The sequence below is a fragment of the Vibrio campbellii CAIM 519 = NBRC 15631 = ATCC 25920 genome, from assembly GCF_002163755.1.
GTDB classification, from domain to species: Bacteria; Pseudomonadota; Gammaproteobacteria; order Enterobacterales; family Vibrionaceae; genus Vibrio; species Vibrio campbellii.
In genome coordinates this window covers 1,557,127-1,787,812 of sequence record NZ_CP015863.1, presented here as the reverse complement: position 1 = coordinate 1,787,812, position 230,686 = coordinate 1,557,127, and the positions used below count along the sequence as shown (strand labels likewise).

Here is a 230,686-nt window from a genome sequence, read left to right as displayed (position 1 = left end):
TGAACTTTATGACGTTATAGGCGATATCAATCCTGGTGCTGATTTGGCGTTGGTGATTACCCGTGCTAATGGCAAAAAGGTTGATGTGCCGGTGACTTGTCGACTCGATACCGAAGATGAAGTTCACGTGTACAAAGCGGGCGGTGTGTTACAGCGCTTTGCTCAAGATTTCCTCTCGCAATAGATAGCGCAATAACGGAGCAAGATATGGATAGCAAGATGCAAAGCCAAATCAAAGTCCCGGCGACTTACATGCGCGGAGGTACGAGCAAAGGGGTGTTCTTCAACCTTGAAGATTTGCCACATCCTGCGCAAGTTGCAGGCGAGGCAAGAGACAAACTGCTACTTCGTGTGATTGGTAGCCCAGACCCGTATGCCAAACAAATTGATGGCATGGGCGGCGCGACTTCCAGCACCAGTAAAACTGTGATTGTGTCGCGCAGTAAGGGAGTTGCTCACGACGTTGATTACCTATTCGGACAAGTATCGATAGATCAGCCATTTGTCGATTGGAGTGGTAACTGTGGCAACCTTTCTGCTGCAGTCGGACCTTTCGCCATTCATGCAAGGTTGATCGACGAAGATCGTATTCCTCAAAACGGCATCGTTACCGTTCGTGTATGGCAGGTAAATATTGGCAAAACCATATTGATTCATGTGCCAATCGTAAATGGTTTCGTTCAAGAAACAGGGGAGTTTGAGCTTGATGGTGTGACGTTCCCAGCGGCGGAAATCCAAGTTGATTTTGTCGACCCTGCTGATGGCGAAGGCAGCATGTTTCCAACCGGCAATCTAGTAGACGATTTAGTCGTGCCAGATGTAGGGACCTTCAATGCCACCTTCATCAACGCAGGCATACCGACAATCTTCGTAGACGCAGAAGCGCTGGGTTACCAAGGCACTGAGCTTCAAGATGACATCAATAACGATGAATTTGCGCTCGCGAGGTTTGAGTCCATTCGTGCTCATGGCGCGCTAAAAATGGGGCTGATTGATTCGCTCGAAGAGGCTCAAACACGTCAACATACGCCTAAGATTGCGTTTGTTTCCCAGCCTAAATCCTATTTATCGTCGAGTGGTAAAGCCGTAGAGGCAGGTGAGGTCGATATTCTCGTCCGAGCTTTATCTATGGGCAAACTTCACCACGCCATGATGGGAACCGCAGCGGTTGCCATTGCCTCCGCTGCATGCGTTCCCGGTACTGTGGTTAATTTGGCCGCTGGCGGCGGCGAGAGAGAATCTGTGACGTTTGGGCATCCATCAGGAACGCTTAAGGTGGGGGCAAAAGCCAAACAAACAGAACAAGGTTGGGTGGTTGAGAAAGCCATCATGAGCCGCAGCGCGAGAATACTGATGGAGGGCTTTGTGCGTGTTCCCTCCAATGTCTTTGAATAGCACAATTGTATCGTAGTGATACTCAAGAAAAGCAATGTCAGGACATACTGGAGGAAGCAATATGTCTGCATATCAAAAAGAATACCTTTGGGCACAAAATGAACCGGAAAACTTTTGGCGTGCTCAAGCTGAAAACATTGATTGGTTTGAAGCGCCAAATACCATTTTGCAAGCTGACGAACATGGGATTGAACGTTGGTTTCCTGACGGCGTGTTGAACACGTCATGGCTCGCGTTGGATTATCATTGTGATCAAGGGAGAGGCGAGAAAACCGCACTGATTTATGACTCGCCAGTGACGGGGCAAAAACAATCTTATAGCTATCAAGCTCTGCGCGACCAAGTGGAAAAAATTGCGGGTATGCTTTCTAACCAAGGTATCACCAAAGGCGATCGCGTGGTCATCTATATGCCGATGATCCCAGAAGCGGCAATGGCGATGTTAGCGTGTGCTCGATTGGGCGCGATTCACTCGGTGGTGTTTGGCGGTTTTGCCCCGAATGAGCTCGCAGTTCGAATTGAAGACGCAGAACCCAAAGTCATCATGACGGCGTCTTGTGGCATCGAAATCAATAAGGTAATTCCATACAAACCTATGGTTGATAAAGCCATTATGGATAGTCGTTGGAAGCCAGAGAAAGTCTTTGTTCTTCAGCGCCCACAGTGCGAAGTCGAACTTAATCTAGAACGTGATTTAGATTGGCAGCAAGAATACGCACAAGCTTTGCCTCATGCGTGTGTCCCTGTGTTAGCAACAGATCCTCTTTATATTCTCTATACTTCTGGCACAACAGGGAAACCAAAAGGCGTGGTGCGCGACAATGGCGGTCATGCCGTGGCGATGAAATATTCGATGACGTCGATTTATAACATTCCTCAAGATGGTGTGTTCTGGGCAGCATCGGATGTGGGCTGGGTTGTTGGTCACTCCTATATTGTGTACGCGCCGCTGATTCATGGTTGTACCACTATTCTATTTGAAGGCAAACCAGTGAGAACACCGGACCCGGGTGCATTCTGGCGTGTTTGTGATGAATACAAAGTGGATGTGCTTTTCTCCGCGCCAACCGCTTTCCGTGCAATTAAGAAAGAAGACCCAGAAGGCGAGTTCATTAAGCAATACGACTTGTCCAATCTTGTTTCTATTTTTATGGCAGGCGAACGTCTTGACCCACCAACCCTAGAATGGGTAGAAAGCAAAGCGGATAAGCCGGTCATTGACCACTGGTGGCAAACAGAGACTGGATGGGCTATAGCGGGCAATCCGACCGGTATCGAGATGATGCCGGTAAAAGCGGGCTCTGCTACCAAGCCGATTCCTGGCTATCAGGTCGAGATTCTCAACGAAATGGGCATGCCAGTGGGCGCAAATCAGCAAGGTTTTGTGGCATTGAAACGTCCATTACCACCAAGCTGCCTACCGACTGTCTGGCGCAACCATGATCGCTTTGAAACTGGTTATCTAAGTCAATTTCCGGGTTACTACGTATCGGGAGATGGCGGTTACCTAGATGATGATGGCTACTTGTTTATCATGGGTCGTATTGATGACGTAATTAACGTTGCAGGTCACCGTCTGTCTACCGGCGAAATGGAAGAAATCGTGGGCGGTCACCCAGCGATTGCGGAATGTGCGGTAGTCGGTATCCACGATGAGTTAAAAGGTCAACTACCACTTGGCTTCGTGGTGCTTAAAGATGGTGTGAAGATTGATGATCTAACGCTAGAAGGTGAGCTGGTGGGTAAAGTGCGCAGCGAGATTGGTGCTGTGGCTTGCTTTAAACATGCGCTGGTTGTCGATCGTTTGCCAAAGACACGCTCAGGTAAAATTTTGCGAAGAACCATTCGTCAAATAGCCGATGGCGAGCAATACGTGGTGCCATCAACCATTGATGACCCATCCAGTCTAGGCGAAATCGAACGCGTGCTTAAACGCGGCTAGCTAAGTAAGATCTTAATTAAGTGCGCCCTTAGGTTATCTATGAGCAAGCACAAACACCGGAGCCTCTTGCTTTGTCGGCAAGAGGCTTTTGTATTCCTGCTTGCCTAAATGCATGTTTAAACACACACTATATGGATTCCTGTTTTTGGCTTCTTTTCCTATGTCTACTTTTGTAATCAAACCAGCGCTTTTTGACGATCTTGAACAACTTAACGACCTAATGTTCGAGCTGCATGATGAGCACCACATTCAATCTCCGGAATTTTTCAAAACCGCAGAAGAAATCGAACAAGAGAAGAGTATTGGTCGCTATCTCGATAATCCTGAATGTTTGGTGTATGTCGCTAGAGTTGAGGATGAGATTATCGGCTTTGTATCTGGGCATTTCTGCGAGCTTATTTCTACGGTTAGCAAGCCAGTGATGATGGGAAGCGTTGATGAGCTGTACGTTTTACCCGAATATCGTAAACAGGGCATTGCAAAAGCCTTGATTGAAAAGATTGAGGCGACGTTCGTTGATTATGGAGTGAAACAGATGTTTGTTGAGGTTTGGGACTTTAACCAGACAGCGATTTGTCTCTATGAAAACCAAGGTTTTGGGCATCATATTCATTGGTTAAGAAAGTCGTTATCTGAACGTTAATTAATGCCTCATTATGATGGTAAGTAAGTGATTCGTACTTAATATGGATGAAATTGATAGGTTTGACAGTAGTCGCTTTGGCTTTTGGCATCGATAAAACCAGTAGAGCATATCAAGCAGGTACGAATTATTCTGCAGGGGACGTGGTGACGAATAACGGTGCAAGTTACCAATTTAAGCCTTGGCCAAACAGTTTGTGGTGTGGCTCAACACCAAGCGCTTATGAACCAGGCGTGGGCAGTGCTTGGACTGATGCATGGCTGAAGCTGTAATCTTGTAATACATCTATAAAGAGAGTTTATTTATCGTTAGTAGTAAGCTCTCTTTTATTGTTTCAATCCTGAGAACGAGTAAAATCCATGTAAATTGTCCTGACGTTAACTTTATATAACTGGCAAAATCGCAGCCAATATTTCGAGTTATGTCTGTTTTTTGTCAGAACTATTTTGTGGAGTGTCTCAAAGTCTTTTTTGATATGTGCATCAAATGTACAACTGGTTACTTAATTTATGTCGAAAAATATCAGTAACCCTGTCATCATTGCTTTGTGATTCTTCTCTTTATGTAAGGTTGTATTTTGTGCTGAGACAGTTGTTTTTTCTCATCCTGTATTCTATTTCACTGTTTATTTCTCCTACATCTGCCGCTAACCCTCTTCCTGAAAACATCAAAGGGGCGCTTTGTGTTGTCCGAGCAGATGACAAGCTAGTACTTATTCATGAAATATTGACGAACAAAATCTCACTTCCTGGCGGTACGATTATCGAAGGAGAATCACCGAAACTTGCGGCTCAGCGAGAAACTTGGGAAGAAACGGGTTTAGTCGTAACGGTTGGGGACGAATTGGGTAGAACCGATACGGCAGTATTTTTCGATTGTGTTTCAGATTCTGAAGTGATCGCTTTCTCGAGGACCAACTCGTTAGACGGAAATGAGCTACCTATATGGTTTGCGCCGCATTATGGTGTCGAGGTTGCATCCGCTATGTTGGTTGAACCGAGTAACATGGCGGCATCACTGTATCGTTATCCTACACAATGGGCAGATGTAGCGGGCTTTTATTCGCACGCAACAGACCAACCAGTTGTATATGTCGATCAACTTATAGAGTCAGCGACGAGCTTTCGCCAAGCGGAGTTGTCTTGGATGGTTGATCTCCAAAGTTGGGTTGGGTCATTTTCTGAATCCAGCCGCGAGATGGCTTGTGAAGTCGCAGATATGATTACGGGCTTAAGTAGTCCAACATTCTTGCTGTTTCTGTTCCCATTCGTAATGATGAAGTTTGATAGTCGTTTCGTGTATCGTTTATTTTTTGCGGTGACGGCAACCTCTTTAATGGTTTTAGTCGCGCAGCAAGGCTTTTCATTGCCTCGCCCACACGTTTATATGCCGATGGCGGAGTTAACGCAGAGCTTCGGTTTTAGCTGCCCAAGCTTGCCTATTGCAGTGTGGTTTTGTGTTATGACGTTTTTGTTTCAAAGAACCAATAGTTTTGGTCTAAACCGAATCACTCTGTCTGTCGCTTTAGTTACGCTAACGGTGATGGCGTGTAAGTTCTTCCTTGGAACCGCCTTTATCTTGGACATGTTCATCGGCGCGGTGTTAGGTGTGTTAGTTGCATGGCATGTGCTGCGTCTAGAAAGCAATCCTGATGTGGATGTTGATAAGTTACTGAGCTCAAAGAGTGTTTGGTTCACGATGACAGCAATTACTGCCGTTATCTCAGTAATTTGGCCATTGCCTGTGTTTACGAATTGGTTGGCTATACTGATTACTGCTTCTGCGTTGGTGATGACGTTTAAAGAGTCTGAAATTCGATTTGAACGCCAGCAAATGCTTTTTGTGATTCTCGCTCTGTTGCTTGTTGAGCAACTTTATTTGTATCTAGGCACGACGGTTTCATTCAGTGGATTCTGGTCATTAGTGTTCAACACGTTCCACTATCCACTGTTAATGATTATTTTTGTGATTTTATCAAGAAAACTCATCACAGAAAGTGAGATTGATGTAGCCAAACAATAGCCAGCTACTCCCCAAATAAAGAGGCCCCGCAATGTGCGGGGCTTTTTTGTTTTTGATATGAACTCTAGACCAAATCTTAATTTTAAAATGCAATTCAAATAAAGAGTCAAAGTAACATTTGTGTCGTGTTACTTGGTGGGTTTAATTAAAGCTATGACTTATAAGGTTTTAATTCTTAGGTGATAATTGGCGTCATATTTGCTTTCAGTGAATATGTAGGAAATCTGTTGCATTTTTAGCTTGCACAAAACTGAGAAGCTTTTGCTGGTTGTTGGATGTCATGCAAAACGGATTTATGCATTTATCATGATCCACATCAACTAAGAGAGACAAATTATGATAGCGAAATACAATATTACGCTCGCTTGTCTACTGGGTGTCATTAGTCCTAACGTGATGAGCGAAACTGTCGATCTCGACTTTTCTAATCATCAGGAGGCGACTGACGGCACTGATGCGCAATTGGGGCCAAGCTACAGTGGCGCAGACATGCACTTTATTAATGTCGGTACGCATGATGGCAAAACCATTGATGCCAAAGTGTCCAGTAACACATTTGGGGATGCGACCTTTTTATTCCACACTCCAAATTACAAGCAGACAACTTCATCCGAGCCCAACGGTGATATCGGCTTTTTATACACAGTCAATTCCGCTGGTTCAGCAGGTCTCGTCTATAAATTTGAATTCTTCGATGGCACTGGAGCCTTGAGCGGAACATTTTCTGTCCCTTACGTTATTCCTGAGTTTGAGTTTATTGGTTACGATATTGATGGTGAGTCGGTTCAATCTGAACAACTTAGAGTTTTCAAGAGTGAAGGGTTCTACAGCTATCAAACGGGTACAGCAGCAGCAAGCTTAACCGCAGTCGAAGAGGCTGACGGCTCGGTGCTCTTCACAGGTCCTGGCACCAACTTTGATGAAGCGAATACATCTGGTGCGGTCAAGCTTGTGTATAAAAACTCATCAACAGTCACGCTTCAGTTCGAAACAGAGACATCCGCGAGTTCTCCTTTCCCAAACGCCATTTTTTCAGCCTTTGACGGGAACTGGGAGTTATCAGGCTTTACCAACCCAACGGAAACCAACGATGAGTTCGACTTTGGTGACGCTCCCGATAGTTATGGTACTTTACTGGCAAACAACGGTGCGCAGCATGCTGTGACTACATCTTTGTTTATGGGTAGTAGCATCGATGCAGAAAGCGACGGGCAGCCAAACGCAGCGTCAACAGGTGATGACTTCGACGCGCTCGGTGACGATGATGATGGCGTTACGCTTCTGACTAACTTTGAAAAAGGTCTTGATTCTCTCATTAACGTTACCGTTGTTGGTACTGGTTATCTTCAGGGTTGGGCCGATTGGGACATGAATGGTAGTTTTGATGCAGACGAGCAAATTATTCTGAATCACGCGGTTACTACGGGTGCCAATGTCGTTCCTGTGCGTGTAAACGATGATGCATTGATTGGTAACGTGCAAACACGATTCAGGGTTTCAAGCTTAGTCAATTTACCTAGCGACGGTTACGCTGGTGATGGTGAGGTTGAGGATTATGTTTTCGATGTGACAGACCCAGGTACAACTATACAGACTTCGGACTACTACACTGCTGCGTTTGAAGATAACTGGCCTGAAATGGGAGACTTTGACCTTAATGACGTAGTGACTTATTACCGTTCTAAGCTGGTAATCAAAGACGGCAATGTACTACGTTTTGATATAGAAGGTACAGTAACTGCTTACGGTGCTTCGTATAAAAACGGTCTAGCTTGGAAGTTGGAAGGTTTCTCTGAAAGTGATGTAAATCTTGACACGGCGAGAGTGACTAAGAATGGTGTGACAAGAAGTAACATCTCTCCATTTACAGGTGAAGACAAATCGGTCGCATCTCCTGGAGGGGATCTTGTTGTAGTTGCATCTACTAACTTGAAAGGTGATATTCCGATTAACCCTGAGTGTGGTTTCCACCGAACCAATCCAAGCTGTAGCATAAGTCTTGAATCAACAGAGATGACATTCAGTATTTCTCTACCGTTCAAATCAGGCTCTGAGCCATCAGTTTCTTCTTTCCCTACATTAAGTGGTTTTGACCCATTTATCTTCGCCGGTGGTGGTTACCATGGTGATAGTTTCACCACTCCTCCAGGCAAAGATATAGAGATTCACACCGCGGACTTTGCACCTACGTCAAGAGGTACCTCGGTCAGTGGGTTCTATGGTACTGCAGATGATGATTCTGATGCTGCAACCAGTAAATACTACCGTACCAGTGGCAATCTTCCGTGGGGGATTATTATCCCTTCAAGTTGGAACCATCCTTCAGAGTACATTGATGTAAGTATTGCTTATCCTGACTTTGCGGAGTGGGCTGAATCTGGTGGTTCATCAAAACCAACTTGGTATAACAACCCAGATGCTAGCAACACTTGGACAACAGCGGATTAATGAGGAGGATATTATGAAAATACGTAACTGGATAGTAAGCGTCCTAGCAATTCTCTTCGTCTTTGGATGTGGAGGAGGTGATGACTCAGGCTCTGGTTCGTCTACACCGCCAGCGGGCGTTACTCAAGATGATGATCAAGTTGAAAATGATGATCAACAACCTCAAGAGGATGACGACCAAGCACAAGATGAAAAGCCAACCGGAATTACTGCTAACCTTGTGGTACCTGAAGACTTTGACTTCAAATCTGAAAGAGAAGTTAAAGTCGAGTTATCTGTCGCCAATAGTCAGTACTCTCGTGGTTTTCTATCGGTATACACTGATATGTCCGATGGTACGGTTGATTATAATTCTCAGGTAATAAGAACGCCTGTTACAAACGGCGAATCTTACAATGGTGTTGTGATGTTACCTAATCATCAAACAGCTATTTGGGTTGAGGTTTGGTACCCAGAGGACTTAGACGCAGTGATAAAGAAAAAAGTCGATGTTGTTGATGGTGTCGCGAGTGCACAGTTATAATCTCGTGAACGATAGAGGCCGAGCAATTAATGCTCGGCCTTTTTAATTTTTAGCTAAGAACAAACTTCTCGATTGATTTAGCGACACCGTGGTCATCATTGCTTTCGGCAATATAGTTTGCGATACGTTTGGTCTCTTCCATCGCATTCGCCATAGCAATACCGAGGCCTGCGTATTCAAGCATATGGTGATCGTTTTCTGCATCACCCATGCAAATCACTTCTTCAGCTTCGATACCCAAGTATTCAGCGATCGCAGAAACACCGATACCTTTGTTGCTTGACGGGTTTAAAAATTCTAAGAAGAAAGGCGCGCTTTGCACTACCGTAAACTCTTCTTTTAATTCCGCAGGTAACGCCGCGATAACTTCAGTCAGTTTGCTTGGTTCTGCAACCATCATCGCTTTAATGATCCCGTGATCATCTTCTAGAGCGTCGAAGTTCATTTCGGTAATTTCAAGACCGTTGATTTTCGCTTCAATGTCTGTGTAAGGGTTGCTTTCTTCCGTGATTAGGCCGTGCTCTTGGCTGAATGCGTGAACATAAGCGCCAAGTTCTCGTGCTTTACGAGCGATCTTCTTCGCCGCTTTGCCATCGATGATTTGCTGGTGGATGATTTCGTTCGTACCAATATTCTTCACCATTGAGCCGTTATAGTACAGAACGAAGTCTTTGTCCGAGTCGATGTTCAACTCGTCTAGCTTGTCTTGCATTCCTTCCAGAGGGCGGCCTGAGGCAAGGACTACAGTAACACCCGCTTCACGAGCTTTAGCAATCGCTTGTTTGTTCTCTTCAGAAATGACTTTCTCGCTATTTAACAGCGTACCGTCCATGTCTAGGGCGATCAGTTTGTACATCTTTACTTACCTTAAAAATTGGGAACCTGCGTATAAAACTACAAAACAACCTATTTTAACAATTTATTTTTGGTTTAAATTGACCTGAGTGCGCCTCTCCATTAAGGTCTTCGCCTCGAAGTATAATGAGTTGAGTGAGTTCTACGTTGTATAAGCTAAATGAGATGTTTGAAACCATCCAAGGGGAAGGGGTTTTCACTGGTGTGCCAGCGGTTTTTGTACGTTTGCAGGAATGTCCGGTTGGGTGCTCTTGGTGCGATACGAAACAGACTTGGTACGCAGAAGAGAAAGACCAGCGCCAAATCGGCGATATCTTGGTGAAAACAGAAGATTCTCCAACCTGGTGTTTCGCCTCGGCGGAAGACATCGTAGCTGAATACAAAAAGCAGGGCTTCAATGCTAAGCATATTGTGATCACTGGTGGTGAACCATGCATTTATGATTTACGTGTGTTGACGGCTGCTTTTGAAGAAATGGGTTGCCAATGCCAAATTGAAACCAGTGGTACTTCAGAAGTGGTGACTTCAGAAAGTACATGGGTGACGGTGTCACCGAAGGTCGCAATGAAAGGGAAGCTACCAGTACTCAAAAGTGCATTAGAACGCGCAAATGAAATCAAGCACCCGGTTGGCACCCAAAAAGACATCGATCAACTGGATGTGTTATTGGCGACTGCAGAGATCGGTGAGAAGACTGTGATCGCACTTCAGCCTATCAGTCAAAAACCTCGTGCGACCCAACTGTGTATTGATACCTGTGTTGCTCGCAACTGGCGTCTGTCGGTTCAAACTCATAAATACCTAAGTATTGCTTAAGCTCGGAGAGAAAGATGAAAAAAGCAGTGGTTGTTTTCAGTGGTGGACAGGACTCTACAACATGTCTGGTTCAAGCGTTAAAAGAGTTTGACGAAGTACATGCTATTACATTTGACTACGGTCAGCGTCATAAGTTGGAGATTGAAGTGGCAGAGAAAGTCGCGAAAGATCTTGGTGTCACTGCACATAAAGTGATGGATGTTGGTCTACTGAATGAACTTGCTATCAGCTCTCTGACACGTGATGACATTCCTGTTTCACATGAGCTACAAGAAAACGGTTTACCGAACTCTTTCGTTCCTGGCCGCAACATCTTGTTCCTGACCCTTGCTGGTATCTACGCGTACCAAATTGGCGCAGAAACGGTAATTACGGGTGTTTGTGAAACGGACTTTAGTGGTTACCCAGATTGCCGTGATGACTTTGTAAAAGCGATGAACAGTGCGTTGGTTAAAGGCATGGATCGTCAGTTTGAAATCAAAACGCCATTGATGTGGTTGAACAAAGCAGAAACGTGGGCGTTGGCCGATCAATATGACGCGTTGCCACTTGTCCGCGAAAACACGTTAACTTGTTACAACGGCATCATCGGTGATGGTTGTGGTGATTGCCCGTCTTGCGATCTGCGCAAAGCGGGCTTAGATGATTACTTGAACAACAAAGATGCCGTTATGCAGTCGTTGATTCAAAAACAGAAGTCGGAAGATCAATAGGCTCGTTATAAGCATCCATCACGGCGTTATGCCCGTTTCTTTTTGATTGATACAAAGCTTGGTCTAATATCGAATACAGTTCATCAAAGTTACTCAAAGGCTTTGAGGTGGAAAGATAGGCCAAGCTTGCTGTCACACTCAGTGAATCGCCTTGTTCACTCTTAATCTGTTTTTCTGAAATGGTTTTATGCAAACTTTGAATACGGAATGGCACATCAATCTCATCAACATTCTTGAGTAACAAGATAAACTCTTCTCCTCCCAGACGCCCAATATACTCACCTTTGTTTAGCTTAGTTTGAATGGCTTTGCATACGTGTTTTAACACCAAGTCCCCAGTAGGGTGACCGTGTTGATCGTTAATCAACTTAAAGTGATCCAAATCTATCAATGCCAATACATATCGCATGTCTTCTGGAGCACTGACAGTTTGAGCTCTTATTTTTTCAATAATGGTGCTGCGGTTTAATGAACCAGTTAGGCGGTCTAAGCGAGATTTTATCTTTGTTTTACGCAGCACAAACAGTACGACGAGTAACACAGTAAGTAAGCAGAAAATAATGAAGTTGTACGCACGTTGCTGTTCACTAAGCTTTTCAATTTCTAGTAGTTTTAGGTTTCTCTCGTTATCGATCTTAACGAGTTGCAAGTCATATTCGTACTCACTCTTGGTTAAATCCAACGCTTCAATTGCTTTAACATTGCTGTCATCGCGGTTCGCCAACTCTAATTTAGCGTACTCTTGGTAATGAGAAAGGGCAGCGGAATTGTCATCTAGTTTCTGATATGCCTGAGACAAGAGTAACTGAGCTTTCGCTTGTAGCGCGGTCGTTGCGTTTTTATTCGCGAGTGCCAAAGCAAGTTCACCATGTTGAAGTGCTTTGTCTAAAACGTTGTGCTTTAAGTAAGCAAAGCCAGCTGCAAGATGACTTTCGGTTTGTAATCTTTCGTTGTCATACTCTTCGCCTAATTCTAGCGCCTTCTTAATATGCGGAACTGCGCTTTTTAGGTCTCCGGAATTTACATAAGCAGACCCAAGACCAAGATAGGTAAGGCCTTTACCATATGGATAATCCATCTCAGCAAGTAAAGTGAGTGCATTTTTATAATGGCTTATTGCTTTTGCGTAGTTTGAAGATCGACTGTACATTGATGCCAAGCTGTGTTCGACCTGTGCCACTTGTAAAGGTGGAGCATCTAACTGACGAGCTAATAGTGCTTGTATTAGATATTGTTCAGACTGTTTGTATTGGCCCAGCTCACTCAGTAAGTTTCCTACATCGTTGTAGACACCTGTAGGGTCGCTTTGAGGAGGCATTTCCGTTAATAAACGGCGGTATAAACGTAAAGCGACCTCATACTCACCTCGCAAATCAAAGTTGTTAGCGATCACGCGTAACGCTAGGTCGGCAGGAATGCTCTCTTGATGGTCGCGATTTAGGTGCTTGTTCAATGAAGAGCAAAAGAAGTTTGCCTTGTGGTATTGTCCTTGCTGGTTCAATGTGTAGCACAGTTGATAGTTCATTAGTGCTTTCGTTTCTTCATCTTTATGTTGTTTAGCGCTTTGCAAAAGTGAGGTAAAGATGTCTACGGAAGTGTCGTAGTCGCCACTTTTTCTTTCTGAAAGCGCAAGGATGTATTTCGACTCTAGCTTGGCAAAGTGATTTTCTAAGATTTGGCTGCTGCCGTAGTAGGGCTGGTCGATGTTTGACATGTACTCATAGATCAATCCACTGACGTAAAGCTTTTCGCTATTGGAGTCTGCCGTATGATATCGATCCTGAAGCATACTAAGCGCAGACTTTGAATTCGTTTTCATCGTTGCTTGATAGACAGCATGCCATTGCGTGATATTTTGAGTGTCACTTGCGTTTGCTTGGCTTCCTAGAAATAGGGATGCAAGCAAAGAAAGCAGCGTACGCATAGTGATGTAACCTTATGTTATTTTTATATTCTTTGTTCAGTATGATATACCAATTGGGTGCGAGTCATTGTGACAAAAACCGAAGGGTATAGATATTGGGATGAAGAAAAATATGCGCTCGGTCGAGCTTTACATAGAAAAGGTAAGTAATGAAGAAAGACCTCAGCGCGGTGCTGAGGTCTTGGAGAATTAGCCTACGTACAGTTTCGCTAGGTCTTGAGGTTCAACCTCTTTGCCTTCCAACTGTGCGTTCCAGTTTGTACCAACAAGAACGCCATCTTCAGCAAGAGTTAGAAGCCAATCTTCAACAAAGATATCTAGAGGAATTTCTAGTACTTCGAAATCTGCCCATTCTTCAACGTTATGCGCTTGTGCGTCTTCTTTCGCTGACCAAAAAGGCATGACTTCGCTGTTTTCGAACTCAGTTGAATCGCAAGATAGCCAACCTTCTTCATTGCGTAGACCCCAAACCAGTTGGTTTTCTTTCGTTTCTGCAACGAAAAGGTCAAGGTTTGCTTGGATATCTGTTGTAAGTTTGCTCATTTCAAAACTCTCATTGTTATGACGCGGCTAGATTAACACTAAAGCGTCGATTCCTAAAGCATAATACGGTTTCCAGAGAGTGAAAAAAGAAAAGGAGTCGAAGCTCCTTAAATTAACTTTTTGGTAGGGCGGTGAAAATCGTCCATTCTTTCTTTATCTCGCCCTTATAACCGATTACAGATGCAGTCACTCGTCGGTTGAGCGCATGACTCACTTCGTCTGTGCCTTGTTCGGCGAGGTGTGTATCACCAAATCCGACAATGCGGACTCTATCTGACTCGATACCATATCCAAGCAGCGCGGCACGAACGTTGTTTGCTCTGCGCTTTGATAAGTCTAAGTTGTGCTCTGAACCACCTACTTTGCTTGCATAGCCTTGCAATTCAATGGATGTGCTAGGGTATTCTTTTAGGAATTCAGACAACTCACGAATTTGACGACGGAATACGGGGTCAATTTCGTCCGAATCATTCGCGAAGAGTACGCGTACTTCCATCTTTTCAGACGACTTTATGTACTCACCACAGCCATCATTGTCGATCTCCGATGTTGTTGGTGTACCTGGGCACAGATCACGAGCGTTGATTACACCGTCATTATCATCATCTTGAAGGTCTGCAATTTGCTCGGCTTTCGGAGTCTCTGTGTACTCATATTTATCTTCAGCGGTTACATGATGAGAAGCTAGCATAACGCCTAGTGCTAACAGAATCTTTGTTGCTTTCATGTTTTAGTACTCCACCTTCTGATTCCACTCGGTTGGGACATCAACACGTAATGCGTTGAGTAACTGACCTGTCGCGTTCATGACTCGATACTTGGCGTATTGCTCGGCGTATTTTGCATCTAAATAGTCTTTACGAGCTTCAAAAAGTTCGTTTTCGGTGTTTAACAAGTCGAGTAGGGTGCGCTTACCGATACGGTATTGTTTTTCATACGCTATAACGGTTTGAGATGCAGAATCAACGTGATCAGACAAGAACTGCTTCTGTTGTTGAGTAAGGTCCAAAGCACTCCAAGATAGTCTCAAACCTTCTTCAACATTGCGATAAGCACGTTCGCGCAGATCTTTCGCTTTATTTAACTGGTAAGCAAAGCTCTCGGCGTTGGCTGCGTCACTGCCACCATTAAATAGGTTGTAGCGCATACGGAGCATGGCTGTCGTTTCATCACCACGACCTTCAATACCTCCAGCATCATCTCGCCACGTTTGTGCAGCTTCAACAGACAGTGTTGGGAAGTAAGTGCCTTTCGATTGCTTATATTGGAACTTCGCAGAATCCACATCTGCCATTGAAATTTGAATGACAGGATGAGTTTGAAATGCCAAGTCGATCGCATCATCTATTGTGTAAGGGATGAAGTTTTGATCTGCACGAGGAAATATCAAGCCTTGGGGTGTTTGACCAACAATACGAGTAAACATAGTGTGGCTGTCGAACAGGTTATTTTGCGCAGCGGCTAGGTTTCCGTGCGCTTTAGCTAAACGTGCCTCTACTTGTGTTAAGTCTGCCGTTGAGCCAATACCAGAATCAACCCGTTTTTTGATGTCTTGGTAGATTTTTTTATGCACTTTCAGGTTGTTCTCCGAAAGCGTTAAAATTTCGTATGCTTTAACCGCGTCTAAATATACTTTAGAAACTTCAAGTGCAGTGTCTTGAGCATCTGCAAGCAACTGAAATCGCACAGATTCAGCATCTGCAGCCGTTCTATCAATATCGTTTAGTGTCGCAGAGCCATCCCAAATCAACTGAGTGAGCGTAACGGTAGCCTCTTTTCGAGTCAGATCGGTTGACTCTCTACCAGATTCTGCTGGGTTAATACCTTCGTACCCAATTCCGGCATCAAGATCTACCGAAGGGAGGTAAGCGCCGCTCGAGGCTTCATTCACATACTGCTTACTCACGAATTCATTAAACGCACTTTTAATGTCAGGGTTTGTCTTAAGCGCATTTTCTACTGCTTGCTCTAAAGTTTGCCCAAAAACAGGGCTAGTCGCGAGCACACCTAAGCAAAAGGCGTTGGCACGAGTCCACTTCACTGTGATTCTCCTAATTAAGTAATATCAGAGGTGAGAAATTATTCTTATGAATTGATTGACCCCTATAAGCGTCAATAATCTAACGCACATAGGCATTAACAATCAACTATGTAACTGGTTGCTATTGAGATGCATGTGTAAATAGATATGAATTTTAAAGATAAACAACATTGAAAATTTGAATTGATATCACACTTATCAATCATTTAAATGGGATTGTGTTCCGTATGATAGTGATGCGTATTCCAAATGTAATTATCAGTATCGGCATACATTTTATGTGATGTATAAGTTGTAATTAAGTGTTAATACCCTGTTATTCATCAATGTATTGGGGCAAGATATAAAAAATAAGTATCATTGGTCAAAATGTTGACGGTAATTTTAGGTCAGGGGTTTATATGGATCGTACATCCTTAGTGTCATTTGGTGGGCAATTAGTTGTAGTAGGTTTGGATGGAAAGCTGCGTACACTTATTGAAAATGAACAACCATTACAAGGTGAAGTGATGGTCGCGCGTAATGATGCCGAGCCAATTGGTTTAAATGTCCAGCTTGTAAAAGAGAACGGTGTACAAGACGTATCGGGTGATGTCGCCCAAATTCTTGGAGCGTTAGAGGCTGGACAAGATCCTACCCAACTTTGCGATGAGTTTGCCTCGGCAGCAGGTCAAAGCTATGGCTCAAGCTTGCAGGCGAGTGAGGCTGTCGACTCTTTATTGGCTAATAACGAGATTGGTCTTGAAGCCAATGGTGATAACCTGATTCTAACGATTTCTGAATCAGATGGTTCGTCGAGCCAAAAAGTCGTGATTGAGGGTGGCTCTAATCAATACAGTGAGCTCTTAATCGACGGTTCTTTGTCTCCAGCAGGTGGTTCCGCCATCCTTAACGACCTGCTAAAAATCAATAATGACATCACGTAGTTATTATTCACCAAACGGAAGGAGAGAAAGTACTGCTTCCGATTGCCTTAAATCCACTTAAACAAAAAGGTCTAGCAGTATGCTAGACCTTTGTCTTTGGCATTTAAACTAACAACACTAACTCTTAGGCAGCGTTGTGAAAATCGTCCACTCTTTCTCAATTTCACCTTTATAGCCAACTACGGTAGCGGTTACCCTGCGGTTAAGTGCGTGGCTGGTTTCGTCCGTGCCCTGAGATGCAAGATTGGTTTCTCCAAATCCGACGATACGTAAACGCTCAGGAGAGATACCGTTATTAATTAATTCTTGCCTCACACTTTCGGCTCGTCGTTTTGAAAGTGCAAGGTTATATTCGTCTGTACCAGTGATACTTGTATAACCTTGTAGTTCGATTGATGTAGTAGGGTATTCTTTTAGGAAGTTGGAAAGGTCACTGATTTGATTTACGAAGACAGGTTCAATTGCAGAGGAGTCGTTAGCAAATAAGACTCGAATCTTCATTTGCTGAGAAGACTTAGCGTATTTTCCACAACCATCGTTGTCAATTTCTGAGCCCTCAGGAGTTCCCGGGCAAAGATCTCGCGCATTGATAACACCATCACCGTCATCATCGATCAAATCGGCGATCTGATCTGCATTGGGAGTCTCTATGTATTCATATTCGTCGCCCGTTTCTCTATTCGAGTTAGAGCCACTGCATGCTGAAATCAAACAAACCATAAACAAAATAGGTATTATCTTCATATTAATACTCCACTTTCTCTAGCCACTCTTGCGGGATGTCGATACGCAATGAGTTAAGCAGTTGTCCAGTTGCGTTCATTACGCGGTATTTTGCGTACTGTTCAGCGTACTTCGCATCCAAATAATCTTTACGTGCTTCGAAGAGTTCGTTTTCCGTGTTGAGTAAGTCTAATAATGTTCGCTTGCCAATACGATATTGTTTCTCGTAGGCAATAACCGTTTTGGCTGCAGAGTCAACATGGTCAGACAAGAACTCTTTTTGTTGTAAAGTTAAGTCCAATGCACTCCAGGAAAGCCTTAATCCTTCTTCCACATTTTGATAGGCGCCTTCACGTAAGTCTTTTGCTTTATTCAGTTGGTAGGCAAAGTTTTCGGAGTTGGCTGCATCACTGCCGCCATTATATAAGTTGTAACGGAGTCTAAGCATAGCGAGTGTCTCGTCGCTTCTGCCTTTCAATCCATCGGCATCATCACGCCAAGTTTGAGATGCCTCAATTGAAAGCGTAGGGTAGTTGACCCCTTTAGATTGCTTGTACTGGAATTTGGCTGAGTCTACATCAGCAAGCGCCACTTGAATCACAGGATGTACCTCGAAGGCTAAGCCAATAGCATCATCGATTGTGTACGGAAGAAAGTTCTCATCAGCTCTCGGGAATATCAATCCTTGCGGAGTCTGCCCAACAAGCCGAGTGAACATAGTATGCGAATCGAATAGATTGTTTTGTGCGGCGGCTAGGTTTCCGTGTGCCTTTGCTAGACGCGCTTCAACTTGTGTTAAATCCGCGGTTGAACCAATCCCTGAGTTTACCCGCTTCTTAATGTCCGCATAAATTTTCTTATGTACTGCTAGATTATTTTCGGAAAGTGTTAGAATTTCATAAGCTTTAACCGCATCTAAATAAACGCTCGTTACTTCAAGTGCAGTATCAGACGCGTCTGCTAAGAGTTGAAACCTTACGGATTCAGCATCAGCAGCCGTTCGGTCGATATCGTTGAGTGTCGCGCTCCCGTCCCAAATTAATTGGGTTAAAGTCACCGATGCCTCTTTCCTTGTGTAACCAGTATCCCCTCGACCGCCTTCATCAGATGGGTCCAAGCCTTCGTAGCCAATTCCAGCATCAAGGTCGATTGAAGGCAGGTATGCACCGGATGCCGCTTCCTTTACATACTTTCTGCTGTTGAACTCGTTAAATGCACTTTTTATGTCAGGATTATTTTTTAGTGTAAGTGCGACCGCTTGCTCTAAAGTTTGACCGAGAACGGATGGAGATAATATCAAACTACAGCAACAAGCTATTTTTAATCGATTCCATTTCACGGTGATTCTCCTAGAAATTTGGTATTGCTTCTTAATATTTCATCTCGCTAATGAGACAAAACAACACAAATAACAGCTGTCGTTAGATTAAATAATCAACGTCCTGCTAACCCTAGGCTTTTATTCAGAAAATACAGTGACTCGCCTTATAAGACCTTAGCACATATGACAGATGTTGCTCATTTGTTTGCAGGTTCCTTTTTGAAGAAAAGTCAGAATTCTTAATACCATAGCGTCCTTCTCCGTATTTTAACGTTCATGTAAGGCAAACCCCGCACCTTGGGTTTCTCTACACTCTGACGCCCTTACGTACAGCGAAAAAGAAATGATTTTGACTAAACTATAGTCGTATTTGTTGGGGTGACAAACTTTTGACAACTTGAAAGCCTGGTGGGGTGATTTATGGATCGAGTAACCTTTAGCTCGCTTGCGAGTAATATCGTAGTTATTGGAATTGACGGGGAAATTAGGACCTTAGAACCAGGTCAGGTCCCTGCCTCTGGGGAATTGGTTATCACTGAAGTGTCTGACATTTCTCAGTTGAATTTTGAACAAATAGCCCTTGATGGCAGCTCGATTAATGTAACGGACGATATCACCGCACTAATTGAGGCAATCGCAGCCGGGGAAGACCCTGCACAGCTTGAAGGTGACTTTGAACCTGCTGCGGGTGAAAGCGACGGTTCGAGTCCACAGTCGACTGGAGCAATTGACCGTAAAGGTGCAGAGGCCCTTGCTAATACGGACTTCGAAACGGTCGGCACAGCAATACCCCTATCAGAAACTCAAGAGCTTTCGTTGCTTGAGTTTATCAACCAACAAATAATTATCCCTGCTCAGGTTATCGTTCAGGACATATCCAGCCCGACAATAAACGAAGGTGATCAAGCGTCTTTTGAAGTCACTCTCGACCAGCCCACACAGCAAGAGACTGAGGTGACCTTATCCCTTAGTGATGATTCTGCGACAGGGGGAGCTGATTATGACAAATCGGTTATTACTATTACTTTTGAAGATGGCAGTACGGATCAAATAAATGTCGGAGAAGATGGGACGTTTTCTGTTTCAATCCCCATTGGAGATGAGTCGTTCGTAATCACGGTGGATACAATTGATGACGACGTATTTGAAGGAAACGAAACCTTCACGTTAAGCGGAGGTACGGAGAACCAACCGGAGCCCGTTACAGGTGTGGCAACAATAACAGATGATGGCACTGGTCCGGGTGAAGAGCCTGATGACGATAGACCGACCGTTGCTTCTGTAAGCGATACAACCGTAAACGAGGGTGAGGAAGCTGTGCTTGAGGTAACGCTTAGTAACCCGAGTACGTCAGAAACGACGGTGAACATGACGTTATCTGACGGAACTGCGGAGGGTGGATTAGATTACACAAACACTTCCGTCACTATTACGCTCGAGGATAACAGTACTCAGATTGTTAATGTAAACCCAGACGGTAGCTTTGCTGTCAGTGTCCCTGCGAATGAGGTTGGTTACAATGTCACGATAAATACGATAGACGATGATTTGTTTGAAGGAACTGAGACGTTTACGTTATCGGGCTCAACAGAGAATCAAAATGGCACAACGTCAGGAACGGTAACCATCGTTGATGACGGTCCTGGTCCCGGTCCCAATCCGGATGACGATAGACTGACAGTTGCATCTATTAGTGATACTACGGTTAATGAGGGCGATTTAGCCATATTAGATGTGACGCTTAGCAACCTAAGTACGACCGATACTGTGGTCAGTATGAATCTGGCTGATGGTAGCGCTGAAGGTGGAATAGATTACACCAACACGTCTGTTACGATTACTTTCGAAGACAACAGCACTCAAGTCGTAAACGTCAACCCGGATGGTAGCTTCGATGTATCCGTGCCAGCAAATAATGTAAGTTACAGTGTCGCTATTGGTACGGTTAATGACGACCTCTTTGAAGGCTCAGAAACATTTACTTTGTCTGGAAACACTGGTAATCAAGCGATTCCTCAGACGGGAACAGGGACCATTATTGATGATGGTACTGGCCCGGGACCTGACCCTGATAGCGACCGTCCAACGGTATCCATTAGCGATGCGGGAGTTGTTAATGAAGGTGATACGGCAAACTTCGTTGTATCTCTAACTAATGAAGCTGATTCTCCAGTCCACGTGGAACTAGGTCTTGATCTTGGTGATACCGAAACGGGCGATCTTGGCGTCCTAGAATACAACACTGGTTCAGGTTGGGTTGCAGTACCAAACGATGGTGTAGTTACGGTACCTGCGGGATTAAGCGAGTTTGATGTTCGCGTTGCTACTATTGTTGACGAAGTGTTTGAAGGTCCTGAAGAGTTCAGTGTTAGTGTGACAGGTTTGGACTCAGTTCAAGGCTCTGATTCAGGTAGTGCAACGATTGTCGATGACAATACTGGTCCTAGTCCCGATCCGGATGACGACCGTCCAACGGTATCTATCAGTGATGCAGGTACGATTAACGAAGGCGATACCGCTAACTTTGTTGTCTCGTTAACTAACGCTTCTGAAGCACCAGTTGAGGTTCAACTCGACCTTAACCTTGGTGATACCGAAGCTGGTGACCTAGGTACTCTCGAATACAACACTGGCTCAGGTTGGGTAGCCGTTCCTGTCGATGGTGTGGTGAGTGTACCAGCAGGCTTAACTGAGTTCGATGTACGAATCGCATCGATTGACGACGAAGTCTACGAAGGTCCAGAGAATTTCACCGTAGACGTAACTGGTTTAGGTCCCATCCAAGGCACTGACACGGGCACAGCCACTATCGTCGATGACGGTACTGGTCCTGATCCCGATCCAGATGATGACCGTCCAACGGTTTCTATTAGTGATGCTGGTACGATTAACGAAGGCGATACCGCCAACTTCGTTGTCTCGTTAACTAATGCATCAGAAGTCCCAGTAGAAGTGCAACTCGACCTTGACCTTGGTGATACCGAAGCAGGAGATTTAGGCACCCTAGAGTACAACACGGGCTCTGGTTGGGTAGCCGTCCCTGTCGATGGCGTAGTGACTGTACCAGCAGGGTTAACTGAGTTCGATGTTCGAATCGCTTCGATTGATGATGAAGTCTATGAAGGTCCAGAGAACTTCACCGTAGACGTGACCGGTCTTGGTCCTGTTCAAGGTTCCGATACGGGTACCGCAACCATTGTTGATGATGGTACGGGACCTGGTCCAGATCCGGATGATGACCGTCCAACCGTATCTATCAGTGATGCAGGCACAATTAACGAAGGTGACACCGCTAACTTTGTTGTCTCGTTAACTAACGCGTCTGAAGCCCCAGTCGAAGTTCAACTCGACCTTAATCTTGGTGACACCGAAGCAGGCGATCTCGGCACTCTCGAATACAACACTGGTTCAGGTTGGGTAGCCGTTCCTGTCGATGGCGTAGTGAGTGTACCAGCAGGCTTAACTGAGTTCGATGTACGAATTGATTCTATTGATGACGAAGTCTACGAAGGTCCTGAAAACTTCACGGTAGACGTGACCGGTCTTGGTCCTGTCCAAGGTACCGATACGGGTAGCGCAACCATTGTTGATGATGGTACGGGACCTGGTCCAGATCCGGACGACGATCGCTCTGGCGTTACTATTAGTGATGCTGGTGTCATCAATGAGGGTGATACGGCTAATTTTGTCGTTACTTTGGCAAACGTTTCTGAAGATGATGTTCAAGTCGAGCTAGGTCTCAACCTTGGTGATACCGAAGCAGGTGACCTCGGTACTCTCGAATACAACACCGGCTCAGGTTGGGTTGCCGTTCCTGTCGATGGCGTAGTGACTGTGCCAGCAGGGTTAACTGAGTTTGATGTTCGCGTTGCTATTATTGATGACGAAGTGTTTGAAGGTCCTGAAGAGTTCAGTGTTAGTGTGACAGGTTTGGACTCAGTTCAAGGCTCTGATTCAGGTAGTGCAACGATTGTCGATGACAATACTGGTCCTAGTCCCGATCCGGATGACGACCGTCCGACGGTATCTATTAGTGATGCTGGTACGATTAACGAAGGTGACACAGCCAACTTCGTTGTCTCGTTAACTAACGCTTCTGAAGCCCCAGTCGAAGTTCAACTCGACCTTAATCTTGGTGACACCGAAGCAGGCGATCTCGGCACTCTCGAATACAACACTGGTTCAGGTTGGGTAGCCGTTCCTGTCGATGGCGTAGTGACTGTACCAGCAGGCTTAACTGAGTTCGATGTTCGAATCGCATCGATTGATGACGAAGTTTATGAAGGTCCAGAGAACTTCACCGTAGATGTAACGGGTTTAGGTCCCATCCAAGGTACTGACACGGGCACAGCCACTATCGTCGATGACGGTACTGGTCCTGATCAAGATCCAGATGATGACCGTCCGACAGTATCTATTAGTGATGCTGCTACGATTAACGAAGGCGATACCGCCAACTTCGTTGTCTCGTTAACTAATGCTTCTGAAGCTCCAGTTGAAGTGCAACTCGACCTTAACCTTGGTGATACCGAAGCAGGAGATTTAAGCACCCTAGAGTACAACACTGGTTCAGGATGGGTAGCCGTTCCTGTCGATGGCGTAGTGACTGTACCAGCGGGCTTAACTGAGTTCGATGTTCGAATCGCATCGATTGATGACGAAGTCTACGAAGGTCCTGAAAACTTCACGGTAGACGTAACAGGTCTCGGTCCTGTTCAAGGCACTGATACGGGTACCGCAACCGTTGTTGACGATGGTACGGGGCCAGAGCCTGAGCCAGATGATGACCGTCCGACGGTATCTATCATTGATGCAGGCACAATTAACGAAGGTGGCACTGCTAACTTCGTTGTCTCGCTGACCAATGCATCTGAAGCGCCAGTTGAAGTGCAACTCGATCTTAATCTCGGTGATACCGAAGCAGGTGACCTTGGTACTCTTGAATACAACACTGGCTCAGGTTGGGTTGCCGTCCCTGTTGGTGGTGTAGTAAGTGTTCCTGCTGGTATGACTCAGTTCGATGTGCGTATTGCATCGATTGATGACGAAGTTTACGAAGGTCCAGAGAACTTCACCGTAGATGTGACCGGTCTCGGTCCTGTCCAAGGCACAGATACGGGTACCGCAACCATTGTCGATGATGGTACCGGTCCTGACCCCGATCCGGACGATGACCGTCCAACGGTATCTATCAGTGATGCAGGTACGATTAACGAAGGCGATACCGCTAACTTTGTTGTCTCGTTAACTAACGCTTCTGAAGCACCAGTTGAGGTTCAACTCGACCTTAACCTTGGTGATACCGAAGCTGGTGACCTAGGTACTCTCGAATACAACACTGGCTCAGGTTGGGTAGCCGTTCCTGTCAATGGTGTGGTTAGTGTACCAGCAGGCTTAACTGAGTTCGATGTGCGCATTGCATCGATTGACGACGAAGTCTACGAAGGTCCAGAGAATTTCACCGTAGACGTAACAGGTCTCGGTCCTGTTCAAGGCACTGACACGGGCACAGCCACTATCGTCGATGACGGTACTGGTCTTGGTCCCGATCCAGATGATGACCGTCCGACAGTATCTATTAGTGATGCTGGTACGATTAACGAAGGCGACACTGCCAATTTCGTTGTCTCGTTAACTAATGCATCAGAAGCCCCAGTAGAAGTGCAACTCGACCTTAACCTTGGTGATACCGAAGCAGGAGATTTAGGCACCCTAGAGTACAACACGGGCTCTGGTTGGGTAGCCGTCCCTGTCGATGGCGTAGTGACTGTGCCAGCAGGCTTAACTGAGTTCGATGTGCGTATTGCATCGATTGATGACGAAGTTTACGAAGGTCCGGAAAACTTCACCGTAGACGTGACCGGTTTAGGTCCTGTCCAAGGTACTGACACGGGCACAGCCACTATCGTCGATGACGGTACTGGCCCTGATCCCGATCCAGATGATGACCGTCCGACGGTATCTATCAGTGATGCTGGCACGATTAACGAAGGTGACACCGCCAATTTCGTTGTATCTCTGACCAATGCTTCTGAAGCCCCAGTTGAGGTTCAACTCGACCTTAATCTTGGTGACACAGAAGCAGGCGATCTCGGCACTCTCGAATACAACACCGGCTCAGGTTGGGTAGCCGTTCCTGTAGATGGCGTAGTGACTGTACCAGCGGGCTTAACTGAGTTCGATGTTCGAATCGCATCGATTGATGACGAAGTCTACGAAGGTCCTGAAAACTTCACGGTAGACGTAACTGGTCTCGGCCCTGTTAAAGGTTCCGATACTGGTACCGCAACCATTGTTGACGATGGTACTGGTCCTGATCCCGATCCGGATGATGACCGTCCAACGGTTTCTATTAGCGATGCTGGTACGATTAACGAAGGCGATACCGCCAACTTCGTTGTCTCGTTAACTAACGCTTCTGAAGCCCCAGTCGAAGTTCAACTCGACCTTAATCTTGGTGACACCGAAGCAGGCGATCTCGGCACTCTCGAATACAACACCGGCTCAGGTTGGGTAGCCGTTCCTGTAGATGGCGTAGTGACTGTACCAGCGGGCTTAACTGAGTTCGATGTTCGAATCGCATCGATTGATGATGAAGTCTATGAAGGTCCTGAAAACTTCACGGTAGACGTAACTGGTCTCGGCCCAGTTAAAGGTTCCGATACGGGTACCGCAACCATTGTCGACGACGGTACGGGACCTGATCCCGATCCGGATGACGACCGTCCGACGGTATCTATTAGTGATGCTGGTACGATTAACGAAGGTGATACCGCCAACTTCGTTGTCTCATTAACTAATGCATCAGAAGCCCCAGTAGAAGTGCAACTCGACCTTAACCTCGGTGATACCGAAGTAGGTGACCTTGGTACTCTTGAATACAACACTGGCTCAGGTTGGGTTGCCGTCCCTGTTGGTGGTGTAGTAAGTGTTCCTGCTGGTATGACTCAGTTCGATGTGCGCATTGCTTCGATTGATGACGAAGTTTATGAAGGCCCAGAGAGCTTCACCGTAGACGTAACAGGTCTCGGTCCTGTTCAAGGCACTGATACGGGTACCGCAACCATTGTCGACGACGGTACGGGACCTGATCCCGATCCGGACGACGACCGTCCAACGGTATCTATCACTGACGCAGGCACAATTAACGAAGGTGGCACTGCTAACTTCGTTGTCTCGCTGACCAATGCATCTGAATCCCCAGTTGAAGTTCAACTCGACCTTAATCTTGGTGACACCGAAGCAGGCGATCTCGGCGCTCTCGAATACAACACTGGCTCAGGTTGGGTTTCCGTTCCTGTTAATGGTGTGGTGAGTGTACCAGCAGGGTTAACTGAGTTTGATGTGCGTATTGCATCGATTGACGATGACGTCTACGAAGGCCCAGAAAACTTCACGGTAGATGTAACGGGTTTAGGTCCTGTCCAAGGCACCGATACGGGTACCGCAACCATTGTTGATGATGGTACTGGGCCTGATCCCGATCCAGATGATGACCGTCCAACGGTTTCTATTAGCGATGCTGGTACGATTAACGAAGGCGATACCGCCAACTTCGTTGTCTCGTTAACTAATGCATCTGAAGCACCAGTTGAGGTTCAACTGGGTCTCAACCTTGGCGATACCGAAGCAGGCGACCTCGGTACTCTCGAATACAACACCGGCTCTGGTTGGATTGCAGTCCCGAATGATGGTTTAGTCACGGTACCAGCAGGCTCGACTCAATTTGATGTTCGAATTGATACCCTGAACGACGCAGTGTTTGAGCAGGATGAGGACTTCAGTGTTTCTGTTGTAGGCGTTGGTCCTGTATTGGGCTCTGATGTCGGTAATGCAACAATTATCGATAATGATGCACCTCCAGCTATTTCCGACGTTATCGATGCGGTTGTTTCAGAAGAAGGGTTAACCGATGGTATACCTGATTCCACGGGTTCTCCTACCGATACTACAAATGCAGCCAGCTTCTCAGGGTCATTTACAGTTGGAGACCCGGATACAGCTAATGTTTCAGTCGTTCTTTCTGGTCCAAATACACTCACATCAGGTGGAGAGCCTGTGTCTTGGGCATGGGACAGCAATACTCAAACATTGACGGCTTCTACTGCGAGTTTAGCTGTTGTTGCAACTGTTGTTCTCACGGAGCCCCCTGTTTCAGGGCAAGGAACATGGGGTTACACCATCACACTCTTAGAACCACTCGATCATCCTGTTAATGACGTCGAAGATTTGATCGACTTTGATTTGCAGATCTCAGTGAGTGATGGTCAAACCACGAGCTCCCAAAGTATGAACGTGGTTGTCGAGGATGACTGCCCACATGTTCCAACGTCTTCTCAAGCCGTAGATGTGTCGCTTACAGATATCCCGGAAATTCTCACTGGCAATATTAGCTTTGTGGGTAATGAACCCGATGCATTCAGCCGAATTTTCGGAGATGTCGAAGTGACTGCTTTGGGATTTTTGTCTAATGAGTCTACCGATCTTGGCACCGCAGAGATTAATCAAACTTCATCAGGTATTGGTGTGAAAAGTGTCGGTAATAACGGTTATCCGCTTGCTAATGAGGTGGATTATCGTTTTGCCAATGATACCGGTGTCTCAGAACAACTGATCATCGACTTGGGCGACAAGATTGCATTTGGCGCTGAGATCGAATTCGAGAAGATGTTTGGTGGTGAGTTAGAAGAAGGTCTTGCATCTTTCTATCGAGATGGTGTTTTGATCGCACAGCAATCTTTTAGCTCTGATGCGGCAAGTGGTGATTATGCGGCTAACTTCAGTGTTCAACAGGGTGGTTTTGATAAGGTTATTCTTGAAGCCACAGGTAATGGTAACGGGCCAAACACCGTAGACAACAGTGACTTTACCGTCAAATCTATCACCTTTACTGGGGCTGACTCCGCCATTCCAATTGCAACAGCAGAGGGGAATTTAGGCGCACTCTATGGTGCTGATGGCCCAGGAAGTATCGTTCTTAATGGTGCAGAGAGTGGTCTAGAAACGCTTGATGGCGAGGCGATTAGTGTTGGGATTGATTCTCAGAACCCAAACAGATTAGTCGGTGAAGCGAACGGCGAGCTGGCGTTTGAAGTTCAATTAACGCCAAGCACCGGGAAGTGGGAATTCTTCCAGTACGTATCTTTGACCTCTCCAAGTGGTGATGGTGATATCGACTTCAGTTACACGATTACCGATAACGATGGTGACAGTAAAGCGGGGAATTTTGCGGTTAATCCATATGCGCCTCCGATTGTTGAAGGCGTCACGCTTAATGTTTCTGAAGAGGGTTTGGGTAATGCCATTGCCGATGACTTCGCGCTGAATGGTTTTATGGACACCACAGATTCAACGTTAGATATGGATCAGTTAACACTTGGTCAAACGGTTGACTCGGTCGCACTGAATGTCCCAACTGCGAACCTAACCAGTAACGGTGAGGCAATCACATGGGCCTTGTCCAACAATGACCAATTGCTTGTTGGTTCAGCGGATGGAGAAGAGGTCATTAAGATCTCAGTTAATGATACGGGGGCAATCTCTACTGAACTTCTTGGTCCAATAGATCATCCAGATACTTCTGGCGAGGACTCTTTAAACATTGAGGTTCCTGTCGTTGTTTCGAATGCTCTTGGGTTGACGAACTCCGCGGTAGCAAATGTTGTTATTGAAGATGATTCACCTGATTCGACATCCATTGTTCATGATGTGGTCGCGGAAACAAAAGAGAGCGCTAACGTTCAATTGATCATGGATGTTTCAGGCTCGATGCGCACGGGTAATCGCCTTCAAATAATGAAGGACTCGGCAACTCAGTTATTAAATCAGTACGAATCGATTGGCCAAACTCGGGTTCAAATCATCAAATACAGTGGTTCGGCAACAACGTACGCTATTGCTGGGGCAACATGGTTAACCGTAGATGAAGCGAAAGCGTACATTGATACACTTACTGCTGGCGGTGCAACTAACTACAATCGCGCAATTAATGAAGCTAAGGACTCTTGGGACGATGCGGGTAAATTACCTAGTGCATCAAACGTGAGCTACTTCTTGTCTGATGGTCAACCAAACCCAGCCTCATCATTCATCAACGATGCCCGTGAGAACAGCTGGATAGACCACTTGACCGATTCTGATAATCAGATCACAGCGCTGGCTTATGGCATGGGCGTGAACCTGATGCCTGATCAGTTAGACCGTGTTGCTTACGATGGTTTCTTGAACCAAGACCTTGATGGTGTAGTCGTGCCTGACGTAACTCAGCTGCCTCCAGTAATGTTGCAGTCCGTGATTCAACCTGTTGGTGGTAACCTCATGTACACCACATCACCGGATACAGGTATTGGTGCAGATGGTGGTTACATCAGCGAAATAGAACATGACGGTGTCACTTATTCATTTGATGGTACAAACCTGACGGTTGTAGATAACAACAACGACATCTCACATGCGTTTGACGATATCACGATGTTGCTCACTATCTACATCGACAGTAGGCACACGTTGGAAGTCGATTTGAATGATGGCGCATATGCCTTCTATGGTGCGGTAGGTGACACAGTAGAAACGTTAGACTTCGATTACGTGCTTACCGATAACGATGGTGACCAATCTGAAAATACACTTCAGTTTGTGATTGACGAAAATGGTGGTGTAAACGCGGCGAGCGGTGGTGCTGCGAACATCATTGAAGCGGAAGTGGATTTAAGCCATGACATTTTAATTGGTAATGACAACGAAGCAGACATATTTAGATGGGTTAATGACTCACTAGATTCCGGCACGGACTTGGTACGTGGCTTTGAACGAGATCTCGACATTCTCGATCTAAAACAAGTTGTCGAAGATGCAGGGCATAACACCATTGAAGAGCTGCTCAATAGTATCGACCTAAATGTTGACGGCGAAGATCTATCGCTTGAAATCACCCACAACGAGGGTAACTCCATTCAAACGATCGTCATTGAAAAAGGAGCTTCCGAGTTTAGCGATTTGATCATCGGAAATTTGGACTTTGAAAGAGATGTCTTGTCGGCTCTCACAAAAGTTAATTTAGATTCATACTCGATCTAAACCAAGTTGTCGAAGATGCAGGGCATAACACCATTGAAGAGCTGCTCAATAGTATCGACCTAAATGTTGACGGCGAAGATCTATCGCTTGAAATCACACACAACGAGGGTAACTCCATTCAAACGATCGTCATTGAAAAAGGAGCTTCCGAGTTTAGCGATTTGATCATCGGAAATTTGGACTTTGAAAGAGATGTCTTATCGGCTCTCACGAAAGTTAATTTAGACTCATAATAAAAAAGGGCCAACAGGCCCTTTTTCTTTGCTTCAATTCTTTATCGTTGGCTATGACTAAGCCCGATTATAGAACCTTACACGCAAATCCTTTTAGGTAGAAACCTTCTGGGTAGGCCGTATCCGTTGGGTGGTCGGCTGCTTGTTCAAAACGCTCTACAAACTTAACTTGGCGGTTTGCATCTACTGCGGCGTCAGCAATGATTTTTTGGAACAGAACTTGGTCCATTAAGCCTGAGCAAGAGTAGGTCAGTAACGTGCCACCCGGGTTTAGAATTTGCATCGCCAACATGTTGATGTCTTTGTAGCCACGACATGCACCGTTTAGCTGTGCTTTGCTCTCTGCAAACTTTGGTGGATCCATGATCACAACATCGAACTTCGTACCTTGGTCACGGTATTCGCGTAGCAATTTGAACACGTCTGCGTTTAGGAACACAGCACGCTTTTTCGAGATATCAAACTCGTTCAGCTCTGCGTTGAATTTTGCAGTATCTAGAGCAGGTTGTGATACGTCTGCGTTGATAACGCGTTTTGCGCCGCCTTTTAGTGCGTAAAGACCAAAGCCGCCGGTGTACGAGAAACAGTTCAGAACTTCTTTGTCTTTCAAGTACTTCATCGCTTGTTGGCGGCTGTCACGTTGGTCTAGATAGAACCCCGTTTTATGGCCACCGACGATATCGACACTGATTTTCACGCCGTTTTCTTCGATTACCACAGATTTTGGTGGCTCTTCACCATGCAGAACGCCAGTGGTTTCTTTCAAACCTTCTTTCTTACGTACCGCGACGTCTGAACGCTCGTAAACGTTGCAGTCAGGGAAGCACTCAACCAAAGCATCAACAATCGCTTGCTTGTTGTATTCTGCGCCCGCACTTAGAAGCTGGCACACAAAGAAGTTTTGGTAGCGGTCGATAGTAACGCCAGGCATACCATCAGACTCTGCCGCGATAAGACGGTAGCCAGTTAGGCCATCGCGCTCGATAATGTCTTCACGAAGAAGCTGAGCATTGTTGAAACGCTTAACGAAGAAGGCTTTGTTGATCTCTTCTTTTTTAAAACTCCAGATACGAGCACGAATTTGAGAAGCTGGAGAATACGCCGCTTTAGCTAGCCATTTTCCGTCGTGAGTGAATACATCAACGGTTTCGCCAAGAGCGGGTTCGCCCTCAACTTTACTGATGCCTCGAGAGAAGATCCAAGGGTGCTTGCGCTTAACCGACTTCTCACGACCTTTAACCAAATAGATAGCAGCTGTCATTTCTTTAGCTCTTGTTGAATTTTGAAAGGGGCGTATTGTCCGGGATGTTGCCCGCAAAAGCAATATCCATCGACAATCCAATCATTTGTAGAAGCTTTAATTATATGCCGAGAACCGGAACAAAGGACCACCTTAAGGTGGTAAGAAACTAGCGCTAGGTACAAAAAAGGGCCACCGAAGTGACCCTGATTTTTCAACTTATAACCAAGCTTCATATGACTAAGCTTTAAGGCCTGTCAGTAGCGACTCCATGGTGTCACTTTGAGCTCGAAGCTGCTCAACGTTTTGCGACGTTGTGCTGATCATCATACACACATTGTTTGCTTGGATGCGGACTTCTTCAACGCTTGAAGCAATATTGTCAGCCACGACGCCTTGCTCTTCTGCAGCGGTTGCAATTTGGATGCTGCTGTCAGAGATAGTTTGGTTCTTATCTGTTAGTGAGCCGATCTCGTGATTTACTTCTGCCATCAGAGTCTGACCTTCATTCGCATTGTGAACCGTTACTTCCATCAGCTTGGTGAGCGATTGGCTGTTACGTTGTAGCGCTTCAATCATAGCTTGAATCTCTACCGTCGCTTGTTGAGTGCGACCCGCAAGAGCACGAACTTCATCAGCAACAACGGCAAAGCCACGACCTTGTTCGCCTGCACGAGCTGCTTCAATCGCAGCGTTCAAGGCGAGTAGGTTAGTTTGCTCAGAGATACCGTTGATGGTCGTTACCACTTCATCAATCTGCGCTGCGTTTGCATCCAGCTCTTCAACCGCTTGAGAGGCGGATTGGATCTCAGTAGAAAGATTCGAGATAGAGTGAAGGGTATTTTCTACTTTCACTTGGCCAGATTGCGCTACGCTGCGTGCATCGTCTGTTTGTGTGCTTGAATCGTGTGCCAGTGTTGCCACCTCACGAATCGTAGAGGCCATTTGCTCAGTTGCACTTGCCAGAGAGTTTAGATGCTCTTGTTGGGTGTTAGAAATCTCAGAGCTGTTTTGAATCGATAGGTTCAGATCAGAACTGATTTGCTGCATCAGTGCGACAGACTCTTGAATCGACTGAACCATTTTTTGTTCGCGGTCGGCAACTTTGTCTATCGTAATTGCGATTTCACTGAATTCATCACGAACGCGGAAGAAGTTCATACGTGCAGTCAAATCACCATCAGCTAATGTGTTAAGTGCTTTGTTCATCGTAAACATAGCGCCACCGATGAAGGTCATGATGTAGTAAACACCAAGCGCGATGATAAATAGCGTAACAAGGATAATGCTTACTTGCGTCGGAGAAAGCGCTGTCCAAAGTGATTGCTCATGACTTGCAACCAGACTAAACGCGCCTTTGATTACCGACACAGAGTCAGGTCCCGTGCCAAGAGTAATTGTATCCGAACTCGCGATTAGACTAGCAACTTGAGATTGTGAGAGATTTCCTGCTTCAATCAAGCCTTTCATCAACATCAGCTCTTCTTGGTACAAGTCAGAGATGAGTGAGTTAGCGGCACTGTTCAAAACAAGAGTAAGAATGACTAATGCGAGGAGAGGAAGGAAGAAGAGTAAATAGAACTTTTCTTGAATCTTTAAGTGGATAAGGTATTTATCAATCCAACGGAAAGGAATTTCTTTCATAATTATTATAACCATATAAAAACCCACTATCCTTAGTGGGGTAAATAGACGCAAATAATATATCACTCAAATATAGGGAGCGGTATACGGATGGTACTAAAGTGTGAGAAGTTTCTGATAGTAGGTCATGTACAAGGGGTAGGATTTCGATACCACACATCACATCAAGGGTTGAAGCTCGGCCTAACAGGGTATGCGAAGAACTTAAACAGCGGAGATGTTGAAGTGATTGCCTGTGGCACAGAAGAACAAATTGCAGCGTTTTCGGCGTGGTTAGAGGAAGGGCCGCGGACGGCGACAGTAGACAGTGTCACTCAGGAAAGTGTGTCTTATAAGCCTTTCCGCGGATTTAAGATCTTATAGCTTTACAGTTAATTATTTTGTAAGCGATGTGGCTGGAAACAAGTGTCTTACAAACATTTCGCTGGTTTTGGTAGACCAGCCAGTTTGGTTGCTTGTTTTGCAGGTCCTTTCTTAAACAGTTTGAATAGGTACTTGCTGTTGCCTTTTTCCGGGCCGTGTGCCTTTTCCATTGCTTTTACTAGCATTCTTACTGCTGGTGATGTATTGAACTCTTCATAAAAATCACGCACAAAGTGAACCACTTCTAGGTGCGCTTCTGTTAGTTCAATTTCTTCTTCTTTTGCTAGAAGCTCAATCATGCCTTCTTCCCACTGAGAGTGGTCAAGTAGATAACCTTGAGCATCGGTTTCAATTTCTTTGCCGTTGTAAACGAACATAGCTTTGCTTCCGCTAAGTAACCTTTGATACGTATAGGGTAGCGTAGAGCGAAGCTTAGACTCAACAAAAGAATCTTTGGAGGCTTCTGAGCGAAGTAAATTTACACAATTAATACCAGATAAAGAAAGTGACGGTAGAAGAGGTTGATTACTTTGATTATTCACAAGAATGTAAATTTATTCATCTTGTTAGAAAATTCTCGGGGTGAGTATTTTAGTTTTTGCATGAATATTCAAATTTCTGTTTTAAGGAGTTGGTGTAAAAAAGGAGGTAGCATCTACAAGGCTAGGCGCAAAGAAAAAGCCCGAAGTACAACTTCGGGCTTTTTGGAGTTTCAATTCAATCTGACGGTTTAGTCGTCGTTCATGATGCCTAGGATGCTTAGTAGGCTGATGAAGATGTTGTAGATTGAAACGTACAGTGTAATCGTTGCAGAGATGTAGTTTGTTTCACCACCACGGATGATGCCTTGAGTGGTCATCAGGATTGCCATAGTAGAGAAAACAATGAACAAGCTGCTAAGTGCTAGGTGTAGGATCGTTGATTGGATGAAGATGCTAGCAATCATACCCACTACTAGAACTACAAATAGTGACAGCATTAGGCCACCCATCATAGATAGGTCGCGTTTTGTCGTTAGAGCGTAAGCCGATGCAGCCATGAACGATAGAGCTGTACCGCCAAGAGCTGTTAGAACAACGTCGCCCATACCAGCGCCGATGTACATGTTTAGGATTGGACCAATGGTGTAACCCAAGAAGCCTGTGAATAGGAACGTAAACACAAGACCTAGGCTGTTGTTACGGTTCTTTTCTGTTAGGAATAGTAGACCGTAGAAACCGACCAACATTAGGATAATACCCGGACGTGGAAGGTTAAATGCCATTGATACGCCAGCAACCAGTGCTGACCATAGTAGAGTCATAGAAAGTAGTGCATATGTATTACGCAGTACTTTGTTGGTTTGTAGAGCACTCTCTTGAGTAGTAGTGCGAGAAAACATAGGACTGTTCATAATCTTCCTCTATAAGGGACTGTCTTATCTTAAATATATAGACATATATGGGCCCGATAGTTCAAAAAATCAAGCCCGCCACACGTATATCTAGAACAAAATAATAATAGAAATAATGTGTTATGTATTTGCCAACTTGTAACACAATATTACCGCCTTGCATAGCGAACAAAGGCTTACTATTCAAAGCATTGAAGCGCAGCTCACGAAGTAGTTTGCAAGATTGCGCGAATTTACAACATCTCGAATCAACTGGATTTTCGTAACATGAGTTAATAGCAACCGTTTAAACAAAGAAAAAGCGCTGATTTAGATGTCAGCGCTTTACAATTTTAGCTATGTACCTAATCCGTTTTAATGGTGAAGGATTTGAGCTAAGAAGTTCTGGGTTCGATCCGATTGCGGATTCTCGAAGAAGTCGACAGGGTTATTCTCTTCGATGATTTCACCCGCATCCATAAAGATAACTCGGTCAGCCACTTCTTTAGCAAAGCCCATTTCGTGGGTTACACACAACATGGTCATGCCTTCTTCTGCCAGTTCGACCATTACATCAAGAACCTCGCGCACCATCTCAGGGTCGAGTGCCGATGTCGGCTCATCAAATAGCATTACTTTAGGGCTCATACAAAGAGAGCGGGCGATCGCCACACGTTGTTGCTGACCACCGGAGAGCTGCCCCGGATACTTGTCGGCTTGGTCTGGGATCTTAACGCGCTCTAGGTACTGCATTGCGACGGCTTCAGCTTCTTCTTTCGGCATTTTCTTCACCCAGATAGGGGCAAGCGTACAATTCTCCAAAACCGTTAGATGAGGGAAGAGATTGAAGTGCTGAAAACACATACCTACTTCACGACGAACCGCCTCAATGTTTTTCAGGTCTTCGGTAAGTTCAGTACCCGACACATAGATACTGCCAGCCTGATGCTCTTCCAAACGGTTGATACAACGAATCATGGTTGACTTACCTGAACCTGAAGGGCCGCAGATAACGATTTTCTCGCCTTTCTTTACCTCTAGATTGATGTTCTTTAGTACGTGAAACTCACCATACCATTTATTCATGTCCTTCAACTGGATCATATAATCTTGTTGTTGCGTCATAATACGTCCTTGATCTTGATGAGTTATCGTTTGTGACCGGTATGAAGTTTGTTTTCAAGCCATATCGAGTAACGTGACATGCCAAAACAAAATACCCAAAACACTAACGCGACAAATACATAACTTTCGGTTGCGAAACCTAACCACTCAGGGTCGGTATTCGCGGCTTGTCCAATGCCCAGTACGTCAAACATACCGATAATAAGCACAAGACTGGTATCTTTAAATAGGCCGATGAACGTGTTCACGATTGAAGGGATAGTGATCTTCAGCGCCTGAGGCAAAATGATCAGTCCCATTTTTTTCCAGTAGCTAAGACCAAGAGCATCCGCCGCTTCATATTGTCCTTTCGGAATCGCCTGCAAACCACCACGTACCACCTCTGCCATGTAAGCCGCACTGAACATGACCACACCGATTAGCGCACGGATGAGCTTGTCAGTTTCTGAGCCTTGAGCCAAGAACAGAGGCAGCATTACCGAGGCCATGAACAGAACTGTAATAAGCGGAACACCACGCCACACTTCAATGTAAACAGTACAGATACTGCGAATAATTGGCATATCAGAACGTCGACCGAGTGCTAACGCAACACCAATTGGTAAAGAAACAACGATACCAACAAGCGCAATGATCAACGTAACTAATAGACCACCCCATTTGTGCGTTTCAACGACTTCAAGACCAAATACGCCACCGTAAAGCAATGCGGCAATAATGAATGGGTAAATATTTACGAAGAACAACCAAATCCAAATGCGTTTCGGCGTTTTCTCGTAAGCGAGTAGCACTGTAAAAATAGCTAATGTGATGTAGAACAGGCGAGGGCGCCAGAGTTCAGCTTCTGGATAGAAGCCATACATGAACTGTTCCCAACGGACGCTGATAAAAACCCAACATGCGCCTTCGCGTGTACAGTCGTCTCTTGTTGTCCCGACCCAATCAGCATTAATGAACGCCCAATCGACGATATTCCAGAGTGCTGAGAAAACGATGTAAGCGAGAATCAGCGTCACAATCGAGTTGATTGGTCCATTGAATAGATTTTTGCGTAGCCAACCTACGACACCAACCGTGTTTGCTGGGGGTGGGAGATCTGGCTGAAATTGATGTGTGCTCATATTATCTCTCCACCAGTGCAACTTTACGGTTGTACACGTTCATCAGCGCTGAAGTAATCAAACTCAACGTCAAGTAAACCCCCATGGTCATCGCGATGATCTCAATCGCTTGCCCAGTTTGGTTCAAGGTGGTACCAGCGAACACAGATACCAGATCTGGGTAACCAATCGCCATTGCGAGCGAAGAGTTCTTGGTTAGGTTCAAATATTGGCTAGTAAGAGGAGGGATAATGATACGTAATGCCTGAGGAATCACGACCAGTTTAAGTGTTTTTGTGCGGGGTAAACCAAGAGACATTGCCGCTTCTGTTTGACCATGACTCACCGCGTTAATACCAGAGCGAACAATCTCAGCAATGAACGACGCGGTATAGACACTCAACGCGAGTAGGAGTGCTGCAAGTTCTGGAATGATGCTGATGCCACCACGGAAGTTAAAGCCTTTTAACTCTGGGTATTGCAATGAAATAGGCATTCCCGCTAAGAAGTAAACGACCAAAGGAAGCACAATGACTAAGCCAAACACAATGCGGCCCATCGGCGTTTGTTGACCCGTTAAGCGTTGCTTATTGTTCGCCCAAACGTTGATCAGAATACTTGCGATGATACCGATAATGAGTGCAGCAATAACAAAACTGCTTCCTGCTTCCATCACAGGCGCTGGGAAATACAAACCACGTACGTTCAGAAAGATAGCTTCACCAAGGCTCATACTTTGACGTGGTGATGGTAGGGCTTGAAGAACGGCGAAATACCAAAAGAAGATTTGCAGAAGTAGTGGAATATTTCGGAACGTTTCAATATAAACCGCCGCTAATCGACTCACCAACCAGTTGGAGGAGAGACGTGCGATACCCATAACAAAACCAATTACGGTTGCGAGAATAATACCGAGCACAGAAACCAGTGCGGTATTAAGAAGACCAACGACGAAAGTACGCCCATAAGAAAACGTTTCATCGTATTCGATAAGAGTCAGGCCGATCCCAAAGCCTGCTTCTTGATTAAGGAAACCAAAGCCTGTTGCAATACCACGTGCTTCAAGATTGGTCAGCGCATTGTTGATGATTGTGTAGAAGAAAAATACCAGTGCAGCTACGGCAATGATCTGGAAAAGAGCGGAGCGAAAAGCAGGATTGTAAATCAGGCTCTTACTTCCGCTTGGTTTGGACATCGTACTTGGCGATGTATCATTCGTCGGTTTCATACAGCGATAACCTCAAACCCTTATTTATACAGTTACTCACGAAAAAGGGCGGCATAAACCGCCCTGTGATAATCGTTGTATTAGCGGATTGGTGGCGCGTACATGAAGCCGCCTGCATTCCATAGTGCGTTCACACCACGAGAAATTTTCAGCGGTGAACCAGTACCAACCGTACGCTCGAAGCTTTCACCATAGTTACCTACTTGCTTGATGACTTGGTAGCCCCAATCGTCACGAATGCCTAGACCTTTACCTTTCGGACCATCCACACCAAGAATACGTTTGATGTTTGGATCTTTCGATTTCAACATCTCATCAGCATTCTTAGAGCTAATGCCATACTCTTCCGCATTGACCATCGCAAATAGAGTCCACTTGGCAATATTGAACCATTGGTCATCACCTTGACGTACCACTGGGCCTAGAGGCTCTTTAGAGATGATTTCAGGAAGAACGGTTGCAGAAGAAGGGTCTTTAAGGTTTAAACGCAGAGCATACAGACCAGATTGGTCCGTCGTCAGTACGTCACAGCGACCAGCATCAAAACCTTTAGAAGTTTGTGCAGCTGTATCAAATACGACGGGTTTGTATGCCATACCTTGGTTGCGGAAGTAGTCCGCCAAGTTAAGCTCCGTTGTCGTACCTGACTGTACACACACTGATGCGCCATCAAGCTCCTTCGCACTTGATACACCAAGATCTTTCTTAACCATGAAGCCCTGACCGTCGTAATAGTTAACGCCGACAAAGTTCAAGCCAAGAGCCGTATCACGGTGTAGTGTCCAGGTGGTGTTACGTGAAAGCACATCGATTTCACCCGATTGAAGTGCAGTGAAACGTTCTTTCGCGGTAAGGGGTACATATTTAACTTTCGTTTTATCCCCAAGAACGGCTGCAGCCAGTGCTTGGCAATATTCTACGTCGATACCTTCCCATTCACCTTTTGAGTTAGGGTTTGAGAAACCAGGTAGACCGGTACTTACACCACAAGTAATAAAACCTTGTTTTGTGACTTTATCCAGAGTAGTGTCTGCTGCTTGAGCTGAAGTCGCCATCATTGCAGTAGAAGCCGCTACGACGGAAGCAAGAACTGTGAGTTTATTCGCCATTTGTATCCTTCCTGTATGATCCATGTTTAATCAGGAGCGACCTGATACAACGTGTCCAATTCGTTTGTGTTTTCGTCCTACATGATTGATTTTAGAAGAAACGGCCATCGTCAAATCAATCAGTTAAAGCGTAGGAAAGGATTTGCTAATTCTCAAACATATAATTTAAAAAGAGTTTTGGAGAGAAGTCACAAAGCGCCTTGCGATTTAGAATGACGAAATGTTAATTGTTTGTAAATAGTGCAACTAATTGTTGAATTGGTGCATCAGAACAATCGGTAAAAGAAGGAATAAAACAGAAGGATAAAAGTTTGTTATTAAAAGTGTCATTAGTGTAGGGCGGCTATGTCGGCCGAAAATTTGAACAAATATTATTTGTGAAGTCGAAACAAGGTGAAGTGATTGCCCCATTTTTGGTAGCATGAATTTCGATAGTTATTTGAAGTGATCATGGATTGAAATGCGATATTTTCCTCTGTTCTTAGATTTAGTGAATAAACCAGTACTGGTTGTTGGTGGTGGTGAAGTAGCAAGCCGTAAAGTGGAGGCACTGCTTAAAGCTGGTGCGGATGTTACCATTGTCTCCCCAAGCCTTGTTGATTTCCTCGATAAGCTTGCTCAAGAGCAGCAAGTACATTGGATTCAACGCTTTTACTCAAGTGACCTTGTCACAAAGTCTTTTATTCAAGTGTGGGCAACCACAGATAACCCAGAACTGAATCACCAGGTCAATAAAGATGCGAAAGAGTTAGGCATCTTAGTCAACGTTGTTGATGACAAACCTTACTGTGATTTCATCACGCCTTCGATGATTAACCGCGGTCGTATTCAAATTGCCATCTCTAGTGGTGGTGCATCACCAGTACTGATTCGAAACATTCGTGAAAAACTAGAAGCGATCCTGCCACAAAACATGGGATTGATGGCTGAATTTGCTAACTCGAAACGTAACTCGATCAAAGAAGCACTTCCTAGTGTCGATTTGCGTCGCAAGTTTTGGGAGAACTATTTTTCGCATCCTGAAGTGGAAAATGCGCGCGATAATCGAGAGCTTGAAACTATCTATCAAGAAACCATGTCCAAGCCGTTGGATGAGACAGGCAGTTGTACATGGATTCAGGTAGGTAAAGACGTGGAAATGTTACCCATCAAAGCTGTGCGTTATATGCAGCAAGCAGAGCTGGCACTTCACTCAACGAAATGCGAAGCGGATGTAATGGAGCTGGTGAGAAGAGATGCAGAACGTGAGGCATTCTCCAGTGCAACTGAACTCTCCGACATGCTGAGAAAAGCCAAAGAGGAGAAGCTTCGTGTATGTGTGTTCATTCCTCACGGAACAAGTGAGTTCTCGCTGCTGCAAGGGCAAGATTTAGTGATCTAACCTTCTAGGTCACTAGCCATTAAACTCCTATAAAAACGCCGACGAGATTATCGCCGGCGTTTTTTATTCCACTTTTCTTATCCACCTATAAGGTGAATAGGAGAGCGCAATTAATCACGGAAGTTGTTGTACTGAAATGGGATACCCATTTCTGCTTCACGGATCGCTGCAATCGTCGCTTGTAAGTCGTCACGCTTTTTACCTGTTACGCGCACTTTGTCGCCTTGGATAGACGCTTGAACTTTAAGCTTCGCATCTTTGATTAGCTTAACTAGCTTTTTCGCAGTAGGCGTATCGATGCCTTGGCGGAAAGCGATGTTTTGGTGCCAGTTTTTACCTGTCGCTTCTGGATTTTTTGCATCCATAGCGTTTGCATCAATGTTACGCTTTGCCAAGTGGCTACGTAGGATGTCACGCATTTGCTTAAGCTGGAACTCGCCTTCTGCGGACACTTTTACATTTTCTTCTACTAGCTCAAAGCTCGCATTCACATTGCGGAAATCGAAACGAGTCGATAGTTCACGGTTAGCGTTATCAACCGCGTTACGTAGTTCAACGGTATCGATTTCTGAAACAATATCAAACGATGGCATGAAGATTCCTTGATTATCTTGTTATAGGGAAATTACTTACTGGATTTTACTGCTTCTGCCAGCATATCTAGCATAGTTACAGTATCATCCCAACTCAGACATGGGTCAGTGATAGATTGACCGTAAGTTAAGTTGTGAATATCAGTCATTGGCTGATTGCCTTCAATGATGAAGCTTTCCGCCATGATACCCGCAATGCGAGTGCTGCCTGATTTAATTTGGTCACAAATGTCTTGTGCAACTTCAATTTGCTTGCGGTGCTGTTTCTGACAGTTCGCATGGCTGAAGTCTACAATCAAACGTTGTGGCAAGTCGAACTCTGCCAGAGCTTCGCACGCTTGTTTAACAGACGCTTCATCAAAGTTAGGACCTTTCTCACCACCACGAAGAATGATATGACCGTATGGGTTACCACTTGTGCGGTAAACCGTCATGCGACCATTCTTGTCTGGAGAATAGAAGTAGTGTGATGCTTTTGACGCACGAATCGCGTCGATCGCGATTTTCACATTGCCGTTTGTACCGTTCTTGAAGCCAACAGGGCAAGATAGCGCAGAAGCCATCTCACGGTGGATTTGCGATTCGGTTGTACGAGCGCCAATTGCACCCCACGTGATCAGATCAGCAATGTACTGGCCTGTGATCATATCAAGAAACTCAGTAGCAGTCGCAAGACCAAGCTTGTTGATATCCAGTAGCAGTTTACGTGCTTTGTGAAGGCCAGCTTCAAGCGCGTATGAACCATCTAGGTTAGGGTCCGTGATTAGGCCTTTCCAACCAACAACGGTACGAGGTTTTTCAAAGTAAGTACGCATTACGATGAACAGTTCATCTTTGTACTTATCTTGAATGTTCGCAAGGCGAGTTGCGTAGTCAATTGCCGCTTCAGTGTCATGCACCGAACATGGGCCAACGATAGCAAGGATACGGTCATCCTCACCAGTTAAAATCTTCTCAATTTGACGACGAGATTGAGCGATACGGTCAGCGACGTCATCGGTAATTGGATGTACGCTACCTAGCTCTGCGGGTGTCGGCATCGGACCCAAAGGTTGGGTTCTCAATTCATCTGTTTTAATAGGCATGTTATAGCTTTATTCTCTATTGCGAAGCAGTAAAGATAACGGAATTATAGTTAGGAATAAACCGTTTCACGGGATTCTTATCTAGTAAATACCGAAATGTATGTAATGCTGTGTCTTATCATCAGTGATAGTTATGTATAAATGACAAAAATGTCCTTGGAGATCAATACATAGTCGTTTGAATTTATAACTAGTTTTTCTATTTGCTAACACGCAAATCTTGCAAAATACCTTGAAAAGCAGGCTACGGCGAAAGTTTCATATCCAGCTTTCATTGCTTGTCAAAAGAAACCGTTTGCGATTTTCTATACGGAGATCGATTTATCATTAACATTTCTTTGACATTTTCACGCTTCGTTGATTAACTGGTCTGACTAGTCTGGTAAGGAGACCAAGATGTTATCTGCTGTTCGACGTGCAAATCTTTACTTAAACCTTTTTGGTTTTTCCAAAGTCCCGCTCATTTGGTTATGTCGCCCAAAGATCTTGGCGATTGACGACCAACATGTAGAAGTCAAAATTCCACTGAGACGTAGAACGAAGAACCATCTTAATAGTATGTATTTTGGTGCGCTTGCTGTTGGTGCGGATGTCGCGGGTGGCTTTCTTGCCATGAGTAAAGCTCAAGAGAAGGGAGAACGCATTTCTTTGGCTTTTAAAGGCGTGTCGGCTGAGTTTTTAAAACGTCCGGAAGGGGATGTGCACTTTGTTTGCCATGACGGCCCACTGATTGATGAAATGCTGCGAATGACACTAGAAACAGGTGAGCGTATTAATCGAGATGTTAAGATTACGGCATTGTGTCCAAGCGTGAATGGTGAAGAACCAATGGCAGAATTTTCTCTAACGCTTTCGATAAAAAAAGCAGCTCAAAAACAAGCTGCTTAATATCGTGTCCGATTTGATGGGTTTATACCAAGTCGATTTTCTCAATCGAAACAATCTTAGAGCGGTTTAATACCACCTTCCAGCGATAGTAAACGGGCTCATCGGTGTGGTTGTCTTCTTTGACAATCACATTAAGCAAATGGCGTTTCTCAACAGACTCTTTACTCACTTGTCCTTCATTTAAGCGATAAACACGGTTGGAGCTCTTGTCCATTAAACGAATAATCGGACGTAGACTCATATTCAATGTCTCACGAGTTTGCTCGTAACCGCTTAAGAACAAAGACGTCGCCATCTCAGTCTTAGAATGGTAGTGAAGAATTTGCTCTTCACGCTGGACGACTCGTTTCTTACGAATGTTTTGAATGCGGTCAGGTAAACTTGAAAGCGAACGGTAATCTAGCCATTCCAACTTACGGCCAACGACTTTCTTCGTCGTCGGATCCATGTACTTCTTCCGCCACTTTGGCTTCCCTTTACGAATCCAACGCCACATTGCGTCACGCAAGTCATCTTTAAAGATTTCACGTAGCGCATAAATAAAGGACATCGCGATAATGAAAGACGCAGAGATCTCACCTAAATAGTCTCGTGCCAAAATCACGGTACTCGTCACTACGACCATTACTAAACCTGTCGCGATGCCTTTGATTGCACGCTTAATGTTGTTACCCATCGACATGGTTTTTTCACGTAGGACGATAGGGTGCTCAATCAAACGCCTTAATAAACGCATCTTGTTTGACAGACGCGTCACGTCATCCACAACGCTTGTCGAGTTGTAGTTATTTAGCTTACGGTGCGCTTGCTCTTTCTCGCATAACGTAATCAAGCGATCTTTAATTGTGCTGTAATCGCCTTCGCGAGGAAGGTGAGCCACGAGAGATAGGAATCTCTGCTCGGTGTACCAAGACAGATAGTTATCGATGTTGACGTAGTAACGCTTGAGGTTCTCTTCATAAGGGATCGAACGACGCAGACGTTTAAGGATATCAAGCGTCAGCTCAATCACCTCATCTACTTCTTCAGCCGTGACACTGTCATTCTCGTGTTTATTTAGCGCCGCGACGGCTTTATCAAGTGCTATAACGTATTGATAAGCAAACAAACTCAAACTTACACGATATTGGCGATTGGACAGGCGACCACGTTTGGCGAGACGGCTGTGTACCAAAGGCAGCAGTACTTCTGTACTGTAGTAAGAGCGTTTTTGTGTAATCGAGGTGTAGTAGTACTCAGGCTCACTAATGATGTCGGAATTTAACCCCAACTCACCAGGGACAAAAATATAGATATCAAGGTCGAGCGTTTTACTCTTTGCCAATGCGTGGCTGATTTTTAAAGTTACCGAGTCTTGTTTGTCGACAGTGACCAAGGAAAGCTCCTGATTTTGCTAAAGCATCCTATACCCATAAGCGTCCGTTAATTGCATTAACTTAAGTTCGGACTAGGATAAATTGTTGAACGATCAAAGCATAACAGAGAGGTTCGCTTTTCTCTCTGATTTTCTTGTTAGTTTGGGTATAATTCCCTGTAAATTTAAAAAGAGACAAATTCAATGATTAAAATTGGTCAAATTAACAGCTTAGAAGTCATTAAAACGGCTGATTTTGGCGTATTTCTGGATGGTGAAGATTACGGTTCTGTACTGCTGCCTAACAAATATGTTCCAGAAGGCACTGAGCTAGGTGCTCATCTTGACGTATTTCTTTACTTCGATTCAGAAAGCCAGCTAGCTGCGACCATTGATAAGCCTATCGCTCAAGTCGGCGAATGGGGTCTAATGAAAATCGAAGGCATCAACAAAACGGGTGCGTTCGTAAACTGGGGTATTAAAGAAAAAGATCTTTTGATCCCCTTCAGTGAGCAACGTGCACGCTTTACTGCTGGCCAAAACATTCTGGTTTACGTTTACACAGATAAAGCCTCTGGCCGTATCGTAGGTACAACGAAGTTCAACAAATGGCTTGATAAAACGCCAGCTAACTACGAAGTGAACGAACAAGTTGATCTAATTATCGCGGAGCGCAGCCAACTTGGTTACAAGGCTATTGTGAACGGTGAACATTGGGGCATGATCTTCCCATCAGACGTATTCGGTAAATTGTTTATCGGCAAGAAACTGAAAGGTTACATCAAGCAAGTTCGTGAAGACGGTAAGATTGACTTAGCGCTACAAAAAGTCGGCGTTGCGAAGATGGATGATCTTTCGAGTAAAGTGATTGAACTCCTAGAGAAGAAGGGCGGTTTCTTGCCTCTTAACGATAAATCTTCACCAGAAGCGATCTTTGAAACGTTCCGCACAAGTAAAGGTACTTACAAAAAGACCATCGGCGGTCTATACAAAGCGGGTAAGATCGTTATCGAGAAAGACGGCATTCGTCTGGCTTAATCGCTTATTAAAGCTTAAAGGCAGTCTTGACTGGTGGCTCGTGGTTAAGTGAATGACATTTTGACTTTACCTTTTAGAAAGTGTCAGCCAAAAAAAATGGCCCAAACTCGTCCTTATTTTGGGCCTAGGGGAAACGGCTCTTTTAAGAGCCTGCGCTAAACGTTGTGACCAACACATATTGCTGGCTAAGTATAGAGAGAAATGCCGTTTCAAAGCGATGCTTTGCTACATTCAGTTTAGTACAGGGCACTCGGATCGCTAGTGAACCCAGTTCCAATCATGCTTTAGAACCAAAAAGCCATCGTAAATACGATGGCTTTTCATTTATTTATAGCGTATCACTTTGCTACTAAAATAAGTTCTTATCACGCACAAGTTCACGTGGCAGACCGTTTTTAATTCGGTTGCTTACCCATTTCCCAAGACCAATAATCGCACCTTCGTACTTAACGAACACTTCGCCTTTACCTGTCTTCATCTCTGCTGGAATGTTTTGTGGGCGAACATCGCGACCCATGTACCACTCCCGTGCTTCTTCAATCGTTAACTCAATAGCATTTTTCTCATCACCGGTAGCTAGAGCCGTTGCGACTTGATGCTGCCAGCGGTAACCGTTCTTGTGTGCTTCAGCAATTTTGATACCCATACGAGAGAAACGCAGTTCACCAATCATTGGCTCTAGCGCGTCAGGAAAAAGCCAAACATCTTTCTCGCGAATCCAAACTGTGCTGTCTTCAGGCACATTGATATCCATCGTATTTTGTAGCTGTTTAGCAATCTCTGCTGACTCTTTGTTTGACGCTTTCGAAAATGGGAATTTACCCATGCGCTTTTTCACTTTTGGCGCTTCAACTGCTGTAAGCTTACGAATGCGGGCGACGAAGAAGCCCTCACAGTCATAAACTTGAGGGAAGATATGCAAGAAACCTTCTTCAGTTAACGCCGCTTCTGCATTTTCAAACAGCTCTTTTAAGCTTTCGAATTCAACCGCGTCACCAAATGTCTCTTTAAGGTGATGGCAAACCTGTTGGTTCTCTTCGGTACTCAGCGTGCAGGTTGAATAAACCATAACGCCGCCAGGTTTTAGAGCATGGAACGCACTTTCAATCAGATCTTTCTGCGTATCTGCAATCTCGACAACCGACGATTGCGTCCAGTTCTTCATTGCATCTTCGTCTTTACGAACGGTACCTTCCCCTGAACATGGCGCGTCGAGTAAAACAGCATCAAACTGTTCCGGTAACCAACCGCCAAATACGCGACCATCGAAGTTGCTTAATGCTGCATTACGTACACCACAACGTTCAATGTTAGCGTGTAGCACTTTTACACGACTTGCTGCGTATTCGTTCGCTACCAACACGCCTTCGTTATTCATAAGCGCAGCGATTTGAGTCGTTTTGGAACCGGGCGCAGCCGCGGTATCAAGAACGGCATCGTACGACTCGTCATTCATAAACAAAGCCGATACCGGCATCATTGAGCTGGCTTCTTGAATGTAAAATAGCCCTGACATGTGTTCAGCAGTATTACCAAGTGGCACAACCGACTCATCCGCTTTGATCCAAAAACCCGTATTACACCAAGGTACTGGTGAAAGCTTCCAACCTTTTGCTTCAGCACGTTCGAGAAACGCTTCTACGCTAATCTTAAGCGTATTAACACGAATACTTTTGCGCAGTGGCTTTTGGCATGACGCGATAAAGTCTTCCATGTTGAGGTGAGCAGGGAGGATAGTTTGGATTTTTTCCAGAAAAGCTTCTGGGATGTAAACATTAGGATGCAAAGTGAAATCTCGATTGCAGAATTTGCTGCAAATAATATACGAAAGCGGGTCAGAAACGAATAGCCACATGAGAGTGAGTAATAAAAAAGAGCAGCGTTTGCTGCTCTTTACGACGTTAGTGTTGTCTTAACGCGCTATGGTTTGGGAATTGCAGTGCGCCATTGAGTCCAACTTTCTTCAGCTTGAGGGTACAAGTAGAAAGATTGACCTTTTTTTGCCGCTGGTGGAATTTGCGATTGTTCTGGTGTCGAGAAAGCAATGCCGCCACGGACTAAGCTGTCAAATGTGCCTGCTTTGATGTTCGCGCCACCTAGGCCAATAGAAACATCCACACCTGAGACGTTCCAGAACACACTGTTTTGACGAACAAGGTAAGCATACTCAGATTTGACCTCGATCCTCGTAACAACGCGATCAGCAAATTCACCCAAGCTGACTTTAGTTACGCTGCCTACCTCCATCTGTCGGTATAAGATAGGGGTACCAACTTGGACGGAGCCACGTTGTTCACTTTGTAGTGTGAAGGATACGCCTGGTTCCGCTTGCTCGTTCTTAGCCAAATCAAACTTGAATTTCGCTGAACCTTTACCTGGCTCTACGCTGATGGATTTCGATACCAGCGCACCCAAATTCTTAACTCCGCCTAGGCCAATCTCAGGCTCTGTTAGCCAAAAATGTGACCCGGTAACGGCGATGTTATTGACATATTCAGGAAGAATGCGGGCGGTGACTTCAACCATTTCACGCTGAAAGTTCGGCACCACCATTGTGACTTCACCGACTTTAACGCCTTGATATTTAATCGGCATACCTTTGGTCACTTCTTGGCTACCATCGGTTTCCAGCGCTATTACACGGCCAAACTTACGAGCTTGATTTTGGTCGTTGTAAAGCTTCCAACGTTGGTCAACTTTATTCTCGATGCCCGGGATAGAATCGAAAGCAATGCCGCCCTTAATTAATGTCTTGAGAGGATGCGCTTTAACACTGATGCCAGATAAAGATGCATCTATTTCTACGCCAGAGCGGTTCCAAAATACCGTTTGTGTGGTTAGCAGATGAGCATAACGATTTTCAATAGTTGCTTTGACAACAACACCGCCGTCCACCAAGTTGAAGTCAGATATGCTGCCGACTGGCAAATTACGATAGAGCAGAGGGCTACCTTTGGAAATAGGAGGAAGCTCAGTGGCAAACAGGCTCAATGTTTTCGAGCCTGTTTGGTTATATTGGGCCAATTCTGCCAACGAAGCGCTTTGGAACAGTTGGTACTCTTTCTGAATACTCTCTTGCCCTTCGCTAACAAAGCTAATTGAGCCAGTAAGAAGCTGCTTCGCAGGAGGAACCGTAACACTCAAACCTGATTCTGTTAGTTCTGCAGAAGCGCTGCCAGTAACATAAAAACGGTTATTCGATTTGATCAGGTGTTTGTATTCGTTATCAATCAAAACATCCATAAACACTTCATGTTTTGCTGCCTGCGCTTTTGCTTCATCAAGCAGGCCGACTTTAATGATTGAACCTACCACGATGCCTTTATAAAGCACGTTCGCACCGCTATCCAAACCGAAGGAGTTATCAGACACAAGACGAATCGCAATCGACTTCTGTTGTTGCTGGTCAAAGACGTTCTGACGAATAGCAGTAAATCGACGAGCGCGTTCACCTTTACCCGGAACAATGGTCAAGAAATTGCCGCGAACAAGGTTTGCGATATTTTCGACGCCAGATAGAGAAACTTTTGCCTCTTCAAGAACAAAACGCGTTTCTGAAGTCAGCATATCGCTAAAGGCTGGTTGAATAGCAGCGGATGCCAAAATGACTTCACGACCTTCAGAAAGATTTAAGTCTGTGATTTGTCCGACTTCGATGCCGCGGTACATAATAGGTGCGCCTTCGCCGCTGATTTTGTTGTCATCAGGAAGCGCGATTTTGATCGGGATCCCTCGACCAGCGGTTTTAAGGTCTTTATAAAGGCGGAACTCCGTATTCTCTTTCACCGGTTCGCCATCGTCAGGCGAGTCTACCGCGATAGCACCGCCCAGTAGGGCACTCATGCTTTCAAGACGAACATCAACACCGTCAAAGCCGATGTTGGCACCAATGCCACTGACATTCCAAAAACGACTGTGACTGTTGATCAGGTGCTGGTATTGCTCTTGGATGTTGGCTTGGATGGTGATGGATTTCGCATCTTCGTTGAGCTGGTAGCTGAATACCTCACCAATTGGGATCTTTTTGTAGACGATTTGCGAACCAATCGAAACGCCACCCAAGTCTTGGCTCTTCAATTTAATGTTCAGGCCTTGTGTCACACGTAGGTCAGTAGGCGCTGATTCAAGTGCGGTGAAGGTCGTTTCAAACTTTTTACCGTCACCTGGCTGAATAGAAATGTAGTTGCCAGATACAAGTGCATCAAGACCAGACACGCCAGTTAAGCTGGCTGTAGGCTTAACCAACCAAAAGCGCGTTTTGTCGTTGAGCAATTTAGCCGCCTCTGGGTAGATGTCTGCATCCACATAAATGCTGCCCAAATCTTCGGATAGGTTGATATCTCGCACCATACCCACTTCTAAACCCTGATAGCGAATGGTCGTTCGTCCTGCGACTAAACCTGCTGCATCGGAGAAATAGATTTGCACACGTTGTCCCGCGTCATGAATCGATTTCATTACGAGCCATCCGGCTAATACCATGGTCAAAATCGGTAATAGCCAAAGGGGAGATATACCTTTACTCCTCTTTACATCTGGCACGTATGACGTTTGAGAACTGTTCTGATCACTCATTAATTGACTCTTTTTCTGATTGTGTTTGGGCTTGGTCCCAAATAAGCCTTGGATCAATGCTCTCCGCCGCGAGCATTGTAAGTACGACCACGACACCGAACGCTACTGCGCCATACCCCGGTGTAAAGTCGAGAATCTGTCCACGATCGACCAATGTCATCATGATAGAAATAACAAACAAATCCATCACGGACCATTTACCGATCCACTTTACTGCAAAATAAACCATCATTCGCTGTCTTCTATACACCGAACGTTTGAACTTGATACATAGCAAGATGTAAGTAAGGCCGAGAATCTTAGCGACAGGCACCACGATACTGGCAACAAAAATGATGATCGCGATGCCGTACATGCCATTTTTAACCAAACCCGCAACGCCCGAGAAAATGGTGTCCTCTAAACGTTTGCCATTGGTGAGCAAAATCGAAATCGGAATCAAGTTAGCCGGGAAGATTGCAATGGTCGCGGCGATTAAGTACGCCGACGTCTTTTGGATTGAATTCGGTTTGCGATGATACAGCTCATGGTGGCAGCGATGGCAATTTCTACCCTCAGGCTGCGATAGATGGCATTCATGGCAGTGCACATCTTTGTGTTCAAAGTCATAACTGGTTTCAGGTTGCCAAGCTTCCCAATAACGACGAACGCTAATACGAGATATTAGTAAAACAGTAAAAACTTGCAGTAGCACAAGGCCAATCAACCCAGGCCCAACAAAAATATCGGAGTAATCTTGGAGTTTGAAGCAAGAGATCGCGATGCTCACAAGAAAGACATCCAGCATCACCCAATGCTTAAGATGTTGAATCAACCAAAGTGATACGCGCAAACCTTTAAACCACCGTTTGTGTAGCGACCAATGGGCCGTGACAACAGAACTGCAAACGATGAGTGGGGCGAGTGAGCTACAAAATAGGATAAGAATAGAAAGAAGAACAAAACCTTCTTGAAAAAGCGTGATCATTCCTGAAGGCAATGTTGCTGGAATCATCACACCAAACAGACGAATACTGATGAAATTAAAAAAGTGCGAAGGAATAAAAAGCAGAATACAGGTCACTGCAATAGCAAGATTACCTGACAGGCTAGGGCTTCCGCCGCGGTATAGTTGAGTGCCACAACGTGGGCAGTATGCATTTTTACCGTTAGGCAAATCGACGATATCGACAGGCAATTCGCAACCTTGACATAAGCGGACGCTGCTCGGTTGCATGGCGTGTTTAGAAAGAGAGGTCACAACGACCTCTCTACAAAGAATGGGTTAAGCGTGGGACTGAATGCCCCCGTACAAGGTTTGATATAAGCCTTCTTGCTCAACGAGCTCACCATGTGTTCCTGTTTGCGTCACTCTTCCGTCTTCAAGCACATAAATCAAATCCGCTTGCTTCACCGCAGATAAACGGTGGGCGACGATAAGCGTGGTTCTTCCACGTAAGAATTCAGTTAACGCCTTGTGCAATGCCGCTTCGGTTGCGGTATCTAATGCCGACGTTGCCTCATCTAGGATAACAAATTGTGGGTTACTCAGCACCATACGCGCAATCGCTAAGCGCTGACGCTGACCGCCGGATAGGCGAATACCATTACGACCAATTTGAGTATCCAAACCATGGTTAAGTTGAGAAATGACATCTTGCAGCTGTGCAACTTCGAGTGCTCGCCACAGTGACATTTCATCAAAGTCACCACCAAGGGTGAGATTATGCCTCAAGGTGTCATTAAATAGTATAGGTTGTTGTAAAACAACGGCAATCTTGTCGCGTATCACTTCAAAACTGATGTCTTCCGTAAGTTCATCATTAAAACGGATAGAACCTGCATTCTGACGGTAAACCCCGATCAAGAGCTGGATAAGCGTCGATTTACCTCCGCCACTTGCGCCAACTAAGGCCACCTTCTTACCGGCAGGAATATGCAAAGAAAGATCGTCCAGTACTTTATTTTCATTATTGTATGAAAAATCAACATGTTCAATTTTTACATCGACTTCTCGATTTTCTTTGAAAGGATTTACTTTCGAGACAGGTCTATGTTCTTCCTCTAACTCGAGTAGGTCATTGATGCGTTTAAGCGCCGCTTTTGCGCTGTACCAAGAGAACTGGATGCCCAAAAGCTCTTGAACAGGAGACAACATAAACCAAAGGTAACCAAACACCGCAAAGATTTGACCAATGGTGAGATCGCTGAACATCACCATTAACATTGCGACAGCGCGAAACAATTCGAAGCCGATTAAGAAAAGGAGAAAAGAAACACGTCCAGCGGCTTCTGATTGCCATGCGTATTTGTCAGCGTCGATACGAACTTGATCAGCGCTGCCTTTCAGTTGTTGAAGGAACTCTCTTTCTTTATTAGCTGCACGCAGTTGATAGATGCCGTCAAGCGTTTCAACTAGGCGGTTTTGGAAAATCTCGAACGAGTGGTTTTCTTTACGTTTGAGGTGCTTAACCATACTTCCCAGCTTTCGCGATAAGTAGATGACAATAGGGTTAACCAAGAGGATAAAAAGACCGAGCCTCCAATCAAGCCAAAGTAGCACGATTGCCGTACCAATTACGGTTAGGAAGCTGATAACGAATTTTGCTAATGTAGAACCAATAAATTTATCAATGGTCTCGATGTCAGTGATAAGGTGTGCGTTAATGCCACCGCTGCCTTTGGTTTCGTATTGGCGAATGCTAATACGTCCAAGCTTGTCGATCATCTTACTGCGCATTTCAAAGGTGATGGTCTTTGAAACGAGGGTGAATTGACGACTTTGAAGAATATTCAGGCCTTGGCTAGCGGCTCTCATCAGTACAACCAGGAACAGGGTAAAAAAGATATAACCCGTAGGTGTATGCCACGCTTCTGGTAAAACCGAGTTCATCGCCGCAAGGCCGGATGCCGGTTTGTCCAATAAGACTTCATCTACCATAAGAGGCATAAGAAGAGGGATTGGAACACTAATCAAGGTCGCAAGTACGGCTATCAAGTTCGCTAGAATCAGCTTGGACTTGTGCTTTTTCACTTGTGTTATTAACCAAGAACGGCTAATAGTGTCGTTTTTCGGATTCATTGTAATTGAGAATAAGTCCTATTAAAAGTAGGGCTGCATTGTAACGCCATACCATAAGAATGGAAGCCTAAATAAAAAGTAGGAAGTTAATATGAACATAGAACAATACCAAAGACTTACCAAGCAAGCAGTTGCGCTTATCGAATCAGAAAAAGACTACATCGCAAACCTTTCTAACATCAGCGCTCTTCTATTTATGGAACTAGAAAACCTAAACTGGGCTGGTTTCTACCTAACAAAAGGGGATGAGTTGGTGCTTGGTCCTTTCCAAGGTAAGCCTGCTTGCGTTCGAATCCCAATGGGAAGAGGTGTCTGTGGCACTGCTGCACAAACTAACAGCGTACAAAGAGTATACGACGTGCACGAGTTTGAAGGTCATATTGCTTGTGATGCAGCAAGTAACTCAGAAATTGTTATTCCTTTTACTATCAATGGGGAAGTGGCTGGAGTATTGGATATCGACAGTCCAAATATCGGTCGATTCAATGAAATTGATGAAGAAGGTCTCACTTATTTTATGGCTGAAGTAGAAAAGCTGCTTAATTCGCACGCTAACGACGCATAAATTCGCCTTCGAGTGTGGTTTTTCCTTGGCATGTCACTATAATACGAGAATATTTTTTCTTAATGCTTCGCGGAAATCCGCTCAAACCAGGAACCCTCATGACTGAAAAGTTAAAAAACAGCAAAGAAGTTATCGCATACATTGCTGAATGTTTCCCTAAGTGCTTTACTTTAGAAGGTGAAGCAAAGCCTCTGAAAATTGGTATTTTTCAAGATCTTGCGGAACGTCTGAATGAAGACGAAAAAGTAAGCAAAACTCAGCTTCGTGCAGCGTTAAGACAGTACACTTCATCATGGCGTTACCTACACGGTGTAAAACCAGGTGCAGTACGTGTTGACCTAGACGGCAACCCATGTGGTGAGCTAGAAGAAGAACACGTAGAACACGCTAAAGCGACACTTGCTGAAAGCAAAGCGAAGGTTCAAGCTCGTCGTAAAGAGCAAGCTCAAAAAGCTCGCGAAGAGGGTAAGGCGAAAGCAAAACCTGCGGCTAAGAAGCCACAACAGCCTCGTCGTGCTAACAAACCAAAAGTACAAAAAGAAAGTAAGCCTGTAGAAACACGCGCACTAAACGCTGACGAAATCACAATCGGCAACGCAGTTAACGTGAACATGGGCAAAGGAAACATGGCAGCGACCATTGTTGAAGTCAATAAGGATGATGTACGTGTTCAACTTGCTAACGGCCTACAAATGGTTGTGAAAGCGGAGCACTTGCGCGCATAAGGGAGATACTCCTACGCATGAATTGCCGTTCAAAAGTGACACTGATTGCTGCTAGCTTCTGGCTAGCAGCATCAGCTCAGGCTCTAGAAGCCAAACTAAACAAAGATGATTTGCCGGTTCTTGCACCTGAAGTTCAGCATGAAACAGCTAGCAAACGAGTAACTTCTCGATTTACCCGCTCTCATTATAAACACTTCAATCTTAACGATGATTTCTCCAAAGCGATCTTTGAACGCTACGTAGAAATGCTTGATTACAATAGAAATATTTTTACTCAAGCCGATATCGATTCTTTCAAAGATTGGTCAATCAGCCTTGATGATCAGCTTAAAGCTGGTAACAACAAGATTGCTTTTGATGTTTATAACCTTTCGATGCAGAAGCGTTTTGATCGTTTTGCCTACGCGTTGACTCTACTCGATAAAGAAATCAAGTTTGATACTGATGAATTTATTGAATTAGATCGTTCTGAGGCTGCGTGGCCAAAAGACGAAACAGAGTTAAACGAATTATGGCGTAAACGCGTTAAGTACGATGCTCTTAACCTTAAAATGACTGGCAAAGAGTGGCCAGAAATCAAAGAGGTTTTAGAGAAGCGTTACAACAACGCGATGAAACGTATCACGCAAACTCGCAACGAAGACGCTTTCCAACTTTACATGAATGCTTTCGCTCGTGAAGTTGATCCGCACACTAGCTACTTATCTCCTCGAAATGCCGAACAATTCCAATCAGAGATGAACCTTTCTCTTGAAGGTATTGGTGCTGTGCTTCAAATGACTGATGACTACACAGTGATCCGTTCTTTGGTCGCGGGTGGCCCTGCATCTAAGAGCAAGCAGCTAGGAGAGGGTGACCGCATTATTGGTGTTGGACAAGATGGCGAAGAAGTTGTTGATGTCATCGGTTGGCGTCTTGATGATGTGGTTCAGCTAATTAAAGGCCCTAAGGGTACGAAAGTGAACCTGCAAGTCTTGCCTGAGGGCAAAGATGCGAAGAGTTACGTTGTCACAATTGTCCGTGACAAAGTTCGCTTAGAAGATCGCGCGGTTAAATCTGAAATCATCGAAAAAAACGGTAAGAAGATTGGTGTACTTGAAGTGCCGAGCTTCTATGTCGGTCTTTCGAAAGATACAGATAAACTGCTGTCTGAACTGAAAACCAAGAACGTTGATGGTGTCATCGTTGATCTGCGTAACAACGGTGGTGGTGCACTAACAGAGGCAACCGCGCTAACGGGTCTCTTCATTAAAGAAGGTCCGGTTGTTCAAGTTCGTGATAGTTACGGTCGTATCAAAGTGAATGCGGATACTGATGGTCAAGTAAGCTACGATGGCCCACTGACGGTATTAATCAATCGCTACAGTGCTTCGGCGTCTGAGATTTTTGCGGCGGCAATGCAGGATTACAACCGTGCGATTATCCTTGGTGAAAACTCTTTCGGTAAGGGTACCGTTCAGCAGCACCGTTCATTGAACCATATCTACGATCTTTTTGATAAAGAGCTTGGCTATGTTCAATACACGATTCAAAAGTTCTACCGCATTGATGGTGGTAGTACGCAAAACCGTGGTGTAGCACCAGACATCGCTTACCCGACTCCGGTTGAACCAAGCGAAACGGGCGAGAGTGTTGAAGACAACGCACTGCCTTGGGATAGTATTGATAAAGCAAAATATCAGACGTTCCCAAGCAATGACGCACTTGTTACTAAGCTAACCGAACTTCATAACAAACGTATCGCTGATGAAATGGAATTCCGCTTCATCAATGAAGATATCGAGAAGTACCGTAAAGAGAAAGACGATAACTTGTTGTCTCTTAACGAGAAAGTTCGCGAAGATGAATCAGATAAAGCGGAAGCTCTACGTCTAGAACGCATTAATGAACGTCAATCTTCAATGGATAAAGAACCATTCAAGACACTAGACGATGTGCCGAAAGACTACGAAGCGCCGGATGTTTATCTGGATGAATCAGTAGCGGTTATGGTTGATATGCTGAAGAACTAAAAATTCAGTCAGAACGACTAACAATTCTTTGAATCATGAGCGAGTCATAATGACTCGCTCTTTTTTTATGTGTTTAAAACGTGTGTTGAATAGTGAACTCGGTCGTTCATACGCTTAATTTGCACCAACAATTTACGTGATGTAGATCAAATATTTCGCGAAAACGAGATCTAGAGCCTAAGCTAAAAGAAAACGATAAGGATACCGTTATGAAATGGTTCATTATTTTGCTTAGCGTTTGCTGCTTCAGCGTTTCTAGTGCGGAAACTAACAAGGAAGACGAACTTAGCCACTTTGACACCCCGTTTTTGATCGGGGATTGGTACCTCATGAATCCCAATCCCGACGATTCTTCTGAGAATTTTCGAGCGATTAAGCTGACTTTGGGCTCAGACTACACGTTCTCCATCGATATCCAGAAAAAGGACTACTCAATTGACCATTGGGATGGGTTGTACAATGCAAATGAAGACACGATTGTCCTAGGGTTAAACACGGACGAACCGCAAATTTATGCATATCGCAACAACCATAACACTCTCGACCTCAACGGAGTGACCTTTACCAAAGGACTTTCGGATGCACTTGCTGGTATTTGGTCCAGTTCTCAGGTTGGTGGTGATGGCATGCTTGCTAACAACATCAATCAGATGGACTTAATCCTCCAGCCGGACTTTGTGTTCATGTTCAGAGTATCGAATGAAAAAGGTGAGGAGTCAGTTAAGCAAGGTGTTTTCTATACCGAAGGCGAGCATCTGGTTCTTTTGTATGAGAATGGTGAGCATGGTACACGCTATACATTGAACCAAAATGAACTCACTATTGAGGATTCTAATGGTGATATGTACGCGGTACTCAATCGAGTGACGCCATAAATGATTCATCACCATTATTTCACGCAGGTTTATTAATAGTGAAATATTCTGATGTTGATTAAATGTTAAACAGAAAGCGGAGCTATGCCACTAAAAGCTCCGTTTTTTTATAGAAAGACTTGTATTCTGATACCACAACCCCTACAAATAGCTTATATCGTGATACCAGTAAGAGGTGTTTGACCCTCTAGTCCTGGTATTTTTGTGGTTCTATATACAAGGATTTATGGACATGTCTCAAGCTCCCCAAGCGAAATATCGCAAAGATTATAAGGCGCCATCTCATTACATTACTGATATTGATTTGACGTTTGATCTTTATGACAACGACACGATCGTTACCGCAGTATCAAAAGTAGTTCAAAAGGGTGAATCAACCACATTGGAACTCGACGGTGAAGGGCTAGAGCTACGATCCGTAAAAGTAAACGGTGAAGATTGGTCTCATCATGAAGTCAAAGAAACTTCTTTAGTTCTTACGGACCTTCCCGCTGCATTTGCATTAGAAATCGTCACTAAGATTGACCCAGAAGCAAATACTGCCCTTGAAGGTTTATACAAATCAGGTGGTGCATTCTGTACACAATGTGAAGCAGAAGGCTTCCGCCGCATCACTTATTACTTAGACCGCCCAGACGTTCTTGCAAAATACACAACAAAAGTAATTGCAGACAGAGCCATTTATCCATACCTACTAAGTAATGGTAACCGTATCGCTGAAGGCGAAGTAGAAAATGGACGTCATTGGGTGCAATGGCAAGATCCGCACCCTAAACCAGCTTACCTGTTTGCGTTGGTAGCCGGTGATTTCGATGTTCTACGCGATAAATATACGACAACTTCTGGCCGTGAAGTTGACCTAGAAATCTTTGTCGATAAAGGCAACCTCGACCGCGCGGGTCATGCAATGACCTCACTTATCAACTCTATGAAGTGGGATGAAGACCGCTTTGGTCTTGAATACGACCTAGATGTTTACATGATCGTGGCTGTAGATTTCTTCAACATGGGCGCGATGGAGAACAAAGGTCTAAACATCTTCAACTCGAAGTTTGTCCTTGCGAATGAAAAAACTGCGACTGACCGCGAATACCTTGGTATTGAAGCGGTAATCGGTCACGAGTACTTCCACAACTGGACGGGTAACCGTGTGACTTGTCGTGACTGGTTCCAACTGAGTTTAAAAGAAGGCCTAACGGTATTCCGCGATCAAGAATTCTCATCTGATTTGGGTTCGCGTGCAGTAAACCGCATCGACAACGTTCGTACTATTCGTGGTCCTCAGTTCGCGGAAGACGCAAGCCCTATGTCGCATCCAATTCGTCCGGATAAAGTTATTGAGATGAATAACTTCTACACTCTAACTGTGTACGAAAAGGGCAGCGAAATTATCCGTATGTACCACACGCTACTTGGCGAAGAAGGCTTCCAAAAAGGCATGAAGCTTTACTTCGAGCGTCATGATGGCACCGCGGCAACGTGTGAAGATTTCGTTTCTGCGATGGAAGACGCAACGGGCGTTGACCTTAAGCAGTTCCGCTTATGGTACAGCCAGTCTGGTACGCCAACACTTCGTGTAAACAGTGAATACAATGCGGAAACAAAAACTTACGCACTAACGGTTGAGCAATTTACTGAAGCAACGCACGACCAAGCAGAAAAACAAGCGCTACATATTCCATTTGATATTGAGCTATACGCACAAAACGGTGACGTGATTCCCCTGGTTATCAACGGTGAATCGGTACACAACGTCCTAGACGTGAAACAAGACAAGCAGACTTTTGTATTCGAAAACGTCGCAGAACAACCAGTGCCATCATTGCTTCGTGAGTTCTCTGCACCAGTTAAATTGGAATACGATTACAGTGATGATGAACTGATTTTCTTGATGAAGCACGCAACGAACGATTTTGCTCGTTGGGACGCTAGCCAAATGCTATTAGCGAAATACATTCGTCAAAACGTCACTAATGTTCAAGCGGGTGGAGAGGTTAAGCTGTCTGAAGACTTGATTGATGCATTCCGCGGTGTCCTGCTTGATGCAAATCTTGAACCTGCGTTTATTGCTCAAGTGCTTTCTCTGCCTTCCATCAACGAAATCACTGGTTGGTACAAGGAGATTGATATTGATGCGGTAGATACGGTACTGAATGGCATTACATTGTCACTTTCTAAAGAGCTAGAAGATGAGCTGAGTGCTACTTATCATGCATTGAACCAAGCAGAGTACAGCATTGCTCACGATGCAATTGGTAAACGAGCTTTGCGTAACCAATGTCTGCAGTTCCTAGCTCACACTGAAAAGGGTAACGAGCTAGCGAAAGCGCAATACGAGTCATCAAACAATATGACGGACACGATCGCGGCCATGAGTGCAGCAAACAGTGCACAGCTTGAATGTCGTGAAGCGCTAATGGCGGATTACAGCGACAAGTGGAAGCATGATGGTCTGGTTATGGACAAATGGTTTGTTCTTCAGGGTAGCAACCCAGTAGAAAACGCACTTGAGAAAGTGAAAGAAACCATGAGCCACGAAGCGTTTAGCTTGAAGAACCCGAACCGTACACGTAGCTTGATTGGTTCTTTCTTAAACGCAAACCCAGTGCAATTCCATGATAAGTCAGGTTCTGGTTACCAGTTTGCTGGTGAGATCCTTCGTCAGTTGAACGATACCAACCCACAAGTGGCATCTCGTCTGATCGATCCTCTATTGAAGTTCCGTAAATACGATGAAGGTCGCCAAGCGCTTATTCGTGCTGAGCTTGAAAAGCTTAAAGCGATGGACAACCTAGCGAAAGACCTATTCGAAAAAGTGACTAAAGCACTAGACGAATAATCAACAAAAGAATAGGGTGGTCAGTACGATCACCCTAGTTTTTTGTTCTGGCAACAAACCATTCTCATGAACCAGTATTACTTCTCTCTCAACATCCCATATCAAACATTTCTTTCACACTATTCTGGCATAGCAAGCTCTGTACAAGTCATTACTGACAACGGCTTAAGAGTGCAACTAGATGCATCAAAATTTCGACCTTTTCTTACGCAATTAGGTGTTAGAGGTCGTTTTAGACTCACAACTGACCAAAATAATAAGTTTCTAAAGTTAGAAACTCTGTGATGCCCGATATTCCTAGTGAGTTAAACAGGAATCTTAGTCACATAATCAAACATTTCACCTCCTACCACTGCTATTTCTTGTTAAACATTTGTAATTATGCTTTTACAATAAGCGCATGCATTACCTATGCTTAGTTTCGAGGCTCAAACCCGAAATTAAGTCCCCCTACAAAACAACAATTCTAATGTGGAGTGTGAATATGACCGCGCGTGAAAATGTAGTGCCGGTTCTGCTTGAAAAGGTATACCAACTAATTCAAGACAAACTCGAGCTTTCTCACCAACCGCTTGTAACTAAACTTGCTCAACACTTATTTAGTAACATTGCTGATGATGACTTAATTCAGCGAAACGAATCCGACCTTTATGGTGCTGTTGTTAGCCTGTGGCACCGCGTCAATGAAAAGAAACCAGAAGATATTTCTGTCAGGGTATTCAACCCGACTGTCAGCCGCCAAGGTTGGCAATCAACTCACACTATCGTTGAAATTGTTGTACCGGATAGCCCATTTTTGGTGGATTCCATCAAGATGGCGCTAACGCGACTCGACCTTGTTTCTCACTTAATGCTCAACAACCCAACGCAACTAGAACGCGATAAGAAAGGGCAAGTGACGGACGTAAATGGCGAGGGCGGCGTTCTACAATCTTTATTCCACATCGAAGTAGACCGTTTAACCAGTAAAGATGAAATGCAAGCGCTGAAAAATGAGTTGCTAACCATCTTATCAGACACGCGCTTAGTCGTTGATGACTGGAAGCAAATGGTTGAAAAACTTAAGATCGTTACCAACGACCTTGAGAAGAATAAAGATCGTGTTTCGATGAAAACAGATCGTTTAGATGAAACGATCGAATACCTACGCTGGTTAGGGGATCATAACTTCACCTTCATGGGCTATAAGGAATATGATCTTGTTAACGTCAACGGTGACACTGAACTCCAGCCAGTGAAAGAGAAAGGCCTTGGCATGTTTGCTGATGACAGTCGTGTTCGCAGCATCAAGCTTTCTGAACTGTCAGACTCTGCGCGCCTTGAAGCGAAAAAACCTTACGCGCTGATCATCACCAAGGGCAATCAGGCCTCTCGTATTCACCGCCCAGCTTACACTGACTACATTGGTGTTAAGAAATTCGACAAGAATGGCAAAGTGATTGGTGAGCACCGTTTCACAGGTCTTTACACTTCTGCTGTATACAACCAAGCCGTACAAAGTATTCCTCTGATCCGCGAGAAAGTGGATCGTATTCTAGAAGCGAGTGGCTACCGTAACGGATCATACTCGTACAAAGCCCTGCACAACATTCTAGAAAACTACCCACGTGACGAGTTACTTCAAGCTCGTGAAGAAGAGCTATTAGAAGTGGGAATGGGCGTCGTGCAAATGCAAGATCGTGACTTGTTGCGTCTATTTGTTCGTAAAGACCCGTTCGGTCGATTCTTCAGCTGCATGGTTTACGTGACAAAAGATCGTTACAACACCGAGCTTCGCCGCCAAACGCAACGCATTCTTAAGCAGTACTTCGGTTGCGAGCAAGAAGTTGAATTCACAACCTTCTTCTCAGAAAGCCCGCTGGCGAGAACCCATTACATTGTTCGTGTAGACAATAACAACATTGATGTAGACGTGAAAAAGATTGAGCAGAACTTAATGGAAGTATCGACTTCATGGGATGACCGCCTAAAAGAATCCATCATTGCAAACTTTGGTGAGAGTAAAGGTCTTCCACTTTCGAAAGAGTACATGAGCGCATTCCCACGTTCATATAAAGAAGACATGATGCCAGGTTCTGCGGTTGCAGACATCGAACGCCTAGAAGCGTTAAGCGATGATAACAAGCTTGGAATGTTGTTCTACCGTCCGCAAGAAGAAGCGGCAGAATCGAAAGCGGTGCGTTTAAAGCTATACCACCGCGACGAGCCAATTCACCTATCTGACGTGATGCCAATGTTGGAAAACCTAGGCTTACGCGTGATCGGCGAATCACCTTATGAGATCGAAACAAACAACGGCCAAACGTTTTGGATCTTAGACTTCTCAATGCTGCATAAGAGCGACAAGACCGTTGATCTTCGTGAAGCTCGCGATCGTTTCCAACAAGCATTTGCAGCGATTTGGGCAGGTAACTTAGAGAGTGATGGCTTCAACCGTTTGCTACTAGGCGCTTCACTGTCTGGTCGTGAAATCTCAATCCTTCGTGCATACGCGCGTTACATGCGCCAAGTTGGCTTCCCATTCAGCCAACAATATATCGAAGATACCCTGAGCCATTACCCGGATTTAGCTACGGGTCTCGTTAACCTGTTTGCTAAACGATTCGATCCAAAACACAAGGGTAGTGAGAAAGGTCAGAACGATCTCATTAAGAAGATTACTGAAGAATTGGATCGTGTGGAAAGCTTGGATGATGATCGTATTATCCGTCGCTACATGGAAATGATCACAGCAACGCTTCGTACTAACTACTACCAGTTGGACGAAGATAAGCAGCCAAAACCTTGGTTATCATTGAAGATGAAGCCAAGCGAAATACCAGATATTCCTCAACCTGTGCCTGCATTTGAAATCTTTGTGTACGCACCGGATATTGAAGGTGTGCACCTACGTGGCGGTAAAGTCGCACGTGGTGGTTTACGTTGGTCGGACCGTCAAGAGGACTTCCGTACGGAGATTCTTGGACTGGTTAAAGCACAGCAAGTTAAGAACACGGTTATTGTCCCTGTAGGTGCAAAAGGCGGCTTCGTATGTAAACGTCAGCACACTCTAACTAACCGTGATGACATCTTTGCTGAAGGTCAGCGTTGTTACAAACGCTTCATTCGCGCGCTTCTTGATGTTTCCGATAACATCATCGAAGGTGAAGTTATTCCGCCGAAGAGTGTTGTACGTCACGATGAAGACGACCCATACTTGGTTGTTGCAGCCGATAAAGGCACAGCGACGTTCTCTGATTTGGCGAACTCTGTGTCGGACGAGTACAACTTCTGGCTAGGTGATGCGTTTGCGTCAGGTGGTTCTAACGGTTACGACCACAAAGCAATGGGTATCACAGCTAAAGGTGGTTGGGAATCGGTGAAACGCCACTTCCGTGAAATGGGCATCAACTGTCAAACCACTGACTTCACGGCAATTGGTGTTGGTGATATGGCGGGTGACGTGTTTGGTAACGGTATGCTGCTATCTAAGCATATTCGTCTGCAAGCTGCGTTTAACCACATGCACATTTTCATTGATCCAAATCCAGATTCAGCCACCAGCTGGGAAGAGCGTAATCGCTTATTCAATCTGCCACGATCAAGCTGGGAAGATTACAACGCTGAGTTGATCTCACAGGGCGGTGGTATTTTCTCTCGTCGCTCTAAATCGATCCAACTAACGCCAGAAATCCAAAAAATGTTAGGTACGAAGAAAGCGTCTTTAGCACCAAATGATCTGATTAAGATGATCCTGCAAATGGAAGTGGATCTACTTTGGAATGGTGGTATCGGTACGTATGTTAAAGCTTCTAGCGAGACACACACTGACGTTGGCGACCGTGCAAACGACGTACTCCGCATCGATGGATGTGATTTAAAAGCGAAAGTCGTTGGTGAAGGCGGTAACTTGGGTATGACTCAGTTGGGTCGTATCGAATACGCAACCACAGGCGGTCGTGTAAATACGGACTTTGTAGATAATGTTGGCGGCGTAGACTGCTCGGACAATGAAGTTAACATTAAGATCTTCTTGAACGGTCTTGTATCAAATGGTGATCTAACGGTTAAACAGCGCAACCAGATTCTGGAATCGATGGAAGACGAAGTGGGTGAGATCGTATTGGACGATGCATATCGCCAGTCTGAGTCGATTTCTGTGACTGAACAACAAGGTGTTGGCATCGTTAAAGAGCAAATCCGCTTTATCCATACAATGGAGAAGGCAGGGTACTTGGATCGTGCTCTTGAGTACATTCCTGACGATGAAACGCTCATTGAGCGCGAAAAACAAGGTCTTGGCCTGACACGTCCTGAGCTTTCGGTTCTGGTAGCGTACGGTAAGATGGTTTTGAAAGAGCAATTGGTCGCTGACGAAATTGCAAATGACGAATTCCATGGAAAACAATTAGTTGCTTACTTCCCAATCGAGTTACGCCGTAACTACAAAGATCAAATGGTAAACCATCCACTGCGTGCTGAAATCATCGCAACAGCGTTAGCAAACCAAATGGTTAATGAAATGGGCTGTAACTTCGTGACTCGTCTTCAAGAAGAAACGGGCGCGAGCGTGGTTGATATCGCAAATGCTTACAGTGCAACCCGTGAAATCTTTGAACTGGAAGGTATTCTTAAGCAAACTCGTGCACTAGATAATGTTGCAACCGCAGAAGCTCAATATGAGATTATGTTCTACGTGCGTCGCGCATTACGCCGTATTTCTCGCTGGTTATTACGTAACCGTAGCGGTAAGAGCACAGTAGCTGAGCTCGTTGCAGTATATAAAGACGATGTTCACACTATTACTGAAACGCTGGACACCATGCTAGTTGCATCAGAAGTCGAAGAGCATAACGAACTTGCTCAGAAATGGATTGAGCGTGGAGTAGAAGAGAAGCTGGCTCATCATGTGGCTCGTCTTTCTAGCCTGCAGTCAGCACTGGATATCTCAGCAGTGGCAAGTGAAACAGGTAAAACCGTTGAGCAAGCTTCGAAGCTTTACTTCAACTTAGGTGACCGTCTATCACTTCACTGGTTCTTGAAACAAATCAATGGTCAAGCGGTAGACAACAACTGGCAAGCTCTTGCGCGTGCGGCGTTCCGTGAAGATCTTGATTGGCAACAACGTCAATTGACAGCTCAAGTACTAACTTGTGGTTGCTCAACAGAAGTTCTAGATGTGATGCAAGCGCTAGAAGATTGGATGACAACGAATGAGCTGTCACTCCATCGTTGGGAAAGCATCTTGAACGAGTTCAAAGTCGGCTCAGTTCATGAGTTCGCTAAGTTCTCTGTAGCGCTTCGAGAGTTGGTTCTACTCAACTTAAACTGCTCTTCAAACGAATAGGGTAAGCCACTTTAGCAAAAGCCTCGCAATCGCGGGGCTTTTTTATGTTCAAATCATAATAACTACCCATGAATAGTGACGCCGTAACTCCATGTTTAAGTTTTTATGGCATGAAATCGTTTGCTTTTAAAGAAAAAGCTAGCAATTTTGTACAGAGAATAGTTCGCTAATCGACTGTTTTTATGAGCAAAACTAAAATGAGACGTACTATTTTGCTGAATTCACTCATTTCCATTGAATTGCATTGAAAAACAGTAAATAATATTGACCCGTTTACACGGGGCTTTTTTCTTTCGGAGGCACAATGCTTTACCGTCTAGCCAGAACTGGCTTTTTCCAACTTGATGCCGAAAAGGCACATGATCTTGCAATCAAAAACTTCCAACGCTTTAACGGCACTCCTCTCGATCTTTTCTATCGTCAACAATTACCAAATCGTCCAGTAGAATGCATGGGACTTACATTCCGTAACCCAGTTGGTCTTGCTGCTGGCTTGGATAAAAACGGCGAATGTATCGAAGCATTTGACGCTATGGGCTTTGGTTTTGTCGAAGTTGGTACTGTTACGCCTCGTCCGCAACCAGGTAATGACAAGCCACGCTTGTTCCGCCTAGTTGAAGCGGAAGGTATCATCAACCGCATGGGCTTTAACAACCTAGGTGTGGATCAACTGGTTGAGAATGTGAAAAAGGCAAAATACAACTGCGTTCTTGGTATCAACATTGGTAAGAATAAAGACACACCAATTGAGAATGGGGCAGAGGACTACCTGATTTGTATGGAAAAAGTGTACGAATATGCCGGTTACATTGCCGTGAACATCTCGTCACCAAATACACCAGGACTTCGTTCGCTTCAGTACGGTGAAGCGCTAGACGAGTTGTTATCAGAACTCAAAGAGAAACAAGCAGAACTTGCTGAAAAACACGGTAAGTACGTACCACTTGCGCTAAAAATTGCACCGGATTTGAGTGATGACGAAATCAGCCAGATCTGTGATTCTCTAATTAAGAACAACATTGACGGCGTTATCGCAACAAACACGACGTTGGATCGCACAGTCGTTGAAGGTATGAAGCATGCAAACGAAGCGGGTGGTCTAAGTGGACGTCCGGTGCAATCTCATTCAACTGAGGTTGTTCGTAAACTTCATCAAGAACTTAGCGATAAACTTCCGATCATTGGTGTCGGTGGTGTTGACTCTTACGTTGCTGCGAAAGAGAAAATGATGGCTGGCGCTCAACTTGTTCAAGTTTATACAGGTTTCATCTACCACGGCCCAGGTCTCGTACGCGATATTGTTAAAAATCTATAAGAACAATCGCTAAATCGTTGAGAAATCGACGCTTGTTACTAAAAAAAGAGGAATTCGTTTCCTCTTTTTTTTTGTCCGTTCGTTTGTAAAATTTAAAAATCATGAGTAGGTAATTAAGCGTCTTACCTCTTATTACTGTTTAACTAGTCACAAGAGAACGGAATAATGCTTAAACCCAGCGACAAATGGAATTGGTATTTTGACGAGCAGAAAGCTTGCCTAATGCTGGATTTAGGGGAGGAGATGATTTTCCAAACCAATCTATGCCGTAAGCTGTTGGTCAATTGTGCCTTCTCAGACAATGAATTCACCGTTGATGACGCAAGCGCGTTCCAAACTTACAACGAACGAATCCGTTGTCTCGACATCAACGAATACCGTCAAGCCGAACTTACGCTTTATTGCGTAGCCGCGAAACGCTTTCACAAGCCAGTCCAGCCTAAGAGCTGGTTCTTCGACGCTCAATGTGATGGACATGAGCCAGAAGAAGGAGACATGGTCTTCCTAACAAACCGATATTCAGAAGGTGTGTTCGTCGTCCTAGAGCCTGGTGAAACATCAAGTCTGTGTGCTTATGTTGGACAAGAAGAATTCCTGCTAGACGGCAACAAAACGCTCCAGTTTGGACAACCGATTAAAGTAATGCATGATCGCATGGTGTGTGCTAATCACTTATTCATGATGGCACCGATGGCGATGGTGGGTTAGTTTCCTTTTGATTTTTTCTTTATTTTCGTTCCTTTGTTTGCATTAATCGACCGCATTAGGTCGATTTTTTTTGCCTAGAGTTTTTCCAAATCTCTCCTAGTACGCACCCCAAACTCACCCCTAAGTGAGGGGATTTCATATCTCATATATGAAGCAGCTCACTTTTAATCCAATTTTTCCACTTTAGCTTTTCCTTAAATTAGGCAACGAGACGCTTAATATTTCATCTTTTATTCCCCTATAAGTAGTTTTTGTAAGTAAATTACACGCCAAAATTCCATTTGGTATATACCAATTTGACGATGAATAAGTATTTACTTTCACCACAGGCCGCATTTTTACGATAAGGTGATAAGGAGACGTATTCTGTTTATGAAGGTGATGTGATCTGACTTTCAGTTGGTGATATTGGTGACTGTTTGCGCTAATAAAGCGAAAAAGCCTTTAAAAACGAGGCATTGATCGTAAAGTCAGGTATAATTAAAGCCATTTTTTATCGACGAAAGAACACTATGAATCAATATCTCGCGGTAACTTCAAACGGCATGGAAAACTTGCTTGCAGAAGAGCTGACTAAACTAGGCATTGAAAACGCCAAGCCAGTACAGGCAGGCGTTAAATTTAAGGCGACGAATGAACAAATTTACCGTTGCTGTTTGTGGAGCCGTTTGGCGTCTCGATTTGTACGTGTTTTATCGGAGTTTACCTGTAACGACGACATGGACCTTTACCTGTCGACGTCTTCAATTAACTGGGTAAACCAATTCCACAGCTCAAAGCGTTTTGTGGTTGATTTCAACGGTACCAACCGTGAAATCCGCAACAGCCAATATGGTGCAATGAAAGTCAAAGATGGCATCGTTGACTGCTTTGAGAAGAAAGGACTTCCTCGTCCAAACATTAGCAAAGAACGCCCAGATATTCGCGTTCACGTTCGTCTACACAAAGACAAAGCGATTCTTGGTGTCGACATGGTAGGCAGTGGTCTTCATCAACGTGGCTACCGTCCAGAATCTGGTCGAGCTCCACTACGTGAAACACTCGCAGCCGCTATTATCATGCGTTGTGGCTGGGATGGCTCTCAACCACTTCTAGACCCAATGTGTGGTTCTGGTACGTTGCTGATTGAAGCAGCAATGATGGCAGCGAACATGGCACCTGGCGTTAAGCGCAAACAGTGGGGTTTTGAAGCGCTAGAAGATTTTGAACCTGAGCTTTGGGCTGAGATTAAATCAGAAGCAAATGTACAGGCTCGACGCGGCGTCAAAAAAGTTGACGCTAAGTTTTTCGGCTTCGATAACGACCCGAAAGTACTGAAGGTTGCTCAAGACAACGCTCGCAGAGCTGGCGTTGAAGAGCTAATTACTTTTGCACAAGGTGACGCGGCAACCATCACTCGTCCGGCTGGCTTCGAAGCAGGCGTTATCGTTTCTAACCCTCCTTATGGTGAGCGTCTTGGTACTGAGCCTGGTTTGATTGCGCTATACACAGCATTTGGTGGCCAGCTAAAAGCTGAGTTTGGCGGTTGTAAAGCGTCTATCTTCTCTAGTTCAGACGAGCTACTAAGCTGTCTTCGTATGCGTGCAGACAAACAGTTCAAATTGAATAACGGTGCGTTACCGTGTCACCAAAAGAACTACAGCATTGCAGAGCGCAGCGCTGATGAAGTGAAAGGCGCGGACACTAATGTTCAGATCGCACATGACTTTTCAAACCGTTTGAAGAAAAATATCGGCAAGATTGGCAAGTGGGCGCGTAAAGAGAAGCTAGACTGTTACCGTATCTACGATGCGGACCTTCCAGAATACAACGTGGCTATCGACGTTTATGGCGATCAAATTGTGATTCAGGAATACGCGGCACCTAAGAATATTCCTGAAGAAAAAGCTAAGCGTCGTTTGACGGACATTATCCGTGCAACGATTCAGGTGACAGGCGTAGAAGCGAACAAAGTTGTACTGAAAGTTCGTGAGAAGCAGAAAGGCCGAAGTCAGTACCAAAAACTAGGTCAAGTTTCAGAGACACTTGAAGTGAACGAGTACGGCGTAAAGCTGATCGTAAACCTTCACGACTACCTAGACACGGGCTTGTTCTTGGATCATAAGATCACTCGTCGTCGCCTTGGTGAAATGGCTCAGGGTAAAGATTTCCTTAACTTGTTTGCTTACACTGGTAGTGCGACAGTGCACGCTGCAGTTGGTGGTGCGCGTTCTACAACCACGGTAGACATGTCTAACACTTACCTGAACTGGGCGAGAGACAACATGCAGCTAAATGGCTGCGTGGGTCGCCAGCATCGTTTTGAGCAAGCTGACTGTCTACAGTGGCTTGAGAACGCAAAAGGTGAATACGATCTTATCTTTATTGATCCACCGACATTCTCTAACTCTAAGCGAATGGAAACGTCGTTCGACGTGCAACGCGACCACATTAAGCTAATGACAAACCTTAAGCGCCTGTTGCGTGCTGGCGGTACGATTGTTTTCTCGAACAACAAACGTCACTTCAAGATGGACGAAGCAGGGCTTGCAGAACTGGGCTTAAAAGCGCAGAACATTTCATCTCAAACTCTGCCAATGGATTTCTCTCGTAACAAACAGATTCACAACTGCTGGTTGGTTACGCACGCAGAATAGGGACAGGATGTTGAACGTGCTAACACTTTACAGCACAGAAGGATGCCACCTCTGTGAGATGGCGTTTGACCTCGTTGGTCAGATTGGTCTCGCCGAACAAACACACATCGTCGACATTGCGTTCGACGATGTTCTCTTTTCTCGTTACGGCGTCACAATTCCTGTATTAAAATATCAAGACTCTGAGTTGAACTGGCCGTTTGACTTAGAACAACTCACACATTGGTTGGATAATAATGGCATTACTTACCATTCATAACGCGCAACTTGCATTTGGTGATCACCCATTGCTAGATAAAGCGGAGTTCGCTCTTCAAGAAAACGAACGCGTTTGTTTAGTTGGTCGTAACGGTGCAGGTAAGTCCACGTTAATGAAAGTGCTTGCCGGCGACATTTTGTTGGACGATGGCAAGATTCAAATCACTCAAGACGTAGTTGTTTCTCGACTTGAACAAGATCCACCGCGCAATCAAGAGGGTACGGTTTACGAATACGTATCTGGCGGTTTGGCTGAAATCGGTAAACAGTTAAAGATCTACCACGATCTTCTCGATCTTGTAGCTCAAGACCCAAGTGAAAAGAACATCAACCGACTTGCTAAGATTCAAGAACAGCTGGATCACCTTAATGCTTGGCGCTTTGATGACCGCGTTAAGAACGTACTTGGGGCGTTAAAGCTAGACCCAGAAACCAAACTGACAGACTTATCTGGTGGTTGGCAACGTAAAGCAGCTCTGGCTCGTGCACTTGTTTGTGACCCCGATGTATTGCTTCTCGATGAACCGACTAACCACCTTGATGTGACCACCATCGAATGGCTAGAGAACTTCCTAAAAGATTTCAAAGGTTCCATCATCTTTATTTCTCACGATCGTGCTTTCATCAAGTCGATGGCAACACGTATCGTTGACTTAGATCGTGGTCAATTGGCTTCTTTCCCTGGTAACTATGACCAATACTTGAATGACAAAGAAGAGATGCTTCGTGTCGAAGAGATGCAAAATGCAGAGTTCGACAAAAAGCTAGCTCAGGAAGAAGTATGGATTCGTCAGGGTATTAAAGCGCGTCGTACACGTAACGAAGGTCGCGTTCGTGCTCTTAAAAAGCTTCGCGAAGAACGTCGTGACCGCCGTGAAGTTCAAGGTAAAGTTAACCTTAATATCGATGATGCATCCCGTTCAGGCAAGATCGTCTTTGAAGCAGAGAACGTCTCTTTTGCTTTTGAAGGCAAAAAGATCGTGGCTGACTTCAGCTTCAACATCATGCGCGGTGATCGAATCGCACTTATTGGCCCTAATGGCTGTGGTAAAAGTACGGTTCTCAAGTTGCTACTAGGCCAGTTAGAGACACAAGGTGGTCGTCTACATTGCGGTACAAAACTTGAAGTGGCTTACTTCGACCAGTATCGTGAAATCCTCGATCCTGAAAAAACGGTTATCGATAACCTAGCGGATGGTAAGCAAGAAGTGATGGTTGGCGGTCGTCAGCGTCACGCATTGAGCTACCTGCAAGATTTCTTGTTCGCACCAAAACGTGCTCGTACGCCAGTAAAAGCGTTATCAGGCGGTGAAAAAAACCGTTTGTTGTTGGCTCGTATCTTATTGAAACCTAACAACTTGCTTATTCTGGACGAACCAACCAACGATTTGGACATCGAAACGTTGGAACTTTTAGAAGAAATGCTTGCCAATTATCAGGGTACGTTACTGTTAGTGAGCCACGACCGTGAGTTTGTAGATAACACAGTAACGACCAGTTGGATTTTTGAAGGTAACGGCGTAATTGAAGAGTTCGTTGGTGGTTATCACGATGCAAAACAGCAGCGTGATCAAGTTCTTGCTTCGCGTGGTCAGGTTGAAAAAGCAGCGAAGAAAGAGAAAGTGGTTGAGGAAACTCCCAAAACTACGCAACCTAAGAACAATTCGAAGAAGTTATCGTATAAGCTGCAAAGAGAATTAGAGGCTCTTCCAGCTAAACTAGAACAATTAGAGTCGGATATTGAGACGCTACAAGAACAAGTGAATGACCCAGAGTTCTTCACTAAATCTGTAGAACAGACTCAACCGGTATTGGAACAGCTCGCTGCTGTAGAGCAGGAGTTGGAAATCGCGTTCGAGAGATGGGAAGAACTCGAAGCAATGCAACAGGACAGTTAAGAATTCCATGAATTGTAGTAATAAATTCAAACTAACCGCCGTCGCGATGATGGTTGGTACAGCAATGAATGCCAATGCAGCATTGTATCAGGTGGTTGAAGTAGAGCCAGAATCAAATGGTGACATCGTTAATTACGAAACTGCCTACGGCGTTGCTATCCAGCAAGGTGATGTTCAGGATGTAAGCACTGGTTCACCGTTTGTCCATGGTTGTTTTGATTCAGCAGCAGGATGTACAACGGATCAATTCAAATTGGCACTGGAAACTCGTACAACACCAATTTCAGCAGGCGAAGCTGTAGATGGTGTGAGTTACCGTGAAGAAGTGCCTTTTGCAATGGACTCCGGTTTCTATTACGTTCAAGAGTACGATGACTTTGAGCGCTACTGTTACAACGAGCGTCGTTACTCAACATGTGAGTCTTGGGCGTCTATTCATTGGCAACCTTGGAGCAAAGAGCTAGGTAAAGACTTTACAACAAACGCATTCGCATTTGTCGAGAATGCCCCAGGTGCTTATGAAAACAAGTACAACAATATTATCAATAGCTTAACTGAAGACGGTCAACCAGTTGGTAATCAAAGTGTCGTAAGCGATACAGATTCTTCTGAATTAGAAACAAGGAATACAATTGTTGCTCCAGTGCTTCCAACTATTGTTCCAAGCAGCGAAGAGGCGGTTGTTGTCGGGAGCCGAGCATGGCGCACCGATGGGACTTTTACAGTAGGCAGTATTTCTGAACAAGCATCAAACGATAACGGCACGCACCATACTTCAAAACCTGCGATTTGGGATGCAACTGGCACAGTAATTCAGGTTGATTGGCAGAGCGGCACGGCAAAAGGTGGTGAACGTTTAGCGCAAGGTAGCATGCGAGATCTTGTTGTAAAAGGTTCAACTGTTTATGGTGTTGGGTACAACACCTATGACAGTGACAACAACTACATGAACGCAACAGTCTTCGTAGGAACGTTGGCAAAAGAAGGCTCAGTCGTTGATTCTATATGGGTAAATAAGGAAGTTGATCGTGCCCAACAAAGAATCAGTGGTGATACGGTTCATACCAACTCACGTCTAACCGACGTAAATGCAAATTTTGTTGCGATTGGTGAAGCCAAACGTTCGGGGGCGTACTTAATGCCAACAGGGTCAGCACCAAATCGTCTCTTTGTTGTTGACGATGTGACTAAGAGCTCAGTAAGTGCCTTCTACCCAACTTCTGGTATATTCTTTAGCGGTGCTGGCGGTCAAATGGGTGGCATCAACTCATACAATGAGATTGTTGGTCAATTAGACGCTGAGAAGACTCGTGAAGAAGAGGGTAAACCTCGTCGTAAGCGTGGTTTTATTTACCCTTACACTAAAACAGGTGAAGCCGTGAGCCAGCGTGCGACAGACTTGTTTGAGGGTAAACCATGGTTCTTGGATAACCTAACGAACGGTGGTGAATACTCAGCGGACAACAACGCATTCCGTATCATCAATGCTACAGACATCAATGATGCTGGCGTTATCTCGGCAACCGCGATGAAGTGTGAAGGCGGCTATAAGAGCACACAACATAACGCGTCGTGTGATGGGACAGAAAAAATCGTTGCAGTTAAGCTTATGCCTATCGCTGGCGCGACTTCTGCAGATATTCAGGAGCGAAGCGTTGAAGAGGAATCTGCCGAACGTCAAGGTGCCGGTCTTGGTTGGTTGGCTTTGACCATGCTGGGCTTCTTCGGGTTCCGTAGAAAATAGTCAGTAATTTTTAAATCAAGCAGAGGCTCACAGAAATGAGCCTCTGCTTTTTTTATGCCTTGAGAAAATGCGAAACTTGATCGATTCTTGTAAGTGGAGTCATAAAAACTCCACTAAAGTTTCACAAAAACAGTAGTACGTTTGTAAATGGACCTGTATGAGGAATTAACTATGAAGAGACAAAAGCGTGATCGCCTAGAACGAGCTCAATCTCAAGGCTACAAAGCTGGGTTGAATGGAAGGTCCCAAGAGGCTTGTCCGTATCAACAGATTGACGCTCGGTCGTATTGGTTAGGTGGTTGGCGTGATGCCAGAGATGAAAAACAATCTGGTCTCTACAAATAAACTCTCCACATACAAACAGAAGGATTTGAAAAGGCTCGTTAAGAGCCTTTTCTGCATTTTTAAGTAGCTATACCCAAGTGACTTCAAGATGCAGGATTCAGAGCGTTGTCATTGATTCGAGGTCAAGGAAAACAACGCAGCGTAATAGCCAGCTCTTTCCAAGTTGTTTGACGCAGAAGTCGAGTCAATGACACGCTCCCAAAGGGCGAGCTGTCTTGGCTTGTATACTTTGTTGTCGATTCTTGATTTAGACCCACTAGATCTTTAAATCGCCGCCGCGTCTACAAACCAAGTCATTCTCGCTGAACCTAGCATCTCGAGGTTACTTGGGTATATACAAAACTAAAAAAGGCCCCTTTGAAAGGAGCCTTCTTGAATACTTCAGAGTAGGAGATTAGAAGCTTGAGGTGTCTTGGAACAAGCCTACTTTCAGATCTTTTGCTACGTAGATTTCTTTGCCGTCTACACATACACGGCCATCAGCTAGACCCATTACCAATTTACGGTTAACAACACGCTTCATGTGGATCTCGTAAGTCACTTTTTTAGCTGTTGGTAGGATTTGCCCCGTAAACTTCACTTCGCCAACACCTAGAGCGCGTCCTTTGCCTTGACCGCCAACCCAGCCTAGGAAGAAGCCAACAAGTTGCCACATTGCATCAAGGCCAAGACAGCCAGGCATTACAGGGTCACCAGGGAAGTGACAATCAAAGAACCAAAGATCTGGAGTAATGTCCAATTCTGCTAGGATCAAACCTTTACCGAAATCACCTTCAGTCTCAGACATTTTTGTGATGCGGTCCATCATCAACATGTTTGGTGCTGGTAGCTGAGGGCCTTGTGGCCATAGTTCGCCTTGGCTAGAAGCTAGAAGATCTTCACGGGTGTATGAATCACGTTTGTTTTGCATTATCAATTACTCCAATTTTTGATAGCTGCATCTTAGTGAACACGTGTACGCTAAACAACTCCGATCAGTACTAGACAAACCAGTTTTTGATGCGCTCCACAATTCCTTCTGGATGCTCGTGCCTTTCAAAGTTTTCAATACGTTCGGCTATCTTACCGATGATGCTGTCATCTTCACCTCGGAAAGGTTTGGACATCAGAAGAGGAATCGCTTCATCAACAGTAGAAACAGACCAAATGTGGAACTCACCATTCTTAATACTTTCTATGACACCTTTATGTAACGCAAGGTGCTTTAGGTTAGTTTTCGGCATAATCACGCCTTGCTCACCTGTGAAGCCTTGATGCTTACACACTTGGTAAAACCCTTCGATCTTTTCATTCAAGCCACCGACGGCTTGCACACGACCAAATTGGTCTACCGCGCCAGTCACTGCGATCTGCTGATTAACTGGGGATTCAGATAGGGCACTTACCAAACAGCAAAGCTCCGCTAAAGAGGCGCTATCTCCATCTACTTCACTGTATGATTGCTCAAAAACAATTGACGCAGAGTAAGGTAGAGGCTCATCCAGGTTCAGAGCAGAGCTCACAAATGCTTGCATGATCATCATACCTTTAGCGTGCAGGTTGCCACCAAGCTCAGCTTTACGCTCAACATCTGAGATATCACCATCACCGAAGTGAATAACACAAGAAATACGCGCAGGTTCGCCATAAGAGACCGGATGTCCAGCCATGTCAATAACAGTAAGACCGTTAATCTGACCGACTTGTTCGCCAGTCGTTTCAATGATCACTTGTCCATCAAGAATGTCATCAACAGCACGCTGTGGTAGGTACGACTCGCGGTAATATTTATCATCAATGGCCTGATCAATATCGTCGAATTCGATAACCGATGAGTTTGAATATTGGCTAGCCAGACCTAATAGCTGGTTGTGCCACATGACACCGAGCGGTAGATAGTGTTGATCTTCTGTGTAACGCATCCCTGCAAGAATTAATCTTCTGAACGCTTCATTGCTCAATGCAGGATGCTGGTACTTCTGGCAAATCCAGTTTACCAAACTAATGTAATTCCTCAGGTTTTCTTGAGATAGATGGATATCGTCTTCAACCTCTGTATACATCGTCAGACCTGCAGAGAAGTCTTCATCGACATACTCGATTTCAGCCAACTGGTTTCGGTCACCGGTAATGATCAGTTTTACATTGTATTCTTGCGGCGCAAAAGGCGATGAAGCAATTCGATTTGGAGTAAGATTAATTGGGGCAAAGCTTCCACCTTGAACCGCAGCTTTGATGCTTGGCCAGCGTGCAGCATTCGCAAGCACCAAGTTAGCAGGAATAACAAGATAGCCGCCATGTGCTTTAGAAAGTAAGCCAGATTCAAACGTTGCTTGACCATCTTGGTTCACACTGTAGCGATCAAACAGCTCTTTAGCATCGAGTGACTCTGTTGCAACAATAGGTGCAGAGGTCTTAGCCTCCAACACTTCGCTAATGAAGCCTCGGTAAATCGCATTATCAGTGCAATTCACCAATAAAATGCAGGTTAATCCTTGTACACGCGTAAATCGCTCAGTGGTTGCTTCAAGCCTCGGCTGAAGCTCAATGAAAGGCTTTGCTGGGAGAGAAGTGGCGTTGCGTAAAATCTCTTCGTACTGTTCAAAAGAAGGGGTGACATCTTGCCAGTTAACTTGGTTCATTCAAATTCATCTTAATTTAGTCTTAGGCGCATTATAGCGAAACGGCGATCAACTCCCTAGCGACAATTTGACCAATCCAAAAATTCTACAATTTCAGTTGATTAAACCTTCGACAAATGAGTGATCAACATCGATACTTTTAGGAGTTTTAATTGCCGAACCTGCACAGTTGGGTTACGCTGTCACCATACGTGCATTGAGGGTCAGAAGGATGAAATATCAGCAGCTTGAAAATTTAGAATGTGGTTGGAAATGGAAGTATCTCATTAAAAAGTGGAAAGATGGTGAAGCCGTTACTCGATACATCGATACAAGCGAAGCCGATGCTGCGATTGCTGAACTTCGTAAGCTCGAGCATGAACCTACTCAAGTTCTTGCTTGGATTGAGAACCACATGTCAGAAGAGCTTGATAACAAGCTGAAACAAGCGATCCGTGCAAAACGTAAACGTCACTTCAATGCGGAGCAAGTCCACACAAAGAAAAAATCCATAGATCTTGACTATCGAGTGTGGGAAAAGCTCTCTAACAGAGCAAACGAGTTAGGTTGCACACTATCCGATGCAATTGAGTATTTGCTGTCTGAAGCATCTCGAAGCGAGAAAGCTAGCATGAAGGTATCATCGTTGAAAGAAGACTTGAGTAAATTGTTGTCCAGCTAAGGAGAATCATATGCTTTACGTAATATTGATTGCTGCTGTTGTCATTTTTTGGCTTATCGCTGTAGATAGACCAGTCCTAAAAGTTAAGTTCGAAAAAGGGCACATATCGAAAGTGAAAGGTCATTTACCACCTTCTTTTAAACACAACCTGCAAGACATCGCCGAGCATGCTCCTTTCGATGGTGAGATGAAAATCTACAATCAACGTACTGGGATGCGTTTAGCTTTCTCCAAAGAAGTGCCGAAAAAAATTCAACAACGCATTAGGAACGTTTTTCCTCATCAAGGTTTTAAGTCAACCAAAGGCAAAAAACGCGCTTAAGCAAACTATCAATTACTTATTCATGTTAGGCGGGACGCATTAATTGGGTCCCGTTTTTATTTCAATAAAGTCAGTGATTTAGAGTTTCACTTTTACGAAATCGAAAGGGAACTTCATGCGATACACTGTCACGTTTTTGTGTTTATTATTTGGGATTTCTGTTGCTACAGCTGATGATTCTGAGACGAATCCCGTGGCGAAAAAAATTAAAGCGGAGTTACAGAAGAAAACTGATAGAGAATTTGATGGTTACCATGGGTATTGTGACCTAATGATTGAAATGGAACACAAAGGTAAAAGTGCAAAGATCAAGAGGGTAAAAAGCAGTGGTGATAAACGCGTATGTCAATTCACCAAATCAAATGTGAAAATTGGCAAACGTTATCGCTATAAATTCTCTGAAAAGTACATACGACTACACATAACAACGGGCAATTAGTATTCACTAATTATATTTCTATAATTTGAATGTCTTTATAAGTGGAATTAATATCACATTCCATTTACTGCTTTGGTGTTTATAGATACACTTGCTGACGGAAAAATAAAATAACGTTAGGAATATCAGTTTGTTGCTCACGCAAAAAAAATATACACAAGAAGCAATGGACATCGCAGCCAAAGTATCGAAAGAAGTCGAACTTAGACATGCAAAATGGCTAGCTAGTATGAACCACCAGGTGGATCAGTCGCAAGTGGATAAACTCCTCAGTCTACAGGGACGTTACTGTGACGACGTGATCTTTAGTGAAGAAGACAGAATCACGCGCAACCAAAGAATACTTCTCATATGTGAACAAGAACGAGTAAAAGAAAAACGCCAAATCGTGGAAGACAAACAGAAGACACTTCAAAAAGTCATCAGCGATGTATCGAAAGTCGCCGATCGAATGTTAATGAAGAAGCTTGAAACACTTCCAATTGATAGATTATCGAGCAATATACCCCCATTTGAACTGTTCGCATCGTTTGCTTATTCTCCATCAATCAGCTTTTCAAAACTGACAGGCTTGGCCGGCGATAGCCACCAACTAAGCTCAACGATTATTGATCTGATTGAAAACTCTAGACTGCGTGAGCGAGGCAGTGCAGCTAAAACCAGCTCAGATGTAAGAGTTGCGATTAGTCGTCTTGGAATTGAAAATTGCCGCAAGCTATTCCCAGTCTTAATGGCACGACCAATAATGAAGTGGTCAGACAGTAATACTAAGATCCTGACTCCCAAGTTTTGGCAACAACTGGTCTTGACTGCCAACGTTACCAAAATGCGATTGGAATCGGCAGGTGCAACAGATTCTGATTGTGGTGTTCTAATTGGAACACTTCGTAGCCTAGGAAGCATAGTGCTGATTAATCATCTCACAGACACTTTCGAAGATGCCCTTGTTAAAGTCATGCTGAACTATAGAAAGACGAACAGAAAAGATGAGTATTATGCTTGTGCCGACGTTCGACCTAATTCAGCGTTCTTACCTAAAGTTATTGTTGATATGGAAGCAGCGGTCACTAAACGACTTATGGAAAGCTTTAACTGGCCGAAAAGTGCAGAGCATATTAAAGTTGCCATTCTAGAAGACATAGAAAACAAACCGATCTTAGAACGCAGCATCTATGGAGCAGCATTAGCACAGGCTAGGGCGTATGCAATATACGACAGCTTATCGAGAAGCGAAGTGTTCGCAGAAAAACACAAGCCATTTTGGTTTGCTAACGTTCAGATCTCAGGAGAAGCGTTATCATCCATTAGAATGAGCGCTCCAGGCAAGATGACTCTTATGATTTAGAAGAGTTACGATGTCACAAAACTTCAAGCGACCAAGTCTGGTCGCTTTTTTATTGCTCTGGAAAAAGGTTAAATCGTCAGTTCGGAAACTAGAAATAGTCTTTGTTACGAACATCTAGGGCCATAATGAAAGCGAAACATTGAAGTTATGAGGTAGTATGGTGAGAGCCATCAATTTGAATGAGTTCGCCTAAACAATCACGTCGGTAACGAGGTTGGTAAACTCGGGGCTTGCGTTTAGAGTGTGGAACCCAAAGACCATCAGCGATCATCCATTGGCGAAGCGTTTCCAAGGAGATATTAAATCCGTGAATCTCTATAAGCCTTTCATGTACGAGCGTTGGGCCAAAATTTAGATAGTATTCTGAGATAAGTTTGAGTACGTGGAGCTTGGTGTCATCGCTGATGCGATTACTCGAAGGTTTACCACGGTTGTCATGAGCTAGGGATTCAACGCCAAGTTCCTTAAAAGCTTTAAGTATGCGAGACAAGTGTCGGCAGCTTATTCCAAGAATGGATATGGCATCTCGGCGCTTTAACTTATTGTTTAACAAATCTTGGATAATGGAGAAACGTTGTAATTCATGGTCGTTCATCGTAACTAGCATCCTAAATACCTCCAAGCAAACATAGGACATATTCACTTGGAAATATTAGGACATTATCGCTTTGGGTTTACACCATAGGTGCGCATTATATGTGTTATGTTAAATTCCATATCAACGTACGCCAAATCTTCCCTAGATTGGCCTCCTGTCCCTCTCACATTTTAAAATATGGCGCTTTTTGATAGTGTCATTAAACATAATGGTGATTTACCATAAAATACTTAATATAGATCTTAATAATCTTACGATTGTTAAGATCTATATTAACGCGCTACGCGGTTTCAACTAACGATTGAATTGCTTCGTAGATCTCTTGTCGTCGAACTGGTTTTGAAACAAAACCGTCCATGCCGGCTTTCATGCATGTAGTCTTGTCACTCTCCAGTGCGTGAGCTGTTAACGCGATGATTGGAATATTAATGCCTTTCTGTCTGATTAGCCTCGTCGCTGTTATCCCATCCATTATTGGCATTGAGACGTCCATCAAAATGATGTCGATGTTTTGCCTTTGTTCTTCAAGAAATGCGATTGCTTCTGCGCCGTGGCTAGCAATAAAAACATTATGTCCCAACTTGTTTAAGATTAGTTTAATTACAAATTGATTAGACTCTGTATCTTCTACGACAAGAAGGTTCACTGCTTTTGATGGATGATTGGGCTCTATCTTTAACAGTCTATCTTGATTATTTCTCGTTAACACAGGTATCTTAATTTCAAAGTGTGAGCCAACATTCTCTTCACTTTTAACGCTGATTGTTCCTCGCATCATTTCAACCAAATGTTTGGTGATAGCAAGTCCAAGGCCTGTACCTCCAAACCTTCGAGTAATCGAACTGCCTCCTTGATGGAAAGCAGTGAAAAGATGTCCGATTTTTGATTGAGGGATTCCAATTCCGGTATCCACCACTGAGATGACAAGCTCACCATTGCGCTCAATAACCGAGACATTAATACCACCAACATCAGTGAATTTGCTGGCGTTCCCAATTAAATTGAAAAGCACTTGAGACAATCGAGTCGAATCGATCCAATATTGCTTGTTATTATCCAAGTTACATTGGTATTCAAAACTCAGATTTTTACTTGTAGCTACCTGTTTTTGTTGAGAAATGACCAAAGTTACCTCGTCACTTAAGTTTGTCCATTGTTCGCTTAGACGAAAACTTCCCGACTCTATTTTGGACAAATCGAGGATATCGCTAATTATCGCTTATAACAGATCTGCTGAGCACTCCATTTGATTCAAAACTTCAGATTGGCTTTCTGTTAACGTCGACTGTCTTAATATGTCGAGCATACCCAAAACCGAGTTCAACGGGGTTCGAATCTCATGACTCATCATAGCGAGAAATTCAGATTTTGATTGGTTCGCGCGTTCTGCTTCTTCTCTTGCTTTAGCAAGTTGTGAAGTTCGCACCTCTACGATACGTTGTAACTTTTCTTTCGTTTCAATATCGATTACCGCCCTTTCTATCAAAGGTCGAAACCGCCTAAGGGTTTCTTTGTTTTCAATACTAAAGTGCCCTTTTTGCGCGCCAACAAGTATGATGATAGTTTGCGTAACTTCAGAGCGAATGCCAGTCAAAAGCATGGAACTTACCTGACTTTTAATAAAGGAGTTAAGCCCCTCAAACTCCTTTAACCGCATTGGTTCAAACAGCAAAATACATTCACCATTGAGCGCTCTCTCCGATGCGTTACCTGGTAACCAACTAGCTCTATCAAAGACGCTTTTTTCGATAGAAGTGTTTTGAAATTTTGTTGATTGCAGTCACGGGTAATGACGATGAAGTCATCAAAGTCGATGTATTTCTTTAGAACGCTGTTGAGACCGGAAAAAATTTCGTTGCGATTACGGGCCTCACTCATAGCAGAAATGGCTGATAAGATTGCTTTGTTTTCGTCAGCTAGGAGCTTCTCTCGCTGTCTTGCCTCTTTTAGTTCGACAAGTGCCTCTTGTAACGCTTCTTGTTGGTAAATCTTTAAATATTTATCTTTCATAAGGTTTATGGAAAATTGCCGATGAAATCATCAAGTTTCCATGTCCATTTTCGCCACCTATAAACCTTCCTTGCTCACCAAAAGTAAACGGGCAAATAAAAGGTAGGTTCTCTAATTCCTGGTTAATTTGTTCACAAACGCTGTTTATGTCTTGCTTTAAGTGCAGCATAGGACCAGCACAAAATATATTGATTACCCCTATTTTTCGAGACTCTTCTAACTTTTGATTAAATGCTGCGTTCACTACTCTTGCGGCTCTTGCGACAAGATGCTGCCGACTTCCCTGCATCAACGTCAAAGATTCGCCTTTTTGGATACTTGTAAAGAGCTCGATACCACCTTGTTTGGTCTCTCTTATTGGATGTGAGAGTTTGTAGTAAGGTCTCTCGTAAAGATGCCCCGCGATTCTCCCCAATGGATAAGCACTGGAGTTGGTAAATAGAAAGCTCTCTTTGTCGGATTGTGTCTCTTGGTGATTAGTCCACTCACGGTAGACATCGAGAGTGGGTTTATTATCTATCTCTAGTAAGATGCGATCTTTCGTTTTCGTCGCAATACCTGTTATCCCCGTTGGAGAATGCCCAGCACTAAAAGCGATATCAACGGGCTGTGATGAGTAAAATAGCGTCAGGCTAACACCGTTTTGCTGAGCACCCTGAGAAGTAATAATCGACCAGTTACCTTCGATATTATTATCCGCAGCCGACCCGCCAATGATGGGGACTAGCGTCCCAAACCTTTCATCAATACATTCAATGATGGTTTCTTCATGCCCAGGGGTTGCGTGTAAAAGGATGAGATTCGGAACCTCTCCTATTCTATCTGCGTGCACCAATGCCATGTTTAATGCAGCATCAACACTCGCTTCAACATTTGCTCCAAAAGTTGAGATACCCGTACCGTATGCGTGCTGGCCCGAATCATAAATCACGAGTATCGCAATCACTGGTCCTTTGTGATAACCATGATTTGTCATTATCGCTTGGCAGGAACTAGCGCCGTGAAAGGTTGTCTCGGGGAAAAGCTCAACAAAAGCGCTTTGGATTACTCTGAAATCGTACTCTTCGGTGTAATAACAGGTGATATGCGATAGGTTATCCTCTGTCAGCTCAGAGCGAAATCGTTTGATAGCTAAATATTCGTCGGTAATATGAGTAAATAATGATTGGCACTGCATACGATTTTATTATTGGTTATCACTTTACTGTTATACCACTGAGACAAATTAGTGCTAAGAATGACGGTATTAATTGCATAAGAAGATGTAATTATCTCGTGTCAGATCTGATTTATAAATGAACTTGGACAATGTTTTCGTTTAATTTGAAATTAATTATCTTCTTCTCAGAAACACTATTCCAATCAATGTCACGAAATTCATCATCGATATTAATAAAATTACCCGTTTGATTTAGATCAATTTTCAGACTGTCTGTTTTTGAGCTTTCGATCGAAAACCCTTTCGAAGTCTTATTTATGATTATTTTCTCAGCACCAATTGTTACATCACATCGTTGTTTTTGTGAACAATCTACCTCTCTGTTCGTCTCATAAGTAAAGGTGCGCCAGAAAAAGGCACCAATTAAAAGACTGAGCATGATTAATATTTGTGCGAGTCGTGCCTTTGTTAACTTTTGTGCGGCCATAATTCCTAATATCCTTGTTACAAACTTCAAACTTTTTAAATAAAAAATGATTTCCAGATACCTTGTAAGGTTACTACTCTGTCATTGAATTGTTAATTCAAGTATAGTGACACGCTGAAAATGCCACTTTTCATCAAAGTCAGCAATGGAAATAAAGTGATGATAACACTTGAATTCTAGAGTTTACTTGGGTGGTGTTACGACGCAAGTCGTGTTGGAAGTAAAGTGTAGTTAATTAGAAATTGGAAGCATGCAAATGAGCCAAGTAAAGCAGCTAGAGCAAAGCTACAACTATACAGTCGTTCGTCAGTTTACCCTAGTCACTATTTTGTGGGGAATTGTCGGAATGGGTGTTGGTGTGTTTATAGCCGCTCAGTTAGTTTGGCCACAGCTAAACTTTGATACGCCGTGGTTAACGTTCAGTCGTTTACGCCCACTGCATACAAATGCGGTAATCTTTGCGTTTGGTACCAGTGCTCTGTTCGCAACATCTTATTATGTCGTACAGAGAACTTGTCAAACGCGTCTTTTCGGGGGACCACTGGTCGCCTTTACATTCTGGGGATGGCAAGCAATAATCGTCGCAGCCGCTATTACCCTACCCCTTGGGTACACATCGTCAAAAGAATACGCAGAGCTTGAATGGCCAATAGATATCGCTATTGCTATCGTATGGGTATCATATGCTGTCGTATTCTTCGGAACATTGGTCAAACGAAAGACCTCCCACATTTATGTGGCTAACTGGTTCTTCGGCGCCTTTATCCTCACAGTAGCGGTACTTCACATCGTTAATAGCATGGCTATTCCTGTATCACTTGGTAAATCTTACTCGATTTACTCCGGTGCTGTGGATGCTATGGTTCAGTGGTGGTACGGACACAATGCGGTAGGTTTTCTACTGACCGCTGGTTTCCTAGGTATGATGTACTACTTTGTTCCTAAACAAGCTGAACGCCCTGTCTACTCTTACCGTTTATCTATCGTTCACTTCTGGGCTCTTATCTCTCTTTATATCTGGGCTGGCCCTCACCACTTACATTACACTGCGCTTCCTGACTGGACTCAATCCCTCGGTATGGTGATGTCTCTGGTTCTATTTGCTCCATCTTGGGGTGGTATGATCAACGGTATCATGACGCTATCTGGCGCGTGGCATAAACTTCGATACGATCCTATTCTGCGTTTCCTAATTGTTTCATTGTCTTTCTATGGTATGTCTACATTCGAAGGCCCAATGATGGCAATAAAAACAGTGAATGCACTATCCCACTACACAGACTGGACCATTGGACACGTTCACTCTGGAGCATTGGGTTGGGTAGCCATGGTTTCTATCGGTTCTGTATATCACCTTGTACCTAAGCTTTTCGGTCAGGAACGTATGTACTCAGTAAAACTGATCAATGTACATTTCTGGTTGGCGACTATCGGCACGGTTTTCTACATCGTTGCTATGTGGATCTCAGGCGTAATGCAAGGGCTAATGTGGCGAGCAGTTAACTCTGACGGCACACTGACTTATAGTTTTGTTGAATCCGTTGCAGCCTCTCATCCATTCTACTTTGTTCGCTTCCTAGGCGGTCTTATTTTCTTGTCGGGTATGTTCTTGATGGCATACAACACCTACAAGACGGTTAGTGCCCCGAAAGAGAGCTTAAAAGCAGTTCCACAACCGGCTTAGGGAGAATTGAGTGTGAGTAATAATTCTAATAACCGCCACGAAATCTTAGAGCGTAATGTAGGTTTATTGGCAATCTTTATCGTGTTTGCGATTAGCTGGGGGGCACTTGTTGAAATAACGCCTCTCATCTATCAAAAGCAGACAACAGAGCCTGTTGACAACTTAAGAGCCTACAGTGCTTTAGAGATGGAAGGTCGTGATATCTACATTCGCGAAGGCTGTAATGTGTGTCACAGTCAGATGATTCGTCCTTTCCGCTCTGAAACAGAGCGCTACGGTCACTATTCTGTTGCTGGTGAAAGCGTTTGGGAACACCCATTCCTATGGGGTTCTAAGCGTACTGGTCCAGATTTGGCTCGTGTAGGCGGACGTTACTCTGATGAATGGCACCGTGTTCATCTGATCAACCCTCGCGAACTAGTGCCAGAGTCTATAATGCCAGGTTACCCGTGGTTAGCTGAAAACATTCTCGATGGGAAGCTTACTCCTAAGAAATTGACGCTTTTCAGAGACAATTTTGGTGTTCCGTACACTGACGAGCAAATCGCAAATGCGACTAAAGATGTACAAGGTAAATCTGAGATGGATGCAGTCATCGCATACCTTCAGTCTCTTGGTCATGCGATGAAATAAGGAGTCGATATGGATTTCGGAACAATTCACAGCATCTATACCGTTGTTCTCTTTGCTAGTTTCATTGGCATTGTATGGTGGGCATTTGGTAAAAAGCGTAAAGCACGATTTGAGGAAGATGCCAATCTAGTGTTTGCTGATGAAGAGCAAGTGAAACCAAATAATCAAGGAGTGGAGAAGTAATGACTACATTCTGGAGTCTCTGGGTTATCGTAATTACTGTCGGTACTCTAGTTGGATGTGCAATCCTCCTAACTTGGTGCGCTAAGGATAAAATGGGCGTCGAGGAAGGTGCAGATATGGGACACGAGTACGACGGTATTCGTGAGCTCAATAACCCTTTACCAAAGTGGTGGACCTATCTGTTTATCAGCACTTTTGTATTTTCTGCTGTTTACTTGGCGATGTACCCTGGACTAGGAAGCTTTAAAGGTTTGCTAAATTGGTCCAGTTCAAATCAAACGGTAACCAACGTAGAAGATTCAAAAAAAGCAATATCTGAGGCACAAGAACAAAAACGCCTCGATCAGTACGCGAAAGAATTGGGCAGTGCAGATGCTTACTTCGGTGAAGCATTCCGCGCGCTTGCTCATAACGCAGATGGTCTACGCCCTATCCCTGAGATTGCGCAAGATCCTGAAGCAATTAAAGTTGGTCAACGTTTGTTCCTGCAGAACTGTTCGCAATGTCACGGCTCTGATGCTCGTGGTCAGAAAGGTTTCCCTAACTTAACTGACGATGCATGGCTGTACGGCGGTGAGCCAGCAGCTATCGTGACTACTATCATGCAAGGCCGTATCGGTCAGATGCCAGCGTGGAAAGATGCACTTGGTGAACAAGGTGTTCAAGAAGTTGTAAGCTACACGCTAAGCTTATCTGGTCGTAAAGTGAACGCGCGTGAAGCTGAGGCTGGCAAAGCTCGCTTTGTTGTGTGTGCAGCTTGTCACGGCACTGACGGTAAAGGTAACCCTGCTGTAGGCGCGCCTGACCTAACTGACCAAGATTGGTTATTCGGCGATTCACGCGCTGCAGTAACAGAAACAGTCATGAACGGTCGCTCTGGTGTGATGCCAGCTTGGAAGGACATTCTAGGCGAAGACAAAGTTCAACTTGTCGCGGCATACGTCTGGAGTTTAAGCAACTCTGACAATAAGTAACATTTCAATAACAGCCCCTTTCATAGGGGCTGTCTTTCCTTTAAGTTTAAAGCCTTACATTTTTTCATTTAGCTGTTGAGAACTTTTTTATGGTAAAGCCTTGGTATAAACAATTTTGGCCGTGGTTCCTAATCATCCTGCCTTTGACTGTTGTGGTATGGACAATCGTTACAGTGGTCGTATTCGCCAACAATTCAGTTTCGTTGGTTGCAGAGGATTATTATAAAAAAGGCAAAGGGATCAATATCGATATTAGTAAAATGAATGTCGCTCGTGATCTTGGTCTTAACGCTACCGTTTCATCTGATGGCAACACCGTTGTCATCACTTTTAATAAAGGCGAATTACCGCACTTCCCTGCGCTAACTGCGACGTTCACGCACCGTACGTTATCAGACCATGATTTCACGAAGCTGCTTACAGCAGATGCAAAAGGTAACTATCGCTTAACGCCAGAAGACTCCATTAAAGGTCCCTGGTTCGTCGAGCTTGAGCCACACAATCAAGAATGGATGATTCAAGGTCGAGTCGAGTTCCCAGCGCAACCAACAACTTTGATGAAGTAAATCTATGTGTAAATCCTGTTATCACTGTGGTGAAGATGTACCAGCCAACACGGATTTCAAAGTAGAAATATTGGGTGAAATTCGCGATATGTGTTGTCCGGGCTGTGAAACTGTCGCTCAGACTATCGTCGATAGTGGTCTAGTCTCCTATTACCAATACCGAACGGCGCCAGCAGAAAAGGCGGATCTAGTCCCTGAGCAACTCCAAGCCCTCATTCATTATGATAACGAGGATGTTCAGTCAGAGTTTGTTCGTAACCATGAGAACACTTCTGAAGTCACGCTCTCTTTGGAGGGCGTCTCGTGTGCCGCTTGTGCTTGGTTGATTGAAAAACAAGTATCGGGTGTTAAAGGCTTGGTTTCCATTCGTGTTAACACCACAACCAACCGCGCTCTACTCGCTTGGGATAAAACTCAAGTTCGACTTAGTGAACTGCTGTCGGTCATTCATAAACTCGGTTACAAAGCCGCCCCTTTTGAGGCAGACAAGCAAGAAGCCACCTACCACCATACAATGAAACAATACCTTTATCGTCTAGGTATAGCGGGTCTTGCAACCATGCAAGTAATGATGCTTGCGGTAGCATTGTATTTGGAAGTCTTTGGCGATTTAGAGCCAGAGTTTAAAAACTACTTCCGCTGGGTAAGCTTAATCTTCGCAACACCTGTACTGCTCTATTCTGCACTACCTTTTTATCTCAATGCATGGCGGAGCATTAAAGGGCGAACCCTTGGGATGGACGTTCCTGTATCCATTGCACTCATATTTGCTTATGTAGCGAGCTTAGTTGCAACGGTGACTGAACAAGGCGAAGTGTTCTTCGAATCGATCTCGATGTTTACCTTCTTTTTGTTGGTCGGTCGATTCTTAGAGATGCGCGCTCGCCGCAAAGCAGCAGCAGCTAGCGGCAATCTTCTCAAGTTAATCCCAGCGATTGCGACAACGCTAGACGGTGAACAAATCCCGGTAAGAACCTTAAAGGTTGGTGATCGCATTCGTGTCCTTCCTGGCGAACATATACCGGCAGATGGCAAAGTGATTTCCGGTCGTATCCATATCGATGAATCTATGCTGACCGGCGAGTCCGTTCATGTGGTAAAGAAAGCCGGAGATGCCGTTTACGCAGGTACATTAAATGGTGAGGAGTCTTTCGAGCTAGAAGTAACGAACTCGAAAGCAGACTCGATGATTTCGAATATAGTCCGTCTTCAAGATGAAGCACAGCACTCCAAACCAAAAATTGCTGAGGTTGCGGACGTAGTCGCGCGCTATTTCGTTGGTGCGATTCTAATTATTTCTGCAGGTACTTGGTTTTACTGGCATCAAACTAAACCTGATGATGCGTTCTGGATTATGTTGTCTGTTCTGGTCGCAACCTGCCCATGTGCTTTATCGTTAGCCACACCGACGGCATTAACTTGCGCAACTTCTCGTATGGGTAACTTTGGTATCTTGCTGCGTAAAGGCCATGTTTTCGAAACGCTATGTAAGATTAATCACCTTGTGGTTGATAAGACAGGCACGTTGACCAAAGGCGACGTCGGAATAAGTGAAACCCAAACCTTCTCTGCTTTAAGCGAATCCGACACTCTTGCCATTGCTTCCGCACTCGAAGCTCATGCCAACCACCCTATTGCTCGCGCATTTTCAGAGTTTGCTCAAGAAGGTGTTACCGTGAGCGACGTTCAAAACATCATTGGTTCTGGTATTCAAGGTGCATGGAATAACAAGGCAGTAAAGATCGGTAGTGCAAGCTTCGTTGTTGGTGAAAATCGCGATGAAGGTAACGCCGTATACCTTTCTGTCGATAAGGAACATGTCGCAACCTTCTACTACCGAGATCCAATTCGTAAAGAAAGTAAAGCATTTATCCAACGTTTTACAGATGCAGGTATTAAAACAACGTTGTTGACAGGCGATTCACTACGAAATGCACAGCCTGTTGCGAATGAAATGGGTATTGACCATGTGATCGCATCGGCAAAACCAGAAGACAAACTCGCGTATCTTAAAGGGCTAGATCAAAACGACATAACCATGATGGTTGGTGACGGTATCAATGATGCACCAACGCTGGCTGGGGCACACCTTTCTGTCGCGATGGGTGGTGGTACGGATGTTGCGAAAGCATCAGCAGATATGACTCTTCTAGGCGATAATTTAGAGAAATTATTGGAGGCAAGATTGCTTGCAATACGTACAAGAAAGATAATCCGAGAAAACTTGGCTTGGTCTTTAGGCTACAACCTGTTAATTTTGCCGCTGGCAGTTGCAGGCTTAGTCGCACCATATGTTGCAGTAGTGGGTATGTCGGCAAGTTCTATCATCGTTGTATCCAACTCGTTACGACTGCTTAAAGAGAAGTAAGTGAGAGATCAAACATGGAAAGTCTATACATATTAATCCCTATCGCCATTGTATTGGTCTGTGTTGCCGTTGCTATCTTCCTTTGGGCTGTTCGTAGCGATCAGTTTGAAGATCTAGAGCGACAAGGACACAACATTCTTCTTGATGAAGACGAAAAACCAAACAACAAAAAACAATAGCGTTTCTCTATGAGCCCAGACTTTATTGGTGCATTTATGATCGGCCTCGTTGGGGCTGGTCATTGCATGGGAATGTGTGGAGGTATCGCCTCTCTCCTTTCCATGGGCGCACCGAACAACAAACTTTCTTCCTCTATTCCTCTTTTCTATAACTTTGGCAGACTTGCAAGCTACGCTTTAATTGGCGCAATGGTTGGAGGTGCGATATCAGGCCTTTCAGAGTTTAGCGGCCTTACCCAGTCTCTTGCGTGGCTTCGATTTGTCGCTGCACTTTTCATGATCTTAGTTGCACTCTACATTGCTAAATGGTGGCAAGGACTGCTTGTTGTTGAAAAAGCCGGGCAGTATATCTGGAAGTTTATTTCCCCTGCAGGAAAACGCCTACTTCCCTTGAAGCACCCCTCCCATGCATTTCCATTTGGTTTTGTTTGGGGTTGGCTGCCATGCGGATTGGTCTACTCAGCGCTCACTTGGTCTACCGTTTCGGGCAGTGCCTTGAATGGCGGATTAATCATGCTAGCATTTGGGCTGGGGACTCTACCTTCGATGCTCGCTGTCGGCTATGGCGCAAGGCATTTTCAGAACCTGCAAAAATCGTTAATATTTAGAAATATCTCAGCATTAATTCTAATAAGCTATGGCGTATATACTGCCGTCGGAGCAATGAAAATGCTCGGTTTCATATAGTATGAAAGTCGATGTCAGTCATTTTTTTACTATCCTTTAGAAGTAACCAGTGATAAAATATTGATGTACATCAAATAGTGAAAGGTTGTTATGATTTCTGAAAAACCTGCAACAAAGCGTATCCAATCAGGCGGTTGCGCGATTCATTGCCAAGATTGTAGCATTAGCCAACTGTGTATTCCGTTCACTCTAAATGAGTCTGAACTAGATCAGTTGGATCAAATCATCGAGCGTAAAAAGCCAATCCAAAAAGGCCAAGAGCTTTTTAAAGCAGGTGATGAACTAAAATCTCTGTACGCTATCCGCTCTGGCACGATCAAGAGCTACACAATTACAGAACAAGGCGATGAGCAAATCACTGCGTTTCATTTAGCAGGTGACCTTGTAGGTTTCGACGCGATTACGGGTGACCTACACCCAAGTTTCGCTCAGGCACTTGAAACATCAATGGTTTGTGAGATCCCTTACGAAATCCTTGATGACCTGTCAGGAAAAATGCCTAAACTTCGTCAACAGATCATGCGTCTGATGAGTAACGAAATTAAAGGCGACCAAGAAATGATCCTTCTGCTTTCTAAAAAGAACGCGGAAGAACGTTTAGCTGCTTTCCTCTACAACCTATCAACGCGTTTCTCGCAACGTGGTTTTAGCCCTCGTGAGTTCCGTTTAACCATGACTCGTGGTGACATCGGTAACTACCTTGGCCTGACTGTTGAAACCATCAGTCGCCTACTTGGCCGCTTCCAGAAATCTGAGATTTTGAGCGTAAAAGGTAAGTACATCACTATCTTAGATCACGATGCATTGATGGAACTTGCTGGCGTTAGCAAAGACTAATTTACCCTATCAATTGATGTAGCTCGAAAATGAGCTACATCATATTTCTTCTAAAATCCCTTCGAAAGTCCTCAAATTCTTCCTCAAACTGAGCTACAGTAAAAATGTACCTTTTGTACTCCAATATACTGATTTACCTTATATTCGGAATTTGGTTTTACAATAATAAGTGGGCTTAGATATGAGTATATACAGTAAGATCCTTGTTGTTGCTGACATCAATAACGATGAGCAGCCAGCACTTGCAAGAGCGGTTCAACTAGCTCGAAAAAGTGTATCCAGAAGCCGAATCACTTTCTTTCTGTCAATCTACGATTTTTCGTATGACATGACCTCGATGCTGTCGGTCGATGAAAGAGATGCTATGCGTCGCGGTGTTATCCACCAACGTGAACAATGGATGCGTAAGATAGCCCAACCGTATTTAGACGATAGCTTCGACTTTGATGTTTGTGTTGTTTGGCATAATCGCCCTTATGAAGCGACCATTGCTGAAGTCTTTGCTGGCGGTCACGACATCGTTATTAAGGGAACGCGTAAGCACGATGTTCTAGAATCCGTCATCTTCACTCCTACAGATTGGCATTTGTTGCGTAAGTGCCCTATCCCAGTACTTTTAATTAAAAACGCTGATTGGCCTGAACATGCGAAGATTCTTGCGTCTGTTCATGTTGGTTCGGAGAATCCAACCCATATTGATTTGAACGATTCGATGGTCGAACGCCTTAAAGAAATCACCAGTCGTCTCGATGCAGAACCTTATCTCGTCAATGCTTACCCGGTTACACCGGCGAATATCACGATTGAGTTGCCTGAGTTTGACCCAACGACGTACACAGACGCCGTTCGTGGCCACCACTTAACGGCAATGAAGGCACTTCGCCAAAAACACGGTTTGGATGAAGAGCAAACTATCGTTGAACAAGGCCTACCAGAAGACATCATTCCAGCCAGGGAAACCTGGCTGCTTCTGGTCAAGGTTAACCGCAACCACCTCAAACTTGATTGGTGCTGCCTTTTGTAGATTCAACAGGATATCAAGCATCGCAAATGAATCTTTACCACCACTAATACATGCCATTACAACATCGCCTTCTTCGATCATGTTGTAATCAGTAATGGCATTTCCAACATTTCTTCTTAGGCGTTTCTGAAGCTTGTTGAATTCTAGGGTTTCTTTTCTTGTATCTACTTGGTTCATTGCGGGCTCTCACATCGCCGATAAATCGACTAGGGCTTCCTAACATGGGTTTCTATGGGGCGTGGATTATACGAGCTTTTTACGCAGGATTAAATGTTTGTGTGACCGAGTCGTCAATAAATGCACTCTAAAACAGCGCGATGGGCAATAAAAATAAAAAAGAGCCGCCATTGCAGCTCTTTCAAAATCAAATCACGATTACTTTTTCGCGTTGGGTAGATAAGGCAGAACGCGTGTCGTTGGTTGAGGAAGCGTCATATATCCTCCTTCACCAATATCACTCAGTGCGACTTGAACTTTACCATTCACTATGACTTTTTCTGTGCCATTGGAGAATGTAATGGTGTTATTCAACTCGTCAGCAAATTCCATCGTCACGCCTTGAACCTCTGGAGTGAACCAACCTGCAAACATACCACCTAAATCTTCAAGCAAAACCTGCATTTGGGGCATCAAAGGCGTAAGTTGCTCGTAAGATACATTACCCTGTAATGGCTCTTTGGTCATCACAACTAAAGAGTAATCACATCGTGTGTCTTTCGGCGTTTGGACGAAGACCAGTGGGTTTGCTGACTTTAAGTTCTTGTCGATCGGAATTGGAAGCTCTTTAGAAGCCGGAATCACAAACTCTTCGTAGTGCTCTTCCTTTTCCATCCATGCTTTTTCTATCTCACACAATTTCTTAGTGTCTGCGTCGACAAAGAACACACCAACTTTAACGTCGTCATGCCCTTCTTTCGCATTGTTCTTCAATTGTGTGTAGAGCTTAGAATACGTAAACATGTATTCTTGCGCGTGAGTTGCAGGCGATGCTAAGACCAGTACCGCACTGCCTAGTAAACTTAGGCTTAACTTCTTCATCCGATCCGTTATTTCTTCTATTGTGTCCAGTAAGCGTTATTGTGACGAATCATAGCTCGTAAGTCATTAACATAGGCGATGCCACGCTCAGAATACGCGAACATGCCATGAGTCAACTCTGATGCCGTCGCCACAGATAACAAATCCTTGTGTTTCTTTGCTAAATTAGCGCGAATATCGCGTAAATCAGCATAAGCACGGTTGCGGTTCACATTCATAAAGTAACCGTGCACCGACTTTTGTACCGAGTCGAATTTTTCTACTTCATGCGTTTTTCCTGCCCCACGATGTGCAGGTACAATTCCGCAGCCCTTCTTATAACACCATTGACCAAACAAGTTGTTTGCTTGAGTGGCAAAACGAGAGGTTCCCCACGCAGATTCATTGGCGGCTTGGGTTAAGACCAGTGCCTCAGGCAACACGTTGACACGCTTGAGTATTTCATCCAACCAAGCTTGTGTGACTGTATCATCCTTCAATGGATAGGAATAAAGTACGGCCAAACGCTCAGCGTAAGACGTCTGCTCAGAGCCAACTTCTCCAATTTTCAGAGACGTTAAGAATGCGCGCTCTTTCTCGATACGTTGATTTTCTAACGCAATTTTCGGGCGCAGAAAGTCGAAGAAGGCGGTCTTCTTATCTTTCGTGTCCTTAATCGAGTTGAAATCAGGAATATCACCAATATAAGGAAGGTTCGACAAATCCAAGTGATTAACAGGACCATGCACCGCTTGCGAATCAGCAGTATTGCGATATACGCGGTCGTAGTGCAAATATGGTCCAACAGAAACAAAAGTGGCGGCTATTGTGATAGCCGCCACTCGTAAACTCATTGACTTTAAAGATTTAGGCATCAAACACCTGAGAGTTACCATCGTGATCGTTATCATTTTGCTGTGTTGCTACGATCTTCAACTTAATCCCAAACATTTCGCGGTACAGAATCCCCTTCAAATGGAAGAAGAACGGCAGCACGAAGATCAAGCCAATTCCGTAGAACATTGCAGCAACAATAAACATCAACATCACGCCTAAGTAAAGCCCTGCGACGACAAAAAGCTTCTTGTTGATGGCACGAAGTGACAAAAGAAGTGACTGCATAGGTGGCACTCTTTTCTCACAAATCAATAGGATAGAGTGGCTAAATGCTAGAGAAAGGTACAGAGATAACAACGGGAAAATCATTCCTGCTACGCCCTGCATCATCAAGCTAAACAACGTAGCTAGAATCACTGGAACGGTAAACTGAAGACCTTTGCCCACATGGCGCACTTTCGTCTTAAGACCTGCTACGTGACTCATCGCCATTAGACTAATGCCAGCGTAAATCGGTGCACTGATCACTTCGTAACTGAAGTTGGCCACATAAATAGCGGATACGATGTCAGCAGTAAAAGACTCTGGAGTTTGAATTGCATCAAGAATGACTGCGGGATCACCCAATTGAAGCTGCAAAGCAATATAGAAAATGCCCAACTGAACGAAGAGCAATAGAATGATCGCTGGTGAGAAGGACAGAAACTGTTGAATGGTAGTGCGCCAAGCTTCACTAAAAACAGCACCTGCCTTCAGTTCATACTTGCCAGAAAGAGCTCGCTCTACACTCCCTCCAAGGTTGAAATCTTTCTCAAAATCGTTGTTCATATTTTATCCAAGGCTAACTTGTCAAATTTTTTCTGGAAAACCAGTTAATTAATAAGGGCGTCATTATAAAGAAATCTTGCCAAGTCTAAAATCAGATCTCGGCTTCAATACTTGCAATCTTTGCTATTTGGTCGATAATTAACCACTCGCAAATCCATGAAATTGAAAACATTTGCACAAGAAATCAATACCTCACCTATATATAACGGAAATGCAAATACCCCTATAAAAACAGTATGGTAAGGAATGTTTACTTTTGCCTGCAAAATTTTTTCTGTTTCAAGATAAGAAAATGCTTTGATTTCACAATTTTGGTGATTATGATGCGCGCCTCAAAAGTGAATGACTTATGTCACATCAATTGGATACACCCCAACTTGAACGTGGGAGAAATACAGACGTTGAACGCTAAACAGCAAGCAGGAAAGCCAGTAGTTCGTCTATCTGGTATTAGCAAAAGTTTCGATGGTAAGGAAATCATCGGTAATTTAAATCTGGATGTTAATCATGGTGAGTTTCTGACGATTCTTGGTCCTTCTGGTTGTGGTAAAACAACGGTTTTACGCATGATCGCGGGCTTTGAGACAGCAGATAACGGTCAAATCGTACTAGATGACCAAGATGTAACACAGGTTCCTGCAGAGCAAAGACACGTCAACACGGTATTTCAGAGTTATGCACTCTTCCCTCATATGACCGTATTTGAAAACGTTGCATTTGGTCTTCGCATGCAGAAAACACCTGCAGCAGAGATCGAGCCACGAGTTATGGATGCGCTACGCATGGTTCGCCTAGAAAAAATGGCACAGCGTAAGCCTCACCAACTTTCAGGTGGTCAGCAGCAACGTATCGCAATTGCACGTGCGGTTGTTAACAAACCAAAAGTACTGCTGCTAGATGAATCTCTGTCTGCACTTGATTACAAACTACGTAAGCAAATGCAAATCGAGCTTAAACAGCTTCAGCGTCAACTCGGTATTACCTTTATCTTCGTTACGCACGATCAGGAAGAAGCCCTATCGATGTCCGACCGCATAATTGTTATGCGCGATGGTGTTATCGAACAAGACGGCTCTCCACGTGAGATTTACGAAGAACCTAAGAACCTATTTGTTGCTCGCTTTATCGGTGAGATCAACGTATTCAACGCAACCATGCTAGAGCGTATCGACGAGAAACGTATCCGTGCAGAAATTGAAGGCGTTGAATCCGTTGTTTACTACGATCGAGAAGCACAACCCGGTGACAAACTACAAGTACTACTTCGCCCAGAAGACTTACGCATCGAAGAGATCAAAGAGTCTGAAGAAAAAGGCATCGTAGGTCACGTAACAGAGCGAACCTATAAAGGTATGACGCTTGATTCAGTTATCCAGTTGGATTCAGGCATGCGCGTGATGGTAAGCGAATTCTTTAACGAAGATGATCCAGATGTGGACCACTCCCTCGGCCAGAAAGTCGCTATTACTTGGGTTGAGAGCTGGGAGGTAGTACTAAATGATAAGCAAGAAGCTTAATCTTCAGAACGCGATCATTACCCTAATCGTTGGCTGGCTAACACTGTTTGTGTTAGTACCAAACATAATGATTATCGGTACGAGTTTCTTGACGCGTGATGAAGCGAACCTAATTGAATTAACGTTTACTTTCAACAACTACCTTCGCCTACTCGATCCTCTGTATGCAAAAGTGTTGATGCACTCTTTCTACATGGCGATCATCGCAACCTTGTTGTGTTTGGTGATTGGTTATCCATTTGCTTACATCGTCGCGAAAATGCCTGAAAAATGGCGTCCGTTCATGTTGTTCTTGGTGATTGTACCGTTTTGGACGAACTCTCTTATCCGTACGTACGGCTTAAAGATTGTTCTGGGTACTCAAGGCATTTTGAACAAGTCGTTGATGGCAATGGAGATCATCGATAAGCCGATGCGTTTAATGTATACCGAAACAGCAGTAATGATTGGTCTTGTGTACATCTTGCTTCCATTTATGATTTTGCCGCTTTACTCGGCAATCGAGAAGCTAGACAACACATACATCGAGGCAGCAAAAGACCTTGGTGCGAACAAGTTCCAAACCATTACTAAAGTGATTCTACCTCTGACAATGCCTGGCATTATCGGTGGCTGTTTGTTGGTTCTGCTACCTGCACTAGGTATGTTCTACATCTCTGACCTTCTAGGCGGCGCGAAGAACCTACTGATTGGTAACGTGATTAAGAGCCAAGTACTGAACGCTCGTGACTGGCCATTTGGTGCTGCGACCAGTATCGCCCTCACCTTCGCAATGGCTGTTATGCTTTATGCTTACTACAGAGCAGGCAAACTATTGAATAAGAAAGTGGAGCTAGACTAATGGGACGCACAGTTAGATTTAGCTTTATGGCGCTGGTATATGCTTTTCTGTATCTACCAATTATCGTTTTAATTGTTAACTCATTTAATGCTAACAAATTTGGTATGAAATGGGGTGGTTTCACCACGAAATGGTACGAAACCTTAGTAAACAACGACAGCCTAATGCAGGCTGCATGGCATTCACTGAACGTAGCGGTATTCTCAGCAACAGCAGCAACCATTATTGGTAGCTTGACGGCTGTTGCCCTATTCCGTTACTCGTTCAAAGGTAAAGGCGCGGTTAACGGCATGCTGTTTGTCGTAATGATGTCTCCAGATATTGTAATGGCGATTTCATTGCTTGCTCTGTTCCTAGTATTAGGCGCACAGCTTGGCTTCTTTACGCTATTGATTGCTCACATCACCTTCTGTCTACCGTTTGTTGTGGTAACAGTGTACAGCCGCTTAAATGGCTTTGATGTGAAGATGTTGGAAGCAGCAAAAGATCTTGGCGCAAGCGAATGGGTAATCTTGAAACAGATCATCCTTCCTCTTGCTAAACCAGCGGTTGCTGCGGGTTGGCTACTGAGCTTTACCCTGTCTCTGGACGACGTAATTATTAGCTCGTTCGTAACAGGCCCAACATACGAAATCCTACCATTGAAGATTTACTCAATGGTTAAGGTGGGCATTTCACCGGAAGTGAACGCCCTAGCAACGGTCATGCTGATTGTTTCTTTGGTCTTGGTAGTGATTTCTCAGTTGCTAGCAAGAGAAAAAGTAAAGTAGAATCCGCATCCGTTAACATCACGAAACAGAATGGTTACATGCCATTCTGTTTTTCTATCTATCGTCCAAAATTGGACAACGTTTGGTTTGGAGCTAACGTCAATGAAAAAATGGGCTACTCTATTAGCTGGTAGTGCATGTGCGCTTTCTCTGTTCTCTGGAACAGCGGCAGCGGATGATAAAGAATTAGTATTTATGAACTGGGGTCCTTACATCAACAGTAATATCCTAGAACAATTTACTAAAGAAACTGGCATCAAAGTCATCTACTCGACTTACGAGTCGAATGAAACTTTGTATGCAAAGCTAAAAACTCATAACCAAGGTTATGATCTAGTCGTACCTTCAACGTACTTCGTTGCGAAGATGCGTGACGAAGGTATGCTACAAAAGATCGATAAGACTAAGCTGAAAAACTTCGGCAACCTAGATAAAAACTACCTAGACAAGCCTTACGATCCAAATAACGACTACTCTATTCCACACGTTGTTGCGATTACAGGTCTAGCGGTTAACGCAGACATGTACGATCCAAACGACTTCCAAAGCTGGGAAGACCTATGGAAGCCTGAGCTTGAAGGTCAAGTAATGCTGATGGACGACACTCGTGAAGTGTTCCACATTGCACTGCGCAAACTGGGTTACTCAGGTAACTCTACGGATCCAAAACAAATCGACGAAGCGTACGCAGAGCTACAAAAGCTAATGCCAAACGTTCTAGTATTTAACTCTGACAACCCAGGCGCACCATACATGTCTGGCGAAGTCGGCGTTGGTATGCTTTGGAACGGTAGCGCAGCAGCTGCTCAAAACGAAGGCATGAACCTGAAACTTGTATTCCCTAAAGAAGGCGGTATCGGTTGGGTTGATAACTTCGCAATCTCTTCTGGTGCGAAGAACGTAGAAGCAGCTCACAAGATGATCGACTTCCTACTACGTCCAGAAATCGCAGAGCAAATCTCAGCGGATACAGGTTACCTAACGGCGGTTGCAGAATCTAACGCTAAATTCAAAGACGTTGCACCACTGTTCCCTTCTCAAGAAGATCTTGACCGCGTTGAATGGCAAGACTCTGTTGGCGACATGACAGTGAAGTACGAAGATTACTTCCTGAAGCTAAAAGCGGGTCAATAATCTGATCTTGCTTAATAAGCCATCTACTAAATGAAAATAGGCAGCAATACGCTGCCTATTTTTGTAATTGACTGATATAATTGTATGTTGCTAGGTTTATTTGACTCGAGTTCAAGCATTACTGCCTATTTTGGTCGTAGTGTTTTTGTCGCTCAAATAAACAGGATTGTGCTTATCGCAATTTGGCTCAAACCAGTATCTCTTACTAGTATTGATTTGTCCTGTTGCTGAACAAAACGGAAATAAAATGAAAAGTAAATTCTACGCAAGCGCACTGTGTGCGGCGACGCTAATCGCTACCCCTGCAATGGCTGCTGATCAAGAACTGTATTTCTACAACTGGTCGGAATACATTCCAAACGAAGTTCTTGAAGACTTTACAAAAGAAACCGGCATCAAAGTTATCTACTCTACGTACGAGTCTAACGAAAGCATGTACGCGAAGTTGAAAACTCAAGGTTCTGGTTACGACTTGGTAGTACCGTCTACCTATTTCGTATCTAAAATGCGTAAAGAAGGCATGCTGCAAAAGATCGACAAAGAGAAACTGTCTCACTTTGCTGATCTAGACACTAACTTCCTGAACAAGCCGTTCGACCCGAACAACAACTACTCTATCCCATACATTTGGGGTGCGACCGGTATTGGTATCAATGCTGACATGCTAGACAAGTCGTCTGTTTCTAAATGGGACGATTTCTGGGATAGCAAGTGGGAAGGTCAACTAATGCTGATGGATGATTCTCGCGAAGTATTCCACATTGCATTGACTAAGCTTGGTTACTCGCCAAACACGACTAACCCAGACGAGATCAAAGCGGCTTACGAAGAACTGAAAAAGCTAATGCCAAACGTGTTGGTATTCAACTCAGACTTCCCAGCGAACCCATACCTCGCAGGTGAAGTATCACTTGGTATGCTTTGGAATGGTTCTGCTTACATGGCTCGTCAAGAAGGCGCGAACATCGACATCATCTGGCCAGAAAAAGGCACTATCTTCTGGATGGACAGCCTAGCAATTCCAGCTGGTGCGAAGAACGTTGATGCTGCTCATAAGATGATCGACTTCCTACTACGTCCAGAGAACGCAGCTAAGATTGCACTAGAGATTGGTTACCCTACTCCAGTGAAAACAGCGCACGATCTACTACCGAAAGAATTTGCTAACGATCCAAGCATCTTCCCACCACAAGAAGTGATGGACAGCGGTACATGGCAAGACGAAGTTGGTGAAGCAAGCGTGCTTTACGATGAGTACTTCCAAAAGCTAAAAGTAGACAACTAATCAGTCTGTCGAAATAGTTTAGAAAAGCGGCTTCGGTCGCTTTTCTTGTATCTGTAGATCGCTATTTGTGGCTCAATCCATACTGCTCGAATTGCAAAGCATCAGAATACAACGTTTCAAAATACAAAAAAGGCATCGAATCAATTCGATGCCTTTCTTATATGGATACTACTCTACCAGCTTGTTTAAGCGTTAGTTTCGTTTTCCAGAGCAAGAATCTCATCTACCAGTTTTGGCACTTCAATACTTGCTTTACCGTAACGCTTCTCTTCAAACTCACTCTCGACGGCACTTGGTTCTAAGTTGATTTCAATGGTATGCGCACCATGCATCTTTGCGTCATGTACAAAGCCTGCGGCTGGATATACCACGCCAGATGTACCGATAGATATAAATAGATCTGCTTCTTCCAATGCCGCGTAGATCTCTCCCATGCGCAGTGGCATTTCACCAAACCAAACAATGTGTGGGCGCATTTGCGAAGGAATTTGGCAGCAATGGCACAACTCGCCAGTTTCAATGTCTTCTGAATGCTCGATGACCTGATTGGATTCACTACAACGCGCTTTAAGCAATTCACCATGCATGTGAATAATATTGGCACTGCCGCCTCTCTCGTGCAGATTGTCGATGTTTTGAGTGATAATAGTCACTTTGCCTTCCAACTGCTCTTCTAAGCGTCCTAGCGCGATATGGGCCGCATTCGGCTTAATATCTTCACCTTTTAGCTTTTTACGACGTTGGTTATAAAAGCTCTGAACCAAATCCGGATCACGCAAGAAGCCTTCCGGTGTTGCGACATCCTCGATACGGTGATTCTCCCAGAGACCATCTTGAGCTCGAAATGTTTGAATACCAGACTCAGCCGAGATGCCAGCGCCAGTAAGTACGACAATATTTCTGTATGGGAAATTCATAACCGATCCTTGTTGCTCTTTTTTATTAAGCTTAACACCGATAGAAAAACAACAATAGCTATAAGGGTTAGACCATGGTCGTAAGCCTGCTGATTTGCCTCTAATTTCTGTTTAAAAACCGATGGAATCATTCCGTCTTTCAGGCATAAAAAAGCCCCGCGATTGCGAGGCTTTTGAGCAAAGATTCCGTTTTACAGGTTTGGACCTGTAGACGGTCTGTGCGGCATATTGTTGCGCAGTTGGTTCATACCTTGGTACATACGTAGGAACCAAACTAGAATCGCAAGCGTTGCGAACAGCATACCTACCCAAGGAATGAAGTAAGCTACCGTGTCTAGAAAACTGCTGTGTACCCAATAATCACTTACACCAATCAACACACCATTTGATGTTGCTACCGTTACAATCAGAACAACAAAGAATGTCAGGTACAGGAAGAAAGTACGAATCAAACCGTAGTAATGCGAGTTCACTACGTCGCTGTCTTCGCCTTTATCCAAACGGTACCCAGCGTAAATGATTGCGATAACGCCTGAGATCAAAAACGTAAACGGGGTAAAACAACTCAGGATGTACGCAACCCAAATCCCGTTATGAGGTTTGTTCATTCGCTTTCGCTCCTTTTGGTTCCGTGTTTGCCGTATCTGTTTCGCCCATCGCTTCTTTGGATTTCACTTCTTCATACCAAAGATCGTGGTGTTCTTTCGCCCATGTCTCGTCAACCTCTCCGGTAACCATACCTTCTAACGCACCTTCCATACCGAATAGACCGATGTAGATGTGGAAGATAAAGCCACAGATTAGAATCAGTGCCGAAATCGCGTGAACAAGGTTAGACAATTCCATATCGCGACGAGTTTGGCCGAAAATTGGGAAATCCAGAATTAAGCCACTCACCGCAGCGATAGCACCAAAGAAGATCAACAACCAGTAGATCGCCTTTTCACCACCGTTCGAGAATCCAGCCGATGGGTGCGTACCTTTATGTTTACCAACCATACCGCCCATTTTCATGAACCAACGGATGTCTGTCATGTTAGGGATAGATTTGCGCCACCACTTCAGCAGAACAAACATCAGCAAGATAAAGAACAGCGGACCCATGTAGTTATGGTACTGCTTCGCCAACATAACGATGAAGCCCCAGAACTCAGTGGGTACGTACGGCTTCAAGAAGTGCTTACCGTAAACCAGCATCAAACCACTGAATGCTAGCGTTAAGAAGGTAAACGCCATGCTCCAGTGTAGTGCGCGATCTAGTCGAGACCAGCGTTTCATCTTCTTGCCAGTACGTGGCTTGCTTAGCATCAGAGGACCAACGAATACGTAAGCCATGATAACCATTGCGATACTGCCGAAAATCGCGACAGCGCCCGCAGGAGACATCCATTTCTCTTTAAGAATGTACCAAGTCTCACCCGGAGTACTGATCAGCACACCGTGTTCCGCTGATTTCGACGTGGTATAGCCTTCTTGCCCCTCTTTGACCTGACGCCAGAAGTCTGCACCTGCAAGTTGTGTCATCTCCTGTTGTACCACTGGAGATGTGTCTTCTTGCGCAGACGTTGGCATCGCAAAGGTCAGCAGTAATGCTGTCATCATCGACAGCATTACAAGAGACGCACGTTTAAGAGTATTTAACATGTGTCTCTCCTACTTAGCTTTTGGTTGCGTCGTAAGAAAGATCGTTACCGTCTGTCCAACCTGCGTTTTTCGCACCGCGCTCAACCACACGTTGACGGAAGATGTCAGAAACTTTCTCTGCATCACCCGCTAGCAGCGCTTTTGTTGAACATAGTGACGCACACATAGGTAGCTTACCTTCAGCAATACGGTTCGCACCGTACTTCTCACGCTCTTCTAGAGAACCAGGTTCTGTGTTTGGACCGCCTGCACAGAAAGTACATTTGTCCATTTTGCCACGCTCACCGAACGATGCTTGTTTCGGGAACTGAGGCGCACCGAATGGACAAGCAAACAGACAGTAACCACAACCGATACAAAGATCTTTGTTGTGAAGAACGATGCCGTCTTCTGTGTGCTCGAAACAGTCAGCTGGACAAACCGCCATACAAGGTGCATCCGTACAGTGCATACAAGCAACAGAGATTGAGTTTTCACCTGGTTCACCGTCGTTCAGTGTTACCACGCGACGGCGTTGAATGCCCCACTCAAGCGCATCATCGTTTTCGTTCTTACATGCAGTAACACAGCCGTTACACTCGATACAGCGTTTGGTGTCACATAGGAATTTCATTCGTGCCATTGTCAGACTCCTTACGCTTTACGAATGTTACATAGGGTTACTTTAGTTTCCTGCATCAAAGTAACAGGGTCGTAACCGTAAGTGGTTGCCGTGTTGGCTGCTTCACCAACAACATAAGGATCCGTACCTTCTGGGTACTTAGGACGTAGATCTTCACCTTCGAACTTACCACCGAAGTGGAACGGAATGAACGCCAGACCCGGTTTAACACGACGAGTGACCATCGCTTTAACCTTGATGCTGCCTTTTTCTGCACCTTCAACCCAAACGTCATCGCCATCTTTGAAGCCAAGATCGTTTGCGTCTTTCGGGTTCACTTCAACGAACATTTCTTGTTGAAGTTCAGCAAGCCATGGGTTTGAACGTGTTTCTTCACCACCACCCTCGTACTCAACCAAGCGACCAGAAGTCAGGATGATTGGGTATTCGCCAGACTTGTCTTCTTTCTGGATAGACTTGTAAAGCGTTGGTACACGGAAGATTGCTTCTTTGTCGTCCCAAGTTGGGTAATCCGTTACGAGGTCACGACGAGGCGTGTATAGCGGCTCACGGTGTAGCGGTACGCGGTCTGGGAATGTCCAAACAATCGCGCGCGCTTTTGCGTTACCAAACGGGATACAACCGTGCTTGATTGCTACGCGTTGGATACCGCCAGACAGGTCAGTTTTCCAGTTTTTACCTTCAGCCGCTGCTTTTTCTTCAGCCGTTAGGTCGTCCCACCAACCAAGCTGTTTGATTAGCTTGTCAGAGAACTCTGGGTAACCGTCTTTGATTTCACAGCCTTTTGAGTAGCTGTCTTCAGCAAGTAGGCTTTGACCTTCGAATTCAACACCGAAACGCGTACGGAAGTTACCGCCACCTTCTGCGACCGTCTTCGACGTATCGTACAGAATGTGTGTGCCTGGATGCTTCATCTCTGGCGTGCCCCAACATGGCCAAGGTAGACCGTAAGTCTCACCATTCACAGGACCGCCTTCTGCTTCTAGAGACGTCTTGTGGAATGTGTGCCAGTTTTGTTGGTGCGCTTTCAGACGCTCTGGGCTTTGACCTGTGTAACCGATGGTCCACATGCCTTTGTTGAATTCGCGAGTGATGTCTTCAATTACTGGCTGGTTGTTCTCTACGCGTACGTTTTTGAACAGCAGGTCTTCATAACCTAGCTTCTTAGTTAGCAGGTACATGATTTCGTGGTCAGGTTTAGATTCGAACAATGGCTCGATAACCTGATCACGCCACTGAAGTGAGCGGTTAGATGCCGTCACACTGCCGTGCGTTTCGAACTGAGTTGTTGCAGGAAGCAGGTAAACGCCGTCAGTACGATCGTTCATTACCGCTGCAACTGTTGGGTATGGGTCAACAATAACCATCATATCCAGCTTCTGCATCGCTTTCTTCATCTCAGGACCACGAGTCTGAGAGTTTACTGCGTGACCCCAGTAGAACATGGCGCGGATGTTTTCACGTTGACGAATGTTGTCTTTGTTTTCAAGAACACCATCCACCCAACGAGATACAGGGATACCTGCACTGTTCATTGGTTTTTGACCGCCGTAAGCGTTGTCATCGAAACGACCTTTGATCCATTCGTAATCGATTTCCCACACTTTCGACCAGTGACGCCAAGAACCCTCAGACAAGCCGTAGTAGCCTGGTAGCGTGTCAGATAGTACGCCAAGGTCAGTTGCACCCTGTACATTATCGTGACCACGAAAGATGTTTGCACCACCGCCTGACTTACCGATGTTACCTAGCGCAAGCTCAAGTACACAGTAAGCACGTGTGTTGTTGTTACCAGTGGTGTGCTGAGTACCACCCATACACCACACGATACAACCCGGACGGTTTTCAGAAAGCAGTTTCGCTGTTTGGTAAACTTCAGACTCAGGAACGCCAGTTACGCGCTCAACTTCTGCTGGTGTCCATTTCGCTACTTCTGCACGGATTTCATCCATACCGAATACACGTTGACGGATGAACTCTTTGTCTTCCCAGTTGTTCGCAAAGACATGCCATAGCACGCCCCAGATGAATGCAACGTCAGAACCCGGGCGTAGCGATACGTAGTGATCCGATTTTGCTGCTGTACGAGTACGACGAGGATCCGCAACAACGATCTTACAGTTGTTCTTCTCTTTCGCGATAAGGATGTGCTGCATCGCAACAGGGTGCGCTTCTGCAGGGTTTGAACCAATGAACAGCATCGACTTACAGTTGTGCATGTCATTGAAAGAGTTGGTCATCGCACCGTAACCCCAAGTGTTTGCTACACCTGCTACGGTTGTTGAGTGACAGATACGTGCTTGGTGGTCAACGTTGTTGGTACCCCAAAGCGACGCCATCTTACGGAACATGTACGCTTGTTCGTTGTTGTGCTTCGCACTACCCAACCAGTAAACGGAATCTGGACCCGACTCTTTGCGGATGTCCATCACCTTGTTACCGATTTCTTCGATCGCTTGCTCCCAAGAAAGCTTCTTCCACTTACCGTTTTCAAGCTTCATTGGGTATTTCAGACGACGCTCACCGTGACCGTGCTCGCGCAGTGCTGCACCTTTTGCACAGTGTCCACCAGCGTTGAATGGGTGGTCGAATGCAGGCTCTTGACCTGTCCACACGCCGTTTTGAACTTCAGCGTAGATACCACAACCTACAGAACAGTGAGAACAGATGGTACGTTTTACTTCTGTTTTAGCTTCTGGATCCACCGATTTAGCTTGTGCTTTCTTCATCATGCCCGGTGCAAAAAGACTCGCACCTACAACCGCACCACCAGCAGCAAGCGAGGTGTTTTTCATGAATGCACGGCGAGAAACGCCAAGCTGATTGGTTTCTTTGCTCACACTGTCGGAGCGTTTGACAAGTTTCATCCGTTATCTCCTAAAGTGTGTCGTAGTAATCGCGAATGTGTTGAGTTTCACGATACCCTTTCTTCTTCACGTCTTTTTCAGAAGGCTCAACCGTTTCTGAAGCGCTTGCCACTTTTGTTGTTCCAGCGACAACAGCACCAGCTACGGCTGCAGTCGTTAAGCCTTTCAGGAGATCCCTACGGCTTGTGTTTATTTCTTTATTATCTTTCATCATTGCTTCCTTACCTTACGGTAGATCTTTGGAGGCTATTGCCCCTCTATCGATATGACCAAGTACTGCTCGATTACTCGTAATCAGTGACATTTTTCACACCAATTTTTAATTTGTGCTTACTGCTTTTGGTGTTCACGCTAAAGCGCACTTGTTCCAGTGTTAAGAACGCCTCACACAGTTGAGCTGCTGGCTTATAAAAGTTCGCGCTCTCTGCGTTTTCTAGTTGCTGAGTGAAAGAGTTGAACCAAGGTGCGATGTGTTTGTTAAACACCGCTTGTTGAAGATCTTCTTCTTCACCCGTTAGCATCGACATCACTTCACAAAGTGCCGCGATGTGATCTTCCGGCTCTTTCACATTTTCATCGCGCTCAAAACCAAGCAGTTCCAAATCGTGACGAATTTCAGCCAGTGGTTTTTCCATCATTGCGCCCGTCATGTGCCATGAGCCAAACGGCATCACTTCACCACGACCGATACCAATGAAAAGATCTTGGTATTCATCTTCGAGCGCTTTGCGGTTGGAATCTTTCGCCGCTTGCTGAAGTGCAATCCACGCTTTTTGCATTGAGCTTTCTGATGGTTCAACTTCTAGCGAAGTCAGGAACTCGATCATCTCTTCACTTGGTGCGCTACGGAAAAGCGCTGACAAAACCAAGTAGATCTCTGTTCTCAGTGTTTGTTCTTGTTCTCGTTGTGTATCCACTGCGAGCTCCTAGTATTTCAGTTGTTTCATTGGGTCTTCTGCCATCGACTCAAACATGTCGATCACACGGCAGTCTTCACACATCGCGATGCGGTTGATCGCCGCTTCATCTGAAAAATGAGAGTGACCGCGTAACTTGTTTTGTAGCATGTCGATCATAGACTGAGGTGCGAATGGCTTATGACAGCGAATACATTCCGCGGCTTTCTCTTCGTGAATCACAACTGCTTTTTGGCGCTCTTCTTTCACCCAGTTCATGCGTGGCGTTAAAGTCAGAACTTTCTCTGGACATGCCTTTTCACACAAACCACATTGAATACAATCTTGTTCAACGAATTTAAGTGATGGAGATTCACCATCGGTATGAAGTGCACGTGTTGGACAAACCGCCACACAGCTCATACACAACGTACAGTCTTTGCTCTCACAAGAAACATTGCCGTAAGGCGCGTTCGCAGGCAGTTCAACAATGTACTCAACCGGAATACGAGAAGAAGACATCGCATCCAGCGCAGTAAACAGACGTTGACGCTTGTTACCTTGAAGATCACCAAGGGCAAGGTCGAATGAATCTGTACATAGTGTTGGAGGACCTTCACGAAGCAATTCCAAGTAAAGAATATCGATGGTCTCTTTTGCGATTCCAAGTTGATCCAATAGCTCTTGCGCGATACCTACTTCGTTGTTCAAAACACGAATGATGGTTGCAGGCATAAAGCGAGAAGCTGCAAATAGCACTTGCGTCGCGCCATTAACTAGAGCGGCGAACCATGTATCGATACCGATAGAGGGCAGCTCTTCAACCACAATTGGAATCACGTTATCTGGTAGTGATTTCAGTGCCATCACGTTGTAAGTCTCGTGACGAGAGCTACAGATAAGAACGACAGGATCCAGACCGCCCGCTTGCTCATAGTTCGCTAGCGTGCGTTCAATGAATTTTTGCGTATCTTCAGGATTAGGCAATGCATAATGAATCGCTTCTGTCGGACAAGCCGTTGCGCAAGTACCCACGCCCTGACATAGGTATGGGTTAATCTCGATGCGGTGACCGGTTTTATCGCTACCTTCACTTGATAGTGCGCCAGCAGGACATGCATCGACACAACGCTCACAACCTTTTACGCCACGAGAACTGTGCGCACATAAGTCAGTGTCCAGACGGAAGAACTTTGGCTTATCAAACGTACCCATTAGTGTTGGGATTTCTTCTAGCGCTTCTGCCAGTTTTGGATAACCGCGTCCTACTGGGTAGTAACCCGGAACCGGAACCTCTTCTGACATACAGCTGCTTAGACAAAGATCGAGAACAACATCGAAACAATCACTATTAATAGCGACTTTTGCTAGGTTGCTTGTTAGACCGTTATTTTCGATAAGCACTTCAAACGTGCCTAGGAAACCAGAAACCTGAACAGAGTTTGCAAAGTACAGTTCTGGATTGGTGCCTTTCTCTCCGTCTGTAGAAAGAAGTGTCAGGCTGTTCATTTGCGATAGCTGCGCGGCTGCACTCTCAATGATGGTAGTCGGTCCAACAATCAGTGTATTGCCGCCACTCTCGTAGCTCACCGTAGGTGGAATAAGATTGGTCAACTCTACGGTATTCTCGAACGCATACAGACGCGCTTTACCGTTATTGGAAGTTGCTTGTTCTAATAGTTGTTTCAACATTGCTCAGTTCCATTTATACGCATGGATAGTTTCTTCCATTTTTCATTGTAGTTAGCTCAGGCGACTCTGGTGATTAACTTGTCAGTAACCACCCCTTTTAGGTAGTCCCACGCGGGTTATCACTGCCTGTTAGGCAAATAGTCTAACTTCAACAAGAATGGTAATGAGCAACAGATAGCAAATGTCGTGCCAATTAAATATCAGCTAAATTTCAATAGGTTAGCTATTTATCTTAGAAATAGTAGGGATAAAAAAACCGACTGGGACATTTTGTCTCAGCCGGTTCATTGAGCGTTTAGTCAAAATGTACCTACTCTTTGTATGGTATATTTTGTCCCACCTCTTTAGGGGCCAGTTTTGTCTCTAGAATATCACTTTTATTAGATACTGTGTTTATATCCAGTTCTTTTTGTTCTTCGGGAATTTCGGCAACGTCAGCAAGCTCTACATCGGCCGATTCAATATCACTTTCGTCATGAGATTCAGTTGATTGTGTGGTTTCTTCTGCTGGTTCTTCTTCCGTTTTCTCTTTCACCCAATCACGAAGTGTTTCAGCCACCCCTTCAGAAAGCGACTTGAGGTTACTGTAGTCATCGTCGTAATCATCCAAACCATCGCGAACGTTAAACTCTTCTGACAAGAACATCTTACGCAGTGCGGCTTTCTTGACGCTCTCTGAAGCCTCAGACACCAATAGCTGCGCTACGGAGATCTCTTCCAGATCAGTGGCTTCGCTTGATGCTTCTTGAGCCATTGCTCCTTTAGATTCAGTCTCGGTCACAGAAGCCTCAATATGCAATGCTTGCGCTTCAGTGCTTAATTCTTCATGAGCTTGTGCGGTTTCTGGTTCAGTAGATTCAACAGAGTCCACTGCCTTGACGTCTGTAGGCTCGGTCGTGGTTTCTTCTAATTTACGTTTCGACCAACGGCTAAAAAAACTAGTTGCCATTTGCTCTGCCCGCTCCTTTGCGCTTCTTACGTCTTACTTCTAACAACTCACCGTGGCGCCCAATAAAGGCTTCCATCCAAGCTTGAATAGCTAACGGCATATCATTAGATAATACTAGGTTATCGCCATCCATATATTGCGCAGCGACAGTTTGAGACGCCGTAAGCAATTGAATCGTCGGTGTATCACCAGAGTCGACATTGTCCATAACCAAGAAAAGCTTTGGCTGTTGCGAGCTCAGGTTAAAGCGGTAATCGGTGCGCTCGTCTTTGTGCAGTTGCAACAAGCACACGTGTTGAGTGTCTTCGGTTGGGTTAATTTCAAATCCCGTCAGTTGCCATTGGGTCGTAACCCAAATACCGGTACTGATCTCATGCTCTACAAGATCCACACCTACCGGCCATGAATCTTCATTTTTCTCGAACTGTTTCTTATCCGACATAACTCACCCAATTTGTTCTATGTTGGCCTTAAGACAGAAAAGGACATTTTGTACTTTGCTTTCAACCATTTTAGCGGTACAAAGCAATAAACGCGCCAAATCAAACTCAAATTCTCCCCAAAATCAAACTAGTCGATACGCAAACCGATATCTGTGTCATTACTGCGGTATCGCGGTTTTTGCATTGAATTGACCTAAAGCCTCGCCATTTCTCGCATAACGGCTATTTTGGAATGAGAATTGCTTTGTAAGTAGAGTTAAGACGAATAGACCCATTAATGAGAGCGTGTATCGGCTCTCTCATTCATTAGGACATGACTGTGGTAAAACCAAACATTATTAAAACCAGTGAAAATCCCCTACAGACCATCGAAGTAGAAGTGTTTGATGAATACGGCGAAAAGCTGACTAAGCAGATCGCCTGTGAGCGCCCTCTTACGGTGATGTTGAACTGGAAGGAAGTCGTTACGCTAATGACGCTCGGCTCTCGCCCTGAAGCGCTTGTGTTGGGTTATTTAAAGAACCAGAGCTTCTTGTCTTATCCTGAAGCGATTGAATCGGTCATTATTGACTGGGAAACACACTCAGCTGCGGTTATCACCAAAGAAAATACTGAGCACTTAGAAGGCGCGCTGAAGAAGAAGACGGTGACGTCTGGCTGTGGTCAAGGCACTATGTACGGCAACGTGATGAAGCAGCTTGAAGATTACCAAGTGCCACAAGTGCCTTTGAAGCAATCTGAAATCTACGCGGCGCTTGAAGCGTTGACGCATTACAACGATACCTACAAAAAAGCCGGCGCTGTTCATGGTTGTGCAGTGTGTAAAGGCAACGAAGTACTGTCTTTTGTGGAAGATGTTGGTCGTCACAACGCCGTTGATACGCTAGCGGGTGAAATGTGGCTTAACCAAGAAACGGGTGAAGATAAAATTTTCTACACAACGGGCCGCCTTACATCAGAGATGGTGATTAAAGTGGCGCAGATGGGTATCCCTGTTTTGCTTTCTCGTTCAGGCGTAACTCAAATGGGTTTGGATCTGGCGAAAAAGTTTGGTATCACCACCATCGCTCGTGCGAAAGGTTTACGCTTCCAAGTCTTTACTGGTGCAGAGAAGATTGATTTTGACGTGAAAGGGAATCAATAACCTCTCACTAAGTCGTCAGATGAGTTAGACCTAAACTATCATGTGGATTCACAAAGGATGTGAACTATGAACAACGATCAGCTGTGGAATTATCTACTCACCCCAAGCGGCATCATCGTTTCGATGATCATTACCTTCGGGCTCGTTGGGATCTATGTTTATCTAATGAGGCAATTTAAGGATTGAACGCCACAACCTAGCGCTATCAAAGAATTAGCTCACAATGAATAGACATAAAAAAAGACCTCACGATGAGGTCTTTTTCTTTATTCGGAAGAAGGATTAACCTTCGATACCACGAGATTTTAGGAACTCAGAGTAAGTACCTTTAAAGTCTGTGATTTTACCATCGCGGATTTCGATGATACGTGTTGCTAGTGAGTCTACGAATACACGGTCGTGCGATACGAAGAACAATGTGCCTTTGTACTGCTCTAGTGCCGTGTTCAATGATTCGATCGATTCCATATCCATGTGGTTGGTTGGTTCGTCCATTAGCAGCATGTTTGGTTTGTGCATCATTAGCTTACCAAGCAGCATACGACCTTGCTCACCACCAGACAGTACTTTTACTGACTTCTTAATGTCATCTTGACCAAACAGCATACGACCTAGGAAACTGCGAACCACTTGCTCGTCATCGCCTTCTTGGCGCCATTGACCCATCCAATCAGTTAGGTTTAGATCTTCTTCGAAGTCGTGTGCGTGGTCTTGCGCGTAGTAACCGATGTTCGCGTTCTCAGACCATTTGAACTCACCAGTACGTGGTTCTAGTACACCAGCAAGTGTGTTCAGTAGAGTTGTTTTACCCACACCGTTCTCACCGATGATTGCAACGCGCTCACCGACTTCAAAAATTGCATTGAAGTTAGCAAATAAGTCGTCTTCAAAACCTTGGCTTAGGTTTTCAACAATCAGAGCGTTACGGAATAGCTCTTTAGACTGTTCAAAACGAATGAATGGGTTTTGACGGCTAGACGCTTTCACTTCGTCCAGTTTGATCTTGTCGATTTGCTTAGCACGAGATGTCGCTTGTTTTGCTTTCGATGCGTTTGCAGAGAAACGTGCAACGAACGTTTGTAGCTCAGCGATTTGTGCTTTCTTCTTCGCGTTGTCGTTTAATAGACGTTCGCGAGCTTGAGAAGCAGCAGTCATGTACTCATCGTAGTTACCTGGGTAAACACGTAGCTCACCGTAATCCAAGTCAGCCATGTGCGTACATACTGAGTTTAGGAAGTGACGGTCGTGCGAAATGATGATCATTGTGCAGTTACGCGCGTTTAGCGTGTCTTCCAACCAACGGATAGTGTCCATGTCCAAGTTGTTGGTAGGTTCGTCAAGCAGCATAACGTCAGGGTCTGCGAATAGAACCTGCGCTAGAAGCACACGAAGTTTCCAACCCGGTGCAACTTCACTCATTAGACCGAAGTGTTGCTCCATTGGAATACCTACAGCAAGAAGAAGCTCACCCGCTTTTGCTTCTGCCATGTAACCGTCCATTTCCGCGAACTGAACTTCTAGGTCAGCCACTTTCATGCCGTCTTCTTCGCTCATTTCAGCAAGTGAGTAGATGCGGTCACGCTCTTGCTTCACTTCCCATAGCTCTTTATGACCCATGATTACTGTATCGATTACAGTGAATTCTTCGTACGCGAACTGGTCCTGGTTCAGTTTTGCAACGCGCTCGTTTGGATCGTAGCTTACGTTACCGCTTGTTTGTTCAAGCTCACCACTCAGGATTTTCATAAAGGTTGATTTACCACAACCGTTAGCCCCGATTAAGCCGTAGCGGTTACCTTCGCCGAACTTAACTGAGATGTTTTCAAATAGCGGCTTAGCGCCAAATTGTTGAGTAATATTCGCTGTGGAAATCAAAACCTTTACCTTAGCAATTTAAGTTTATTAGGAAAAACCGCGCAACGTTACTGCTTAAGGCAACACACTTCAAGTTTTGTTTTTATTAATTAGTGAGAAAAGCAACGCTTAATAGGGTAATTGACTTGATTAGGTAAAGATAAACCTCACTCATTCAAATGACAGGTTTACCCAAGTCACTAAGATATTGAATAATTTTCAAAAGAAATCATGATGACTACGAAATCATGGTACGGCGCATAACGGAGCGTTAAAATTCGCATATCACGACAGAGCGACTACACTTTCTCTAACCTTCTAAGTTTTAAGAGAATTTTATGAATCTCATGGTGCGCATTTTAATGCTATTTGGACTCGCACTTTCTCACCCCGCTTTCGCTGAATGGGAATATGATTTCCAACCTGAGCCAAAAATACTGCCTGTTGCGACAGAAATCACTGAAGAAATCAATAAGCTACCAGAGCCTTTGTTCATGTCTGACCAAGACAAACGTAAGGTTAACCAACTGCTCAATGCTGTAATAAGCGAGCAGCGTAAACAGACCCTTGTTTTTGATCAGCATTTGAAGGCTTACCGTAAGTCCGGTGAGGACAATGAATGGTTTGAAACGCAATCAAGTTACCTAACGCTGAACAACTTGAGTCAAAGTAAAGAGCGTTTACTCGAAGTAACCGACCCGATCACTCACGATAAAATGACCAGCTTTGGTCCTTATGGCGTTACGCAGTTCAAACAAGAATGGCGTCAAACTCAGCTCAACGTAGAGTACCTGCTGTTCTTTCAGATTCGCGCTTTTAAGTCACTGATCAAAGAAATTATGATTTCACCAATTCCGGTCATTTGGGCTGGAACCAAAGTGCTGTTCATATACTTGGGCTTATTTTGGTGGTTAGCCAACAGCAAGCGGATCATAACTCTATTTCGCGAAACTCAACTGGATAATGTCGCTAAGCCACCGATTTGGGTTCGTTTAATTTGGTACATCAGCCGTGCGCATCGTGCCATCGCTTGGTTGATTGCGATAACGCTTTCTCTCAGAGTATTATCACAAATCCCAAGCTTACAGCATTTGACCATTTTAGAAATCTTCACTTGGTGGGTGCTCGGGGGCTCAATTGCGATTAGCTTTCTCCTCGAGTTTGCTTATCGTAATAGCCGAAGTACCAGCAAGGAAGTGATTGCCCTGCGTTTGTCGACTATTCGACGTTACGTGTGGAGCGCGATCGTCGCCGGGGTCATTCTTCAAATCTCGATTCGCACCTTAGGCAAAGGTACCATTTATTCTTGGATCTGCAGCGCGGTTTTCTTCTGGTTCGTATTGGTAACACTTTCGGTGTTGCGTATGTGGCGTAAAAAGGTATTTGAAGCCGCCGAGAAACTTTCCGATCGTCCTGTGTGGGTGAACTGGTCACTGCGACGTAAGGACACTTTTTTACTCAGCATCATTGGGACTGCGATTTGCGCAGTCTGGATAATGCTGCATAACTTCAAACACCGTGTCGTAGCAATGCTGTCTAACTACACCATGTTTAGTCAAGCGTTAGCATACTTGTTCCGTATCGAATTCGCCAAGCAAACGGGTAATAAAGGCGGTGATACTAATCTAGCCAGGATAAAAGGCGAGCAAGCGTTTCAGTACATTTTACCCGGTAGCGAAGAGAGTGAGGTGGTCGAATACGCTGGTGAAGAAATCAAGCTATTGTCTAAACACCTTCTGACAGACAGTCCCGCTGTTTGTGTGCTGTCTGGCGAGCGTGGTGTGGGTACCACAACCTTCCTCCGCACAATATTAAGTAAAGTAAAAAATGCCAAGCCAATTTATATCAACTGCCCCTATTCAGGTTACAGTGAATTGCTACAAGAACTTGCTTTGCAAATTGGCTTAGAGGGGGAAGTATCTGAAATTCAGGTGCTCTCTGCCTTGCGTAAAAGCGACACCTCTTATCTTATTGCCGTTGATAACGCGCAGCGCTTGGTTAAACCAATGGTGGGCGGCCTTGGGGGCTTGATTAAATTAACCAATCTATTGCGTCGTTCGAGGCGGAACCACCGCGTTGTGATGGCGATTGAAAAAGCAAGTTGGCGCTTTGTAGACCGTGCTCGTGGCGAGCGCTTATTGTTTGATTGGGTTGTGTTTATGCCACGATGGAATGAGAAACAGTTGTCTGCTTTGTTTGATACGCGCATCAATCAAGAGATTGAAAACCCCGTAACCTTTGATGGCCTTGTGGTGCCTAAGCAATGGGACCAAGAGGACATCACTGAAGAAGAGCGTGCCAAACAAGGTTTCTACCGTATCTTATGGCATTACTCAGATGGAAATCCTACCGTTGCATTGCGCTTCTTTCGTCTTTCTTTGCGCCAGAACAAAGAGACGCAACAAGTCGTGGTTAGATTGTTCCACGCGCCAGAATCTCAAGAGCTAGAGAAAATGCCAAAACCAATGCTGGCAGTTTTACGCTCGATTGTTCAGCTTGAGGTCGCGTCTCCAGAAGAACTGTCAGAATGTACTCAACTTAGTATTGCAGAAGTGATTGGTACCCTACGCTATTTCCAAAGCCGTGGCTTTATCGAATGGAGCGAAGACAAAGCGCGCGTGTCGGACCACTGGTTCCGTCACATTACCAACGTTCTCGACCGTCAACATTTATTGGTGAAATAACGATGAAAAGATTACTCACCGTATTAGCGTTATCGCTACTTAACACCTCTGCATTGGCGACCGAAGAGATCGCAAGTGTGGATAATATTTCGCAAATCGCTAGCCTAATTCGTTGGAGCGGCGTGTTCTTCTCCATCATTGTGATTGCCTCAACGTGGCTATTGCTTAAGTTCATGAACTCGATGGTAGAAAGCATCGGCAGCCAGTTCGTGCAATACCGCATGGTGCTGCAAAAGCTTCAGTCTTTCTTACAGTTCTTTATCTACTTAACCGCTGGCTCTGTCGTGTTTATGATGAGCTTCCGTATTAACGATCAAATCCTTGCTTTGATTGGTGGTACGTTAGCGGTTTCGGTTGGTTTCGCCTTGAAAGACCTAGCCGCATCCTTCATCGCGGGTATGACCGTTATGGTTGACCGTCCGTTCCAAGTTGGTGACCGCGTCACGTTCGAAGGTAACTACGGCGATATCATTGCGATTGGTTTGCGCTCTGTGCGTATGCGTACCCTAACCGATGACATCATTACGATTCCAAACAACAAGTTCTTAAGTGAAGTTGTGGTCAGCGGTAACTATGGTGCGCTGGATATGCAGGTAGTGATTCCGTTCTATGTGGGTATGAATGAAGACATTACGTTAGCGCGTGACTTGATTCAGGAAGCGGCGTCTTCAAGCCGTTATATCCACCTACCTAAGCCAGTAACGGTGCTTGTGAAGCAGACTATTACTGATAACTATTTGGCGATTCAGCTAACGTGTAAAGCTTATGTGGTAGATACCGCGTACGAGAAGCTGTTTGAAACCGACATTACTCTGCGTGTAATGAAAGAGTTCAAGAAGCATGGCATCAATCCACCGAAGATTGCAGTGCATACGGGGTAATTCAACGTATTCCTCTCGCGTTTATAGAAGGACAGATACAAAAAGGGTCAGTGATTACACTGACCCTTTTCTTTCTGCGTTAGCTAATCATAAAAACTGTTAAGCAATATTCATCACCTCAAGCAGAAGCTCGGCTTTCTTTGGCAGGTAGATACTAAACGTACTGCCTTTGCCCCATTCCGATTCGGCTTTTAGCTCGCCGCCGGTTTGACTAAGAATACTTTGAGAAACCGAAAGCCCTAGCCCGGTACCGTCGCGTTTGGTGGTATAAAACGGAGAGAAGATACGGCTTAAGTTTTCTGGCTTAATACCACAACCTTCGTCAGTGACATGAATCGCAGCACCTTTCAATTCGCCGTCTTCAATCCAATCTTCACTCACAACGGTTAGCTTGCCTTTGTCGTCCATCGCGTGAATGCCATTCATCTGCAAGTTCACCAAAATCTGCAGCAAGTGGTGGCGATTGATCTCAACCGAAGTATGGGCCTGTAGATCGGTGACAAACTCGATGTCGCGCTTTTTAGTGCCGGTTTTAACCAGCGTGATGCTCTCGTCAATGATTGGATTCACGTGCTGCCACGTAGTTTCGTCTTGTACACCGCCCTGACGGCTGTATTGCAGTAAGCTGCGCGTGATATTACGAATGCGGTCGATCTGAGCGTGGATGGCATCTATTTCTTCCTGAACGCGGCTTGCTTCTTCACCTAGCTCAAACTGAATCAATTCAACGTTACCCAGAATCACTGCGGTTGGGTTGTTAATCTCGTGCGCGATACCCGCGGTTAACTCACCCAATGCAGCAAGTTTTTCGTTGACCACAAGCTTGTCACGGGTTTGGTTGAGCAATTGAATATGAAGTTCGAGTTGTTCGGTCTTATCTTTCAAACTCGCCGTGCGTTGTTGAACTTTGCCTTCTAGTTGCATGGCTGAGCTCTTAAGTTCGACTTTACGATCTTCCAAAGCATCGAGCATATTATCGAACTGACGAGCCAATTGAGCCAGCTCATGATGTTCGTCGAGTCCGAGAGGACCAATACGTTTTTCTTTGCCCAACTGGACTAATTTCACGACTTTATGGATGCGTTCAATTGGACGGAATAAGTCTCGCGAGCCGCGATACACCATCACACCAGAAACTAAGAGCAGCATTAAAGTGATTAAGCTTATCTCGACGATATTGGTCATATACACTGTGACGAATGGCCACATCAAGTAACCGGTGTAGAGCATCCCGATGACATTATTGTACTGGTCTTTGATTGGTTGATAAGCGGTGATGTACCAAGCATCGTAAACAAACGCGCGGTCGATCCATTGCTCACCTTCCGCCAACACCTTGTTGTATACCTCAGAACTCACTCTCGTACCGATAGCGCGACCTAAACGTTGGTCACTGTCTAAGGGAACGTTAGTACTAACACGAAGGTCATCCAAGAATAACGTCAAAGTCCCCACGGGGCGGAGGGTGTCGTTATCACTCAAATAGATAAGATCACGAATTTGATCGACCAATACCGTGCTGTTGTTAAGCAGCAAACCGCCATCTAAGAAGCCAATTAAGTCGTTCTGTTGGCTGCAAACTGGGATCACAGTTCGACTCACCAAGCCGCGTGCTTCCACTCCACCATTTTTTAGAATTGGTACTTCAGCACGCTTGGCGAGTTCGGGGTCTAGCTTTTCCAGCTCTTTTTTGTCCAGAACATCGAAGAAAGACTCGCGCTTAGTTAAATCCATAAAGCGGAATTTGTTTTCCATCGAGTTAACACTTTGGAAGGACAAAAAGTCCAAACCGTAGCGTTTTTTCTGCGCCGTCACCCACTTTTGCAACTCCGCTTGTGGGACATTTTGATTCACTCGGGTACGGAAGTCATAAGAGTCCGCGAACGATTTGACGTAGTTAGCCTGCTTTTGTTGCAGCAGCGTAATGCTGTTATTCGCAACACCTAAACGCTCCGATACGTCTAACAACGCGTTTTGCCACGTATAGTGAATCGACCAATAGATCGTAATGCCGATAAGGGCTATCAGCGTTAGAAAAATTGGCACAGATGTCAAAATCAACAGTCGATAACGCACCATGGTTTTGAATCGATACGTCCATTTAGACAATCCTTTGTGTTGCTGCCAACTGCTACTCGGCATAATCCTCGTCCTCAGAATCCCACTCTTTGTATTTGCGCTCTAGCGTTTTTCGTGCCACTCCTAAATCTCGAGCCGCCGCCGACTTGTTGCCTTCGTGCAAATTAACCAATTGTTGGATATGCGCTTTTTCCACTTCTTTTAATGTCCAAGTGTTTGGGTAGCCTTCACCGGAAAACTCTTTACCCTCTTTGAAGGTTGGTAATTCTTCACTGTGTGATACGGTAATGGAAACATTAGGTAAAGCATGGCCGCCATTGAGTTCACGCCAGTGATGCGCCGGCGGTTTGCCTAGCAGAATGCAACGTTCAATGAGGTTTTTAAGCTCACGAATGTTGCCCGGCCAATCGTATTCACTCATGGCTTCCATATCTTCATGGGCCCACTTCGGTGCTTGCATACCCAGTTCACTGGTCAGCATATTGCTAAAGTATGGAACCAGTTCAAACAAGTCAGTTTTACGCTCACGCAGAGGGGAAACTTCGATCTTCAACACGTTCAAACGGTAGTAAAGGTCGCTACGGAAGTTACCTTTGTTGACCTCTTCTTGGAGGTTGCGGTTGGTCGCCGCGACAATACGAACATCAATACTGATTTCACGCTCAGAACCTACCGGACGAATGGTGCGCTGCTCTAATACACGCAGCAGTGATGCTTGCATGGATAAAGGCATCTCACCGATTTCATCAAGGAACAATGTGCCGCCATTGGCTACGCGGAAAAGACCTTCGCGAGATTTCTTAGCGCCTGTAAAAGCCCCCGAGGTGTGACCGAATAGCTCACTCTCCAAAAGCTCTGGTGCAATCGCGCCACAGTTAAGTGGGACGAATGGACCTGTTCGACCGCTTGCTTGGTGAATGCCTCTCGCTACTAACTCTTTACCGGTGCCCGACTCGCCTTCCACTAGGACAGATGCGCGAGACGGTGCAAATTGAGTGATCAACTGTTTGAGCTGACGAGTTTTTTCCGAACCACCAATAATCTCTGAGGTGTTGTGACGCTGATAGTCTCGCTTCATCGCGTATTGCATGCGCTCGTTCAGACGGCGATCCATACAGCGGCAGACTGCTTTCAGCATCTGCTCTAGATTAAACGGCTTGAGGATAAAATCCGACGCGCCAAGCTGTAGTGCTCGAATCGCAATTTCCAAATCCGCGTAGCCGGTCATAAAGATGACATCCGCGCGTTTGTCGTCATCTTCAAACGCCTCTTCCCATTCAATCCCTGAACGCCCCGGCAAGTTGATATCCAACAGAATCAAATCATAGTGGCGTGAGTTACGTAGCTCTTCCGCTTCTTCAATGCTGCCCGCTGTATCGACTTGCGAAAACAGTTTGCCCAGAGCCTTTTTAAGGATGGCTTGCATACCGAGTTCATCATCAACGACCATTACTGAAAAAGCGTTGTATTGTTGGTTTGTACTAATATGGGATTGAGTAGACATATTTACCCCAGTTGGATTTGAATGGGACAGAGTGTACCAAGTTTAAACAGAGATACCCTACAAAAAGTGCGACATTTTGTACCAACGCAAATTTTTGTGCAAATAAGCCCATGAATTAACGCATAAATCAAACATTTTGGGCTTGTAAAATGTTGGCATCTTGTTTGCTATATGGAGTGTCCAAGTGATCTCAGGATGTGGGAGACATCAATGCAATACCATCGCTTCTCGCTCCCTCACCCTAAGGTAGCTTGTGATATGAGCGCGCTATGACGCTCTGGCGACTTCTTTAGTAACCCAAGACTTAAGAAGCCAAAGAATCATTGGAAAGGAAACAACTAAAATGAAAAAAATTGCGCTGACTCTAGCTGCAACGTCAATCACTCTTGTAAGCTACTCTGCTTTTTCAGCTCAAGAAGGCGAACACATTCGTCTGGCGACAACAACAAGTACTTACCACTCTGGCTTACTGGACTATCTACTTCCTCAATTTGAAAAAGACACTGGCTACAAAGTGGATATCATCGCTGCTGGTACAGGTAAAGCGCTGAAGATGGGTGAAAACGGCGACGTTGATTTGGTAATGACACACGCACCTAAAGCAGAAGGCGTGTTCGTTGAGAAAGGCTACGGTGTCCTTCCTCGTAAACTGATGTACAACGACTTCGTTATCGTTGGCCCTAAAGCTGACCCAGCGCAAGTAAAAGACGATGCGTCAGCACTAGACGTATTCAAAGAGATCGCAAACAAAGACGCGACATTCATCTCTCGTGGCGATGATTCTGGTACACACAAAAAAGAACTAGGCATCTGGGCGCAAACTAAGATGGAACCAAACTTTGGTGGCTACCGCAGCGTAGGTCAAGGCATGGGTCCTACTCTAAACATGGCGTCAGAAATGCAAGGCTACACTATGACTGACCGTGGTACTTGGTTGGCTTACCAAAACAAATTGGATCTTGCGATTCTATTCCAAGGCGACGAAAAACTGTTTAACCCGTACCAAGTGATTTTGGTTAACCCAGAGCGTTACCCAACCATCAACTACCAAGGTGCGAAGGCTTTCAGTGACTGGTTGGTGAACCCACGCGGTCAAGAGCTGATCAATGGCTTCCGTCTGAATGGTAAACAATTGTTCGTTGCGAATGCTGAGAGCAAATAACGCAATATGAATCTTGCTGATACAACACTAGAAGCACTGCGCTTACTGGTGAATTTTGATGCAGACCTATGGGAGATCGTTGCGGTCTCCTTTAGTGTTTCTATTACGGCAATATCTTTGGTGGTATTGCCGTCTATTTTGATGTCTTTTGTCCTCGCCTACACCGAGTTCCGTGGTAAGTGGTTCTTGCTGTCCATTGTGAACACCTTACAGGCGGTGCCAACGGTCGTGATTGGTTTGCTGCTGTACATGATGCTTTCAAGAGCAGGCCCTTTGGGTGATTGGCAAATGCTGTTTACGCAAAAAGCCATGATCTTAGGACAAATGATCGTCTGTTTTCCGGTTCTGGTTTCCATGATGCACGGTGCGCTTCAATCGAGTGACCGTCGCGCAGTTGAAACAGCGATTACGTTAGGTGCGTCAATCCCTCGTATCGCTGCTACTGTGATCTGGGAGACACGTTTTCCTTTATTGGCGGCTATCATTGCGGGATTCTCACGAATCGTCACAGAGGTAGGCTGTTCAATGATGGTTGGTGGCAACATTATGGGCGTAACCCGTAATATTCCTACTGCCATTGCTATGGAAAGTAGTAAAGGTGCTTTTGCGCAAGGAGTTGCTTTAGGGATTGTATTACTATCGTTAGCGTTAGCGCTCAACTTCCTCTTATCGAACATGAGAGGCAAAGGCTATCTAAGAACATAAAGCAAGCAATCGACTCGCCATCGACCCAATGTAAGGGTGAATTATGACTATAAAAATTACCGCCGAGCAATTGTCCATGCGCTTTAAAGAGCGTGTGCTTTTCCACATTCCTGAATTGGCCATTGGTCCAAACGACGCGATTTACCTAAAAGGTGACAATGGCGTTGGTAAAACCACCCTACTCAAGATCCTTGCAGGTTTACTCAAGCCTTCAACGGGGAAAGTGGTGGCTCCAAAAGATACTTGGTTGAAGCAGTGGACACGTCGCAATGGTCGTGTTGACGTGATTTATCTCCATCAGTCTCCTTACCTTTTTGACGGCACTGTGTATGAAAACGTCGTTTATGGAGTTAAATATCAACAAAACACAGCAAAAGATAAGCGAGCTCAAGTTATTAGTGCGCTGCGCATGGTAGGGTTAGAAACCTTAGCCGACGAACACATCTCTGTATTGTCCGGCGGTGAGAAGCAACGCGTAGCAATGGCACGAGCTTGGATCTTAAAACCATCGATTTTGTTGATGGACGAACCAAGTGCCTCTCTCGACCAAGAGTCGATTGAACGTCTGGTTATCATGGCAAAAGATCTGCTTGATCGCGGTTCTAGTATTGTTGTGACGAGCCACCAAGCGAACGCGTTGACGGATTTATGTAAAAAACAGTGGTGGATTAAAGACAAGACTTTAATAGAGTCTCCACTCTTGTATGTCATACCAAAAGAAACATCCCAAGAGAACGCATATGCTTCAGCCAACACAAACTAGTTGGGTCATTTTGGCTGGTGGTCAAGCCAGCCGCATGGGTGGAAAAGACAAAGGTCTGATCGAACTGAATCAGAAGCCACTCATCGAACACGTTATCGAACGTTTATCTCCGCAAACACCACGCATTCTAATCAATGCGAACCGAAACCAAGACGCCTACCGTGCGTTTGGTTTCGTTTTCAGCGATCAATTTAAAGATTTCCCAGGTCCGATGGGCGGTATCCACGCGGGCTTGGTTCATGCAGAAACCGATTGGGTTGGCTTCGTCCCTTGCGACAGCCCACGAATCAACACTGATCTTGTTGAACGTTTTTGCAATGCGGTAAAAGAAGACACCGATATTTTGGTTGCTCATGATGGCGACCACCAGCAGCCTGTCTTCACGCTTTATCACAAGCGCGTACTGCCAAAGCTGACCGCGTTTTTAGAACGTGGCGATCGTAAGATCATCCTACTCTACAAAGAGTGCAACACCAGTTACGTTGACTTTAGCGACTCACCAAACTGTTTCGTCAACTTAAATACGCCTGAAGAATTGGCGCAATTTGGACAACTTGAATCATGAAACACACGCTAAACATCCCTATTCTTGGTTTTGCTGCCTACTCTGGTACGGGCAAAACTACGCTACTTGAAGCATTGCTACCAAAGTTGACCGAAGCTGGTTTACGCATCGGTATGCTAAAACACGCACACCATAACTTCGATGTCGACCAACCGGGCAAAGACAGCCATCGCCTACGTAAAGCAGGCGCATCGCAAATGCTGATCTCTTCTCGTAACCGCTTTGCCCTAATGACAGAAACACCTGAGTCAGAATCTGAGTTTGATTACCTACTGACTCGATTCGATGAAGACAAGCTAGACGTGGTTCTGGTGGAAGGCTGCAAAAACATTGCATTTCCTAAGATCGAATTGCACCGTGAAGAAGTCGGCAAGCCTTGGCTTCATCCAAATGATGAAAACATCATCGCGATTGCTTCAGACAGCGGCGAATTGGTTTCTGATCTGCCACAAATGAACATCAACGATCTTGAAGCGATTGCCCAGTTCGTTATTGAGTATGTCCAAGAAGCGAAAGCACCAAAGAGTAAAGAGAAAGAAGCCGCTTGCTGCGATACCCTTTCTCCAGCTTTCCTCTCTGTCGTTCAAGGACAAGAAAAGATCCTATCTTTGGTGAACACGGTTGCTGAAACCGAAGCATGTAAGATTGAAGATGCATACGGTCGTGTGCTTGCAGATCATTTGGTGTCACCAGTGAACGTGCCGCAATACACCAACTCAGCGATGGACGGTTACGCGATTCGCGGTGATGACGTCGAGCGTGAAAGCTACCAAGTGGTTGCTGAAGTGATGGCGGGTCATGCTTACGATCAACCTTTAGAAGTTGGTCAAGCGGTTAAGATCATGACGGGCGCCCCAACACCTATCAATGGTGATACCGTTGTTATGCGTGAACAAGCTTCCCAAGACGGCGATACACTCACGTTCAATGGTGCGAGCATCAAAACCGGTCAAAACGTTCGCCAAGCAGGTGAAGACTTAGCAATTGGTAGCGATGTGTTTACCGCAGGCACTCGTCTAGCTTCTCCTGAGATGGGCATGATTGCTTCTCTTGGTTTTGGCGAAGCGAACGTGTTCCGCAAGTTGAAAGTTGCTGTGTTCTCTACCGGTGACGAAGTTCAAGCGCCAGGCACAGAACAGAAAGCGAATTCAATTTACGATTCAAACCGTTTCACTATCATGGGCATGTTAGAGAAACTTGGCTGCGAAATTTTGGATTTCGGTATTCTAGAAGACAACGAGCAATTGATGATTGAAGCGCTCGAAAATGCTTCTGCGCAAGCCGACGTAGTGATGACTTCTGGCGGTGTTTCCGTTGGCGATGCCGATTACATTAAGCTGGCATTGGATAAACTGGGGCAAATTGATTTCTGGCGTATCAACATGCGCCCTGGTCGTCCGCTTGCGTTCGGTCAAATCAACGATAAACCTTTCTTTGGTTTGCCGGGTAACCCTGTTGCCGTGATGGTTTCATTCATTAACTTTGTTGAGCCTGCGCTGCGTAAGATGCAAGGTGAACAAGGTTGGAAGCCACTCAAAGTCAGTGCCATTGCAACAGAAAATCTGCGCTCTCGCCAAGGTCGTACCGAGTTTAGCCGTGGTATTTACGAGCTAGACGAAACAGGTCGCCTAACGGTTCGCACAACGGGCAAACAAGGTTCTGGTATCTTGCGCTCAATGAGCGAGGCAAACTGCCTGATCGAAATCTCCCCTGCTGTTGACACAGTAAAAGCGGGAGAAAGCGTGACAATTATCCCGCTTCAGGGCAGAATCTAGGCCGATTCAGAATTCAAAGGTCAGCATGTCTGGCCTTTTTATTGATTACAGAAAAATTTTTCAGAGAGACAGCTATGGCTCGCACCATTCTTTACACTTACAAAGACCAAGACAAAGAACTGACGTTCTCGTACCAGCAACACCGCAACATTCAAGAAGCAGTTGCAGAAGCAGAAGGTATCGATATCACTGAGTTCCTAAAGATGGAGCAACAAATTGAAGCAGTATCTGATACTAAAGCGGTGCGTAACTACCGTGATAACTACTTCAGAAAATTAGGCTTTAGCAAAATCACCCTAGCTCAAAAAGAAAACTTGGGCGTAGGTAAAAAGAACAAATAAGCCAAGCTACACGGACCAAAACAAAAACTCGCAATTCGTCGCGAGTTTTTTTATACCTATTCTTTTTGTTCGTTCTCTATAAATAAAAAGCCTCGTTTCACCTTAAAGGAAAACGAGGCTTTCAATGTTGGTCTTATGTGTTTTCGCTCACTGAAAGCTCAGACGATTATTTAATGTTTAGGAACGCAGCACCACGTACGCCGCCTGAATCACCGTGTTTTGCTTTGATGATCTTTGGACATTTCGCCACAGAAAGCAGGTACTTAGGAATACGTTTTGGCATCTCTTCGTAAATCAGTTCGAAGTTAGATAGACCGCCGCCTAGTACAACAACGTGTGGGTCACTCGCAGTAAACAGGTTCGCGAAACAGATTGCTAGAAGCTCCATAAAGCGCTCAACGTGCTCAACCGCTTTTGCTTCGCCTTCTGCGTTTGCTTTGATAATGTCGATCGCTTTCTTCTCTTCGCCGTAGTAATGCGCGTAAAGAAGCTCGAAACCACGACCAGATAGGTAGCTATCTAAACAACCTTTCTTTTCACAACCACAACCTAGTAGAGGCGCGTTTTCGCCTAGGTGGAACCATGCGTCAAGAGGAAGACGAGTATGACCTACCTCACCCGCTACGTGGTTACGGCCAGAGAATACTTTACCTTCGTAGATAAAGCCGCCACCAAAACCAGTACCAAGGATCAAACCTAGTACAGATGGTTCATCTTGAAGGTCTTCATCCCATGCTTCAGAAAGCGCAAAACAGTTTGCATCGTTTTCAATTTTTACGCTGCGACCGATTTTAGCTTCAAGATCAGCGCGAAGTGGTTTGCCTTTTGCTGCAGGTACGTTAACCGTTAGTACAGTTGCATCATCAGCATCTTCCATCCCCGGAAGACCAAGACCAATCGTACCTTCACAACCAAATTCCGCATCGTATTTGTTAACTAGACCTGCAATGGTTTCTACCAGCAAATCGTAGTTGTCTGTTGGTGTTGGTACACGTTCAGTTGCTACACGCTCAAGTTTTTCGTTAAACGCACCAAACTCGATTTTAGTGCCACCGACATCAAAGCCGTAATACATGCAATTCTCTCCTAAAATGCTCAAACGACTCCCAAAATATGCTGGAGTCAAAAAGATAAACTTTAGGCATTATCCATATCTGTACGCCTGCAAACCGTGACGGAATGCAGATTTATCCCCTCGTTGAAGCCAGTTGAACAACAAGCCATCAACAAAAGTTCATTCCTTAGAGTTAGCTCTCGATTTTAGCCCACTCTTTGAAACGTTTCAGATGCGGGCGAGACCAGTCGGTTTTCACGCGAGTTTTCGTCAACATATAGGTTTCACGGAAGGCTTCAAACCACAATTGCAGACACTCCGAAGCTTGCTCTTCACCTGCCTGTTTGAATACTAGCGTCGCGACTTCTGCAGTAGACAGATGCTGCTCATTGTCCGAGCGGCGCATGATGTATTCAGACAATGATTCCGGCTCAATAGAAAGCACAGGCAAAGACTTCAAGAACTCTGAACGGCGGAAGATCTTACGAGCTTCTCGCCAACTGCCATCAATGAAGATCAGTAACCATTTTTTGTCTGAGCCATCAGCTGCCTTCAAACGCTCTGGATTTAAACCGCCCAACAAACGGTCAGGCTCATCCACATAATCTAAAGGGAAGACAACCACAGGTTGATAAGCATCGTTCTCTAGCAGTGTGAGCATCTCTTGAGAAGGCTCAGTACGATTCCATTGATACACGTAGGTCTCTTGAATCGTATCAGCAATTAGGCGCCCGGTGTTACTCGGCTTGAACACTTCGTTTTCCGATACGATCAGCATGCAGGCAATATTGGACTCGATGTTCGGCTGAATGTCGCACAAACAATATTGTTCAGATACCTGACAATAAGGACAGCGAACCACTTTACAACCACGAGCGTTAAACGGCTTCGTTGAGATAGATTGACGGTGCTGGTATAAACGATGGAAAGCGTGGATTCTCATGGATAGAAAGTGCCAGTTAGAATAAGTGCATGTATAAAGTAGAGCGCGATTCTACTTGCATCGCCAGTGAGTCTCAAGAAATGCTCGTAAACGGACTGATATTCACATTCCTTTCTTCTCGGTGAAAGATACGGTGGAGTCTTAAGGTCTTAACAAATAAGCGAATCAATCAAGGAAATCAGCGTGACCGAAATTGCATTTAACGACCCTTCTTGGCTACGACTCAGCATCTTTATTGGTGTTTTGTTGCTGTGTACCCTTTGGGAAAACAAGCTACCGAGAAAGCAGTTGACCGTCGACCGTTCATTTCGCTGGTTTAACAACCTCACATTGGTCGCGCTAAACAGCATCGTTATTGCCGTTGTGATGCCTATCGCCGCTTTCCAAGCAGCCATCATCGCTTATGAAAACCAGTGGGGGCTACTCAATGCTCTTGCCTTCCCGACTTGGTTAAATGTGCTGATAGCCGTTGTGCTACTCGATCTCATCATCTACCTGCAGCATTTAGTCTTCCATCGCGTTAAACCGCTATGGAAGCTTCACCGCATGCATCATGCTGACTTGGATATCGATGTCACAACCGGGACACGATTCCACCCGATAGAAATCATTCTCTCAATGATTGTAAAAATCGCTGCTGTTTTCGCTTTGGGCGTGTCTCCTATCGCCATCGTGATGTTTGAAATCGTATTGAATGCTAGCGCGATGTTTAACCATAGCAATGCAAAGCTTTCACTGCCTTGGGATGCGAAGTTACGTAAAATGGTTGTGACGCCAGACATGCACCGCGTGCACCACTCTGTCATCGTGCGCGAGACACATTCAAACTTTGGTTTCTTCTTGTCGATCTGGGATCGTTTGTTTGGCACTTACCGAGCTCAACCGGAATTTGGTCATGATGATGTTGTGATTGGTGTTCCAGAGATTCGCGACAGAGACGAGCAAAGATTGGATAAACTGATCACCCAACCATTTCGTTACAAGGAAAAGTCTTCCTCATGATCAGTTCAATGAAAGTAAATGTGTTTGGAAAAATCATGCTTGCTGAATGCAGAGATGGGATTTGGACACTTTATATCGATTCGGAAACTTCGATAAAGCGCCCAATCAGAGACTTTGTAGTGCCGCCCTCTCTCGATGAGGACAAGTTGCTGACCTATCTAGATGATATGTATCACGAACATGCGACTGCAACTCATCCATGTGTGTTTCGGGTTGAATAAACCAGCTTAACTTCTGTTGCAGAGTTACCATTAGTTAATGAGAATAACGTCGACTCCTCACTTTGCAGCACTTCAAAACCGAGTGCTTTGAACACCTCGACATTCCCCGTTTCTTCCACACACCAGACGCTCAAAGTTTTCGCCGAGTTATATAACTCACAAGTAGCCGTAATTAATCGACGAGCGAATCCCTGTTTACGATATGCTCTGTCGACGGCTAACCCCGACAATTGCAGTTCGCTATTTGTTGATTTGACTTTGATGCAAGCAACAGCTTTGGCATCAACAAAATAGGCATAAGTGACCCACTCGTCGTTGCTCGAAGTCGGCTTTGCGGTTTTGTTTGGGAAGTAGATTGCTCTCAATTCTTGAAAGCAATCTTTAGTAAGGGATACTACCGAAGGGTTTTCACTCGAAACGCGTTTAAGCATTTTCTATTTTAATGAGCTTAAGCTTTAATCAAATCGCGTTTTTTATTTGACTGGGTAACGCCAACGAACAAGCCGATAATACCCAAGATAATCGACGAAATGGCGAGTACACTCACGTCTTGTTGTTTGTTGATGGCCGAATATACAAATGCGATCCCAAAAAAGATGGCGCCAAAACTGAAGCCTGATAACGCTGCAAAAATGCCGAAGCTTGCTAGCTCCTTAAAATTATCCATAACACTTCCCTGTTGAAAAATACGTAACGTCAAAAAAATTAACGGAATATCTGACGTGATAGGCGCTGCTGTTGCGAATTCCACAGCCAGATAGATACTCCAATAGAAAATCCTAACAACAACGTTTGCCACTGTAGTTGTCCACTGCTCTCTAGTACGCCTAATCCATAGTGCGCATAAGCGTTGAAGCCAACGCTGCTCAACATGATCAATAACAGTAAAACCAGCTCTGTTCGGCGATGCTTGATCAACAAATACACGGCAAGCAAATCAAGGAGGCCAAGCGCACTCCAATACATATTTAACCAGCCTGGGGCAAAATCGTAAGGCAAAAAGCCATCGACAATATTGTCGTAAATGTGGATGACACCACCCAATGTCAGGCAAAGGCATAGGAGAAACAGTACGAATTTATCCATTATCGTTTCCTTTCCTTATCTGAATGAATGCGCAAAGCATATAGAAATCAGCTAAATAATTGTAATTTCGACGCCATTTTTGAGAGCGAGAGTGCCTTTAAACAGTACGTGAGGGGTACGAAAGAATAACAATGGCACTTTTTCCTTATCGATTCGCTCCTGATAAAAGCACAGCGTTTTGCTCGGAAGTTCGCTGAGTTGTGAAAGTTCGGTCTCTCTGTAAGGCATAAAATCCTCTTTTGATTCTTTCCAATCACCAAATTCTTGATTGGGCGACCAGAAAATCACGGTATTGGTTTGATCAAAGCCGAGTTCTCTCACATCAAATCGAAACCAACGACCTAGCGTTGTCGTCTCAAGGCCACACTTTCTCAATCCCTCTAGTACCTTGCCCGGATGAATCGGCGTAAAGTGAAGCACGTCGTTCCAATAGCAATCCAACCCATGAATACGACGCTGTAGAGCTTGCGGGCGATACTCGTATTTCTGAACATGTTGTTGATACAAGTTTGGATGTGACGCTTTCAAGCAGTTAAGAGGTTTCAATCGGTCTCCCGTCAAATTGCTTGGTACGCGATGGTAAACGTAGGTCAAAGTTATCCCTCTTGTGGTGCTTTTAAGTCAATGAACACAAACTTCATTGAAGGCGGAAAAATAAAATCATCATCACATCGGTAGCCTCTTAGCCACAAACCATCATCCCGCTTACGCAGATACAAACCTCTAGGATAGGTCTTCTCTTTAGCTATAGACAAAGAAGCGAGCGTTACGTATTCATCTTTTGTGAGCAAAATATCTTGAAGTAACAAGTATGGTGCGACCGCGAGCGGACAAGGCTCTAGATCTCTCAGAGCTGCATGATCAAGAAGCTCAGCCAGCGTTGCGCCAAAAGTTGCCCCCAAATCCGAAGGCGTTATTACCAATACAGACAATGTCTGGCCACGTTGTTTGGTTTGTATCATTTGGTCTTCAAATAGCTGCAAGGCAAACGCATTGAATTGAACGCGTTGTTCTTTGAGTTCTTGAAGCAACTCTGCATTCGTGTGATTACCAATTTCAACTTTCATTTAATTGCCCTAATGCGGATAAACTCACGAACCTGCTCTAAAGCACGCTGAAAGACAGGGTGCGCATGGGAGGAGATGTCTTTCGCAACTTCATGCCAAAAGAATTCGAAATCATGTCCACCATCATCTTGAGTGTGGAAGACCCAATGTTCCGGCAACGCTTCACATTCACACAAAACGAAATGCCAACGTTGCTCCTGAAATCCACTCTCCCAAGCCCCTAAGTAGGTTGTGTGATTGACCAATTCGATGCCCGACTCTTCTGCCAATTCTCTTTTTGCCGCACTGAAGAAGTCGCAATCGAAGGGTTCAACAGTGCCTTTCACCAACTGAACGCCCGCAAGAGGATGTTTGAAAAGAAGAATCTCGCGGTTTTGTTTTCGTAACACCAGAGGACACGCTTTATCGACCAAAGAATACCTCCTCGTTCTGAAGGCATATTTGTTTTGCTTCGACTGGAAAGAGAGGAAGCACGGCTAGCTCAGTAAAATTCACCCATCTCAAAATATATTGATTGGAAGCCGATTGCCTTTGTTGTTCGGGGCCATTACCTAGCGTAGGGGTGGCTGTGCCGATATGTGATAAGAAATAATGATCCTTTCGGCCCTGATTTTGAATCTGAAACACAGGAGTGAGCGATGTTAGTTCAATAGAGGTCTCCTCCAGTGCCTCGCGTTTCGCCGCTTCAGAAAGAACTTCTCCATCCTCTGCACTACCGCCAGGAAACACCCAATAGTGTCTATCGCCCTTCACTCGTTCAATCAATAAAACTTCTCGGTGCTCGTTTATTAATATCAAACTTGCTCGCTTCGGCATTCATCTCACTCCCTTGATTTAGCGGAACATTCTAACAACCTTGAAGCGATAACAAAGAATTAACAAATGCCGATGGCACATTTCTCTTGTGCCGTTAATCAATTTGCGATTTGGGTCACTCTTGGAATCAAAAAAATAAAAGGCAGAGCGAACGTCGCCCTGCCTTAGGTTGTATTGGAAGTTTGTTTGGTCTTGCCTAATGCCGGCTCAACTCACTTGATGCAGTTCGTATTTATGCAGCATCGCTTGTTGGTGCCCCGCGATGTCTGCGACTTGCTCTGAGCTTTCGACCATGGATTCTAATTGAAGTTTGGTATGTACACCTTGGTCAGAAATATGGGTAATGGCTTGCGACACATCCGCCGTTGCTCGCTCTTGCTCTTCTGTCGCAACAGAGATCTGGTCGACACGCTGCTGGATATGCTGAACCGCTTCGTTAATGTCTGTGAATGCCGATTTCACTTCATCACTCGACTGTAATGCGTAAGACATTTCCTCACGTGAGTCATTTACCGCTTCACGTGAGCGCTCAGCCGCAGCGATTAACTCATTCATCATTTCACGAATATTGGTGGTCTGCTGCGAAGTATCACTGGCTAACTTACGAACCTCATCGGCAACGACTGCAAAACCTCGCCCTTGTTCCCCTGCACGCGCCGCTTCAATCGCCGCATTCAAAGCAAGTAAGTTGGTGTTATCGGCAATGCCACTGATCATATCAACCATCTCACGAATCTGTTTTACTCGTTGGTCGAGTTCAATCATGGAGTGTTCATTGATGTTGAGTGAGTTTTCTAGTGATTCCAAACGCTGACGGTTTTGCTCTACCACAGCAACGCCTGTCACTGTGTGTTCCGTCGCTAAATGCGAATCTTCGGAAGAGGCATTCGTCACCGTCGCGATCTCTCTAATCGATGCTTCTAACTGAGTAATGGTCGTCACCATGCTCGCCAGCGCTTCATTCTGCACCGTTAAGCTTTGATTTGTTTGTTCGGCCGCATCGTGGCTTATCTCAGCGGTTTGGTACAAGGTTTCACAGTTACGCGTAACGGTAGAAATAGAATCATGCGTTGAGTCGATAACTTGGTTCAGTTTGCGCGCGACTTCTTTTAACTCAAACGGTCCAACCTCTTGCGCTTTACCTCGGAAATCATGCTCTGTCAGTGCCGACAAACGGCTCAGGATATTCTTGAGGCCCCGGTTGATCCAGGTTCTTAGACCAAACCACGTCACTAAGACCACTAGAGAGATAACACCAGCGGATATAACTGACGTCAAACTCGTGTTTTGAATTGTACTGTGAACTATGGACTTACGATCATCAATAAGATCAGACGCGACATCAGATACTTGGTCGAGCAAATACATAGTTTCGTTTGAAAGTTGAGAGGCACGTTGAAACTCGACCTTTTGCTGTTCGCTCAGTTCAAGTTTCGCCAAAATCAAACGCAAAACCCCGTCATCTTTGAAGCCAGCCTGTACCATCTCATAAGGTGCAGTTAGGCTGGCAAACTCGGTCACTTCAGGATGCCATTCTTTGAAGTCATCATAAGCGAGGTTAATACCAGCGATACGGTTTCGCATCTCTCTGTATTCTTGCTCTGCTTTCTCTAGCTCGGTGTGCATCATCATAAGCAAGAAAGTACTCTCCATTGAGCTTGCAGAGGCGATAAAGCGGTTCGCTGCGTCGCTAGACTCAGGGTTATCCTCACTGAGGAACGAACTAATTCGGTTCATCTCCGGCCCGATAGAGCTCAAGCCATAGCGAAAGCCACCCACTGCGGCGTTAATATCGCTTTGCATCTGAATCACCGCAGACTGTTTCGATAAGATCGAATTGGTGACTTGATGCAACTCTGCAACGTTTTCTCTCAGCATACTTGAGAGATGTTCAGCCACAGTGGATGTTTGCTCGATTAGCCCATCACTCTGCTTTGCTAGCGCCTCAATTTGTGAAATAGTAAGAGGTAGCTCAGTGGGATCCGTAATTTGCATCCCATAGTTAAGTAACTTGACCTGTTCTAGCACATTGCGAGTGAGTGTCGCATTTGCCATTGCCATGGGTAACGCTTTTTGAGACAACTCTTCAAATTGTTCCCCAACCTGCTCCATTCCTTTGAAACTTGCGGTAGAAAGGGCTATAACAAGTGCGATGATAGTTAAAAATGTTGCACTGATAGTCTGAATCAGTGAAAAAGAAAAGCGTAAACGTTTGCGCGTCGTCATAATTAATTTATGTTCTTTCTCGGGTTTGAATCAACTTTCCGTTTGTTCGTCACATAAGTGAGACAATAACGTGATTTGCTGCCCATATTAGGTATTGGTTATGACATTAATATTTCAGTTTTAAGTCGTAGGGATGACAGATGGGTGATGTGCGTCGTATTTATTTTCCTTTGATAATCAGTGTGCTACTTAGTGCTTGTTCATCTGGCCCAGATCCAGAAACGCAAGTAGGGCACTCCCTCCCTGTAACTCAGCTCCTCTCAGATAATCAAAGTTTGTTCGACTTTTATGATGAATGGGAAGGTACACCTTATCGATTAGGTGGAACGAAAAAGTCCGGCATTGACTGCTCTGCATTCGTGCAAAAAGCATTTATTGAAGCATACCAAATGTCGCTACCTCGAACGACACGCCAACAATCTAAGCAAGGCGTTGAAATGAGTTGGTCAGACGCGCAACAAGGTGACTTGGTATTTTTTAAAACGAGAAGAAGCACCTACCACGTAGGTATCTATCTGGGGAATAAACAGTTTATGCACGCTTCTACATCAAAAGGCGTGATCATTTCTAGAATCGATAACCCTTACTGGGCGTCGAAATTTTGGCAAGTAAGAAGAGTTACCATGTAACTCTCCTTTAGATTGAAATGACGAAAGATTAAAATCAGTCGTAAGTCGCGACAGCGGTATCAAATAAGTTTTTCACCAACGCAATGTACTCATCTAGGAAAGCGATCTGTTCATTGGTCGCTTTCTTCGTCCATACACCCGCAAGCACTTCACCCAAATCTTCCACTACCGCATCAGCTTCTTTTAGTAACTTAAAGCGCACACTTGAATGCAATTCTGGGTTTTGTTCGAATATCGCCATGATGTTCGACGCAACCATGTCCGTTACGACATCTTCAATGCTTTCTGATCCTGTGTCACCAATCTCAGACGTGAAAATGTCTAAGTTGAGTGACAAGTGCTCGATTAGAGCGAGATATCCATCGGTTTCTACAACCACTGTTTTTCTCCGTTTTGTGCAAGCCTTCGAAGCTGAAAGCGAATTAGTTTCAATAGTAAGACATGCCGAGAAAATTTCATTAACTTATTTCATATTAATAAGCATTGATGCACTAACTGCATGGTTTTTATCCAATTAGGTTAAGCATCCTCATGATTGCAGGTTTGATTTCGTCCACTTTCTTTAGCGCGATATAACGCTGCATCGGCACTCTTTAGCCATTGTGTATGACTCTCAAAATACGATTTATACTCGCAAACGCCGATACTTATCGTGTAGTTAATCAAAAACTCTTCAACTTTCACGATTTCTTGCTCAATTCGCTTTCGTAATCGTTCAGCAAAGTAGTTGGCTTGTTCTTGATTGGTGTGCGGCAGCAATACCGTAAACTCTTCCCCTCCGAAGCGACCACAAATATCACTGCTGCGTGCTGTTTTACGCAATAGGCTAGATGTACGACGAATCACCTCATCTCCCGTGTGATGTCCGTAGGTATCGTTGACCTTCTTAAAGTGGTCGATATCGAAAATAACCAGAGAACTCGACTCTTCGATGACTTTGAGTTGGGCAAACTCTTCTTTCAATGACTGCTCCCAGTACGCTCGGTTAAACAATCCAGTAAGGCCGTCTTTACGACTGATTTCCGACAGGTGTTGGTTAGTCTCTCGCAAATGAATACGGTTACGCGCCGTTTCGGAAACGTCGTTAATCTGAATGGCAATGTGGCTAACATCACCTGACAACGAGCGCAGCGGTGTGATCACAATATCTTGGAACATCAAGTTACTGCTGTTGGAAACCGGAGAGAAGTTGTTGAACTTAAAAAGGTATGGGCGGTTTTCCCAACTAGAGAATGAACGCGTTTCTAAATCTGCAGATGTCTTAAGCTTAGTTTCTAGCCACGTTCTGGGCAGCTCTTCAAAGTGATCGAACAAGCACTCACCAAGAATATTCTGGGACAAAATACCACTATACGACTGCATAAAGCTGTTCCAAACACAGACTTTATAGTCTTGATCGAGAACAATAAGCCCAGAGTCCATGGTATCCAGTATTTGAGTGACCCAGTGAAAGTCTGCTATGTCCAGCGTAATTTCGGACATTAGATTAGCTCCATAATTTCATAGATGATGTCTACGGATGATTTATCTATCAGGAACAGAACTTCACACTCAAAGTCGAGTGATTCTGCCATATAGGTGTATTCAATGGTAAAGAGTTCGCCAGATTCTTCTTTTTCTTCACAGTAAGGTGTGATGGTTTCAACAATGCCAGGCTGGCGCAGGGAAAACTGTTTATCTAGCTGGTTTCCCAAAGAAGTTAAGAATGATGAAACCAGTAGGTTCGATACGTTTAGAATGATTTCATTATGTGGCGTGAATTCCAACAGATACCCAAGGCGCTCACCAATTTGGTTAATGTTTTTACCACGTAAGCAGACCAGCGCTTCACCATGAATACCACCGCCTACAAAGCGCTGCGCAACCGCCACTGAGCCATCTCTTCCAATAACGTCCACCAGCGTCATATGGAGTTCACCATAAGACAAAGGGCCTACATGAGGAACAGGAAGCTGAATGAATTCTCGTAAGTGGTCAGCCATGATCGCGGCACCTTTACCCAAAGCGATATTCGCGACTTCGCGAAACTTCGATAAGGGAGAGACCTCAGCAACAGGTGAGGGTTCTGCATTAGTGTGGGCACTGAAGGCATAATGTAACCCCAGCTTTTCGTAGAGAGGAATGATCTCTTCTTCAGCCAGCGGCTTGGCGATAAAATCCATTGCACCAAGCTCTAAGCATCGTTGCTTGGCTTCGTTTTGGACATCACCCGAAATAATAACAATCTTGGTTGGGTATTGACTGACGGGTAACGACTCTAGTACTTCGAACCCATCCATGACAGGCATAGTCAAATCGAGGAACAAAACGTCAATATTTTGTTCCGCTAGGATTTTCAAAGCCTCATGGCCGTCTTGGGCCTCAAGTAGGTGTAATGATGTATCTTGTACGATGGAGCGGGTAATCAACTTTCGTGCGACTGCAGAATCATCACAAATTAGTATTTTCATGCCACCAATGGAACTAAAGTCAAAAAAATTATAATACTAGCTGTGCTGTTATAGCTCCATATGTTAGGCCGATAAATCATAGGGTTATAGTCGACGTGATTCACACTTATAAACATTTTTCACTATAGGCGGAAAAATTATTGTCGAAGTTTGCTTCACCCCGCGTCAATGTTCCGCCGTTTATCCTAAACTATTGTTGGTCAAATAGATAAGCGGGGTTTTGTATGTGGCAAGCAATATCGCAGCAGCTTTCTGATACCTTGATGTTCGAATATCAAATAACTGAGAAGGTAAAACTCTCGGGTGGGGACATAAGTGAAAGCTATATGATCAATGACGGAGAGCAGCGCTATTTCGTCAAACTCAACGATCGGGATTTCTTGGCCAACTTCGAAGTCGAGGCGGAAAGCCTGCACTTATTGCGTGAGACCTCTACTCTATTCGTCCCAGAGGTTGTTTTGGTCGGTAAAACCAAGACGCACTCCTTTATTATCCTCAACTACCTGCCAACCAAACCGCTTGAAGATGCCGATAACAGCTTTAAATTTGGCGAACAATTAGCTCGTCTCCATTTATGGGGAGAACAGAAAGAATTTGGTTTCGATACCGACAATTATGTTGGTTCGACGCTGCAGCCTAACCAGTGGCATAAAAAATGGTGTGTTTTCTTTGCTGAACAACGTATAGGCTGGCAGCTTCAATTGCTGAAAGAAAAAGGCGTTTCTCTGGTCGATATCGATGACTTTATTGACGTCGTGAAACAGCTTTTATCTCATCACGCACCGCAACCTTCTCTATTGCATGGTGACCTATGGAACGGGAATGTGGCGCTAACACCTGCCGGCCCTATCTGTTATGACCCATCCTGTTACTGGGGGGACCGTGAATGCGACCTCGCCATGACTGAGTTATTTGGGGGGTTCCAACCTGATTTTTTTCAAGGATATGAATCAGTTGCACCACTTCCAGCTGGATATGAACAACGGAAAGATATTTATAATCTGTACCATGTTCTCAACTATTGTAACTTGTTTGGAGGACATTACCTCGAGCAAGCACAATCGATAATTAAGAAGATAATTTCTTATTGATTGGAAGGGAAAGATCATTACTGAGTGAAAAATTTCGACGCACATCACCCAAGATAATGACCCCAAGCCCAACGTTGGGTTTGGGGTCAACTTTTGCACTTATTTCGACTCAATTAGTAACAAGAGCACCTAATATTCAAAGTAACTCGGCTTACGTTGTATCTCTAACTCTAAGAGACAAGCGAGTAACTAAGGGCTGTATTTTCTCTACAACAAAGTATTAAAAGCCCTGCAATACTAGGAGTTTTTGTATGCAAAATTACACTGAAAGACATGTGAAATGTCCCCACTGCGGGCACTCAATCGGCATCACTCTCGATGCAAGTAATGGTAACCAAGAGTTCTATGATGACTGTCCGGCCTGTTGTCATGCGATTCACCTCAACATGAAAGTTGATGAGTTGCAGCAGAAAGTCGAATTGTTCATCGACGACAACTACGAGTAACAACTTATCCCCCCAATAGAAACAAGAAAAGGAGCCTCAAGTGCTCCTTTGTTATTTTTCTCTGTTACTTTTACCTGGTTAAGCAAAGTCAACTATTGCTCGAAGATCTAAAGCTGCTTCGCGGCCAATACACGCTCTACCGTATCAACAATCGCTTGTGTTTGTGGATCGAATTCCACATTGATCTTTTCTCCAGCTTGGCGACGACCAAATAGTGTTCTTTCTAGTGTTTCCGGAATTAAATGAACAGAGAAACGGCTGTCTTCCACTTCACCAATCGTCAGTGAACATCCGTCGAGGCCGATATAACCTTTAGCGAGTACATACTTCATGGATTCTTGCGGTAGCGTAAACCAAATCGTGCGGTTGTTCGGTGTATCAATCACTTCCGAGATTTCAGCCATCAAACTGATGTGGCCCGACATGCTATGACCACCAATTTCATCGCCAAACTTAGCCGCGCGCTCAATATTCACGCTGTCGCCTTCCTCTAACTCACCGAGGTTGGTCAACGCTAACGTCGCTTGCATTAGGTCAAAGCTGATTTGAGTCCCTTCGATTTTGGTTACAGTGAGACAACAGCCGTTGTGCGCGACAGATGCGCCAATTTCTAGCCCTTCATTTAATGCTCCTTCAAGCACCAAAACGTGAGTTTGAAAACGATCTTTCTTGTCGATATGAACGACTTTAGCCGTACCTTGAACAATTCCTGTAAACATTCTTTTTACCTATTTGTTAGAAGCAATTGATAGCCAAGACAAACGTCCACAGCTGATTTTTACAATCGTCTACCAATTAACCAAAATTCCACATGTTGTAGGTATGGCATCGGAGCATACAATTGTTTATCATCTGCACGGAGTTCCTTCGAGGCATTTTTTCACCTTATAGTGACTAAAATCAACCATCAGATCAGTTCATCACATCTTTTGTCCTCAAGCACTCCCTATCTTTTCAAATAATTTCTTTTACAACCTATTGTTCCGCTCTGGAGTATTTCGTGCATCGCTATAAAGAAGAAGCATCGAGTCTTATAAAATTAGCAACCCCTGTGTTGATCGCTTCTGTCGCTCAAACGGGGATGGGCTTTGTAGATACCGTAATGGCAGGTGGCGTAAGTGCGACCGACATGGCAGCGGTTTCTGTGGCAGCAAGTGTCTGGCTTCCATCAATTTTATTTGGTGTGGGCTTATTAATGGCGCTTGTGCCGGTAGTCGCTCAGCTTAATGGCTCAGGTCGTCGCGTTAAGATTCCATTTCAGATCCAACAAGGCATTGTCCTTGCGCTACTGATCAGCATTCCAATCATTGGAGTGTTATTCCAGACCCAGTTTATTCTCGGGTTAATGGATGTCGAAGCAGCAATGACAGAGAAAACCATTGGCTATATCCATGCGGTTATTTTTGCGGTTCCAGCCTTCTTGTTGTTCCAAACCTTGCGCAGCTTTACTGATGGTATGTCTCTCACTAAGCCAGCGATGTTCATAGGCTTTATCGGTTTGATGCTGAACATTCCACTTAACTGGATCTTTGTTTACGGTAAATTCGGCGCACCTGCGCTCGGTGGCGTGGGCTGTGGTGTTGCAACCGCGATCGTCTACTGGGTGATGTTTGGCCTACTACTACTTTACGTGACAACTTCAGCTCGCCTAAAAAGCATCAATCTATTTGGTGAGTTCCATAAACCTCAACTTAAAGCACAAATTCGTCTGTTCAAACTTGGCTTTCCTGTGGCCGCTGCGTTGTTCTTTGAAGTTACCCTGTTTGCGGTGGTAGCACTTTTGGTTTCGCCACTAGGGTCAATTATTGTTGCCGCGCACCAAGTTGCGATTAACTTTTCTTCGCTTGTGTTCATGCTACCAATGAGTGTGGGTGCGGCAGTAAGTATTCGTGTAGGTCACCGCTTGGGTGAAGAAAACGTAGATGGTGCACGAGTTGCTTCTCGCGTGGGCGTCATGGTCGGTCTCGCGCTTGCAATGATGACCGCTATCCTAACGGTGTTATTCCGTGAGCAAATTGCCCTGCTCTACACTAATAACCCAGAAGTAGTTGAACTTGCGATGGTGCTATTGTTGTTTGCTGCAATCTACCAATGTACAGATGCGGTTCAAGTTATTGCAGCTGGTGCACTGCGCGGCTACAAAGACATGCGTGCTATCTTCAACCGTACTTTCATTGCCTACTGGTTGCTTGGTTTGCCTATCGGCTACGTGCTTGGTCGTACAGATTGGATTGTTGAGCCCATGGGTGCACAGGGTTTCTGGCTAGGTTTTATCATTGGTCTTTCTTCTGCGGCATTCCTATTGGGTATCCGCCTGCGTTGGATGCATCGCCAAGAGCCAGAAGTACAGTTAAACTTCTCTCAGCAATAATTCAAATCAGAGCGTGACTCGATTTGAACGCATCATTTTAAAGCCAGCATTCGCTGGCTTTTTTGATCTCTCTCGGGCGTCAGAAGGTATACTTATCTGAGTGATTAAAAAGGAAATGCTGTGAGAACTTCACTTATCGCAACAACGCTTTCGCTATCGATAATCTTGCTTAGTGGGTGTAACGATTGGTTCAACCCAGAGAGAGCAGTGTTTGAGAAATACAACCAACGCCTAGCGAATGTATTAGATGTATCGGAATCTGCACTTGAAGCTTCGCCTGCGATTGCCATCCCTGATAAACGGGACCTGTTCCAAGAGCTCCCTCGCCTGTCGCTTGGGTTATTAGAAAGTTATCAATTACGTCAATGTGGACTGTTCAATTTGATTGCGGAAAAAAACTCGCAGCTCGGGAAAGTGCAAGACGCTTTTTACGATTTTGATTATCAAACCAGTTTACTAAGAACATTGAATGGCTGCTTGAGTGAGTACCCATTAAGTGATGAAGAAAGTACAAAGCTCAGCGGATTGTACGATCAGAAATGGCATCACCTGACGGTCCACCTCGACAACATGCTGCTCACCAGTGACGCAATGCGCAAACAACTTACTGGCTCCGCGTGGCTCCCCTTGGAAAGCAAAGACCAGGTCGCTCACGTACGGGATGCTTTCTTCGTGTTGAATGCCATGTACCAAACCCCTTATCGCACGCTTTCTCGACTACCTGAAACCACCATAGTAAACTACCAAGAAGAGCTAGAAAAAACGCGTCTCATTGGCCGACTCTATTACACATTAATTGATGCGACTCACTGGTTAAATCACACCACACAGATGCTCGAAGCAAACCAAGACAAAATTATTTGCGGTGCTAACCGTGATACCACTCAGCTTCGGTATTTAAGAAATGTGTTTCAATCCATCTATGTTGCAGAAGTGCAACCTTACATGGCCTTTGTTGATGGCACTTATCAGCAGTTAGAGGGTGGGATTAACTTAGTTGAGCGTAGAATGGCAGCGCACGGTGCGAGTTACGGTATTGAAGAAGCGCATGAACAATTTCGCAGAGAGACTTTAGAGCACGTTCAATTCTGGAAAGGCTTATTCAAACGTTGCGGTGTAGCGGTTGGTAATCAGTGAAGAGACAACATCCCAAAAATTTTGTCATTGAGAAATTCGTTCTCGTAAGAATCGCGCGAACCGAGGCTTCCCGTTATGGGTATATCCGTTGTATCGAAACGTGATTGTCGAGCCAATCTTTGGCGGTGACTTCCTCACATCATCGGTAAAGCCACTGCCTATGTAAAACTCGGTTCCGTCCGTCAACCGAACTAGCACTGCTCCCATCATCCCCAATAGTCGTCCCGTGCCGGGCTTGTACCCAATCACAGTCGCTTCTGCATCTGCAAAACGTTTTAATTTGAGTAAATCACTGCCTCTGCCTGCTTGATAACGGCTTGACACTTTTCTAAGCATCACTCCTTCGCCATCAGATTGCGAAATGTGATCTAACTGTTCAAACAAATGTTTCTCATCTTGAATGGCACGGTGCTCAACGTACTTGATATGCGGTGCATCCATTGCAAACACTAAATGCTGAATGTTGTAGTAGCGCTTTCTGTAGTCTCCTGCCGAATAAGGCATGTCAAACACCATAAAGTCGATACGCTGCCAAGCACTTTCTATTGGCGTCTTATCCAATACCGTTTGCTGCACAAGATGAAAGTTACCTCGCCCTGCCCACAACTCCCCATCCAATGGGTAATCGGGCAATACGCGAATGAACCATTCCGGTGCGTATATGCGATTACCATTACGAGTAACCAGATGCTGGCCTGTCCAATAAGCTCTGATACCGTCCAACTTCTCGCTGTACCAATATTGGGAAATATCGATTCCGTCTCTATAAGAATCCGCGAGTGAAACCGGAGGATGTAAATTTGGACCCGCTTGCGGCTGTGCGGACGCAATCACGGCAAGTGCAATCAATGTCATTCTTAATGGCATGAGGAAACCTTTTTAATAAAGCCTACCTATTAAACCGCATCTATTCATAAGCGCCTAACCACAATTGACGTTCTTCGAGCAATCGCAACTCCAACTCGCAATTAAATGCAACAACACACATAAAGTTCAGACAGATCTGGCACTTTAAAACAGGGGGATTTTTACGTTTATTTGATTCTCAAATTGAGAACACAAGTATTCTCAAAATGAAACCCTTCTCGCTATTAGTTTAAACCTCTGTTTTTAAAGATATTCACAATTGGCACACTCTCTGCTCTATTGAACCCAAGAAATCTTCAAACGGAGAGTGAAGCATGGAATTACGCAAGCAAGAAACGGCACCAAATACCTTAACCATTGAGTTTTTTGGCGATTTAGACGCAAAAGGCTGCCGTCAAGCACAGCATCAAATTGATGAAGTGATTCACAGTGATCATCACAAGGAAGTAGAAATAAACCTGCAACACGTCCAATTTCTTGATTCTTCAGGTATTGGTGCCATTGTTTATTTATATAAGCGCCTAGTTGAACGTGAACGCAGTATGATCATCGAAAACGTATCGGGACAACCATTGGAAATTATGAGCCTGCTACGTATCAATCACGCGATTCCGGTCAATTCAAAAGGTCACTAAAAAACCGGTTAATACGGAGGTTGGCATGGTGAAACTCTTACGACAAAGCGTGTTGTGCAGTCTTGTAGTCGGCACGTTTGGTTGCTCGACATTTGACTACCCTGATAATGGCAAGGGTGGCATGGCGGAAAATTACCAAGACATCTCCATCGAGAACTATCAGTTTTCACCTGTGATGCCAGACGAACCTCTTGGCCCTGAACATGGTTTGCGTTTCGACTGGCAACTAACCAAGTTGCATTTAGATGCTTTGATCCAAGAAGGTGCTCGTTGGTGCTTCCCTGCAGCGGTCGTTCAAGCACTTGAGAAACAAAATCGCATTGCTCGTGAACTTGAAGGTGGATTGTTATTGGATGCCGCCAACGACATCGTAATTCAACGTCGTCGTCTCAACCAACTTGAGCTCCAATTGGACTATGTGCTATCTCAAACCACTTGTAAGCCACCGCAAGACATCGAAGCGCTACGCAGCGACCTCAACATCGTCGCCAACATTTATGATCTACTGAACGTGGATAACCAGTTCGCCATCGATTCTGCAGAGATTAACCCTAAATACATGGGGCACCTTGCAGAAGCAGCTTATATCCTACGTGACCACCCTTCTCTTTCACTGGTTGTAACCGGACACGCTGACGCAACCGGCACGCCAGAATACAATCAAAAGCTAGCGCAAGATCGAGCAGAACAAGTGAAACGCTATTTAAACGTATTTGGCATTACCTCTGACCGTGTGCAAACGAAATCCGTGGGTGAAACGCTGCCTCTTTACGACGGACAAACACCCGCAGTGCGGTTAACCAATCGCCGTGTCAGCATTGAAGTACTTAATGCGAGATCTGACACCAGCGCAGAAATGGACATGGGAGGCACATTATGAGATTCCTCAAAGCGACTATCTCCCTGATTATGCTGTGTATCATCACCACGATGAGCTCTGCATGGGCTGATGAAAATGACGTGGTTAGAGTCGGTGATTTAGTGCAAATCAACCTACCCGGTGAAGCTTCTCTTAACAAAGGCTTCCAAGTCGACAAACGTGGCCGAATCAATTTGCCGGAGATTGGGCCGATATTTGTAGCTGGTTACAACGAAGCCCAGCTGCAAAATGTGATTACAGATAACCTCAAAACGGCTTTTAGGGATGTGGACAACGTACGTGTCTTCGTTAAGGAGCAACAGTTACTCATATCCGTGCAAGGTTATGTGGTCAAACCAGGAGAATACACACTCCCTTCTGGCTCCAACATTCAAATGTTCCTCTATGAAGCAGGAGGTATGCGGGCCGGGGCTCAATTGGACAAAATCATCGTCAAGCGCGGTAACAGGAGCATAGAATTCGACTATAAACTTTTTCTCGATACTGGCGATGATTCCAAACTACCAGCTCTAGAATCTTTAGATGTGCTTTTCGTCCCTGCATCCCCTCTAGTTGGGAATATCGAGCAAGAATTCGATGCAGCGAAATTCGCAAACTCTGGTGACAGTGCCGATTCCGCCCGTGCCATTAAAGTGTTTGGTGAAGTGAATGCACCCGGTTCATTCACTTACAAACCCAATACGACGCTCGTTGACGTGATCATGCGTGCCGGCGGTGTTACTCGTTACGCCAGTGTGGAACAGATCCGCGTGATCACTAATAACACGCCCGTCATGTTTAATCTTAAGCGCTATTTAGACTCGGGCGACCAAAGCTTACTGCCTGAAGTTCTGCCCGGCACGACCATTTTTGTACCAAAACAAGAAGAAGAAATTAAAGCCGGTGCAAACGTGGTTTATGTCATGGGTGAAGTTGCTCATCCAGGCGCTTATGAAGGTAAAAAAGGCGCGAGTTTTATGGACATTCTCGCCAATGCAGGCGGTCCGACACGTTTTGCTGAATCTCGCCAAATCCGCGTCATTAAAGCCGACGGTGGCGTGATTAGTTTCGATCTAACTTCGCATACCGAAGGGCTGTCGAATCAGCGCGTACCCGCAGTAGGTCCGGGCGATGCGATATTTGTCCCAGAGAAGACAGATATGAACGAAAAATCTTGGCTCAAAGTCGCGCCGAGTCGCGCCGTTGCGGTGATGGGTGAAGTTGTTCGTCCCGGGCGCATCGAATGGTCGGACGAAATGGATTTAATAGACCTGATCGCTCATGTTGGCGGCCCTACTCGCCGCGCAGACACCAGCAAAGTGGAAGTATCTAACAACGGCAAAGTCACCAAGTTCGATTTAGACAAATACATACTTCAGGGGTCACCGCATTCTAAACTGCCAAGAGTGTCCGCTGGTACTGTGGTTCGTGTACACGCGCTTCCCGACGATCCATCCGACAACAAATCGCAGTGGGTGAGTCAAAGCTCTGATGCTTCAATCTACGTCTTTGGCCAGATCAATGCACCAGGTCGATACCGCTTTACGACTGAGATGCACTTCCTTGACATTCTCTCAGCAGCGGATGGACCGACAAAGGATGCTGACATTCACAATATTAGAGTGACACACCGTGGATTGGGCTACGCCAAAGTCAGCAAGCTCAACCTATCACTTTATTTTGAAACGGGTGATGAATCCATTCTTCCAGATGTTCGCCCAGGCGATACGATTTACATTCCAGAAAAAGATAGGAACTGGTTAGACCGTTCGAAAGAATCCACCGTTCGCGTATTAGGGGAAGTTCACTCACCGGGTCGTTATGTTTTTAATGACAACATGACGATTCTCGACATACTCGCCGAAGCTGGTGGACCCAGTGACAGCGCTTATGTCGAGAAAATCAGTGTGGTTAACATGTCTTGCTGCCAAGGTCAGGCTCGAGTCTTTAACTTGGCTGAATTCAGCAAGACTGCAAACATCTACGAACTACCTGTGATACGAGCTGGCGATACAATTTACGTTCCGCATAAAGATGAAAGCTTTGCCGAAAAAGCTCGTGCTGGTTTGCGTGATTTGCTGCAAATCACCACCACCATCGTACTGATAGGAGCGTTGTAATGACCATTCCTGCAACACATGCCGAGATTGAGCAAATCTATCTACAAAGTGAGCTCAAAGGTTATAAGTCTATTTGTGTGGTTGCTTGCCAATCTGAAGATGGCGTAACCTCTGTCGCTTCCGCATTGGCGGAACGTTTAATTCTAGCCGGACATAGAACCCTGTATGTAGACTTGAACCTATTTAAGCCCGCTTATAGTACGGTACATGCCTTCGATGAAGACAGTGAGGAAGTGGGACAATTGATCGCTCGTAAAGAAGATCATCAAACATTAGTAGGATTAACAGTCCCAGCTTTGGCAAGTACACAGCTTGCTTACCGAGATCCGACAATGCTACGCAACGCCGTCGAGGCTTGGCTCAAACAATACGATCGAGTGGTGATTGACACCTCTCCTCTGCTTAGCATGAACCGAAGCAATATTCCGGCACAAGTAGTTGCCGGAGTCTGCAATGCATGTGTATTAGTTGCTTGCTATGGTTCGACTACCACCAGCCAAATTGATCAAGCCAAAGCACTATTAGAGACAAGTAATGCCAATCTCTTGGGCGCGGTGCTTAACATGAAACACAACGCTGACCTCAAAGATGAGCTCCTTCGCCAGGTCAAAAAGCTACGATTTGTGCCAGAAAAGCTCAAAGCCAAAATATCTGAACAAATCAAAAACAGTGAATTGTTTACCCTATAGGGAGCGCACACTATGAATACTCAAACAGGCACAGCATTAGAGGCAGAGTTGGTCGACGAGTTGATTCTCCAACAAATGATCAAAGACACATGTGCGGGGGTCATGCCCACGTTGATAGAGCACTACATTGAAGAGTCCCGAGAGCGCGTTGAAAAAATCCAGCAAGCATTAAGCAACCAAGACAAAGAAATGATAGAGTTTGAGGTGCATACGTTAGGCAGCTCGGCCCTCGCGCTGGGTAACCGCACTCTGTCACGACACGCTCGTACCATAGAAAAACATTGTGTCGAAGGCGACACCGATCTCGCTTTTGAGCTCTGCCAATCATTACCAGAACTTGCAGAACTATCATTTCTCGCGTTAAACCAAAGAAAAGAGCAAGGTTTTGAAGACTAAGCAGGAAGAAAACGAATTTAATCCACTAAAAATAGAGAACTTTCAGCAATCCTCACTGTGTGTGCTAATACTTAAATATAAAGATTCTCAAAATGAGAAGCGCGAACAAGCCACTTGCTTGAGGTAATAAATTGAATTCATCATCACTGCATGAATCTCAAGTCGACTTAACGGATTAAAACAACAATTTATACAAGTTGGGAAAGGATTATGAGACCAAGGGTGTTACTGGTAGAGGACTCTACTTCACTAGCCATACTTTATAAGCAGTACGTCAAAGATGAACCTTACGACATTTTTCACGTTGAAACTGGCCGTGAGGCGATTCAATTCATTGAGAGCAACAAACCACAACTTATTATTCTCGACCTAAAACTTCCAGACATGTCCGGTGAAGACGTTCTTGATTGGATTAATGAGAATGAGATTCCAACCTCTGTCATCATCGCAACGGCGCATGGTAGCGTTGATCTAGCCGTCAACCTGATCCAGAAAGGCGCAGAAGATTTCCTAGAAAAGCCCATCAAGGCAGATCGTTTGAAAACCTCCGTTGCCTTGCATTTAAAACGCGCCAAACTAGAAAATCTCGTCGAGAACATTCAATCGACTTTCGATCGTCACAACTATCACGGATTTATTGGCTCTAGTCTTCCAATGCAGGCGGTTTACAAAACCATTGATGCAGTTGCCCCGACCTCAGCTAGCGTATTTATCGTTGGTGAAAGTGGTACAGGTAAAGAAGTGTGTGCCGAAGCGGTTCACCGACAAAGTGATCGCAGAGACAAGCCATTCATTGCAATTAACTGCGGCGCTATCCCTCGTGATTTGATGGAAAGCGAAATATTTGGCCATGTAAAGGGGGCTTTCACTGGCGCTACCATCGATCGTAAAGGTGCAGCGACCCTTGCTCATGGTGGCACACTATTCTTGGACGAACTGTGTGAAATGGAGCTAGAGATGCAGAAAAAGTTATTACGCTTTCTGCAAACGGGAACCTACACGCCTCTCGGGGGCACCAAAGAGATGAAAGTCGATGTTCGTATTATCTGTGCAACCAACAGAGACCCTCTGAAAGAGGTAGAAGAAGGTCGTTTTCGTGAAGACTTGTATTATCGCGTTCATGTCGTCCCCATCGACATGCCGCCGCTAAGAGAAAGAGGCAGTGACATTGTCATGCTAGCGAAGCACTTTTTGCTCACTTATGCCAAACAAGATAAGAAGAAGTTCAAACACATCGGTAACGACGTTCAGCATGTCATTAAGAGCTACGACTGGCCAGGGAATGTTCGCCAGCTACAAAACATCATTCGTACCATTGTTGTATTAAATGATGACGATAAGGTAACGCTAATTCACTTGCCTGTTCAACTGACTCGTAAGCCGAAAAAGACGCCTTCTGTATCGCCTGCGAATGCTGAGAGCGCAGAGGAAACAAGCTTCATTACCGAACAAACCTACTCCGTGCAGAATGAAGCCTCCCCAACCTCAGAGCCAACAAGCGCCGCCTATTCTTTCTCTGAGCCTGAAAGCCAACCAACTATCTCTGGAGTACAAAGGGCTTCAGTCTATTTCAATTCAGACGGCAGCATTCGTCCGATGTGGAAAGTCGAGCGAGAGGCGATTCAAAACGCAATTGCTTACTGTGATGGAAACGTACTTAACGCTGCGGTGATGTTGGAACTCAGCCCCTCAACGGTCTATCGCAAAAAACAAGCTTGGGAAGCGGATGAAGCTAATCTCAAACAATCTTGAGGTCCCCATTGCGGGTGAAGTCTGGATACTATTGGATAGTGGTGTGTTTGGAGGGATCGAAAGTCACGTTATCGAACTCAGCAAAGGACTACAAGCGTCGCATGTTCATGTAAGAGTGGTGTTGGTGTCAGAATACTCACCACCCGCACCACTGGTTGGAAAACTCGAACATGCCAACATTCCCTTCAGTTACCTCTGGCACCTCTGTCCAAAATCGGAACGTTCCAAGAATATCCCAATTAAACAAATGACCAGTGCGATAGCCGAACACCAACCTAGCGTTATACACACTCACGGATACAAATCAGCGTTACTAGCCAGAGGTGCGAAGCTCTTTACGCGTGCCTTCCCCCGCCTTATCTCTTCTTTTCATGCCGGCGAGACGCCCAAAGGGAGAGTCTGGCTGTACGACTGGCTTGACCGACACTCAGCTCGTCTTTCCGATCATTGCTTTGCGGTTAGCCAAGCGATACAACACAAGCTCCCTACTCAATCAGAATTGCTTAGTAATTTTGTCTCCATTCCCAACCACCACTGCCGCTATAAAGAAATCGCTTTTGTAGGCCGCTTGAGTCACGAGAAAGGCGCAGATCGTTTTATGGAAGTCGCGCGACACATTCCCGACCACCCTTTTTCTATCTACGGAGATGGCCCTGAAAAGAGCTCATTGGTTGAAAATACACCTTCTAATGTCATATTTCACGGATACCAAAGCGACATGGATGCTATTTGGAGCAACATCAGTGTCCTCGTGATTTCATCCCGTTATGAAGGGTTACCAATGGCAGCATTGGAGGCTATGGCTCGTGGCATTGTCGTGATAAGCCTGGAAGTTGGTCGACTGCCCGATCTCATCGAAGATGGAAGAAATGGATTCCTCGCTCACAACATCGACTCACTTATCGGCAAAATCAATCAATGGTTAGGCATGAGCAACAGCGAACAGTATTCACTGCGTCATAACGCAATTGAGACGATCAAAGCTCATTACTCCTCTAGCTGCATCATTCCTGTTCTTATTGAACGCTACCAAATTGCGAACCCTACTTGAAGCATATCCATTCTCAAATTGAGAAGTCTTCACCTTAGATTCTCTTTATTCCCCACTTCCCACGCAAAAACAGAGGTTTAAACCAATAGCATATTTTGGCATTTCGGTTGCAACGGTTAATTAAAACAGATTGGCTGACCGAGGTAACACATATGACTAACCCAAAACGCATTCTCTATGTGCATTACGGGGACAATTGGATTCGCGGCAGCGAAAGAGTGCTGTTAAACCTTGTCTCAAACATCGACAGCAACCAGTACCAGCCTTTCGTTTGGTCAAACTGCGCGCCACTCATCGAGAGGTGCCAATCATTAGGTATCGTGACAAAGTATTCCGATTTCAGTCTAGTTGGCGGATGGAACACGCCACGATGGGATATCAGTGGCTGGAACGATTTGATCAAACAAGGCACAACCTTGATCGAAAACCACAACATTGACCTTGTCCACGTAAACAGCGGTGGCCCATGCCAATGGATGTGCCTAGCTGCTCGAATGAATCACATCCCTTTGGTAACGCAACTTCATTGCCACTACACCTTGCTTGACCGCTTCTCACTGGGTCTGCACCTTTCTCCAAAATTGATTTGTGTGAGTAAAGACGTTGGTCACGAGATTCTCAAAGATGGCTACCCTGAAGAACATCTCCATGTCGTTCATAACGGCGTGTCATTGGAGAGTCACGATGCACCTATCGATGTCAGAGATCGTCTGGGCATTCCGCACCAAGCATTTACCTTTATTTCGGTTGGGTCTCTCATTAAACGCAAAGGCTTTGACCGCTTAATCCAAGCCATGCGTATGCACAACTACTATCAACATAATCCACACTTGGTAATTGTTGGTGACGGTGAAGAAAGTATCTCGCTGAAGCAGTTAGCCGTTGATTTGGGTGTGAAGGAGCGTGTGCATTTTGTTGGGGAACAACATAACGCCGGAGACTGGATGAAAGGTAATGTAGATGCCTTCATCAGTGGAGCTTACGAAGAGGCATTTGGTCTCGTTCTTGGTGAGGCGGCACTCGCGAAGTTACCAATCATCGCACCAAAAACAGGTGGCATCCCGGAATTGTTTGAACACAACCACAGTGCTCTATTGTTCGCTAATCACGGTATGGCAAGTCTGTTAAATGCAATTCAGCAAATGATTCAAGATGCGCCGCTACGAAATAAGCTAGCCGAAAATGCGCATCAACACGCGAATCAGCATCTGACGGTTTCTGCCTCAGTCAAAGCAATTGAAGACATTTACCGCGATGAACTGACGCAGAAAGAACTGACATCCATGCCTGTCAGCCACTGCATGAAACCAATTTCGCGCTGGTTAAACATCAACTAAGGAGCTAGCCATGAAACGTGTTTTGATGTTTGACGCAATTCCAATGCAAGGCGGCTCTAAAATTGCCAACGCTGAATTGATTAAACAGTGCGACCAGCGTGACGTCATTAGCTATCTCGCAACAACGCACCCAGAGCATTGGACCGCTGCTTTTCGCTCCAATCCTCGCGTTCAGGTGCTTAAGATCAAATGTTCACCCATCACGTCACATCATGGTATCGCTTATTGGTTGATGAACTGTTTCTACTTAATCCAGCTCTTCTTGGTTACACTGAAGCTACCCAAGCTTGATTGGTTTATGGGTCTATCTTCGCCAAACAACGACATGCCTTTGTACCTGCTTCGTTTACTTTCTCGCAAACCTATCGTTCAAATGGTTCACGGACCAGTCGGCGTTTCACGTACTTCAGGCTATTGCTTGGTAAAAGCCCATGCGATTCATTACCTAGCCAATACCCGCGATTCAATGATTAATGCGCTTATGGCTTACCTAAAAGAGCCGAGACCTGCCGTAGAGCGCTACTGGACAACGCTAAATGCAAGTTCCTTCGTGAATGGGCTTTCTTCGCAGCGTACACCGAAGCAAGCGAATCCAATTTCCAAGCGTGTGTTTTGGGCAGCAAGTTTGTTGAAATGGAAGAATGTTGATTTACTGCTCGAAGCAATGCAGCAAGACGAAGCGACTTACCTTAATGCAATCATTTGTTATATCAAGCCCAACATAGCAGGCGTGGATTGCTCTGAGCCTGATTTTACTCACCCAAACGTCGAATGGCACGAGTCACCAAACAACTTAGATGAGCTTCGCGCACAGTGTGGTGTGTTTGTATCAACCAGCATCAATGAACCGTTTGGTCTATCTATACTAGAAGCCTTAGCTGCTGGCATGTGCGTTGTTATTCCTCAGGATGACAGTTACTGGGATCGCGTGCTAACACACGGTAAAAACTGCTTTAAATACATACCGAATGATGCAGCGTCGCTGCACAACGCGATCGTTCTTTTGAATGAATCACCATGGCTGAAAGTCACCATGGGACTTGAAGCCTTGAATGTTGCGAGCCTATATACCGCTGAACGTTGCTATTTCTCGGTCACTCAACAGCTTTGCAAAGACCCTTCTAGTAAAGAACCACAAAGCGTAAAGAAGCGTGACAAAGCTAAATGGTACGACCATGCTTAAAGCTATGACGAACATGTCACTTTTTGCCGTTGCGTTGGTGATCAATAAAAGCATTAGCCTCATTATGCTGCCTGTACTTCCGCAATTTTTGGCACCAGAGCAAATGGGCAAACTGGAGTTACTCACTTCTTTCGGCGTGGTTACAGCCCTACTTGCAAGCATGGCAATGCATGAAGCGTTGTATCGTTTCGCCGGAGTGGAAAAAGACAGAGAAAAACAAGTTGCCATGCTTAACCATCTTTACTCGTTGTCCATTACGATTGCTGCAGTGGTTGGTTTAATGTTGCTGTTTATCATCTTAGTCGCGCCGATCCCTAGCCCATTTTCTCAGTTCGAGTTCATCGTGCTGATGCTCACAATTATTCTGGAAGGCGCCATTGGTATCGGTACAGCTTGGCTACGCATGCAAGATGACAAAGCCAAAACATTATTGTGTGTGATGGTAACAACCACTGCTCTTCAGGTGGTGTTCATTGTTGCTGCTTTGATAATTTATCCTCACGTCATTTCTGTCTTGCTCGGTGGCTTATTGGCTGCCGTGATTCAATTCATCTGGTTACACATCGTCAATAAGTACAAGGTCGTTATACCTGACCTGACGTTGGCGATACAACACCTGCATTACTGCATTCCGGTCATGATGTCGGCGCTAGTCGCTTTCTGTATTAACGGTGCTGAGCGTTGGTTTATTGGTGCTAATGCATCACTGGCTACGCTTGGTGTTTATGCGATCGCGGTGAAGTTTGCTATTGGCATGTGTATATTGGTTCAACCTTTTGGCATGTGGTGGATGCCGCGACGCTTCGCGTACTTGAAGCGGAGCCGTGGTGTGGAAGCGGTGAGAATTTCCCATCTCGGTATAATCTACATTGCAGTACTGAGTGTGCTTGCCGCGACACTTGCCTTCATTGTGATCAATCATTTTTTGCCTGATACGTATCAGCAAGCTGCACTTTACACCCTATTCCTCTTGCCGATAGCCATGCTTAAAGAATGGAGTGAACTACTGAATATCGCCATTTTATACAAACGCAGAACGCGTTGGTTATTAGGCATCAATATTACCGCTGCAGGTATCGCTATAACGTTACTCTTTGTGCTTTCTTCCCTAGGTATTTATGGCGTATTTATTGCGCTTTACTATGCACAATTGGCCAAGCTGGTCATGACGTTCATCATTGGGCAGCAATGCATACACTTACCATTCCAACTCAGTTTAATGGTCGCGTTACATATCATCTCTGGTCTGGCACTGTTCCTGCTCCACTCTGCTCAATCCATCGGGGGGGCAATCGCCATTTGCGTTTTGACGTGCGTACTGTTTGCAGGTGTCGCCTTCAGATTCATCCGCAGGAGTACACGCACCAACCTTTTAAATAAACTAAGGGCTGAAGCAAAAAGAGTGTCGTTATGAATACCAAGGATGTGAGACCCTCACAAATCACCGCTGCAACCACTATCACTGCGGTTATTGCAGCGGCATGGTTAGTGGTGCCTCATCCAATATTCATCGTCGCCATCTGCTTCGCTCCGCTTGTTATTTTGTTAGTTCTCAACCAAACCTTTTGGCTGGTCACCTTGTTCGTGATCTTTTCCTTCTTTCGGATTCACGAAGCCTTCCCCGCTATCTATAACTTTAAAATTCCTCTGCTACTTTCAATCGGTGCGCTAGGAGCGCTCTCTTTTCACCTATTGTTCAGTCGTCAGCTTACCGTATTCTGGCATCCTTCGTTAACGTGGCTGTTTATCTTCTGGGCACTTGTAATCATTGGCATCGTTTTCTCTCCCGGACGTGGAATCGCAATGGCTGAATTCATAAATAGCTATTGGAAAATAATTGTAATGACCTTGGCGGTGACATGGATTATCACAACCCCTAAACAACTGGCACAAATGTCTAAAGCAATCATGGTTGCAGGCTTATTAGTGGGGTTAGTCGCACTATATAATGCGAGCAATGGCATCGATCTGGTCGAGGGCACTCGCGTGTCGATTGGCCGTTCATTCGGTTCTATGCTTGGCGATCCAAATGACTTAGCTCTAGTGTTACTGTTCCCTCTCGCCTTCACGGTTAGTCAACTGGTAGAGGAACGCTCATCAATATGGATAAGAGGGTTTGCGTTACTGACTTGCCTTATTCTATTTCTGTCGATTATCGAAACACAGAGTCGAGGGGGCCTGCTAGGTGCCCTTTCTGTTTTTGGTTACTTTGCTTCCAAGCATATTAGGTACAAAACATTAGTGCTTATTCTCACGGTAGTGGCGGCAATATCACTGTATGTAGTCGCTGGTATTGATGGTCGTGCATCTGGTGGTGCAGCAGAAGCTGGTATTGATGCCTCTGCAATGGGGCGTTTGTACGCATGGGAAGCGGCGTTCAAAATGGCACTCGACAATCCATTAACCGGCGTAGGATTGGATAATTTCTACTATAACTACTTTTTCTATAGCTCCCATTGGGACGGTATGAATCACGCAGTCCATAGTACTTGGTTTGGTGTACTAGCGGAAACCGGGTTTATTGGTCTAATTGTTTTCATTATTTTAATCGTGTCTTTGATTAAAACATCCTTACGCTCCATCTCGCTTCTAACTAAACAGTCAGACATTACTCTGTCTGTTGGCGCAAATGCCATACTAAGCGGCCTTATCGGTACCATCGTATCCGGCACTTTCCTCACTCAAGGCTTTGTTTGGCCAATTTACATCCTTGCAGCGCTCACCATAGTGATAAGTCGCATCGTTCAAACTGACTGTCAAAATGAGAAAGCGGAATATTCTCAAATTCAAAAATAACATAACCGATTGGTTTTTATAGATTTAAACCATTGGCATACATCGTGATACGACTTGGGTTACAACAACACAATTGGCTCACGGAGAGAACGATGACAGATATTGTAGTATTTGGAGAAGATTTCGGTGGCTTACCCTCTTCCACTCAACATCTGATAAAGCACTTAGCAAAGAATCATCGTATTCTTTGGGTTAATTCTATTGGCCTTAGACAACCGACACCGACCACAAAAGACGCCAAACGATTAGTTGCCAAACTGTCTGGCTCAGTAAAGCAAAAAGACGACGAACCACAAACCGCGTTTAGTCACCACGATGACTCAGATATTCACACCATAACCTTGCTTACCATCCCCGCTCCCCGCTCTGCATGGGCACGTAAAGTTGCAACTCAAATGATGAAATGCCAACTAAGCAAAAAACTCCATGAGCTTGGCTTTCAAAACACCGTTTTCTGGACGTCACTTCCGACTGCCGTGGATATTTGTAAAGAAATGAGTGCGAAAGGCATTGTCTACTACTGCGGTGATGATTTTGGTGCATTGGCAGGAGTAGACCATCAGACTGTATTGGAGCATGAAACAGAACTCATTGATTGTGCGGACATTATTCTTGCGGCCAGTGAAAGGTTGGCGGCTAACTTTCCTAACGAAAAAACCGTCACCATACCTCATGGTGTAGACTTCAGCCTGTTCTCAAAATCGGTAGACAAAGCAGAAGACATGCCTAATAACGGCCGAAAAGTGCTCGGCTTTTACGGCAGCTTGTCGGAGTGGTTAGATTATCAATTGGTTGAGCAAGTGGCAAAGCAAGCGCAAGATTGGGATTTGGTGTTCATTGGCCCTAATGAGCTTCCTCACAACCCTTTACCACAACGAAGCAATGTTCATTACCTAGGGGCGAGAGCTCATCATGACTTACCACGTTATTCTCAGCATTGGGATGCAAGCTGGTTACCTTTTGTAGATAATGCCCAAATTCAAGCTTGCAACCCACTCAAACTACTGGAATACCTTGCGACTGGCACTCCTGTGATCAGCACACCTTTCCCAGCCCTTAAGCCATACGAACACATGATACATGTCGTGACGGACGTTGAGGATGTGTGTGCGAGCTTGAATCACCTTCTTCCACCACCCGAAGGATCGCTCTCGCTCATTCAACAACAAAGCTGGGAATCAAGAGCGCACCAAATTGAGCGATTAGTGAGGGCGTTATGAGCGATTTAAGAGACAACCTCACTCTATTACTGCACGGCGCATGGCGACGCCGCTACCTGATTGTAATCCCTATGATAGTGCTGCCTATTTTGGGCTTCCTTGTCAGTAAAGCAGTGCCGACTAAGTATGTGGCTCACACCAGCATGCTGATCCAAGAAACGGCCAAAATGAACCCATTCCTTGAAGACCTTGCAGTTTCAACAATGTTGAAAGACCGGTTGAGTGCTTTGAGTACCCTACTCAAAAGCCGTCATGTACTATATTCCGTCGCCAAAGAACAAGGCTTGATCAACGATACAATGGACGCTAGCGAACAAGAGTTCATCATAAAAGACCTTGCCAATCGCTTAACGGTTCAACAACTCGGTAAGGACTTCATTCAAATCCAACTCACGAGCAGCCAATCAGAAGGGATGGAAGCGGTGTTAGGCTCTGTCAGCAATCACTTTGTCGAACAGCTCTTAGCGCCAGAGCGTTCATCAATAAAGGATTCTAGCCACTTCTTGACTATTCACATTGATAAACGCCGTGAAGAATTGGACAAAGCGGAACAAGCTTTTGCTGAATACAAAAACGCTTATTCTCATGCAACACCAGCGATGCAAGCACAGAGCTTGACGCGTCTCGCCAGCTTAAAACAAACGTTGGCAGAGAAGGAAGCCGAGTTAGCGGGTGTCAAGCGTAGCCTTGGTAGTTTAGACCAGCAACTTTCAAAGACCAATCCGGTGATTGGTAAGATTGAAGAGCAAATTATCGAGATTCGAAGTGAGCTCACTCTATTGCGTGCACGATACACAGAAGCACACAGTTTAGTGCAAGGTAAGCTACGTGAGTTGAACCGTCTGGAACAGGAGCGCTCAGTGCTACTCAACTCAAAACAGCCGGAAATGAACAGTGACCAACTTTGGGATATTGCAAGTACAGCGACCATAAGCACGATTGGTGATGCTCAACCGCTGCTTGTATCTCAACTCCACCAACTGCAAATCATGCGCGGCCGTTACGAATCTTTGGAAGAAGAAACGGTTAGTCTAAGAAACATGATCCAAGAGCTGGAAAGCGACGCCAATCGCTTTGGTAGCACAGCAACAGAAATCAATCGACTTGCTCGTGATGTCGCTGTAAAGCGTGAACTTTATGATGATCTGGTTGAACGTTACGAGATGGCGCAATTGACAGGATCTTTAGGTGTTTTTGAAGAAAACAAACGCGTGAAAGTTATCGATGAGCCTTACACGCCAACCTTGCCAGCTAACTTACCTGCTATTATCTTTGTTCTTCTTGGATTAATTGGGGGGGCAGGTTTAGGCATTGGCCTTGCCACCATTGCAGAACTGGCAGATAACTCTATTCGCTCTCGCAAAGCATTGGAAAAACACCTTGGCGCTCCTGTCATCACCACCATCCCTAAAGTCATATTCTGACCTTGTTTTTTGACTAATCCTAGGACACTCTCTTCAGAGTGTTTTTTTGAGCATTTTCACTTCAAACTCACCTCTATCAATTTTGAATCTCAAATTAGGAATATCGATTTTCCAATTTGAACCTTTATAACAATTAAATATAAGCCATTGTTTAGTCGATACTTAAATTCTGGCATGCCCCCTGCAACGTTTGAGCGATAGCGATACGTCGAGGGCTCAGGAATGGAAAACTCAGGTACACAAGAATCACCAATACTGGGCAACGTGATTGTTCACGTCGTTCAACATCTAGCTCCCGGAGGCTTAGAAACATTGGTATTAGAGATGCTACGCTTTGCGAAACCCGAAGATTCAGTTTTTGTTATCAGCTTGGAGGGAAGTAAAACAACAGCGCTAAACCATTGGGAGAAACTAGAGAGCTTTGAAGCCCAACTCCACTTTTTGAACAAGCCTGCTGGTTTCAATCTCACTACGATTCGAACTTTGAGCGCCAAGTTGAAGGCATTAAATGCGAATGTCGTTCACACGCATCACATTGGCCCGCTTTTATACGGAGGCATCGCCGCACGGCTTAATGGCGTGAAAGCCTTAATCCATACGGAACACGATGCATGGCACTTAAACAATAAAAAAGCAGCACGATTACAGTCGATTCTGTTGAATGCGCTTAAGCCACAAGTGGCAGCCGATGCCGACTTTGTTGCAAAACAAATCATCAATAAATTAGGCTATCGCAATGTAAACACCATCCACAATGGCATAGATTGCAACAAGTTTACTGATGGCGATAGAAGTGCCGCTCGAACATTTTTCTCTCTACCCAAAGACAAGGTTATTATCGGTACGGCTGGACGCTTGGAAGCGGTAAAAGGCCAAGAAATACTAATCAAAGCTTTTTCCCATCTCCCCAAAGATACCCACCTTGCAATTGCAGGTTGCGGAAGCCAAAAATCGTTGCTTGAAGCGCAAGCGCAGTACTTGGGCATCCGAGACAGAGTGACTTTTCTTGGCTTGGTCGATGATATGCCGCGTTTTTACCAAAGCCTCAACCTCTTTTGCTTACCGTCACTTCAAGAGGGCTTTCCTCTTTCCACACTTGAAGCGCAGGCGTGTGGTGTGCCTTGTATAGCCAGTGATGTTGGTGCGGTTAGAGAAACCCTTTCTCCTCACACAGGAACACTCGTAGAACCAAACCAAGTGCCAATGTTGACCGACGCCCTATCGCAACAACTCGCGTCACCACCTCGCTCTCCTAGGGAGCACATTCTTAAGCACTTTGACATTAGAACTATGGTTAATCGCTATGCGACTCTGGCTCAAGGAGAGAGCTTATGATCGATCTACTTTGGACAATCGGCTTCGTTTTGTCTGCGCTACTGATCATCTATCATCACGTCGGTTACCCATTGGTTTTGAATTGGTTATCCGCTCGTCGCAAGCGACGTCAAACGTCAAAAAAAATGGGGAAAGAACGTTGTTATAGAGCTTCAAAAGCCGATTGCACGCTTCCAACGATGACGGTGATCGTCCCAGCGTACAATGAAGAGCAATGGATTGCAGAAAAGATTCGTAACCTAGCGAGCTTAGACTACCCCAGAAATAAGCTGACCATCATCGTCGCCTGTGATGGTTGTACCGATAACACCGCAGAGATCGCACAAGACACCATCCAAGAAGCGATTTGCGCAGATACCTTGTTCATCGTGCACGACCATAAAAATAACCGTGGTAAAGTAAGCTTGATCAACACAGAGATGGAAAATGTTACTTCTGAGATCACTGCTCTGAGTGATGTTTCTGCTCTTGTATCTTGCGATTCGCTCTTGCTTGCCAGCCAGCACTATCAAAACGAGAACGTTGGTGTGGTCAATGCAACTTACCAAATTATGTCTACCCAAAATCAAGGTGAAGCAGCCTACTGGCGTTATCAATCTAAAGTGAAACTCAAAGAGTCATTGATCGGCTCGACCATCGGTTCTCACGGCGCGTTTTACACATTTAGAACCGACCTATTCACACCTTTAGAGCCAGAGGTCATCAACGATGATTTTATCTTACCAATGCGTATCGTGCTTCAGGGCTATGCCTCTGTCTATGAACCAAAGATGCTCGCGATTGAGTTAGAGGAGAGCTCCGATGATTCTGACTTCAAACGTCGCCTACGTATCTCCGCAGGCAATATGCAACAGTTCTTGAAGCTAAAAAGATTGCTACTACCTCGTTACCGTTGGATCGCATTTGCGTTTTTGTCAGGAAAGGTTTTGCGTCTCGCGACCCCTTACTTAATGATTATGTGCCTGACGAGTTCTATTTTGCTCATTGAGTACCCCACTTTCCAACTTCTGTTAACCGGACAGTTGGCAGTCTACTTAGTGGCGTTTATCACTTACTTAATACCAGTATTCAATTTGTTTAAGCCGTTCAAGTTGATCAACTACATGGTGGTTGGACACATAGCAAACTTTGTAGGCGGACTGAGTTACCTACTTGGTATGGAAAATGGCCGCTGGAAGCGCGTTAATCATTAAGGAAAACACAATGAAAATTTCACGCTACGACTCAAATATTCATTTAGCAAAACGCGCTTTCGACGTCGTTATCTCACTACTCATCTTGTTGGCGACGATACCAATTATGCTTATGATTGCATTTGTCATTGTGGTCAATTCAAAAGGCCCAGTCATTTATCGTCAACTTCGGGTTGGTCGCTGCACACCAGAGAAAATGGACTTGTTCGAAATTATGAAGTTTCGCACCATGTACATCGATGCTGAACAGTGCTCAGGAGCGGTGTGGGCCAGCGAAAATGACCCTCGGATAACCCCTGTTGGTCGATTCCTACGCAAGACGCGCCTGGATGAACTACCGCAATTGTTCAATGTTCTTAGAGGGGAAATGTCTCTGATTGGCCCTCGCCCAGAGCGCCCTGCTTTCTATCAAAAACTAGAAGATGAAATTCCTTATTTTGTTGAACGTACCTACGGCGTATTACCGGGTATCACTGGCTTAGCGCAAGTCAACCAAGGTTATGACTCGTCTATTGAGGACGTTCGCCGCAAAGTGGGCTTCGACCACAGCTATGCATTAAGTCTAAGTTCTTTTAATTCTTGGATTTCGATGGATATTTCGATCATGAGCAAAACGCTCGTCGTCATGATCAATGGTCGAGGACAGTAAGGTTAGCGAGATAGAACGGAAGTCAAAAAGGAAGACATAGGTGAAACGTTACTCTTGCCACTGCCGACGCATATTTTCAATCGTCACCAGTGGCACATCATGAATACTTTGATATTCTTCGCGACACACCTTTATTTCCACTTCAATGCCCTTTTTCTCACAATACTGAAGATAACGCTTCATCTCCCAGTGACGTACAAACGTGTTACTAACAATCACTGTGTTTCCCTTACCTAACCACTTGCGCGTTTGTTGAAAACACCATTCATGGGCATCAGTCAGCTTTGTACCATCAAATACGTATTCACCACTTTGATTCTCAAAGTACATGTCAGCTTCAAAATGTTTTGCTTTGAACTGCTTGGACAACTTCCTAGCAAGCGTCGTCTTACCAGAGCCCGGTAAGCCACGAATTAGGATCAGTTTTGCGTTGGGCATAATGGTGTGATGTTAGTGGAAAACCAGCAAACTGTACGCGATTTTTATAGAAAAGAGAACCAAAGCGAATAGAAGCTTCATCTACTCTCTCAATCTTGCTCTCAGTTAAGTAAATAATTACCCCGCAGCGTTAATTTTTGTTCCCTCCTGCCGCATTTAAAACTAGAATGCGCGCGCATTTATTGAGCCTCAAAAAACACTTACTGTAGGCCCAATCAAACGCAATAACGCTTAATGCCCAATCACGCTCTGCCAGCAATGTTTCACACTGCTCAAAAGCGAAGTCTGCTTGCTGTCTAAAATTCGAAAATCACCGGCAGAGTTCGCTCTCACCAGGCCCGTGCACACTCGCCTCTCTGGGTATCCAATCTCACTCAACTGTTCAGATAACGTTTCTACAATATTCATTTTTCGTCTTTCTACACATCCTTGGGGATACGTTTGGCGTGAATCAACCACCAAGGTCGTCCGTCAAACAAACGAGAGCCAACCTGCTCCACTTCCAACATCAAGCCGTCGACAACTTCGCTGGGTAATACTTCCCTTAATTGAACTTCATTGCCCACCCATTCTTGATAAATGGCATGCCAAAATTCAGAAACACCCTTTCGCTCAATCGCTTCAACTAATTCAAATCCGTTTCTTTCTAGCGTTGAACGCCATGCGCAGCCCAGCTTTTTCGATTTAGGCGAGGCTTCTAGAGGCTCCCGTGTAGTGAAAATCAGTTGACCATCCTTATTGAGTAAGCGATGAACATCTGACAACAATTGGTCTTCATCTTTTGCAAATGGTAGAGCGTCGATGCTGACAACACAGTCAAACCTATTGTAAAGACGCGATAAATTTTCAAATTCCACAACAGAAAACTCGACGCTTGAACCCTCTTGTATATGGTGCTTAGCGTACTCAATTGCGAATTCAGAACGTTCTACGCCTAACACGTAGCAATCTAACGCTTGGTTAAGCCAGCGACTAAAACCACCAGCTCCACAGCCTAAATCCAATACAGTCCTAGGTTTATTGTTAATGAGTTTACCTTGTATTTGCTCGAGTAACTCGACAGTACAACTGCTGTAAGGCTGTAAGTTCGCTGGGTAGAGCTCACCTGCCGCTTTTGTCCATAATGAATTGAAGAAATCGTTGTTTAAACGGTATTGATAGCTACCCATAAATTACTTTGCTTCCTGTCTGCGTAACCATTCTTTTGCGGCTTCCCCCATGGTTATGCCCTCTGCTTGTTTCATCCATTGCATGAAGCCGCGATCAAACGCGAAATTATCTCCACACTTCGATTTGAAGTAGCGACGTACATTCTGAGTACTCTTATAAGAGGAAGTCACTAACGTGTTGTCTTCTATAGGGTCTTTATGCCAATCAACTTTACTCATCTAACTTTCCTTACATGACTTTAATACGCAACTCCTTGTCCAACAAGAGAGTGTGTCATCTTTTATTACTCGCATCTACTTGGTGCTAATGAATACTTCATTTTTGCCGATAGGCTCATATCCCAATGATTTATGGATTGCACTGGGGAAACAAAACGGGTGCGAGACTCAAATATTTACCGATCGTACTGTAATCAGAGTTTCGCTAAAGCGGTCTGCAATTAGGGTCTACCACTATTTATTGAAGGACTGAAAATGAAACAATCACTTCACCCAAAGTTCAACAGCAGTTGGGAATAGCTCTACTGGCATTGCAAATCAGTATCGCACTAGTGTCTATTGTGTAGGCGCTGGATAAAGTTTTGGTGCCCGAACATTCTACGAAGGTATTTTCTGGCTTCTATGGTTTAGATATTTCGAGTGGCTTTTCTGTCACGCTGGGTATTGCCAAGTTAGTTTTCATCGGAGTATTTATGGCTGGGCTTTGGCAGAACCTAACTTACCTTGCGATTCTCGTATTACAAGCGGGCTCGAATTTCTCTTCGTTCGCTAAGTACCTAGATCTATTCCACAGCCTACTTTTCTTCGCAGCATGGCCAATGCTTGCGGCGTGTTTCGCTCTACACCTGTTCGTGAGCATGACATTTATGTACTAAAAATACAGCCTCGAGAGGTCTCTGTTTAATTCTCCTCCAAGAGCAAAGCGCATTAAAAAGGGAGGCTTCTCGCCTCCCTCTTCACTCATTGAATATCGGTACTTCTATCATCGAAGCGTGATAAAACGCATATCGTCCTTTGCCCAATTGCTTGGCTCGATACACTGCCATATCAGAACAGTGCAATAAGGTCTCTATGTCTCTTCCAGCATTATCTGTCATAACAACACCAATGGATGCGGTTAAGTTGATATCGAGACCTAGACGGTCGGCGGTGCTCTGTAGCTTTTCAAGAAAGCTATCTAGCTTGAGTTCAAGATCCCGCTTGTTCCTAAACTCTTTCGTCAATACCACAAATTCGTCGCCGCCAAATCGACCTACAATGTCACGCTTATGGCCAAAGCTCTCTCTCAATACCGCTACAAATAATGCGAGGACTTGATCACCCGCTAGATGACCGTAGGTATCGTTGATATATTTGAGGTTATCCATATCCAAGAAAATACAGGCTCCAGGTGTGTTGCCAAGTGCTAATGATTTCTCTGCACCTCGCAGGAAGTACTCACGGGTTAGTAACCCACTACGTGAGCAAAATACACCATTGCGACTGGCTTTAATTACTTGCTCGAAATGCTCTTTTAATTCCATAGAAGCGTCATTAAACACAACCTTACTCTCTTCCAAGAATCGGTCAAGCGGCTGTGTTAGACCCACCACTTGCTTACCCATCAAACGTGTGATCACGACATAGATAGCAATAATCAACAACACGTTTGCACCAAACATCAATGTGCCTTCGCCAAGTAACGTGCTAAATTGCGCTTTGGAAAGCAAAATCCAAGGCGTACCTTTTATCCTAGTAAATTCAACGTATGATAAATCAAGAGGATAGCTGTAAGTAAAGAAGCCACCCTTCTCGGAGCCCGTTAGTGCTTTTAAATTCTCTTCACGGTCAAACAGTTTTTCATGACCGTAGTTGAACAAGTTAACACCAATGTAATGCTCGTCTCGAGAGTGGCTGATGATGTTAAGATCTTCATCTAACAGCACGCTATAAATGTCGCTCTCTCCCTCTGTATCCAATGCTTTTTGAATCTCAGAGAAATGAATGGACGCAGATATCGTACCTTGTAAATCGCCCCCCTTATCAAACATTGGGCGACACAATACATATACCGTTTGCCCGTTAGACACATCGATGAGGACATTAGTCATGACTGTTTTTTTGGTGCGAATAACCTGGTGGAAGTACTTTCGGTGAGCAATAGAGTGGACTTTGTCATTATGAGTACTCACCATGTTTCCTACACCATCACTGAAACCAATGCCCGCAAGGTCAAACGCTTGTTTATAAGGCATTGCTCTCTGTGCACGCTCGTGTAAGGAGATACCGGGTTCTGTGAAATATTGGTCGGAACTCATTGCTCGCAATAAATCACGGTAGCCACCAATGATCGTACTAAGATTAATTTCTGCCGATTTGACGTGATATTTGGAAAGGCTTTGAGCTTCACCGACTTGCTGATACGCCCAGTAAGTAAAGTTAGTGAATAATGCAATGAGGAATATCGGGACGGTATACCGCACTGTGACCGATTGAAGACTTCTGGATATGTTCATGGTTTAGTTATTGTTATTTATAGCCGTACAAAATTTTTCATTTGCATAATAATGATTTCCCCGCCCTGAGCTTGTGACCTTATGAAGTTTAAATCAAAAAAATTTCAAGTACGTTCTGCGCACAGTCTCAATCACAAGAAAATCGGGCGATTATACCCATGCCATAGTATCTAAACAGCCATTTTCAGGCCTTATTCGACAAAATATTTTACTCACTCAACAAAAGACATTTGTTTATAAATATCATCATGTTAAATAAACCATAATTATGCATAAAAACTGACTTATACTGACAGATTAAATAGCCTATACCCTTAAATTATCTAGTTTTTGTAGCAGGAGTCACAGCTTTTACGCCGTACAAGCATCAATTTTTCTACCACATTTCTAACAATTGAGATAGTTAGCCTACACTTGTATATCAACCAATTGGATATGGGTATGTACTGTGGCCAGATCGCTTTCATGGAATAACCTATCTGTTAAGCACAAGTTGTTTAGCTTAGTTGTTTTACCCATTGCTCTCCTCCTCTTTCTCGCGGGGCAACAAGTTCATCGACTCTCTACACAAGCGCAAGATCTAGAGAGGACTCAGTTATTTTCTGACTATATGGATAACGTTTCTTTTCTTTATAACTTGCCAAACAACAGTGACGTTTCAGACAGGGAATTAGAGATCAAATCCATCACCCACTCACTTAACAATGAAGCAAGGCGCATCTTTGCAGACAAAGGTTTAGAAATGGCCGATCTGCTTTCCAGCTTAGAAGAAGCGAGCTTATCTCTGACGACCACAACAGACATGAATGAGCGTCTAGACATTGCAGAATGGCGAGCAGACACCTACAAGCAGATCCTACTCGCATTAGAAAAAGTGCCGTTTAATGACGCCACCTATGAAATCCAAGCGCACCTCTCTGCGCTAATACAAATCGAGTGGTTGATGTTTTGGTCTAAAGAAGAGAACCGCCTGAGCCAATATCTAATTTACTCCGTTGAGCAAAACCAATTTTATGATGCCGACATCAGCAGCGAAATTGAATCTCTGGTCAAAAACCAACAATTGTTCCTTGAACGCTTCGTCACTCTCAACGCCAACCAACAACAAGTTGAACTGTTAATCGACACATTCACCAATGAAGTGTTCGTCCTTAGCCAAGAGTTCAGAAGCTTTCTGTTCAACGAAGAAGCGCTCAGCACCCTGCCAGAAGCTGAAGTTGCAGCAGGATTAACCGCACTAAATGGACGCTTAGCCTTGCTCAAAAACGTCGATAACGACATATCCAATCAACTCAAAGCGGATGTTGGTCAAGCGATCACCATAGCCAATCAGCAGCGTTTGATGTTCATTGGCGTTATGTCTTTCATTACCATCGCGGTGATTAGCTTAGCGCTACGCCTCGTACGTAAAGTAACCAACAACCTTCAATTGGTTCTCGAATTTCTCCGTCGTGATAGCTACAGCGAAGAATCTCCACTAAGAGAGTTAATCAAAGGCGAAGATGAGTTAAGTAAATTTGCGCAAGAAGTTGAGCGGTTGAGTTACGAACGCGAGCAAGCCAAGGTCAAACTCACCCAAGCTAAGGAAGACGCGGAACAAGCAAAAGATGATGCGATTAAAGCCAGTAAAGCAAAAAGTAGTTTCCTTGCCAATATGTCACATGAAATACGTACCCCGTTGAATGGTGTTATCGGTATTTCAGAAGTGCTGTCCGATACCTCTCTTACCGCTACACAAAAAGACTACGTCGACACCATTGAGACGTCATCACAGCTACTACTGAGCTTGATTAATGACATTTTGGACTTTTCCAAGATTGAATCTGGCATGCTACTTATCAGCCCTCATTCCACATGCGTGCGCGAATCCATTTACGACATCGCATCTATTGTTTCGCCGAAAGCAAAAGAAAAAGGCATCGACCTTAAAGTGAGCATTAGCCGCAATACCCCTTATCGATTGATGATTGATGATCACCGTCTACGCCAAGTTATCATGAACTTTATGTCTAATGCGGTGAAGTTCACCGAAAAAGGCAGCGTGCATCTCTCTGTTACCACACACGACGTCTCAGGCGCCAACGCTGTCATGGAGTTTTCTGTTCAGGATTCAGGTATTGGGATCGACGAGCAACAACAAAAGAACATCTTCGAACCATTCGCGCAAGAAGATAACTCTACAACCCGCCAGTTTGGTGGTACTGGTCTTGGCTTAGCAATAAGTACACAGCTCGTCGAGTTAATGGGAGGCAAGATCCAACTAGAATCTGGAAAAGGACACGGCAGTCGATTTTTCTTCCAAATATCCCCTGCAATCGTTCATTTGGGCTTTGATCCCAAGCATGCTGCCAGCGAAAGCCAACTTTGGTTAGTTTGTGAAGATGCAGACATGGAACGGATACTGCGTGATGAACTGAGCTTCTACCAGATTGCGGTTCATCAATCGATAACACACTTAAACGCCCTTCCTGCTTGGATTAGCGATAAGGAACGCGTCATCGTGATTTACAACGAGACACGTCCAAATTCAGCGATGAAAAACGAAGCGACATTCCAACGACTAGCTGCTCAAAATGTGCATATTTGTCTTGTTAGACACCTTCATAGCGACCAGTTTGACTTTGGTGAAAATGTCAGTGCGATCATTACTCAGCCACTTCTGGGTCAACGCCTAGTCAAGGCGATTGAAAGCTGTCAGGTAAGATTCAGTCAAACCGCTCTAGAGGCAGCTGCAAGCGAAACATCTAATGCGAACAACAAAATCTTGGTGGTCGATGACAACACGGTAAACCAAAAAATCGCAGGGTTACATGTGACAAAGGCTGGCTATGAATTTGACTTAGCGGCCAATGGCCAAGAAGCGGTCGAGATGTTCGCTAAAAATCAATACGCATTGATTCTGATGGATTGCATGATGCCCGTGATGGATGGGTTTGAAGCAACAAAAAGAATTCGCCAATTGGAAAAAGAGGTTCATAGAGGCTATCGAATCCCAATCATTGCGTTAACAGCAAGCGTCGTGGATGACGACATACAGAAATGTTTCGATGTCGGTATGGATGACTACGTGCCTAAACCATTCAAAGCAGCGGTATTAAAAGATAAATTGTCAAAAGCCGTTGAGGCGAGCAAATCGAACGTAGCAATAACTCCCGCGGTATCTTCAACTATAAGCAGCCGAATCAACACTCAATCAAAAGAAATGCCGGAAGAACAGATGACAACGCCATTACCCAGCCGATCTGAGCGTATTCTTTTGGTTGAAGACAATACGGTCAACCAAAAAGTCGCCTCTCTACTACTGAGTAAGGCGGGGTATCAATTTGAAATCGCTGAAAATGGTCAGATCGCCTTGGACATGTTCCAACAAGATAATAGCTTCGACATCATCTTAATGGACTGCATGATGCCTGTGATGGATGGCTTCGAAGCAACTAAAGAGATTCGTGCATACGAAAAAGTTTCTGGTCTGCCTAAGACCCCTATCATCGCGCTCACAGCAAGTGTCGTAGACGACGATATTCAGCGCTGTTATGACTCTGGCATGGATGCCTATGTACCAAAACCAGTGAGAAAAGAAAAACTTCTCCATCAAATTGAAAGTGTGATTTAAAGAGCAAGGTAATGGTCATGGATACCCATTTCTTAAAAAACAAGGTGCTGAGCGTTGTCTCTACCGCAATGATTGCTTTTGCATTGCTGATCTCCTTCGATAGTGAAGCCTTGGCAGCAGATAGCTATGCTATTTTTTCTCTCGATTCAGATTTTGATGAACTCAACATCACCAAAGCCCGAAAGCTATATCGAGGGAAAACCAAACGACTGCAGGGTAAACGAATTGAGCTTTCTGATTGGCCTGATACCTCATCGGAACGCTCTGAGTTCTACCGATACCTCCTCAATAAAAATGTCGCGCAAATGAATGCGCATTGGGCAAGCTTGTCATTCTCAGGTAAAGCGCGCCCACCCAAAGTTATCGACAATTCCGATATGGATGCCCTTTTGACATGGATGAAAGAAAAGCCAAATCGCATTGGCTATGCACCGGTGAGTAGCCTTCCGTCAAATGCACAGATCCTCTACGTAGTAAGCTCGGAGAAATAATATGAAGAAAACACTCATCGCATCAGTGATAGCAACAGCGCTTAGCAGTGTGGCCTTACCGAGCTTAGCGGCAATAGAGATCACCGATAATTTATCGTTGAGCGGCTTTGGCTCTACCTCATGGGCAACAACTGACAACAAAACACCAGTGCTCGTTAATCGATTCATCGACGATGAAAACTGCTACGACTGTGATACCACCTTTGGTGTTCAACTCGACTTCTATTACGACGCTTTTAAAGCTTCTGCTCAAATGGTCAAAAGACCACAGGACCACTGGAGCGATCCTCAGCTAGAATGGGCCTACCTATCCTACAGCTACGGCAATATTGAGTTTCGCGCCGGTCGCCTACGAATGCCTGTATTCCTCGCTTCCGAGTATTACTATGTCGGGCATGCCTTTACGCCAGCAAGGCCACCAAACGAAGTCTATGACAGTATTCTGGGAATTACGGCGTTCAATGGGATTTCATTTCTATGGAACTATGAGATCAACGACAGCATGACGTTAACCACGACACCTTTCATTGGTTTTCATGATGAAAGTACCGTCGACTTTAACGCCAATACCGAGCTGACGTTTAAAACTAACGAAATGTATGGCGTGAACTTCATCTTGAGTGGTGATTATTATCGTTGGAACTTGACCTATTTAGATTCGAATTACGACCAAGAAACGAAACTGCACAACCTCACTACCTCTATTCCTGGTGTTGGTGTTGTTCCCATTCCAGATCAAACCATCAAAGCAAAAGGCCAAGATATTCAGCTTATCTCGCTAGGCGCAGAATATGAGTTTGATGCCCTAACTTTAACTTTGGAAGGTCAAACCAACGACATTGCATCTGCATGGTATGTACAAGGCAGCTATAACTTAAACAAGTTCACACCTTATGCTATTTATGGCCAACAGTTTGATGACCATGAACATAAAGTGGGCGATAGCTATCTATTGGGTGTGAGGTACGATCTGCACTATAACGTGTCACTCAATGCGGAATGGCAACACTTTAAAGCTTATCGAGACGCCTCAGGTGCATTTGTTTCTCCCCCTTCAGATGACAGCGCAGATATGTACACCATTATGGCTAACTTTGTGTTCTAAACCTTTGGCAGGTCAATGTTTATCGACCTGCCTCCCCTCTATCACCGTCTCCGCTCTTCGTCTTCTGTAATAGAGTACTCATGACTTAAACCGGTTGATCATCACAACCGAAACAACGGTCAGCATCATCCCCAAGGCATGAAACCAAGTAAATGATTCATTCAATATAAAAATGGCGCACAACGCCGTCATCGCAGGACCAATATTGCTCACCAAACTCAGGTGTGCAGGGTCGAGCCGCGCCATTGCGGCTGCTATCAAATACGAGGGAATAACCGTGCAGAAGATGCCAAGCAATACCCCAATGGTGATGAGTTCTTCACTCATAGTATTTAACTGTAGCGAGCTAAAAGACAGATGAATAAGAATTGCAATCCCAGCACTCCCCATTCCAATACTGGTGAACAGCTTACTTCCGAGTTTTGCGATACTGGCTTTACTCATGACCAAATACACAGCAAATACAAATGCCGACGCAATCGCTAATCCACCACCAAGCCAAATCTTCTCTCCATAGTGAGAAAGATCGTGCGCCACAATGAGACCAACCCCAAGATACCCAACCAAAACGGCAAATAATACTGAACGCTTGGGTGATTGCCCCTCTTTAAACCACATGATCAGCACAACAAAAGTAGGAAAAAGGAAAAGTAATAACCGCTCAAGTTGGGCGGAAATGTAATTAAGTGCAGTAATGTCTAAATAACTGGCCAAGTAATAACCCAGCACGCCAATGGACGCCGCTTTAAGTCCATGCTTTCTCACTTTCCCGCGATATTCAGAGTTACGCAACGTCCAAAACAAAATGCCAAGGTAAACCGGTAATGAACTCATCGCTCGTAGCGTCATGATACTGACCGCATCACCACCATGCTGGTAAGCGAGTTTGACAAAGACAGGTTTAATCGAAAACAGCAGTGTTCCGGCAAGTGCAAGCATGACACCTATTGTCACGGCACTCACTGGCTTCTTTTTGATCTGGCTTTCTGATTGGTCGTTGGAATCGGATGCCGTATTCATTTTGTCTCCTTGATGATTGATGACTTTCAAACAAGGCTACGAGATAGAATACGACTCTGGCTGCATCTACTCGCAGCCAGGCACAACTCAACCTACCGACTGCTTGGCATTGGAAGGAGGAGCCACCAGAGGTTGGTTGTGCAGATGATCATTTTACTTTCCTATTCGGGTCGAAGGTTCAGATTAACCATTGAATATATTTTGTTCAAGCTTACGGTTTTTAAAATAGTACTCTTTGTCATGTTGTCCGACCTCTCTCAGCACACGAGACGGATTACCAACCGCAACAACGTTGGCAAGAATGTCCTTGGTTACTATGCTGCCAGCGCCAATCACTGAGTTCTCTCCAATCGTCACACCCGGCAATACCACCGAGTTTGCACCGATCCACACGTTATCTCCGATTCGAACTGGTATGTTGAACTGAGCGACATCTCGTCTCAAATCAGGAGCGATTGGGTGCCCAGCCGTCGCTATAGTCACATTCGGTCCAATCATTACGCTATCCCCATTGTAGATTTAAGTATCGTCAACCAAAGTGAGATTGAAGTTTGCGTAAACATTATCACCGAGGGTACGTGTGACATCCCCAGTTCGCCCTAAAAGGCGGTTAGATGTAGCAACTCTCAACTCCAGGCGTGAGAAGACGCCCGAGTATCTCGTCCCGCTTTTCTGGCTCTGAGGGACGGATGTGATTGTAATCGTATAAGGTTTACAGACATTGGGTTTGCATTGCCGCCAACTCCTCATCATTGCAGAAGTACACTTTTTGGCTGTGCACTATGGTTTTCATATCCATTTTTATTCCTGTGAAGGGATGTTCTTGGTTGGGATTTAGCAGAGTAAGAATAGAAATGCTTGCCAGAAGTCATGAAATTCGTACTTTACTTTATAGTAGGGTGAAGTGATGATCCCAAGGCACGTTTTTACCGATGATGTATTGTTTCTTAACAGACAAAAATGAGACGCTTATTCTGTTGACGCGTTAGGTAAATGCCGAGACAAAGCATCTATGAGATCCTTTTTGATGAGTGGTTTGGCAAGAACTTCATCAGCACCTGCATCGATAAAAGATTGTGTCGATTGTTGCATCACATCCGCAGTCCATCCGAAGATCACGATATCATCTAACCCTTGTTCGCGTATTAGCTTAACAACCTCAATACCACTCATTTCTGGCATATGGTTATCAATAATGATTAGATTGAAAGGCTGCTCGTTCAACAAGTTCAGTGCTTCTTGTCCACTGCTGCATGTGTGACTTTTCGCCCCTAACTTATCCAAAAAGACTTTCGCGATGATTTGATTCATCCGATTGTCATCCGTAATCAGCGCGTTAATGGTCGAGAGATCTTTACCCTTCACGTCCTCTGTTTTCTCTTCAATTACCTCGCCTAAATAACTTGGTAAGCTAATCACAAAGCGGAACTGGCTTCCCTTTCCTAACCCACTCTCAACACTGATTTGGCCATTCATAAGAGTCACTAGTTTTTGACAAATCGCTAAGCCCAATCCGGTGCCACCATACTGCCGAGTCGTCGACACTTCCGCTTGTTCAAATTCATTAAAAATAGAATCCATCCGATCTTGAGGAATACCGATACCGGAATCTTCTACGCAAAATTCGACGAAAGGTGACTCTAGCGCTTTGATGCAAACGTTAATATGACCAGTCTTAGTAAACTTGAGCGCATTGCCGACAAGATTGAGCAAGACCTGTCGAATACGCACAGAATCACCACAATAGTAGCAGCCATCACTGCAGTGGTTATCCACGTTAAACACAATGCCTTTCTCTGAGCACAATCCCTGGTAAGTCACTTCCACCGGAGTAATGATGTCGGCCATTTTGAAAGGATGAATATCGAGTGCAAGCGCATCACTTTCTACCTTGGCTAAATCTAAGATATCATTGAGAATCGAGAGCAGGTGTTCACCCGAGTTCAATGCGAGTCGCAGCACTTTCCTCTGTTCCAAGTCTCGGATGTCATCGTTCAATATTTGTAGCATGCCTAAGAGCCCATTAAGCGGTGTCCTTATTTCATGACTCATCGTTGCTAAAAATGCCGATTTCGCTTCATTGGCGCGCCTTGCCTTCAATGCCTCGGTTTCAAGGTCACTTTCTCAGCGTTTTACTTCTGTGATGTCGCATTCAATAGCAATAAAACGCTCAACAACACCTTGCTCATTCCTCAATGGGATGATATCGATATCAATCCAATAGGGCTGTTTGTTTCTCGTATAGTTGAGTATCTCCGTCCTAACTTGCTCACCCTGTCGAACCGCTTTTCCGATGTCTGCAATCGTATCTGGTGAAGTATCGGCACCTTGCAAGAAAGCCCCCGGCGCTAACCCTTTGATGCCATCGAGTTGATAACCCGTCATGGATTCAAACGCCTTATTTACCCATTCAACCTTTCCGTGGTGGTCTGTGATAACAATGGCATTTCTTGCGGCTTTAACTACGGTCGCCAATAACTCGCTCTCCTTCTCTTTTTCTTTCAACTGAAAGTTTGATCCTTCTAGCTCCCTCTTGGATTTTTCGAGTTCACGGTGTGGGTTAACAAATAGCCTTTTTCCTATGAATGTTACAATAATCGAACTCACGATCAGCACACCAATTAAGCCCTTTAGCAAACTGCTTTGAAGGTTTGTTAACTGTTCGTCCAAGAAGGATTTACTGACACCTTGAGTCAAAAGCAAATTACCTCTGCTCAAGGGTTCTTTATTGATGATCCATCGGTCGATGGCGCTTGCGGTTAGAACATGCTCATGGCTATGGGAGAGATGGTCTTGCGCCTGTTTTTCGGTTATGTGAGCCAGTTCAGGAAGCGGTGGGATGGTTTGACTGAGTTCATACCAACGCTCTCTTCCTGTTACGAACGAACCAAAAAAGTCATCGTAGTCAACAGCGGTTTCACCATATAACATCCCGACAAAATCACCGTTATTCACAAGAGGCATAAAAAGCTTTAAGCAGATGTGGTTAGTATCATCGTGCAGCAGATACACGATGCGCTCATTTAGTCGAGACTCAGAAAGCGCATTAAAAATCGCGACTTCTTGTTCAGATGCGGGGTGACGGAAAGTGTCTTCGAACAACAACTCACCGTTTACATCTCTTGCTGCAAATTGCATCGTTTGATGTTGGCCTTTAAAGCGCTCCAGCTGAAACGCTAACCCTTCAACATCATTGTCGACTAAGGCATCAATAACCCCACTGTATTGGGATGCAAGGACGATTCGGTCTTCCGCTACCTCTAAGTACTTCTCCATAAAGATCTTGGCCGACTCCAATTCAAACCGACCATTCCCCTTTTGGAGTTGTTTTATTGTAGCCTGACTTTCTTGAGATAACACAATCAATGAAATGACTCCAAAAATGAGCGCAGTCATCCCAATAAAAATGAGTAATAGAGCTTTCGGACTGAACCTAGAGAGCTTTTTTGCCATGAGCACATGCTTCCTTGCGCGAATTCACCGCTTTCACATCAATAAGTGTAGGATACACAACCGGTTAATTCTCATACTCATTTAGGGTTAGCCTTTGGGAACTAACTCCTTCAATACAAATCACACATCAACCTTATGAGCGGAAAATACCGAACTGGCAGGATCAAAAATGCCGCAAATTTCGAACCTTGCGGCATTTGTTCTAAGTAGGCTTATTTCTTTTTTTACGAGCCTCCAGATGCGCTTTAAATTTCTTATCTCGACGCTTTAATGCTCGGAAAAACTTCGATTCTTCGTGATACCAACCAATAACACTGACAGGAAACCCCACCAGCATCATGATAAAAATATCGGCGGGGAACTGCTGCGTGATATCTTTCAATGAATGCAGCTCACCAAAAACAAATAAACCTATTACCTTGCCAACCAACAACGCACAGCAAATCATCAAGAAAGACTTCATAATGTAGTGCCATTTGCCTTTCTTGCGTTCTTCTCGCCAATACACATATTTGTGCTCGCGGTTGTACATTTCCCCCTCCGCTTAAGTGACGTTGTCACCATCATTTTCGAAATGGAATGTTAATGCGAGACGCCAAGCTCGCACTACTTTAATCATAGTGCGATTGGAGGGAGTTGCTTATTAGACTAATCAGAAATGGCGGGGATTTTACTGAGCGGTCCATATTTGTTTGTAAGAGCGCGGTTCTCGGTTGGACTCATCCAAACCAAACATGCCTGCTAGAGCCTCTAGTTTTTGCTTGTAACGTCCTAATGCGCTTTCATCATCAGTCATGATCGCGAATTCTGCGAAATAACCAATGCCTTCAAGGTGATCGAGCGTGATATGGAATTCACCGACAAAGTAGATGCTGCGAACCTTCTTAGTATGAAGAATCACCTCATACCCCATGTTCTCCAACATGCTTTTGGCTGCCTGGGACTTGGTGATGTCTGTCGCTTCGCAACGTTCTTCTTCCGGTCCTTTCACAATCCAAAGCTTAATGCCAGATGGTTCAATTTCACGAATCACCAAGCTTTTGTTTTCGTTGGTTAGTTTGCGCTCGGGTGTATCGTAAAACCAATCTGCTTCTTGGTTATCTTCGAACATCACCTCGTGCTTTAGGCTGCTTAGCGTGGTTAAAAATGCTCGCTTGTCTTTCACTCTGTATTTCAATTCAACTTCAAACTGCCCCAGAAAATGAACTTGTGCACTCACGCGACTACCTCACTACAACTGTTCGCTTCGACTTTTTTGTTGTTCTTTGCAACGTTAAAGGACTTCTAAAACCAGCGAAATGGTAACATAGGTTAGTAATTCGAAATGCTACACAAGATAACTTTGTGCAAACGAGTCGTTTAAATCAAAGTGCAAGAGAAAGCATATAAATACAGCTTGTCACGTCCACTAAGTTTCCTCTCTTGTAAGCGTGGATGATGATTATCAAGATGACCGAGTGCTGAATCTTGGCATATCCACCAAGACCTACAAGTGCATAAGGAATGACGCTTACAAAAACTAAAACAAACAGAGCGGTAGGCATAATAGATCTCGATAAAAATGGGAACTATCTGGAGACTAGCAACTCCTTATTACCATAACTTCTTGCTCATCTCATTATTGCTTACGAAACACCCAAATAGGACCAATCAGTAAAAACTGAACGTCTTCAAAAAACGATGGTTTCTTCCCTTCGATTTTGTGCCCGATAAACTGGAAAATCCAAAGCACACCAAAAAGTAGCATCGAAATCTGTAAGACTGGCCAACCTAGTATGTCCATCGACCAGATCAGGCCGATACACGCAACTGTGTAGCCAATCATCATAATGAATACGCTTAGAGAAAGGCGGTAGTAAAAGTTCCACGCGGGTAGCGCAACAACCCATACCCAGTTGAGATTGAACCCAAATAAAGGAATCTGCGGAATGGACCAAATCAAGCCAACCACGGATAAAAAGATGCCGGGTACCGCGACCTTGTGAATCTTTTGGTTTATTGGGTTTTGATGGCTTTCACCGTAGGCTTCTAACCATTCAGAAAGTGCACGCATAACTTCACCTTTAACATCGCTATAACATTTATATAGTCGGTGCGAGTTAAAGGTGCGAGTTTTTGCCTGAAGATATTGATAATAAACAAAGTATCTGTGACCAAGCACAAACTATGTTACTGATTTGAAAGTGTAATATTTTGGGATAAACAATCGCTTATAAAGACTCTACAACCCAATATAATTTATCAACGAAATAACACCATGGTTTCCTATAGCTTTCAAATAAAACAAATCTCACTTTTCCCAATATAGGTGCGGAGTATTTATAATTTAGTTTTATATATAAAACATATTAGAAATTACCAATCCATTGATCTAGAATCTGCACTCAATTTTCACACCACTATATTAAGATTATATTTTGAACAAAAACAAAATGTTATTGAGCGCTACCTTAAGCGCTTTGTTGTTAACAGGCTGTGGCTCTATCATCAACGGTACAACTCAAAACATGACAGTTAAAGCGACACCTTCGTCAGCTGACATCAAACTGCTCTCCTCAAACGGCTCCATCATTGCACAGTCAAAAGGCTCTCTTTTCTACAATCTAGAACGCTCTGATGGTTTCTTCGACGGAGCGAATTACAACCTTGAAGTTTCTTCTGCTGGCTACGAGAACCAAATAATCCCATTAACTTCTTCAGCAAGTGGTTGGTACATTGGTGGCAATATTCTTTTGGGTGGCCTGATCGGCTGGTTGATTGTTGACCCTGCAACAGGCGGAATGTGGGCAATCGAGGCCAAGAATGGACAAGATATTGAGAACTTGAATGTTGTACTTCTAGAAAATGCGACAGACAAAATGATGGCAGATGCAGTTAAGGTTAAATAGTTCTGCTGTCCAAGACTTTAGTTACTTGTTGCATCAATACTATTTAGCCCCTCCTCAGGGGCTAAATTTTCCGAACGTCAGCTTACTCATACTGCGGCAATAAGAGCTTTAACGCCTGATTAATCTGCCCTTTTTCTGCACTACTCAAAGACCCCATCAACTCATGTTGCGCTTGAAGGTGTTGCTCTATCAGTGAGTCAATGAGCTCGAAACCTTTTTCTGTGAGTTCGACAGTGACGCTGCGGCGATCTTCTTTACTGTGCTCACGTGCAATTAGACCTTTCTTCTCTAGCTTATCTAGCCGATTTGTCATAGCACCGGACGTCAGCATCATGGATGAAATTAGCTCCGATGGCGTTAAACGATATGGCGGACCACTGCGTCGCAGCGTTGCTAATACATCAAACTCGCCCATTTTGAGATCGTAACGTTTGTGCAGCTCGGCGACGTGGTTCTCCATGTGTTTCGCGATTCTCATCAAGCGCCCCATGATCGCCATCGGTTCAGTGTCGAGCTCCGGCTTTTCCTTAGCCCATTGGCTTACCACTCTGTCAATTGCGTCCATTACCCTTTCATCTCCAAAGACATTCTGACTTAAAAATTAATCTTAACATAAAGATACTTTACAAAAAGTCATTTCAAACGTATCGTTACAATAAATTATCTCAACATAAAGATATTTAATATGAACATTTTACTCGCGATGATTCCGGCGTTCTTTTGGGGCACCACCTACGCCGTAACACAATTTACTCTGCCAGACTGGCCGCCAGTGTTACTTGGCGCACTGCGAGCTTTGCCGGCTGGCCTTTTGTTGCTTGCCATCAACCCATCACTACCAAAGAAACAAGATTGGAAGATCTTATTGGTACTCGGCACGATCAATATCGCCCTTTTCTTCGGACTCATCTTTGTTATGGCGTTGACCTTGCCTTCCGCAATTTCTGGCGTCGGCATGATTTCTGTCCCTGTGTTCGCGATGCTATTTGGCTGGGTAGTATACAAACGACAACCAAGTTTGATTCAAGGGATAAGTGGCGCAGCGCTCATTGCATTGGCGTGGTTCCTGTTTGATCCTAGCTCAATCACACTTAACCCCATTGGCTTAATCGCAATGCTATCTGCAATCATGTGTATCGTTATCGGCAGTAGCGTCACTAAGTCTCTTGGGACAAGAATGCACTGGTGGACGGTGCTAACATGGCAGCTCATCTTAGGCGGCATCATTCTTTCTATCGCCGCAGCCATCTTCGCGAGCGTTAATCCAGAGCCGTATGTGAATGCCCTGCACAACGCCTCATTAAGAAACGTCGGTGGTTTATTATGGGTTATAGTACTCAACACTGCGCTTGGTTACGGCATGTACGTATGGCTATTGCAACGCATGTCTGTAGTGGACTTTACCTTCGGTGGTATCGCAAACCCAGTCGCTGGCATTGTTTCTGGCTTAGTATTGATGGGCGAAAGCTTCACTCCCGTTCAATACAGCTTGATGCTTGGCATGATCCTGATGTCGCTCGTTCCGCAACTGGTGATGTCATTTAAACAAAAACGCAGTATTAATCACGCAAAGCCTTGTGAGTCATAACGCTCTATAACGTGAAACACAAAAAGCCTGAGTTTTTATGCTCGGGCTTTTGGTTCTGCTGTTCTTCACTTCACCGTTATCGGCTTATCTTTCACACCAGCGTAAAAGACCAGAATCTCTGTCGGCTCATCACCCGTATTTGCACCAAAATGCCATTGGTCGACGACTTCCGCAATTGCGTCTCCGGCTTTCAGCACGATCTTCTCTTCATCCTGTTTCGTGACTGTGATTTCCCCTTTCAGCACAATGCCTGCGTTAATAACAGGATGTTGATGCATTGGAAGCTGCACGCCCTTCGGGACGGTAATTTTCAAAATGGTAACTTCAGATTGGCCTTTTGGGTATTCTGGCAACGTAGTGCCGTCCCAGCTGGTGGTAGTCTGTAATACCACTTCAGCCTCTACTGAGTCTGGCGATTGAATGTCTGCCCATACACAGCTAAACACCAATGAAAGTGCAATCACTGCAGTTTGAATCGGTTTCAAAGTTCTCTCCTTGTTTATTAATAACCTTTACCTTTACTTAAACAGTAAGAGAGATTCAGATATGAGCCTGACTTGAATGGTGAATATGTGAGGTTGAGATCGATTTTAAGTCGTCCATAAAAAATGCCCACCGAATCGGCAGGCATTCTCTATTTGACAAAGTTTTAGCGCTAGATAGCGCCTTTACTGGGAGAGCTTTTTCATTTGTAAGCCCATAAAAATGAAGCTGATGCCTTCAATCAGTAGTGAGATGCCCACAAACGTGCCCAATAGCGTGGTTGAGAATGCAGGATCATCGAGCAACATGAAAAAGTAACCACCGATAAGCACTGAAATTACGCCACTGAATACAATAACGTTGCTACTTGGTAGGCTACGATTGCTCAAGCCAAAGAAGATACGAGTCAAACCGTTTAAAATCATCACAATCACCATCAACATGGTAATCGTGACAAGGCCCGCCAGTGGTTTGAACAAGACAAACAGACCACCCACAATATACAGTACGGCGCTTAATACATACCAAAGCTTGTCTTTCCAAACATTGATGGAGAATGTGTGGTAAGCCTGAACCAGACCACTGAACAAGAGTACGGCACCCACGATGGTTGAGATCGTCACGCCTGCCAGTACGGGCAAACTCATTGCGCCAATACCCATTAGTGCGATGATAACACCAACGATAACGAAGTATTTCCAGCCTTTAGATAGGAATGTGGGCTGTTGTGATTGATTAGAATTTTCCATTGAATGCCTCTTAAATTAAACGCGAGCCGCCTCTTCAGTCTAGTCTATTAAAAACATAGAGAGTTCACAGACTTAACAGAAATACATGTCCCGTTTGCATTAATAGATGTTAAACCTGTATCACATCGCCGCCTATACGCTATTTTTAAACAATAAGTTTCAAGATTGCTGGATTAAACCAGTGCAAAACAAGGAGATGGAGAGTAGGATTAGCGGCTTTCTAACGCTTGTTACCTGCCTTTTCTCTAGACGTTCCCACTCCTTTCATTCAGGCTACTTTTTTGAGGATGACATTTTGCTCGATCATCATATTCGCACCTTCATTTCTGAAAAGCTCAGTGCTGTCGGTATTAACAGCGACCCGTATGGCATTGAACTTACCACCGTGTTTATCCTAGCAAGCCTCACCGCGGCGGCAGTCAGTTATTTGATCGTGCATCACTTGATTGTTCGCTCAGTAAATAACGTGCTGCAGAAAGCTAACAAACCGCTCGCTGAGAGTTTGGCGAAATACGATGTATTAGAAAAACTGTCGCTGCTTATCCCAATTATGGTACTGGATGTATTCATTCCCCTTGCAGTAGGCCACTATGATTGGTTGGCTGCTATCTTCGATAGGATTTTGAGCATTTCGATTTTGGTCATCTTTGTATGGATGATCTTCGCCCTACTCGACGCAATGAATGACATCGCGACGTTTAAAGGCATAACAAAAAAAATGCCGATCAAGAGCTTTGTTCAGTTGATTAAGCTGTTCACCTTCTTTGTTGGCGTCGTGGTGTCTATGTCCATTCTCGCTAACGAATCCCCGGTCATTTTCTTGTCTGGATTAGGTGTCGCGACTGGTTTCGTGATGCTGGTATTTAAGGACACGATATTGGGCTTCGTCGCTGGTATTCAGCTTTCTGCAAACCGCATGATCAGCTTGAACGATTGGATTCAAATGGACGCTTATGGTGCAAATGGCACGGTAGAGGAAATCTCTTTAACCACGGTGAAAGTCAGAAACTTTGACAACACCGTGAGCATGCTGCCCGCCTATGCTCTGGTTCAGAACGCGTTTATCAACTGGCAAGGCATGTCTGATTCAGGTGGTCGCCGCATCAAGCGTTCTGTTAATGTCGACGTTACATCGATTCGCTTCTTGTCTGATGAAGAAGTTGAAAAGCTGAAAAGCATTCGAATCTTGCGCCAATACATCTATGAAAAATCGCAAGCCATCAACGAATACAATGAGGAAATGAGCGACGAACCAACTTTTGGCAACCTTCGTCAGATGACCAATTTGGGTATGTTTCGAGCTTATATTAATGCCTATTTGAAAGCGAACAAAGACATCCACCAATACATGCTTATCATGGTGAGACAGCTAGAACCGACGCCAGAGGGTATTCCACTTCAAGTTTACGCCTTTACCAACAATACAGACTGGGCTTACTATGAAGGCGTACAAGCAGATTTATTCGATCACATCTACTCTATTATGCCCTTGTTTGGTTTACGCCCTTACCAGATGTTCACGAGTCACGATGCCAGACAGATTGGACTGGAACAGGTCACCAGTAAAAACGCTCAGTAACATTGAACCAATAGTGAAGCCTATGCTTCACTCTCTAAACTGGGCGCGAAGTTTTTACGATTGTAACGATGCTCCGTAAGCACCCCACCTTCCACCTTGTAACGCAAACCGTATTTACCGATACAACCTCGTAACCTTGAACGCGTCAAATCTGATAAATCAGATGCGGTACTTGCTTTATCTACAAGCTGCACCCAATAGGTTTCCATTTTGTCCTTCACAATGATCTCCCCCGACTAACATTTATAGATTTAGGGAGAATTCTTACAAATTCCGATAGTAGTCTGGATAGCATACGGCAGAACTTTTCCAACAGAATGCCTACGAGAATCGCAGTTTTATCGTTCAAGGGTGTACTAACGTCTTGAAAGCTGAAATTTCTTTTATAAAACATAGCGATAATTTATATCATCTCAACCACTTACCGTTACTTGTCCTTAAATAGGGTTGAAATAAATAATAGTTCATCGTCAGAAAGTGTACTCGGTACACTCGAATCATTACCTACAATAGTATCTATATGGTGCTTTAACATTATAACTTGCTCTAATGGCAGACTTTCCAATAAAGCTATTATGTTGTCCGAAGTTACATTCGTTATTAATGTTTTACTCATACTTAAATAATTCATTAACCCAATAGGTTTCAAGTGATAAATAGGCTATCATGTTAAAAACTTAGACAAAGCCTCCCCCCACTGATTTATCTCTGGCATCATTATAAAAATAAGTTAGACGTCCAACAGAAACTTATGAACGCTTACAGTTATCGTAGTGATACTTACCTCATTATAATTATTCGCAATCAAATACAGCTTTGACTTACTCACAGCAGCTTAGAACTAACTTTAAACTAATGTTCAAAAAAATTAATCATCAATAGTGTAGCTTTTAGCATAATTCAACTGTGTTATATGGTCATAGCTGAGCCTATGACCATATTAATTTTGGAGTAACCATAAGATTAAAAGGTCTTTACCTCAATAATTTTGAATAGCCTAAAGTAAAGCAGAAATGATACAAATCAGCTATTAGCTATTAGCTAATAGCTATAGTCTTTATTGATTGCAGGCAACTTTCAACACCTTACTTGCTTTGAAAACAGGAACGTTTGCAGCTGGAATTTGTAGCTCTTCTCCTGTTTTAGGGTTTCGTCCTGTACGAGCAGCACGACTATTTACCCTAAAAGTTCCGAACCCTATTAAAGTAACCTCTTCCCCGAATGATAAAACGTTAACGATCCCCCCCATAACGGCATTTAACGCCCTTTCTGCATCTGCCTTTGAAAGATCTGAAGTATTTGCGATATGTTCAATCAATTGCGCCTTATTCATATTACTCTCCTTGAGATAACTTAATACTCAATTAACTATCTAGACTTTAACTCAAAAATACGCAAGTTTTTATTAAGAAAAACGGTAAGTTATGCAAAATTGACTGGATAAAGAGAAAATTTGATTGCGATTTGCATGTAGTAATGGACCTTTATTGCCTCACTCAAACTTAAACTGAGTGAAAACTCACTTTTTATGGCAAGGTATATTAATGCCTTTCTATTGGCTGTGATTCACCTCTCTTAAATTAACGGCCGGGACTTATTGATTGCTATGTTATTCCTGATGTTAATTATTGGGAGCTTTATCGCTTAATAAAATCTTCAACATTCACTTCTAGTGCCATACTTTTCACTTTGCAGTTAAATATTAGGGAAAATTATGTTGTTAGATAAGAATTTAAGTTACACAAAAGGTGATTTCTCAGGCTCGCTTACCGAGGACACAATTGGGTTATTATTGGAAAGGCAATCGAATCTTTATCCCGATAAAGAAGCTTTAGTTTCAATACACCAAAATAAGAGAATGTCTTATCAAGAACTAAATACCAAAGTGAACCAACTTGCTAGTGGGTTGCTTAGTATCGGTGTAAAAGAAGGTGACAGGGTCGCCATTTGGGCTCAAAATTGCATTGAATGGACTATTACTCAGTACGCGACAGCCAAAATAGGCGCAATTCTGGTTTGTATCAATCCAGCCTACAAATCGTTGGAACTCGAATACGCACTGAAAAAAGTCAACTGCTCTGTGTTGATCATGACTCGCGGATTTAAAGGCTCAAACTATATTGAACTTATTAAACAACTCATTCCTCAACTTGGAGAGCAAGAAAGTAATCACGCTGAGACATCCAAACTTCCATCGCTAAAATCTCTGGTCCTCATTGATGAACGTAAAGAAAAAGGTTTTTACTCATTTAGAGATCTGTTCTTACAAGATGAGCGTGGCATAAAAAAAGTAAGAACTATATGTGCTTCATTACGTTGTGATCAGCCAATAAATATCCAATTTACATCAGGAACTACAGGGTCTCCCAAAGGAGCAACGCTTACACACTTTAATATTTTGAATAATGCCTTTTCAATAGCAGACAAACTGGCAATGGATGAAAGAGATAGACTGTGTATACCAGTGCCACTTTATCACTGCTTTGGTATGGTAGGAGGTAACCTAACCTGTCTGACTGCTGGAGCTTGCGCCATTTTGTGTGGAGAAAGTTTTGACCCACTAGACACTCTCAAGACCATTGAAACTGAAAGTTGTACGGTATTGCATGGAGTACCAACAATGTTCATCGCACAATTACGAAATCCGGAACTCAGCAATTTTAATCTCAGTACACTTAGAACTGGGGCAATAGCAGGTGCCACTTGCCCAGAAGACCTGATAATCGAGGTTCAAGAAAAAATGCACATGGATGATTTACTCATCGCTTATGGGCAAACCGAAACAAGTCCTCTGAGCTGCATGTTAAGCCCTCAAGATCCTATCCAGAAAAGGCTTTCTACTGTTGGGCAAGTGTTACGCCATACTGAAGTAAAAGTCATTAACCTTAACGGTAACATTGCAGAGAGGAATACGATAGGTGAGCTTTGTACCAGAGGATATTGCGTAATGCTCGGCTATTGGAACGATGAAGAAAAAACCTCAAACACAATAGACTCTGAAGGGTGGCTCCACTCTGGAGATCTTGCCGTGATGGACGATGAAGGGTATCTAAGCATAGTTGGACGATCCAAAGACCTAATTATTCGTGGAGGAGAAAACATTTTCCCTCGTGACATAGAAGATGTTCTGCACGGACTAGAAACAATAGAGGATGTCGCAGTTTTTGGAGTTGCTGATGACTATTATGGTGAAAAAGTTTGTGCGTGGATCAAACTTGCACAAGGCCACAAAGTCTCAGAAGATGACATAAAGGTATACCTATCCGAGAGAATAGCACACTTTAAGGTCCCATCCGTCATTCGTTTTGTCGATAAATTTCCGCTCACAGTCACTGGCAAATTACAGAAATACAAAATGCGAGAGTTTATGGAATCAGAGCAAAGAAGCATGGAACAAACAGACTGAAAATGCCATTTTTGTGAGTTTAGAAGTAAAGCACATTAGTTTCATTTATTATGCTTCTTCTAATGAGAATTTGTGAGTCTACATCGAACCCTAGGGGTTTATCTAACACTAGAGGTACTATGAATCACTCTCAAATATGCACCTTAAAGTCTGCTCTCCCTCAGACGGATTTAGAGCAATAGGCTAATTTTCTGATTTTAACCTGCGCTTTTTTAACACTAAAAAGCCATCGCACTATTAACTGGAACGATGGCTTTGATGCTTGCCTAGGCCAAATCCATTTGGCTTTAGTGAATGAGATTAGCTAGCTGGACGCCAAACACCCCATTGGTCTTTTTGGTATGTCGTTTGTGGATCATCACCACCTTCAATCCACCACTGAGCTTTCCATTTTCCATCAGCGTAAGACACCACTTCACCACCTAGATACGTTTTTGCCGCATCCCATTCATCACCACTTGGATCTGGTGTTGGATCTGGGTCTGGTGTTGGATCTGGATCAACCGTACCTTCATCTGTAATCACTTCAAATGTGAATGTCTCTTTACGTTCACTGTTTACTGCGTTAGCAACAAACGAAAGTGTTTCATTCTGAGTAATGGCTGTCGTATCTACCACGATAGACGCGGTACCATTGTTTTGAATGCTCACCGCTGTGCCTTGGGTTTGAGTCAGATTCGCCGCTTCACTAACTGCAATCACAACTTTGTCGCCTGCGTTTACGACCTTATCACTCTTAACCAGCTCGTAAAGTTCACCAGTTAGAGGCTCAACCGTACCGTCGTCACCATCAATAACTGAAATAACACCTGATGCGCGGCTGTCTTTTGAGTTGAAAAAGTTACGTGAAGGATCGTTTTGGAAGTACATGTAATGAGACATTTCTTCATGCCAATCACCGATGAAGACAGCCCCGTCTTTAAACTCTGCGTGCCAACCGTTGATTTCAGAAGCCAATAAACGTTCCCAATCGTTGATGTTTGATGCATTCACTTCTATATCGAAGCTACGTGCTACTTCACCGTATTTGTTAATGATGTCGTATTTAACCGTGTCACCAAGATCTGGGCCAACAAAGTCGACAGGGATGTACAAATCACCCTTCACGAGATCAGGCTGTGGTGTTGGCTCAGGTGGAGGGGTATCACCGCCCACAATAGTGATATCAGAACAATTGTAGAACCCTTCACCCGCCGAATCATCCCGTTGCCAGCGAACATATAGAATTGCGTCGCCTGAGCGGTCAGAAGGAATGGTAACGTTCATGCGATACTTACCACCTTCAACTGGCACATTACCTTCTGTCTGAATAAGCTCTAGATCAGCCCAAGCAAGAGACTTGCTCAGATCTGCGCCTGGTTTGGTTAGGTAAAATTCCCAGAATGATGGATTGTGTGGTGCAGTTGCATTGAACACGAACTCAAAGGTACCCGTGTTGAGCTCTGTACGAGTCCAAGCTGTATGTGGCGCCCCCATACCCTTCTTCGCCGGGTCGTTTGCGTAACATAGTGTGCCGTCAGGTATTGCCGCTTTTACCGCCTCCATGTTGTTGTAGTCGGTAATGTTCTTTGCGTACTCGTTGCGCTGAACAAACGGATAAGTACCCGAGATCTCCTTTGCCTGAGCACAAGCCGCATTTGGTGGATTGCCCGACCAAACTCCGCCTTGCTCATAACATGTATTTTGGCGAGCACTCGGAAACTCTGTCCAACCGTGAGCATTTGCTGCTGTTGGTAGGCCAGATAGCATCGCCATGCCCACTGCTGCTTTAAGAATGTTTTTATTTGATTTCACTTTTTCACTCTCTTTCGTTTTTTGTACAAATAAGATCCAACGCATTTTTATATCCGCTATCACTTATTGCGTGTTTATAATTTTGATAAGAAAACAGTAAAAAATAATATACTTAACTTAAACCATTAAAAGATAATTTCTTATTGATAGGAATGAAAATCACATTTATTAAATATTAAAAAAACAATGAAACCACAAAAAAAGCAAACAAAAACAATAATTTAAATTAAATTAATACCAGAAAAACAATAAACATTTAGAGCAAATACACCAAAAAGGTGTTTTTACATTCCAAGGAAACATTAACTATTAATTGTGATTTACATTCCAATTCATTTTTAATCACTTAAAATTCAAACAACTAATTAACCCCAAGCTAATATAAAAAATTTTAATATTTAAAACCGAAACCTTTACCTCACATATATTTTATTAAACGAAGATAAATGCATCAGATATGAAATTAATCTGTCTGTCACTTGTCGCAAATCTTATTGGCGTTCAAAAAATGAGCAGATGTTCCTTTCATTATTGCTGGATATGTACATATCTTTGCGGGAATGGAATGGTGATGTCTTCCGCATCAAATACATCCTTCACCCGCTCGCTCGTACAAACCAAAATAAGCGGGCCAATAATTTTCAGAATCTACCCACGCCCACACTAACATTCCAACATGAATGTTACATCGATACGGCGCTTCTCTTCATTAAACAGATTCTTCACCATGCCTTTGGATAATGTAAGTTGAGTTCTGTCGAAAATAAGCTTTTTTAATAATATGAACACTCCTACCCAGCCTCACACCTATACTGATTTTAAGAGCATTGAAGAGGGCATAGATGATGTCAGCAACAACTTTAGGCAGTGATTTGGCAAAATTATTTTTTCTCTGCATTGCATTATTCAGCAAGGTTCTATGTGAGAAACCAAGGTTTGCAGATCACGTTTAAGCGAGCGCTCAGATTACGGCATCTTGTTCTCAATTTGCCCTTATGCGTATATAGATTTCTTCTTTATCTCACATATCGAAATGGTCGATGATTTCTAACAAACAGCAAATATAGCCAAGTATAAAAGCAGCAAAAGCGATGTGTATGCCATCACACATTTCTAGGGAGATCCGTGGAGAATAAAAGCGAAACCTTTCATTTCACTCTCTCTTAAAAGCCACTATGCACCTAAACACTCTAAATTTTGCTGCAGTGCGCATATTATTGCATACAAAAAAGAATATTTGCTAGCAATTCATTCTCTTGGGATATATTTTCTAGCTCAATGTTTACAAATTATTTAAATGAAAATGAAAATGAAAAACAATAATCTTAAGAAACTACGAACTGCATTACTTCTTACGCTTACCACTTCAATGATGGGTTGTTCTTCTTTGGATACTCACCTTGTGGGAGGGTATGGAGCGCCGTTTTCAGGAACAACACTGGCAGTCGCGTCCCAACCTTGCGCTTTTAGAAACGACTCGGTGGTCGACTATGTCTTTTACCCTTTGACTTTCATCGACATCCCGCTCTCTTTAGCAGCAGATGTCGTCTTTCTTCCGGTTGATTTAGCAATGGTGTTTACGCCAACGACGGACTATCGATTTGCATTAACACAAGGCTGTGGCACACATAGCATGATCTAAAGTTTGTTGTTAACTCGACAGATAGCATTTTTACAAAGGCCCTAAACAACGAGGAAAATGCATATAGGCATACCTATTAACCTGCTTATTAATCAGGTAAAAGTATATATGTTGAGTTAACAAAAATGGTTCTCTCTTTTCTACTGCCGCCGGGAGAGACAGTTTACAGCGCGGAAATAACCAACGTCACGCTTGTGGGTTACTCCATTAACTATACTGGTACATTAACTTCCGAAGCAAACGACGCTGTTGTGGATATATGCTGATGTGGCATCAAAGCTAACCATTCTTTGATCTCAAGTGACGGCGGCAAGGCGGTAAAGATTAAGATAGCTTTTGGATTACCGGCCGCTAGTAAGAATTCTTGTTTGGCTAAACCTCATCGGTTGCGAGTATTTTCGAGTTCAGAAACAGGACTTGCTCCCGAGCGCCAAAGATTAAAGGCAATCCACAACAAGTAAGCCGTACCCACAATTTTAATCGTTAGAAATACAGCCTCAAAAGCATAGAGCACGACTGCTAAACCAGAAGCAGCTAAGGCAATCATTACAGCGAACGCAACAATACGACCAAGACCCGCAATAAAAGCTGACTTGAAGCCGTAACAACGAGCATTGTTCATGGACAATAGATCGTTTGGACCAGGAGTCATGTTGAGCGCATAACACGCAGGTATAAAGCGAAAACATACGCCTTATGAGTGACTTAGTCACGAGGCGGAACCAACTACTCACCATGCAAACCATGGAAAGAAACCGACTACAAATATTACCCAAGAACATCTCATCGACTATTACTCGATTCTAACCGCTCTAAAAAATCAGCTTGAAAAAGTAGAGGCAAAGATAGCAAAACTGATTGAGAGCAGTCCTGAGTATCAAGCTAAGAGCACAATCCTTCAAAGCATGCCTGGCGTTGGAAAAGTCTTAGCCACCTCCCTAATTAGCCATCTACCCGACCTCGGTTTTATCACTAACAAGCAAGCCTCTTCTCTCATTGGCATCGCACCTATAACAAGAGAAAGTTGACGCTTCAAAGGCAAACGGATGATAAAAAGAGGTCGACCTCAAGTTAGAACTGTCATGTACATGGCGATGATGTCGGCTATCCAGTGCAACCCTGTATTTAAGGCTACTTATGAACGATTACTTGCGGCAAGAAAACCTAAAAAAGTAGCGATAGTTGCCTGCATGAGAAAGATGGTTGTGACACTCTATTCAATGATAAGAGACAGCACAATATGGGATAAAGATAGCGTCAAAAATTAACTATTGACGCCATAGTCTATTGTATCTAATCCGGCTATAAGTTTAGACATAGTGACCCACATTAGAATTTTGGCCACAAAAAATAACAGGTAGATTTACACATTCAGAGGAATATTTTGGTCACAGATGGTCACAATTGTGACCATCTGTGACCAACAATATAAGATTCACCCGTTGTCTAGTGCATAATTTGGAATACTTAGCCAAACTTGAACCTTAGCTGTTGGATAGATTAAGACTGGAAATACCGTCGTAATATATGCCAATTTGCTAAACGCCAGATGCAAGAAAGCCAAGCTAAATGCTTGGCTTTCTAGTTAAATTTGGTGGATCCGGGCGAACTCGAATCGCCGACCCCCGCCATGTCAAGGCGGTACTCTAACCAACTGAGCTACGGATCCAATTTTTTTTTCTTTGCATTTCTATGCGTTAAGGAGTGGTGGGTCCGGGCGAACTCGAATCGCCGACCCCTACCATGTCAAGGTAGTACTCTAACCAACTGAGCTACGGACCCATTCCTTAAGAACGAGTTGGATATTAGCTATATCCCATGAGGGGTGCAAGCACAAATTCACTAACTTTGATTCGTTTGGCGAAAATGTAAACTCAACATCCAATTTTGGACGATTTTATCGCCAAAGCTTTGTATTACCCGCTGTAAAAGTGTGATCTAGTTAACTTTCGTGTTTGGGGTTAATTGTCGTAAGGCACATCACTGAGCATCCAAATTTGCAAAACTTGCGATACGTTTGGGCAATCTCCAAACAGAATTTGGTATTTAGGCTCAAATGGTTCACCAATAAACGTCGTTCGAATCAGTTTGCCCGTTTTGAGATCCACTTGGGTACTTACCCGCCCTTTGAAGTTTTGGAAAATCGCAAACTGCTCACTGTGGTAAACCATCTGCTCACGATAAAACAAGAAATGGTCTTGAGGTGTATCTGTTAATTGGCATTCTAGTGGTTTTAGTGACTGCTGAGCATGGCTGCTGAACGTGAGTAGCAGCGCTGAAAGAATCCATCCATATCGCATAACGCTTCCCTATTCTTCTTTCTTTATCAAAGTATAGGAGCTACTAGGACGGATGCTGATAAGTGTTGCGAAATGCTATTTTTAATCTTCATCACACATTTAAACTGTATGTATATACATGTCTTTTAATTATTCTATGATTCGTTGATTTTTTCGTTAAGAGTTAAAAAATGATCCAAAATCTTGAGCCTGGCATTCGAGAGTTAGTAGAAGAATTCCAATCCAATGGTAAGCCTTGCCCTTCAAAACAAACTATTGCTAATCGACGAACTGGTTATCTCAATAGCACCGTATTAGCGGGTGAAAGCCCTAAACCAGAGAGAGAATTCTTGGATGTAGTGAATGGCATTCAAATCAAAGTGTATAAGCCAACTAATGAAGATAACTTACCGCTCACGATTTATTTTCATGGGGGTTGCTTCATCAGTGGTGGCTTTGAAACGCATGACGCTCAGTTGAGACAGATTGCCGTTCAATCCAACTCGATCGTCATCTGTATAAAGTATCGACTCGCACCAGAATACACGTATCCTGTCGCGCACGATGACGTATACCACGCCGTACTTGGTATTAAAGAGCATGGACACAAATACGGCGGGAATCCAGAACGAGTGGTATTTGTGGGCGATAGTGCCGGAGGCCAGTTGGCTTTAGCGACGACGTTAAGGCTTAAAAAATTGACCACTTGGTTACCAGAACAACAAATCCTGATTTACCCAATGTTGGATCCGAAAGGCAGCTCTCAGAGCTACAAAGAAAACGGCTCTGACTACATCATTACCGCAAACATGCTTCTGTCTGGTTTTGATTTGTATACCAACAACGATCCTAAAGTGCTTTCTGAGCCGGACCTTAACCTTATGAGCGCAGATTATCGAGGATTACCTCCTACGACAATTATCACAGCAGAATTTGATCCCTTACGTGATGAGGGCGAAACATTGCGCGAATTAATGCTTGCTCATGGCGCAGAAGTAAATTGTGAACGCTACTCAGGCGTTATCCATGGTTTCTTTCAACTCTCCGGAGTCAGTGAGTCTGCAAAGCGCTGTATCGCCTCAATTTCAAAACAAATCAAAACTCTCAGAGCTCCAACCGCTTAATTCGGTTTACTTCTCACTATCAATGAGGCGTAGAGCAACACAAAAAAGGCTTCAACTAATCCAGTTGAAGCCTTTCTCTATTTCATTATCTGGGAACGAAATGTTTATTCGTCTTCTGTATCAAACACTACATTGTAGTTTTCTGTGTAAGTACAGTTTGGCTGCCGGCTACAAGTAAAGAAGCGTCGACCTTTAAACTCACCTTGGCTTGCAGTTTTGATGATCATCGGGCTACTGCACTTTTTACAAAAACGAATTTCTTTGTCTGGTTCAATCAGATCAATGTGTGCCGCCAATAGACGACGTAAACGACCCACTTGATAGCTGTGTTTTACCGATGCACCAATCAAAGGCAGATTTGCCGATTTACACACATGCATGAGCAGCTTTTGGCGCTCGACTTTGCCTTTGTGTAACTGCTGACCGTTATCAAGCTCAATAATCACGCGAGGTTCAAGCGTTCTAGGATCACAGATAACGTAATCGAAGTAGCTGCGTGAAATGCGGTTACTGGCAATAAAGAACTGCTTTTTGTTCTTAATCTCTTTTGGCGCGATCAACGTTGCCATGTTTACTTTGGCAAACACCACGGCATGATCACCAACCGCCGCTCTTAACGCATTAAAAAACGCGCCTTCCTGCCCTTTTAATAAAGGACCTTTCGAACGGTATGGGAAGTCTCGCGTATCATCGTTTTTGATCACGTACTTTTGAATGATAAAGAAGAAAACAACAAGAAGAACAACAATGATAAAGATGTTGGTCATAGATAAAGTGCGCCCAAAACAACTAGTTGTTCAAAGCCTAAATGTAAATCCTAAGCAGAGCAACAAAACCGATAAATTTTGCGGGGTTGATAATAACAGTCGCCTGCGTTTTGGACACGATTTTTGCGTGAACCAGAAAGAACAAAAACGGACTCCATCAAGAGCCCGTTTGTTAATCATTAAGATGTAGAGAGAATGCTAGCTGTTCGCGTCGGGTTGGTTCTCAGGCATGGCATCAATAAACGCGGGCAATTGATTACACGCTTCTACAATCGAGCTAATAACCGGATAAGGTGTCATATCCACCCCAAAACGTAATGCGTTGTACACTTGAGGCACTAAGCAAATATCAACAATAGAGGGAGAGTCAGTCACACTGGAGATACAGTTTCCATGTTGTTGTCGATGCTGATTTAGCTTCTCTTCTAATGCCATAAAGCCTTGATTTACCCAATGATGAATCCACTCGACTTTCGTCTCTTGGTCACACGACAGCTGCCCTTCTAGGTACTGCAATACGCGCAAATTATTGAGTGGGTGGATCTCCATCGCGATATCCTGAGTCATAGCCAAAGCTTGGTAACGAAGTGGCGATGGTTCTGGAATCACTCGAACTTGTGGATACTGATCATCAAGGTACTGAATGATGGCAAGAGATTGGTTGAGTTGGATATCACCATCCACCAGCACTGGCACAAGCTCAGAGGCATTTAACTCATGGTATTCCGCGCTGTGCTGCTCGCCGCCATTACGTACCAAATGAACCGATTTGGACTTGTACTTCAGCTCTTTTAAGTTCAAACAAATGCGAACTCGATAAGCCGCCGAAGAACGCCAATAGCCATAGAGGGTGATGTTATCGCTCATACTTCCCTTGCCCCTCACTCTCAGTGTTTTAGGTATTGGCTGACTTGCTGATCAATCGCACCAAAGATCGAGTTGCCATCTGCGTTAAACATCTCAAGCTTGATAGAGTCACCAAACGACATAAAGCTCGTCGACGGTTTGCCATCACGAATGGTTTCAATCATGCGCACTTCTGCGATACACGAATAGCCCACGCCACCCTCTTCGATAGAGGTTCCGTGCTCCGTACCCTGTTTGTTCGATACTGTACCAGAACCAATGATTGCACCTGCAGAAAGTGGACGTGTTTTGCTGGCATGGACAATCAAGTCAGCGAAATCAAACGTCATATCTATGCCTGCATTCGGGCAACCGAATGGCGCGTTGTTATAGGTTGAAACAAGCGGCAGATGCACTTTGTTCTCATACCATGCTTCACCCAGCTCATCTGGCGTTACTGCAACAGGAGAAAACGCTGAAGACGGTTTTGATTGGAAGAAACCAAAGCCTTTCGCCAGCTCCGCCGGAATCAAACCACGCAACGATACATCGTTTACGAGCATGATAAGACGAATTGAATCTTGTGCTTCTGCAATGCTTGCCCCCATCGGCACGTCACCGGTGATCACGGCAATTTCACCTTCGAAGTCAATGCCCCACTCGTCGCTGGCAAATTCGATGTTGTCGCAAGGACCAATAAATGCGTCAGAACCACCTTGATACATCAAAGGATCGGTCCAGAAGCTTTCTGGCATTTCCGCACCACGCGCTTTACGCACTAGTTCGACGTGATTGACGTAAGCACTGCCATCCGCCCATTGATAGGCGCGAGGCAATGGTGATGCTAGATAGTGGGATTCGAACGCTTCACTTCCTGAAACCGAACCATTGTTTAGCGCGTTATAAAGCTCTTCCAGTTGTGGAGCGACTTTGTCCCAGTTATCCAATGCCACTTGCATGGTTGGCGCGAGATGCATCGCGTGGAAAATTTCAGTTGCCGGAACACATTGTGTCAGGTCTTTGCTCACGATCATCAATAGACCATCGCGAGTGCCATTTTTCTTGGTTGCTAATTTCATCCTTGCCCCTTACTTCTCTTGCCAGCTATAGACGTATTCTTTGTTTTCAACCTTATCGAGCTCGTCAGAGAACTCGAGTGCGTGACGCGTATCAATCATCACTGCCACTTCATCAGTAAACTTCTTCTTATATTCCTGACCCGCTTTGAACGCTTTTGGATGAGGGCCGTGAGTAAAGCCTGCTGGATGGAAAGTCACCATGCCTGCTTCTATGTTGTCACGGCTGAAGAAATCCCCTGCGTGGTAGAACAAGACTTCGTCATAATCGTCATTGTTATGATAGAACGGCACCTTCAGTGCGCCAGGGTCGCTCTCGATTGGACGTGGCACAAACGTACACACCACAAATCCAGCACCAACAAATGTAGTGTGGGCAGAAGGTGGTAAGTGATAGCGATGCGACATCAAAGGACGAATATCACGCCAGTTCACTTTCACCACGGCCAAATCACCGTGCCAACCAATCGCATCAAGCGGGTTGAATGGGTAAGTAATCACGCTGACTTTGTCATGGCGCTTCACATGAACTTGAGTTTGATCTTCTGAGTATTGCGCACGGAACTCATCGTTAATGGAAGGCGTTTCCAAAACCGCTGGGTCGAAGACAGCATGATTACCCACCATGCCTTTTTCTGGCAAAGAATAAGCAGCATCAGTGTTTTCAATCATCAGAACAAACATTGGCTCACTTGGTTCTAATCGCCAACTGGTCGAGCGTGGGATCATCACGTAATCACCTTCGCTCACTTTGAGATGACCATAGTCGCAATAAAGATCTGCTGTACCGTGATGGATGAATAGCAGCTCATCGCCATCGGCGTTACGCACCAAGAAATCCATCTTTTCGTCCATACGCCATACACGGATCTTACAGTTGGCGTTGTGTAGAAGATGCGGCACTGCCCAAGGCGAAATCTGACTCGCCGGTTCGACTAGGTTGAAATCAAACGCGCGCGGGCGTAAATCGCCTTCCCAATCCAACCAACCTGTCGGTGCGTGTTGATGATGAAAGTGTGCCGCAGGGCCGAAGAAGCCACTTCGACCTGCTTCACGTTCGTAAATTGCCTCTTCCGGGAAATCAGCATGTGCTTGTTTGGAGCACACTCCCTCCCGATGAGGGAATGTGATCCATTTATGCATCGTTTAGTACCCCTCGACGGATTTGGTCTTCTTCAATCGATTCAAACAGAGCTTTGAAGTTGCCTTCACCAAAACCCTCGTTGCCTTTGCGTTGAATGATTTCAAAGAACACCGGACCAATAACGGTCTGAGTGAAGATTTGCAGTAAGATACCGTCTTTGGTTGGCGCGCCATCAATCAGGACTTGCAGATCACGCAGTTTGCTGACCTCTTCCCCGTGTCCTTTTACGCGTTCGTCGACTTTCTCGTAGTACGTGTCTGGCGTTGGCATAAAGTCCATGCCGCGATCACGCAGTGTTTGAACGGTTTGGTAGATATCATCGGTTGTCATCGCGATGTGCTGAATACCTTCTCCGTTGTATTCACGGATAAACTCTTCAATCTGCGATTTGTCATCAGAGGACTCATTGATTGGAATGCGGATCTTGCCACAAGGGGCGGTCATTGCGCGGCTAACAAGCCCAGTTAGCTTGCCTTCAATGTCGAAGTAGCGAATCTCGCGGAAGTTACCAATGCGCTCGTAGAATCCTGACCACACGTCCATGTTGCCTTGCTTCACGTTGTGGGTCAGATGGTCGATTTCGTACATACCAACGTCTGCTTTCGCTAAGCGCTCTTCTGCATCATCGTAGAAACGAAAGTCGACATCATAAATGCTTTGTTTGCCGTAACGGTCAACGAAGTACAGAAGGCTCTCACCAATGCCGTAAATTGCCGGGATGCTCAGCTCCATAGGGCCGATTTCCGTTTTGTACTCCTCGCCACCGTTATCCAGTGCTTGCTTGAGTGCGACGTTGGCGTCTTTCACACGAAATGCCATGCCACAAACTGAAGGACCGTGAACTTTAGCAAAGCCTTCTGCCTGACTGTGCGGCTGGGCGTTAACGATAAAGCTGATGTCACCTTGTCGGTACAGCCAAGCCTCTTTAGAACGGTGTTTTGCGATCTCTGCAAAACCCAACGATACAAACAGCGCTTTCAGTTGTTCAATACCTTCACTGTCCGCCGCTGTGTATTCCACAAATTCGAATCCATCCGTGCCTAATGGGTTGTAGGTGTCCACCATGACTTTCTCCTTATGTCATTGTTGTGTTTGAACATACGTTCTCGTTCGATATTTCTAACTTGGCGCAGGAGGAGAAAAATTGGAATACATGAGTGGAAATCTGGCTTTGCGCAGTTTTAAACTTCGATTGTAAAATTTATGTTACAGCACATTCAATTAACGCAAACGTTTACCAAAATCATAAGTAAAGCAAGTTATATCAATGCATTATCATATCCAATACCAATTTACACGCCGATCCATGATGTAAACAGTTTGTTACCGCGGTGATTTTTGTGGGCAGTAACGCGCATTTATCATTCAAACAACGTCAAGATAAGGATATTTATATGGAATGACTGACGATAAGTGTTAGTATCATTTTTTAATCACAATACTGGCAATAGTTATGGCACGCCGAACTCACGAAGATACCCAGATCACCATCAACATCATTCTCGATGTGGCAACAGAGCAGTTGATCACGCTTGGTTACGAGAAAATGTCTTACACAACGTTGAGTGAACAAACAGGTATATCGAGAACGGGGATAAGCCACCACTTTGCAAAGAAAGCCGACATCCCGCGTGCCCTGCAAGGTAGACTACTTAAGATGATGATGGATAAACTCGACCTTTCTGACAATGAAGCTGCGTTTATCGCCAGTTGGAAACATCATTTTGATGATGCTGAGTTTATGGCGATTTGGCGTTTGGCATTCTTGATGACAGTTTGTGAACATCACACACCTTATCTCTGTGACTTCCAAAGTCAGGTAGAGGCTGTTGCTTCCTACAAGTTAAATAAAGACTGTAAACACGTTATCGAATGGTTGATAGGATTAACTCTGCTCACTCTTCATAAAGCTCAATAACAATCACTCTCTCCAAGTAACAGTGCACATACAAACTTTTTGATCTGGGCTCACAAAACAGAGAATGAAAGCAATAAGATTCAAGCGACCGAACCCTTTTAAGAGTTAGGTCTATCCAGAAAAGCAGAGCGAAAGGACATGAATAAACAGAGATTGTATTAACCCACACGCATGATATTGCTTCAATAAGTGACGAACAAATTAAAATCGACTCGACAGATATATTGGTAACTTTTCATCAGCTACAAAAATAGCTCGACTCTGTACATAAATGCAGCATCAATTCTGTTGAATCATAGACTTTCCATCTCTCATTAAATTCGTCAAAAGCTCATACTATACCCAAGTAACCTCGAGATGCTTGGTTCAGCGAGAATGACTTGGTTTGTAGACGCGGCGGCGATTTGAAGGCTTAGTAGGTCTAAACATTGATTGACTAAGTAAACTCGCTTTTAACTCGCTTTCGCATATTTCTACATTCATTGTGTACTTTCGTGACCACCGCATCAGATCCGGTAATTAGCAGGTCAGAATAATGTCAGGCAGAGGCGTTTTTTGATTCAAGACAGCTTTCACTTGGATTAGCTGTGTAATAAGAGGTGTTCTGTTCCCTTTCGGGCTCGCACTCTATACCGCTGCGGTCTCGACCAAGAAAGAAAGAGACATCCAAATGACACAAATTAATCAAGAACGTCTAGTTGAACATTTCTGCCAACTGGTTCGCATCGACAGCGAATCTATGAATGAAAAAAAAATTGCAGAAACTCTAGCTGAGCAACTGGGCGAACTAGGCTTTACGGTTCACAAACTACCTGTACCAGAACACATTTCTAATGGCTTTAACGTGTACGCTCGTCTAGAAGGTAAGAAAGAAGGCTCTATCCTAATGAGCTGCCACATGGATACAGTAACGCCTGGTATCGGCATTGAGCCAATCATCGAAGATGGCATCATTCGCTCTAAAGGCAATACGATCCTTGGCGGTGATGACAAGTCTGGCATCGCAGCAATCATGGAAGCGGTTCGCTGCATCCAAGCTGAAAACCTAAAGCACAAAACGTTAGAGCTTGCTTTCACTGTACATGAAGAAGGCGGTCTGTTCGGCTCTGAGTACTTCGACATGGCGCACGTAACGTCTAAAGAAGCGATCGTACTGGATACAGGCGGTCCTGTCGGCACCATCGTGACAGCGGCACCTGGTCAGCAAAAAATCGTTGCGACAATCAAAGGCCGCCCAGCACACGCAGGTCTAGCACCTGAAGAAGGCATCAGTGCAATCATGGTAGCGGCAGATGCAATCAACCAGATGAAGCTACTTCGTATCGACGAAGAAACCACAGCAAACATCGGTATGGTAAACGGCGGTCAAGCGACAAACATCGTAATGCCAGAACTGAAGATCGTTGCTGAAGCACGCTCTCTAAACGGTGAGAAGCTAGAAGCGCAAGTGAACCACATGATCTCTACCTTCGAGTCGGTATGTGAAAAACACGGCGCAGAAGTTGAAATCGAATCAAGCCGCGCGTACGACGCATTTGTTATCGAAGAAGACAACTCTCACGTCTCAGCAATCAAAGCGGCATTTGCTGACATGGGCATCGATGCATTCACAAAAGGCACTGGTGGCGGTAGCGACGCAAACAACTTCAACAAGAAAGGTCTAACAACGGTAAACCTTTCTACTGGTATGGCAAAAGTACACACCACTGAAGAATTCATTGCCGTTGACGACATGGTGAAAATTACTGAGTTCGTTAAGCATTTCTTAATAAAATAACTAAGACTCTGAAATAGTTGCGATTCTTACTTAGTTTCGAAAAATAAGCTGGTCCCTTTCTTGCCACCTGCACGAAAGGGGTTTTTATGTACGTTGATTGACTCACCTATTTTCAGCAATACCTTTATTACACATTGATAAAACGGGAGTCTGATCAAAAATTTATTTACTAAAGTGATTATTACTTTTTTCAATGATTGCTCGGATGCAACCTCCCTGTGCTTAAGACTTGTTTATCGGGGCCAAGGATATTCCGTTGCTGCTAATTTCGATTAACCCCTCACCTTCAATAGGTTTTGTCGTCTCTTTTTCCCAAATAGTTATTCTGTCAGCCCCATCTACTTTTTTGAAAGAAAGATCTTGGAAAACTTTGGCAGTTTGTCGGTTCCTCTCCGTGGGTAGATATTCAACTTTAAGAGAGTGCCAAGCAGCTTGACGACACAGATCAAGCAAATAGTAAATAAAAGCATGCTCGACACGCTTAGATTGTACTCGGCAACTAAACATTAGGTCTGTCACTGTGTGTTTAGTGATATCTATTAAGCAAAAGCCCACTGTCCCATAATCACCAAATTTATCTCTAGCCATAAGGTATAGAGGTAACATCAAGTCGTCTTGTAATAAATTCATGAGCCTTTCTCTATCATAGCGTGTCGCTGAAAAGTTCATCTGGTTTGTGCGCTGTATAAGCTCATGTACACGGTCAATATTATTAATATCGGCTCGACCGATTGATAAATTGATTTCAGATTCCTTAATAAACTCGAAGTATGAACCATTGAAGTCCGTCAATGTGGATGAGCGTTTGTGTTGACTGATATAAAAGTCCCTCCGACTGCTCGACTCTGAAGAAACGCTTGGGTTGAAGTCCCTCATGTTTAGCAGTGACATATACTGGTCATGTTCAAAAACACGAACACTCTTCAGCGAGCGCTTTACCTCGCTCCTTTCAAATGGAGAGTCATCAATGAAAGCAATCGAATCAAGACCAACATTAAAATCTTCTGAAATACGACGTATGTTTTGGCTTTTGGGATCCCAATTTATTTGTGGAAATACAAAATAGTGACTGAGGCCCAATGATTCTAGTTTTCTCCACGCCTTTTGGTGATCATTTTTACTCGCTATGGAATTCACAATGCCTCTTTTATCCAGTGTTTCAATTACATTTCTGATTCCCTCCTTGAGATTGATCCCTTCCTCACCATCTTCAACCAAAATTCCATCCCACAGGGTATTGTCTAAATCCCATACCATTACTTTGACGCTTTTATCTCTCCCTTGAGATTCATTTCCTGCATTCTTCAAATGGTAGCCTTGCTGAATAAAGCCAACAAAGCCAAACACAAAAGTAATTGGATCAGAGTCGCTGTCATCCGTTCGGTTCGGCGTAATATTGATAAAGTGTAGGTTAGGGTAGTCGATATAGGGGGCTATTTCGTCAAAAGGTATAAGTACTTGATGATAGCCTGCAGATAGGACAATACGCTTTTGATAAGGAGGCCGCTTCTCGTTGCCTTGCTTGGCTCGAATAACAAGACTCAAATCTACTGGTATCTCACTGTACACCTGCATACAAAACGCATCTGCTAGTTCAATTGGTTGAGATTTTTCGACGATCGATTTTTTATAGCGTGTTGCGAGACGTGCTATTATTCCCTTCCTTCCTCTGAACGATATTTGATCTGTTAATGTACCACGGCGAGCTATCCACTCAGCCTTCGAGGCCTTTGCTTGAATTTTTTCGGCATCATCCCTATTGAGAACACCAACACAGCCTGATGACATCATGGCTCCCCACCGTTTAAAATCGACCTGCACCAAGGGGGAGTTGAGTTCAGGTAAGTGAATAGGAACCATACCATTAACAAATCGCCGACAGTGACCATCTCTTCGAGCTCGATAAAGGTCGCATGTCTGATAACAAGCGGGCATGGCACACTCTGTGCAGTGTTCTTCCCATTGCAGCACCGAATACCTGACACAGTTATTTATAAAGGCTTCTCCTTTACTAAACTCTTGCAATACTTCCTCGGGAATAGAGATAATTGAGTTTAAGTCACCGTCGCCAAGAACCTCAAATTGATACATAAGCACCGCCTTTACCTTTAAATATGAGAACTCCCAAAAAGATGTGACAGAAAGATTTAATCGTTATCGGAAGAGTTGATAGAGCCTTTTTTGTTGGAGAGGTCAGGTGTATATGGGTAAATGGATTTCGGTTCGACAAAGTTAATGCCTTTTGCTAAAAGAGCCGGCAGTAAGCGTTGTACTAATGTAACGACTTTTTCATTGTTATCATGCATGAGTATTACATCATGATGTTTTATGTCTTTTAAAAGCCTTTCATACATTTCATCGGCAGTTTGATGTGAAAAGTGCCCCCACTCTCCCGATTCGACAGACCATAAAATAGCTCGCATTCCATGGCATTTAATAGCTAGCCACGAGGCGAAAGTTAGGCGGCCTTCCGGTGGCCTAAACAACGTTGGCTCTCCTTCACTGTATTTATTTAAAATACGCTGGCATCTTAGCAGATCCCTAGAGTAGTGCTGATATCCAAGCTTTTTGGGGGTCTTATGACAAAATGAATGATTGCCTATACAATGCCCTTCACGGACAATTCTTTCAACAAGCTCTGGGTATTTTTCAGCTTCTCTGCCAACGATGAAAAAAACAGCTTTTAAACAGTGCTGGTCGAGGAAGTTCAAAATTTTTGGAGTAATAACTGGGTGTGGGCCGTCATCAAAAGTGAGTAAAACTCCATCCTGTTTGGTTTTATACTCAGCTATAAAAGACGGCACAAACGTTTTCAACATGGCTTTGATCTTAGACACGTTTTTTCCTTTTGCGAAACGTTTCATCTATATAAGTTATAGGTGCTGAAAGTTGAAAGTCAAACAGGCATAAACACTAGTAAAAAACACCAAAAAGCTATGATTAAAATGATGGTTCCCAGTAACATCTTTGTGTTGACTTTTTTTAATTGTCACTCTTGATTCAATAAAAAAATTTAGACACTTTGGTGTTGCCCTCAAACCAAGTTACACTACCTCTCTCTTTCCCCACTTATGATTCATTCCCATGACTGACGCTGATATCGAGCTGCAACACCTTTGGTTAGAAGTCCAAGCTGGGCGCTGGCAGAACCTGTCACGCTTTTTGTTTAGCTATTACTGCTACAAACACGACCTCGTGAGCCAAACCAATAAAGTGTGTTGGGAAACTGCCCGTGCTTTAATACCCTGTTCTAAGACGATTACCGCGCGCAAACATGCGGTTATCGAACCATTGATACCGGAAGATACGGTCGTTGGACTATTAAAAACCATCAGCAAAGATGGCGACATGAGCTTTGAAATGATGACGAGCACACTCGACACATTTTTGCGCTATGTTGTGATCAGTAAACAAGAAAAAGCCCAGCTTAAACCCAACATGCCGGCAAACTGGTATCAGCAAGAGGCTAAGCCATTAATGGCGCGTTTTGAGCTCGCAGGTATTGTCATTTAAGGTAATGTCCCAAACTACGCAAGCCATCTATCATCGTCGTTTAACATCAAATTTGATGTATCTCGTGCAATAACCAACCGACTAAGATGCATACAATCAGTACTACGCACCGATTAATCAGAGGCACTTTTCTCTCGATGATCATGGACAATCGTCAGTATCAGGTGTGGCACTGTTAACGCGAACAAAACGACAAACACTGTGGGTAACCACTTGTTACCATCAAAATCGTTTGGCAAGAAGAAAAAAAAGCACACAGCGATGATAGCTGCGCCAACCATAGGAATTGCAGATACCTTGACTAAAAAATACCAAGATAGCCTGTGTCTCCTCTTGATATCAAGAGTATGGAGTGGCCCGTGCAACCCACAAAAGTAAACGCAAAAATAGTACAAAACTGGTAGTGCATAACTCGTTAAACTCAAAACAACCAACCATGTTATAAGTTCTAAAGATATTTGGCGGAAATCGATGAGTAAAGCAGTTAAACTCAGCAGCCCCAAAATTGACATCGTTAAGACAATATTGCGAGTCGCATCGTGAGGAACGCCAAGTGCACTGAAATACATGGCAACGGAGTTAGGTTGGAATAACGCAGGCATTGCTAAAACGATAATTCCCACCAGTCGCCATCTCTTTGGTGCTATGTTCGTCCAGTCGCAACCGAAGTGGTAGGCAGCTAACGCCAGAAACAAACAAAGGCAAAAAGTTGGAAGCCACAACCAAGTGAACAGGCAGCACACTACTACCAAAAAATAGGCAATACATGCCGTCGCCAAAGTTACTTGCGAAGAACGCTTCTCTACCGTTAGCTTGTTCAACATGATGATATCTAACGCACCATGGGGCAAGCCAAATACCAGAATCGCAATGAGGGGGGTGAGGTCACTAAACGTAAATTCGGAAAAAAGCCCAGATAAGATGGCAGCACCTGAATAAACCGCTCCCAATTGAGTAGCAGATGGTTTTTCGTAAGATATCATCTCATCATTCCGATAGCGGCACTCAAAAACACGCGCTTAGGCATAGAATTTATGACACTGACAATATCGGCAACCGTGGCACGCTCTGTCATAAACCTTGAAAATTGCTCGGGCGAAGTACCTCTCGCCATACGGCTAAATATCTCTACAGCCATATCCGGTCGGTTACGCAGTACTTTCAAAAAAACTTTATCAAGCCAGTGGTATCGCCTTGGTGATTTGAAAGGTGTGACTGCACCACCTTTTATTATTTGTTGGGCAAAGTGTTCACTAGCACGTTGTATTGAAATGAAGGCGTAGCCTGTTGCCGCTCGTATGTTGTGACCGCGGATCCCAATGGATTGCCAACCTGAGTTACCAGGAGGTTTGTCATGCTGTGAAGTAGAAAGCGCAATATTCTCAGTTGCCATCGGAAGCACACCATGCTCCCACGAGACAATGTCTTCTGTAATCAATCCCATGTTACCGACGCTTGATAGAACCTTTTCCTCCAAGCACGTTTTAAACGGTAATTGAGAGGAAAACTGCGTTACTTCGATCAATGCATTATTCACATCAAAAGGCAGGACATAAATAAACTCTATGCCCTGCTCTATCGTTTTCATATCAACCATCAAATCAGCAACATTATCAGAAAATAACGGGCTAGAGCTGCTTACCCAAGCCCCTGAAAAACATTGAAGCATACCATCGGACATACTTTCAGAAGGCATGTGATGGCGGCTATCAAAACCAATTGTGGCCTCAACTAAATATCCGTCATAACAAGCCGTCACGCATCGATCGTTATGCCCTGTATTTGTGACATCGGCTCCGAACACCAAAGTTACGTTACTAGCGGCCTTAAATGTTTCAAGACAATGAGAAAAAAAGTCAACGGCCTTGATGCAAGAGTATCCCTGGTCACCGGTTGTTACAGCATGTATCGTGTCAGCGATTTTCCAAGAAGCCCAAGTTTTGCTAACGATAGGACGAAGGTACATTGGGATGTATTCACCCTCCCAAAAACACCATGTCTTGTTGTTATCGACGTCTCTTTCCTTTTCTAGCATCACAATGTGACCACGATATCCTTTTTTTAGGAGCGCCATTGCAAGTGAGCATGTTGATAACCCGATACCAAGCATAACAACGTCAGCTTTGAGTGTTACCATCAAATTCGCTCCTAAACTTTTTGTATTCGCTTAAAACAACCAAAGGCTGGTGAAGGCAAGTATCATGTCCTTCAGTCGCTTCGAGAGCACTGGTTGATAGAGCGGACATAGCAACGGCAACTTTGGAAAACGGCGTTACTACTGTTCGGCCTTTCCAGTACTGCAAGCCCCTTTTTCTAAGTTTGACTCCAATTTGCCGGTAAACAGACTCTGCAACAATGATTGCACGACGACTTGGTGGTGGAAGGAATTGATACCCTTGACGAGCACTACTGTAGTATTGGTCTGCAAGCGTCAACAGTCTCACTATCGCAGCACTTACTGTGGATCTCACAGAGTCCCGCTCATCCGAGGCAATGTCTTCAGGTGCAATCGGACACCACTGATAAGGTAAATACCGACGCCCCATTTCAGCATCTTCAAGGACGTCTCTGGCAATGTTTGTGAGTTGTAATGCTATCCCCAGATCAATGGCGTAAGGCATCCCTTTATTATCCGCTTTTAAAATCGGGCACATCATTAACCCTACCACGCCAGCAACTCGGTAAGCATATTGGATCAATTCGCATTCACTTTGGATCAGCACCGAGTCAATATCACTTTGCACGCCTCTCACCAAAGTAAAAGCGTGCATAACAGGAATATCGAGTTGAGATGAAAGCTGGAGGAAATCGTCGACAAACGGCTCATCAGACTTTCCCAACGAAAGCTGTCGCTGTACTTCCTCTAAACTTTCGAAAGCCAGCTGTTTATCAGCTGTACCGTCGGCAATATCATCAATACAACGGCAAAAGTAGTACAGCCTTGCGGCTTGCTCCACCTGTTGTTTACTGAGCAAAAAACTAGCAAATCTCCACGTTTTGCCATGATTCGACAAACACTTAAGAGCCGTATTTTCCATGGTTATCTCCAGACAAACGACTAGACAAATTCATACGCGGTTTCGCAGTGTCACTATTTGTCAAAAGGGTGCCGCTCGAACGCCCCCTAGCATGGTTTCCCGTAACTTCAGGGACAATTTTATCTAACACTTTTGCGGAACAAAGAACACCAGGGAGACCGGCTCCTGGATGGCTGCCCGCACCAACGACAAACAGATTTTTTAGCCCTTCTCCTCGGTTATGAAATCTAAAGTAAGCCGATTGTGTGAGAGTGGGCGCTATGGAAAATCCCGCTCCATTTATGCTGTTGTAATCGCACTGAAAGTCACTAGGTGTCATACAAAATTGTTCAACAATACAATCGCTCAAACCTGGCAATAGAGTTTCACTGAGTGCATTTACGATCTTATCGCTATACTTATTTTTTACCGTATCCCAATCAACATTGGACTCTAGGTTAGGTACTGGAGCAAGCACGTAGAAACTATCGCATCCCTCTGGAGCCATATTGGGGTCTGTCGCGGTTGGTCTATGGACATAAAGAGAAAAATCATCAGCTAGAACTTTATCGTGAAAAATGTCATTGAGTAAGCTTTCATAACGCTTCCCCAACCATATAGTGTGGTGAGCGACGTCCTCGTACTTTTGTGTCGTCCCGAAATACAGCACAAAAAGCCCCATCGAGAACTTGGCATGGCGTGACTTGAGTCTGGCCGACAGGGTTTGGTCCTTCTTAGCAATCATCCTTCGGTATAAAAAGGCTGGGTCAGCATTGGACACTAACACGTCGCAGGCCATGAGATCGCCATTAGATATCTCGATCCCGGACACTTTTCCATTTTTAGAAACAACACTTTTCACTTCAGTATTTAATTGAATATCTATACCGTTTTCGAGCATGAGTTTTTTCAGGCCGTTCACTAATGCACCCATCCCACCGATGGCAAAGTGCACTCCCCATTTTAATTCTAGGAAGTGAATGAGGTTATAAATACTTGTCGTATCGAAGGGGTTTCCGCCAACAAGCAAGGGCTGTATAGAAAATGCTTGTCTTAATTTCTCGTGCTCTAAATGCTCAGAAACCAATTGCCACACTGTTTTGTAACACCCCAAACGAATCAGGTTAGGTACTTGCCTAATCATTGATAGTGGATTGTCAAAAGGCTCATCCGAGAGCTGTGTAAAGCCAATGTCGAAAATAGATTCGGAGGTAGCCAAAAGATTTTGGTAACCAATTGCATCATTCGGAGAGATTTTTTTTATCTCTTCCAACGTGGCTTCAAGAGTGCCCCCATAATCGAATGTCGTATTATCGTGGAAATAAAAGCGGTACCAAGGTGTCACTGGTACAATCGAAACATACTGGCTAGTCTTTTTACCGAACAGGGCAAACAGTTCATCAATTAAAAAAGGTGCCGTGATGACGGTTGGACCTGCATCAAAAATGAAACCGTTGCGTTCGAACACCCTGGCACGCCCGCCCAGTTGATCCCCTTTGTCCACCAGAGTTACACTGTAACCTTTAGCGCAAAGTCTGAGCGCAGATGCAATACCGCCAAAACCTGCACCAATGACTATCGCTCTACCTGAGACTTCGGAATGATTATGAGCCACCACATTGCTTCCCCTGTGCCAAGAAAAGTAGTTTTCGTATCACGCCTTGTAGGCTCTCACTGTGCACAGTCGGCATCAATAACAAATCACGTTCACAGCTTTTGATTAAATAAACAGCCCGATCTTGAGTGAGCTTGATGGCATCTTCTGGCTTTCTGTCTAACAGATTTAAATTCAAAAGGTTTGGACGACCTCGTGTAGCATCTTCAACACTGTCTTTGATGTCATCTAATATTTGATATGCGATTGCCAGACTGGATGCCGCATGCCTAGCTGTTGGAATTTCATTCAACCTGCCACTGCTGATTAATGGTAATTCAAGCGACAGAGCGAGTAGCGGACCTGCCTTCTTTTCAGCAATGGATTCGTAGTTTTGGGGGCTTATGTGTTCTTTCGCCGTCAGGTCGGCATTTTGCCCTTCTACCGTGACCGAAACGGCATTTTGTGTAGCCTCGAGGAGCTGCGGCAAAACGTTCGGGGAAGAAATATTGGCCAGAATACCGAATGCTCTCGCTATCAGATAATCTCCGGTACATATGGCCACATTGGTCCCGAATTTAACCCAAACAGCACTCTGGCCACGCCTCAAAGAATCACCATCTTGTATGTCATCGTGTATGAGCGAAGCGTTGTGCAACAACTCAACGGCGGAGGCTAATCTCATGGCGTCTTCGTCATTGACTCCCAGACACAATGACATATCTAGGCAGACGCGCATTCTAATACGACTTCCACCTGTCATTAAATGATAATAAGCGGGTTGGTTGCCAGATACGGCGGACAAAAGGAACTCCTCGCAATCTTGGTAGGTATCCCTTTTTTGACTGGCTTTACTTCGAGAAGAACTGTTCATTGTCAACACCCTTCTAGTCGTTAGAGTAATTGCAGGTGAGGACCAGGGAGCAAAGCTCCCCGATCGTATGGGTATCAATCTCGAGTCTTATCCCTTGGCGTCCTGACTTTCCGAGGTCGCCGCGTACCAAATTAACAGGCCAAACGCTATTTTATTCACCACGTCGGCTAGGTTGTAAACTAAGTTCAGAGAAGCGTCATCAACCGCTCCCATCATGTACCCCAAAACATAACCGAGAGGATAAATCGCCCAACCAACAGTCACGATCCAACGCATAAGATTGTAAGCAAATTTCACTGAATCGCTAGCTTGGTGCTTCGCTGCTTTGCCTGCTTCACCGAGGAATATTTCGTACAGGATGTAGAACCACCCCAGCATGCCGATGACGAAGCCCACTGTAACGCTGATATAACCAACTTCACCCAAAAAGCCTGCAATTAGCATAACCAGAGTACCGACAAGAAGGCGCCAGAATATACCAGCGGAGGCTGCACCTATAGCACGAAGTATGAGGTAAAACTCAATCATCAGCAGTGGGACGGTAAGTAGCCAATCAATATAGCGGTAGACAGTTGGAGTTTCGCCTGTAGCGACCCAAACATCCCTCATATAGAAATAATGAACTGCGGCTATCAAAGTTACCAAAGCAGAAACGGTCAATGATGTCTTCCACTTCGCTGTTACTCCCTGAGTTTCCCACAAGAAGAAGACAGTTGAAGCCATCAAGGCCATCGAGATTAACCAGAAGGAAATACCAACAAAATCATTGGGTTGTAAATTGGCTGCCGCATTTGCTGCATTTGGGAAAACTGTAGCGGCTGCGACTAGTGGTATCTTGAAGTGCAAGTTATGCTGACGATTCCATTTAAGGAGCGGTATAAAATTTTTAACCAGATTTTCCATAATAGTCTCACTTGTTGCAGTTGGTTTTGCGAGGACCACACGTTTAAAACTATCTCGCTTCTCAAAGTTGGTTACGAAAAAATTACTTTGAATGATCAATAAGTAATGCTCAAAAAAATAATAGTTGACATAATCACGATGTCCAGAGGAGACTTTGAAATTACAAGAACTAACAAATGGAAACGTCGTTCGAACCTTCTAGGCCATCAATACCTGCAATGTCCCAATCAAAAAACCGCTTGAATAAGGGATGATTGAAACTCTAAAGGTCAAATTTCAAAAAAACTAGTAATTAAAAGTGCAAACTAAAAGTTATTAATATGTTAATCATAAATATAGAGCTTTAATTGATTAACCTTAAAACTTAATATGTAGAAAAAATAAAATACAAATAAATCATTAACATACTAAGCCAAATACATAAATAAAATTTGCTATAACATTCAATTTAATTTAGTGTGTAAAAACAACGAGATTGAGAAAGGAAAAATCGAGATAACAATTAAAACAAATATCTTGTAAAAAAGTTCAAAGATAAAAACAACTAAATAAGACATCAATCTATCGAAAGATCTCAACCATTCGATGTGTAACGTATCCATTTATTGGAATAAAAATTAAAAATACAACAGGCTTAAAGTGAAAAAAATAAATACTATTACGCTTTTAATAGCGTTAGCAACTAACAGCTCCTTTTCTTTGGCAGACCCGAATGAAATGTCGATGATGAATGGCTCTCATGAGCATAAATTTAAAGCAAATGGAGAGCTTTCAGGGCAAGCGGATATTTTGCTAAACATGGCCTTAAATAGCATGTCCCCTACCCAACTGAATAGCCTAGCAACAAACTATTTGAAACAAGTAGAAGATATTGATGTGTCAGGCCCAAACTATGATGAGGAACGCACTAAAAATGACGCTGTAAAACAAGAAGTAGCAGAGTCTATTTTTTACTTATTAAAACATCAGCACGTTTCCAACCCAAGATTCATACCAACAAGTAATGGTATTACCGGATGGTGTCTTAAAGACCCTAAATCAGGCTGTAATGGTCCTATTAGCCCTTTCGGGACAAATGCTCGCATTGATGAAAGTAAAGCACCGAATGGTGGATATTCCCTTATTGTTGGAAAACCCAATACTGAAGCTACTATCACAACATTATTACAGACGGTTCCAGGGCATACTTACACTCTATCCTTCGAAATGACAGGGGAATTCGTAAAATATCCCGGCCTTTCTTATACCTACCAGCCTGTAAACTCTGTGGTCAACGTCGGTGGTGAGACTGTGTTTTTAAACAAACAGCATCCTCTTTTTAAAACAGAGTTTTGGATTAGAGGAAATCTTGGTTACTCATATGCACCTTGGGACAACCGAGAAAATGGTCGAGACCACTGGGAAAAAGTTGAATTACAGTTTGTTGCATCTCAGCAGCAAACATCGCTCAGTTTTACTAGCGAAGCACTAACAAGCGATGGAGCTCAAACTTCACCGTTAATGCTGTCGAATGTTATGGTTTTCGATGACGTCACTGCCGACAAAGGAGTGAGTGATGGCAAAGTCGCCTTGATTGCCTCTTCTGGTGTCGCAATTTTGGGCTCAGCGGCAACCGCTGTATACCTTGCAAAGAAAGGGGTTATAAACAATGTCTTTAACAATCTTGGTTATACTTCAACCTCTGTTGGTCCAGGCACTGAGACAATGCACCTAACACGAGCACTTGATGATATGTATGAAATTGTGCAGGGGAACGGTGGGCAACAGGTTCTGGAGAATTATTTAACGTTCCCGACTCGTGAGTATGCTGAAGAATATTTCAGAAATGCGGTAACACCAACCGATTTAAATTACATGGCTCAGATGGGTTTCCGCAATGTAGAAACTGGTATGCCAGCGGACCAACTCACATTCGAGGAAAGTGCTGAGTATATTACAAAGATCGTTTCTAAAACTGCGCCAATAGAAGAACAAACAGTTATAAAGTTTGACTCTCAAGTACAAGCCGCAAACTTCGCAAGACAATTGGATTCATATCTTCTTAGAGAAGAAACAGCGGAACCTGGCATCCATCAATATGTCAGTAGCATTAGTGTGATGATTGGAAAAGAAGAAGCGAATGCGGTGATAGCAGAACACGAGTCTGTGATAATTTTACACAGTGCTTCTGAGTTCGAATTTGGTTCGGCTGGTCAAATGGGAATTGGTGAATTTGTATCTCGTTTCGCTATCTCAAACGGATTTGATCAATATATTGTTGATAGTCTGCCTTTTATATACAATTCTTCTATATTAGCGGGTATTGGTTGGAGCTCTATTCCCGAGGATGTAAGCTTTTTAGCATCTAGTGTTATTCACAATTCATACCAACCGGGAATGACAGTAGAAGAATTTTCATCGGCGGCTTTAGAAGCTTTAGAATTGGCTGGCGTTATCGCAGCATTATAATTTTTAACTAAGGTAGTCAGTGCCAAAAGTAAAGTTCTAGGTTTATTGCTTTTGCAAAGACTAAAAAGCTCGCTTCATTGGATGAGCGAGCTTTTTATTTCTTAACAATAGCTAATATAGTACCCATCGATAATTGGCACTATATCATCAGTCCAATAACAAAATAGTCACGTTAACTCTTAAAGACTACAAGCTGATGTTGGTTTAGCGCCATTCCTTATTTCATTTCGCGATAAAACGCGCTTTTTAAACAAATTAAACTTTATTCTTTCCTTGCGATGTGCGGTAAAACTAACTTGTAACTGAGCCTCTTCACCAAGAGCTAAACCGTCGTTTTCACTCATGTATTGGTACCATGAATTATTCTCTAGATCATTAAAGTTTTCTGGTATCTGACCTAAATAGCTAACATCTGCAGTAGTGATATGAGGCCATGCCGCCAACTGTTCTTCAAACAACGGAGTACACGATTCACAAGGAAGTTGGTTCACAAACACAGTTAAACTTCCCCCCGATTCGAGGTCTCCACTGAGAATATCTTTTTCGATTTTTCTCATTGCTTTTATTTCAGCATCATTTGCCCTTGCATAAGATGAAGCTCTAAAATAACGACCGCCACTATGATACTCCTCTTCTGTAATCTTTCCCGTCACGAGGCGCTCATTAACCCTCATTTCAGCCTCAATTTTTTGGGTAAAGTCAACATTATGACCTTGTAAGCCCGGAGTTGGTGTCTCACCACTAAAAGAGTGATATATTCGAGTAGCACGTTCTCCATTTGGCATTGTGTAATGATATTCAAATCGTGCAATCGACTTTGAGCCGACTCTCTGGACACCTCGCTCTACATCACTTTTTTTAAAGTTGGCCGGAGATACAATGCCAATATATGCCTGACCATAAGAGTCAACAATTCTATCTACAGTGTCATTAAGTAATGTAGTGGCTACACTCTCAGAGTCAGTAACCCTGGAAACATTGACATCGGCAGAAAAAACGGAAGCAGAGAAGATAGCAAGCGGCAGCGCTATTATTTTTGTTTTATTATTCATTGTTTTTTCCTTAATCTATCTCACAATATTCAGTTATAAATGCCTCTTGGCTCGCGGCAACCTCTTCATCTTCCCAGAGACCTTCCGCTCCTAACTCAGCAGCTTCACTAGTAGTAAAGAAGTCAAACGAACTCAACCCCTCCATCGCCACCGCTAATGGTAAAAGCGTATTAAGCAAATTAGTTAAGAAGCTTTTTTGCTGACTGGTGTGGGAATATTTTGGCGTTATCGCTTGAGAGAACTCTTGCGTATACCAAGTCCAAAGTGCTTTGTCTGTCATATCAACAAAACACTGATTTCGTGTATTCTGTGAGCCTCGGTATTCAAAGTCTGAATTACAAGGGAAGTCAATGTAACCCACACGATCAACAAGTGCTGCCGAAAGGCGTGCTAATCGATACTGTGTTTTGAGATATTTACGGTTATGCTTATATGGATTAATAACAGAATTAATAGAACCGTTTAATACCGTTATTAAGTACTCTTTATCACTTTCCGATATCTGATTTAATCGATAAGTATCATTCAAAAATCTATCAATGACATCGGTATAAATCCCATTTCTTCTCCAACTAGATTCTTCGATTATATGACTCTTATCTCGCACAATTTGAACTGCTAACGCAAACTTTGAAACTAGTGCATGTACATTAAAACTATAATAGTCATCTTCAGCTGAGAAAATACTCCACGCTTTGTGATAAATATCAGGATCAACTTGAGCTTTCACGACATTTGCTCTAACAGCTAACGGGTCGTTGTGGTAGAAAAAGCTGCCTGGGACAGAGACACCACCCGGATTAAGTTGAACTTCGGAAAACTCGATTTTTGGCCTCGCTTTAGTGTAACCGGCTTCCTTGGTAAACAAACTCAGGGAAACAGTTTCAGACGGTTCTGCATCATAATGGCTTTTAAAGTCTCCCCAGGCTTGTTGCCAAGTAATGTCATTAAGTAACCACTCTGAACTGTAGTCGATATTAGAGTAGTCTGAATCTGGCTGTAGCAGAAATATATCTTTTACATATTCAGCGGTATACCTCTTTGCCGTATCGTTGTGGTGAAGTGCCTTTATAAACGTATCAGCTTGTACAGCAAATGTACTCGATGGGTAGGGCGCTATTGCCATGATTGCCAATAGCGATGTTTTCTTTATCATTCTTTCTTTTCCTTCTGATATTATTTCAAATGCATTGCACATGAAAAACAAATATCACACTCACAAAACTATATGTTTATAACAAACAGTCGATTTTTTGTAATTATCACTGACAAGAATAATTTAAGTAATTATTTTCAACGATTACTTTTCAACTAAAATAACAGTGATAAAACAATCAAAAAAATCATTGCCATAATGTATTTTATAATTACAAGTTCGTAATTTTAGTCCTATACTTAAGTATTATTTTTAATCCAGCATACTAAACCTAACGACTACTAAAAAATTAGTCAGATATAACCTTAGCGAGCCACTCAAATGCGTACATTTTCTTTAGAGATCTATCAAGCACCGCTCAATGCGATCATCACTGGTAAAAAAAAAGTTGAGATCAGAACCAATAACAGTTACGAAAGTGTCGCCTATGACAAGCTTAAAGCAGGCGATCAAATCGCTTTTCAAGTCATATCTGGTCCTCCTTTTGTAGGCTTAGAGATCATAAAGCCGGATGCACTAACCGTCGAAGTACTGGATGTCCGTCACTATAAAAACCCGAGAGAGCTTTTGGTTAGCGAAGGGCTAGAGGTACTCTCTACTTTGTGCTCCACGTTAGATGAGGGTGTAGAATTACTCTTTAGCTTTCATGAATATAGAGAGATGATCCCCATTCATGGAATTTTTGCCATTGAAATACGTGTGCTCGACAGTATGCAGACTCAAAACATTTAAAGCCCCCTTTTGGGGACTTTAAATGTTAAGCAAAGTGACTCCCTACAAATCTAGCTCGCTCATTTCAACAATGCCATCGATACTACGGGCATCAAGGGCTGAAATTATGTAGATAAGTCGAACAGGCTGCGCATCACCTGCAAACCTCAACGCTAATTTATTCTTCGAGGCGCGTTCTGCCTCTTCAATCACGACATATGTACTGTTAGCGATCACCAATTTCAGCCGGTTTCCTTCGTGTTGGATGACAACTTGGTCACGATCAAAGTCAGATAAGTCAATAAACGAAGCATGGCTGTTATCGTTGATGAACACTTGTTTGTAGCTACCAATAGCATCATTTATGTCGTAACCATTACTGCGACCTGATGTCGAAAGAACAATAGCATCTGTCCCTTCGAGTTTGACCACTTCAATCAGCTCACCACGAGTAGGCTCCGAAATGAGTGACCAAGCATCACCAGTCCTAAACACATCTTGGTAGCTTCCTAGCGAGATACTCCCTTGTTGATCATCGGATTGAATCAGCTCATTGGTTTCTGGTACGAAGAACAGTTCACGCACTACAGGGCCTTCCACCGAGCCAATCCAAATCGCTTGTCCTGATTTGCCAAGACGAATCTCTTTGCCCGTTTCGACCACAAGCCAGCGATCACTGTTTTTGCCTAGGTGAATCACGGCCCCCGTTTCAAAACGTTCTGATAAAGTGTTTAGCATCCCCTCGTTCTCTATCAGCCAATGTTCACTGACTTCAACAAGCTTTGGCGGTTCATTCGCCGTCAACTCAAACACCAACCCGCTCTCTGTTTCTGCTCGATAACCGTCATGACTCACATAAACATCCGTCAAAGCCTCGCCAATAAAGTCAAACTCAACAGGCTCAGTCAGTTGTCCGTCGGCAATGAATCGGAAGTCCGGTGTAAAGTTATACATTTGTTCTAAAGAGAAAGAAGGCTGAGCATATAACTTGCCTGTCATTGGCTCAAACAACCAAACAGATTGGTCGTCTTTCTTACCAACCAGTTTTAGTTGCTTATCGCTCCATTGGTTTGCTATTAAAACAAACTGCTCACTTGACGGCAGATACCACGCTTTTAGAGCTTTACCATCAAAATCTGACAATCCAAAAATCATAAGCTGATGTTTGGTGCCGTTAAATTTGGTCACCAACGTATCTTGCCAGTTGTACTGATACTGCTCCATCCATTGCTGGTTAATTGCGATCAGGCTTTTCGTACCTTCAGGCGTTAACACATGAATTTCGCCATTGTCACTCGCGATATAGACATGCTCGTGGGCAGTAACCTTGTCACCTTCTTTTAGAGTCACGTTTTTAATTCGTCCCTCTTTTTGAAGGTAAATAGATTTTTCTTTCTCACTATAGAAATACGCGACATCCTCATCGATAAGCAGCAGCTTGAGCTCTTCCATAGCAGGTAACGTGCTCACGACTGTTGCCTTTTCTTTACCAACAATGCTCCATACTGGCGTTTCACCCTCAACGGCAACTTCAACGGTATCAGCCAATTGTGTTGGCATTTTCTCGTAAGCCGAAAGATCAAATGGTGCAAATTCGCTCGAGCTCATGGAATCCGAGATTAAGCGTCTGTGATCCGAATCGACTGGCGCAACAAGAGCTTGGTACAACCGCTCATTGCCATGAATGTCTGTCAGCATTAACCCGCCTTCCGTTAAACGGTACAGGTATTTAATTTGCGACTGATCAGGCATATGATACGTGGCAGCAACATGAACAACGTTCGCCTCCGTCCAAGCATTGAAGCTGACAGAGATAGAAGGCCTAGACGGCTGGAATAACGTGTAAAAGCCCGTCATCTCGCCAGTGGCAATATCAACTTTCCATAATAAGCCATACTGCTGATTAAACAGCCAAGCTTCATCACTGGTTGCCGTTAGCAATTGCGCTTGCTGCGAGAGTTCGACAGAAACATCGCGGCTCACTATCACACGATCATTATTAATGTCGTAATAAGCGGTGCCAAGAGGTTCTCCGGCTTCTTCATAATTATTGATAACAACATAATCACCAAGAAGCTGATGCTTTTCAGCTAACGCTTCAAGGTGCTCAATAACATGAGAGCTGCTCTCTTCTTTTTGAGCGTCTGTTGCGATCAACGACAGTGTTAAGTCTTCCACTTGCCAGATTTCACCTTGGTCTGTAAACACTTCGACAACTGACTGGCTCAACGAGGAGATATCAAGGGTAACGGTTCCAATTTTCAACACACCATTCGTCACTTCAGGTGTGGCTCCCTTAATAGCTCTCGCGTCAACTACCCACTTGATCGATGCTGCAGAGTCTTCTGAAAGCACGAATTTCGCGTGCGGCTGTACAATCAATTCTTGTTTACCCGATTCAGCACTCAGATGGTAAGTCAGCTTTCTCAAGCCAAGCTCTTTAATCTCTGGCGTGACAGCAATACGCTCCATAGCCCCCAGCTTTACGGATACCGTGTGCGGAACGAACTGCTCTCGCATAGTGCGTATGACATATTCCGATGGGAAAACGTAAAAGTCGAAGTCGAAATCAAGATGCGTTTCAAGCGATCTTAATATACTGAATCCTTGGTCGTTCCTAGTGGTCGAGCCTGGTAGGATTTCATAGTCATAATCGATGTACGACTTGCCTGTTGCGGGCAGCACTAATGTGGAGCTGTGGGCATCGATACCAACGAACGAGCCATAGCCTAGGCGCTCTCTTAGCGGTAAAGCCTTAGACTTGTCTCTCAATGCTTTTGGTAGATCGCCCGCCCAAAAGAAGTAGTTTAACCAACCGGACCCGGTTTTACCGTGCTTGGAAGAGTAAAGGGCTTGGCTACCAAGCTCTAATTGCCCGCTTGATAAATCAATTTGGTTAATGACCGCGCCAGGAATTGGCAACAAAACGTTCTTCTCAGAATCATAACGGTATCCACCTTCACGGTAAGCATTGTCGACTTGATAGAAGTAGTGCCCTACTTGTTGCGCATCCATTGCAATATCACCAAATGCTTCTGCTAATGCAGTAAAGCCAACCGCTAAACCACCGACGATGGCTCCAGCTTCTCCCAGTACTAAAGCAGTCGTAGAAGCTCCCGCAATACCAGCGCCCAAAGCGGCCCCGCCGATCGCAGTGCCGACCGCATTGAAACCAAGCTGAGTACCGAAAATTGCTTGTTGTTGAGCATTTTGCGCATGGGCCAATTCATAAGCGCTCAAACTGACATTCACAGCACCAAATACCAATCCAACGCCCTGGTTCGCAATACCTGATAAACTGTTTACTGTGGCGTTAACAAGCTCAGCGTCGGTCGCTACTGCAACCTTAAATAAATTCACCATGTGCTGAGCATCCATCAGAAGGCCGTGGGAGATTTGTCCTGCCATAACGTAACTGTGAATCTCCAACGCTTTCTGTAAGGCACTGGTTTTCTCGCCCGAGATTTGGCCTCTTTTTTCGTTTTGAAACCAAGTGATAACCGACTGAACCGCAAAACCCGCATTCAAACCATCGAATCCTTGCACGTCTTCAAATTCAAAGGTTCGAACACGTTGGCCAGTACGAAGATCAAAGCGAGCCTTCACGTTTGCATATTGCTCATGAAGATACTCACTCACTTGGACCAACTCTCGCCCTTGAATTTGTACCCTTTGTTCCATTGCCCCATCTGGTGAAACAAAAGTGATAGCGGAATAACCGGGAGATGATTCCTCGATGCTCCCTATCACTGGTAACCACTCCTCTGGCAATCGATACTGAGTTCTCGCACGTTCTACAGCATTAGATAAAAGGCTCGCATGCTCATAAGCTTTGACTTTAGTTAGATTCATTCTCAGAGCGAGATCCTGTTGTGCTTTACTCTCTGAGTTTTCTAAAACGATAATGGATTCATCATCGTCAATCGTCATGATAGATGCATCATCATCAATAGTGACTATGGAATCCTCGTCGCTCAAAGTAACGATAGAATCTCCATCTCCCACCGGGCTAAGCGGCTCTGAAGAAGAGAGGTCGAAAACCTGCTGGCCGGGTAAAATTTCTACTAGAGACATTTTGGATGTATCAATCGCTAGCACGTTGAATTCAGGGTTAGCTTTGGTCCCCAGTGATAGATAGAACTCCGCCATCTCATAAACCACAAAATGTGCTTCTAACGCTTTTTTGAGAGATTTCAACGAAGAAAATTCAACAACGGCAAAGTTAGGATCGTAGAAATAAAAACGCTTATGTCCCATATCATTGATCGCAGCAACACCAACAGAATGTGTACTCGTATTGACCGCTAGTGAGACCTGTCCTTGCTCCGAAAGACCACGTTCTACAGCCGCTATAATGCCCGCAATGTCGAGTTGACCGATCATTTGGCTGCTCTCTCTCGCTTCATAATTAGAGTGCAGATTGCGAAGTGCATCTAATAAGAAATGGCTTTCCGCATCATGTGGGTTTGCCGCACCGATAAACAGCTTGTCAGAAAAGTTTCGGATGGACTCTGTACCCCGAGACATCGCAACAGACATCGCGCGCACCAGAGGGTAACAACGCCCACTGCCATCACCCATCAGCGTCAGTACAAACCCTTGAGGTAGGCTCGCGACAACTCGGCCACCTAAACGAGACATTTCTTGATTAAACTTAGCGGTAAAATCTAAGTTCTTCGTGATATTCTCTTTTGTAATCTGATTGCTGATTCGCCTAATTAGCGCTCCTTGCTGCCGAGCATCGAGATCATTAGATCCCAATAGCAATAGCTGCTTTTGCGTCAGAGTCATTGAATCGTCGTAATCAGGAAGCCAGATCGCTTCAAAATTATTGTACCCGTCCTCGTAAGCGGCTTTTTTACTGCCTGATAGATCTTTTATTGCTCTCTCTTTTACCAAGAAACGTTGGTGTATTTGGCCCTTATCAAAATTGCCAGTCCTTAGGCTGTTGTCTGTAACAATGAGCTGCCCTAGGCCACTTTCTGACTTTTGTTGTACATTTAGCCACATCTGATCGACCTGCTCAGACAAGGTAATCAGTGATTGAGCATTGTTGTCTAGCTCCAACAAGCTGGCACGCAGTAACGATAGCTTCTTCATCGATTGTGCGTTATTTGAGTTACCGGGTAGTTTTAACTTGGCGAGCTCAGCAATTCTTTGTCTAGCAAGCGATTTTCTCTGCGCTGAGATCTTCTTATTCAGTTGAGTTCTCAGCTCATTCCACCGCTTTAAGCTTGAGTGCGTTTCTAACACTTTCGCTTCCATTGGGTCATAAGGTAGGTCTTCAATCTGAGCCGTAGACAAACCAAACCTTTTTGCCAGCTCAAGTACCTCTTTCTGCAGGCTTGTACGATTTTGCTCAAACAGTTGAGTTAAGTTTTCACCGACTGGCATAAAAGGCACCGCCGTTGTGGAGCCCGTACGGCGAACCTCTAAGTCACTAAAACTATTGAATGACTGCTTCTGTACGACGCTTTGCCAACCTTTATCATTATAAACAAAGAAGGTAACATCGAGTCCTTTATCAAACTTGGTCACATCTCCAACGCGATACCCTGAACTTAAATCTCGCAATGCAACAACATTATCGTACAGAGCGTAGGCGTGCGAACGCTTGTCAAAGTATATGCGATAGTGATCAGCGTCTTGATCGACCACAACAATCGTTCCTCCATTGTTGGAGGCCGCCACTAAAACCTGGCCGACTCTGGCAGACTTAGCAACATCGACAAACGAAGGCATATTGTCCATCAAAGGTTCGCCAATCACTCTTAACTTGTTACTTCGCGATATTTCCTTACTTTCAAAACCTAATTGGAATCCATCTGTGCCAGACTGCATCATTGGCTTGCCTTTGTGCGCTGAGTACTCGCCGATAAGTGGCGTAACGTCTAACGTATGGGCTTTAAGGAAACCTTGTGGATCACGTATAAAATCTGAAGCCGCACTCGTTGAGTCCATTTGCTCCGACTTATAATCAAAAGCAGGATCAAGAAGAGGAATGCGCGCAGGATCATAACCATGAGCACTGAGAGCCTCAGGTAACAAGATTGCTAGGCTCTCCCCGCCAAATAGGTTTTCAAGAATCGCATCGGTAGCAACAACCGCTCTTGCACCACCGTGGCTGGAAAAAGCGAAGCGAGAACTTTCTGAATAATTTCGACCTTTAGCAAGTGAAACCATTCCCAATGGAGTGTGTTCGACCCAAGCTTGTTCCGGAATACGTTGCGCTAAAAAGTCGATGACTCGTTGAGCATTCTTGATGTCCGCGCCCTCAAGATACAACACAGCTTGGTCCGTCAATGAGCCAAAATATGCTGGCGCCATAATTTTCGCCTGCCTAACAACATCTGCGACTTCACCAGAGTACAAATGGCCGAAAGCGCTAATCACTTGTGGTAAGTACTCTTTGGTAAAATTGAGGGTAATTCGAGACGTGAAAAGAGACTGCGATTCAGGCTCAGAATAAAACGTTTCCGGAATAAAACGGGCAGAAGTCGCGCTGCTGATAAAACTTGATTTGGAAACCTCTGAGATTGAACGTTCACTAAATCCCTGAACGTTGATCATGAGATCGGAAGAAGACGCATCGAGATGGTGCAACATTTGATAGACAGCCTCACTCTCCTCCACATTCAGAGGCACCAAGACTGGAGGTTTCGTTGAAGAGTAAGCATCGTAAAAGTCTTGATGTACGTTCGACTTCAACAATATGTATTGCTGGCGAGCTTTAACCGTCCAATGTCCTTCTTTACTCAATGTTGATTTGATATCCGATACCAGCCGCCTGTTTGCTGGACTGTTTAAGATTGAATCTCGCGTCCTACGCATAGCGCTTAGGAAGGCGTTAAAACCAGCTTGATACTGCCTTTCCTCGAAAGTCAGGGACGAATAAACTGAGTTTGATATATGGATATCATTCCCTTCTTCGCTAGATAGCGAGTAAGGGCTAATGAAAGCCGAAGCCAATGCTGTCGTTAATAGTTTTTTTCTCATAATAATTAGTTTTATAAAATGCAACTGAATTTATATAACTAACAAACTATTTGCAGCTATTCAATAAATTTAAGAAATATTCAAATATATTAGAAGTTTCAAATTAACAATGTCACGACAACAAGTGATAGATAAAATAAATATAAGAAGAGATGTGAAATATCATGACAATTTAATTATAAAGCGGCAATACCATTGATTGCCGCCTATATTTTTATTTTGAGAGCATATCGTTAATGCTTTCAGGCATGTCAATCAGCCATTGGTTACCATGTTTTTGAAGGATGATAACTTCATTAACCGTGATGAGCCGCCCTAACACCCGGTCCTTTCTTTGAACATTAATATACTTCTTGTCGTCGAGTTCAAATTCATTGATGATGCGGAGGGATTCAAAGTTGAGGGTGTTTTTCCCACCCACCTTTTTCACTAGGCTCAAAAGTTTATTCATAAATTCATCATTAGACATTAACGTAATATCAAAAAGAGAGGTATCCACACCAAAAGCGATATTTTTCAGTATGATGATATTTTCGTTGTTATTCTCAAGGCCATCGATAATGATCGATTTAAGTTTCGCTATACCATTTGGGTGATAAAAGCTGGCAGATTGGTCGAAACCCACTTTACTTATAAAGTCAAAATAGTACTGAACAAACAGAGTAGAATTTTCTGGCAATTCTAGTTCTCCATCAACCACCACTCTTACGTCTTCTAGGAAAGAGAACTTTGTGCTGTACGGTGTAAAAGCAATTGCACCGTCGTCTAGCCAGTTTTTGTACACCCACGTTGATTCATCAAAGCAGTGTTCAGAGATATTTTCTAACGGCGCTCTATCCCCTATTGTTGTGTTATGAATCTTCTCTCCCCGGCCATCCGTTTTGTAGGTGTATAACAAGACACCAGATTGACCATAACCTTCACTTTTATCGATCTCACTAAATCTATTTTGAATACAAACTCTGTTAATATGGCTCAAGGACATAGGAAGCTCAGCGCTAGACTCAGCGCGCTGCTCTAGATAGCCTTCGGAGAAATCATAAAAATCAAAAACAGGTGCTTGATATAAATTTGGCTGTTCTAAAACGGTAGGCAGCCCTGTTTTTACTGAGGGAGTAATAGAGAACGTCTGGCTACAGACTGGGGATGATATAATTAATGCTGCTAGGATACTGTATTTATTCATTTAATCCTCCTTTTAGGGAAGGTGGATTATCTTTTTTATCGCTCACCTTTCAAGGAATAAATCCTAAAATAGAATTGAATATATATAGTTGTGATTGCGTTCAAGAATAAGCATAGTAATTAAATATAAAACGATTTAAAGATAAAAAAGACTATAGCGAATAAAAATAATAGAATGCCAACTTCAGTAACCACTACATTACCTTTTAGATAACCTAGCTCATCATTAAAATATCATACTCATATTATTTTAATTTGAAGCCTTACTACACAAACCGACACAAATAGAAATAAAACACTTATATCTATTAAATTAATAAATTTCTTGTTAAAAAATAGCACCAACAAAATGGTGCTATTTTTTAATTATTTGGATAGCTTTCTCTAAATAATTACTTTAATTCAATCCAGGCTTTGCGCTGAGCTTTGTCCATGTACGACCAAGCCATAAAACGGCTGACTTTTTGCCCTTGGCTCATTTCCACTATTCGGATCGCTTTTACACCCAACTTTTCGAGCTGTTTACGCATCGGACGAACATTGTCTTTCTTTGAGATTAACGTGGTAAACCAAAGCACTTGCGCACTGAATGCTTGGCTTTCGTTCGCCATTTTGCGGATGAATGCAGCTTCACCACCTTCACACCATAGCTCAGCATTTTGCCCACCAAAGTTAAGCGCTGGTTTATTGGCTTTTACTTGCGGCGTTTTCGCTTGATGAGCTTGAACCTTCACGCCCTTTTTACGCTGATTCGCTTTTAAATTATCCAGCTTACGCTGACTACCCATCGCCGCCTCTTCAGCAGAACGATGGAATGGCGGGTTACAAGTCGTAATATCGTAGCGATCGTTTGGCTCGATTATACCGCGGTAAATATTGGACTCACTAGTTTGTTGTCTCAGTTCGATCTTACCGTTTAACGAGGCATTACGCTCTGTGATTGCTCGTGCTGATTCAATCGATTTCGGATCAACATCGCTACCCGTGTAATGCCATCCGTATTGAGTCACACCTACGATTGGGTAAATACAGTTTGCTCCAACACCGACATCAAGCGCTCGCACTTTATGGTGCGCATACTTGCCTTTTACTTCACCATCAAGCAACTCCGCTACACGATGAACGTAATCCGCGCGCCCTGGAATTGGCGGGCACAAGTAAGTATCAGGGATATCCCAATATTCAATATCATAGTGCGCCGCCAGCAATGCTTTATTGAGCATCTTGACGGCCTTTGGATCGGAGAAGTTGATTGAGTCTTCCCCTTTCGGATTCTTTATCACAAATGATTTGAGCTGCGGCTCTGCTGCGATCAGTTTTTTGAAATCATAACGGCCGCGATGTGCATTACGCTCATACAATCCACTTTTAGCAGTTTTGATCACTTCCACATCGCTGCTTTTGTTAGCGGCGTTAGTTTTCAGACCTGTGCTTTTTGCAGCTTTTGCTGTCGGTTTGTTTTTCACACGCTTTGGTTTGATCTTGGTGACTTCTTTGCTCGGATTAGACTTCGCCGTTTTTGTCTGAGCTTGTTTCGCGTTGTGATTATTGGTCTTCATTCGAATTCGCTTTTAAATCGAGGTAAATCATAAACAGACGAGCATCAAATTCGAGTTGGTGATACTCAGGTTCCATATAACAGCACAGTTGGTAAAAGGCTTTGTCGTGGTTTTTCTCACGCGTGTGTGCCAACTCATGCACCACCAGCATGCGCAATAACGCTTCAGGTGCATCTTTAAACACGTTCGCAATCCGAATCTCATTTTTCGATTTCAGCTTGCCACCATGGTTACGACTTATCACGCTATGCAAACCAAGCGCATTGTTGACCGCGTGAATTTTCTTATCGTAGACCACTTTGCTAATTGGCGCGGCTTTCTTCATGTAGCGATTTTTGATCGCTATTGCGTATTCGTAGAGTGCCTTTTCGCTCTTGATTTGGTGTCTATCTGGGTAGCGTTTTTCGAACCAAGGCACCAGTTTACCACTGTCGACGAGTGAACTGACTTGCTCGACAATGTTCTGCGGATAACCTTGAATATATCGAAGTGACGGATGCATGCGTATTAAGTCTGTTATGACAAAAGAAAGGCGCTAAATATACCTGATATGAGCAAGACTTTCATCTTAGGTTTCTCAAGCTTTCCTTTGTTGCGAAACCTCGCTAAACTTCGCCTCCCGACGATAATGGAGAGAAATTGAATGAAACGTGTCGTTCTTTACGTCAAAGACAACTGCCCACACTGCAAAGATGCTCAACGTTATCTTGATTCGAAAAATATTACCTACCGCTTGTGCAACGCAAAAATGCAACGCGGACGCAAGGAGCTCGACGCACTGGGTGCTCGCTCTCTACCTGTACTCAAGATTGGTGATCGAGTCATGATTGGCTGGAACCCAAAGAACTTTGAGAAAATGTACAGCAACTAAGGGACGTATTTAGCAGGCAGACCAAGCGTAACCTGTACTAAATATCCAAGTAGAGTTTGTAACAATAACCTTACAAAGCTGAACATTTCAACTCAAACATACCGCTTAACAAAATCAATAAAAGTACGGTCGGAAATGGATAAATAGCCTTGTTTTCGCCACGCGAGTGCAAGGTCGAGCTTAACGCTTGGTTCAAATGGAATACCCACCACACCCTGTTCATGTTGTGTCACCAGTTCAAGAAGCGCAGTAATAGCAAATTCTTGTTTAACGATACTCAGAATGAGCGGCAGCAAGTTGGTTTCAAATGAGGACTTCATTGTAAAGCCATGCCCTTCGCTGACGTGGTCTAAGAATTCTCGGTGGAAGTAGCCATGTTGGAACATCACCAAATCATGCTCGAAAAACTGATCAAATGTGATGGCACTGCGCTGAGCTAAGTCATGTTCCGGAGCCACGACGGCAACCATTTGGCTAGTAAACAGATGATCCGTTTCTAAGTCGTCTGGTACATCGTCACAGCTGATCACGCCAATATCGAGCTGTCCATTAAGTAACATTCGGCGGATAGACTGAGTGCCCGCCTCCACCAGCGTCAGCTTTAAATCTGGATACTGGCTCTTAAACGCCATGACAATTCGGGGAAAGAAGTAGCTGCCCATCATTGAAGGCGTACCAAGGCGCACTTCCCCTTTGGCTAAACCTTTGAGTTCATCAATCGCTAGCTGCGCATCGTGTAACTGCTGAATTACTCGCTTAGCGTGAACCAACAAGGTTTCCCCTTCTTTGGTTAAGCTGATTTTCTTTTCTTCTCGGCGAAACAGCGTCACACCAAGAGACTGTTCGAACTTCTTAATTGAAATGCTTAACGCTGGCTGAGCAATGTGCAAAGCCTTGGCTGCATGAGTAATGTTGCCGTGTTCCGCGACCGCCAAAAAGTGTTTGAGTTGTTTCGATTCCATTAGATCAAAAATATATACCAACCATATTTTTAATATATTTTTTCAATCCAAAACTAACTGATAGATTGGTCACAGTTTCTTTATATTTGCTCGCTCGCATTAGGCAGGACTCATGGTCAGTTTTGGCACTCCGGAATACAAACGCATTACGCTATCTCTGGCACTCGGCTCGTTTTTGGTTTTCTCGAACCTATATCTCCTTCAGCCGATGCTACCAAGCTTTGTGACGCACTTTCAGATCTCGGAAACGCAGGTCAACTGGCTATTCGCTGCCACCACACTGGCTCTCTCCTTTAGCTTGGTTCCGATGGCTGTGCTCTCCGAATCGATTGGCCGCAAACCCGTAATGATGTTTGGTCTGTTCTCAATCCCTGCAATTTCCGCTTTAATGTTGTTTGGCGATTCGTTTTTATTCTTGGTGGTTTGTCGCGCTTTGATCGGTATTGCGCTTGCTGCGTTTGCTGCTGTCGCCGTTGCTTATATGTCGGAAGAGCTAGATAAACACGCATTTTCAATGGCGATCGGTACTTATATCGCAGCCAACTCATTGGGAGGGATCGCAGGACGTATCAGCGGAGGTTTGCTGGCAGATAACTTCAGCATCGATGTCGCCATCGAAGTTATGATGCTATTCACCCTTATCGGTGTGGTCAGCGTGCATTACTTGCTACCAAAACAGAAAAACTTTACCCCTTCTTCGAGCAGTTTAAGGCACCACAATAAAGCTATTATCGGACACTTCAAAAATCAACGTGTGTGGTTCGCCATGCTGATTGGCGGTTTGAACTTTGCGTTGTTCGTTAATCTTTATTCGGTAATGGGATTCCGCTTGGTCAGTGCGCCGCATAATGTGCCTGTTGGGTTAGCTTCTCTCATCTTTGTTTGCTACCTGGGTGGTACGTTTTCTTCCCGTTGTGCCGGACATTGGAGTAAACGCTTTTCACCGATACTTGGCATGTTTTTAGGTTCTATCGTCAGTATGGCTGGCATGTGGATCGCGGTGATTGAAAGCATCCCTGCGATGTTGACAGGTTTGTTATTGATCAGCTTCGGCGCGTTCTTCACTCACACGCTTGCTTACGGCTGGGTTGGACAAAACGCAACACAAGCAAAAGCGACGGCGACCGCATTGTATCTCGTGCATTACTACATTGGCGGCAGTTTAGGTGGGTTCCTATTGCTCTATTGCTGGCAAAACGGCGGTTGGTCGAGTGTACTCATCGGCGGCAGTACACTGTACATCGCCATGTTCGCTGCTATCGCATTCTTAAAACACATCGCAGAGCGAATCGACGCTGGCGACAACGCAGACATGACGGCTTAACAAAACGTTAAGCCCTATTGATTTTATGTTGTGGCGTTGGTCTGCTATGCTTGCGCCACATTCATAAAAGCAAGAAAGTCGTATGCCAACGCGCTCAACACAAGAATCATCAAACACCGATATTAATGCGATCACAGAGCAAGTCGATCAATGGCTCAATGAGGTCGTGATCGGGTTAAATCTTTGCCCGTTCGCCGCTAAGCCACAGCGCAATAAACAAATCAAAATCTTCGTGAGTGAAGCATCGCAAGAAGAAGCACTACTTGAAGACATTTTGCTGCAGCTGATCGAACTCAGTAATACCGAGCCAGAAAAACTAGAGACAACCTTAGTTGTGGTTCCCAACATGCTGCAAGATTTCTGGGATTACAACTTCTTCATTGATTGGGTTGAAGGCTTGATCAAACAGCAAGGTTGGGAAGGCATTTTCCAAGTTGCCACCTTCCATCCTGATTACTGCTTTGGCGGTGCAGAACCAGAAGATGATGAAAACCTGACGAATCGCTCTCCATACCCAGTATTTCATCTGATCCGTGAGGAGAGCATGGAAAAGGTACTTAAGCACTACCCTGATCCAGAGTCCATTCCAGATA

Annotated in this window: 191 protein-coding genes, 2 tRNA genes and 8 pseudogenes (2 of these 201 running past the window's edge); 100 read left to right on the top strand and 101 right to left on the bottom strand. The window is 44.3% G+C overall.

The annotated features are described in order from the left end of the window. From acnD to A8140_RS08330, 8 genes and pseudogenes are all read left to right on the top strand, one after another. Positions 1-184, top strand: partial view of a Fe/S-dependent 2-methylisocitrate dehydratase AcnD gene (gene acnD, locus A8140_RS08365; protein ID WP_005530983.1) — the final stretch only. It extends 2,426 nt beyond the left edge of the window; the window shows 184 of its 2,610 coding nt (coding positions 2,427-2,610); its start codon lies beyond the left edge, outside the window; its stop codon occupies positions 182-184. Between the two features lie 23 nt (positions 185-207). Then, on the top strand, positions 208-1,395 hold the full coding sequence (prpF, locus tag A8140_RS08360) for a 2-methylaconitate cis-trans isomerase PrpF (RefSeq protein ID WP_005530981.1): 1,188 nt from the start codon (positions 208-210) through the stop codon (positions 1,393-1,395). A gap of 61 nt (positions 1,396-1,456) precedes the next feature. Continuing rightward, complete coding sequence (locus A8140_RS08355) at positions 1,457-3,337, top strand: propionyl-CoA synthetase (RefSeq protein WP_005530979.1); 1,881 nt, start codon at positions 1,457-1,459, stop codon at positions 3,335-3,337. Positions 3,338-3,497: 160 nt separating this feature from the next. Further along, positions 3,498-3,980: a GNAT family N-acetyltransferase gene (locus tag A8140_RS08350; RefSeq protein ID WP_005530977.1), complete on the top strand. Its 483-nt coding sequence runs from the start codon at positions 3,498-3,500 to the stop codon at positions 3,978-3,980. A 107-nt stretch (positions 3,981-4,087) separates the two neighbouring features. After that, positions 4,088-4,252 (top strand): annotated as a pseudogene (locus A8140_RS08345) (trypsin-like serine protease); the annotation flags it as partial. A 307-nt stretch (positions 4,253-4,559) separates the two neighbouring features. Continuing rightward, the gene (locus tag A8140_RS08340) at positions 4,560-6,002 is read left to right on the top strand and encodes a bifunctional NUDIX hydrolase/phosphatase PAP2 family protein (RefSeq protein WP_005530972.1); all 1,443 of its coding nucleotides are present in this window, start codon (positions 4,560-4,562) and stop codon (positions 6,000-6,002) included. A gap of 396 nt (positions 6,003-6,398) precedes the next feature. Beyond that, a complete protein-coding gene (locus A8140_RS08335) occupies positions 6,399-8,450 on the top strand; it encodes an LruC domain-containing protein (protein ID WP_414826149.1) in 2,052 nt (683 codons plus the stop codon). Between the two features lie 13 nt (positions 8,451-8,463). Further along, entirely contained in the window at positions 8,464-8,973 is a 510-nt protein-coding gene (locus A8140_RS08330) for a hypothetical protein (protein WP_005530968.1), read from the top strand. A gap of 49 nt (positions 8,974-9,022) precedes the next feature. Here the strand turns inward: A8140_RS08330 and A8140_RS08325 are convergent, their stop codons facing one another. After that, the gene (locus A8140_RS08325; RefSeq protein WP_005530966.1) at positions 9,023-9,829 is read right to left on the bottom strand and encodes a Cof-type HAD-IIB family hydrolase; all 807 of its coding nucleotides are present in this window, start codon (positions 9,827-9,829) and stop codon (positions 9,023-9,025) included. A gap of 164 nt (positions 9,830-9,993) precedes the next feature. Between A8140_RS08325 and queE the strand changes: the two genes are divergently transcribed. Both queE and queC read left to right on the top strand, forming a co-directional pair. After that, a complete protein-coding gene (queE, locus tag A8140_RS08320) occupies positions 9,994-10,644 on the top strand; it encodes a 7-carboxy-7-deazaguanine synthase QueE (RefSeq protein WP_005530964.1) in 651 nt (216 codons plus the stop codon). A 14-nt stretch (positions 10,645-10,658) separates the two neighbouring features. Continuing rightward, positions 10,659-11,357 carry a 7-cyano-7-deazaguanine synthase QueC gene (queC, locus tag A8140_RS08315; RefSeq protein WP_005530961.1) on the top strand — a complete coding sequence of 233 codons (699 nt, stop codon included), beginning with the start codon at positions 10,659-10,661 and terminating at the stop codon, positions 11,355-11,357. On the opposite strand, the gene A8140_RS08310 is transcribed toward queC, so the two are convergent. The 4 genes from A8140_RS08310 to A8140_RS08295 all read right to left on the bottom strand — a co-directional run bounded on the left by A8140_RS08310 (position 11,314) and on the right by A8140_RS08295 (position 15,865). Beyond that, on the bottom strand, positions 11,314-13,281 hold the full coding sequence (locus A8140_RS08310; RefSeq protein WP_005530959.1) for a tetratricopeptide repeat-containing diguanylate cyclase: 1,968 nt from the start codon (positions 13,279-13,281) through the stop codon (positions 11,314-11,316). The two genes, queC and A8140_RS08310, sit on opposite strands and share 44 nt — an antisense overlap. 189 nt (positions 13,282-13,470) lie before the next feature. Continuing rightward, positions 13,471-13,824 (bottom strand): DUF2750 domain-containing protein, encoded by a 354-nt coding sequence (locus tag A8140_RS08305; RefSeq protein ID WP_005426565.1) that lies wholly within the window; start codon positions 13,822-13,824, stop codon positions 13,471-13,473. A gap of 112 nt (positions 13,825-13,936) precedes the next feature. Next, entirely contained in the window at positions 13,937-14,551 is a 615-nt protein-coding gene (locus A8140_RS08300; RefSeq protein WP_005530956.1) for an OmpA family protein, read from the bottom strand. A gap of 3 nt (positions 14,552-14,554) precedes the next feature. Then, positions 14,555-15,865, bottom strand: coding sequence for a TolC family outer membrane protein (locus A8140_RS08295; protein WP_005530954.1), 1,311 nt, complete (start codon positions 15,863-15,865; stop codon positions 14,555-14,557). 401 nt (positions 15,866-16,266) lie between these two features. Here A8140_RS08295 and A8140_RS08290 point away from each other — a divergent pair, with 401 nt between their 5' ends. After that, positions 16,267-16,791 (top strand): hypothetical protein, encoded by a 525-nt coding sequence (locus tag A8140_RS08290; protein ID WP_005530951.1) that lies wholly within the window; start codon positions 16,267-16,269, stop codon positions 16,789-16,791. A 117-nt stretch (positions 16,792-16,908) separates the two neighbouring features. Here A8140_RS08290 and A8140_RS08285 read toward each other — a convergent pair whose 3' ends face one another. Continuing rightward, positions 16,909-17,535 carry an OmpA family protein gene (locus A8140_RS08285; protein WP_005530949.1) on the bottom strand — a complete coding sequence of 209 codons (627 nt, stop codon included), beginning with the start codon at positions 17,533-17,535 and terminating at the stop codon, positions 16,909-16,911. A gap of 1 nt (position 17,536) precedes the next feature. Beyond that, positions 17,537-18,853 (bottom strand): TolC family outer membrane protein, encoded by a 1,317-nt coding sequence (locus A8140_RS08280; protein ID WP_005530948.1) that lies wholly within the window; start codon positions 18,851-18,853, stop codon positions 17,537-17,539. Positions 18,854-19,255: 402 nt separating this feature from the next. Here A8140_RS08280 and A8140_RS08275 point away from each other — a divergent pair, with 402 nt between their 5' ends. Further along, positions 19,256-29,911: a Calx-beta domain-containing protein gene (locus tag A8140_RS08275; protein WP_087490648.1), complete on the top strand. Its 10,656-nt coding sequence runs from the start codon at positions 19,256-19,258 to the stop codon at positions 29,909-29,911. 300 nt (positions 29,912-30,211) lie between these two features. Here A8140_RS08275 and A8140_RS08270 read toward each other — a convergent pair whose 3' ends face one another. Together A8140_RS08270 and A8140_RS08260 are read right to left on the bottom strand one after the other, a co-directional pair. Next, positions 30,212-31,405 carry a class I SAM-dependent methyltransferase gene (locus A8140_RS08270; protein ID WP_005532398.1) on the bottom strand — a complete coding sequence of 398 codons (1,194 nt, stop codon included), beginning with the start codon at positions 31,403-31,405 and terminating at the stop codon, positions 30,212-30,214. Between the two features lie 219 nt (positions 31,406-31,624). Further along, positions 31,625-33,028: a methyl-accepting chemotaxis protein gene (locus tag A8140_RS08260; protein ID WP_005532396.1), complete on the bottom strand. Its 1,404-nt coding sequence runs from the start codon at positions 33,026-33,028 to the stop codon at positions 31,625-31,627. A 90-nt stretch (positions 33,029-33,118) separates the two neighbouring features. On the opposite strand from A8140_RS08260, the gene yccX reads away from it, so the two are divergent. Continuing rightward, on the top strand, positions 33,119-33,391 hold the full coding sequence (yccX, locus tag A8140_RS08255) for an acylphosphatase (RefSeq protein ID WP_005532394.1): 273 nt from the start codon (positions 33,119-33,121) through the stop codon (positions 33,389-33,391). A gap of 47 nt (positions 33,392-33,438) precedes the next feature. Here the strand turns inward: yccX and A8140_RS08250 are convergent, their stop codons facing one another. The 6 genes from A8140_RS08250 to A8140_RS08225 all read right to left on the bottom strand — a co-directional run bounded on the left by A8140_RS08250 (position 33,439) and on the right by A8140_RS08225 (position 39,325). Next, complete coding sequence (locus tag A8140_RS08250; protein ID WP_005532393.1) at positions 33,439-33,768, bottom strand: TusE/DsrC/DsvC family sulfur relay protein; 330 nt, start codon at positions 33,766-33,768, stop codon at positions 33,439-33,441. Between the two features lie 353 nt (positions 33,769-34,121). Further along, on the bottom strand, positions 34,122-34,784 hold the full coding sequence (locus A8140_RS08245) for a Bax inhibitor-1/YccA family protein (RefSeq protein WP_005532392.1): 663 nt from the start codon (positions 34,782-34,784) through the stop codon (positions 34,122-34,124). A 354-nt stretch (positions 34,785-35,138) separates the two neighbouring features. Beyond that, positions 35,139-35,888, bottom strand: coding sequence for an amino acid ABC transporter ATP-binding protein (locus A8140_RS08240; RefSeq protein ID WP_005532391.1), 750 nt, complete (start codon positions 35,886-35,888; stop codon positions 35,139-35,141). 23 nt (positions 35,889-35,911) lie between these two features. Next, positions 35,912-37,009, bottom strand: coding sequence for an amino acid ABC transporter permease (locus A8140_RS08235; protein WP_005532390.1), 1,098 nt, complete (start codon positions 37,007-37,009; stop codon positions 35,912-35,914). A 1-nt stretch (position 37,010) separates the two neighbouring features. Then, on the bottom strand, positions 37,011-38,216 hold the full coding sequence (locus A8140_RS08230) for an amino acid ABC transporter permease (RefSeq protein ID WP_005532389.1): 1,206 nt from the start codon (positions 38,214-38,216) through the stop codon (positions 37,011-37,013). 80 nt (positions 38,217-38,296) lie between these two features. Beyond that, positions 38,297-39,325, bottom strand: a complete 1,029-nt coding sequence (locus tag A8140_RS08225) for an amino acid ABC transporter substrate-binding protein (protein WP_005430967.1) — start codon at positions 39,323-39,325, stop codon at positions 38,297-38,299. 460 nt (positions 39,326-39,785) lie between these two features. Here A8140_RS08225 and A8140_RS08220 point away from each other — a divergent pair, with 460 nt between their 5' ends. Continuing rightward, positions 39,786-40,706 carry a precorrin-2 dehydrogenase/sirohydrochlorin ferrochelatase family protein gene (locus A8140_RS08220; protein WP_005532387.1) on the top strand — a complete coding sequence of 307 codons (921 nt, stop codon included), beginning with the start codon at positions 39,786-39,788 and terminating at the stop codon, positions 40,704-40,706. Between the two features lie 110 nt (positions 40,707-40,816). Here A8140_RS08220 and A8140_RS08215 read toward each other — a convergent pair whose 3' ends face one another. Beyond that, positions 40,817-41,299 carry a YajQ family cyclic di-GMP-binding protein gene (locus A8140_RS08215; protein WP_005430971.1) on the bottom strand — a complete coding sequence of 161 codons (483 nt, stop codon included), beginning with the start codon at positions 41,297-41,299 and terminating at the stop codon, positions 40,817-40,819. 32 nt (positions 41,300-41,331) lie between these two features. Beyond that, positions 41,332-42,384, bottom strand: coding sequence for a 3-deoxy-7-phosphoheptulonate synthase (locus tag A8140_RS08210; RefSeq protein ID WP_005430973.1), 1,053 nt, complete (start codon positions 42,382-42,384; stop codon positions 41,332-41,334). A 396-nt stretch (positions 42,385-42,780) separates the two neighbouring features. Between A8140_RS08210 and A8140_RS08205 the strand changes: the two genes are divergently transcribed. Beyond that, on the top strand, positions 42,781-43,272 hold the full coding sequence (locus A8140_RS08205) for a DUF4442 domain-containing protein (protein ID WP_005532386.1): 492 nt from the start codon (positions 42,781-42,783) through the stop codon (positions 43,270-43,272). Positions 43,273-43,294: 22 nt separating this feature from the next. Here the strand turns inward: A8140_RS08205 and A8140_RS08200 are convergent, their stop codons facing one another. Then, a complete protein-coding gene (locus tag A8140_RS08200) occupies positions 43,295-44,647 on the bottom strand; it encodes a hypothetical protein (protein WP_005532385.1) in 1,353 nt (450 codons plus the stop codon). A 183-nt stretch (positions 44,648-44,830) separates the two neighbouring features. On the opposite strand from A8140_RS08200, the gene A8140_RS08195 reads away from it, so the two are divergent. Further along, a complete protein-coding gene (locus tag A8140_RS08195; RefSeq protein ID WP_005430978.1) occupies positions 44,831-45,664 on the top strand; it encodes a CvfB family protein in 834 nt (277 codons plus the stop codon). A gap of 349 nt (positions 45,665-46,013) precedes the next feature. On the opposite strand, the gene rsmF is transcribed toward A8140_RS08195, so the two are convergent. From rsmF to A8140_RS08175, 4 genes are all read right to left on the bottom strand, one after another. Then, positions 46,014-47,450 (bottom strand): 16S rRNA (cytosine(1407)-C(5))-methyltransferase RsmF, encoded by a 1,437-nt coding sequence (rsmF, locus tag A8140_RS08190; RefSeq protein ID WP_005532384.1) that lies wholly within the window; start codon positions 47,448-47,450, stop codon positions 46,014-46,016. A gap of 134 nt (positions 47,451-47,584) precedes the next feature. Then, complete coding sequence (locus A8140_RS08185) at positions 47,585-50,239, bottom strand: MlaD family protein (RefSeq protein ID WP_005532383.1); 2,655 nt, start codon at positions 50,237-50,239, stop codon at positions 47,585-47,587. Beyond that, on the bottom strand, positions 50,232-51,479 hold the full coding sequence (locus A8140_RS08180) for a paraquat-inducible protein A (RefSeq protein ID WP_005532382.1): 1,248 nt from the start codon (positions 51,477-51,479) through the stop codon (positions 50,232-50,234). Before A8140_RS08180 ends, A8140_RS08185 begins: the two co-directional genes overlap by 8 nt. 24 nt (positions 51,480-51,503) lie before the next feature. Then, a complete protein-coding gene (locus A8140_RS08175) occupies positions 51,504-53,300 on the bottom strand; it encodes an ABC transporter ATP-binding protein (protein WP_005532381.1) in 1,797 nt (598 codons plus the stop codon). A gap of 91 nt (positions 53,301-53,391) precedes the next feature. Here A8140_RS08175 and A8140_RS08170 point away from each other — a divergent pair, with 91 nt between their 5' ends. The 14 genes from A8140_RS08170 to rmf all read left to right on the top strand — a co-directional run bounded on the left by A8140_RS08170 (position 53,392) and on the right by rmf (position 74,546). Further along, positions 53,392-53,865, top strand: a complete 474-nt coding sequence (locus tag A8140_RS08170; protein WP_005532379.1) for a GAF domain-containing protein — start codon at positions 53,392-53,394, stop codon at positions 53,863-53,865. A gap of 98 nt (positions 53,866-53,963) precedes the next feature. Then, on the top strand, positions 53,964-54,590 hold the full coding sequence (gene proQ / locus A8140_RS08165; protein WP_005446802.1) for an RNA chaperone ProQ: 627 nt from the start codon (positions 53,964-53,966) through the stop codon (positions 54,588-54,590). Between the two features lie 17 nt (positions 54,591-54,607). After that, a complete protein-coding gene (prc, locus tag A8140_RS08160) occupies positions 54,608-56,602 on the top strand; it encodes a carboxy terminal-processing peptidase (RefSeq protein ID WP_005532378.1) in 1,995 nt (664 codons plus the stop codon). Positions 56,603-56,811: 209 nt separating this feature from the next. Beyond that, on the top strand, positions 56,812-57,477 hold the full coding sequence (locus tag A8140_RS08155) for a hypothetical protein (protein WP_005532377.1): 666 nt from the start codon (positions 56,812-56,814) through the stop codon (positions 57,475-57,477). A gap of 232 nt (positions 57,478-57,709) precedes the next feature. After that, positions 57,710-60,316, top strand: a complete 2,607-nt coding sequence (gene pepN, locus A8140_RS08150) for an aminopeptidase N (protein ID WP_005532376.1) — start codon at positions 57,710-57,712, stop codon at positions 60,314-60,316. Positions 60,317-60,382: 66 nt separating this feature from the next. Next, positions 60,383-60,601 carry a DUF2835 domain-containing protein gene (locus A8140_RS08145; protein ID WP_005532375.1) on the top strand — a complete coding sequence of 73 codons (219 nt, stop codon included), beginning with the start codon at positions 60,383-60,385 and terminating at the stop codon, positions 60,599-60,601. A gap of 199 nt (positions 60,602-60,800) precedes the next feature. Next, positions 60,801-65,642 carry an NAD-glutamate dehydrogenase gene (locus A8140_RS08140; protein ID WP_005532374.1) on the top strand — a complete coding sequence of 1,614 codons (4,842 nt, stop codon included), beginning with the start codon at positions 60,801-60,803 and terminating at the stop codon, positions 65,640-65,642. Between the two features lie 304 nt (positions 65,643-65,946). Next, positions 65,947-66,957 carry a quinone-dependent dihydroorotate dehydrogenase gene (gene pyrD / locus A8140_RS08135; RefSeq protein ID WP_005532373.1) on the top strand — a complete coding sequence of 337 codons (1,011 nt, stop codon included), beginning with the start codon at positions 65,947-65,949 and terminating at the stop codon, positions 66,955-66,957. Positions 66,958-67,122: 165 nt separating this feature from the next. After that, entirely contained in the window at positions 67,123-67,665 is a 543-nt protein-coding gene (locus A8140_RS08130; RefSeq protein ID WP_005426674.1) for a cell division protein ZapC, read from the top strand. Between the two features lie 512 nt (positions 67,666-68,177). Continuing rightward, positions 68,178-70,301 carry a bifunctional 23S rRNA (guanine(2069)-N(7))-methyltransferase RlmK/23S rRNA (guanine(2445)-N(2))-methyltransferase RlmL gene (rlmKL, locus tag A8140_RS08125; protein WP_005532372.1) on the top strand — a complete coding sequence of 708 codons (2,124 nt, stop codon included), beginning with the start codon at positions 68,178-68,180 and terminating at the stop codon, positions 70,299-70,301. A 7-nt stretch (positions 70,302-70,308) separates the two neighbouring features. After that, positions 70,309-70,560: a glutaredoxin family protein gene (locus A8140_RS08120; protein WP_012128011.1), complete on the top strand. Its 252-nt coding sequence runs from the start codon at positions 70,309-70,311 to the stop codon at positions 70,558-70,560. Continuing rightward, positions 70,538-72,457 carry an ABC transporter ATP-binding protein gene (locus A8140_RS08115; RefSeq protein ID WP_005532369.1) on the top strand — a complete coding sequence of 640 codons (1,920 nt, stop codon included), beginning with the start codon at positions 70,538-70,540 and terminating at the stop codon, positions 72,455-72,457. The genes A8140_RS08120 and A8140_RS08115 overlap by 23 nt, the downstream gene beginning before the upstream one ends. 7 nt (positions 72,458-72,464) lie before the next feature. Next, entirely contained in the window at positions 72,465-74,201 is a 1,737-nt protein-coding gene (locus A8140_RS08110) for a DUF3466 family protein (RefSeq protein ID WP_005532368.1), read from the top strand. 171 nt (positions 74,202-74,372) lie between these two features. Continuing rightward, positions 74,373-74,546, top strand: coding sequence for a ribosome modulation factor (rmf, locus tag A8140_RS08105; RefSeq protein ID WP_005532367.1), 174 nt, complete (start codon positions 74,373-74,375; stop codon positions 74,544-74,546). A gap of 394 nt (positions 74,547-74,940) precedes the next feature. On the opposite strand, the gene fabA is transcribed toward rmf, so the two are convergent. Further along, positions 74,941-75,456, bottom strand: a complete 516-nt coding sequence (fabA, locus tag A8140_RS08095) for a bifunctional 3-hydroxydecanoyl-ACP dehydratase/trans-2-decenoyl-ACP isomerase (protein ID WP_005528499.1) — start codon at positions 75,454-75,456, stop codon at positions 74,941-74,943. 70 nt (positions 75,457-75,526) lie between these two features. Further along, complete coding sequence (locus A8140_RS08090) at positions 75,527-77,167, bottom strand: S16 family serine protease (protein ID WP_005528497.1); 1,641 nt, start codon at positions 77,165-77,167, stop codon at positions 75,527-75,529. A gap of 211 nt (positions 77,168-77,378) precedes the next feature. Here A8140_RS08090 and matP point away from each other — a divergent pair, with 211 nt between their 5' ends. The 4 genes from matP to A8140_RS08070 all read left to right on the top strand — a co-directional run bounded on the left by matP (position 77,379) and on the right by A8140_RS08070 (position 79,934). Further along, positions 77,379-77,828, top strand: coding sequence for a macrodomain Ter protein MatP (gene matP, locus A8140_RS08085; protein WP_005429851.1), 450 nt, complete (start codon positions 77,379-77,381; stop codon positions 77,826-77,828). 10 nt (positions 77,829-77,838) lie between these two features. After that, positions 77,839-78,150, top strand: coding sequence for a DUF3634 family protein (locus A8140_RS08080; RefSeq protein ID WP_005528495.1), 312 nt, complete (start codon positions 77,839-77,841; stop codon positions 78,148-78,150). A gap of 115 nt (positions 78,151-78,265) precedes the next feature. After that, a complete protein-coding gene (locus tag A8140_RS08075; protein ID WP_005528492.1) occupies positions 78,266-78,589 on the top strand; it encodes a hypothetical protein in 324 nt (107 codons plus the stop codon). Between the two features lie 130 nt (positions 78,590-78,719). Beyond that, a complete protein-coding gene (locus A8140_RS08070; RefSeq protein WP_005528490.1) occupies positions 78,720-79,934 on the top strand; it encodes an HDOD domain-containing protein in 1,215 nt (404 codons plus the stop codon). Between the two features lie 145 nt (positions 79,935-80,079). On the opposite strand, the gene A8140_RS08065 is transcribed toward A8140_RS08070, so the two are convergent. The 4 genes and pseudogenes from A8140_RS08065 to A8140_RS08050 form a co-directional block, all read right to left on the bottom strand. Continuing rightward, complete coding sequence (locus A8140_RS08065; RefSeq protein ID WP_157722007.1) at positions 80,080-80,529, bottom strand: helix-turn-helix domain-containing protein; 450 nt, start codon at positions 80,527-80,529, stop codon at positions 80,080-80,082. A 283-nt stretch (positions 80,530-80,812) separates the two neighbouring features. Continuing rightward, positions 80,813-82,542 (bottom strand): annotated as a pseudogene (locus A8140_RS08060) (response regulator). Continuing rightward, a complete protein-coding gene (locus tag A8140_RS08055) occupies positions 82,532-83,719 on the bottom strand; it encodes an FIST signal transduction protein (protein ID WP_005528486.1) in 1,188 nt (395 codons plus the stop codon). Before A8140_RS08055 ends, A8140_RS08060 begins: the two are co-directional and overlap by 11 nt. A gap of 112 nt (positions 83,720-83,831) precedes the next feature. Then, on the bottom strand, positions 83,832-84,188 hold the full coding sequence (locus tag A8140_RS08050; protein WP_005528479.1) for a hypothetical protein: 357 nt from the start codon (positions 84,186-84,188) through the stop codon (positions 83,832-83,834). A 256-nt stretch (positions 84,189-84,444) separates the two neighbouring features. Here A8140_RS08050 and ccoN point away from each other — a divergent pair, with 256 nt between their 5' ends. The 10 genes and pseudogenes from ccoN to uspE form a co-directional block, all read left to right on the top strand. After that, entirely contained in the window at positions 84,445-85,872 is a 1,428-nt protein-coding gene (gene ccoN / locus A8140_RS08045) for a cytochrome-c oxidase, cbb3-type subunit I (RefSeq protein ID WP_005528477.1), read from the top strand. A 12-nt stretch (positions 85,873-85,884) separates the two neighbouring features. Then, positions 85,885-86,505 carry a cytochrome-c oxidase, cbb3-type subunit II gene (ccoO, locus tag A8140_RS08040; protein ID WP_005528475.1) on the top strand — a complete coding sequence of 207 codons (621 nt, stop codon included), beginning with the start codon at positions 85,885-85,887 and terminating at the stop codon, positions 86,503-86,505. Positions 86,506-86,514: 9 nt separating this feature from the next. Beyond that, entirely contained in the window at positions 86,515-86,688 is a 174-nt protein-coding gene (locus A8140_RS08035; protein ID WP_005528472.1) for a cbb3-type cytochrome oxidase subunit 3, read from the top strand. Further along, on the top strand, positions 86,688-87,662 hold the full coding sequence (gene ccoP / locus A8140_RS08030; protein WP_005528470.1) for a cytochrome-c oxidase, cbb3-type subunit III: 975 nt from the start codon (positions 86,688-86,690) through the stop codon (positions 87,660-87,662). The genes A8140_RS08035 and ccoP overlap by 1 nt, the downstream gene beginning before the upstream one ends. Positions 87,663-87,751: 89 nt before the next feature. After that, entirely contained in the window at positions 87,752-88,228 is a 477-nt protein-coding gene (locus A8140_RS08025; protein WP_005528468.1) for a FixH family protein, read from the top strand. A 4-nt stretch (positions 88,229-88,232) separates the two neighbouring features. Further along, positions 88,233-90,596 (top strand): heavy metal translocating P-type ATPase, encoded by a 2,364-nt coding sequence (locus A8140_RS08020; RefSeq protein WP_005528466.1) that lies wholly within the window; start codon positions 88,233-88,235, stop codon positions 90,594-90,596. Positions 90,597-90,610: 14 nt separating this feature from the next. Beyond that, positions 90,611-90,775, top strand: a complete 165-nt coding sequence (gene ccoS, locus A8140_RS08015; protein WP_005429857.1) for a cbb3-type cytochrome oxidase assembly protein CcoS — start codon at positions 90,611-90,613, stop codon at positions 90,773-90,775. A gap of 9 nt (positions 90,776-90,784) precedes the next feature. After that, positions 90,785-91,462: a sulfite exporter TauE/SafE family protein gene (locus A8140_RS08010; protein WP_005528464.1), complete on the top strand. Its 678-nt coding sequence runs from the start codon at positions 90,785-90,787 to the stop codon at positions 91,460-91,462. Between the two features lie 90 nt (positions 91,463-91,552). Further along, on the top strand, positions 91,553-92,299 hold the full coding sequence (locus A8140_RS08005; protein WP_005429849.1) for an FNR family transcription factor: 747 nt from the start codon (positions 91,553-91,555) through the stop codon (positions 92,297-92,299). Positions 92,300-92,480: 181 nt separating this feature from the next. Next, positions 92,481-93,248: pseudogene (gene uspE, locus A8140_RS08000) on the top strand (universal stress protein UspE); the annotation flags it as partial. 3 nt (positions 93,249-93,251) lie between these two features. Here uspE and A8140_RS07995 read toward each other — a convergent pair. From A8140_RS07995 to A8140_RS07980, 4 genes and pseudogenes are all read right to left on the bottom strand, one after another. Beyond that, positions 93,252-93,500, bottom strand: a pseudogene (locus A8140_RS07995) (tRNA 2-thiocytidine(32) synthetase TtcA); the annotation flags it as partial. 198 nt (positions 93,501-93,698) lie between these two features. Then, complete coding sequence (locus A8140_RS07990; protein ID WP_005528458.1) at positions 93,699-94,361, bottom strand: DUF2987 domain-containing protein; 663 nt, start codon at positions 94,359-94,361, stop codon at positions 93,699-93,701. A 17-nt stretch (positions 94,362-94,378) separates the two neighbouring features. Next, complete coding sequence (locus tag A8140_RS07985) at positions 94,379-95,215, bottom strand: glucosaminidase domain-containing protein (RefSeq protein WP_032999854.1); 837 nt, start codon at positions 95,213-95,215, stop codon at positions 94,379-94,381. Further along, a complete protein-coding gene (locus A8140_RS07980) occupies positions 95,208-96,005 on the bottom strand; it encodes a DUF2189 domain-containing protein (RefSeq protein ID WP_005528450.1) in 798 nt (265 codons plus the stop codon). The genes A8140_RS07985 and A8140_RS07980 overlap by 8 nt, the downstream gene beginning before the upstream one ends. Positions 96,006-96,328: 323 nt before the next feature. Here A8140_RS07980 and potA point away from each other — a divergent pair, with 323 nt between their 5' ends. The 5 genes from potA to A8140_RS07955 all read left to right on the top strand — a co-directional run bounded on the left by potA (position 96,329) and on the right by A8140_RS07955 (position 101,552). Continuing rightward, on the top strand, positions 96,329-97,522 hold the full coding sequence (gene potA, locus A8140_RS07975; protein ID WP_227740712.1) for a spermidine/putrescine ABC transporter ATP-binding protein PotA: 1,194 nt from the start codon (positions 96,329-96,331) through the stop codon (positions 97,520-97,522). After that, positions 97,503-98,363, top strand: a complete 861-nt coding sequence (gene potB / locus A8140_RS07970) for a spermidine/putrescine ABC transporter permease PotB (protein WP_005528445.1) — start codon at positions 97,503-97,505, stop codon at positions 98,361-98,363. The genes potA and potB overlap by 20 nt, the downstream gene beginning before the upstream one ends. Beyond that, complete coding sequence (gene potC / locus A8140_RS07965; RefSeq protein WP_005389180.1) at positions 98,363-99,133, top strand: spermidine/putrescine ABC transporter permease PotC; 771 nt, start codon at positions 98,363-98,365, stop codon at positions 99,131-99,133. Before potB ends, potC begins: the two co-directional genes overlap by 1 nt. A gap of 102 nt (positions 99,134-99,235) precedes the next feature. Then, on the top strand, positions 99,236-100,267 hold the full coding sequence (locus tag A8140_RS07960; protein ID WP_005528443.1) for an extracellular solute-binding protein: 1,032 nt from the start codon (positions 99,236-99,238) through the stop codon (positions 100,265-100,267). A 247-nt stretch (positions 100,268-100,514) separates the two neighbouring features. Next, the gene (locus tag A8140_RS07955; RefSeq protein ID WP_005528441.1) at positions 100,515-101,552 is read left to right on the top strand and encodes an extracellular solute-binding protein; all 1,038 of its coding nucleotides are present in this window, start codon (positions 100,515-100,517) and stop codon (positions 101,550-101,552) included. A 185-nt stretch (positions 101,553-101,737) separates the two neighbouring features. On the opposite strand, the gene cobB is transcribed toward A8140_RS07955, so the two are convergent. The 10 genes from cobB to A8140_RS07905 all read right to left on the bottom strand — a co-directional run bounded on the left by cobB (position 101,738) and on the right by A8140_RS07905 (position 111,581). After that, positions 101,738-102,469, bottom strand: coding sequence for a Sir2 family NAD+-dependent deacetylase (gene cobB / locus A8140_RS07950; protein ID WP_005528440.1), 732 nt, complete (start codon positions 102,467-102,469; stop codon positions 101,738-101,740). 191 nt (positions 102,470-102,660) lie between these two features. Next, positions 102,661-103,077: a hypothetical protein gene (locus A8140_RS07945; RefSeq protein ID WP_005528438.1), complete on the bottom strand. Its 417-nt coding sequence runs from the start codon at positions 103,075-103,077 to the stop codon at positions 102,661-102,663. After that, positions 103,061-104,113 (bottom strand): formate dehydrogenase subunit gamma, encoded by a 1,053-nt coding sequence (locus A8140_RS07940; RefSeq protein ID WP_005528437.1) that lies wholly within the window; start codon positions 104,111-104,113, stop codon positions 103,061-103,063. Before A8140_RS07940 ends, A8140_RS07945 begins: the two co-directional genes overlap by 17 nt. 13 nt (positions 104,114-104,126) lie before the next feature. Then, complete coding sequence (gene fdh3B / locus A8140_RS07935) at positions 104,127-104,735, bottom strand: formate dehydrogenase FDH3 subunit beta (protein WP_005427693.1); 609 nt, start codon at positions 104,733-104,735, stop codon at positions 104,127-104,129. Positions 104,736-104,746: 11 nt separating this feature from the next. Continuing rightward, positions 104,747-107,602, bottom strand: a complete 2,856-nt coding sequence (locus tag A8140_RS07930) for a formate dehydrogenase subunit alpha (RefSeq protein ID WP_005528435.1) — start codon at positions 107,600-107,602, stop codon at positions 104,747-104,749. Positions 107,603-107,612: 10 nt separating this feature from the next. After that, positions 107,613-107,813 carry a twin-arginine translocation signal domain-containing protein gene (locus A8140_RS07925; protein WP_005427585.1) on the bottom strand — a complete coding sequence of 67 codons (201 nt, stop codon included), beginning with the start codon at positions 107,811-107,813 and terminating at the stop codon, positions 107,613-107,615. A gap of 73 nt (positions 107,814-107,886) precedes the next feature. Then, the gene (locus tag A8140_RS07920; protein ID WP_005528434.1) at positions 107,887-108,519 is read right to left on the bottom strand and encodes a TorD/DmsD family molecular chaperone; all 633 of its coding nucleotides are present in this window, start codon (positions 108,517-108,519) and stop codon (positions 107,887-107,889) included. Between the two features lie 9 nt (positions 108,520-108,528). Continuing rightward, a complete protein-coding gene (locus tag A8140_RS07915) occupies positions 108,529-110,190 on the bottom strand; it encodes a 4Fe-4S dicluster domain-containing protein (protein WP_005528433.1) in 1,662 nt (553 codons plus the stop codon). A 310-nt stretch (positions 110,191-110,500) separates the two neighbouring features. Then, positions 110,501-111,139, bottom strand: a complete 639-nt coding sequence (locus tag A8140_RS07910) for a DUF3306 domain-containing protein (RefSeq protein ID WP_005528432.1) — start codon at positions 111,137-111,139, stop codon at positions 110,501-110,503. Next, complete coding sequence (locus tag A8140_RS07905) at positions 111,129-111,581, bottom strand: DUF3305 domain-containing protein (RefSeq protein WP_005441569.1); 453 nt, start codon at positions 111,579-111,581, stop codon at positions 111,129-111,131. Before A8140_RS07905 ends, A8140_RS07910 begins: the two co-directional genes overlap by 11 nt. Positions 111,582-111,901: 320 nt before the next feature. Here A8140_RS07905 and A8140_RS07900 point away from each other — a divergent pair, with 320 nt between their 5' ends. Further along, complete coding sequence (locus A8140_RS07900; RefSeq protein WP_005528431.1) at positions 111,902-112,726, top strand: formate dehydrogenase accessory sulfurtransferase FdhD; 825 nt, start codon at positions 111,902-111,904, stop codon at positions 112,724-112,726. A 282-nt stretch (positions 112,727-113,008) separates the two neighbouring features. On the opposite strand, the gene A8140_RS07895 is transcribed toward A8140_RS07900, so the two are convergent. Next, a complete protein-coding gene (locus A8140_RS07895; protein ID WP_005427581.1) occupies positions 113,009-114,601 on the bottom strand; it encodes an ABC-F family ATPase in 1,593 nt (530 codons plus the stop codon). Positions 114,602-114,918: 317 nt separating this feature from the next. Between A8140_RS07895 and A8140_RS07890 the strand changes: the two genes are divergently transcribed. Together A8140_RS07890 and A8140_RS07885 are read left to right on the top strand one after the other, a co-directional pair. Continuing rightward, a complete protein-coding gene (locus A8140_RS07890; RefSeq protein ID WP_005528427.1) occupies positions 114,919-117,264 on the top strand; it encodes an ATP-binding protein in 2,346 nt (781 codons plus the stop codon). Between the two features lie 2 nt (positions 117,265-117,266). Beyond that, the gene (locus A8140_RS07885) at positions 117,267-118,145 is read left to right on the top strand and encodes a mechanosensitive ion channel family protein (RefSeq protein ID WP_005528425.1); all 879 of its coding nucleotides are present in this window, start codon (positions 117,267-117,269) and stop codon (positions 118,143-118,145) included. A 99-nt stretch (positions 118,146-118,244) separates the two neighbouring features. Here A8140_RS07885 and A8140_RS07880 read toward each other — a convergent pair whose 3' ends face one another. Together A8140_RS07880 and A8140_RS07875 are read right to left on the bottom strand one after the other, a co-directional pair. Continuing rightward, on the bottom strand, positions 118,245-120,287 hold the full coding sequence (locus A8140_RS07880; protein WP_005528423.1) for a sensor histidine kinase: 2,043 nt from the start codon (positions 120,285-120,287) through the stop codon (positions 118,245-118,247). Then, positions 120,277-121,728, bottom strand: coding sequence for a sigma-54-dependent transcriptional regulator (locus tag A8140_RS07875; protein WP_005528420.1), 1,452 nt, complete (start codon positions 121,726-121,728; stop codon positions 120,277-120,279). The genes A8140_RS07880 and A8140_RS07875 overlap by 11 nt, the downstream gene beginning before the upstream one ends. Before the next feature lie 343 nt (positions 121,729-122,071). Between A8140_RS07875 and A8140_RS07870 the strand changes: the two genes are divergently transcribed. The 6 genes from A8140_RS07870 to A8140_RS07845 all read left to right on the top strand — a co-directional run bounded on the left by A8140_RS07870 (position 122,072) and on the right by A8140_RS07845 (position 127,039). After that, complete coding sequence (locus A8140_RS07870) at positions 122,072-122,890, top strand: ABC transporter substrate-binding protein (RefSeq protein ID WP_038863175.1); 819 nt, start codon at positions 122,072-122,074, stop codon at positions 122,888-122,890. A gap of 6 nt (positions 122,891-122,896) precedes the next feature. Further along, complete coding sequence (locus A8140_RS07865; protein WP_005528418.1) at positions 122,897-123,595, top strand: ABC transporter permease; 699 nt, start codon at positions 122,897-122,899, stop codon at positions 123,593-123,595. Positions 123,596-123,638: 43 nt separating this feature from the next. Beyond that, positions 123,639-124,358, top strand: a complete 720-nt coding sequence (locus tag A8140_RS07860; RefSeq protein ID WP_005528416.1) for an energy-coupling factor ABC transporter ATP-binding protein — start codon at positions 123,639-123,641, stop codon at positions 124,356-124,358. After that, positions 124,336-124,923, top strand: coding sequence for a molybdenum cofactor guanylyltransferase MobA (gene mobA, locus A8140_RS07855; protein ID WP_005528415.1), 588 nt, complete (start codon positions 124,336-124,338; stop codon positions 124,921-124,923). The genes A8140_RS07860 and mobA overlap by 23 nt, the downstream gene beginning before the upstream one ends. Beyond that, a complete protein-coding gene (locus A8140_RS07850; RefSeq protein WP_005528414.1) occupies positions 124,920-126,698 on the top strand; it encodes a bifunctional molybdopterin-guanine dinucleotide biosynthesis adaptor protein MobB/molybdopterin molybdotransferase MoeA in 1,779 nt (592 codons plus the stop codon). Before mobA ends, A8140_RS07850 begins: the two co-directional genes overlap by 4 nt. A gap of 74 nt (positions 126,699-126,772) precedes the next feature. Then, the gene (locus tag A8140_RS07845) at positions 126,773-127,039 is read left to right on the top strand and encodes a DUF2960 domain-containing protein (RefSeq protein ID WP_005377584.1); all 267 of its coding nucleotides are present in this window, start codon (positions 126,773-126,775) and stop codon (positions 127,037-127,039) included. 166 nt (positions 127,040-127,205) lie between these two features. Here the strand turns inward: A8140_RS07845 and nagK are convergent, their stop codons facing one another. Together nagK and A8140_RS07835 are read right to left on the bottom strand one after the other, a co-directional pair. Further along, positions 127,206-128,114 carry an N-acetylglucosamine kinase gene (gene nagK, locus A8140_RS07840; protein WP_005528413.1) on the bottom strand — a complete coding sequence of 303 codons (909 nt, stop codon included), beginning with the start codon at positions 128,112-128,114 and terminating at the stop codon, positions 127,206-127,208. 172 nt (positions 128,115-128,286) lie between these two features. Beyond that, on the bottom strand, positions 128,287-129,036 hold the full coding sequence (locus tag A8140_RS07835) for a tRNA-uridine aminocarboxypropyltransferase (RefSeq protein ID WP_005528412.1): 750 nt from the start codon (positions 129,034-129,036) through the stop codon (positions 128,287-128,289). 183 nt (positions 129,037-129,219) lie between these two features. Between A8140_RS07835 and A8140_RS07830 the strand changes: the two genes are divergently transcribed. Then, positions 129,220-130,038 (top strand): sterol desaturase family protein, encoded by an 819-nt coding sequence (locus A8140_RS07830; RefSeq protein ID WP_005528410.1) that lies wholly within the window; start codon positions 129,220-129,222, stop codon positions 130,036-130,038. After that, complete coding sequence (locus A8140_RS25970) at positions 130,035-130,259, top strand: DUF7661 family protein (protein ID WP_029388790.1); 225 nt, start codon at positions 130,035-130,037, stop codon at positions 130,257-130,259. The genes A8140_RS07830 and A8140_RS25970 overlap by 4 nt, the downstream gene beginning before the upstream one ends. Here the strand turns inward: A8140_RS25970 and A8140_RS07820 are convergent. The 8 genes from A8140_RS07820 to A8140_RS07785 all read right to left on the bottom strand — a co-directional run bounded on the left by A8140_RS07820 (position 130,232) and on the right by A8140_RS07785 (position 135,454). Continuing rightward, complete coding sequence (locus A8140_RS07820; RefSeq protein ID WP_005528409.1) at positions 130,232-130,690, bottom strand: GNAT family N-acetyltransferase; 459 nt, start codon at positions 130,688-130,690, stop codon at positions 130,232-130,234. The two genes, A8140_RS25970 and A8140_RS07820, sit on opposite strands and share 28 nt — an antisense overlap. 17 nt (positions 130,691-130,707) lie before the next feature. Beyond that, positions 130,708-130,926 (bottom strand): hypothetical protein, encoded by a 219-nt coding sequence (locus A8140_RS07815; protein WP_005528408.1) that lies wholly within the window; start codon positions 130,924-130,926, stop codon positions 130,708-130,710. A gap of 38 nt (positions 130,927-130,964) precedes the next feature. After that, positions 130,965-131,345, bottom strand: coding sequence for a hypothetical protein (locus tag A8140_RS07810; RefSeq protein WP_005528407.1), 381 nt, complete (start codon positions 131,343-131,345; stop codon positions 130,965-130,967). Positions 131,346-131,396: 51 nt separating this feature from the next. Continuing rightward, complete coding sequence (locus A8140_RS07805) at positions 131,397-131,891, bottom strand: hypothetical protein (protein ID WP_005528406.1); 495 nt, start codon at positions 131,889-131,891, stop codon at positions 131,397-131,399. A gap of 50 nt (positions 131,892-131,941) precedes the next feature. Beyond that, positions 131,942-132,412 carry a hypothetical protein gene (locus tag A8140_RS07800; protein WP_005528405.1) on the bottom strand — a complete coding sequence of 157 codons (471 nt, stop codon included), beginning with the start codon at positions 132,410-132,412 and terminating at the stop codon, positions 131,942-131,944. Continuing rightward, positions 132,409-132,825, bottom strand: a complete 417-nt coding sequence (locus tag A8140_RS07795; protein WP_005528404.1) for an NUDIX hydrolase — start codon at positions 132,823-132,825, stop codon at positions 132,409-132,411. The genes A8140_RS07800 and A8140_RS07795 overlap by 4 nt, the downstream gene beginning before the upstream one ends. Next, positions 132,815-133,228 (bottom strand): NUDIX hydrolase, encoded by a 414-nt coding sequence (locus tag A8140_RS07790; RefSeq protein WP_005528403.1) that lies wholly within the window; start codon positions 133,226-133,228, stop codon positions 132,815-132,817. The genes A8140_RS07795 and A8140_RS07790 overlap by 11 nt, the downstream gene beginning before the upstream one ends. A 207-nt stretch (positions 133,229-133,435) precedes the next feature. After that, positions 133,436-135,454: a methyl-accepting chemotaxis protein gene (locus A8140_RS07785; RefSeq protein WP_005528402.1), complete on the bottom strand. Its 2,019-nt coding sequence runs from the start codon at positions 135,452-135,454 to the stop codon at positions 133,436-133,438. Positions 135,455-135,594: 140 nt separating this feature from the next. Here A8140_RS07785 and A8140_RS07780 point away from each other — a divergent pair, with 140 nt between their 5' ends. Continuing rightward, on the top strand, positions 135,595-136,083 hold the full coding sequence (locus tag A8140_RS07780) for a C40 family peptidase (protein WP_005528401.1): 489 nt from the start codon (positions 135,595-135,597) through the stop codon (positions 136,081-136,083). A gap of 34 nt (positions 136,084-136,117) precedes the next feature. Here the strand turns inward: A8140_RS07780 and A8140_RS07775 are convergent, their stop codons facing one another. From A8140_RS07775 to A8140_RS07765, 3 genes are all read right to left on the bottom strand, one after another. After that, a complete protein-coding gene (locus A8140_RS07775; RefSeq protein WP_005427720.1) occupies positions 136,118-136,462 on the bottom strand; it encodes a DUF3802 family protein in 345 nt (114 codons plus the stop codon). A 140-nt stretch (positions 136,463-136,602) separates the two neighbouring features. Beyond that, on the bottom strand, positions 136,603-137,565 hold the full coding sequence (locus tag A8140_RS07770; protein ID WP_005528400.1) for a GGDEF domain-containing protein: 963 nt from the start codon (positions 137,563-137,565) through the stop codon (positions 136,603-136,605). Then, positions 137,565-138,533, bottom strand: a complete 969-nt coding sequence (locus tag A8140_RS07765; RefSeq protein WP_005528399.1) for a response regulator — start codon at positions 138,531-138,533, stop codon at positions 137,565-137,567. Before A8140_RS07765 ends, A8140_RS07770 begins: the two co-directional genes overlap by 1 nt. A 224-nt stretch (positions 138,534-138,757) precedes the next feature. Here A8140_RS07765 and A8140_RS07760 point away from each other — a divergent pair, with 224 nt between their 5' ends. Beyond that, positions 138,758-139,624 (top strand): fructosamine kinase family protein, encoded by an 867-nt coding sequence (locus A8140_RS07760; RefSeq protein ID WP_005528398.1) that lies wholly within the window; start codon positions 138,758-138,760, stop codon positions 139,622-139,624. Positions 139,625-139,875: 251 nt separating this feature from the next. Further along, entirely contained in the window at positions 139,876-140,070 is a 195-nt protein-coding gene (locus A8140_RS07755) for a CPXCG motif-containing cysteine-rich protein (RefSeq protein WP_005427574.1), read from the top strand. Between the two features lie 107 nt (positions 140,071-140,177). Here the strand turns inward: A8140_RS07755 and A8140_RS07750 are convergent, their stop codons facing one another. Beyond that, positions 140,178-140,789 (bottom strand): riboflavin synthase, encoded by a 612-nt coding sequence (locus tag A8140_RS07750; RefSeq protein ID WP_005528397.1) that lies wholly within the window; start codon positions 140,787-140,789, stop codon positions 140,178-140,180. Between the two features lie 281 nt (positions 140,790-141,070). Here A8140_RS07750 and A8140_RS07745 point away from each other — a divergent pair, with 281 nt between their 5' ends. Continuing rightward, positions 141,071-142,441: an MATE family efflux transporter gene (locus A8140_RS07745; protein WP_005528396.1), complete on the top strand. Its 1,371-nt coding sequence runs from the start codon at positions 141,071-141,073 to the stop codon at positions 142,439-142,441. A 120-nt stretch (positions 142,442-142,561) separates the two neighbouring features. Then, positions 142,562-143,578, top strand: coding sequence for a DUF3080 domain-containing protein (locus A8140_RS07740; RefSeq protein ID WP_005528387.1), 1,017 nt, complete (start codon positions 142,562-142,564; stop codon positions 143,576-143,578). A gap of 24 nt (positions 143,579-143,602) precedes the next feature. Here A8140_RS07740 and A8140_RS07735 read toward each other — a convergent pair whose 3' ends face one another. Next, entirely contained in the window at positions 143,603-144,445 is an 843-nt protein-coding gene (locus A8140_RS07735; RefSeq protein ID WP_005528378.1) for a DNA ligase, read from the bottom strand. A gap of 314 nt (positions 144,446-144,759) precedes the next feature. On the opposite strand from A8140_RS07735, the gene A8140_RS07730 reads away from it, so the two are divergent. From A8140_RS07730 to A8140_RS07655, 16 genes are all read left to right on the top strand, one after another. After that, positions 144,760-145,080, top strand: coding sequence for an STAS domain-containing protein (locus A8140_RS07730; RefSeq protein ID WP_005528376.1), 321 nt, complete (start codon positions 144,760-144,762; stop codon positions 145,078-145,080). A 25-nt stretch (positions 145,081-145,105) separates the two neighbouring features. Then, entirely contained in the window at positions 145,106-145,960 is an 855-nt protein-coding gene (locus tag A8140_RS07725) for an OmpA family protein (protein WP_005528374.1), read from the top strand. Continuing rightward, positions 145,957-148,059 carry an SLBB domain-containing protein gene (locus tag A8140_RS07720; RefSeq protein ID WP_005528373.1) on the top strand — a complete coding sequence of 701 codons (2,103 nt, stop codon included), beginning with the start codon at positions 145,957-145,959 and terminating at the stop codon, positions 148,057-148,059. The genes A8140_RS07725 and A8140_RS07720 overlap by 4 nt, the downstream gene beginning before the upstream one ends. Continuing rightward, entirely contained in the window at positions 148,059-148,748 is a 690-nt protein-coding gene (locus tag A8140_RS07715; RefSeq protein WP_005528371.1) for an AAA family ATPase, read from the top strand. The genes A8140_RS07720 and A8140_RS07715 overlap by 1 nt, the downstream gene beginning before the upstream one ends. Positions 148,749-148,760: 12 nt before the next feature. Continuing rightward, entirely contained in the window at positions 148,761-149,144 is a 384-nt protein-coding gene (locus A8140_RS07710) for an Hpt domain-containing protein (protein WP_005528369.1), read from the top strand. Between the two features lie 210 nt (positions 149,145-149,354). After that, positions 149,355-150,896, top strand: coding sequence for a sigma-54-dependent transcriptional regulator (locus tag A8140_RS07705; protein ID WP_032999846.1), 1,542 nt, complete (start codon positions 149,355-149,357; stop codon positions 150,894-150,896). Beyond that, on the top strand, positions 150,871-151,947 hold the full coding sequence (locus A8140_RS07700) for a glycosyltransferase family 4 protein (RefSeq protein ID WP_005528358.1): 1,077 nt from the start codon (positions 150,871-150,873) through the stop codon (positions 151,945-151,947). The genes A8140_RS07705 and A8140_RS07700 overlap by 26 nt, the downstream gene beginning before the upstream one ends. Before the next feature lie 152 nt (positions 151,948-152,099). Beyond that, the gene (locus A8140_RS07695) at positions 152,100-153,284 is read left to right on the top strand and encodes a glycosyltransferase (RefSeq protein ID WP_005528355.1); all 1,185 of its coding nucleotides are present in this window, start codon (positions 152,100-152,102) and stop codon (positions 153,282-153,284) included. Between the two features lie 10 nt (positions 153,285-153,294). Beyond that, complete coding sequence (locus tag A8140_RS07690; RefSeq protein WP_005528345.1) at positions 153,295-154,467, top strand: glycosyltransferase family 4 protein; 1,173 nt, start codon at positions 153,295-153,297, stop codon at positions 154,465-154,467. Next, a complete protein-coding gene (locus A8140_RS07685; protein ID WP_005528342.1) occupies positions 154,460-155,881 on the top strand; it encodes a lipopolysaccharide biosynthesis protein in 1,422 nt (473 codons plus the stop codon). The genes A8140_RS07690 and A8140_RS07685 overlap by 8 nt, the downstream gene beginning before the upstream one ends. Then, entirely contained in the window at positions 155,878-157,263 is a 1,386-nt protein-coding gene (locus A8140_RS07680) for an O-antigen ligase family protein (RefSeq protein WP_005528340.1), read from the top strand. The genes A8140_RS07685 and A8140_RS07680 overlap by 4 nt, the downstream gene beginning before the upstream one ends. Before the next feature lie 92 nt (positions 157,264-157,355). Continuing rightward, positions 157,356-158,483, top strand: coding sequence for a glycosyltransferase (locus A8140_RS07675; protein ID WP_005528338.1), 1,128 nt, complete (start codon positions 157,356-157,358; stop codon positions 158,481-158,483). After that, positions 158,480-159,907 carry a GumC family protein gene (locus A8140_RS07670; protein WP_005528337.1) on the top strand — a complete coding sequence of 476 codons (1,428 nt, stop codon included), beginning with the start codon at positions 158,480-158,482 and terminating at the stop codon, positions 159,905-159,907. The genes A8140_RS07675 and A8140_RS07670 overlap by 4 nt, the downstream gene beginning before the upstream one ends. A gap of 222 nt (positions 159,908-160,129) precedes the next feature. Next, positions 160,130-161,242: a glycosyltransferase gene (locus tag A8140_RS07665; protein ID WP_005528334.1), complete on the top strand. Its 1,113-nt coding sequence runs from the start codon at positions 160,130-160,132 to the stop codon at positions 161,240-161,242. Then, the gene (locus A8140_RS07660; protein WP_005528333.1) at positions 161,239-162,435 is read left to right on the top strand and encodes a glycosyltransferase family 2 protein; all 1,197 of its coding nucleotides are present in this window, start codon (positions 161,239-161,241) and stop codon (positions 162,433-162,435) included. The genes A8140_RS07665 and A8140_RS07660 overlap by 4 nt, the downstream gene beginning before the upstream one ends. A 10-nt stretch (positions 162,436-162,445) precedes the next feature. Beyond that, the gene (locus A8140_RS07655; protein WP_005528332.1) at positions 162,446-163,084 is read left to right on the top strand and encodes a sugar transferase; all 639 of its coding nucleotides are present in this window, start codon (positions 162,446-162,448) and stop codon (positions 163,082-163,084) included. A 48-nt stretch (positions 163,085-163,132) separates the two neighbouring features. On the opposite strand, the gene A8140_RS07650 is transcribed toward A8140_RS07655, so the two are convergent. From A8140_RS07650 to A8140_RS07635, 3 genes are all read right to left on the bottom strand, one after another. After that, positions 163,133-163,522, bottom strand: coding sequence for an ATP-binding protein (locus A8140_RS07650; RefSeq protein ID WP_005528330.1), 390 nt, complete (start codon positions 163,520-163,522; stop codon positions 163,133-163,135). 419 nt (positions 163,523-163,941) lie between these two features. Continuing rightward, positions 163,942-164,691: a class I SAM-dependent methyltransferase gene (locus tag A8140_RS07640; RefSeq protein ID WP_005528324.1), complete on the bottom strand. Its 750-nt coding sequence runs from the start codon at positions 164,689-164,691 to the stop codon at positions 163,942-163,944. Between the two features lie 3 nt (positions 164,692-164,694). Continuing rightward, positions 164,695-164,910, bottom strand: coding sequence for a DUF6434 domain-containing protein (locus A8140_RS07635; RefSeq protein WP_005528323.1), 216 nt, complete (start codon positions 164,908-164,910; stop codon positions 164,695-164,697). Positions 164,911-165,165: 255 nt separating this feature from the next. Here A8140_RS07635 and A8140_RS07630 point away from each other — a divergent pair. Beyond that, positions 165,166-165,595, top strand: a pseudogene (locus A8140_RS07630) (hypothetical protein). Positions 165,596-165,647: 52 nt separating this feature from the next. Here the strand turns inward: A8140_RS07630 and A8140_RS07625 are convergent. Continuing rightward, positions 165,648-167,186: a diguanylate cyclase domain-containing protein gene (locus A8140_RS07625; protein WP_032999844.1), complete on the bottom strand. Its 1,539-nt coding sequence runs from the start codon at positions 167,184-167,186 to the stop codon at positions 165,648-165,650. A 448-nt stretch (positions 167,187-167,634) separates the two neighbouring features. On the opposite strand from A8140_RS07625, the gene A8140_RS07620 reads away from it, so the two are divergent. Genes A8140_RS07620 through A8140_RS07610 form a run of 3 tightly spaced genes read left to right on the top strand, consistent with a single transcriptional unit; the run spans position 167,635 to position 172,395 of the window. Beyond that, entirely contained in the window at positions 167,635-170,799 is a 3,165-nt protein-coding gene (locus tag A8140_RS07620; RefSeq protein ID WP_169317548.1) for a response regulator, read from the top strand. A 17-nt stretch (positions 170,800-170,816) separates the two neighbouring features. Then, complete coding sequence (locus tag A8140_RS07615) at positions 170,817-171,290, top strand: hypothetical protein (RefSeq protein WP_005427818.1); 474 nt, start codon at positions 170,817-170,819, stop codon at positions 171,288-171,290. A 1-nt stretch (position 171,291) separates the two neighbouring features. Further along, positions 171,292-172,395, top strand: a complete 1,104-nt coding sequence (locus A8140_RS07610) for a porin (RefSeq protein WP_005528304.1) — start codon at positions 171,292-171,294, stop codon at positions 172,393-172,395. A 78-nt stretch (positions 172,396-172,473) separates the two neighbouring features. On the opposite strand, the gene A8140_RS07605 is transcribed toward A8140_RS07610, so the two are convergent. From A8140_RS07605 to A8140_RS07575, 7 genes and pseudogenes are all read right to left on the bottom strand, one after another. Further along, positions 172,474-173,415, bottom strand: a complete 942-nt coding sequence (locus tag A8140_RS07605; protein ID WP_005528302.1) for a DMT family transporter — start codon at positions 173,413-173,415, stop codon at positions 172,474-172,476. 183 nt (positions 173,416-173,598) lie between these two features. Further along, positions 173,599-174,214: pseudogene (locus tag A8140_RS25090) on the bottom strand (sugar O-acetyltransferase). A gap of 170 nt (positions 174,215-174,384) precedes the next feature. Beyond that, on the bottom strand, positions 174,385-175,515 hold the full coding sequence (locus A8140_RS25525; RefSeq protein ID WP_005528299.1) for an ATP-binding protein: 1,131 nt from the start codon (positions 175,513-175,515) through the stop codon (positions 174,385-174,387). Between the two features lie 24 nt (positions 175,516-175,539). Further along, positions 175,540-176,868, bottom strand: a complete 1,329-nt coding sequence (locus tag A8140_RS25520; protein WP_005528298.1) for a PAS domain-containing protein — start codon at positions 176,866-176,868, stop codon at positions 175,540-175,542. 202 nt (positions 176,869-177,070) lie between these two features. Beyond that, positions 177,071-177,400 (bottom strand): hypothetical protein, encoded by a 330-nt coding sequence (locus A8140_RS07590; RefSeq protein ID WP_005528297.1) that lies wholly within the window; start codon positions 177,398-177,400, stop codon positions 177,071-177,073. 138 nt (positions 177,401-177,538) lie between these two features. Beyond that, entirely contained in the window at positions 177,539-178,087 is a 549-nt protein-coding gene (gene cyaB, locus A8140_RS07585; protein ID WP_005528296.1) for a class IV adenylate cyclase, read from the bottom strand. 399 nt (positions 178,088-178,486) lie between these two features. Next, positions 178,487-178,921 (bottom strand): Mpo1 family 2-hydroxy fatty acid dioxygenase, encoded by a 435-nt coding sequence (locus A8140_RS07575; RefSeq protein WP_005528295.1) that lies wholly within the window; start codon positions 178,919-178,921, stop codon positions 178,487-178,489. A 364-nt stretch (positions 178,922-179,285) separates the two neighbouring features. On the opposite strand from A8140_RS07575, the gene A8140_RS07570 reads away from it, so the two are divergent. Further along, complete coding sequence (locus A8140_RS07570; RefSeq protein WP_050557392.1) at positions 179,286-179,756, top strand: hypothetical protein; 471 nt, start codon at positions 179,286-179,288, stop codon at positions 179,754-179,756. 82 nt (positions 179,757-179,838) lie between these two features. Here A8140_RS07570 and A8140_RS07565 read toward each other — a convergent pair whose 3' ends face one another. After that, positions 179,839-180,321 (bottom strand): MarR family winged helix-turn-helix transcriptional regulator, encoded by a 483-nt coding sequence (locus A8140_RS07565; RefSeq protein ID WP_005528293.1) that lies wholly within the window; start codon positions 180,319-180,321, stop codon positions 179,839-179,841. A 120-nt stretch (positions 180,322-180,441) separates the two neighbouring features. On the opposite strand from A8140_RS07565, the gene A8140_RS07560 reads away from it, so the two are divergent. After that, positions 180,442-181,344 (top strand): DMT family transporter, encoded by a 903-nt coding sequence (locus tag A8140_RS07560; protein WP_005528292.1) that lies wholly within the window; start codon positions 180,442-180,444, stop codon positions 181,342-181,344. 65 nt (positions 181,345-181,409) lie between these two features. Here A8140_RS07560 and A8140_RS07555 read toward each other — a convergent pair whose 3' ends face one another. Beyond that, on the bottom strand, positions 181,410-181,829 hold the full coding sequence (locus tag A8140_RS07555; RefSeq protein ID WP_005528291.1) for a cupin domain-containing protein: 420 nt from the start codon (positions 181,827-181,829) through the stop codon (positions 181,410-181,412). A 183-nt stretch (positions 181,830-182,012) separates the two neighbouring features. Then, on the bottom strand, positions 182,013-182,576 hold the full coding sequence (locus tag A8140_RS07550; protein ID WP_005528290.1) for an HdeD family acid-resistance protein: 564 nt from the start codon (positions 182,574-182,576) through the stop codon (positions 182,013-182,015). A 295-nt stretch (positions 182,577-182,871) separates the two neighbouring features. Between A8140_RS07550 and A8140_RS07545 the strand changes: the two genes are divergently transcribed. After that, positions 182,872-184,155 (top strand): mechanosensitive ion channel family protein, encoded by a 1,284-nt coding sequence (locus tag A8140_RS07545; RefSeq protein ID WP_005528289.1) that lies wholly within the window; start codon positions 182,872-182,874, stop codon positions 184,153-184,155. Positions 184,156-184,175: 20 nt separating this feature from the next. On the opposite strand, the gene A8140_RS07540 is transcribed toward A8140_RS07545, so the two are convergent. Further along, on the bottom strand, positions 184,176-184,364 hold the full coding sequence (locus tag A8140_RS07540; RefSeq protein WP_005528288.1) for a hypothetical protein: 189 nt from the start codon (positions 184,362-184,364) through the stop codon (positions 184,176-184,178). Positions 184,365-185,212: 848 nt separating this feature from the next. Beyond that, positions 185,213-185,488 (bottom strand): HU family DNA-binding protein, encoded by a 276-nt coding sequence (locus A8140_RS07535; RefSeq protein ID WP_005528286.1) that lies wholly within the window; start codon positions 185,486-185,488, stop codon positions 185,213-185,215. Between the two features lie 381 nt (positions 185,489-185,869). Here A8140_RS07535 and A8140_RS07530 point away from each other — a divergent pair, with 381 nt between their 5' ends. Next, positions 185,870-187,561 carry an AMP-binding protein gene (locus A8140_RS07530; protein ID WP_005528285.1) on the top strand — a complete coding sequence of 564 codons (1,692 nt, stop codon included), beginning with the start codon at positions 185,870-185,872 and terminating at the stop codon, positions 187,559-187,561. Positions 187,562-187,861: 300 nt separating this feature from the next. Here the strand turns inward: A8140_RS07530 and A8140_RS07525 are convergent, their stop codons facing one another. Then, the gene (locus tag A8140_RS07525; protein ID WP_038863168.1) at positions 187,862-189,400 is read right to left on the bottom strand and encodes a lytic polysaccharide monooxygenase; all 1,539 of its coding nucleotides are present in this window, start codon (positions 189,398-189,400) and stop codon (positions 187,862-187,864) included. A gap of 1,264 nt (positions 189,401-190,664) precedes the next feature. On the opposite strand from A8140_RS07525, the gene A8140_RS07515 reads away from it, so the two are divergent. Further along, a complete protein-coding gene (locus tag A8140_RS07515; protein WP_005528282.1) occupies positions 190,665-190,997 on the top strand; it encodes a YceK/YidQ family lipoprotein in 333 nt (110 codons plus the stop codon). Positions 190,998-191,301: 304 nt separating this feature from the next. Here A8140_RS07515 and A8140_RS07510 read toward each other — a convergent pair. Then, positions 191,302-191,649: pseudogene (locus A8140_RS07510) on the bottom strand (LysE family translocator); the annotation flags it as partial. A 35-nt stretch (positions 191,650-191,684) separates the two neighbouring features. Here A8140_RS07510 and A8140_RS07505 point away from each other — a divergent pair. After that, a pseudogene (locus A8140_RS07505) lies at positions 191,685-192,265 on the top strand (IS110 family transposase); the annotation flags it as partial. A 324-nt stretch (positions 192,266-192,589) separates the two neighbouring features. Here A8140_RS07505 and A8140_RS07500 read toward each other — a convergent pair. The 3 genes from A8140_RS07500 to A8140_RS07490 form a co-directional block, all read right to left on the bottom strand. Then, a tRNA-Val gene (locus tag A8140_RS07500) sits at positions 192,590-192,666 on the bottom strand. Between the two features lie 36 nt (positions 192,667-192,702). Next, a tRNA-Val gene (locus A8140_RS07495) sits at positions 192,703-192,779 on the bottom strand. Positions 192,780-192,958: 179 nt separating this feature from the next. Beyond that, positions 192,959-193,297 (bottom strand): hypothetical protein, encoded by a 339-nt coding sequence (locus A8140_RS07490; protein ID WP_005528279.1) that lies wholly within the window; start codon positions 193,295-193,297, stop codon positions 192,959-192,961. A 170-nt stretch (positions 193,298-193,467) separates the two neighbouring features. Between A8140_RS07490 and A8140_RS07485 the strand changes: the two genes are divergently transcribed. Then, a complete protein-coding gene (locus tag A8140_RS07485; protein ID WP_005528276.1) occupies positions 193,468-194,400 on the top strand; it encodes an alpha/beta hydrolase in 933 nt (310 codons plus the stop codon). A gap of 104 nt (positions 194,401-194,504) precedes the next feature. On the opposite strand, the gene A8140_RS07480 is transcribed toward A8140_RS07485, so the two are convergent. From A8140_RS07480 to hppD, 5 genes are all read right to left on the bottom strand, one after another. Beyond that, complete coding sequence (locus A8140_RS07480; RefSeq protein WP_005528273.1) at positions 194,505-195,167, bottom strand: DUF2726 domain-containing protein; 663 nt, start codon at positions 195,165-195,167, stop codon at positions 194,505-194,507. Positions 195,168-195,365: 198 nt separating this feature from the next. Then, on the bottom strand, positions 195,366-196,034 hold the full coding sequence (maiA, locus tag A8140_RS07475) for a maleylacetoacetate isomerase (RefSeq protein WP_005528271.1): 669 nt from the start codon (positions 196,032-196,034) through the stop codon (positions 195,366-195,368). Between the two features lie 20 nt (positions 196,035-196,054). Next, positions 196,055-197,092 carry a fumarylacetoacetate hydrolase family protein gene (locus A8140_RS07470; RefSeq protein WP_005528269.1) on the bottom strand — a complete coding sequence of 346 codons (1,038 nt, stop codon included), beginning with the start codon at positions 197,090-197,092 and terminating at the stop codon, positions 196,055-196,057. Positions 197,093-197,101: 9 nt separating this feature from the next. Next, positions 197,102-198,232, bottom strand: a complete 1,131-nt coding sequence (locus A8140_RS07465; RefSeq protein WP_005528266.1) for a homogentisate 1,2-dioxygenase — start codon at positions 198,230-198,232, stop codon at positions 197,102-197,104. Further along, positions 198,225-199,298: a 4-hydroxyphenylpyruvate dioxygenase gene (gene hppD / locus A8140_RS07460; RefSeq protein WP_005528264.1), complete on the bottom strand. Its 1,074-nt coding sequence runs from the start codon at positions 199,296-199,298 to the stop codon at positions 198,225-198,227. Before hppD ends, A8140_RS07465 begins: the two co-directional genes overlap by 8 nt. A gap of 388 nt (positions 199,299-199,686) precedes the next feature. On the opposite strand from hppD, the gene A8140_RS07455 reads away from it, so the two are divergent. Together A8140_RS07455 and A8140_RS07450 are read left to right on the top strand one after the other, a co-directional pair. After that, entirely contained in the window at positions 199,687-200,151 is a 465-nt protein-coding gene (locus tag A8140_RS07455; protein ID WP_005528262.1) for a TetR family transcriptional regulator, read from the top strand. Between the two features lie 670 nt (positions 200,152-200,821). Next, positions 200,822-201,928 (top strand): M20/M25/M40 family metallo-hydrolase, encoded by a 1,107-nt coding sequence (locus A8140_RS07450; protein ID WP_005528260.1) that lies wholly within the window; start codon positions 200,822-200,824, stop codon positions 201,926-201,928. A gap of 222 nt (positions 201,929-202,150) precedes the next feature. Here the strand turns inward: A8140_RS07450 and A8140_RS07445 are convergent, their stop codons facing one another. Together A8140_RS07445 and A8140_RS07440 are read right to left on the bottom strand one after the other, a co-directional pair. Then, positions 202,151-204,019 (bottom strand): HAD-IIIC family phosphatase, encoded by a 1,869-nt coding sequence (locus A8140_RS07445; protein WP_005528258.1) that lies wholly within the window; start codon positions 204,017-204,019, stop codon positions 202,151-202,153. A gap of 56 nt (positions 204,020-204,075) precedes the next feature. Next, positions 204,076-204,765: a polysaccharide deacetylase family protein gene (locus tag A8140_RS07440; RefSeq protein WP_005528256.1), complete on the bottom strand. Its 690-nt coding sequence runs from the start codon at positions 204,763-204,765 to the stop codon at positions 204,076-204,078. 247 nt (positions 204,766-205,012) lie between these two features. On the opposite strand from A8140_RS07440, the gene A8140_RS07435 reads away from it, so the two are divergent. Further along, entirely contained in the window at positions 205,013-205,441 is a 429-nt protein-coding gene (locus A8140_RS07435) for a hypothetical protein (protein WP_005528254.1), read from the top strand. A gap of 113 nt (positions 205,442-205,554) precedes the next feature. Here A8140_RS07435 and A8140_RS07430 read toward each other — a convergent pair whose 3' ends face one another. From A8140_RS07430 to A8140_RS07405, 6 genes are all read right to left on the bottom strand, one after another. Beyond that, positions 205,555-206,424, bottom strand: a complete 870-nt coding sequence (locus A8140_RS07430) for a Brp/Blh family beta-carotene 15,15'-dioxygenase (protein WP_005528252.1) — start codon at positions 206,422-206,424, stop codon at positions 205,555-205,557. Further along, a complete protein-coding gene (locus A8140_RS07425) occupies positions 206,421-207,578 on the bottom strand; it encodes a lycopene cyclase family protein (RefSeq protein WP_005528249.1) in 1,158 nt (385 codons plus the stop codon). The genes A8140_RS07430 and A8140_RS07425 overlap by 4 nt, the downstream gene beginning before the upstream one ends. Then, positions 207,559-208,479, bottom strand: coding sequence for a phytoene/squalene synthase family protein (locus A8140_RS07420; protein ID WP_005528247.1), 921 nt, complete (start codon positions 208,477-208,479; stop codon positions 207,559-207,561). The genes A8140_RS07425 and A8140_RS07420 overlap by 20 nt, the downstream gene beginning before the upstream one ends. Beyond that, entirely contained in the window at positions 208,460-210,073 is a 1,614-nt protein-coding gene (gene crtI / locus A8140_RS07415; RefSeq protein ID WP_005528245.1) for a phytoene desaturase family protein, read from the bottom strand. The genes A8140_RS07420 and crtI overlap by 20 nt, the downstream gene beginning before the upstream one ends. Continuing rightward, positions 210,063-210,926, bottom strand: a complete 864-nt coding sequence (locus tag A8140_RS07410; protein ID WP_005528244.1) for a polyprenyl synthetase family protein — start codon at positions 210,924-210,926, stop codon at positions 210,063-210,065. Before A8140_RS07410 ends, crtI begins: the two co-directional genes overlap by 11 nt. A gap of 87 nt (positions 210,927-211,013) precedes the next feature. Next, complete coding sequence (locus tag A8140_RS07405; protein ID WP_227740718.1) at positions 211,014-211,829, bottom strand: bacteriorhodopsin-like; 816 nt, start codon at positions 211,827-211,829, stop codon at positions 211,014-211,016. A 639-nt stretch (positions 211,830-212,468) separates the two neighbouring features. Between A8140_RS07405 and A8140_RS07400 the strand changes: the two genes are divergently transcribed. After that, positions 212,469-214,277 carry a carbohydrate binding domain-containing protein gene (locus A8140_RS07400; RefSeq protein WP_227740717.1) on the top strand — a complete coding sequence of 603 codons (1,809 nt, stop codon included), beginning with the start codon at positions 212,469-212,471 and terminating at the stop codon, positions 214,275-214,277. 179 nt (positions 214,278-214,456) lie between these two features. Here the strand turns inward: A8140_RS07400 and A8140_RS07395 are convergent, their stop codons facing one another. Next, entirely contained in the window at positions 214,457-215,329 is an 873-nt protein-coding gene (locus tag A8140_RS07395) for a hypothetical protein (RefSeq protein ID WP_005528238.1), read from the bottom strand. Between the two features lie 10 nt (positions 215,330-215,339). Next, a complete protein-coding gene (locus tag A8140_RS07390; protein ID WP_005528236.1) occupies positions 215,340-216,485 on the bottom strand; it encodes a hypothetical protein in 1,146 nt (381 codons plus the stop codon). Between the two features lie 321 nt (positions 216,486-216,806). Here A8140_RS07390 and A8140_RS07385 point away from each other — a divergent pair, with 321 nt between their 5' ends. After that, on the top strand, positions 216,807-217,217 hold the full coding sequence (locus A8140_RS07385; RefSeq protein ID WP_005528234.1) for an ASCH domain-containing protein: 411 nt from the start codon (positions 216,807-216,809) through the stop codon (positions 217,215-217,217). A gap of 42 nt (positions 217,218-217,259) precedes the next feature. On the opposite strand, the gene A8140_RS07380 is transcribed toward A8140_RS07385, so the two are convergent. The 4 genes from A8140_RS07380 to A8140_RS07365 form a co-directional block, all read right to left on the bottom strand. Continuing rightward, on the bottom strand, positions 217,260-224,027 hold the full coding sequence (locus tag A8140_RS07380) for a TcdA/TcdB pore-forming domain-containing protein (RefSeq protein WP_032999838.1): 6,768 nt from the start codon (positions 224,025-224,027) through the stop codon (positions 217,260-217,262). A gap of 379 nt (positions 224,028-224,406) precedes the next feature. Further along, positions 224,407-225,378, bottom strand: coding sequence for a hypothetical protein (locus A8140_RS07375; protein ID WP_005528226.1), 972 nt, complete (start codon positions 225,376-225,378; stop codon positions 224,407-224,409). 391 nt (positions 225,379-225,769) lie between these two features. Further along, positions 225,770-226,936: a 23S rRNA (adenine(1618)-N(6))-methyltransferase RlmF gene (rlmF, locus tag A8140_RS07370; RefSeq protein ID WP_005528225.1), complete on the bottom strand. Its 1,167-nt coding sequence runs from the start codon at positions 226,934-226,936 to the stop codon at positions 225,770-225,772. Next, on the bottom strand, positions 226,923-227,438 hold the full coding sequence (locus A8140_RS07365; RefSeq protein WP_005528224.1) for a M48 metallopeptidase family protein: 516 nt from the start codon (positions 227,436-227,438) through the stop codon (positions 226,923-226,925). Before A8140_RS07365 ends, rlmF begins: the two co-directional genes overlap by 14 nt. 141 nt (positions 227,439-227,579) lie before the next feature. Here A8140_RS07365 and A8140_RS07360 point away from each other — a divergent pair, with 141 nt between their 5' ends. Further along, positions 227,580-227,807: a glutaredoxin family protein gene (locus A8140_RS07360; RefSeq protein WP_005528223.1), complete on the top strand. Its 228-nt coding sequence runs from the start codon at positions 227,580-227,582 to the stop codon at positions 227,805-227,807. A 92-nt stretch (positions 227,808-227,899) separates the two neighbouring features. On the opposite strand, the gene A8140_RS07355 is transcribed toward A8140_RS07360, so the two are convergent. Next, the gene (locus A8140_RS07355; protein WP_005528222.1) at positions 227,900-228,769 is read right to left on the bottom strand and encodes a LysR family transcriptional regulator; all 870 of its coding nucleotides are present in this window, start codon (positions 228,767-228,769) and stop codon (positions 227,900-227,902) included. Between the two features lie 112 nt (positions 228,770-228,881). Between A8140_RS07355 and A8140_RS07350 the strand changes: the two genes are divergently transcribed. Beyond that, positions 228,882-230,093 (top strand): MFS transporter, encoded by a 1,212-nt coding sequence (locus tag A8140_RS07350; RefSeq protein WP_005528221.1) that lies wholly within the window; start codon positions 228,882-228,884, stop codon positions 230,091-230,093. 82 nt (positions 230,094-230,175) lie between these two features. Beyond that, positions 230,176-230,686, top strand: the 5' portion of a protein-coding gene (locus tag A8140_RS07345; RefSeq protein WP_005528220.1) for a DUF1415 domain-containing protein. It continues 71 nt past the right edge of the window; only the first 511 of its 582 coding nucleotides appear in the window; its start codon is at positions 230,176-230,178; the stop codon falls past the right edge of the window.

What these genes read in the sequence shown, in the direction of transcription:
- A8140_RS08065 (WP_157722007.1), bottom strand. Translation starts at nt 80,529, where the DNA reads ATGAACGACCATGAATTACAACGTTTCTCCATTATCCAAGATTTGTTA.
- A8140_RS07405 (WP_227740718.1), bottom strand. Translation starts at nt 211,829, where the DNA reads ATGGAAAATCTGGTTAAAAATTTTATACCGCTCCTTAAATGGAATCGT.
- A8140_RS07560 (WP_005528292.1), top strand. Translation starts at nt 180,442, where the DNA reads ATGAACATTTTACTCGCGATGATTCCGGCGTTCTTTTGGGGCACCACC.
- A8140_RS07515 (WP_005528282.1), top strand. Translation starts at nt 190,665, where the DNA reads ATGAAAAACAATAATCTTAAGAAACTACGAACTGCATTACTTCTTACG.
- ccoN (WP_005528477.1), top strand. Translation starts at nt 84,445, where the DNA reads ATGAGCCAAGTAAAGCAGCTAGAGCAAAGCTACAACTATACAGTCGTT.
- queC (WP_005530961.1), top strand. Translation starts at nt 10,659, where the DNA reads ATGAAAAAAGCAGTGGTTGTTTTCAGTGGTGGACAGGACTCTACAACA.
- A8140_RS07385 (WP_005528234.1), top strand. Translation starts at nt 216,807, where the DNA reads ATGCGTACATTTTCTTTAGAGATCTATCAAGCACCGCTCAATGCGATC.
- A8140_RS08195 (WP_005430978.1), top strand. Translation starts at nt 44,831, where the DNA reads ATGATTAAAATTGGTCAAATTAACAGCTTAGAAGTCATTAAAACGGCT.
- A8140_RS07655 (WP_005528332.1), top strand. Translation starts at nt 162,446, where the DNA reads ATGAAAATTTCACGCTACGACTCAAATATTCATTTAGCAAAACGCGCT.
- A8140_RS08215 (WP_005430971.1), bottom strand. Translation starts at nt 41,299, where the DNA reads ATGCCATCGTTTGATATTGTTTCAGAAATCGATACCGTTGAACTACGT.
- A8140_RS08270 (WP_005532398.1), bottom strand. Translation starts at nt 31,405, where the DNA reads ATGACAGCTGCTATCTATTTGGTTAAAGGTCGTGAGAAGTCGGTTAAG.
- A8140_RS07350 (WP_005528221.1), top strand. Translation starts at nt 228,882, where the DNA reads ATGGTCAGTTTTGGCACTCCGGAATACAAACGCATTACGCTATCTCTG.
- A8140_RS07885 (WP_005528425.1), top strand. Translation starts at nt 117,267, where the DNA reads ATGAAAAGATTACTCACCGTATTAGCGTTATCGCTACTTAACACCTCT.
- A8140_RS08090 (WP_005528497.1), bottom strand. Translation starts at nt 77,167, where the DNA reads ATGAACCAAGTTAACTGGCAAGATGTCACCCCTTCTTTTGAACAGTAC.
- A8140_RS08245 (WP_005532392.1), bottom strand. Translation starts at nt 34,784, where the DNA reads ATGAACAGTCCTATGTTTTCTCGCACTACTACTCAAGAGAGTGCTCTA.
- A8140_RS08285 (WP_005530949.1), bottom strand. Translation starts at nt 17,535, where the DNA reads ATGAAGATAATACCTATTTTGTTTATGGTTTGTTTGATTTCAGCATGC.
- A8140_RS07725 (WP_005528374.1), top strand. Translation starts at nt 145,106, where the DNA reads ATGGTGAAACTCTTACGACAAAGCGTGTTGTGCAGTCTTGTAGTCGGC.
- A8140_RS08010 (WP_005528464.1), top strand. Translation starts at nt 90,785, where the DNA reads ATGAGCCCAGACTTTATTGGTGCATTTATGATCGGCCTCGTTGGGGCT.
- A8140_RS07755 (WP_005427574.1), top strand. Translation starts at nt 139,876, where the DNA reads ATGCAAAATTACACTGAAAGACATGTGAAATGTCCCCACTGCGGGCAC.
- A8140_RS08020 (WP_005528466.1), top strand. Translation starts at nt 88,233, where the DNA reads ATGTGTAAATCCTGTTATCACTGTGGTGAAGATGTACCAGCCAACACG.
- A8140_RS08055 (WP_005528486.1), bottom strand. Translation starts at nt 83,719, where the DNA reads ATGCAGTGCCAATCATTATTTACTCATATTACCGACGAATATTTAGCT.
- A8140_RS07425 (WP_005528249.1), bottom strand. Translation starts at nt 207,578, where the DNA reads ATGGTAACACTCAAAGCTGACGTTGTTATGCTTGGTATCGGGTTATCA.
- A8140_RS07710 (WP_005528369.1), top strand. Translation starts at nt 148,761, where the DNA reads ATGAATACTCAAACAGGCACAGCATTAGAGGCAGAGTTGGTCGACGAG.
- A8140_RS07485 (WP_005528276.1), top strand. Translation starts at nt 193,468, where the DNA reads ATGATCCAAAATCTTGAGCCTGGCATTCGAGAGTTAGTAGAAGAATTC.
- A8140_RS07820 (WP_005528409.1), bottom strand. Translation starts at nt 130,690, where the DNA reads ATGCTTAAACGCGTTTCGAGTGAAAACCCTTCGGTAGTATCCCTTACT.
- A8140_RS07430 (WP_005528252.1), bottom strand. Translation starts at nt 206,424, where the DNA reads ATGATATCTTACGAAAAACCATCTGCTACTCAATTGGGAGCGGTTTAT.
- ccoS (WP_005429857.1), top strand. Translation starts at nt 90,611, where the DNA reads ATGGAAAGTCTATACATATTAATCCCTATCGCCATTGTATTGGTCTGT.
- A8140_RS08025 (WP_005528468.1), top strand. Translation starts at nt 87,752, where the DNA reads ATGGTAAAGCCTTGGTATAAACAATTTTGGCCGTGGTTCCTAATCATC.
- A8140_RS07480 (WP_005528273.1), bottom strand. Translation starts at nt 195,167, where the DNA reads ATGACCAACATCTTTATCATTGTTGTTCTTCTTGTTGTTTTCTTCTTT.
- mobA (WP_005528415.1), top strand. Translation starts at nt 124,336, where the DNA reads ATGCTTCAGCCAACACAAACTAGTTGGGTCATTTTGGCTGGTGGTCAA.
- A8140_RS08310 (WP_005530959.1), bottom strand. Translation starts at nt 13,281, where the DNA reads ATGCGTACGCTGCTTTCTTTGCTTGCATCCCTATTTCTAGGAAGCCAA.
- A8140_RS08110 (WP_005532368.1), top strand. Translation starts at nt 72,465, where the DNA reads ATGAATTGTAGTAATAAATTCAAACTAACCGCCGTCGCGATGATGGTT.
- A8140_RS25520 (WP_005528298.1), bottom strand. Translation starts at nt 176,868, where the DNA reads ATGGCAAAAAAGCTCTCTAGGTTCAGTCCGAAAGCTCTATTACTCATT.
- A8140_RS07590 (WP_005528297.1), bottom strand. Translation starts at nt 177,400, where the DNA reads ATGTACAACCGCGAGCACAAATATGTGTATTGGCGAGAAGAACGCAAG.
- A8140_RS07635 (WP_005528323.1), bottom strand. Translation starts at nt 164,910, where the DNA reads ATGAGTAAAGTTGATTGGCATAAAGACCCTATAGAAGACAACACGTTA.
- A8140_RS07390 (WP_005528236.1), bottom strand. Translation starts at nt 216,485, where the DNA reads ATGATAAAGAAAACATCGCTATTGGCAATCATGGCAATAGCGCCCTAC.
- A8140_RS07540 (WP_005528288.1), bottom strand. Translation starts at nt 184,364, where the DNA reads ATGGAAACCTATTGGGTGCAGCTTGTAGATAAAGCAAGTACCGCATCT.
- A8140_RS08115 (WP_005532369.1), top strand. Translation starts at nt 70,538, where the DNA reads ATGGCATTACTTACCATTCATAACGCGCAACTTGCATTTGGTGATCAC.
- maiA (WP_005528271.1), bottom strand. Translation starts at nt 196,034, where the DNA reads ATGAGCGATAACATCACCCTCTATGGCTATTGGCGTTCTTCGGCGGCT.
- A8140_RS07860 (WP_005528416.1), top strand. Translation starts at nt 123,639, where the DNA reads ATGACTATAAAAATTACCGCCGAGCAATTGTCCATGCGCTTTAAAGAG.
- A8140_RS07490 (WP_005528279.1), bottom strand. Translation starts at nt 193,297, where the DNA reads ATGCGATATGGATGGATTCTTTCAGCGCTGCTACTCACGTTCAGCAGC.
- A8140_RS08305 (WP_005426565.1), bottom strand. Translation starts at nt 13,824, where the DNA reads ATGAGCAAACTTACAACAGATATCCAAGCAAACCTTGACCTTTTCGTT.
- A8140_RS07360 (WP_005528223.1), top strand. Translation starts at nt 227,580, where the DNA reads ATGAAACGTGTCGTTCTTTACGTCAAAGACAACTGCCCACACTGCAAA.
- potA (WP_227740712.1), top strand. Translation starts at nt 96,329, where the DNA reads ATGCGCGCCTCAAAAGTGAATGACTTATGTCACATCAATTGGATACAC.
- A8140_RS08260 (WP_005532396.1), bottom strand. Translation starts at nt 33,028, where the DNA reads ATGAAAGAAATTCCTTTCCGTTGGATTGATAAATACCTTATCCACTTA.
- A8140_RS07605 (WP_005528302.1), bottom strand. Translation starts at nt 173,415, where the DNA reads ATGAATACGGCATCCGATTCCAACGACCAATCAGAAAGCCAGATCAAA.
- A8140_RS07880 (WP_005528423.1), bottom strand. Translation starts at nt 120,287, where the DNA reads ATGCCGAGTAGCAGTTGGCAGCAACACAAAGGATTGTCTAAATGGACG.
- A8140_RS07815 (WP_005528408.1), bottom strand. Translation starts at nt 130,926, where the DNA reads ATGGATAATTTTAAGGAGCTAGCAAGCTTCGGCATTTTTGCAGCGTTA.
- A8140_RS07790 (WP_005528403.1), bottom strand. Translation starts at nt 133,228, where the DNA reads ATGCCGAAGCGAGCAAGTTTGATATTAATAAACGAGCACCGAGAAGTT.
- A8140_RS07760 (WP_005528398.1), top strand. Translation starts at nt 138,758, where the DNA reads ATGTGGCAAGCAATATCGCAGCAGCTTTCTGATACCTTGATGTTCGAA.
- prc (WP_005532378.1), top strand. Translation starts at nt 54,608, where the DNA reads ATGAATTGCCGTTCAAAAGTGACACTGATTGCTGCTAGCTTCTGGCTA.
- A8140_RS07470 (WP_005528269.1), bottom strand. Translation starts at nt 197,092, where the DNA reads ATGAAATTAGCAACCAAGAAAAATGGCACTCGCGATGGTCTATTGATG.
- A8140_RS08240 (WP_005532391.1), bottom strand. Translation starts at nt 35,888, where the DNA reads ATGACGCAACAACAAGATTATATGATCCAGTTGAAGGACATGAATAAA.
- A8140_RS07955 (WP_005528441.1), top strand. Translation starts at nt 100,515, where the DNA reads ATGAAAAGTAAATTCTACGCAAGCGCACTGTGTGCGGCGACGCTAATC.
- A8140_RS07610 (WP_005528304.1), top strand. Translation starts at nt 171,292, where the DNA reads ATGAAGAAAACACTCATCGCATCAGTGATAGCAACAGCGCTTAGCAGT.
- A8140_RS07550 (WP_005528290.1), bottom strand. Translation starts at nt 182,576, where the DNA reads ATGGAAAATTCTAATCAATCACAACAGCCCACATTCCTATCTAAAGGC.
- A8140_RS07750 (WP_005528397.1), bottom strand. Translation starts at nt 140,789, where the DNA reads ATGTTTACAGGAATTGTTCAAGGTACGGCTAAAGTCGTTCATATCGAC.
- A8140_RS25970 (WP_029388790.1), top strand. Translation starts at nt 130,035, where the DNA reads ATGATCAGTTCAATGAAAGTAAATGTGTTTGGAAAAATCATGCTTGCT.
- potC (WP_005389180.1), top strand. Translation starts at nt 98,363, where the DNA reads ATGGGACGCACAGTTAGATTTAGCTTTATGGCGCTGGTATATGCTTTT.
- A8140_RS07835 (WP_005528412.1), bottom strand. Translation starts at nt 129,036, where the DNA reads ATGAGAATCCACGCTTTCCATCGTTTATACCAGCACCGTCAATCTATC.
- A8140_RS08225 (WP_005430967.1), bottom strand. Translation starts at nt 39,325, where the DNA reads ATGGCGAATAAACTCACAGTTCTTGCTTCCGTCGTAGCGGCTTCTACT.
- A8140_RS07625 (WP_032999844.1), bottom strand. Translation starts at nt 167,186, where the DNA reads ATGAACATATCCAGAAGTCTTCAATCGGTCACAGTGCGGTATACCGTC.
- A8140_RS08035 (WP_005528472.1), top strand. Translation starts at nt 86,515, where the DNA reads ATGGATTTCGGAACAATTCACAGCATCTATACCGTTGTTCTCTTTGCT.
- cobB (WP_005528440.1), bottom strand. Translation starts at nt 102,469, where the DNA reads ATGAATTTCCCATACAGAAATATTGTCGTACTTACTGGCGCTGGCATC.
- A8140_RS07685 (WP_005528342.1), top strand. Translation starts at nt 154,460, where the DNA reads ATGCTTAAAGCTATGACGAACATGTCACTTTTTGCCGTTGCGTTGGTG.
- A8140_RS08075 (WP_005528492.1), top strand. Translation starts at nt 78,266, where the DNA reads ATGCGATACACTGTCACGTTTTTGTGTTTATTATTTGGGATTTCTGTT.
- rlmF (WP_005528225.1), bottom strand. Translation starts at nt 226,936, where the DNA reads ATGAAGACCAATAATCACAACGCGAAACAAGCTCAGACAAAAACGGCG.
- A8140_RS08355 (WP_005530979.1), top strand. Translation starts at nt 1,457, where the DNA reads ATGTCTGCATATCAAAAAGAATACCTTTGGGCACAAAATGAACCGGAA.
- A8140_RS07735 (WP_005528378.1), bottom strand. Translation starts at nt 144,445, where the DNA reads ATGCCATTAAGAATGACATTGATTGCACTTGCCGTGATTGCGTCCGCA.
- A8140_RS07870 (WP_038863175.1), top strand. Translation starts at nt 122,072, where the DNA reads ATGAAAAAAATTGCGCTGACTCTAGCTGCAACGTCAATCACTCTTGTA.
- A8140_RS07670 (WP_005528337.1), top strand. Translation starts at nt 158,480, where the DNA reads ATGAGCGATTTAAGAGACAACCTCACTCTATTACTGCACGGCGCATGG.
- A8140_RS07960 (WP_005528443.1), top strand. Translation starts at nt 99,236, where the DNA reads ATGAAAAAATGGGCTACTCTATTAGCTGGTAGTGCATGTGCGCTTTCT.
- A8140_RS08170 (WP_005532379.1), top strand. Translation starts at nt 53,392, where the DNA reads ATGAACATAGAACAATACCAAAGACTTACCAAGCAAGCAGTTGCGCTT.
- A8140_RS08250 (WP_005532393.1), bottom strand. Translation starts at nt 33,768, where the DNA reads ATGTTCGTTTACAACGGCAAAGAAATTGAAACCGATGCTCAAGGTTAT.
- A8140_RS07445 (WP_005528258.1), bottom strand. Translation starts at nt 204,019, where the DNA reads ATGTATCAATTTGAGGTTCTTGGCGACGGTGACTTAAACTCAATTATC.
- A8140_RS07720 (WP_005528373.1), top strand. Translation starts at nt 145,957, where the DNA reads ATGAGATTCCTCAAAGCGACTATCTCCCTGATTATGCTGTGTATCATC.
- A8140_RS07535 (WP_005528286.1), bottom strand. Translation starts at nt 185,488, where the DNA reads ATGAATAAGGCGCAATTGATTGAACATATCGCAAATACTTCAGATCTT.
- A8140_RS07420 (WP_005528247.1), bottom strand. Translation starts at nt 208,479, where the DNA reads ATGGAAAATACGGCTCTTAAGTGTTTGTCGAATCATGGCAAAACGTGG.
- hppD (WP_005528264.1), bottom strand. Translation starts at nt 199,298, where the DNA reads ATGGTGGACACCTACAACCCATTAGGCACGGATGGATTCGAATTTGTG.
- A8140_RS07910 (WP_005528432.1), bottom strand. Translation starts at nt 111,139, where the DNA reads ATGGCAACTAGTTTTTTTAGCCGTTGGTCGAAACGTAAATTAGAAGAA.
- potB (WP_005528445.1), top strand. Translation starts at nt 97,503, where the DNA reads ATGATAAGCAAGAAGCTTAATCTTCAGAACGCGATCATTACCCTAATC.
- A8140_RS08005 (WP_005429849.1), top strand. Translation starts at nt 91,553, where the DNA reads ATGATTTCTGAAAAACCTGCAACAAAGCGTATCCAATCAGGCGGTTGC.
- A8140_RS07945 (WP_005528438.1), bottom strand. Translation starts at nt 103,077, where the DNA reads ATGAACAAACCTCATAACGGGATTTGGGTTGCGTACATCCTGAGTTGT.
- A8140_RS07990 (WP_005528458.1), bottom strand. Translation starts at nt 94,361, where the DNA reads ATGAAGAAGTTAAGCCTAAGTTTACTAGGCAGTGCGGTACTGGTCTTA.
- A8140_RS08220 (WP_005532387.1), top strand. Translation starts at nt 39,786, where the DNA reads ATGCGATATTTTCCTCTGTTCTTAGATTTAGTGAATAAACCAGTACTG.
- A8140_RS07675 (WP_005528338.1), top strand. Translation starts at nt 157,356, where the DNA reads ATGACAGATATTGTAGTATTTGGAGAAGATTTCGGTGGCTTACCCTCT.
- A8140_RS07705 (WP_032999846.1), top strand. Translation starts at nt 149,355, where the DNA reads ATGAGACCAAGGGTGTTACTGGTAGAGGACTCTACTTCACTAGCCATA.
- A8140_RS07575 (WP_005528295.1), bottom strand. Translation starts at nt 178,921, where the DNA reads ATGCGTGCACTTTCTGAATGGTTAGAAGCCTACGGTGAAAGCCATCAA.
- A8140_RS07940 (WP_005528437.1), bottom strand. Translation starts at nt 104,113, where the DNA reads ATGTTAAATACTCTTAAACGTGCGTCTCTTGTAATGCTGTCGATGATG.
- A8140_RS07565 (WP_005528293.1), bottom strand. Translation starts at nt 180,321, where the DNA reads ATGGACGCAATTGACAGAGTGGTAAGCCAATGGGCTAAGGAAAAGCCG.
- pepN (WP_005532376.1), top strand. Translation starts at nt 57,710, where the DNA reads ATGTCTCAAGCTCCCCAAGCGAAATATCGCAAAGATTATAAGGCGCCA.
- A8140_RS08210 (WP_005430973.1), bottom strand. Translation starts at nt 42,384, where the DNA reads ATGCCTATTAAAACAGATGAATTGAGAACCCAACCTTTGGGTCCGATG.
- A8140_RS08335 (WP_414826149.1), top strand. Translation starts at nt 6,399, where the DNA reads ATGAGCGAAACTGTCGATCTCGACTTTTCTAATCATCAGGAGGCGACT.
- A8140_RS07410 (WP_005528244.1), bottom strand. Translation starts at nt 210,926, where the DNA reads ATGAACAGTTCTTCTCGAAGTAAAGCCAGTCAAAAAAGGGATACCTAC.
- A8140_RS07450 (WP_005528260.1), top strand. Translation starts at nt 200,822, where the DNA reads ATGACACAAATTAATCAAGAACGTCTAGTTGAACATTTCTGCCAACTG.
- A8140_RS07930 (WP_005528435.1), bottom strand. Translation starts at nt 107,602, where the DNA reads ATGAAACTTGTCAAACGCTCCGACAGTGTGAGCAAAGAAACCAATCAG.
- A8140_RS08325 (WP_005530966.1), bottom strand. Translation starts at nt 9,829, where the DNA reads ATGTACAAACTGATCGCCCTAGACATGGACGGTACGCTGTTAAATAGC.
- A8140_RS08275 (WP_087490648.1), top strand. Translation starts at nt 19,256, where the DNA reads ATGGATCGAGTAACCTTTAGCTCGCTTGCGAGTAATATCGTAGTTATT.
- fabA (WP_005528499.1), bottom strand. Translation starts at nt 75,456, where the DNA reads ATGCAAAACAAACGTGATTCATACACCCGTGAAGATCTTCTAGCTTCT.
- A8140_RS07355 (WP_005528222.1), bottom strand. Translation starts at nt 228,769, where the DNA reads ATGGAATCGAAACAACTCAAACACTTTTTGGCGGTCGCGGAACACGGC.
- A8140_RS07700 (WP_005528358.1), top strand. Translation starts at nt 150,871, where the DNA reads ATGAAGCTAATCTCAAACAATCTTGAGGTCCCCATTGCGGGTGAAGTC.
- A8140_RS07770 (WP_005528400.1), bottom strand. Translation starts at nt 137,565, where the DNA reads ATGTCCGAAATTACGCTGGACATAGCAGACTTTCACTGGGTCACTCAA.
- A8140_RS07650 (WP_005528330.1), bottom strand. Translation starts at nt 163,522, where the DNA reads ATGCCCAACGCAAAACTGATCCTAATTCGTGGCTTACCGGGCTCTGGT.
- A8140_RS08300 (WP_005530956.1), bottom strand. Translation starts at nt 14,551, where the DNA reads ATGAAAGCAACAAAGATTCTGTTAGCACTAGGCGTTATGCTAGCTTCT.
- prpF (WP_005530981.1), top strand. Translation starts at nt 208, where the DNA reads ATGGATAGCAAGATGCAAAGCCAAATCAAAGTCCCGGCGACTTACATG.
- rmf (WP_005532367.1), top strand. Translation starts at nt 74,373, where the DNA reads ATGAAGAGACAAAAGCGTGATCGCCTAGAACGAGCTCAATCTCAAGGC.
- A8140_RS07380 (WP_032999838.1), bottom strand. Translation starts at nt 224,027, where the DNA reads ATGCGTAGGACGCGAGATTCAATCTTAAACAGTCCAGCAAACAGGCGG.
- yccX (WP_005532394.1), top strand. Translation starts at nt 33,119, where the DNA reads ATGGTACTAAAGTGTGAGAAGTTTCTGATAGTAGGTCATGTACAAGGG.
- A8140_RS08230 (WP_005532389.1), bottom strand. Translation starts at nt 38,216, where the DNA reads ATGAAACCGACGAATGATACATCGCCAAGTACGATGTCCAAACCAAGC.
- A8140_RS07985 (WP_032999854.1), bottom strand. Translation starts at nt 95,215, where the DNA reads ATGCCTAAATCTTTAAAGTCAATGAGTTTACGAGTGGCGGCTATCACA.
- matP (WP_005429851.1), top strand. Translation starts at nt 77,379, where the DNA reads ATGAAATATCAGCAGCTTGAAAATTTAGAATGTGGTTGGAAATGGAAG.
- A8140_RS08205 (WP_005532386.1), top strand. Translation starts at nt 42,781, where the DNA reads ATGTTATCTGCTGTTCGACGTGCAAATCTTTACTTAAACCTTTTTGGT.
- A8140_RS07875 (WP_005528420.1), bottom strand. Translation starts at nt 121,728, where the DNA reads ATGTCTACTCAATCCCATATTAGTACAAACCAACAATACAACGCTTTT.
- A8140_RS07665 (WP_005528334.1), top strand. Translation starts at nt 160,130, where the DNA reads ATGGAAAACTCAGGTACACAAGAATCACCAATACTGGGCAACGTGATT.
- A8140_RS07435 (WP_005528254.1), top strand. Translation starts at nt 205,013, where the DNA reads ATGACTGACGCTGATATCGAGCTGCAACACCTTTGGTTAGAAGTCCAA.
- pyrD (WP_005532373.1), top strand. Translation starts at nt 65,947, where the DNA reads ATGCTTTACCGTCTAGCCAGAACTGGCTTTTTCCAACTTGATGCCGAA.
- proQ (WP_005446802.1), top strand. Translation starts at nt 53,964, where the DNA reads ATGACTGAAAAGTTAAAAAACAGCAAAGAAGTTATCGCATACATTGCT.
- A8140_RS08235 (WP_005532390.1), bottom strand. Translation starts at nt 37,009, where the DNA reads ATGAGCACACATCAATTTCAGCCAGATCTCCCACCCCCAGCAAACACG.
- A8140_RS07905 (WP_005441569.1), bottom strand. Translation starts at nt 111,581, where the DNA reads ATGTCGGATAAGAAACAGTTCGAGAAAAATGAAGATTCATGGCCGGTA.
- A8140_RS07375 (WP_005528226.1), bottom strand. Translation starts at nt 225,378, where the DNA reads ATGAATAAATACAGTATCCTAGCAGCATTAATTATATCATCCCCAGTC.
- A8140_RS07660 (WP_005528333.1), top strand. Translation starts at nt 161,239, where the DNA reads ATGATCGATCTACTTTGGACAATCGGCTTCGTTTTGTCTGCGCTACTG.
- A8140_RS08050 (WP_005528479.1), bottom strand. Translation starts at nt 84,188, where the DNA reads ATGGCCGCACAAAAGTTAACAAAGGCACGACTCGCACAAATATTAATC.
- A8140_RS07915 (WP_005528433.1), bottom strand. Translation starts at nt 110,190, where the DNA reads ATGTTGAAACAACTATTAGAACAAGCAACTTCCAATAACGGTAAAGCG.
- A8140_RS07890 (WP_005528427.1), top strand. Translation starts at nt 114,919, where the DNA reads ATGAATCTCATGGTGCGCATTTTAATGCTATTTGGACTCGCACTTTCT.
- A8140_RS07980 (WP_005528450.1), bottom strand. Translation starts at nt 96,005, where the DNA reads ATGAACAACGATTTTGAGAAAGATTTCAACCTTGGAGGGAGTGTAGAG.
- A8140_RS08130 (WP_005426674.1), top strand. Translation starts at nt 67,123, where the DNA reads ATGCTTAAACCCAGCGACAAATGGAATTGGTATTTTGACGAGCAGAAA.
- A8140_RS08185 (WP_005532383.1), bottom strand. Translation starts at nt 50,239, where the DNA reads ATGAGTGATCAGAACAGTTCTCAAACGTCATACGTGCCAGATGTAAAG.
- A8140_RS07780 (WP_005528401.1), top strand. Translation starts at nt 135,595, where the DNA reads ATGGGTGATGTGCGTCGTATTTATTTTCCTTTGATAATCAGTGTGCTA.
- A8140_RS08290 (WP_005530951.1), top strand. Translation starts at nt 16,267, where the DNA reads ATGGATCGTACATCCTTAGTGTCATTTGGTGGGCAATTAGTTGTAGTA.
- A8140_RS07695 (WP_005528355.1), top strand. Translation starts at nt 152,100, where the DNA reads ATGACTAACCCAAAACGCATTCTCTATGTGCATTACGGGGACAATTGG.
- A8140_RS07525 (WP_038863168.1), bottom strand. Translation starts at nt 189,400, where the DNA reads ATGCGTTGGATCTTATTTGTACAAAAAACGAAAGAGAGTGAAAAAGTG.
- A8140_RS07850 (WP_005528414.1), top strand. Translation starts at nt 124,920, where the DNA reads ATGAAACACACGCTAAACATCCCTATTCTTGGTTTTGCTGCCTACTCT.
- A8140_RS08140 (WP_005532374.1), top strand. Translation starts at nt 60,801, where the DNA reads ATGACCGCGCGTGAAAATGTAGTGCCGGTTCTGCTTGAAAAGGTATAC.
- A8140_RS07690 (WP_005528345.1), top strand. Translation starts at nt 153,295, where the DNA reads ATGAAACGTGTTTTGATGTTTGACGCAATTCCAATGCAAGGCGGCTCT.
- A8140_RS08350 (WP_005530977.1), top strand. Translation starts at nt 3,498, where the DNA reads ATGTCTACTTTTGTAATCAAACCAGCGCTTTTTGACGATCTTGAACAA.
- A8140_RS07765 (WP_005528399.1), bottom strand. Translation starts at nt 138,533, where the DNA reads ATGAAAATACTAATTTGTGATGATTCTGCAGTCGCACGAAAGTTGATT.
- A8140_RS07785 (WP_005528402.1), bottom strand. Translation starts at nt 135,454, where the DNA reads ATGACGACGCGCAAACGTTTACGCTTTTCTTTTTCACTGATTCAGACT.
- A8140_RS07365 (WP_005528224.1), bottom strand. Translation starts at nt 227,438, where the DNA reads ATGCATCCGTCACTTCGATATATTCAAGGTTATCCGCAGAACATTGTC.
- A8140_RS07730 (WP_005528376.1), top strand. Translation starts at nt 144,760, where the DNA reads ATGGAATTACGCAAGCAAGAAACGGCACCAAATACCTTAACCATTGAG.
- A8140_RS08175 (WP_005532381.1), bottom strand. Translation starts at nt 53,300, where the DNA reads ATGAATCCGAAAAACGACACTATTAGCCGTTCTTGGTTAATAACACAA.
- A8140_RS08155 (WP_005532377.1), top strand. Translation starts at nt 56,812, where the DNA reads ATGAAATGGTTCATTATTTTGCTTAGCGTTTGCTGCTTCAGCGTTTCT.
- A8140_RS08330 (WP_005530968.1), top strand. Translation starts at nt 8,464, where the DNA reads ATGAAAATACGTAACTGGATAGTAAGCGTCCTAGCAATTCTCTTCGTC.
- fdh3B (WP_005427693.1), bottom strand. Translation starts at nt 104,735, where the DNA reads ATGGCACGAATGAAATTCCTATGTGACACCAAACGCTGTATCGAGTGT.
- queE (WP_005530964.1), top strand. Translation starts at nt 9,994, where the DNA reads ATGTTTGAAACCATCCAAGGGGAAGGGGTTTTCACTGGTGTGCCAGCG.
- ccoP (WP_005528470.1), top strand. Translation starts at nt 86,688, where the DNA reads ATGACTACATTCTGGAGTCTCTGGGTTATCGTAATTACTGTCGGTACT.
- A8140_RS08080 (WP_005528495.1), top strand. Translation starts at nt 77,839, where the DNA reads ATGCTTTACGTAATATTGATTGCTGCTGTTGTCATTTTTTGGCTTATC.
- A8140_RS08145 (WP_005532375.1), top strand. Translation starts at nt 60,383, where the DNA reads ATGAACCAGTATTACTTCTCTCTCAACATCCCATATCAAACATTTCTT.
- A8140_RS07680 (WP_005528340.1), top strand. Translation starts at nt 155,878, where the DNA reads ATGAATACCAAGGATGTGAGACCCTCACAAATCACCGCTGCAACCACT.
- rlmKL (WP_005532372.1), top strand. Translation starts at nt 68,178, where the DNA reads ATGAATCAATATCTCGCGGTAACTTCAAACGGCATGGAAAACTTGCTT.
- A8140_RS07845 (WP_005377584.1), top strand. Translation starts at nt 126,773, where the DNA reads ATGGCTCGCACCATTCTTTACACTTACAAAGACCAAGACAAAGAACTG.
- A8140_RS07640 (WP_005528324.1), bottom strand. Translation starts at nt 164,691, where the DNA reads ATGGGTAGCTATCAATACCGTTTAAACAACGATTTCTTCAATTCATTA.
- A8140_RS07925 (WP_005427585.1), bottom strand. Translation starts at nt 107,813, where the DNA reads ATGAAAGATAATAAAGAAATAAACACAAGCCGTAGGGATCTCCTGAAA.
- A8140_RS07465 (WP_005528266.1), bottom strand. Translation starts at nt 198,232, where the DNA reads ATGCATAAATGGATCACATTCCCTCATCGGGAGGGAGTGTGCTCCAAA.
- A8140_RS07865 (WP_005528418.1), top strand. Translation starts at nt 122,897, where the DNA reads ATGAATCTTGCTGATACAACACTAGAAGCACTGCGCTTACTGGTGAAT.
- A8140_RS07395 (WP_005528238.1), bottom strand. Translation starts at nt 215,329, where the DNA reads ATGAATAATAAAACAAAAATAATAGCGCTGCCGCTTGCTATCTTCTCT.
- A8140_RS07455 (WP_005528262.1), top strand. Translation starts at nt 199,687, where the DNA reads ATGGCACGCCGAACTCACGAAGATACCCAGATCACCATCAACATCATT.
- nagK (WP_005528413.1), bottom strand. Translation starts at nt 128,114, where the DNA reads ATGTATTACGGCTTTGATGTCGGTGGCACTAAAATCGAGTTTGGTGCG.
- A8140_RS07530 (WP_005528285.1), top strand. Translation starts at nt 185,870, where the DNA reads ATGTTGTTAGATAAGAATTTAAGTTACACAAAAGGTGATTTCTCAGGC.
- A8140_RS07800 (WP_005528405.1), bottom strand. Translation starts at nt 132,412, where the DNA reads ATGAAAGTTGAAATTGGTAATCACACGAATGCAGAGTTGCTTCAAGAA.
- A8140_RS07810 (WP_005528407.1), bottom strand. Translation starts at nt 131,345, where the DNA reads ATGGATAAATTCGTACTGTTTCTCCTATGCCTTTGCCTGACATTGGGT.
- A8140_RS07615 (WP_005427818.1), top strand. Translation starts at nt 170,817, where the DNA reads ATGGATACCCATTTCTTAAAAAACAAGGTGCTGAGCGTTGTCTCTACC.
- A8140_RS07715 (WP_005528371.1), top strand. Translation starts at nt 148,059, where the DNA reads ATGACCATTCCTGCAACACATGCCGAGATTGAGCAAATCTATCTACAA.
- A8140_RS08120 (WP_012128011.1), top strand. Translation starts at nt 70,309, where the DNA reads ATGTTGAACGTGCTAACACTTTACAGCACAGAAGGATGCCACCTCTGT.